Below are 228,592 nucleotides of genomic sequence, written 5' to 3'. Positions count from 1 at the left end.
GCACAACATCACTGCGGTGTTCATGGTGATCGGCCGCAACAACGCCGGCACCGGGCAGAACGCCGGCCAGGCCTTCGTCGCGCTGCGGCCATGGGGCGAGCGCAACCGCGACAACACCGCGCAGGCGATCATCGACCGCGCCAATGCGTATTTCCGCGGCACCGCCGACGCCAAGGTCAGCGTGCTGTCGCCGCCGGCGGTGCGCGGCCTGGGCCAATCCAGCGGTTTCGAACTGTGGATCCGCGACAGCGACGGCGCCGGCCGCGCGGCCCTGCTCAAGGCGCAGCAGCAGGTGCTGCAGGACGCCGGCGACGATCTGCAGCTGACCGCGGTGCGGCTCAACGGCCTGGGCGACAAGGCGCAGCTGCAGGTGGATATCGACCAGGCGCAGGCCAGCGCGCTGGGCCTGGCGCAGGGCGACATCAACGGCACCTTGTCCACCGCCTGGGGCGGCAGTTACGTCAACGATTTCGTCGATCGCGGCCGGGTCAAGCGCGTCTATGTGCAGGGCGATGCGCCGTACCGCTCGCTGCCGGAAGACATCGGCCAGTGGTATGTGCGTGGCAAGGACGGGCAGATGGCGCCGTTCGCCAGTTTCGCCAGTACCCACTGGACCCGCGGCCCGCAGTTGCAGCAGCGCTTCAATGGCCTGCCGGCGGCGCAGATCCAGGGTGGCGCGGCGGCCGACAGCAGTTCCGGCGAGGCGATGCAGCGGATGCAGGAACTGGTCGCCAAGCAGAAGGGCTTCGACCTGCAGTGGAGCGGTCTGTCCTACCAGGAGCAGCTGTCGAGCAACCAGACGCTGTGGCTGTACACCGCCTCGATCCTGTTCATTTTCCTGTGCCTGGCGGCGCTGTACGAGAGCTGGTCGATCCCGGTAGCGGTGCTGCTGGTGATTCCGCTGGGCGTGCTCGGCACGGTGGTCGCGACCACCCTGGTCGGCTTCGTCAACGACATCTATTTCCAGGTCGGCCTGCTGACCACGATCGGTTTGTCGGCGAAGAACGCGATCCTGATCGTGGAGTTCGCCGAGGCCGAGCAACGCGCCGGGCGGCCGTTGCTGGAGGCGGCGCTGGAAGGCGCGCGGCTGCGCCTGCGGCCGATCGTGATGACCTCGCTGGCGTTCGTCGCCGGCGTGCTGCCGCTGGCGCTGTCCACCGGCGCCGGCGCGGCCAGCCGCCGCGAGATCGGCGTCAGCGTGATCGGCGGCATGCTCTCCGGCACGGCGCTGGCGGTGCTGCTGGTGCCGCTGTTCTTCGTGCTGGTGCGGCGCCTGCTGCATGGCCAGGCGCCGCACACGCCGGCGGGGTAGGCGCTGGATGCGCAATGCGGTGCCGCTGCACGGCGCCGCATTGCGCCTAAAATGGGCGTTTCCCCACGCTGCGATGTGCCGATGAACGATTCCTCCTGCTGCGGCGCGCCCAGCGACGCACCGGCCCACTGGTCCGGGCGCATCCGCGATATCGCCGATTTCCCGAAGCCGGGCGTCGTGTTCAAGGACATCACCCCGCTGCTGGCCGACGGCCCGGATTTCGCCTCGGCACTGGACGAGATGGCGCGTCCCTGGCGCACCACGCCGCTGGACGCGGTGCTGGGCATCGAGTCGCGCGGCTTCATTCTGGGTGCGGCGCTGGCGCACGAACTGCGCACCGGCTTCGTGCCGATCCGCAAGCCGGGCAAGCTGCCGGGCAGGACGGTGACCCAGGACTACACGCTGGAATACGGCAGCGACCGCATCGAAATGCACGCCGACGCGCTGCCGGCCGGCGCGCGGGTGCTGATCGTCGATGATGTGCTCGCCACCGGCGGCACCTTGCGCGCGGCGCTGGCGCTGGCGCGGCAACTGCAACTGGAGATCGTCGGTGCGGTGGTGCTGGTCGAGCTGCAGGCGCTGCAGGGGCGCGAGCGCTGGAGCGAGGACGTGCCGCTGTTGGCGACGCTGACCTATTGAGGGCGACGCGGTGCGGCGGCCGTCACGCGCGGCCGGCAGCGGACCGCGGTGGCCGTGGTCGCGGCGCGGCCTTGTGCGCCAGCGCGGTCACAGTTTGCTGACCCGGAACCGGCGGCCCTTGATCTTGCCCGCCTGCAGCTGCCCCAGCGCCCGGCCGGCGTGCTCGCGGGCGATGGCGACGTAGGAGCGGGTGGCGTAGATCGCGATCTTGCCGATCGCCGCGCCGGACAGCCCGGCGTCGCCGGTCAGCGCGCCGAGGATGTCGCCGGCGCGCAGCTTGTCGGTCTTGCCGCCGTCGATGCGCAGCGTGACCATCGCCGCCTGCAGCAGCTGCGCCGGGCGCGCGGTAGCTAGCGGCGCGCGCGACCAGCGCAGCGGCTGGCCCTGTTCGGCCTCCAGCGCCTGCGCGCGCGCCAGCTCGCGTGGCGCTACCAGGCTCAGCGCCAGGCCGCGCTTGCCGGCGCGCGCGGTGCGGCCGATACGGTGGCGGTAGGTTTCGGTATCGGTCGGCAGTTCGTAGTTGAGCACCGCGGCCAGGTCTTCCACGTCCAGTCCGCGCGCCGCCACGTCGCTGGCGACCAGCACGTTGCAGCTGCGGTTGACGAAGCGCACCAGCACCTCGTCGCGGTCGCGCTGTTCCATGTCGCCGTGCAACGCCAGCGCCGAGAAGCCGAACTGCTGCAGCGAGCCGGCCACCTCGTCGACCTCCTTGCGGGTGTTGCAGAACACCACGCTGGACTCGGGGGTGAAGCGCAGCAGCAGCCCGGCCACCGCCTTCTGCCGGTAGGTCGGGTCGACTTCGAAGAACTGCTGCTCGATCTCCGGCGCGCTGTCGGCGCCTTCGATGGTGATTTCCACCGGTTCCTTCAGCAGCTCGCGGGCCAGGGTGCGGATCGCATCGGGGAAGGTGGCCGAGAACAGCAGGCTCTGGCGGTGCTTGTCGCAGCGGCTGGCGATCTCGCGGATCGGCTCCTCGAAGCCCATGTCGAGCATGCGGTCGCCCTCGTCCAGCACCAGCGTGCGCACCCCGCCCAGGTGCAGCGCGCGCTTGCGGGCCAGTTCCTGGATGCGCCCGGGGGTGCCGACCACCACCTGCGGGTCGTGCGCCTCCAGCGAGGCCAGCTGCGGGCCGAGCGGCATGCCGCCGGTCAGCACCACCAGCTTCATGTTGGGAATGCCGGTGGCCAGCTTGCGCAGCTGCTTGCCGACCTGGTCGGCAAGTTCGCGGGTTGGGCACAGCACCAGCGCCTGCGCGCGGGTCAGCGCCGGGTCCAGCTTGTGCAGCAGGCCCAGGCCGAACGCGGCGGTCTTGCCGCTGCCGGTAGGCGCCTGCACGATGACGTCGCTGCCGGCCAGGATCGGCGGCAGGCTCTGCGCCTGCACCGGGGTCATCGTGGTGTAGCCGAGCGCGTCGATGCCCGGCGCCAGCGCCGGGGAGAGGGACAGGGTGTCGAAATCGTTCATGGCGCATTTTAGCCGGGACTCGGGACTCGGGACCGGGGACTCGGCAAATCAAACGCCAATGCGCTGCGTAAACCCGGCCGGCTGCGCGCTTGGTCCCGAGTCCCGAGTCCCGAGTCCCGTACAATTCCTCCCATGCCTCTTATCACCCTACAGAACGTCGACTACAGCGTTGGCGGCCCCTTGTTGCTGGAAAAGACCGAACTGTCGATCGAGCCGGGCGAGCGTATCGCCCTGATCGGCCGCAACGGCGCCGGCAAATCGACCTTGATGAAACTGATCGCCGGCGAGCTCAAGCCCGATGACGGCGAGATCCGCGTCCAGAAGGGCGTGCGCATCGCGCGGCTGGAGCAGGAGGTGCCGCATGGCGCCGCCGGCAGCGTGTTCGACGTGGTCGCCGACGGCCTGGGCGAGCTCGGCCACTGGCTGGCCGAGTTCCACCGGCTCAGCCATGCCGCCGAGTTCGACGGCGATGCGCTGGGCGCGGTGCAGTCCAAGATCGACGGCGCCAACGGCTGGGCGCTGGACCAGCGGGTCAACGAGACCCTGACCCGGCTCGATCTGGACGGCGACGCGGAGTTCGCGCGGCTGTCTGGCGGCATGAAGCGGCGCGTGCTGTTGGCGCGCGCGCTGGTGTCGGCGCCGGACCTGCTGCTGCTCGACGAGCCGACCAACCACCTGGACATCGAGGCGATCGACTGGCTGGAACTATTCCTGAAGGGCTGGAACGGCAGCGTGGTGTTCGTCACCCACGACCGGCGCTTCCTGCGTGCGCTGGCCACCCGCATCGTCGAGATCGACCGCGGCCAGGTCACCAGCTGGCCCGGCGACTGGGCCAACTACGAGCGCCGCCGCGAGGAACGGCTCAACGCGCAGGCGCAGGAAAACGCGCGCTTCGACAAGATGCTGGCGCAGGAAGAAGTGTGGATCCGGCAGGGCATCAAGGCGCGCCGCACCCGCGACGAAGGCCGCGTGCGGCGCCTGGAGTCGATGCGCAACGAGCGCACCCAGCGCCGCGAGCTTGGCGGCAACGTGCGCATGGAAGCGGCGCAGGGCGAGTCCTCAGGCAAGAAGGTGATCGAGGCCAAGGAGCTGAGCTTCGCCTTCGGCGCGCGGACCATGGTGCGCGACTTCTCCAGCACCATCCTGCGCGGCGACCGCATCGGCCTGATCGGCCCCAACGGCAGCGGCAAGACCACGCTGCTGAAGCTGCTGCTGGGCGAGCTGACCCCGGCCAGTGGCGAGGTGCGCACCGGCACCAACCTGCAGGTGGCCTATTTCGACCAGTACCGCGCCACCTTGCGCGAGGACTGGAGCGCGATCGAGAACGTCGCCGAGGGCCGCGATTTCATCGAGGTCAACGGCAAGCGCAAGCACGTGCACGGCTATCTGCAGGATTTCCTGTTCACCCCGGAACGCGCGCGTGCGCCGATCACCCGCCTGTCCGGCGGCGAGCGCAACCGCCTGCTGCTGGCGCGGTTGTTCGCACAGCCGTCTAACCTGCTGGTGATGGACGAACCGACCAACGACCTGGACGTGGAGACGCTGGAGCTGCTGGAAGAGCTGCTCGGCGACTACACCGGCACCTTGCTGCTGGTCAGCCACGATCGCGACTTCATCGACAACGTGGTGACCTCGACCATGGTGATGGAAGGCGACGGCCGCATCGGCGAATACGTCGGCGGCTACAGCGACTGGGTGCGCCAGCGCGCCGCGCCGCCGGCCAGTGCGATGGCGGTGGCCAAGGCTTCGGCCACTGCGGCGGCCACCGCGCCGGCGGCGGCCGCTGCCGCGCCGGCCGCCAAGCGCAAGCTCAGCTACAAGGACGCGCGCGAACTGGAGCAATTGCCGGCGCGGATCGAGACCCTGGAGCAGCAGGTCATGGCATTGACTGCGGCGATGACCGAGTCCTCGTTCTACCAGCGCGATGCGGCAGCGGTGAGCGCGCATACCCAGGCGCTGACCCAGGCGCAGACCGAGCTGGACGCGGCCTATGCGCGCTGGAGCGAGCTGGACGCGTAGCGGCGCAGGGTGGTGTGGCGATCTCTGCTGCAGGCGCTCGCCATTGGATGGCCGGGCGCACTGTAGGAGGGATTTCAGTCCCGACAGCGTCCGAAGCCGGCAAGTCCACCGCTTCGTTCGTCGCGACTGAAGTCGCTCCTACAGGAAGCTTGCGCCTTGCTCGCAGGTTGCACTGTAGGAGCGGCTTCAGCCGCGACAGACAGCATCAGTAAAGCGCGGTCGCGGCTGAAGCCGCTCCTACAAAAGGTCTCGCGGCCAGCTGCCTGGTGCATTGTGGAAGGGACTTCAGTCCCGACAGCATCCGAAGCCGGCAAGTCCACCGCTTCGTTCGTCGCGACTGAAGTCGCTCCTACAGGAAGCTTGCGCCTTGCTCGTAGGTTGCACTGTAGGAGCGGCTTCAGCCGCGACAGACACCATCAGTAAAGCGCGGTCGCGGCTGAAGCCCTACAAAGGTCTTGCGGACAGCCTTGCTGGGTGCACTGTGGGCGGGACGTCAGGATCGAACAGGCGCCATCGGCGCGACTGCGTAGCCGGCGTTGGCTCAGCGCGAAGCGGCTTCCTCGTCGTCGTCTTCATCCAGATCATCGGCCTGGCTGGTGCGCTCGTCGGGTTCGACCTCGTCGCCGGTCAGCAGGCCGACGAAGGCGACGAAGGCGATGCCGTCCTGCGCCCATTCCTTGGCCACGTCGTCGAGCAGTTCCAGCAGCACGTCGAAATCCTTCTTCGCCACCGATTGCAGTTCGGCCGCGTCTTCCAGCAGCAGCGCGTAGCCGCCCTTGGCCGGCAACCACGACAGGTCGCGCAGGCCATCCATCAATGCATCCCAGTTGCGGCCGAAGCCGATCGGGAAGTCCAGTTGCGCGGCCAGCCGCATCAGCAGCATCGGTTTGCTGCTGCAGCCCTGCAGGTCGATCCGGCACAGCCGCAGGCCGGCGTCGCGGCCGAGCGCGGCGATGCTGTCCAGGTCGCTGTTGGCGACGCGATAGACGCCGGAGGCGGCCGGCTCGGCCAGGTTGAGCGAAAAATTGAAGGTGTTCATGGCGACGGCCTCCCGGAGGCGATGCTGAAACTGCGGAAACTGGCGTAGTGGTCGTCGCTGTAGTACCAGACGTCCGGCGGGTCGCCGCCGGTGACGATGCGCCGCGTCCCGCGGTGCTCCAGCCCCGGCGTGTCGACGGTGTATTCGCGATAGTAGCCGCGCGGGCGTGACGGCAACCGGTTTTCGCGGTTGCCGAACACGCTGCCGTCCTGGCGATGCGGGAACGGACCGCCGCGCTGGATCAGCGCGATGGTGGCGCGCGCTTCGGGCGGCAGGAACGGCGGCAGCGTGGCGTCCGCGTTCGCGGCCGGCGTGGCCGGCGGCGGTGCCGGTGCAGGCGCCGGCAGCGGCGCGGGATTGGTGAGCGCCGGCGCGAACTGCGGATGCGGCCGCGGCTGCAAGGCGCGGATGCCCCACAGCCCGGCGGCGAGCAGCGCGATCGCGACGATCAGTAACACGGGCTTGCGCATCGAGGAGGAGCTCCAGCGAGAACGGCGGGCGCCGCGTTCTGGCGCAGCAGCGGCACAGTATGGGCGAGTGCGGCTGTTCGTGCTCTTAACCAGGCGCCGGCAACGCTGGCCTGGCATCGCAGCGGCGCTGCCGATGCCGCTGCAACTCGCGATTCACATTCGACTAACCGGGTGCTGGCGCATCGTAGCCGCCGATCCGCGGCGTCGGCCGACACGGCAGCTGCGCGATGGGACGATGTTTCCGCAACGCCGGTCTTGGTATGGTCGCCGGTCGTCCCTACCATTCATCACGCAACGTCCGTCCTTCCGGCGGGCGAAAGTCCAGGAGAACTGCATGGCCTACACCCTCCCCAAGCTGCCCTACGCCTACGACGCGCTGGAACCGCACATCGATGCGCAGACGATGGAAATCCATCACACCAAGCATCACCAGACCTATATCACCAACGTCAACGCCGCGCTGGAAGGCACCGAGTACGCCGACCTGCCGGTCGAGGCGCTGGTGTCCAAGCTGAAGTCGCTGCCGGAGAACCTGCAGGGTCCGGTGCGCAACAACGGCGGCGGCCACGCCAACCATTCGCTGTTCTGGACGGTGATGGCGCCCAACGCCGGCGGCACCCCGGTCGGCGCCGTGGCCAAGGCGATCGACAGCCAACTGGGCGGTTTCGACAAGTTCAAGGAAGCCTTCACCAAGGCCGCGCTGACCCGCTTCGGCAGCGGCTGGGCGTGGTTGAGCGTCACCCCGGACAAGAAGATCGTGGTCGAAAGCACCGCCAACCAGGACAGCCCGCTGTTCGAGGGCAATACCCCGATCCTGGGCCTGGACGTGTGGGAACACGCTTACTACCTGAAGTACCAGAACCGCCGCCCGGACTACATCGGCGCGTTCTTCAACGTGGTGGACTGGAACGAAGTCGAGCGCCGCTACCACGCCGCGATCGCCTGATCGCAGCGGCGTCGCCGTCGCACCGAAGGCCGGGCTTGCCCGGCCTTTGTTTTTGCGCAGACATGCATGCCCCTGGCAGGCGCGCGGTCAGCGCGGCGGCAGCGGCAGTGCCTCGATCGGCAGCGGATCCAGCGGCTGCAGCGCCACCAGCAGGCCGCGCGGGTCGCTGCCGCGCGCGGCGCCCGGGGTGCGCGGCAGCAGCCGCGCGCTGCGCAGCGGACGGAAGCGGTCGCGTTCGAAGAACACATGGTCGGCCTGCGCGGACAGTGCGAACAGGTGCGGATCCAGGCCGTTGCGCGGGGTGTCGTTGCGTGCGCCGCGCAGGCGCGCATCGCTGTCGCCGAAGCGCGCGGCCAGCGGCGCCAGCTCCGGCGCGTCGGCGGCGGCGAAGAAGCCACCGGCCAGCAGCGAGGGCACGCCCTCGGCGGTGGCGTCGATCCACGCCATCAGGTCGTCGGCCTGCTCGCGGCGGCTGGCGCCGCCATCGCGTTCGGCATGCAGGCGGGTGAAGTACAGGTTCACCGGCTGCCCGCGCAGGTCCACGCGCACCAGCCCGGCCACGCTGTAGTCCTCGAACGGATGCAATAAGGTTTCCGCTTCCTCCAGTACCGGCAGCCGGGTCAGCAGCGCATTGCCGCGGCGTTGCGGCCGGCTCGGCGGATCGGCGCTGATGAAATGGCAGTGGTAGCCGAGCTGTGCGGCCAGCCATTGCGCCTGGTTCGGCAATCCCGTGGTCTGCAGCACTTCCTGCAGCGCGATCGCATCGGGTTGCAGCCGTTGCAGCGTCTCGACGATACGCACGCGGCGCGCCGGCCAGTCGTTGCGGTCCTGCTCGAGATTGAGGCTGACCACGCTGAGCGTGGCGGTCGGGGCGGGCGGCGGCGCAGGCAAGCCGGCGGGCAGCGCTTGCGCACCCGCATGCCCGACCAGGGCCAGCAGCAGCCAGCCGAGGCGATGCCGTCGTCGTGGGGTCCCGGTCGTGCGCGTCATGCGCTGGATGCTAGGACGTGTGGCTTCAGCGCCGCGTGTACATGGACACGCGGCGCTGCAGTGTCTAGCGCGGCAGCACGCTCTCCGCCAGACGCAGCGGCACGCGGGCCGCGGCCTGCGTCGCCGAGCGCCCCAGTACCAGCGCGTAGTCGCCGGCGGCGATGCGCCACTGGCGCTGCACCGGATCGTAGTCGGCCAGGGTCCTGGGTTCGGCGACGATGCTGACGCGGCGGGTTTCGCCGGGTTTGAGCGTGAGCTTGTCCCAGCCGACCAGGCGGATCGGCGTGTGGTGGCCCTGCGGCAGGCGCAGGTACAGCTGCGGCACGTCGGCGCCTTCGCGTTCGCCGCTGTTGCGCACGTCGAAGCTGGCGATCACGCGGCTGCCGTCCACCTGCACGCTCAGGTTGGTGTAGTCGAAGCGGGTGTAGGACAGGCCGTGGCCGAATGCGTACAGCGGCTCCAGGCCGCGCGCGGCGAACCAGCGGTAGCCGACGTTGGCGCCTTCGATGGCGTAGTCGACATTGCTGCCTGCCGGTTGCGCCGGCTTGAAGCGCAGCCCCGGGATCGACGGCCGCGGCAGCTGCGCCACGTCGCGCAGCCAGGTCACCGGCAGGCGCCCGGACGGGTTGGCGTCGCCCAGCAGCAGCCGCGCCAGCGCTTCGCCGCCGCGGATGCCCGGGTACCAGGCTTCCAGTACCGCCGGCACCTGCTGCAGCCACGGCATCGCCACCGGGCCGTTGGTTTCCAGCACCACCACCGTGCGTGGGTTGGCCTTGGCCATCGCCGCGATCAGCGCGTCCTGCTTGCCGGGCAGTGTGATGTCGGGCAGGTCCACCGATTCGGCCGACCACTGCGTGGCGAACACGATCACCGCCTCGGCGCCGCGCGCGAGCCTGGCCGCGGCGGCTACATCGTCGCCGCTGGCGTAGTCGATCTGCGCCTGCGGCAGCGCCTTGCGCAGCGCCTGCAGCGGCGAGGACGGATGGAACATCACCGGGCCCGGCCAGGTGGTCGGGGCCAGCCCCGGTACCGCGTTGCCGCCGTTGACGGTGAAGCCGACCATCGACGAGCCGCCGCCGCCGATCACGCCCTTGTCGGCATGCCCGCCGATCACCGCGATGCGCCGCAGCGTGCGCGGCAACGGCAGCGTGTCGCGCTCGTTGCGCAGCAGCACCGTGCCTTCCTCGACCACCTTCTGCACCGCGTCGCCGCCGGCGCCGTCGTCGATCGGCTGCCGCTGCGGCGGATGGTCGAAGCTGCCGGTGGCGATGAAGGCGCGCAGGATGCGCCGCACCATGTCGTCCAGCCGCGCCTGCGGCACCGTGCCGCCGGCCACCGCCAGACGCAGCGGCTGGTCGAAGTACACCGCCTTGTCGAACACTTCGCCGGCCGATTGCTGGTCCAGCCCGGCCAGCGCCGCCTTGGAGCCGCTGTGCACGCCGCCCCAGTCGGACATCACGTAGCCGGGGAATTTCCATTCCTGCTTGAGCACCTGGTTGAGCAGGTAGTCGTGCTCGCAGCCGTAGATGCCGTTGATGCGGTTGTAGGAACACATCACCGAGCCGGGCTCGCCGATCTGCAGCGCCAGCTCGAACGCCAGCAGGTCCGATTCGTGCATGGCCTGCGCGCCGATGTCGGCGCTGTGGGTGTTGCGCCCGGTCTCCAGATCGTTCATCGCGAAGTGCTTCATCGTCGACACCACGTGCTGGCTCTGCACGCCGCGGATCGACTCGCCGACCATCACCCCGGCCAGCAGCGGATCTTCGCCGGCGTACTCGAAGTTGCGGCCGTTGCGCGGATCGCGCTGCAGGTTGACGCTGCCGGCCAGCAGCACGTTGAAGCCCTGCTGCCAGGCTTCGCGGCCCATCGTCGCGCCGCCGGCGTAGGCCAGTTCGCGGTTCCAGGTGGCGGCGGTGGCCGGGCCGGACGGCAGCGCGGTGGCGTGGTCGCCGCGGCGCACGTTGCCCGGATTGGTCACGCCGACGCCGGCATCGGCCAGCTGTTGCGCGGCGATGCCCAGGCGTTCGATCGCCGGCACGAAGCCGGCCGAGCCGAGCGCGCCGGGCGGCAGCGGACCGCCGTCCTTGCCCAGGCCGAAGTAGCTGTGCAGCATCTGGAATTTCTCGTCCTGGGTCATCGCCTGCACCAGCAACGCGGCGCGGCGGTCCGGCGCCAGCGCGCGATCGGTCCACGGGCGCTGCGCATCGGCGGTGGCGCTGGGCGCCAGGCGCAAGGTGCTGACCAGGCCGAAATGATCCGAGGCCCACACGCCGTTGGCGTCGGGTTTCTGGAACAGGATGCGGCTGCTCACCGGTTCGAAGCGCTCGCGCTGGAAGAACACGTGGTCGATGCGCCGGGGCGGGTTGAACTTCGGGTTCAAGGTGCTGTCGGCGCGGCGGTCCTTGGCGCCGTGCAGGCTGCCGTAGCTGTCGCCGAAACCACTGCGCAGCGCGGCCAGTTCCGGTGCGTCGGCGCTGGCGTTGAAGTCGCCGGCGAGCAGCGACGGTGCGCCGTCTGAGGTCTTCTCGACCCAGGCCAGCAGGTCCTGCAGCTGGCGTTCGCGCAGCGCGCCGCCGGCCTCGGTCCAGTGCAGGTGGGTGACGTAGAGATTGACCGCGCGGCCGTCCACGTCCAGGCGCAGGCGCCCGGCCGTGCGGCTGTCGTCGAGCGGGTTCAGGCGGATCTGTTCGCGCGCCAGGATCGGGCGTCGGGTCAGCAGCGCATTGCCGTAGCGCTGCGCGGCGCCGGGCGGATCGACGCTGGTGAAGTAATACTCGTAGCCGAGCTGCTCGGCCAGCCATTGCGCCTGGTTGGGCAGCGTGTCGTGCTGCAGTACTTCTTCCAGCGCGATCGCGTCCGGGTGCAGTTCGCGCAGGGTCTGCACGATCTGGGTACGCCGACTCGGCCAGTCGAGCTTGTCGTGATACAGGTTCAGCGTGACCACGCTGAGCGTCGGGGTGTCCTTGTCGGTCGCGGGCGCAGGCGCGGCGAAGGCCGGCCAGGCCAGCGCGAGCGCCAGGCAGAGGAGTCCTGAAAACGTTTTCATAGCGGGGCGTAAGGCCTCTCTAGCAGCTGAAGGGATTGCGCATCGGGGGGAGTTGGGGGGAGGGGAGAGCCGGTGAAGCGCTAGGACGGCGCTTCGTCGTTACGCATCACCGGATACAACCGGTACTGCGCGTCCCAGGAGGAATGGCGGCGGTGGAAGAACTCCAGCCGCGCATGCGGATCCTTGGCGAAGTCGGCATCGTGCTCGAGCTTGCCCTCGAATTCGGCCTTCAGTGCCGGGTCGCTGGCCAGCATCTGCCGCGCCACGTCCTCGGCCACATAGTCTTCCATGTATTCGGTGCGCTCGAAGGCGCTGTTGAACTCGCCCCATTGCAGCAGCGAGTCCGGCGCCTGCGGTTCCAGCAAGGCCATCAGCAGCCGCGCCTTGGGCTGGGTGATCGGCACGAACAGGGCGCCGGCGCCGATGGCGCGCGTTGCGGGGGTCCAGGCGCCCTGCACGCTGAGCCGTTGGTGGCCTTCGGAGGAACGCGCGGCGAAGCTGGCATCGTCGGCGCGGAACGTCTGCACCGGCAGCGTGGCCTCCGCGTCCAGGGTGCGGAAGGCGATGCCGTGCTGGCGCAATTTGGCGGCGACCAGCGCGGCCTGCGCGGCCGGCACCAGATATCCGGCGCGCGGCGCCACGACTTCGACGCTGGGCACGATGTGATCGCGCAGCGGCACCCGCCAGATCTGCGGGGTGCGCTCGTCGTAGCGTGTCATCAGCGCGCCGGACACCGGCGACAGCGTGCGGGTATAGGCGTAGCCGCGGAAATCCACCAGGTGCGACTGCTCGGTGGTGCGGTAGTCCAGCGCCACCGTCTTCCCGCCCAGCTGCTGCGCGCGTGCGTCGGCGGCCAACGCGTCGGCGCGCCAGCGGCTGCCGTTGCGCGCCACCAGCTGCAGCACCGAGACGATGGTGTTGCGGGTGATGCGCACGCGCTGCGGGTAGGGCTTCCACGAATGGGTTTCCACCAGCATGCCAAAGCGGTTGCGCAGCTGGAAATAGCCGTGCGAGAAGCGCGGCGTGGCCACGCCGTCCTCGAAGCCGGAGGCGGGATCGTCGTTGACCACGAACGAGGGGTAGTAGGGCAGCGGCAGCGAGCCCTGGCGCTTCAGATCGGCGAGCACGCCGTCGCGCAGGCGCAGGCCGTCGCCGCGCAGCGCGGTGTCGCCGGCGTGCAGCGGTTCCACCTGCACCGACACGTCGTGCTCGAACTGCGCGCCGTCGGTGACGTGCAGGTCCACGTACAGCAGTGGATCCCACTGTTCGACCAGGCGCAGCATCGCCTGCATCTCCGGCGCGTCGGCCTTGACGTAATCGCGGTTGAGGTTGAGGTTCTGCGCGGTGGTGCGCCAGCCCATCTGCTCCGGGCCGCGCTGGTTGGGCCGGTTCCAGGCGCCGAAGCGCTCGTGGCCATCGACGTTGAACACCGGCACGAACAGCCACACCTGCTTGTCCAGCGCGCCGCGCGCGGCCTGGCCGTCGAGCAGCTGGCGCAGCGCCAGGAAGCCGGCGTCCTTGCCGTCGATCTCGCCGGCGTGGATGCCGCCCTGGATCAGCACCACCGGCAGCTTGCGCGCTTGCGCGGCGGCCGCATCCAGCGCGCCGGACGTGGAGACCGCCAGCGCCTTCATCGGCCGGCCCTCGGGCGTGGTGCCGAAGTCGAAGCACCGCACCGCCTGCGGATAGCGCTGCGCGAACGCGTCGCACAGCGCGATGGTCTCCGCGTAGCGCCCGGTACGCAGAAAACCGCTGCGCTCGGCCTCGGTGGTCAGGCCCGCATCGCTGGCCAGCAATGGCATGCTGCACAGCAGCATCGACAGCAGGAGGGGGACCAGCCAGGGTCGGATCATTGCGGCACCGTCGCGGGATAAGCCCCCATGATGCGTGCAGCGCGCCGATTGCGAAAGCACTTGCGTGCCGCCGCGGCCGCTGCAGGCGGTTCGATTCGCCCGGAACGATCGGGTAACCTTCTGAAAATTTTGCCTGGACCCCTGCCTGTGACGAGCGAACCATCGACGAGGAAGTGCGGATGAGTGCGGCCAACGCACACGCCGGCGTGCGGATGCCGCGGCAGATCCCGTACATCATCGGCAACGAGGCCTGCGAGCGTTTCAGCTTCTACGGCATGCGCAACATCCTGGTGCAGTTCCTGATCACCTCGTTGTTGCTGCAGGAAGTGACCGCGCCCGGCCGCGAGGCCGAAGCCAAGCACGTCATGCACAGCTTCATGGTCGGCGTGTATTTCTTCCCGCTGCTCGGCGGCTGGCTGGCCGACCGCTTCTTCGGCAAGTACACCACCATCCTGTGGTTCAGCCTGATCTATTGCGCGGGCCATGCCTGTCTGGCGCTGTTCGAGGGCAGCCGCGAAGGGTTCTTCGTCGGCCTGGGCCTGATCGCGCTGGGCGCCGGCGGGATCAAGCCGCTGGTGGCCTCGTTCATGGGCGACCAGTTCGACCAGTCCAACAAGCATCTGGCCAAGCTGGTGTTCGACGCGTTCTACTGGATCATCAACTTCGGTTCGCTGTTCGCCTCGCTGCTGATCCCGCTGGCGCTGAAGAACCTCGGCCCGGCCTGGGCATTCGGCATTCCCGGCCTCCTGATGTTCGTGGCCACGCTGGTGTTCTGGGCCGGGCGCCGCCGCTACGTGCGCGTGCCGCTGCCGCCGCGCGATCCGCATGGCTTCGCCCAGGTGGTGCGCAGCGCGCTGCTGTCGCGCGCGCCCGGCCAGAGGCGTCCCGGCCTGGCGCTCGCCGCCATCGCAGTGGTGCTGGCGCTGGCCAGCTTCGCGCTGCTGCCGACGCTGGGCATCGTGATCTGCCTGTGCCTTTCGCTGGTGCTGCTGCTGGCCGGGATCGGCGGCGGCACCTGGTGGCAGCTGGAGCGCGCCCGCACGGTGCATCCGGACGCGGCGGTGGACGGCGTGCGCGCGGTGCTGCGGGTGCTGGTGGTGTTCGCGCTGGCGACCCCGTTCTTCTCGCTGTTCGACCAGAAGGCCTCGACCTGGGTGCTGCAGGGCCAGCAGATGCAGATGCCCGACTGGTTCAGCGCCTCGCAGATGCAGGCGTTGAATCCGGCGCTGGTGATGCTGCTGATCCCGTTCAACAACCTGGTGCTGTACCCGCTGCTGCGCCGCGGCGGCTACGAGCCGACCGCGCTGCGGCGGATGACCGCCGGCATCGGCTTCAGCGGCCTGGCCTGGATCGTGGTCGGCGCGCTGCAGGTAGCCATGGACGGCGGCGATGCGCTGTCCATCGCCTGGCAGATCCTGCCGTACGCGCTGCTGACCTTCGGCGAGGTGCTGGTCTCGGCGACCGGGCTGGAGTTCGCCTACAGCCAGGCGCCGCAATCGATGAAGGGCGTGGTGATGAGTTTCTGGAACCTGACCACCACGGTCGGCAACCTGTGGGTGCTGCTGTCCAACGCGGCGGTGCGCAACGCCACCGTCACCGCGCACATCGGCAGTACCGGGCTCAGCGAAACCGCGTTCCTGATGTTCTTCTTCGCCGCCTTCGCCTGCGTCGCCGCGCTGTTGTTCGGGCTGTACGCGCGCCGTTACCGCATGGTCGATCATTACCGTACCGCCTGAGGCCCCCGCATGCCGTCCGTCACCCCCGTCAACCTGATCCTGATCGTGCTCACCGTGCTGGTGTCGTGGGCGGCGTTCAACAACCGCAAGCTGCTCGACCGGCTGATCCTGTGGCCGCCGGCGATCGACCGGCACAAGCAGTACGACCGGCTGCTGACCCATGGCTTCATTCATGCCGATTTCCCGCATCTGCTGTTCAACATGGTCACGCTGTATTTCTTTGGCGGCCCGATCGAGCGGCTGATGGAGCGATTGACCGGCAGCCTGCTGACCTATCCGCTGTTCTACCTGGCGGCGCTGGTGGTGGCGATCCTGCCCAGCTACCTGAAGAACCAGAAGAACCCGAACTATTTCAGCCTGGGCGCGTCCGGCGCGGTGTCGGCGGTGCTGTTCGCCTACATCCTGCTGGCGCCGTGGACCGGGATCTACTTCTTCTTCATCCCGATCCCGATCCCGGCGATCCTGTACGCGCTGTTCTACGTGGGCTACAGCATCTGGATGGACCGCCGCGGCGGCGACAACATCAACCACAGCGCGCACCTGGCCGGCGCCGCATTCGGGGTGATGTTCCTGTTGATCATGGAGCCGTCGGTGCTGCAGCACTTCCTCGACGAGCTGGCGCAGCCGCGCTTCGGCCGCGGCTAGCGAGCGGCACGCGCACCGCGCTGGCGTCGCGCGGGGTGGGCATGCAGTTGCGGGAAATGCGGTCGGCGCGCGCCGCGCGTGGCGGCGGCTCGGGCGCCACCGGCAGGATTGTGCGCCGCGTCGCGGGCCGGCGCGTCAGGCTCAGCCGGCCATGCTGCCGCGCAGCTGCACCTTGGCGCTGCCAATGGCGGCGTGCTCGTAGGTTTCCTTCAGCCGGTCGTAGACCTCGTTGCTGAGCTGCTCGAATTCCCAGCCCTGGGTCTGCCCGTCCACCACCAGCTGGAACAAGCCTTCCAGCAGCGATGTGTCGTGGTCGCCCTGGATCTGTTCGTTGTCGCTCATGCGTCTTGCCCTTGTTCGATTAAATCGTGATGGATTGCACAAAAAACATGCTAGGTTCGTACGATAGTGCAGGATCGATAGCGGCTGCCTGCGGCGTTGCTTTAGCCCGCAGGGTCCGTTCCACAAGCCGGCGCACAATTCGCGCGCCGCGCAGGGCGGGGCACCGGTTCGATGCCGGCATGCCCCAGGCCGGAAGTGACGCAGCGCGGCGCGCGGCTTCACATCGCCACGGCGCGCGCGACCAGACTGTGCATTCCGTCGCACGAGCCGGGTCATGAGCGCAGCGTCCCCTCCCCCGATCGAACACGATCCGCAGCGGCAGCGCTTCACGCTGCAGTTGGACGGCCATGAGGCCGAGCTGGATTACCTGCTGCAGGACGGGCGCCTGGTCGTCACCCATACCGGCGTGCCTGGCGCGATCGGCGGCCGTGGGCTGGCGGCGCGCTTGGTGAGCGCGGCGCTGGAGCATGCGCGGGCGCAGGGATTGAAGGTGGTCCCGGCCTGTTCGTATGCCGCGGTATTCGTGCAGCGCCATCCCGAATACGCCGACGTGCTCGGTTGAGTGCGCGCGACGCGACGACGGCGCGATAATTCGTCATCACACACAGGCAGCACACAGGGGAAGCGGACGTGAGGCACAGCGCACAGACGGGGCAACACATTGCATGGCGGTGGACGGCGCTGGCGTTGGCGGCGAGCCTGGCCGTGGCCGGCTGCAAGCGCGAGGCCGCTGCGCCCGCCGCCGCACCGGCACCGGCACCGGCCGCCGCGCCAACGCCAGCGGCAGCGCCGGCCGCCCCGGCGCCGGCGGAACTGAAGGATGTGATCGAGCATACGCCCAGCTACGTGGTCGGCATCACCTTCCCGCCGGCGCTCAATCGCTACCCGGGCCTGGCCGAGGCGGTTGGCCGCTACGCGCAGGCCGCGCGCGGCGAGTTGATGGAGGCGGTCGGCGGCCTGGGCAACGACCGTCCCCGCGCACCCTACGAGTTGTCGCTGCAGTTCGAGATGCTGCTGGAACGGCCCGAGCTGGTGGCGGTGGCCGCCGACGGTAGCCGTTACACCGGCGGCGCCCATGGCGAGCCGCTGGTGGCGCGCTTCGTGTGGCTGCCGCAGCGGCAGCGCATGCTCACCGCCGACACGCTGATCCCCGATCCCAAGGGTTGGGCGCAGGTGGCCGGCTATGTCGCCACGCAATTGCGCCAGGCGGTGCAGGCGCGGGTGGATGCCGAGCAGCTGCCGCCGGAGGACCACGACGAACAGGTCCGTAGCGCCGACAAGATGATCGCCGAAGGCACCGCGCCGCAGGCGCAGAACTTCAGCCAGTTCCAGCCATTGGTCGACGCTTCCGGCAAGATCGTGGCGTTGCGCTTCGTGTTCCCGCCGTACCAGGTGGGACCGTATTCGGATGGCACGCAGTCGGTGGACGTCCCGGCCAGTGTGTTGCGCTGCCTGGTGGCGCCGGAATACGCGGCGCTGTTCGCGGCGTAAGCGGCTGCGGCATCGCCTGCGCGCGGGACGGGCGACGGGCTGTTCCTGCTGCACAGCATCGGCAGTAACGCCTCGTGGCAGCGCACCGATCCGTGGATCGCGCGCTCCCGCTTCCCCACTTCGATGCTGCCGTCGGCCGCGTAGCTGGCCGCGGCGCTGGAAGGACGCGAGGACTGGCACAACGTCGGCGCCGGCCACGGGCGCACCCTGCAGGCCCGGCACGACAACGGCGAGGTTGCCTGGCCGCGGTGCATGCGCAGCGCTACGAGCTGCGTTTCCGGCGCATGTAGCGCTTCCATCTGGCCGGGTCGATGGTCAGCTTGGCGCTGCAGCCGCGCGCAGCTGTGACAGCGGCTGCTGTCGCCCGAAGGTGTACCGGGAGGGTACCGCGCACCGCGCTGAACGGCCGTGGCTGGTCGGCGCCGCACAACAGCCGGTAGCATTGGCGGCTTCGTCCCCCACAAACGATTGCATTCTCCATGGGAAGTTTTGATCAGACCGAGCGACGCGTCGTCTTCACCTGCGAGCGCTACCATGCCTTCCCGCGCGAACCTGCCGTGGTGATCAGGCTCGTCAAGCATCTGTACAAGCGCATCCACGCCAATGCCAGCGTGCGGCTCAAGGCCTACGGCATCAGTCCGCCGGAGTACGACATCCTGATGATGCTGTACGGCACTCCCGGCGAGTGCATCACCCCGACCGAAGTGGCCGAGGCCGCGGGCGAGAAGCCGGCCAACATCACCCGTCTTACCGACAGCCTGTGCAGTAAGGGCCTGATCCTGCGTTCGGCCAGCCCCGAAGACAGACGCAAGATCAGCATGACCCTGCTGCCGGCCGGGACCGCGCTGATCGAAGCCATGCTGCCGGAGGTCTGCAGTTTCCTGGAAGAGGAAACCGCCGGCCTCGAGGAGGCCGAGCAGGTGCAGCTGGAGAGGCTGCTGAAGAAGATGCTCGCCGGCATCGACAGCGCCGGCTGAGCGCGCCGCGTGCGCGCCTGCCGGCGGCACGCTTGCGGCGGCGACGCAAACGAAAACGCCGCTCGGGACGCGGGCGGCGTTGGGCGGCGCATGCTGCCGGAGCCAGGGGGCTGGCCCGCGGCGCAGCGCCTGCGGCAACCGAGCTTGCCTTCGCCGCGGCGGCGGCGTCATATAGCGGCTGGCCGAGGCAGACCACTGCCATTGCGTGAAGACGACCGACCGCAGGGAGACACCATGAAAGCGATCTTTGGCGATCCGACCCGCGACATCGCCGAGCTGTGCAAGGTCGCCCTGGCGCTGAAGCGGCGCGGCGCGGACTACACCAGCGAGATCTACGCGGCGCTGGGCATCGCCGCGCCCGCGCGCATCGCCACCATCGAGGATTGAGCGCATGGACACCCCCACCACCGCCTACGCCTTCACCGCCACCGACCTGGATGGCCACGCGCAGCCGCTCGCCGACTACACCGGCAAGGTGCTGCTGATCGTCAACGTCGCGTCCAAGTGCGGCTTCACCCCGCAATACGCCGGGCTGCAGGCGCTGTGGCAGCAATATCGCGAACGCGGGCTGGTGGTGCTGGGATTTCCCTGCGACCAGTTCGGCCACCAGGAACCCGGCGACGCGGACGAGATCAAGCGCTTCTGCGCGCTGACCTACGACATCGATTTCCCGATGTTCGCCAAGGTGCAGGTCAACGGCGACGCCGCGCATCCGCTGTGGCAATGGCTCAAGCAGCAGAAATCGGGGCTGCTCGGCATCGCCGCGATCAAGTGGAACTTCAGCAAGTTCCTGGTCGGCCGCGACGGCCATGTGCTGGCGCGCTATGCGCCGACCGACAAACCGGAAGCGCTGGCGGCGGACATCGAGCGCGCGCTGGGCTGAGCGGACTTGCTGCGCGATGCGGCCCGCTGTTCTGTAGGAGCGGCTTCAGCCGCGACAGGCTCTACGGATAGTAGCTGTCGCGGCTGAAGCCGCTCCTACAGTGACGCGGCGAGGTGGGCTTGCGCAGGCACGCGGCCGTGCGTCACTTCTCGACGAAGGCGCGATCGAGCGCGTGCTGTGCTGAGCGGACTTGCTGCGCGATGCGGCCCGCTGTTCTGTAGGAGCGGCTTCAGCCGCGACAGGCTCTAGGGATAGTAGCTGTCGCGGCTGAAGCCGCTCCTACAGTGGTGCGTCGCGATTGGCCGGCGCAGGGATCGCGGCCGTGCGTCACTTCTCGACGAAGGCGCGCTCGAACACGTAATGGCCCGGCGTGCCGATCCGCGAGGAGGCGACGAAGCCGCGCGCGTCCAGGGTCTGGCGCAGGTCGGCCAGCATCTGCGGGCTGCCGCAGATCATCGCCCGGTCGTAGTCCGGGTCCAGCGGCGGCAGGCCCAGGGTCTGCTGCATGCGCCCGCTGTCCAGCAGTTCGGTGAGGCGGCCGCGGTTGCAAAAGTCCTCGCGGGTCACCGCCGGGTAGTACAGCAGTTTCTCGCGGATGGTCTCGCCGAGGAACTCGTGCTGCGGCAATTCGTTCTCGAAGTAATCGCGGTAGGCCAGGTCTTTTTCGAAACGCACGCCGTGGGTCAGGATTACCTTGTCGAAGCGCTCGTAGGTCTCCGGGTCCTTGATCACCGACAGCCACGGCGCCAGGCCGGTGCCGGTGCCGAGCAGGTACAGGTGCCGGCCCGGGTGCAGGTCGCTGATGAGCAGGGTGCCGGTGGGCTTCTTGCCGACCAGGACCGCGTCGCCCGGCTGGATGTGCTGCAGGCGCGAGGTCAGCGGGCCGTCCGGCACCTTGATGCTGAAGAACTCCAGCCGCTCTTCCCAGTTGGCGCTGGCGATGGAGTAGGCGCGCAGCAGCGGCCGCGTCTCCGTCTCCAAGCCGATCATCACGAACTGGCCGTTGTCGAAGCGGAAGCCTTCGTTGCGAGTAGTGGTGAAGCTGAAGTAGTCGTCCGTCCAGTGACGGACGTCGAGCACCGTTTCGGGGCCAAAAGCAGAGGACATGCCGTTGATCGTGATGGGGAAGGAGCGGGCGCCATTCTACCCCATGCCGGCCCAAATGAGAGGGAATCTCATTTGTGGCGGTTCATCCCTGCGCGCGTCACGTGTCGAACGACAGTTCGTAGGACAGGTACAGCGGCACCTTCGGCGGGACCAGCAACGGACGTTGGCGCAGGAAGCGCTCCAGGCACAGCGCCAGCGGCGTGGTGCCGTTGCGCCAGCTGGCGCCAACGTTGCCGTCGGCCTGCAGCTGGACCACGACGACGAACGGCGAGGTGTCCGGGCGCGGCGTGGCGCAGCTGGCCACGCCCTCGTCCAGCGCCGCGCGTTGCAGCGCCTGCAGGCGCTGGGCCAGCGCGCCGGGCAGCGCGGCCTCGTCGCGGTCGGCCAGGGCCTTGGCGGCGGCGTAGTCGGACGGGCCGGGAACCGGGTCGGCCGCGGCAGCGGGGAATGCCGCGGCGGCGGCAAGCAGGCAGGGCAGGAGGCGTCGCAGCATGGCGGATCCGCAGGACAGACGATGCTCAACGATACCCAGCGGCCTGCAATTCGAACAGCTCCGCGTAGCGGCCGCCCTGCGCCATCAGTTCGGCATGGGTGCCGCTGGCCTCGAGCTGGCCGCCGGCCAGGACCAGGATGCGGTCGGCCATGCGCACGCTGGAGAAGCGGTGCGAGATCAGCACCGCGGTGCGGTTGTCGGACAGCTCCTTGAAGCGCTGGAACACCTCGAACTCGCTGCGCGCATCCAGCGCCGCGGTCGGCTCGTCGAGGATCATCAGCTGCGCATCGCGCATGTAGGCGCGCGCGATCGCGATCTTCTGCCACTGCCCGCCGGACAGGTCCACGCCGGACTTGAAGCGGCGGCCGATCAGTTGGTCGTAGCCGTGCGGCAGGCCCTCGATCAGCTCGCTGGCCATCGCCCGCTGCGCGGCGGCGCGGATCCGCGCCGCATCGGCCATCGAATCGACCCGGCCGACGCCGATGTTCTCGCCAGCAGTGAGGTGGTAGCGCACGAAGTCCTGGAAGATCACCCCCAGGTTGGCGCGCAGATCGTCCAGGTCGTAGTCGCGCAGGTCGCGGCCGTCGAGCAGGATGCGGCCTTCGTCCGGGTCGTACAGCCGCGCCAGCAGCTTGACCAGGGTGGTCTTGCCGGCGCCGTTCTCGCCGACCAGCGCCAGCACCTCGCCGGCGCGCAGCGCGAAGTCCAGGTGCCGCACCGCCCATTGCTCGGCGTCCGGATAGCGGAAGCCGACGTTCTCGAACACGAAGCCGCGCACGATCGGCCGCGGCACCGGCACCGCGCCGGGGCGGGTACGGATCTCCGGCACGACGCGGAAGAACGAATACAGGTCGTCCAGGTACAGCGCCTGTCCGGCCACCTGCGAAAACCCGATCAGCAGCCCTTCCAGCAGCTGGCGCAGGCGCAGGAAGCTGCCGGCCAGGAAGGTCAGGTCGCCGATGCTGAAATCGCCGCGCACCGTGCGCCAGGCGATGTAGCCATAGGCGGCGTAATAGCCCAGCGTGCCCAGCGCCGCCAGCAGCGTGCCCCACAGCATGCGCTTGCGCGCCAGCGCACGGTTGGCCTGGAAGAAGCGGTCGGCCAGCGCGCGGTAGCGCTCGATCAGGAAGCTGTGCAGGTTGAAGATCTTCACTTCCTTGGCGGTCTCGACGCTGGCGCCGACCTGACGCAGGTAGTCGAGCTGGCGCCGCTCGGCGGTCCACTGGAAGTTCAGCGAATAGCCCAGCGCGTTGAAGTGCGCCTCGCCGACGAAGGCCGGGATCAGCGCGACGGCCAACAGCAACATCAGCCACGGCGCGTACACCACCAGACCGATCGCAAAACTGACCACGGTGATCGCGTCCTGCACCTGGCCGAACAACTGGCTCATCAGGTTCATCCGGCCCATGGTCTGGCGCCGCGCGCGGTCGAGTTTGTCCTGCTGCTCGGGGTCCTCGAAATCCTCCAGGTCCAGCTGCGCGGCATGTTCCATCAACTGCACGCTGGTGACGTTGTTGAACAGCTCCGACAGCAGCGTGTCGGCATAGCTGACCAGCCGCCCGAGCAGGTCCGAGCCGATCGCCAGCGCCAGTTCCAGCGCCAGCAGTTCCAGCAGCCGGGCCAGCCGCCCGCTGGCCAGCGCCTCGCCGAACGAGGTGAAGCCGGGCGACTGCCCGACCAGGTGGATCGCCTCGTCGATGATCAGCTTGCCGATGTACAGCGAGGCCACCGGGATCAGCGCGCGCAGCATGCGCAGGCCGATGCTGGTCAGGGTCAGCCAGCGGCTGGTCCGCCAGATCTGGCGCAGGAACGGCGGCAGGTTGCGCATCGCATCGAAGCGCTCGCGCAGGCTGGGGCCGGTACGGGGAGACGGGCGCGGCGCGCCATGGACAGGAGAAGGGGAAGCCATCGGCGCATTGTGCCGGGGCCGGGTGTGCGCGGGGAGTGTTCGGGCGGCGTGCAGAACGCAAGGTCGGCGCGCGGCAGTGCGGGCTGGTCCGCTGTTGCGCCTGTCTGCACTGCAGTGGGCTTGGTCGGTAAGGCCTGTCGCGACTGAAGTCGCTTGTGTCTGGAGATTGCTCTACAGTTTGAGTGGAGAGCGATGTGCGGCACGCCGACAGGCCGTAGTGTTCAAGCACGTGTAGGAGCCAGGGCGGCCGCACATCGACCTCGTTGCCTAGCCCGAACAGTTGAACGAGCGTTCGCTCGAACTTCACAAGCGTGGGCAGCGACGAGGTGGCTCTCTCCTGTCCCCCAGTCTACCTAACGCTTATGCCTCTTTGGATCGGTATCGATGTGGCCAAGGACACCTTGGCCGTCCACGTGCTTCCCCTGGACCAGTTGCTGTCCTTTCCCAATACCGCCCAGGGCCACCAGCGCCTGTGCGACCACCTTGCCGGGCACTGCGTCGGCAACGCGCTGCTGGAGGCCACCGGCGGCTACGAACGGGCGGTGATGACGGCACTGGCCACGGCAGGGATCCCGGTGACCCGGATCAATCCGCGCCGGGCACGCGCTTTCGCCACGGCCTTGGGCACAACCGCCAAGACCGATCCGCTGGATGCGGCCTTGCTGGCGCGCATGGCTCACCTGGTGCAAGCGCCCGCGCCGGCTCCCGATCCCTTGCGTGAGCAACTGCGCATGCTGGTCCAGCGCCGCGAGCAACTGGTCCAGCAACGTGACGACGAGCGCCGTCGCTTGCATCAGGCGACCCTGGCCATGGTGCGCGCGTGCCTGATCGAGCAGATCGGCGACGTGCGCCGCCGTATCCAGCGGATGAACCAGGCGATCAAGCAGGTGCGGTGCCAGCTCGACGATGCGCTGGCGCACGCCCTGGGCACGGTCCCGGGCATCGGCGAGGTCACCACCGCCAGCCTGATGGCCTATCTGCCCGAACTGGGGACGCTGGATCGTCGCCAGATCGCGGCCCTGGTCGGCCTGGCTCCCTACAACGTGGACAGCGGGCAGCACTGCGGCAAACGCCGCATCCGCGGCGGGCGTGCCACGATCCGACGAGTGCTGTACATGGCCTGTTGGAGCGTTGTGCGCACTCAAGCCTCCTTCAAGGAGCGTTATCAACAGTTACGGGCACGCGGCAAGCCCGCCAAGGTCGCCATCACCGCATGCATGCGCGTGCTGCTTATCCGACTCAACGCCATGGCACGAGATCGCACACCATGGCGTGAGGTTATCGGATGAGAAGACAGTTGCTCCTACAATGGTCTTGCCGACGACGGTTACCATTCAGGCGACCGGCAGTACGCCGGCGACGGCTGGCAGTGCCGGGATACTGTAGTCCACTGTCGGGCCTGTCGGCTTCACTGTGGGAGCGACTTCAGTCGCGAGGGGCCTTACCAACAAGGCCCGAGTCGCGAGTGATGGCCCGAGGCCATCCGGAGTCACGCCCACAAGGAAAAACGCAAGCCCCGGGCTCACTCGTCCAGGCGCAGGGTCAGGCACTTGGCCGCGCCGCCGGCCTTGAGGAATTCGTCCAGCGGGGTCTGCACCACGCGGTAGCCGATCCGCGCCAGTGCCGCGCACAGCTCGGGCGAGGCGCGGTTGAGCAGCAGGTGCTGGTCTAGGTCCACCGCGTTGCAGGCGAAGGCGAGGGCGTCGGCTTCGCTCACCGCGATGCGCTGCGCCGGCGGGATGCGGCGGGCGATCGCCTGCTGCGCGTAGTCGTCGAAGGCGGCCGGGTAGTACAGCAGGTAGCCGTCGCGCAGCGGGCAGAAGCAGGTGTCCAGGTGGTAGAAGCGCGGATCGACCAGGCGCAGCGGCATCACTTCGATGTCCAGCAGGTCGGCCAGCTCGTGCGCGGCGGCGAGGTCGCTGCGATGGCCGTGGCCCATCCACAACCGGCGTGCGCCGCGCTCCAGCAGCGCATCGCCGGCGCCCTCGAAGCGCACGTCCTCGGGCAGCGCGCGGATGCGGAAGCCGGCGCGGCGGCACCAGTCGGCGAACAGCGCTTCCTCGCCGCGGCGCTCGGCGTGGCGGAAGCGGCTGGGCACGAAGCTGTCGCCGAGCACCAGGCCGGCATTGGCGCTGAAGACCATGTCCGGCAGGCCGGCGGCCGGAGCGATCCGCTCGACCCGGGCGCCGGCCGCCTCGGCTGCGGCGACCAGGGCGTTCCACTGCGCCTGCGCGCGCTCACGGCTGGCGGCGTGGACGTTGCCTTCCATCCAGGGGTTGATCACGTAGTCCACCGCGAAGTGCTGCGGCGCGCACATCAGCAGGCGGTGGCCTGCGTGCGCGGCGGTGGACGCCTGCATTTCCGGCTCGGCGAGCGCCAGGTCGGTGTCCTCCGCGGCCGCGCCACCCGCCAGGAATTTCTCGCTCATGCCCGCCTCGCTCTGCGTTTGTGATGCGCAAACGCTAGCGGTGTCGTGTTGCGGTTTGCGGTCACGCAAGCCGGGAGCACCCACCATTGGGCTATTGAAAGCGGCAATTGGGGATTGAGAGGCGGGCGGCGTAACGGCATGCGCCGCTGCGCTTGCGGCATTGCCGGTTGCAGGCCTACGCCGAGCCGGTTCCAGGCATTGATGAGGGCGATGGCCATGGTCAGCGCGCTGATGCCGTGTGCGTCGAAGTGCGCCGACAGGGCGTCGTAGGCATCCTGCGGCGGCGCGCCGGAGGGCAGGGTGGTGAGCGCCTCGGCCCAGGCCAGCGCCAGCCGTTCGCGCGGATCGAAGAAGCGGCTCTCGCGCCAGCCGGCAAGGGTGTCGAGCTTGCGCGGTTCGATGCCGGCCTCGCGCAGCGCGGTGGCGTGCATGTCGATGCAGTAGGCGCAGCCTTTGAGCTGGGAGACGCGCAGGAACACCAGCCCGAGCAGCTGGCCGATCTGCGCGTAGTCGTAGTCGAACGGCTCCTTCAGCAGGAACGCGGCGCGCTCGTCCGGACCCAGCCGTTCCAGCAGCGCCAGGAACGCCACCGACACCTGCTCGGCGCGCGCGTGGCGCGCGGCCGGATCGATGTCCTCGGCGATCTCCAGCGGCTCGGGCAGCCACGGGCCGGTGTCGTGAATGCGGGCGCTGCGCGCCGCGCGCAGCCGGTCCAGCCCGAGCCGGGTGGTGGCGGTCACCAGCCAGGCCTCGGGGTCGCGGATCGCTGCGCGGGCGCTGGCCTGCCAGCGCAGCCAGGCGTCCTGCAGCACGTCCTCGGCGTCGCTGCGGCTGCCGAGCAGGCGATAGGCCAGGCCGAACAGCCGGGGACGTTGCGATTCGAAGCCGGGATCGCGGCTCATGGCGACCAGGACGGAACAGCGCGTGCCGGCGTGACAGCGGGCGAGGCGGTCACTTTGCCCTAAAATGGACGGGTTTCCCCCCGCCAGCCGTAGAGCCAGCCGTGACCTCGATCAAGCAGGAAGACCTCATCCAGTCCGTCGCCGACGCGCTGCAGTACATCAGCTACTACCACCCGGTCGATTACATCAAGAACCTGGCCGCCGCCTACGAGCGCGAACAGTCGCCCGCGGCCAAGGACGCGATCGCGCAGATCCTGATCAACTCGCGCATGTGCGCCGAGGGCCACCGCCCGATCTGCCAGGACACCGGCATCGTCACCGTGTTCCTCGAAATCGGCATGAACGTACGCTGGGACGACGCCACGATGGGCGTGGAGGACATGGTCAACGAGGGCGTGCGCCGCGCCTACAACCATCCGGACAACAAGCTGCGCGCCAGCGTGCTGGCCGATCCGGCCGGCAAGCGCGCCAACACCAGGGACAACACCCCGGCGGTGATCAACACCAAGATCGTGCCGGGCGAGCACGTCGAGGTGATCGTGGCGGCCAAGGGCGGCGGTTCGGAAGCCAAGAGCAAGTTCGCCATGCTCAATCCGTCCGACTCCATCGTCGACTGGGTGCTCAAGACCGTGCCGACCATGGGCGCCGGCTGGTGCCCGCCGGGCATGCTCGGCATCGGCATCGGCGGCACCGCCGAGAAGGCCATGCTGCTGGCCAAGGAAGCGCTGATGGAGCCGATCGACATCGTCGATCTGCAGGCGCGCGGCGCGTCCAACCGTGCCGAGGAACTGCGCCTGGAGCTGTACGAGAAGGTCAACGCGCTGGGCATCGGCGCGCAGGGCCTGGGCGGCCTGACCACGGTGCTGGACATCAAGGTCAAGGACTACCCGACCCATGCCGCCAACCTGCCGGTGGCGCTGATCCCGAACTGCGCGGCCACCCGCCACGCGCATTTCACCCTGGACGGCAGCGGCCCGGTGATGCTGGAGCCGCCGTCGCTGGAAGACTGGCCCAAGCTCACCTACAACCCCAGCAACGCGCGCCGGGTTAACCTGGACACCATCACCCGCGAAGAGGTCGCTAGCTTCAAGCCGGGCGAGGTGGTGCTGCTCAACGGCAAGCTGCTGACCGGCCGCGACGCCGCGCACAAGCGCATGATCGACATGCTCAACCGCGGCGAGACGCTGCCGGTGGATTTCAGCAATCGCTTCATCTACTACGTCGGCCCGGTCGATCCGGTGCGCGACGAAGTGGTGGGTCCGGCCGGTCCGACCACCGCCACGCGCATGGACAAGTTCACCCGGCAGATGCTGGAACAGACCGGCCTGCTCGGCATGGTCGGCAAGTCCGAGCGCGGCGACGCGGCGATCGATGCGATCCGCGACAACAAGGCGGTGTACCTGATGGCGGTCGGCGGTTCGGCCTACCTGGTATCCAAGGCGATCAAGGCCGCGCGCGTGCTGGCGTTCGAAGACCTGGGCATGGAGGCGATCTACGAATTCGAAGTCAAGGACATGCCGGTCACGGTGGCGGTGGATGCCAGCGGCGAGTCGGTGCACAAGACCGGCCCGCGCGAATGGCAAGCGCGCATCGGCAAGATCCCGGTGGTGGTCGAGCCGGCCTGAGCCGGCGCCAGCGCAGGCACCGCGCGACATGCGAGACTGCCGCCGCCATGGTCATCCGGCTGCGGCGACTGACTTGGGAGACTGCATGAGCGCCACTTTGTACTACTCGCCCAGCACCGCCGCCCTGTTGGTGCACTGGCTGCTGATCGAGCTGGAGGTGCCGCATACGCTGCACGCCCTGGACTTCGAACGACGCGAACATAAGGCGCCTGAGTACCTGCAGCTCAATCCGGCCGGCGTGGTGCCGACGCTGCTGCTGGACGGGCAGGTGCTGACCGAGGCGGCGGCGATCGCGCTGCACCTTGCCGACCTGCATCCGCAGGCCGGGCTGGCGCCGCCGCCCGGCAGCCCGGCGCGCGCCGCGTACTACCGCTGGATGCTGTTCTGCGCCAACACGCTGCAACCGGCCTACCGCGCCTGGTTCTATCCGCACGAGCCGGCCGGCGCCGACAACGCCGAGGCGAGCAAGGCGCAGGCGCGGCAAACGCTGGAGGCGGCCTGGGAACAGGTCGCGCAACATCTGCAGGCGCACGGCCCATACCTGCTCGGCGCGCAGCTGTCGGCGGCCGATTTCATGTTGACGATGATGATGCGCTGGTCGCGCAACATGCCGCGGCCCAGCGACAGCTGGCCGGCGCTGCAGGCGCATGCGCAGCGGATGAAGGCGCGTCCCGCGTTCCAGGAAACCTACCGCCGCGAAGGCCTGACCGACTGGACCTGAACGCGCTGGCGGCAGCGTCGCGCGACGGCCGCTGAGGGCCGCCGCGCGATGGTGCTCCAAGGCCGCTCGGGCCTCAGTACCACTCCAGCAGTGACACGCCCAGGCCCACATAGGTGGCGCGGTGGTTGTAGTCGATCATGCTCTCGCCGTAGCCGTCGAACACCTGCACATGGCCGCGCAGCAGGTTGCTGATCGGGAAGCCCCAGTCCAGCTGCAGCGCGCCGTGCGAGCGGTCGCCGCTGCGCAGCGAATGCCGCGCCATCAGCGAGATCTCGTGGCCGCCGCGGTTGTAGGTCAGGGTGGCGTCGCCGCGGCCCATGTAGTCCTCGATGTCCGGATTGTTGTCCTGGCGGTCGTTCTCCGGGATCCGGTACCACGGGCGCAGCACCAGCGCCCAGTTCTCGCGGTCCAGGCCGACGTTGAGGATCGCCCGGTTCCAGCTGCGCGAGAACGGATCGCTGCGGCCGTTGGACTGGTGGGTGAGCTGAATCCCGGTCATCCGCCCCTTCCAGCCGAACAGGCTGTAGTTGTTGCGAAACACCAGCGCCAGTTCCGGCTCGTAGTTGGTCTCGCGGAACGGCCGCGATTGCTCGCTGTTGTAGACCTGCCAGCGCGAGCTCTGGGTATAGGCGCCCCACAGGTCGCCGTTGTCGCCGAAGATGTTCTCCACGATCTTGGTCTTGAAGCTGAGCTGGAACTTGGCTTCGATGCTGTCCAGCGACTCGGGGTTGGTCACCGTGTTGTTCGGATTCGGCGAGGACGGCGTCTCGTTCTTCTTGCTGGTCCAGAACGCCGGCAGCAGGTACACCGGCTTGTAGGCGCGCAGTTGGAAGGTCCCCAGCTTGGAGTCCTTGGCCAGCTCCCAGCGGCTGTCCAGCAGCGAGCCCTTGCCGGCGTTGGCGATGGTGGCGTCGTAGAGGTCGTTCTTGAACAGCGAGGCGGTGCGCTGGCGGGTGCGCTCGGCCAGGCCGGCGTCCTGCGGGATCGTTGCATCCAGCTGCTGCTTCTGGTTCTCGCTGGCCATCTTCGCCGCCGCATCGGCTGCCTGCGGATCGGCGACCCGACGCGACAATGCCTGGTCGTAGCAGGACAGGCGCGCGGCGTTGCTGGTGATCGCGACGCAGGCTTCGGGCGAGGCAGGGGTGGGTTTCACTTCCTGGGCGTGCGCCAGCGGCATTGCCGCGAAGGACAGCAGCAACAGGGGACGGGCCGGGCGATGGATCATGCAGGTTCTCTCGAAAATGGGCGGCGCGGGCGGGGAGTGCGCTGCCGATGTGAATGGCCTGCTGCGAAAATACAACAGCCGGCACAACGGGGTCATCACACGTTCATGTCGCCGCCGCGGCGCCGCGACTCAGAACAGCCAGGCCGCCGCGAACAGGCCGACCATCGCCAGCGCCAGGGCCAGTTTTGCGGCGGTGCCCAGCACGATGCCCAGCCAGGTGCCGAGGCCGACCCTGGTCGCCTGCTGCAGCTGCCGGCCATGCCAGTACTCGCCGGCCAGCGCGCCGACGAAGGGGCCGATGAACAGGCCGATCGGCATGAAGAACAGGCCCGCCACGCTGCCCAGCACCGAGCCCCACAGCGCCTTGCGGCTGGCGCCGACGCGCTTGGCGCCGAACACGGTAGCCAGGAAATCGACCAGGAACGACAGCAGCGTCAGCACCCCGAGCAGCGTCAGCATCACCCAGCCCACCCGCTGGAAACCGTCGGCCCAGGCCGCCAGCAGCAGCCCGGCGAACAGCAGCGGCATGCCCGGCAGCGCCGGCAACGCCACCCCTGCCAGCCCCAGCAAGACCAGCAGCCCGGCAATCATGTAGTAGATGAACGTAGGATCCACGCGGTTTGCTCCGGGGCGATTTTGGGGTTGACAGAATGGGTGGTCTTGCTGATTGCATTTTCATTTTCGCCGCGGTAAGTTTTCAGACGCTGCGTTTGCAAAGGTCACCATGAATCGTGGCCCGGTGCGGTAGATCCAGTGCTCCGCTACAGCGTTATACCTCGCTTCCTCCTTGCAACCAGCCGCCGAACCCCCGGCGTACCCACCTCTGAGACTGTTTCAAGGAGTAAGTCCATGACTGACGGCAATCGCGAAAACGGCACCGTGAAGTGGTTCAACGATGCCAAGGGCTTCGGTTTCATCAGCCGCGAGAACGGCGAGGACGTGTTCGTGCACTTCCGCGCCATCCAGACCCAAGGCTTCAAGAGCCTGAAGGAAGGCCAGAAGGTCAGCTTCACCGTGGTGCAGGGCCAGAAGGGCCTGCAGGCCGATGCAGTGCAGCCGGTCTGACCGCGGCGCGCACACGCCGATCGCGTGCGCAACCGGCGCGCGCAGCAAAAAGGCCCGCAGTCGCGGGCCTTTTTGCGTTGCGGCGGACCGTGCCAGCGTTTAGCGCGGCACCACGCGGCCGTTGACCACGCGCACATAGGTGTTTTCGCGGATCCCGGCCAGGTCGCGCTGGTTGACCACGATCACCCGGCCATCGTCCATCTGCACGTGCACGTCGTAGCTGTCGCTGGTGACGTTGTTCTGGATCTGGTTGCCGGCCAGGGCGCCCGCCGCAGCGCCGGCCACGGCCGACACGTTCTGGTTGCCCTTGCTGCCGCCGGTGTGGTCGGAGATCTCATGGCCGGCGATCGCGCCGACGATGCCGCCCAGGACCGCGCCGGTGCCGGTGGGTGCGGTGCGGCCGGAACCCACGGTATCGATGCGGGTGACGATGCCGCAGTCCGCGCAGCGATTGTCCGAATAGCCACGCGACGGCTGGCTATAGCCGCCGCCACCGCCATAGCCGGGGGACGTGGCGCAGCCGGCCAATGCCAGAACGGCGATGGCGCCAGTGGCCAGTAGATGAATCTTCATGTGTGCTCTCCTCGACGGACGGTGATCGCGGCAGACCCGCGTTTGCACGCATCCTGTCCGCCAGCGTGTGAATGCAACGCCAATCGCGACGCGGGTGCGGCGCTGGCGCTTTGCAGCGTCAGGGGCAATTCATCGACAGGCGCGATCGCGGGTCAGCGGAAATCGCGGTGGCAGGCGGCGCAGTCGTCGTCCAGGCGATGGGTGAGCTGGTCGAGCGCGGCGCAGCTGGCCGGTAGCGTGGTCTGCGCCGCATCCAGGGTGGCCCGCAGCGTGCGGGCGTGCTGCTGGAAGCGACTGTCGTCGCTGAGTCCGGGAAACGCGGTTTCCAGATCGTCGCCGAGCAGGCGCAGCGTCTGTACCCGCGCTTGCAGGTCGGCGGCGCTGCAGCGGTTCTGGGCATGGCTGCGTTGCAGCAGGGCCAGTTGCTTGTCCATCACCTGCATCAGACTGCGCGGGAACGGATCCTGGCGCGCCTGCAATGCGCGCATCGCCATCACGGTTGCGACCAGGCCGATCAGCAGCCCGGCGAGCAGCACGAACAGGTAGCGCGAGGCGCTGGAAGCGGGGGCGTGCGGGCTGGCCATGGCGGGCGGGCGTGCAGGACGAAAGCGCGATAGTACGCCCGTCGCCGGGATTGCGTGGCGCCGCCGCCGCGTCGCCGATGAAATAAACTGCGCGCATGAACGAACAACTGCGTGAGCGCTTCGCCGGCATCGACCGGCTGTACGGGCGCGGGACCATCGAGCGCCTGGCGCAATGCCGCGTGGCGGTGGTGGGCATGGGCGGTGTCGGCTCGTGGGTGGTGGAAGCCTTGGCGCGGTCGGCGGTCGGCCATCTGACCCTGATCGATGCCGACGACATCTGCGTCTCCAACACCAACCGCCAGTTGCCGGCGCTGCAAGGCCAGTACGGGCGCAACAAGGCGCGGGCGATGGCCGAGCGCTGCGTGGCGATCAACCCGGCGATCGAGGCGAGCGCGGTCGAGGCGTTCCTGACCCCGACCAATATCGCCGAGCTGCTCGGCGGCGGCTTCGATCTGGTCATCGACGCCTGCGACAGCTTCCGGGTCAAGGTCGAAGCCATCGCCTGGTGTCGCCGGCGCAAGCTGCCGCTGCTGACCGTGGGCTCGGCCGGCGGGCGCACCGACCCGACCCTGGTGCGCATCCGCGACGTGTCGCGCACCGAGCACGACGCGATGCTGGCGCTGATCCGCAAGAAGCTGCGCGGCGAGTTCAATTTCCCCAAGAACCCGCAGCGCTACTTCGGCGTGCCGGCGGTGTACTCGCTGGAGAACGTGCGCTATCCGCAGGCCGACGGCAGCGTGTGCGGACTGCGCCCGCAGCTGGGGCCGGATGCGGCGCTGAATCTGGACTGCGGCGCCGGACTGGGCGCGGCCACCCATATCACCGGCGCGTTCGCGTTCGCCGCGGCCGGCAAGGCCTTGGAGATGCTTTTGAAGCCGAAACGGGAACCGCAGGCGAGCGTGGCGACGGCCACAGTGCAGGCGGCCGACGCGGCGAGAATCGATGCGGTCTGAGGCGAATTGCGTTGCAGAAATCAACGCGTTCGCACTTGTTTAAACACTGTGGGAGCGACTTCAGTCGCGACGTGCTTTACCGATAGCGCAGCCCCAACGGATGGCCCAAGGCCACCGGCGCTCGCTTCCACAGACGGCAACTCACCAGATATGCCAGCCGCCGCCGCGCCCCCCAAGTTTGGGTCAGGCAGGCCGTGCAGCCAGCGTCTGCAATCCGAACAGTTGCTGCGCGTTGCGCGTGGTCTGTTCGGCGATCTCGGCGGCGGGCTGGCCCCGCAGCATGGCGATGGTGTCCAGCACCGTGCGCAGCCGCGCCGGCTCGTTGCGCTGGCCGCGGATCGACGCGTCGGGCTGGTCCGGGGCGTCGGTTTCCAGCAGCAACTGCTGCAGTGGCAGTTCGGCCGCCAGCCGGCGCAGCCGCTGCGCGCGTTCGTAAGTGACCGGGCCGCCGAGGCCGATCAGGAAATCCAGCCTGTGCAACTGCTGCGCCTGCTCGGTGCTGCCGGCAAAGCTGTGCACCACGCCACGCAGGCGCCCGACCTTGCGGATCGCCAGGATCACTGCGTCCACCGCGCGCCGCGCGTGCACGATCAGCGGCAGGTCGAACTCGCGCGCCAGCTGCAGCTGGCCGAGGAAGTAGCGCTGCTGTTGGGCTTGATCCAGTCCTTCGACGAAGAAATCCAGCCCGCATTCGCCGATGGCGCAGGGTCGCTCGCGTGCGATCCACTCGCCGAGCAACGGCAGATGCGCGGGGCGGTGCTCATCCAGGAACAGCGGATGCAGGCCGTAGGCCGGAGACAGGCCGTCGGCCATCGTGCAGACCTCGCGCAGCTTCGGCCAGGACGCCGCTGTCACCGCAGGCAGCACCTGCGCGGCGATGCCTGCGGCCTGCGCGCGCGCGATCACCGCGGCGCGGTCGCCGTCGAACTCGGCGGCGTCGAGATGGCAATGACTGTCGATCAGCCGCATCGGCGGTCAGCGGCGCACGCGCCGCGCGCTGGACGCGATCGTCTCCGCCGCGGCGGGCGCAGGCGTGCGCGTCTTCCAGTTGGCCAGCAACAAGGTGCCCAGGCCGAACACGATCTCGTCGATGAAAGGCAGCGGGTCGGGCAGCAGCACGCTCAGCACGAACAGCCCGGCGGTGAGTTTGAACAGCGTCGGGTAGCGCAATTTGCCGGCCCAGCGCAGTAAAGGCAGCAGGATTGGGTTGGGCATGGACGGTTCTCCGGCAAACTGATGAAAACGCTAACACCCTTGATGTGGCGGCTTTCCAGGCGCGTCACCAGAGCACGTCGCGGATTTTTGCTGAATAGGGAGCGGATTGGTTCAGCTTCGGCATGGTAATCACAGCACCGTAGACAACGCGGCCAGACCGCAGGAGAGCAACGATGAAAAGCAATACGACAACCATTCTGGTCGCGGCTGGCGCATTGCTGGTCGGCGGTGTGGCCACCGCGGCCTTCATGAACAACCGCGACAAGCAGGAATTCGTCGGCAATGGCGACGTGCGTCCGGCCCTGGACAATAGCCCGAGCGGCGACGCGGTCGCCAGCAACGGCGTCGGCGGCAAGCTGGAATACGCTGACGTGGTCCGGGTCGATCCGATCACCCAGCAGGAGCAGCGCTACGCCGAGGTGATCGGCACCGAGCCGCTGCGCGAGACCTCCAGCACCACCACCCCGCGCCAGGTCTGCAACGACGTGGTGGTGCAGGAGCGCCTGCCCGAGCGCGACGGCAACGTCGGCGGCACCGTGGTCGGTGCGCTGGTCGGCGGCCTGCTCGGCAACCAGGTCGGCCACGGCAATGGCCGCAAGGCGGCCACTGCGGCTGGCGCGGTGGCCGGCGGCTTCATCGGCAACGAGGTCGACCGCAACCACGTGGGCGGCCGCGTGGTCGACCGTACCGAGCGCAAGTGCCACACCGAGAACAGCACCGCCGAGTCGTCGCGGATCACCGGCTATACCGTGACCTACCGCAACGACGATGGCAGCACCGGCACCATGCGCACCGACAGCAAGCCGGGCAGCCGCATCGCGCTGGGCAGGGACGACGTGGTCAAGGGCTACCAGGTCACCTACCGCTACGACGGCCAGGAGAAGACCGTGCGCATGGACGACAGGCCGAACAGCGACCGCCTGCCGGTGCTCGACGGGCGCCTGGTCACCCAGACCGCCTCGGCCAGCGACGTGGTCAGCCAGCGCTGAAGCGGCGTACGCCAGTAGTGTGGTGAGCGAGGCCGGCCGCAGCGCCGGCCTCTGCTTTTTTTCGCGGCGCGTGCGCTCCGATACACTGTGGTTTTCGCCCCGAGTCTTGCCATGCCGTTGCCCTGCGACGATCTGTTCGATGTGGCCTCGCTGCTGAGCGAGGAAGAGCGCGCGATCCAGCACGCGGTGGCGCGCTTCGTCGACGCCAGGGTGCTGCCGATCATCGGCGATGCGTTCGACCAGGCGCGGTTTCCCGCCGAACTGGTGCCGGAACTGGCGCAGCTGGGCCTGCTCGGCGCCACGCTGCCGCCGGCCGATGGCGGCGCCGGCCTCAATGCGGTCTGCTACGGCCTGATCTGCCAGGAACTGGAACGCGGCGACAGCGGCCTGCGCAGTTTCGTCAGCGTGCAGTCCTCGCTGTGCATGTATCCGATCCACGCCTACGGCAGTCAGGCGCAGCGGCAGCGCTGGTTGCCGGCGATGGCCGCCGGCAGCGCGATCGGCTGCTTCGGCTTGACCGAGGCACAGGGCGGTTCCGACCCGGCGGCGATGCAGACCCGCGCGGTGCGCGACGGCGACGGCTGGCGCCTGAGCGGCAGCAAGATGTGGATCACCAACGGCAGCCTGGCCGACGTGGCGATCGTGTGGGCGCAGACCGAGGACGGCGTGCAGGGCTTCCTGGTCGAGGCCGGCACGCCCGGCTTCGGTGTGCACGACATCGCGCACAAGATGAGCCTGCGCGCGTCGGTGACCTCGGCGCTGTTCCTGGACGCGGTGCGCCTGCCCGATACCCAGCGGTTGCCAGGCGTGCGCGGGCTGAAAGGCCCGTTGGGTTGCCTGACCCAGGCCCGTTACGGCATCAGCTGGGGCGCGATCGGCGCAGCGATCGCCTGCCTGCGCGAGGCGCTGGCCTATGCCGGCGAGCGGATTTTGTTCGGGCGCCCGCTGGCGGCCACGCAGAGCGCACAGATCAAGCTGGCCGACATGGCCCGGCGCATCGCCGGCGCGCAGCTGCTGGCGCTGCAGCTGGGCCGGCTCAAGGATGCCGGCGCGCTGCAGCCGGCGCAGGTGTCGCTGGCGAAGTGGAACAACGTGCGCATGGCGCTGGACATCGCCCGCGAATGCCGCGACCTGCTCGGCGCTGCCGGCATCACCACCGAGCACGGCGCGATCCGCCATGCCTTGAACCTGGAATCGGTGATCACCTACGAAGGCACCGAGACCGTGCACCAACTGGTGGTCGGCCGCGAGCTGACCGGGATCAATGCGTTCTGAACCGGTTCGCGGCGCTGGCGTGGCCGCCGACGCAACCCATGACCTACACGAGGAGGCGAGGGCATGAGCGTTCGCCGCCGACAACGCCAATTCCAAGGCGGTGGCGGCCAAGCTCGGTGCGCGCTACCTGCCCCAGGACCGCCTGCCAGAGCCGCTGCAGGCGCACGCGGTGGAGGTGTGGGGGCAGTCGCGCGCGGACTGGCAGGCGCGGCGCTGAGCCGCCTGGCGGCGGTCGCCTCGCCCGTATTCACTTGGCCGCGCCGCGCCGGCGGCTAGGCTGCAAGCCCCAAATCGGTCAGGAGTACGCCATGAGCCAGTACCGCATCGCGGTTTTCGTCGGCAGTTTGCGCAAGGAGTCGTACAACCGGCGCCTGGCGCTGGCGCTGGAGACGCTGGTCGGCGACCGCGCCCGTTTCGAGTACGTGGAGATCGGCGACCTGCCGCTGTACAACCAGGACCACGACCACGACTACCCGGAGCAGGGCAAGCGGCTGAAGGCGCAGGTCAGCGACGCCGACGCGGTGCTGTTCGTCACCCCCGAATACAACCGCTCAATCCCGGGCGTGCTCAAGAACGCGATCGACCTGGGCTCGCGGCCCTATGGCGACAGCGCCTTCGCCGGCAAGCCGGCGGCGCTGTGCGGGGTCTCGCCCGGCGCGCTCGGCACCGCGCTGGCGCAGCAGCACCTGCGCAACGTGCTGGCCTACCTGGACATGCCGGTGCTGGGCCAGCCGGAGGTGTTCTTGCAGTTCACGGATGGACTGATCGACGCCGACGGCAACATCGGCAACGCCGACACGCGCAAGTTCCTGCAGGGCTTCGTCGACAAGTTCATCGCCTGGGTCGACGAACTGCAGGCCTGAGCGCGCGCCGGGTCCGGCGCGTTCGGTCGCAGCCGGCGCGACGCGTCGCGGCGATGCTGGCGCTGCGGCAATCGCCTTGCGTGGCGTGGCCTGTGCGCAGTTCTCAACGGGTTGTCCACAGACTTGTCCCTAGCCGCGCCGTGCGCCGCTGACTAAGATGGCCGACCGGGCCGCGCCATCGCGCCGCCCGTGTCCCGCAGTCCCGCAGAGAGAAGACCCAGCCCATGTCCGCCCGTCCCGGCTACCGCGGCGACCGCAAAAGCGAGCGTGGCGAACGCAGCGAGCCGCGTATCGATCAGTTGCGCGTGCCGCCGCATTCGATCGAGGCCGAGCAGGCCGTGCTCGGCGGCCTGATGCTGGCGCCCGACGCCTACGACAGGGTCAACGACCAGCTCACCGACAACGACTTCTACCGCCGCGACCATCAGCTGATCTACCGCGCGATCCGCGAGCTGGCCGAGAAGGGCCGCCCGTTCGATGCGGTGACCCTGGGCGAGTGGTTCGAATCGCAGGGCAAGCTGGAGATGGTCGGCGACGGCGCCTACCTGATCGAACTGGCGAGCACCACGCCGTCGGCGGCCAACATCGTCGCCTACGCCGAGATCGTGCGCGACAAGGCGGTGCTGCGGCAGCTGATCGAGGTCGGCACCAGCATCGTCAACGACGGCTTCCAGCCGGAAGGGCGCGAGAGCGCCGAGCTGCTGGCCAGCGCCGAGAAGGCGGTGTTCAAGATCGCCGAGGCCGGCGCGCGCGGGCGCAGCGATTTCGTGGCGATGCCAGGCGCGTTGAAGGACGCGTTCGAGGAATTGCGCAGCCGCTTCGAGAGCGGCGGCAACATCACCGGCCTGCCCACCGGCTACAGCGACTTCGACGCGATGACCGCCGGCCTGCAGCCGACCGACCTGATCATCCTGGCCGCGCGTCCGGCGATGGGCAAGACCACGCTGGCGCTGAACATCGCCGAGTACGCGGCGATCAAGTCGAAGAAGGCGGTGGCGGTGTTCTCGATGGAAATGTCGGCCTCGCAGCTGGCGATGCGCCTGATCTCCTCCAACGGCCGGATCAATGCGCAGCGCCTGCGCACCGGCCAGCTCGAGGACGAGGACTGGGCGCGGGTCACCGGCGCGATCAAGATGCTGAAGGAAACCAAGATCTTCATCGACGACACGCCGGGCGTATCGCCGGAGATCCTGCGTTCCAAAGCGCGCCGGCTCAAGCGCGAGCACGACCTGGGGCTGATCGTCATCGACTACCTGCAGCTGATGTCGGTGCCGGGCAACAGCGAGAACCGCGCCACCGAGATCTCGGAGATCTCGCGCTCGCTCAAGGGCCTGGCCAAGGAACTGGGCGTGCCGGTGATCGCGCTGTCGCAGCTCAACCGCTCGCTGGAAACGCGCACCGACAAGCGTCCGGTGATGGCCGACCTGCGCGAATCCGGCGCGATCGAGCAGGACGCGGACATGATCGTGTTCATCTACCGCGACGACTACTACAACAAGGAAAATTCGCCGGACAAGGGCCTGGCCGAGATCATCATCGGCAAGCACCGCGGCGGCCCGACCGGCTCGTGCAAGCTCAAGTTCTTCGGCGAGTACACACGCTTCGACAATCTGGCGCACGATTCGGTGGGCGCGTTCGAATAGGCGGCGCGCGACCGCGCTTGCGGTCGAGCGCCAGCTGCGGTGCGAGAGGTCTTGCGTCGGCGCGTGCCTTCATCGATCGCGCGCGCTCACGCCGGCTGCGCGCCGGCCATGCGTATCCTTGCGCGTCCTTTTCCGGCCCGTCCTGCGCATGAGCTACGCCATCGTCTGGTTCCGGCGCGACCTGCGCCTGCACGATCACCCCGCGCTGCACGCGGCGCTGGCCGCCGGGCACACGCCGGTGCCGGTGTATGTGCACAGTCCCGGCGACGAAGGCGCCTGGGCCGCCGGCGCGGCCTCGCTGAGCTGGCTGCAGCGCGCGCTGGCCGCGCTCGACGCGCAGCTGCAGGCGCGCGGATCGCGCTTGATCCTGCGCCAGGGTCCGGCCGAGACCGTGCTGCGCGAGCTGATCGCCGAATGCGGCGCGGTCGCGGTGTACTGGAACCGCCGCTACGAACCGGCCACGCAGCCGCGCGATGCCCGGCTCAAGCGCGAACTGCGTGCGCAGGGCCTGGAAGTGCACAGCTACAACGGCGCGCTGCTGTTCGAACCGTGGCAGCTGGCGACCCAGCAGGGCGGGCCGTACAAGGTGTTCACGCCGTTCTGGCGCAGCGCCCTGAGCCATTGGCAGGTACCGGCGCTGCAGCCCGCGCCGAAGACGCTGCCGCCACCACCGCCGGCCCTGCCCAGCCTGCCGCTGCAACAGCTTGGGCTGGCGCCGGCGCTGGGCTGGGACCGCGGTTTCTGGGAGGTATGGCAACCGGGCGAGGCGGGCGCGCACGAAGCGCTGGAGGTGTTCGTCGACGGTGCCTTGCGCGGCTATGTCGCAGGCCGCGACCGTCCCGACCAGGTCGGTACCTCGCGGCTGTCGCCGCACCTGCATTTCGGCGAGATCGCGCCGTGGCGGATCGTCGCCGCACTGGAAAACGCGCGCAGCGCCGCCACCGGCGCGGCGATCGACGGCTACATCCGCCAACTCGGCTGGCGCGACTTCGCCCATCACCTGCTGCACCATTTCCCGGCCACGCCCGAGCACAATCTCAATCCACGCTTCGCCCGGTTCCGCTGGGCCACGCCGGACCCGGCGCAGCTGCAGGCCTGGCAGCGCGGCCGCACCGGCGTGCCGATCGTCGATGCCGGCCTGCGCGAGCTGTGGCACACCGGCTGGATGCACAACCGGGTGCGGATGATCGTCGCCAGCTACCTGTGCAAGCACCTGCGCGTGCACTGGTCGGAAGGCGCGCGCTGGTTCTGGGACACGCTGGTCGATGCCGACCTGGCCAACAACACGCTCGGCTGGCAGTGGGTGGCCGGCACCGGCGCCGACGCCGCGCCGTATTTCCGCGTGTTCAATCCGGTGACGCAGGCGCAGAAGTTCGATCCGCAGGGCCGCTACATCGCGCGCTGGGTGCCGGAACTGGCGGCGCTGCCGGTGGCCGAGCGCTTCGCGCCGTGGCTGACGCCGCAACGCCTGGCCACCAGCGCGCCGCACTATCCGCGGCAGCCGATCGTGGATCTGGCCGCCGGCCGCGACGCCGCGCTGGCCGTCTATCGCGAGACCGGCGGCAGCGGCTGACGCCGGCCAGCGCGGTGCGCGCCTGCTGCGCTGCGGCGTGAACCGCGGCAGCGCAGGGCAGGGTGCCGCGATTGACGCCCTTCGCCGCGCCATGATTCACTCCGGCCACGCACAGGAGCATGCATGGTCACCAGCACAGCCCGCCGCAAGCCGCGGCGCGAACCGATGTCGCGTGTGGATACCGCCTGGTTGCGGATGGAGCGGCCGACCAATCCGATGATGATCACCGGCGTGCTGATGCTCGACGAGGCGCTGTCGCTGCCGCAGTTCAAGCAGTTGGTGCGCAAGCGCTTCCTGTCGTTCCCGCGCTTCCAGCAGAAGCCGGTGGACACCGCGACCGGCGCCTACTGGCAACACGACGACGACTTCGACCTGGACTGGCACGTGCGTCTGTCGGCCTTGCCCGGGCGCGGCGGCAAGAAGGCGCTGGAACGCTTCGCCGGGCAGATGGCGTCCACGCCCTTGGACAAGACCAAGCCGCTGTGGCAGTTCCATCTGATCGAACGCTACGAGGGCGGCTCGGCGCTGGTCGCGCGCATCCACCACAGCTACGCCGACGGCATCGCCCTGGTGCAGGTGCTGCTGTCGCTGACCGACATGCAGCGCGTACCGGAACCATCGGCGCAGCTCGGCCGTGCCTGGCTGAAGGACGACGGCAAGGACGTGGTGCGCCGGGTCGGCGCCATCGACCGCTACCTGAAACTGGGCGGACGCATGCTCGACAAGGGCCGCGCCATGTACCAGGACCCGAACCTGGCGCAGATGCTGGCCAAGGAAGGCGGCCTGATCGGCCGCGAACTGGCCAATGCGCTGCTGCTGTCCGACGATCCGCCGACCCTGCTGCGCGGGCGCCTGGGGGTCAGCAAGCGGGTGGCCTGGGCCGCGCCGCTGGACCTGGACGAAGTGAAGGCGGTCGGCCGCGCCTGCGACTGCACGGTCAACGACGTGCTGATGGCGACCATGGCCGGCGCCCTGCGCGACTACATGCTCGAGCGCGGCGAAGCGCTGGACGGGGTGACCCTGCGCGCCACGGTGCCGGTCAACCTGCGCCCGCTGGAACACGCGCGCAAGCTCGGCAACCATTTCGGGCTGGTGTTCCTGGATTTGCCGGTCGGCGAGGCCAATCCGGTGCGGCGCGTGCAGCGCGTGGCCGCCTCGATGCAGCAGCTCAAGCAGTCGCGGCAGGCGATGGTGGTGTTCGGGCTGCTGGCCGCGGTGGGCATGGCGCCGGCGGCGCTGCAGTCACTGGCGCTGGACCTGTTCAGCCGCAAGGCGACCACCGTGGCGACCAACGTGCCGGGGCCGCAGCAGCCGCTGTACCTGGCCGGCAGCCGCGTGCGCGAGATGATGTTTTGGGTGCCGCAGACCGGTTCGATCGGGGTCGGCGTGTCGATCATGAGCTACAACCATCGCGTGCATTTCGGCCTGATCGGCGATGCGCGGCTGATTCCCGACCCGGATGCGGTGATGCGCCGCATCGGCGCCGAATTCGAGAAGCTGCTGTACCTGGCGCTGATGGGCGACTGGGAGCATCCGCTGCGTGCGGTGGATGCGGAGGCGTTGCTGCCGGCTTCCTGAACGGGGCGCAGTGCGGCGCGCGCAGCGTTCATCCCCGTCTCGCAGCCCACTGTTTATGCTGGCTCCCACTTCATTTCAGAATCGGGAGAGAGCGCGATGAAACGCACCGCTATCCAAGGCATGTCCATGACGCTGGCCAGCGCGCTGCTGTTGTCCGCCTGCGCCACTGGCGGCTCCTACGTGCAGCGCGACCAGTACGGCAACCAGACCGAACAGCAGAACGAACGCACCGGCCGCGGCGCGCTGATCGGCACCGCGGTCGGCGTCGCCGCCGGCCTGCTCAGCGGCAGCAGCGCCACCGAGCGCCGCCAGCACGCGATGATCGGCGCCGGCATCGGCGCGCTCAGCGGCGCGGCGATCGGCAACTACCAGGACCGCCAGGAACGCGCGCTGCGCGAGCGCACCGCCAACACCGGCATCGACGTGCGCCGCGACGGCGACAACATCACCTTGAACCTGCCCGACGGCATCACCTTCGACTTCAACCAGTCCACGCTGAAGCCGCAGTTCTATTCTGCGCTCAACGGCGTGGCCTCGACCCTGGGCGAATACAACCAGACCATGATCGAAGTGGTCGGGCATACCGACAGCGTCGGCAGCGATGCGGTCAACCAGCGCCTGTCCGAGCAGCGCGCCGCCTCGGTGGCGGCGTACCTGACCGCGCAGGGCGTGCAGCGCGAGCGCATCGAGACGCTGGGCGCGGGCAAGAAGTACCCTATCGCCGACAACAGCACCGAGGCCGGCCGCGCGCAGAACCGCCGCGTGGAGATCCGCGTGGTGCCGCTGCGCTCCTGAGCCGCGACCGCCGCGCTGGAACGCGAACGGGCCGCTGATGCGGCCCGTTTCGCGTTGTGGCGTCCCCCGTGCGCCGCGGCGCAGACATGTGCGCCGAGCGCGCAGCCAGCGCCAGCCGCCGCGGTCGCTACGCGCCTGCCTGCTCAGACCAGCGCTTCTTCCTCCAGTTCCGGCGCCGCTTCTGCATCGCGCAACGGCAGCGCGGGCAACTGCGGCAGCGCCAGGGTCTGGGTATTCATCGCCACGCCGCTGCACAGGGTGAACTCGGCGCCGCTGTCGGCATGTTGCGTGGCCAGCTTGGCCGGGCACTGCGCCAGCATGTAGTTGACGTCGAAGTTGAGCTTGTCGACCAGGAAATCGACGAAGGCGCGCACCTTCGGCGACAGCATGCGCCCGCCGGGAAACACCGCGTTGAAATCCAGGTCCGGGCCGACCCAGCCGCCGAGCACGCGGCGCGCCTTGCCGGCCTCGATCAGCGGCTTGATCGTCGCATCGCTGGCCAGCACCAGGCCTTCGCCGCACACCAGCCCGCCGATCAGCGCGGCCGAGTCGTTGGCGAGCAGGATCGGCTGGATCGCGAAGTCGCCGCTCTGCTTGCCGTTGCGCAATGGCCAGCTGAGCCGGTTGCCGCCGTTGCGGCCATTGCTCAGCGCCAGCGTGCGGTGGTGTTGCAGGTCGTCCGGATGCAGCGGCTCGCCGTGGCGTTCGATGTAGTGGGGGCTGGCGAACACCTGGGTGCGGAAGGTGGCCAGCTTGCGCGCGACCATGGTCGAATCCAGCAGCGCGCCCATGTGCAGGGCCACGTCCACGCCCTCGGCGATCGGATCGACCTTGTCGCTGGTCATGATCATTTCCAGGCGCACTTCCGGATGCTGCTTGTGGAATTCGCCCAGGATCGGCGCCACCCAGGAAATGCCGGCCGAGTAGGGCACGCTGAAACGCAGCCAGCCGCGCGGGCCGGCCTGCAGCTGCCCGACCGCGCTCTCGGCTTCTTCCAGCTCGCGCGCGATGCGCTGGCAATGCTCGTGATAGACCGCGCCGGCTTCGGTCAGGCCGAGGCGGCGCGTGGTCCGGTGCAGCAGGCGCGCGCCCAGGCGTGCCTCCAGATCCTGCACCTTGCGACTGACGGTGGTCTTGGGCAGGCCGAGCGCGTTGGCCGCGGCGATGAAGCTGCCTTGCTCGACCACCTTGACGAAGATCAGCGTGTCGTTCAGATCGTGGGTCATGGCGGGTTCCTGAGGAGGGAGAACGATTGGACCGGTGACGGGACGATTATTCCCCTTAATTCGGACTAATCAAGTGCGACTTTGACGCTTAATTTGTACGCATTCGCCGCCACCCAGGCCAATTGCTCATGTCGTTGCGTACTTTGTTGCCGTTTCTCGCCGGCGTCCGTCGCCCCAATCGACGCGATGGTACGCCCATCGACGCGCTGGAAACCGGCTATCTCAAGGCCTTTCGCGAGTTCACCCCGCCGCCGCGCAGCCAGGCCGGCGGCGCGATGCAGCTGGGCCAACGCGGCAGCGGGCGACTTGGCCGCATTGCGATTGTCCCGTTTGCGGGAGTAAAAGTCCCGTGAGCGGGACGCTGGACCCGGAGGTCTTGGTGCTCGGCGGCACCGGCACCATCGGCCGGGGCGTGGTCGGCGCCTTGCTCGAGGCCGGCAGCCCGGTGCTGGCGGTGGCGCGCGACCGCGGCCGGCTGCGCGCGCTGCGCGATCGCTACAGCGACGAGCCGGCGCTGCACGTGCTGCAGGGTTCGGTCGCCAACGATGCCACCGCCGCCACCCTGGCCGCGGCCGTGGCGCAGCGGCCGCGGCCGTTGGCGGGAGTGGTCGCCAGCCTCGGCAGTGCGCTGCGCTGCGGGCGCCTGCTGGACCAGCCGCTGACCGCGCTGCGCCGACGCATGGAGGCCGACCTGCTGCCGCATCTGGCCGCGGCCCGGCACCTGCTGCCGCTGCTGGCGCAGGCCGAGCGCGGCGGCTGCTACCTCCTGCTCGGCAGCCCGTGCGCGCTGCGCGCCTGGTCCGGGCATGGCGAGAGTTCAGTAGCCGCGGCGGCGATCCGCATGCTCGCCCAGGTCCTGCACGAAGAGGCCAAGCCGCTGGGCGTGCGCGTGCAGTTGCTGGCGCTGGCGCATCCGGTGTGCCGCAGCGAAGCCGGCAGCGACGACTGCCCGGAATGGTTCACCGCGCTCAGCGTCGGCCGCGCCGCGGTGGCGCTGCTGGCCGACGCCGGCGTGCCTGGCAAGGCCATCGTCGATATCGACAAACACCACTACGCGCATCCACGCACCTTGTTGATGACCGCCGCGCATTTTTCTTCCTCCACTCACGAGGTTTCTCCATGAACCCGATTCCGATGTCGTTCCATTCCCCATCGCGCGCCTGGCGCCCGCTGGCGATCGCGCTGCTGGCCGCGGCCCTGGCCGCCTGCGGCAGCAAGGCCGACGGGCAGGGCGCGCCGCCGCCGCCGGCGGTCGGTGTCGCGCCCGCGCTGCAGAAGCAAATCAGCCAGTGGGACGAGTTCAGCGGTCGCGTCGAGGCGGTCGAGCGCGTCGATCTGCGTCCGCGCGTGTCCGGCTACATCGACAAGGTCAACTACGTCGAAGGCCAGGAACTGAAGAAGGGCGATGTGCTGTTCACCATCGACGCGCGCAGCTACCGCGCCGAACTGGCGCGCGCCAACGCCGAGCTGGCGCGGGCGCGGACCCAGTCCAGGCTCAACGGCAGCGAGGCGGCGCGCGCCAAGAAACTGTCCGACCAGCAGGCGATCTCCACCGAGAGCTGGGAGCAGCGCCACGCCGCCGCCGAACAGGCCGAGGCCGACGTGCTCGCCGCACAAGCCGCGGTGGACACCGCGCGCCTGAATCTGGAATGGACCCAGGTGCGCGCGCCGATCGCCGGCCGCGCCGGCCGCGCCCTGGTCACCGCCGGCAATCTGGTCAGCGCCGGCGACAGCGCCAGCGTGCTGACCACACTGGTGTCGCTGGACAATGTGCACGTGTACTTCGATGCCGACGAAGGCACCTTCCTGCGTTATGCGCAGATGGCGCGCAAGGGCGAGCGGCCCAGCGAGCGCGACGGTCAGCTGCCGGTGCAGGTCGGCCTGGTCGGTGAGGACGGGTTCCCGCACGCCGGCAAGGTCGATTTCCTCGACAACCAGATCACCCGAAGTACCGGCACCATCCGCGTGCGCGCCCTGCTCGACAACGCCGACCGCAGCTTCACCCCGGGCCTGTTCGCGCGCGTGCGCTTGCTCGGCAGCGGCCGCTTCAACGCGCTGCTGATCGACGACCGCTCGGTGCTGACCGACCAGGACCGCAAGTACGTCTACGTGGTCGACAAGGACGGCAAGGCGCAGCGCCGCGACGTGCAGCTGGGGCGCAGCGCCGAGGGCCTGCGCATCGTGCTCGGCGGGCTCAACGCTGGCGACCGGGTCATCGTCGACGGCGTGCAGAAAGTGTTCATGCCCGGCATGCAGGTGCAGGCCAAGCCCGTGGCGCTGGCCACGGCGTCGCCGGCCGCCGCACGCAAGGCCGTCGCCCTCGACTGAGTTGCACCGATTGCGCCGCCCCCGACAGCCGGGGCGCGTGCAGCGACGTAGACCGGTCGCGCTGGCGGCCGGTGCTTGCCGGCCGGGCCACGGTTGTGGCCCGGCGTCGCCGCCGCTTTGCCCGCGTTCCTGTTAGGCCGCCCGATCCACCTTCGTTTCCAGGACCACCACCCATGGACTTTTCCAGATTCTTCATCGACCGGCCGATCTTCGCCGCCGTGCTGTCGATCGTCATCTTCGCCGCGGGATTGATCGCGATCCCGATGCTGCCCATCGGCGAATACCCCGACGTGGTACCGCCGTCGGTGATCGTGCGCACGGTGTATCCGGGCGCCAATCCCAAGGTCATCGCAGAGACCGTCGCCACGCCATTGGAAGAAGCGATCAACGGCGTGGAGGGCATGATGTACATCAAGTCGGTGGCCGGCTCCGACGGCGTGCTGCAGATGACCATCACCTTCCGCCCGGGCACCGATGCCGACGATGCCGCAGTCAAGGTGCAGAACCGCGTCGCGCAGGCGCAGGCACGCCTGCCCGAGGACGTGCGCCGACAGGGCGTGACCACGCAGAAGAAGTCGCCGACCTTCCTGATGGTGGTGCACGTGACCTCGCCGAAGGGCAAGTACGACACCCTGTATCTGCGCAACTACGCACGCCTGCACGTCAAGGACGCGCTGGCGCGGATCCAGGGCGTGGGCGATGCGCAGGTGTTCGGCGGCGGCGACTATGCGATGCGCGCCTGGCTGGATCCGGAGCGCATCGCCGCGCGCGGGCTCACCGCCGGCGACGTGGTCGCCGCGATGCGCGAGCAGAACGTGCAGGTCTCGGCCGGCCAGCTCGGCGCCGAGCCGATGCCCGACAGCAAGTTCCTGACCCTGATCAACGCCCAGGGCCGCTTGCGCAGCGAGCAGGAGTTCGGCGACATCGTGCTCAAGGTCGGCAGCGATGGCGAAACCGTGCGCCTGGGCGACGTCGCGCGCCTGCAACTGGGCGCCGGCGACTACACCCTGCGCTCGCAGCTGGACGGCAAGAACGCGGTGGGAATCGGCATCTTCCAGGCGCCGGGCGCCAATGCGCTGGAGATCCGCGATCAGGTGATCGCCAAGATGGACGAACTCACCAAGCAGTTCCCGGACGACGTGAAGTACGAGGCGGTGTACGACACCACGATCTTCGTGCGCGACTCGATCACCGCGGTGGTGCATACCTTGCTGGAAGCGGTGCTGCTGGTGGTGCTGGTGGTGATCCTGTTCCTGCAGACCTGGCGCGCCTCGATCATTCCGTTGATCGCGGTGCCGGTGTCGGTGGTGGGCACCTTCGCCGCGCTGTACGTGCTGGGTTTCTCGATCAACACGCTGACCCTGTTCGGCCTGGTGCTGGCGATCGGCATCGTGGTGGACGATGCGATCGTGGTGGTGGAGAACGTGGAGCGCAACATCGAGGAAGGGCTGACTCCGCTGGCCGCGGCGCACCAGGCGATGCGCGAGGTGTCCGGGCCGATCGTGGCGATCGCGCTGGTGCTGTGCGCGGTGTTCGTGCCGATGGCGTTCCTGTCCGGGGTGACCGGCCAGTTCTACAAGCAGTTCGCGGTGACCATCGCCATTTCCACGGTGATCTCGGCGATCAACTCGCTGACCCTGTCGCCGGCGCTGGCCGCGCTGTTGCTGCGCTCCCACGACGCGCCCAAGGATGCGGCGTCGCGGCTGATGGACCGCCTGTTCGGCGGCTGGCTGTTCCGTCCGTTCAACCGTTTCTTCAACCGCAGTTCCGAGCGCTATCAGGGCAGCGTGTCGCGGATTCTCGGCAAGCGCGGCGCGGTGTTCGCGGTGTACCTGGTGCTGCTGCTGGTCACCGGGGTGATGTTCAAGGCGGTACCGGCCGGCTTCATTCCGACCCAGGACAAGATGTACCTCATCGCCGGGGTGAAGCTGCCCGAGGGCGCCTCGCTCGAGCGCACCGACGCGATGCTGCGCAAGGTCGCCAACATCGCGATGCAGACCGATGGCGTCGAGCATGCGATCTCGTTCCCCGGTTTGAACGCGCTGCAGTTCACCAACACGCCCAATACCGGCGTGGTGTTCCTGACCCTGAAGCCGTTCGCCAAGCGCCACCGTAGCGCGCTGGAGATCAATGCCGAGATCAACCAGCGCATCTCGCAGCTTGGCGAAGGCATGGCGTTCGCGTTCATGCCGCCGCCGATCCTGGGCCTGGGCAACGGCAACGGCTACCAGCTGTTCATCGAGGACCGCGCCAATCTGGGCTATGGCGCGCTGCAGAACGCGGTCAACGCGATGCAGGGCGCGGTGGCGCAGACCCCGGGCATGAGCTATCCGATCGGCACCTACCAGGCCAACGTGCCGCAGCTGGACGCCGAGGTCGATCGGGTCAAGGCCAAGGCGCAGGGCGTGGCCCTGACCGATCTGTTCGATACGTTGCAGACCTATCTCGGTTCCACCTACGTCAACGACTTCAACCAGTTCGGCCGCACCTGGCAGGTGATCGCGCAGGCCGATGCGCCGTTCCGCGAGAGCGTGGAGGACATCGCGCGGCTGCGCACCCGCAACGCCGCCGGCGAAATGGTGCCGATCGGCTCGATGGTCACGATCAAGCAGAGCTACGGTCCGGATCCGGTGCTGCGCTACAACGGCTATCCGGCCGCCGACCTGGCCGGCGAGGCGGATGCGCGCATGCTGTCCTCGGCCGAAGCGATGGCCAAGCTCACCCAGATCGCCAAGCAGGTGCTGCCCAACGGCATGGAGATCGAATGGACCGACCTGAGCTACCAGCAGGCCAGCCAGGGCAAGGCGGCGCTGGTGGTGTTCCCGCTGGCGGTGATGCTGGCGTTCCTGGTGCTGGCCGCGCTGTACGAGAGCTGGACGCTGCCGCTGGCGGTGATCCTGATCGTGCCGATGACGCTGCTGTCGGCGCTGTTCGGGGTGTGGCTGAGCGGCGGCGACAACAACGTGTTCGTGCAGGTCGGCCTGGTGGTGCTGATGGGCCTGGCGTGCAAGAACGCAATCTTGATCGTCGAGTTCGCCCGCGAACTGGAGCTGCAGGGCAAGGGCATCGTGGAGTCGGCGCTGCAGGCCTGCCGCCTGCGCCTGCGCCCGATCGTGATGACCTCGATCGCGTTCATCGCCGGCACCGTGCCGCTGGTGTTCTCGCATGGCGCTGGCGCGGAAGTGCGCTCGGCCACCGGCATCACGGTGTTCGCCGGCATGCTCGGCGTGACCCTGTTCGGCCTGTTCCTCACCCCGGTGTTCTACGTCGCCCTGCGCAAGCTGTCTGGGCGTCCGCTGGTGTCGCATGCGCCGGCGCACGCCGCCGATGCGCCGCCCCACGCCTGATCCATCCATTCCCTCCTTCAAGGAAATCCGCATGACCACGACCCAGAAGATCGCCCTCGTCACCGGCGCCACCCGCGGCATCGGCCTGCATACCGTGCGCCAGCTGGCCGAGGCCGGCGTGCACACGCTGCTGGCCGGCCGCGATTCCACCCGCGCCACGGCCGCCGCGCTGGAACTGCAGGGCGAAGGCTTGCCGGTGGAGGCGCTGACCCTGGACGTCACCGACGCCGCCAGCATCGCCGCCGCGGTGGCGGCGGTGCAGGCGCGCCACGGCCGGCTCGACATCCTGGTCAACAACGCCGGCATCATGATCGACGATATGAAACTCGCGGTCTCGCAGCAGACCCTGGACACCTGGCGCAAGACCTTCGATACCAACGTGTTCGGACTGATCGCGGTGACCCAGGCGTTCCTGCCGCTGCTGCGCGCCGCGCCGGCCGCGCGCATTGTCAATGTGTCCAGCGTGCTCGGCTCGGTCGCGCTGCACAGCCAGCCGGGCTCGCCGATCTACGACTTCAAAATACCGGCCTACAACGTGTCCAAGAGCGCAGTGAATGCGTGGACCGTGCAACTGGCCTACGAACTGCGCGACACCCCGATCAAGGTCAACAGCATTCACCCCGGCTACGTGAAGACCGACATGAATGCCGGCGAAGGCGAGCTGGAAGTGGCCGACGGCGCGCGCAGCAGCGTGATGCTGGCGCTGCTCGACGCCGACGGCCCGACCGGCAGCTACGCCCATGTGGGCCAGGTGCTGCCATGGTGATCCGTCCTGCGATCGGCGCGCTGGCGCTGGCGCTGCTCAGCGCCTGCGCCAGCGTCGGCCCCAACTACCGTGCGCCGGAACAGGCGTCGGTGACGCTGCAGGGCGCGGCGGCACCGGTGTTCGCGAGCGCCTCGCCGGTGGCGTCGTGGTGGGCGCAGTTCGACGACCCGGTGCTGGAGCAACTGGTGCACCAGAGCCTGGTCGCCAACCTCGACCTGCGCATCGCCCTGTCGCACGTGCACGAGGCGCGCGCGGTCTTCGCCGAACAGCGTCTGGACCAGGCGCCGCACGTTACCGCCAACGGCGACTACAGCCGCGGCAAGGCGCCGGATGCGGACGCCGGCGGCGCGCGCGTGCTGACCGAGCGCTACAGCCTGGGCTTCGATGCCGGCTGGGAGCTCGATTTGTTCGGACGCCAGCGCCGCGCCAGCGAGGCGGCGCGCGCCGACCTGGAAGCCGAGCAGGCCGGGATGGCCGATGCGCAGGTCACCGTGGCCGCGGAAGTGGCGCGCAACTATTTCGAGTTGCGCGGCGCGCAGAAACGCATCGCGGTGGCGCGCACCACGCTGGACAACCTGCGCGATACCCAGCGCCTGACCGAGACCCGCTCGCAACTGGGCGCCGGCAGCGAACTGGACGTGCAGAGCAGCCGCGCCCGGCTCAAGGCGATCGAGGCCGACATCCCGTTGCTGGAAGTCAGCGAAGCGCAGGCCCGGCATCGGCTGGCGGTGCTGCTGGGCCGTCCGCCGGGCGCGCTGGACGAGCTGCTGGCGCCGCGCGCCACGCCCGCCTACGCCCGCGCGCTGCCGCTGGGCGATACCACCCAGCTGCTGCGCCGGCGACCCGACGTGCGTATTGCCGAGCGCCGGCTGGCGGCGGCGACGGCGCGGATCGGCGTGGCCACCGCCGACCTGTTCCCGCGGATCAGCCTCAGCGGCTTCGTCGGCTTTCTGTCCGGCGATGCCGGCGCGCTGCTGCAGGGCGGCAGCAAGGCCTGGTCGCTGGCCCCGTCGATCAGCTGGGCGGCGTTCGACCTCGGCAGCGTGCGCGCGCGGCTGCGCGCCAGCGAGGCGCAGGCCGACGGCGCCGCCGCCGACTACGAGAAGGCGGTGCTCGGCGCACTGGAGGACACCGAGAACGCGTTGACGTCCTACGCCAAACAGCAGGCGCGGCTGGCGATCGTTGCCGAGCAGGCGCAAGCGGCGGGCCGTGCCGAAGCGTTGGCGCAGATCCGCTACCGCGCCGGCTCGGAGGACTTCCTGACCCTGCTCGATGCCCAGCGCACCAAGCTGAGCGCCGACGATGCCCTGGCCGATGCCGAGGCCTCGGTCAATGTCGGCGTGGTGCGGGTGTACAAGGCGCTCGGCGGCTGGGGCCAGGACGCGGTGTTGCCGCAGGAGGTGGCGCTGGCAAAGCCGCCGCCGGCGCCGGTCGCGCACTGACGGCGCGGGCGTCCGCGACGCCGCGCACGACCACGAACACGTTGCGCATCATCACCAGGTACAGCCGCGTTACCGCAGCCCGGTGCAGGGCCTGGCTGACCGACGCGCTGTCCAACGGCCAGTTCAGGCGCAGCAGCGCGTCGATGCGGTCGCCGCCGCGGTGTAGCGCCAGCCAGCTGTGCAGTTCGGCCAGCGCGATTCGGCTTGGCACCAGAACGGCGCCAGCCGGGTCCGGGTGGGATGGCCGCCGCACTGCGCCATGGCCTCGCAGCGGCGCTGCCATGGTGCGGCGAAGGCCACGCGGCGCATGGGCTTACGCCTCGCTGCCGTCGATGGCTTTCAGCCCTTTCTGGCTTAGCGCGAGATCGCCATCCTCGCCTTGCGCGGCATAATTCTCGCGCACCGCCCAAGTCGTCTCCGCTTCGCCGACCGGCCTGGTGGCATGGATCTCTTGCAGGATGCGCAGTTGTTCCTGGGTCAATGACATGGCGGGGCGTCCTGATCTTGGAGGTCATGGCCTACCGTACAGACCGGCGGTGACGGGCATGTGGGCGAGGGGCGGATGTGTCTCCGCTGCAGGTCCCGTGCCCCGGATTGGTGTCTTGAGCGTGGTCGGCGCGTTCCGTTTCTTGCCCCACCGCGGCGGCTCCGACATCATTCCGCAACGCCCCAAGGACGCTGCCGTAACGGATGCGCGCGCATGATTCGCCTACCAGCTGTGCGGCCGAAGGCGACGCTCGGGGCTGCTTCAAGGATGCAGGCATCCGCGGCTGGACCACTTTCATTAAGCACCGGTAGATCTCATGCCTGCTGCTACCGACATTGCCGGATGGCGCTGCGTTCAAGCGTTGCCCGGCCGTTGCGGCGGGCAACTTGCTTGCGACAGCCTGTCTGGTCACCAATTGCCGCAATGGCCAGATGAAAAAACCGGATTGCCCGGATGCTTGGGGAAGATCGGGTTCTGTGCGTGGGCCTTGGATTCAGGCGACCATCGCACCCACCTAGACTTCGCCCCACCGATCAGGGTTTCGCGCCGAACCCGTTATCCGCTGCGCTTCAGATCGATCATGCCGTGCATACGCCATGCAGCGAACGAGGACTGCCATGCCACGCGTCAACAGCTCGCGCGCGCCAGAAACGCCAGCGGAAATTCCGCAGCACGCCGAATCGAGTACGAGCGCAGCATCGGGCGAGCGGACGCCGCCGCTTGGCGCAACGCAACCCAGTTCTGGCCTGCTCAGCGGCCTGTTCAGACGTTTTCCTCGTCAGCGCGCGCGCCATCCGTCAACGCCATCGCGGCGCAGCGATGCGCCCGGCCATCAACCCACCCCGGATGCGCTCCACCATCCGATGCAAGCGGCGGCGGCACCTTCTCCGCGCATCCTGGCGACACCTTCGCCTGCGCAAGCGCTGCAGCACCAGCCGCTCCTGCAAAGCAGCGAACCGATTCGATCTTACGCGCACGTGCTATCGCAGTGGCGCCAGCAATGCGAGGCTGAAAGCTCCAGTTGGTTAGGCGCCTCGAGCTCCATCTACGCGCCGGCACATAGAATCGAGTCCCATCCCCGCGTCGCGCTACAAGCCACTGCAAGGATGCTGGCACGTGCAACGTCTCCCAACGTCACCTCATTGGATATCGAATATCTCCCGCTGCCACGGCTCCCGGAGCAGACGTTCCGCTTTTCGCATCTTCAAAATATGACGATCAGAGGAACTGGCCTGATGGAACTTCCCGAGTCCATCGGCGACCTGACCAGCCTGCGGACATTGAAGTTAGATGCAAATCTGATCAGCGCGCTGCCCGCGTCCATTTCCAGGCTGAAGCAGTTGCGAGAGCTCTCCGTCATCTCCTGCCCGGATTTGTCCGAACTCCCCGAGGATCTTGCGATCCGCAACGCATCCGGCGAGCGCGAAGGATTGGTCAACTTGCAGAAGCTTGAACTGTCGAACACCGGGATCCGCTCGCTCCCGCCGTCCCTCCGACGCCTGAAAGAGTTGAAGGAAATAAAGATTGCCAATTCACCACTTGCCGAACTCGACAGCAGCATTCATGGCCTGCCCAAGCTGGAGCAACTGGATCTGAGTGGCTGCACGGAGTTGCGCGAATACCCGCTTATTTCACAAGCGCGAGCGCCGCTGAAGAAAATCATTCTGAGAGACTGCAGCAATCTGCGCTCGTTGCCACATGATATACATAAACTGTCGCAACTTCAGAAGCTCGACTTGCGCGGCTGCGACAATCTGCAAAGGCTGCCTGTCAGTATTTTTCGGCTACCTGCGGATTGCACGATCCTAGTTCCACCACGTCTGCAACATGAACTCGACCGACTCCTCTCTATCCGCTCCGAGCCGACTTCGGCCCTGGCGGCCTGGGCAGCTCGGGTGGCCCGGGAGGTCCAGGCTGCCTGGGCTGCCCGGGAGGCCCAGGCCACCCAGGCCGCCACGGGTGCATCGTCTTCCGCCGCGACGTCCAGCAGCAGTGAAACGCAACAGCAAGCGCACCAGAGGATCGATGACACCGCGTACGCCCTGCTGGATCTGGTGATTGAGGATAGAAATCCCTTCGTTGCGGACGCTCCGTTTTTCATTCCGGAAAAGCGCTGCCCTGGAACTCCCACCATGCTTGGTGAGGTATCCTCAATCGCCATGATGCTCAGTGAAAGCAAAACCACTGAATTTATCGAGAAATTGGATGGAATGGCGCAAAGGTTGCGCGAAAGTGCACCTATCCGCAGCGGTGCCGAAGCGCAAGGCGATTATCTGGCCGCTACGAACGATTGGCTGGCGCTGAAGAATTCGCATCTTGGCATCCGTGACGAGAATAATAACAATATATTTCGTGATGATAGCGAGATCAATGCAGTCAATCTGTCTAAAGCGGTGCAGATGTGGAAGGTGCGCGAAATGCTGGTTCTTGAAGATCCGAGAGACCGCGAACACTTTCCCGAGATAGCGCTTCATATCCCGGACGAAGCGCACGAAGATTCTGTAAATGATTGAGAGCTGCCAACAAAACCGATTGAGCGCTGTATCCGGCTCCGGTCAGGCCTGCATCGCATCATGACAGTGGCAAGTCCTGGAAGCAGTCCGCGCAAATGTGATCTGCGCTTGCAACGGTAGTCGGCTTCGGGCAAATACGCCTTGCATATTTGCCTTGCGCGATGGCGCGATGCCGATGACGCGTTTGACATTGCCGAGCACCACGTTGCCCCACCGTGCAGCAGGCGCGGCGGTCGCAGCACGGCCGCCACCAGTATCCAGCGTCGTCTGCGCGTGTCCAGCGTCTTCCAGCCGACGGAGCATGCCAAGTCCAGCCGGGCGGGGCGTCGCCCCGGCCGGGCAGGGTACGCGCGAGGAAGTGGCAGCCTGTCGATGGGCGCAGGTCAGCGTGCAGGACAACGCTGGCATGGAGCCCGCTTGCACGCTTCAAAAGAACGTGTCTGGGCAAAACGATACCTCAAACGATACCTGGAAGAGGTATCGTTTGAGGTTCGTAAATCACCAATAAACCTTGCAAAATCAATCTACTTGCATTGATTTTGCAGGTGCGAATGGTGGAGGTGGGCGGAATCGAACCGCCGTCCGAAGGCACTCCATCCCCGGCACTACATGCTTAGCTCATCGTTGGATCTCATCCCGGAACAGCACGATGTGCGAAGCGCATCCCGGGACCAGCCTGCTTCATTTAGCCAATGGCTGACAGGCAGCCACCACCGGCGATTCCGTGATAATGACCCTACGTCGCGAGCACGGACACAAGCGATTTCGGGGCTAGGCCTTAAGCGGCCAGTGCGTAGTTGTCGTCGTTGGCAACTATAAGTTTGCTGCTGGATTTACGAGGAAAGCGGCCCCCTCGGCATGCGCCAAGCGATTTTGCAACCCCCGTCGAAACCAGTGCACCCCCAGGGAAAACGTAAAACGCTGACGAACACATTGTAGGGATCGGGGAGGGCAGTCACAAGCCTTGCGACGAAGGCGGCTTAAGCTGGCTTCACTCGGCACTGCCGCTACCGGCGTGTGCCGACGGATCTCCCCAGGCATTGAGCACCGCGATGGCAACCAGGCAACAGCGTGCGCGCGCCGCCGGGCGGGCGCAGAAGCGAGCGGCCGCGGCCGCGACGGCAGCGCCAAAACCGACTGAAGCAGCAGCGCATGCCGGCCGGGCGCCGCCCGCGCGGCGAACCGCTGCGGCAAAGCAGGCCAGGCCGAAGAAGGCGGTTGCGCAGCCGGCCCAGGCGAAAACCGCGGAAACGGCCGCCGCGCGGCCGAGCAAGCCAACGCGGCGCATCGCGGCGAAAACAGGGACTGGCGACAAACCCAGGACCGGCGCGCCCAAAGCGGCCAAGCCCAAGACAGCCAAGCCGGAAGCTTCCCCCAGGCGCGTGCCGTCCTCTCATCGCAGCGCAGCCACCGCCAGCGCTGCGCGCGCGCGGGCGCCTGCCCGCACGACCCGGCCCAGGGCCACAGGCGAAGGCTCGTTGGCGCAGGGGCGGGCGCGCACGGTCGTCTACCTCCATGGCATCGGTAACAAGCCGCCGGCCGAGGTGCTGCGCTGCCAGTGGGACCGCGCCCTGTTCGGTCGCCAGATGGGCGAACGCACGCGCATGGCGTACTGGGTCAGCCGCGAGCGCTATCCGTCGCCGGAGCCGGGCGGTTGCCAGGACCAGGACCACGGCCCGGCGCTGAACCAGGCCGAGCAGCGGGTGCTCGGCGCGCTGGGCGTGGTGCCGCAGCTGGCCGATCTGCGCCAACTGGCCGATACGCTGGCCGGCAGCGACGCCGAGCGTGCATGCCTGCAGCAGTTGCTGGACGAGGTGCAGGCCGCCGCGCCGGAGGCTGCCGGCCTGCACGCGCAGGGGCCGATCGACGTGCTGAACCGGATGCTGCTGAAGCTGATCTCCGCGGCGTTGCTGCAGGACGTGCACGATTTCTTCTTCGTGCCGGCGCGGCGCGAGCAGATGCGCGAGAGCCTGCTGCAGCGCATGCGCGCCGGCGGCGGTCCGTTCGTGGTGGTCGCGCACAGCCAGGGCTCGCTGATCGCCTACGACGTGCTGCGCGCATTCGAGGCCGAGGGCTGCGAGGTGTCGCTGTTGCTGACCCTAGGGTCGCCGCTGGGCCTGCCGGTGGTGCGCAGCATGTTCAAGCAGTGGAGCGGCACGCCGAAGTTGCCGTTTCCGGCCTGCGTGAAGCGTTGGGTCAACGTCGCCGAGCGGCGCGATCCGGTGGCGCTGGACGACGACCTGAGCGACGACATCGCCGATGCGCAGGGGCGCTTCCACAATATCGCTGGGTCGCGGATCAATCCGGATTGGCAGCGCAATCCGCATTCCGCTTCCGGCTATCTGTCCATCCCCGAGGTCCGCGCCGAGGTGCGGCGCGCGGTGGGGGTCGGTTTCGACCAGCCGATCGCGCATCCGGTGCTGATCAAGGACCTGTCCGATCAGTTGGAGGCGCGCGCGCCGGACTATCGCCACGAGGTGCTGATCGAGCTGGACCGCCTGCCGGGCGAGCGCGCGCCGGCGCAATTGAAGCGCGATCTGGTCGCGGCGCTGCGCGCGTTGACCCAGGCCTCCACGGGTTTGCAGGGCGACGCGCTGGACGCAGCGATCGAACTGGAGGACACGCTGCAGCGCTACGTGTCAGTGCGCCTGACCCGGTTCGAGATCGAAAGCCTGCGCGATCGCTGTCGCGGCCTGAGCCTGAAGCGGCTGTGGCGCGACGCCGGCAAGCGCGCCTTGATCTACCAGTCGCGCAGCACCGTGCAGGCCGACGCGGCGCAGGTGGCGTACCGTGCGCTCGGCGCCGGCATCGGCTGGGCGGTGCTGGACAGCGGCATCGCCGCGGCGCATCCGCATTTCCAGCAGCCCGGTTTGCCCGAAACGGTCCTGGCGCAATGGGACTGCACCCAGCGCGGCCGCGCCCGCGAACTGCGCCGCCGCGATGGCGCCGGTTTCGCCGCGCTGGACGGCAACGGCCATGGCACCCACGTGGCCGGGATCATCGTCGGGCAGTGCGAGGCGCCGCTGCCCGGCATGGCGCCGGCCACGCCGCTGCGCTTCGCCGGCATGGCGCCGCAGGCGCGGCTGTACGGGCTGAAGGTGCTGGACGACGATGGCAATGGCCGCGATTCGTGGATCATCAAGGGCGTGCAGCAGGTCGCCGAGATCAACGAACGCGCCGGCGAGCTGGTCATCCACGGGGTCAACCTGAGCCTGGGCGGCTACTTCGACGCGGAGAGCTACGGCTGCGGCTTCACACCGCTGTGCAACGAACTGCGCCGGCTATGGCGGCAGGGCGTGGTGGTGGTGATCGCGGCCGGCAACGACGGCCTGGCCTGGCTGGTGCAGAACGACGGCCAGGCCTATCCGTTGAACCTGGACCTGAGCATCGGCGATCCGGCCAATCTGGAGGAAGCGCTGGCGGTGGGTTCGGTGCACAAGAGCAGCCCGCACAGCTATGGCGTGTCGTATTTCTCCTCGCGCGGGCCGACCGCCGACGGCCGGCACAAGCCGGACCTGGTGGCGCCGGGGGAGAAGATCGTCTCGGCCCATCACCGCTACGCCGCCGACGCCCCCGGCACCTGGATGGTGGAGATGAGCGGCACCAGCATGGCGGCCGCGCACGTGTCCGGACTGATCGCCGCGTTCCTGTCGGTGCGCCGCGAGTTCATCGGCTTCCCGGACCGGGTCAAGCAACTGCTGCTCGACCAGTGCCTGGACCTGCGACGCGATCCGTACATGCAGGGCCATGGCCTGCCGAGCCTGATGCGGATGCTGGGCGGGACGTGAGGGTGTTGTTGGGCTCGGGACTCGGGACTCGGGACTCGGGATTTTCGCAAGTTCGCTGCATTTCTGCTTTTCTGTAGGAGGGGCTTCAGCCCCGACGCCTTACCGGTAACGCGTCGGGGCTGAAGCCCCTCCTACAAAAAAAGCGGCTGCGCTCGAGCTGCAAAAAAAAGCCGCTTTTTTTAAAAAAATCGGCCCTTTTTGCATCAAATCGCTTGACATCGATATGCCCCGGGACATCATCCCGAGTCCCGAGTCCCGAGTCCCGAGTCCCGAGTCCCGAGTCCCGAGTCCCGGCCTCACGCGTTCTTGTTATGCCGCCGCATGATCCGCTGCTTGTCGCGGGCCCAGTCGCGGTCCTTGGCGGCGTCGCGCTTGTCGTGGTCCTGCTTGCCCTTGGCCAGCGCGATCTCGAGCTTGATCTTGTTCTTGCTCCAGTACATCGCGGTGGGCACCAGGGTGTAGCCGTCGCGTTCGACGCGGCCGATCAGCTTGTCGATCTCGCTCCGGTGCAGCAGCAGCTTGCGGGTACGGCGGTCGTCGGCGACCACGTGGGTGGAAGCCTGGATCAGCGGGGTGAACTGCGCGCCGAACAGGAACAGCTCGCCCTGGCGCACGAATGCATAGCTCTCGCCGATGTTGGCGCGGCCGGCGCGGATCGACTTGACCTCCCAGCCCTGCAGGGCCATGCCGGCTTCGTAGCGGTCCTCCAGGTGGTATTCGTGGCGCGCACGCTTGTTCAACGCGATGGTCTTGTTGGCCGTCGCGCCGTTTGCTTTATCCTTGGCGGGTTTCTTGCTCATCTTGCTATTGTCTCCGATTCGGGGCCTCCCGAACGTCTTGGTCCACTTTCCCCGCACCGAATGCCTATCATCCGCCGCAGCGCCCTGGTCGAACATCCCGCAACGCGCATGTTCGACCTGGTCAATGATGTCGCCGCCTACCCGCGCCGCTTCGCCTGGTGCGATGCGGCGCATGTGCTCGAACACAGCGACCAGCACCTGGTGGCGCGGCTGGACCTGGGCCTGGGCTCGTTCCGGACCTGGTTCACCACCGAAAACCGGCTGCAGCGCCCCGACCGCATCGATATGCTGCTGCGCGACGGCCCGTTCAAGCGCCTGCAGGGGCAGTGGGAGTTCCACGGCTTCAACGACCATGCCAGCAAGGTCAGCCTGATGCTGGATTTCGAACCGGCCTCGCGGCTGCTGGGGCCGGCGCTGGCGCTGGGGTTCCAGAGCCTGGCCGACCGCATGGTCAACGATTTCGTGCGCGTGGCCGACCGCGAACACGCATGAGCGGGCTGCGGGTCGAGGTGGTGCTGGCCTGGCCGGAGCGCTTCGTCGCGCGCAGCTTGCACCTGCCCGAAGGCGCCACCGTCGCCGATGCGCTGGCGGCGGCTGAGCTGGCCGAGGCGGAGCAGGGCATGCCTTGCGCGATCCACGGCAGCGTCGTCGCACCGACCCAGCTGTTGCACGACGGCGACCGGGTCGAACTGCTCAGGCCATTGCTGGCCGATCCGAAGGACGCCCGGCGGCGGCGCGCGAAACGGCGCTAGCGCCGTCGCACCGGCCGCCGCTGCGCCGGCTTACTCGCTGCGGCGCTGCTTCTTCTTGTCCTTGGCCAGGTTGCGGCCGAACTGGCGCACGCTGTTCTTGGCCAGCTCCGAATCGTTCTCCGGGAAATAGTCGCCTTCCCAGCGGGTCACCGTGTCGTTGTCGAAATAGACGACGAAATTCTTGATCTCGGTCCTGCCCAGGCGGTCGAGGCGCTCGGTCGAGGTGTAGTCCCAGCGCTGGGCATGGAAGGGATCCGGGATCGACGGGGTGCCGAGCAGCGCGTTGACCTGCTGCTTGCTTTGGCCGACCTTGAGCTGATCGACGGCCGCCTGCTTGATCAGGTTGCCTTGGTAGATAGGCTGCTTATAGATGATCCCGCAGCCAGCGGTGGACAGGGCAACAGCGGCGACCAGCAAGAGATTGCGCATCGGGGACAGTACTGAGGGAAATCGGGTCGATGATACACTCCCGCCGACCGCCGCGACCCACCCCGAGGCAGCTGGCGTTAAACCAGCTATGAACGGAGCCACCATGGAATCCCACGATCTGCGCAAAGTCGGCCTGAAGGTCACGCATCCCCGGATGCGCATCCTGGAGCTGCTCGAGCAGAAGTCGGCGCGTCACCATATGACCGCCGAAGAAATCTACCGCCAGCTGCTCGACCACGGCGACGAGATCGGCCTGGCCACGGTCTACCGGGTACTGACCCAGTTCGAGGCGGCCGGGCTGGTGCTCAAGCACAATTTCGAAGGCGGCCAGGCGGTGTACGAGCTGGACCGCGGCGGCCACCACGACCACATGGTGGACGTGGATACCGGCAACGTCATCGAGTTCGAGAGCGCCGAGATCGAGGAACTGCAGCGCAAGATCGCCGCCGATCACGGCTATGAGCTGGAAGAGCATTCGCTGGTGCTGTACGTGCGCAGCAAGCGCCCGAGCGCCAAGAAGGGCTGAGCCGGCGCCCGCGGGTGCGGTGGCGTGCGACTCAGGGCCATCGCCGCGGATCGCCGCCGTCGGGACTGGCGACGAACTGGCTGGGTGCACTGTGGCAGGGGCTTCAGCCCCGACTGCTTCCGAGACCGGAACAGCTGGTGGCTTCGTTCGTCGCGGTTGAAACCGCTCCTACAGGGGAATCGCGGCGAGCTGGCTGGGTGCACTGTGGGAGGGGCTTCAGCCCCGACTGCTTCCGAGGCCGGAACAGCTGGTGGCTTCGTTCGTCGCGGTTGAAACCGCTCCTACAGGGTAATCGCGACGAACTGGCTGGGTGCACTGTGGGAGGGGCTTCAGCCCCGACTGCTTCCGAGGCCGGAACAGCTGGTGGCTTCGCTCGTCGCGGTTGAAACCGCTCCTACAGGGGCTCGCGACGAACTGGCTGGGTGCACTGTGGCAGGGGCTTCAGCCCCGACTGCTTCCGAGGCCGGAACAGCTGGTGGCTTCGTTCGTCGCGGTTGAAACCGCTCCTACAGGGGAATCGCGGCGAGCTGGCTGGGTGCACTGTGGGAGGGGCTTCAGCCCCGACTGCTTCCGAGGCCGGAACAGCTGGTGGCTTCGTTCGTCGCGGTTGAAACCGCTCCTACAGAGAACTCGCGACGAACCGGCTGGGTGCACTGTAGGAGGGGCTTCAGCCCCGACCCGACACCATCCGAAGCCTGCAGCTGCATATCGCCTGACGGCTCGAATCACAGGGCTCGAGTCGCCTGATGGCTCGAGGCGACCCAGCGACATGCGCGCAGTAGCGCTCCGGTTGTCGAACCGAACCCCAGGCCCAGCCCGCCAGCCCGGCGCAGCCTGGCACAGCGCCTCAACCAGCACTCTGCAGCAGCCGCTTGGCCGCGGCGAGGGCTTCCTTGCTGACTTCGACCCCGCCCAGCATCCGCGCCAGTTCTTCCTCGCGCTGGCGCGGCGCCAGCAGTTCGACCGAGCTCTGCGTCATGCCCTCGACCGGCGCCTTGCTGACCCGGTAATGGGCATGGCCCTGCGCGGCGACCTGCGGCAGGTGGGTCACGCACAGCACCTGGCGCTGCTCGCCGAGCGCGCGCAGCTTCTTGCCGACGATGTCGGCGACCGCGCCGCCGATGCCCGAATCCACTTCGTCGAACACCATCGTCGGCACCGCGTCCAGGCCCAGCGCGGCGACCTCGATCGCCAGCGAGATGCGCGACAGCTCGCCGCCGGAGGCGACCTTGCGCAGCGCCCGCGGCGGCTGCCCGGCGTTGGCCGCGACCAGGAACTCGACGCGCTCGGCGCCGGCCGGGTCGGGACGCTCGGCCTCGTGCGGCTCGAGCTGGATCTCGAAGCGCCCGCCGCCCATGCCCAGTTCGCCGATCAGCGCGGTGGTGTCGCGCGACAGCGCCTGCGCGCCGCGCTGGCGGGTGCCGCTGAGTGCGGCCGCGGCGTCGCGCCAGGCCCGGGTGGCGCGGGCGATCTCCGCATCCAGCACGTCCAGCAGTTCGCCGGCGCCGCGCAGGCCCTCGACTTCGGCCAGCAGCGCGTCGCGGTGCTCGCCCAGCGTGTCCGGGGTGACCCGGTGCTTGCGCGCCAGGTCGTGCAGCCGGCCCAGCTTGCGCTCCATGTCCTCGAACTGCGCCGGGTCGGCGTCGAGGTCGTCGCGCACCCGGTCGATCAGCGCCAGCGCCTCTTCCAGCTGGATCGTGGCGCTGTCGATCAGCGCCTCGACCTCGGCCAGGCGCGGCTCGTATTCGCCGACCTTGCCGAGTTCGTGGCGGGTCTGCTGCAGCAGGGCCAGCACCGCCGGCGCCTCGTCGCCGTTGAGCCGCTGCGCGGCGCCCTCGCAGGCGCCGATCAGCGCCGCGGCGTGGGCCTGCCGGCGATGGTTGGCGTCCAGCGCGGCGATCGCCGCCGGCGCCAGGTCCTCGCGCTGCAGCTCGGCCAGCTGGTGTTCGAGGAAGCCGATGCGGTCGGACACGTCGCCCTGCGCCAGCAGCGTTTCGCGCTCGGCCAGCAGCGCCTGCCAGCGGGCGGCGGCGGCGCGCACCGCAGCGCGTTCGGCCTCGTTGCGGGCGTAGGCGTCGAGCAGGCCGAGCTGGCTGCCGCGCGAGAGCAGCGCCTGGTGTTCGTGCTGGCCGTGGATCTCGACCAGGTGGCCGGCCAGTTCGGCCAGCTGCGACAGGGTCACCGGACGGCCGTTGATCCAGGCGCGCGAGCCGCCGTCGGCGCGGATCACCCGGCGCAGCTGGCACTGGTCGTCGTCGTCGAGTTCGTTTTCGCGCAGCCAGGCGCGCGCCGGGGCGGCCTCGGGCACGGCGAATTCGGCCGACAGTTCGGCGCGGTCGGCGCCGTGGCGGACCACGCCGCTGTCCGCGCGCAGCCCGGACAGGAAGCCGAGCGCATCCACCATCAGCGACTTGCCGGCGCCGGTTTCGCCGGACACCACGGTCATGCCAGGGCCCAATTCCAGTTCGGTCCCGCGGACGACGGCGAAATCCTTGATCGAGAGATGTGTGAGCATGGGGGTCGCAATCCAGGGCCGCGCAACGCTAGCACGCGGGGGGAGGTGGGCCAATCACTTGCCAAGCCGGCATGCAGCCATTATCTAGTGTCCAGTCTCACGGATTGATTGCATGCCCGCCTCCCCGGTCCACTCCTCGCTCGACCCACGCGCCCGGCAGCTGTTGCGCACGCTGATCTCGCGCTATATCCGCGACGGCGAGCCGGTCGGCTCGCAGACCCTGGCCCGCCACGCCGGGCTGGACGTGAGTCCGGCGACGATCCGCAACATCCTCGCCGACCTGGAGGACGCCGGCCTGCTCAGCTCGCCGCACACCTCGGCCGGGCGCATTCCCACCGCCACCGGCTACCGGGTGTTCGTCGACAGCCTGGTGCAGATGCGTCCGCCGGGCGAGGGCGAGGTGGCGCGGCTGCGCGCGGAGATGAACAACGCCGCCGGCACCCAGGCGCTGCTCGGCAGCGCCTCGGAGTTGCTGTCGGCGATGACCCACTTCGTCGGCGTGGTCAGCGCGCCCAAGCGCGAGCAGTTCGCGTTCCGGCATATCGACTTCGTGCCGCTGGACGCGCGCCGGGTGCTGGCGATCCTGGTGTTCGCCGACAACGAGGTGCAGAACCGGGTCATCGAACCGCGCAAGGCCTACGAGCCGGCCGAGCTGGAACGGGTGGCCAATTACCTGAACGCGCATTTCGCCGGGCGCGCGTTGGCCGACATCCGCGCCAGCCTGGTGCGCGACCTGCGCCATGCGCGCGACGAGATGGAACTGCTGCTGGCGCACAGCGTGGAGCTGGCCGAGCAGGCGCTGGCCCCGGCCGGCGACGACATGGTGCTGGCCGGGCAGACCAAGCTGATGGGGGTGCAGGACCTGTCGGACCTGGAACGGCTGCGCGAACTGTTCGAGATCTTCGCCAGCAAGCGCGAGATCCTGCAGCTGCTGGAGCGCACCATCCGCGCGCCGGGGGTGCGCATCTTCATCGGCGAGGAGACCGGGGTGGTGCCGCTGGAGAGCGTGTCGCTGGTCACCGCGCCGTACATGGCCGGCGGCCAGGTGCTGGGCGTACTGGGCGTGATCGGCCCCAAGCGCATGGACTACGACCGGGTGATCCCGCTGGTGCAGACCGCCGCCGAAGTCCTCGGCGCGGCCCTGGACCCGACCCCACCGAGCGAACGCTGACCGCCCCGCGCCCGCAGCGCCGGCACCCCTTTCCGCCAGCCAGCCAAGCCCCAGGCCGCGTATCCCCGGGTCCCCGGTCCCCGGTCCCGAGTCCCGAACACGCAACACAGCATCTTGAATCCGCCGCACACGCCCACATAGGTGGTGCGGTAGGGCGGGTGCATCTCCCGCCAGGGAACCGGAAATGAACCAAGATCACCCCGAATTCGATTCTGAACACCTCTCCGAGGCACAGCAGCCGGCCTCCGATCCGCTCCAGGCGGAGATCGAGATGCTGCGCAGCGAGTTGGCGCTGGTCAAGGCCGATGCGCTGCGCGAGCGTGCCGACCTGGAAAACCAGCGCAAGCGCATCGCCCGCGACGTCGAGCAGGCGCGCAAGTTCGCCAACGAGCGCCTGCTCGGCGACCTGCTGCCGGTGTTCGACAGCCTGGACGCCGGCCTGAGCGCCGCCGGCAGCGAGCCCAGCCCGCTGCGCGACGGCCTGGAACTGACCTACAAGCAGCTGCTCAAGGTCGCCGCCGACAACGGCCTGACCCTGCTCGACCCGACCGGGCAGCCGTTCAACCCGGAGCACCACCAGGCGATCAGCCAGGCCGAGGCCGACGGCGTCGCCCCGGGCCATGTGGTCCAGGTGTTCCAGAAGGGCTACCTGCTCAACGAACGCCTGCTGCGGCCGGCGCTCGTGGTGGTCGCCAAGCACGATTGACGCGCGGCGCCGGTGCGCGGCGCCTGAATCGGGCGCGGCCGCGGCGCAACGCTAATTTGCGGTGATGGCTTGAATGACCTGCGGCCATCCCTATATCCGAACCAGACCCCGGCAGCGGCCGGACACCAGAAATTTTCAGGAGTCATCCAATGGGCAAGATCATCGGTATCGACCTGGGCACGACCAATTCGTGCGTGGCGATCATGGACGGCGGCAAGGCCCGCGTCATCGAAAATTCCGAGGGTGACCGCACCACGCCCTCGATCGTCGCTTACACCAAGGACGGCGAAGTGCTGGTGGGCGCCTCGGCCAAGCGCCAGGCGGTCACCAATCCGAAGAACACCTTCTACGCGGTGAAGCGCCTGATCGGCCGCAAGTTCACCGACGCCGAAGTGCAGAAGGACATCGGCCTGGTGCCGTATGGCATCGTCCAGCACGACAACGGCGACGCCTGGGTGGCCACCGCCGATGGCCGCAAGCTGGCCTCGCAGGAAATCTCCGCGCAGGTGCTGGAGAAGATGAAGAAGACCGCCGAGGCGTTCCTGGGCGAGACCGTCACCGAGGCGGTCATCACCGTGCCGGCGTACTTCAACGACAGCCAGCGCCAGGCGACCAAGGACGCTGGCCGCATCGCCGGCCTGGACGTCAAGCGCATCATCAACGAGCCCACCGCCGCGGCGCTGGCCTACGGCCTGGACAAGGGCCAGGGCGGCGACCGCAAGATCGCGGTGTACGACCTGGGCGGCGGCACCTTCGACGTGTCGATCATCGAGATCGCCAACGTCGACGGCGAGAAGCAGTTCGAAGTGCTGGCCACCAACGGCGACACCTTCCTGGGCGGCGAAGACTTCGACAAGCGCGTCATCGATTATCTGGTCGAGGAATTCAACAAGGACCAGGGCATCGACCTGCGCAAGGATCCGCTGGCGCTGCAGCGCCTGAAGGATGCGGCCGAGCGCGCCAAGATCGAGCTGTCGTCCTCGCAGCAGACCGAAGTCAACCTGCCGTACGTCACCGCCGACGCGTCGGGCCCGAAGCACCTCAACATCAAGCTGACCCGGGCCAAGCTCGAGGCGCTGGTCGAGGACCTGGTCAAGCGCACCATCGAGCCGTGCCGCACCGCGCTCAACGACGCCGGCCTGCGCGCCAGCGACGTGACCGAGGTGATCCTGGTCGGCGGCCAGACCCGCATGCCGAAGGTGCAGCAGGCGGTGTCCGAGTTCTTCGGCAAGGAACCGCGCAAGGACGTCAACCCCGACGAGGCCGTGGCGCTGGGCGCGGCGATCCAGGGCGGCGTGCTGGCCGGCGACGTCAAGGACGTGCTGCTGCTCGACGTGACCCCGCTGAGCCTGGGCATCGAGACCCTGGGCGGCGTGTTCACCAAGATCATCGAGAAGAACACCACGATCCCGACCAAGGCCTCGCAGACCTTCTCCACCGCCGAAGACAACCAGTCCGCGGTCACCGTGCACGTGCTGCAGGGCGAGCGCGAGCAGGCCCGCTACAACAAGTCGCTGGCCAAGTTCGACCTGTCCGGGATCGAGCCGGCGCCGCGCGGCCTGCCGCAGGTGGAGGTGTCCTTCGACATCGACGCCAACGGCATCCTGCACGTGTCGGCCAAGGACAAGAAGACCAACAAGGAACAGAAGGTCGAGATCAAGGCCGGCTCCGGCCTGTCGGACGACGAGATCCAGCGGATGGTCGCCGACGCGGAAGCCAACCGCGAGGAAGACAAGAAGTTCCACGAGCTGGTGCAGGCGCGTAACCAGGCCGACGGCCTGATCCACGCCACCCGCAGCGCGATCACCGAGCACGGCAGCAAGGTCGGCGGCGACGTGATCGGCAAGGTCGAGTCGGCGCTGGCGGACCTGGAAACGGCGATGAAGGGCGACGACAAGGGCCAGATCGAGGCCAAGACCAAGGCGCTGGAAGAAGCGGGCCAGTCGCTGTACGCGGCCGCGGCCGCCGGCGAACAGCAGCCGGGCGCCGCCCCGGGCGGCGCGCAGGCCGCCGGCGACGACGTGGTCGACGCCGAGTTCACCGAGGTCAAGGACGACAAGAAGTAAGACCGGGACTCGGGGCTCGGGACCCGGGACTCGGCAAGGCGACTTGCCGGGTCCCGATGGTTTCCGGTGCCGCCATTTTTTCCGGTCCTGCCGTTATCGCCTGGAGTAGCTGCTTTGAATCACTTCCCCTTCCTGCCGGGTCCCGAGTCCCGAGTCCCGAGTCCTGATCTATGAGCAAACGCGACTACTACGAAGTGCTGGGCGTGGCCCGTACCGCCAGCGACGACGAGCTGAAGAAGGCCTATCGCCGTTGCGCGATGAAGCACCACCCGGACCGCAACCCGGGCGACCACGCCGCCGAGGCCGCGTTCAAGGAGTGCAAGGAGGCCTACGAGGTCCTGTCCGACGGCAGCAAGCGGCGCATGTACGACGCGCACGGCCATGCCGCGTTCGAGCACGGCATGGGCGGCATGGGCGGCGGCGGCCCTGGCGGCCCGGACATGGGCGACATCTTCGGCGACATCTTCGGCAATATCTTCGGCGGTGCCGGCGGCGGCGGCCGTGCGGCGCGGCGCGGCGCCGACATCGGCTACGTGCTGGAACTGGACCTGGAAGAAGCGGTGGCCGGGACCGAGCGCCGCATCGACATCCCGACCCTGGGCGAATGCGAGCACTGCCACGGCAGCGGTTCGGAAGACGGCAAGGTCGAGACCTGCACCACCTGCCAGGGCCGTGGCCAGGTACGGATCCAGCGCGGCATCTTCGCGATGCAGCAGAGCTGCCCGCATTGCGCCGGGCGCGGCCAGATCGTGCAGAACCCGTGCGGCAGCTGCCACGGCGCCGGCCGCGTCGAGGAAACCAAGGTGCTGTCGGTGAAGATTCCGCCAGGCGTGGACAACGGCGACCGCATCCGCCTGTCCGGCGAGGGCGAGGCCGGTCCGGCCGGCACCCCGCCTGGCGACCTGTACGTGGAAGTGCGGGTGCGCGAGCACGCGATCTTCCAGCGCGACGGCGACGACCTGCACTGCGAAGTGCCGATCCGCATCTCCCAGGCCGCGCTGGGCGACACCGTACGTGTGGCCACCCTGGGCGGCGAGGCGGAGATCCGCATTCCCGCCGAAACCCAGACCGGCAAGTTGTTCCGGCTGCGCGGCAAGGGCGTGCGTTCGGTGCGCAGCCGCAGCGAAGGCGATCTGTATTGCCGCGTGGTGGTGGAAACCCCGGTCAACCTCACCGCCGACCAGCGCAAGCTGCTGGAGCAGTTCGAATCCACCTTCAACGGCGAGGACGCGCGCAAGCATTCGCCGAAGTCGGCGACCTTCATCGACGGGGTGAAGGGGTTCTGGGATCGGATGACGTCTTGACGGGACTCGGGACTCGGGACTCGGGACTCGGGACTCGGGACTCGGGATTTTCGCAAGTTCGCTGCATTTTTGCTTTTCTGTAGGAGGGGCTTCAGCCCCGACGCGTTACCGGTAACGCGTCGGGGCTGAAGCCCCTCCTACAGAAAAACGGTTGCGCGGAGTTACAAAAAAAGGGCCGCTTTTTTTTAAAAAAATCGGCCCTTTTTGCATCAAATCGCTTGACATCGATTTACCCCGGGACATCATCCTGCAGTCCCGAGTCCCGAGTCCCGAGTCCCGAGTCCCGAGTCCCGAGTCCCGAGTCCCGAGTCCCGAGTCCCGAGTCCCGAGTCCCGAGTCCCGAGTCCCGAGTCCCGAGTCCCGAGTCCCGAGTCCCGAGTCCCGAGTCCCGAGTCCCGAGTCCCAGGCCTTAAACTACGGCGATGAACGCACCCGCCGAAAGCCATCTGATCCACGGCCGTCGCCAGCGCCCCGACGGGCCGGTTCCGGTCGATGTCATTTCCGTGCAATCGCAACTGGTCTACGGCCATGCCGGCAATAGCGCGGCGGTGCCGCCGCTGCGTGCGCTGGGCCTGCGCGTGGCCGAGATCCCGACCACCTTGCTGAGCAATGCGCCGTTCTACGCCACGCTGCGCGGCAAGGTGCTGCCGGCGGACTGGTTCGCCGAGCTCTTGCTCGGCGCCAGCGAGCGTGGCCTGCCGCAGCGCGCGCGGATGCTGGTGTCCGGCTATTTCGGCAGCGTCGGCAACGGCACCGCGTTCGCCGACTGGCTCGACACCACGCTGCCGCAGTGCCCGGCGCTGCGCTACTGCCTGGATCCGGTGATCGGCGATACGCATACCGGGCCTTATGTCGAGCCGGGGCTGGAGCGCGTGTTCGCCGAACGCCTGCTGCCGCATGCCTGGCTGGTTACGCCGAATGCGTTCGAACTCGGCCGCCTGACTGGCCTGCCGGCGCTGGCCCAGGACGATGCCATCGCCGCGGCGCGCGTGTTGCTGGCGCGTGGGCCGCAGTGGGTGCTGGCGCACAGCGTCAGCGGCGACGCGGGCCACCTGGTGACCCTGGCGGTGAGCCGCGAGGCGGTCTACCGCTGGTGTTCGCCGCTGTTGCCGGTGGACGTGGCCGGCACCGGCGACGTGCTGATGGCGTTGCTGGTCGCGTTCCTGTTGCGCGGCGACGCGTTCGAGCTGGCGATCGGCCGTGCCATCGCCGGCGTGCATGCGGCGCTGGAAGCGACCCTGGCCAGCGGCTACGAGGAACTGGACGTGCTCGCCGCCGCACCGGCGGCGCTGGCCACGCCGCTGCGCTTCGCCGCCGAGCGCCTGGCGTGAGCCAGCGCCCGGTCGTCGGCATCGTCGGCAGCGCCGGCGCCTATGGCCGCTGGCTGAGCCGGTTCTTCCGCGAGCGCATGCAGCTGGAGGTGGTCGGCCACGATCCGGCCGATCCGCAGTCGCTGGATCCCGATGCCTTGCTGCAGCGTGCGCAGGTGCTGATCTTCTCCGCGCCGATCCGGCACACGCCGGCGCTGATCGGCGACTACGTGCGCCGCGCCGCCGGGCGCGAACGCGATCAGCTGTGGCTGGACGTGACCTCGGTCAAGCGCGAGCCGGTGGCGGCGATGCTGGCCTCGCAGGCGGAGGTTGCAGGCCTGCATCCGATGACCGCGCCGCCGAAGTCGCCCACGCTCAAGGGCCGCGTGCTGGTGGTCTGCGAAGCGCGCTTGTCCCACTGGAGCGCGTGGCTGCAACAGCTGTGCACGGCGCTGGAAGCCGAATGCGTGCGCAGCACGCCCGACCACCACGACCAGGTGATGGCCTTGGTGCAGGCGATGGTGCACGCCAGCCATCTGGCCCAGGCCGGCGTGCTGCGCGCGCATGCGCCGACGCTCGGACCGCTGGAGGCGCTGATGCCGTACCGTTCGGCCTCGTTCGAACTGGATACCGCGATCATCGCGCGCATCCTGGCGTTGAATCCGGCGATCTACGAAGACATCCAGTTCGGCAACCCGCATGTCGGCGGCGTGCTCGACGGCTTGATCGCGCAACTGTCGCGGCTGCGCGACCAGGTCGGTCGCGGCGACGATGCGGCGCGTGCGCAGTTCCGCGCCGAGTTCCTCGACGCCAATCGCCAGGCCTTGGGCGAGGCGGCGATCGCGCACGGCAACTACAGCTACGAACGCGTCGGCTATCTGCTCGCGGATCTGACCGAGCAGCTGACCCTCAGCGTCTACCTGCCCGAAGACCGCGCCGGATCGCTACGCAGCTTGCTGTACGTGTTCGAGCGCCACGGCGTCAGCCTGGCCTCGATCCATTCCTCGCGCACGCCGGCCGGCGAGCTGCATTTCCGCATCGGTTTCGATCCGGCCACCGTGGCGACGGCATTGGATGCCGCGGCGGCGGAGATCGACGCCAGCGGCATCGGCCGGGTGTTGCCGCGCTAGTCCGACGCAGACAGCCGACCCTGTAGGAGCGGCCTCAGCCGCGACAGGCAGTACCGATCATGCGATTGCTTGTGGTCGGTGGGCAGCATGTTGCGCATGCATGTCCGTGTCCAGATAGACCCGGTCGCGGCTGAAGCCGCTCCTACAAGGAGGCAGGTACATCCGGTTGCCGCCGTCGCACTTCATCCACAGGCAGTGTGGATGGAATGCGCGCAAACATGTGGATAAGTGTCTGCACGCCTTGCTGGGCGGGCGTGTCAAGAGGCTTGGTCAATAATTGACCACTGGCCCGCCGCGCGCATTGCGCAGCAGGCGGAGCTATCGCACCACCGCTCGTCGCCGCGCGGCAGTGCACGCACTCACGCCGCGGTCAGGGTCAGTTCGCCGCCGGTGGTCGTGAATTGCTGGCCGCGGCGGATCAGTTTGCGGCCGTCGGCCAGTTCGTAGCGCAGCGCCGGCGTGGACGGCGCGTCGTGCTGCGCCTGCTGCTGATGCTGGGCTTCGTTCTGGAACTCGGTGATCAGATAGGCCTCGCCGTCGGGGCCGAGGGCGGGCAGTTGGCGAAAGGACATGACGTGTCTCCTGTCGAATGCGACTCATCGAACCGAGTTGCGCCGCGTGCGATGCCGGCGCCAGTGCGCCGCAGCTGCTGCATGGGGCGCAGCGGGACCGTAGTCCCGCCGGTGTTAGCGCGGCGTGCTCAGTCGATGAATTGCAGGCGCGCCAGTTCCGCGTACAGGCCGCCCTGCGCCAACAGTTCGGCATGGGTGCCCTGGGCGACGATACGGCCGTTGTCCATCACCACGATGCGGTCGGCCTTGAGCACCGTCGCCAGGCGGTGCGCGATCACCAGCGTGGTGCGCCCGGCCATCAGGCGTTCCAGCGCCTGCTGCACGGCGTGTTCGCTCTGCGCGTCCAGCGCGCTGGTGGCTTCGTCCAGCAGCAGGATCGGCGCGTCCTTGAGCAGGGCGCGGGCGATGGCGATGCGCTGCTGCTGGCCGCCGGACAGGCGCGCGCCGCGCTCGCCCAGTTCGCTGGCGTAGCCGCCCGGCAACTGGCGGATGAAGGTATCGGCTTCGGCGGCGCGCGCCGCGGCTTCGACTTCGGCCTCGGTGGCCGCGAGCCGGCCGTAGCGGATGTTGTCGGCGGCGCTGGCGGCGAACAGGGTCGGATGCTGCGGCACCAGGCCGATGCCTTCGCGCAGCTGCGCCGGGTCTAGTTCGCGCAGGTCGGCGCCGTCCACCCGCACGACGCCGGCTTGCGGATCGTGGAAGCGCAGCAGCAGCGACAGCACGGTGCTCTTGCCGGCGCCGGAGGGGCCGACCAGGGCCACGCTCTCGCCGGGCCGCACGTGCAGGTCGAAGCCGTCCAGCGCCGGATGGTCGGGGCGTTGCGGATAGCGGAACACCACGTTCTCGAAGCGCACCTCGCCGCGCAGCGGCTGCGGCAGCGCAAGCGGCTGCGCCGGCGCCAGCACCTCGGGGCGTTCGGCGAACAGCTCGGCGATGCGGCCCATGCCGCCGGCGGCGCGTTGCAGGTCGTTCCAGACTTCGGCCAGCGAGGCCACCGAGCCGCCGCCGAACATCGCATACAGGACGAACTGGCCGAGCGCGCCGGCGCTCAGCTCGCCGGCGGCCACTTCGTGCGCGCCGGACCACAGCACCAGCACGATCGCGCCGAACACCAGCACGATCGCCACCGCGGTGATCAGCGCCTGCGCACGCACCCGGCGCCGCGCCACGTCCACCGACAGCGCAAGCGCCTGGCCGAAGCGGCCGCGCTCGTAGGGTTCGCGCGCATGCGCCTGCACCGTGCGCACCGCGCCCAGGGTTTCGGCGGCCAGGGTATTGGCGTCGGCGACGCGATCCTGGCTGGCGCGCGAGATCTTCTGCAGGCGGCGCGCGCCGAGCACGATCGGCAACACCGCCAGCGGAATGCCGAGCAGCGCGTAGGCGGCCAGGTGCGGGCTGGTCACGAACAACATCACGATGCTGCCGATCGCCGTGACCGTGCTGCGCAGCGCCACCGACATGGTGCTGCCGATCACCCCGCGCAGCAGCTCGCTGTCGGCCGACAGCCGCGACACCAGCTCGCCGCTGCGGTTGCGGTCGTGGAAGCCGGCATGCAGGCCGATCAGGTGCGCGTACAGGCGCCCGCGCAGGTCGGCGACGACCTTCTCGCCCAGCAGCGACACGAAGTAGAAGCGCAGCGCGGTGGCGATCGCCAGCACCACCGCCACCGCGAACAGCAGCGCGAAGGACTGGTTGATCCTGCTGCTGTCGCTGAAACCGTGGTCGATCATCTGCCGGACCGCCACCGGCAGGCTCAGCGTCGCGCTGGACGACACCGCCAGCGCCAACAGCCAGGCGCCGAACAGGCCACGCTGGCGCTGCACGAACGGCCACAGGGTGCGCAGGCTGCCGAGTTTGCGCAGCGACTTGGCCTGGTCGGCCGACGGATCGTTCATGCGGGGGAGGTTTCCGAACAGCGGACCCTGTTCCGAGTGGCGTCGCGCAGTCGCGTTTTCAAGGCGTCGACGCGATCGCTGGGCAGGCGCAGGCGCAGTTCGGCGCCGTCGGCGTCGAAGCGTTCATCGAGTTTTTCGGCGGCGCAGGCGCTCAGCGCCGCGTGCACGGTGCCCAGATCGTCGAAGCCGCAGTGCAGGCTGATCAGGCTCAAGGCGAGCAGCGGCTGCCGCGGCGCCAGGCGCAGGCACTCGGCGGCGGTGCCGCCGTAGGCGCGGACCAGGCCGCCGGCGCCGAGCTTGATGCCGCCGTACCAGCGCGTGACCACCACCGCCACGCGGTCGAAGCCCTGGCCGTCGATCGCCGCCAGGATCGGGCGGCCAGCGGTGCCGGCCGGTTCGCCAGCGTCGCTGGAGCGGTAGTCGTCGCCGACCCGGTAAGCCCAGCAGTTGTGGGTGGCATCGGCCACCGCGACCTGCTGCACGAACGCCAGCGCCGCGCCGGTGTCGGCGATTGGCGCCGCCTGCGCCAGGAAGCGGCTGTGCTTGATGTCCACGCTGTGGCTGACGGGGTGGGGAAGCGTATCGGGCATCGGCGCCATTCTAGTCGAGGTGTCGCAGCCGACCGCGGATGTGGGGGGATGCGAGCGTCGCTTGCGATGCCGGTGAGCTGCGCCATTGGGCATCGCGCGCAATAAGGCAACTGCGCCGATGTACGCACAGCTGCGAACGGCAGTGGGCGGGTTCGGGTTGCGGCGCATGCGTGCAAGGAATGCGCGAGGCGGATGCTGTGCCGCGATCGACGGCGCCGAATCGGTCCGTAGCGCCGCCAGCGCGGTTGGGCGCGGATGCGACTCAGTGGTCGAGCAGGTCGCGCAGGTCGTCGGGGATGCGCGTGTGTGGATGCTCGCGTTGCAGCCGTTGCAGGCTGGCGCGCGCGGCCGCGTGCTCGCCGGCGTCGCGGCGTTCGCGGACGCGTGCCAGCCAGCGTCGTGGCGGCAGGCCTGCGTCGCTCTCTACGGCGGCCGCAAACGCCGGATCGGCGTCGTAGGCGTCTGCGGCTGCGACAGGCGCGTCCGGTATCGCGGCGAGCGGTGCGGTTGCCGGCACTGCGCTGAGGTTGCCCTCGACGCGCGCGGCGTCGCCTTCCGCTTCCCATGCCTGTGCGCTCGCCGCGGCGTTGCCTGCACGCTCGCCGCGGTCTTGGCGGCGTTGCTGCAGCACGCGGCGGTCTTCGTGCTGCGCGGCATCCGCTTCGCGCGAGCGCGTTGCCGGCTTCGCCAGCGCCTGCGGTTGCGCAGGCGCGAGTGCGTTTGCGGGGGCGGGCATGGCCGGGGCCGGCGGCGCGACCGGGGAGGGTGGCTCGACCATCAGCGCCGGCTCGGCCGCAGCGGGCAGGTCCGCGGCCGCTGGCGCGGGTGCGGCGCGCATCGCGTCGCGGTCGGCAGCCGCCGGCGCCCGCTTCGGCGCAGGTGTTGACGGCGGTGCGGGCGGCGTCACCGCGGTGGCGTTTTGGGGTGCGTCGTCTGCAGCGGCAGACGCAGTTGCAGCCTCTTGCGGATCGACCGGTCGCTCGGCAGCGGCCTGCTTGGCACTCGTTGCGGCAGGGGTGGGTTCCGGCACGACGGGCGGTGCCGGGGTGCGCAGTTGCCAGGCGATGCCGACGGCCAGCGTCAACGACGCCGCCAGCCCGGTCCATGCCGGCCAGCGCGCCCGGCGCCGCGGCCGTGCGCCGGGATCGGCCGCATCCGCCGCCAATGGCGCTGCCGCGCGCGGCGCCGGCGCGGTGGCGGCTGCGTGTGGCTGCGGCGTATCTGCTTCGGCGGATGCGGCGACCGCGGCGCGCGCCGCGGCCAGGATCGATGCGTCCAGCGCCGCCGACGGCAGCGCCTGCCGGCCCTGTCGCAGGCGTTCGGCGAGGGCGCGTTCTTCCGGGGTCAGCGGTTCGTCGGCGTTCATCCGCCCAGCCTCGCGCGCAGTTTGTCCATCGCATAGCGCAGCCGCGATTTGACCGTCTCGCGGCCGACCCCGGTGATCTGTGCGATCTCCTCCAGGCTCAGTTCCTGTTCCAGGCGCAGCAGCAGCACTTCGCGTTGGTCCTCCGGCAAGTCGTCCAGCGCCAACTGCAGTTGGCGCCGCTGTTCGAACGCGGACAGCTGCCGCTCCGGGGTATCCGGGTCCGGCACGCTGGCCGTGCGCAGTTCGGCGTCGGCCGGCGCCGCGGGGCGGTGCTTGGCGGCGCGCCAGTGGTCGCCGAGCCGATTGTGGGCGATGCGCAGCAGCCAGGTGCTGAATGCGGCCTGCGGCTGCCAGCCCTGGCGCGCGGCGATGACCCGTTGCCACACGTCCTGGAACATCTCCTCGGCCAGCGCCACGTCGCGCAGTTGGCGCAGTAGGTAGTGGTAAAGGCGGCCGCGGTGACGCGCGTACAGGGTCTCGAATGCGCCGGCGTCGCCGGCCGCATAGGCCAGCATCAGGGCTTCGTCGCTCGTTTCGACCAGGGCATCCACGGCGGCAAGCCTAAGCGTTTGCCGCGCCGGCGCATAGCGCGGCGTGTGCACGGCGGCGGCGGCGGGCAGGGGTGGGAGGGGCGCGGACATCGTAGACAGTGAACGTGCCAGCGGCCTGCGTGGGGTCATCGTATGTGCGCCTGTTCACGTAAAAGGTATGCTGCCGTCCAGGGGGGAGACGTAGGGCAGGTCCGACGTCATGGAGGAGTTGTTGTCGATGTTGTTCGAGCCGTCCGCGATCGTCCGCCAGGATCAACCCGACGGCCCCGCTTTCACGCACACCGCAGTGGCACTGTGCGGCTTGCTGCCGCCTGGCAGCGAGGTGGCCATCGCTTGCGGCGACGACGCGGTCGGCGGGCGCCTGTTCGGCGCCACGCCGGATGCGCCGGCCTGGCTGCCGGCGCTGGTGCGGCGTTGCCTGGCCGAAACCGTGCCGGCGCCTGCGCAGACGCTGCTGCACGTGCTGAAGACGGCCGATGGCGCCCGCGTGGCGGTGGCCGCCCGGCTGCAACACCCGTTGTCCGAGCCGCAGTGCGCCGCCTGGTGCGAGATGGCGGCCGCGTTCGGCCTGGCACTGCTGGAAACCGAACGGATGCGTGCGCGCATCGAGGGCCTGGAGAAGTCCAAGCAGCTGCAGCAGGCGCTGTACGAGATCGCCGACCTGGCCGGTGCGGATCTGGAAATGGGGCAGATGCTGCAGCACGTGCATTCGGTGCTGGCCTCGCTGATGTACGCGGAGAACTGCTACATCGTCGAGTACGACGAAGAACAGCAGAGCATGCGCTTCCTGTATTTCTCCGACCGCCACGACGATTTCGTTGCCGATCCGCAACGGCTGTACTACCAACGCGACATGCCCAACAGCCTGACCTTCGCCCTGCTGCGCCACGGCCAGGCGGTGCGCGGCCCGTCGCCGCAGGTGCGCGACCGCCTGCGGGTGGACTACGACGCCGTGCATGGCCCGGACAGCAAGGATTGGCTGGGCGTGCCGATGTTGCGCGAAGGCCGCGTCTGCGGCGCGATCGTGGTGCAGAACTACGACCGCGCGCTGCACTACACCGATGCCGACCGCGCGCTGCTGGCCTACGTCGCCCAGCACGTGCTGACTGCGATGGACCGGCGCCAAGCGCAGGTGCAGCTGGAGCGGCGCGTGCAGTTGCGCACCCAGGAACTGCAGCGCGCCAACCACGACCTGCAGGACGAGATCCAGGAGCGCAAGCGCGCCGAGACCCTGCAACTGGCCTTGTTCCGCATCGCCGAGCTGGCGATCCGTTCGGAGAGCCTGCAGCAGTTCTACGCCGAGGTGCATGCCATCGTCGGCGGGCTGATCGACGCGCGCAATCTGTACATCGCGCTGCTGTCCGACGACGCCAAGATGCTGGAATTCGTCTACTCGGTGGACGAGCACAGCCCGCGGCGTCCGCTGCGGCGGCGGGGCAGGGGCATGACCGAGTACGTGATGCGCAAGCGCCGGCCGATGCTGCTGGAACTGGCGGAGATCGAGGCGCTGGTGGCGCAGGGCGAGGTGCAGGAATACGGCACGCGTTCGCACAGCTGGCTGGGCGTGCCGCTGTTCGACGAGGGCGAGGTGGTCGGTGCGATCGTGGTGCAGAGCTACACCACGCAGGTGCGTTTCACCGAATACGACCAGCGCCTGCTGACCTTCGTCGCGCACAACGTCGGCGGCGGCCTGGCGCGGCAGCGCGCGCAGGAGCGGCTGCGGCTGGCGCATGCCGAACTGGAGCAGCGGGTCGCCGAGCGCACCCGCGAACTGGCCGAGGTCAACCAGCAGTTGCTGGCGCAGATCGCCGAACGCTGGCGTGCCGAGCAGCGGCTGACCCATCAGGCGCTGCACGATGCGCTGACCGGCCTGCCGAACCGCTCGCATCTGCTGGACCGGCTCGGCGAAGCGATCAACCGCGCGCGCAACGGTGACGGCATGGCGTTCGCGGTGCTGTTCCTGGACCTGGACCGGTTCAAGCTGGTCAACGACAGCATCGGCCACGCCGCCGGCGACGACATGCTGGTGGAGGTGGCCAAGCGCATCGTCTCCACGCTGCGCAGCGACGATGTGGTCGCGCGTCTGGGCGGCGACGAGTTCGCGATCCTGGTCAGCTGCGAAGAGGGGCTGGAGGGCGTGCGCGAGTTGGCGCAGCGCCTGCTCGGCGTGCTCGGCCAGCCGATGTGGGTGGCCGGGCGCGAGCTGTTCCCGTCCGGCAGCCTGGGCATCGCCGCCTGGCATCCGCGCTATAACAGCGGTGAGGAACTGCTGCGCGATGCGGACGCGGCGATGTATCGGGCCAAGGTGCAGACCCAGGACCGCTGCGCGGTGTTCGACGAGGCGATGCGCGAGGCGGCGCTGCGCAGCCTGGACCTGGAGGCGGACCTGCGGCGGGCGATCAAAAGCGGCGATTTCGAGCCGTTCTACCAGCCGATCGTGCGCCTGGTCGACGGCGCGGTGGTCGGCCACGAGGCGCTGCTGCGCTGGCGCCACGAGAGCCGCGGCCTGCTGGTGCCGAGCCAGTTCATCGATCTGGGCCAGGACAGCGGGCTGATCGAGCAGGTGGACTGGTTGCTGTACGCGCAGGTGATCCAGCGCCTGGCCAGGGGCGGTAGCGGCTATGTGTCGGTCAACGTCTCGCCGCGGCATTTCCGTTCGCCGGACTTCACCGAACGGCTGTTCGGGCTGATCGACAGTGCCGGCGCCGATCCGCAGCGCTTGCGGGTGGAGATCACCGAGGTGGCGCTGCTCGACGATGCGCCGCGCACGCTGGCGATCCTGCAGGCGCTGCGCGATCGCGGGGTGTTGGCGCAGTTGGACGATTTCGGTACGGGGTTTTCGGCGCTGTCGTATCTGCACCGGTTTCCGATCTCGGCGTTGAAGATCGATCAGAGTTTCGTCGCCGGGTTGCATGGCGAGAGCGGTGCGGGCAGTTATGCGCTGGTGCGCAGCATTCTCGCGCTGGCCAGTACGCTGGGTATCGAGACGATCGGTGAGGGGATCGAGACTGAGCAGCAGCTGGATACGCTGCGTGAGCTGGGTTGCGACTATGGGCAGGGGTATCTGTTGGGACGGCCTGCGCAGCACGATTGATGGCGAGCGAGCGTGCGCGTTGGTTTGGCTCGCGTGGTTTCGGCATCCGCATTGAGGCTAATGCGGTGCAGACAGTGCCGATGTTTATTTGTACTGATGCTTTGCTTCTGCTGCTGTTTAAAGCTTAGAGGCGAGCAAAAGCTTTCGCGCTTGGGCGCGAGTCACTTTTCTTTGCTCGCGCAAAGAAGCGCTCCTCAGCAGCCGCAGGCTGATCAAAGTAACCAAAAGAAAGCGCGCCCTGCCTTGCGCCCTCCGCGCTGCGCCCTCCGCGCTGCGCGCTCCGGGTCCGCGTCCATGACGGGGATTCGCGGAAGGGGCTTGTCCGCTACACGGCCAAGTCCGGGGCAGTCGCCTCGCGGCGCCTGCCCGCCCGCCGGGGCGAAGCAGTGCTTCGCCTTTTTCCGGCGAGCCCTGCCCCTGCCGCGAACGGCGCACATCCCTGTGCGCCGCCCTTCGGGTTTTTCCCCGCCATGGCCGCCGCTGCAGAAGGGAACCCGGTAAATCAAAAGCAGCAGCAACAGCAAGAGCAGCAGCGACAGCGACAGCAACTAGCCTGGCAGAAGCCCCTTGTGGGAGCGACTTCAGTCGCGACGAATGCAGTGGGAAATCTCCAGACTTCATAGCGCACCGACCCGCGCTCCGAAGTCCCTGTAGGAGCGGCTTCAGCCGCGACAGACGTCGCCCGCATGCGGCGGACTGTGCGGCTTATCGGGGCTGAAACCTCTACCGGGGATGCTAGGCGTGTTGCCAGGCGCCCTGGGGTTGCAGCTGTTTTAAGAGCGGCGGGCTTCAGCGCAGCGCGTTGCGGCGCTTTTCGTCGATCCACTTCGATGCTTGCGCGGGGGTGTAGTCGTGCATCCAGGCCAGCATGGTGTCGATGTCGTTGCCGTACCACAGGTCGGCGCGCTGGTCCGGGTGCAGGAAGCGCTCGGCGACCATGCGGTCGATCATGCCGATCAGCGGCGCGTAGAACGCTTCCACGTCCAGGAATGCGCAGGGTTTGTTGCCGATGCCGAGCTGGCGCCAGGTCAGCATCTCGAAGATCTCTTCCATCGTGCCGAAGCCGCCAGGCAGGGCGATGAAGCCGTCGGACAGGTCGAACATGCGCGACTTGCGCTCGTGCATCGAGCCGACGATTTCCAGTTCGGTGAGGCCGCGGTGCGCCACTTCCCAGTCGGCCAGTTGCTTGGGAATCACCCCGGTGACCTGGCCGCCGGCGGCGAGTACCGCATTGGCCACGGTGCCCATCAGCCCGACGTTGCCGCCGCCGTAGACCAGGCGCAGGCCCTGCTCGGCGATGCGCGTGCCCAGCGCGGTGGCGCGCTCGGCGTAGGCGGGTTTGTTGCCGGCGTTGGAGCCGCAGTAAACGCAGATCGATTTCATTGAGCTTTTTCCGTCGATGCGACCGGGAGGTCGGTCATTCAGTCGGTGTCCGTTCTTGTTTTTTGCTCTTGGCGCGCAGCAGCCACGCCACGCCGATGGCGACGAACATCGCGCCGCATCCGGCAAAGGCCAGCTGCCTGCCGATCGCGGCGGCGGCGAAGAACATCAGGCCGGCGGCGACGAACACAATGCCGCCGAGGGAGGTGTGGAGTGGAACTGCCATGGCGGGGTTCCTTCACTGGGAAACGCAAGAAGGCTTCGTCGCGAGACGAAGCCTTCTGCAACGACCAGCTACCGAGGTGGCTCAATTGGCTTTATGGATCGCCCGCTTGCTCACTGCCATCGCGGCGTCGTGGATCGCCTCGGATAGGGTCGGGTGGGCGTGGCAGATGCGCGCCAGGTCGTCGGCCGAGCCGTTGAACTCCATCGCCAGCACGCCTTCGTGCACCAGTTCGGAGACGCCGACGCCGACCAGGTGCAGGCCCAGCACGTGGTCGGTCTCGGCATGCGCGATGACCTTGACGAAGCCGGCCGGCTCGCCCATCGCCACGGCGCGGCCGATGGCGGCAAACGGGAAGCTGCCGGTCTTGTACGGCACGTCCTCGGACTTGAGCTGCTGCTCGGTCTTGCCGACCCAGGCGATTTCCGGCTCGGTGTAGATGACCCAGGGGATCGTGTCGAAGTTGACGTGGCCGGGCAGGCCAGCGATCAGTTCGGCGACCGCGATGCCTTCCTCGAAGCCCTTGTGCGCCAGCATCGGCCCGCGCACGCAGTCGCCGATCGCCCACACGCCATCGACGCCGGTGTGGCAATGCGCATCGACTTCGATCTGGCCGCGTTCGTTGAGCTTGACCCCGGTGCCTTCGGCCAGCAGGCCCTTGGTCGCGGCGCGGCGGCCCACGGCCACCAGTAGCTTGTCCACGGTCAGGCTCTTCTCCCCTTCGCCATCGGTGTAGGTGACGACGACTTCCTGCTTCTTGCCCTTGCCGGTGACCTCGGTCTTGGAGACCTTGGCGCCCAGCTGGATGTCCAGGCCCTGCTTCTTGAATTCCTTCAGCGCGGTCTTGGCCACTTCGGCATCGGCCAGGGCCAGGAAGTCCGGCAGCGCCTCGAGGATGGTGACCTCGGCGCCCAGGCGCTTCCACACGCTGCCCAGTTCCAGGCCGATCACGCCGGCGCCGATCACCGCCATGCGCTTGGGCACTTCGCTGAAGTCCAGCGCGCCGACGTTGTCGACGATGCTGGCGCCGTCGAACTTGGCGAACGGCAGTTCGATCGCATCCGAGCCGGCGGCGAGGATCACGTTGGTGCCCTTGAGCTCGACGATGCTGCCGTCGTGTTGCTTGACCTTGACCACGTTGCCCGCCTGCAGCTCACCGAAGCCGTAATACGGGGTGATCTTGTTCGCCTTGAACAGCATCGTGATGCCGCCGGTGAACTGTTTGACGATCTTGTCCTTGCGCCCGACCATCGCCGCGACATCGATCTTGGCGTCCTTGAAGCTGATGCCGTGCTCACCGAACAGGTGGCCCATGTTCCAGAACTGGCGCGAGGAATCCAGCAGCGCCTTGGATGGGATGCAACCCACGCGCAGGCAGGTGCCGCCCAGCGCCGGCTTGCCGTCCTTGCCCAGCGCCGCGTCGATGCAGGCGACCTTCATGCCCAGCTGGGCGGCGCGGATTGCCGCGTGATAACCGGCCGGACCGGCACCGATGACGACGACGTCGAAATGTTGTTCTGACATGTTGCGGGAGTCCTGTGCTTTTGCGGGACTCGGGACTCGGGACCCGGGACCCGCAAAGCTATCGCCTGCATGTCCCGCGTCCTGCTTGATCTGCATTGCCGAGTCCCGAGTCCCGAGTCCCGCGTCCCGGCAGCTGGATTACAGGCCGAACAGCATCCGGCCCGGGTTTTCCAGCTGGTTCTTGATGTCGACCAGGAACTGCACCGAGTCCTTGCCGTCGATGATGCGGTGGTCGTAGGACAGCGCCAGGAACATCATCGGCGCGATCACGACCTGGCCGTTCTCGGCGATCGGACGCTCCTTGATCGCGTGCATGCCCAGGATCGCGCTCTGCGGCGGGTTGATGATCGGGGTGGACAGCAGCGAGCCGAAGGTGCCGCCGTTGGTCACGGTGAAGGTGCCGCCCTGCAGTTCTTCCAGGCTCAGCTTGCCGTCGCGCGCCTTCTTGGCGTAGTCGGCGATGCCCTTCTCGATCTCGGCGAACGACTGCCGCTCGACGTTGCGCAGCACCGGCGTGACCAGGCCCTTCTCGGTCGAGACCGCGATCGAGATGTCGCTGTAGCCGTGATAGATGATGTCCTCGCCGTCGATCGAGGCATTGACCAGCGGGAAGCGCTGCAGCGCGTTGGCCGCGGCCTTGACGAAGAAGCTCATGAAGCCGAGCTTGATGCCGTGGGCCTTCTGGAATTCGTCCTGCAGTTCCTTGCGCGCGGCCGAGACCTTGGCCAGGTTGACCTCGTTGAAGGTGGTCAGCATCGCGGTCGAGTTCTTCGACTGCATCAGGCGCTCGGCGATGCGCTTGCGCACGCGGGTCATCGCCACGCGCTCTTCCGGACGCGCGCCGGCGGCCTTGCCGGCGCCGCCGTTCTTGGCGTAGTTGAGGATGTCTTCCTTGGTGACCGCGCCGCGGCGGCCGGTGCCATCGACCTGGGCCGGATCCACGCCTTCGGTGATCGCTGAGAAACGCGCGCCCGGGGGCAGGCTGGAGACGTCGCCGGCGGCCTTGGCCGACTCGATCTTGGCCGCCTTCGGCGCTTCGGCGGCTGCGGCTTTCGGTGCGTCCGGCGCGGGTGCGTCGGCGACCTTGGCCGCGGTCGGAGCCGCCGCGGCGGTGGCGCCTTCCTCGATGATCGCCAGCAACTGCGAGCTGGTCACGGTGGCGCCGGCCTCGAACTTGATCTCCTTCAGCACGCCATCCACCGGGGAGGGCACTTCCAGCACGACCTTGTCGGTTTCCAGGTCCACCAGGTTCTCGTCGCGCTTGACCGCGTCGCCGGCTTTCTTGTGCCAGCTGGCGATGGTGGCATCGGATACGGATTCGGGCAGTACCGGAACTTTGACTTCGGTGGCCATTGCAGGGAGCGTCCTAGTGGGGTCTTTTGGAAGGGGAAGGCGGGTTATTCAGCGACTTGGTCGTTGAACGGATTCAATAGCGCGTCGGCGACCAGCTTCAGCTGCTCTTCCAGATGCTCGGCGAAATGGCCGGCAGCGGGAGACGGCGAGCGCGGGCGGCCGGCGTAATGCAGGCTTTGCGCGTCGGCCAGGCAGGCCTGCAGGTGGTGCTTGATCTGGTACCAGGCGCCCTGGTTCTGCGGTTCTTCCTGGCACCAGACCAGGTCGGTGGCGTTGCCGTAGCGCTTCAGCTCCGCGGCCAGCAGCTCGCGCGGGAACGGGTACAGCTGCTCCACGCGCAGGATGGCGACGTCGTCCTGGCCGCGCTTGGTCTGGTCCTCGAGCAGGTCGTAGTAGACCTTGCCCGAGCAGGCCACCACGCGCTTGACTCGCTTGGGATCGGCCTTCGCATCCGGGATCAGGTGCTGGAACTCGCCGTCGGCCAGTTCTTCCAGGCTCGACACCGCCAGCTTGTGGCGCAGCAGCGACTTGGGCGTCATCACCACCAGCGGCTTGCGCGTGGTCATGCGCATCTGCCGGCGGATCATGTGGAAGCACTGCGCCGGCGTGGTCGGCACGCACACCAGCATGTTCTCCAGCGCGCACAGCTGCAGGAAGCGCTCCAGGCGCGCGGAGCTGTGCTCCGGGCCTTGCCCTTCGTAGCCGTGCGGCAGGAACAGCGACAAGCCGCTGATGCGGCCCCACTTGGCTTCGCCGGCAGCGATGAACTGGTCGATCACCACCTGCGCGCCGTTGGCGAAATCGCCGAACTGCGCTTCCCAGATGCACAGCGCATTGGGATCGGTGGTCGAGTAGCCGTACTCGAAGCCCATCACCGCTTCCTCGCTGAGCAGCGAGTCGATCACGGTGGCGTCTTCCGGGTTCTCGACCAGCTGGCGCAGCGGCAGGTAGTAGCTGTCGGTCTTCTGGTCGTGCAGGATCGCGTGACGGTGGAAGAACGTGCCGCGGCCGGCGTCCTGGCCGACCAGGCGCAGCTTGTGGCCCTCGCCGAGCAGGGTGGCGTAGGCCAGATTCTCGGCGAAGCCCCAGTCGCCCGGCAGGTCGCCGGCGGCCATCTTCACCCGGTCCTCGTAGATCTTGCCCACGCGCGGGTGCAGCTCCACGCCGGCCGGGATCGTGGTGATGATCTTGGCCAGCTGGTCCAGGGTCTTGCGCTTGACCGTGGTGTCGACCTTGTCGGCGAGCTTGCCGGACAGGTAGTTGCTCCAGTCGATGGCGAATTCGTCCGGCTTGCGGGTCGCCAGCTCGGTGGTGTATTCGCCCGAATCGAGCTTGTTGCGGTAGCTGTCGACCAGCGCCTGCGCCTCGCCCGACTGGATCACGCCCTCGCTTTCCAGCTGCGCGGCGTACAGTTCGCGGGTGGTCTTGTGCTTGCGGATGGTCTGGTACATCACCGGCTGCGTCGCCGCCGGCTCGTCGGCCTCGTTGTGGCCCCAGCGGCGGTAGCAGACCAGGTCGATGACCACGTCCTTCTTGAACTGCTGGCGGAAGTCGTAGGCCAAGTTGGCCACGAACGCCACCGCGTCCGGATCGTCGCCGTTCACATGGAACACCGGCGCGCCGATCATCTTCGCCACGTCGGTGCAGTACAGCGTGGAGCGGGCGTCGTCGCGGGCGCTGGTGGTGAAGCCGATCTGGTTGTTGATGACGATATGCACGGTGCCGCCGACCGCGAAGCCGCGCGCCTGCGACATCTGGAACAGCTCCATCACCACGCCCTGGCCGGCGAACGCGGCATCGCCATGGATCACCACCGGCAGCACCGTCTTGCGCGCGGCGTCGCCGTAGCGCTCCTGGCGCGAGCGCACGCTGCCGACCACGACCGGGTCGACGATTTCCAGGTGAGAGGGGTTGAACGCCAGCGCCAGGTGCACCGAGTTGCCGTTGGCCACCGCCACGTCGGCGGAGAAGCCCATGTGGTACTTGACGTCGCCGGTGTGCGCGCGATCGTCGTGGGCATGCTCGAACTTGCCTTCGAACTCGTCGAACAGCTTGCGCGGGTTCTTGCCCAGGGTGTTGACCAGCACGTTGAGGCGGCCGCGGTGGGCCATGCCGACCACGATGTCCTTGACCGCATCGGCGCCGGCGCGGCGCACCACCACGTCCATCATCGGGATCAACGCATCGCCGCCTTCCAGCGAGAAGCGCTTCTGGCCGACGTACTTGGTGTGCAGGTAGCGCTCCAGGCCTTCGGCGGCGGTGATCCGCTCCAGCGTGCGGCGGCGGCTGTCGGCATCGGCGGCGATGTTGCCGCCGGCGTTCTCCAGCCGCTGGTAGATCCACTGGCGCTGCTCGAATTCGGAGATGTGCATGAATTCGGCGCCGATCGACCCGGTGTAGGTCGCCTTCAGCCGTGCCAGCAGGTCGCGCAGCTTCATCCGCGGCTGGCCGCCGAGGCCGCCGGTGCTGAACTCGCTGCCCAGGTCGCTTTCCGACAGGCTGTGGAACGGCAGGCCCAGGTCCGGCGGATTCACCGGCGGGGTCAGGCCAAGCGGGTCCAGGCGCGCGCCGAGGTGGCCGCGCGAGCGGTAGGCGGTGATCAGCCGGCCGACATGGCGTTCGCGCTCGTCGCCGCCGGGGCTGGTGCCGCTGTTGGCGGCCTGCCGCGCTGCGCTGGCGATGTGGGCGATGACCGCGGAGTGGGGAACGTCACCGGCATCGCGGCCCTGGAAACCGTCGAAGTAGGTCTTCCACTTGGGGTCGATGCTGTCGGGAGAGACCAGGTACTGCTCGTACAGGTCTTCGATATAGGCGGCATTGCCGCCGGCGAGTTGCGATGACTGCGCAAACTGCTTTAGGAGATTGTCCACGATGGTGGGGTCGGGTCGCTTTGGTGGGTTGGCTGACGGCTGGAACCGGCGGACGCGTGGCCCGCGCTGGCGTAATCAAGCAAAAAAATTATACCCCCATGACGTAGCCAGGGTGTGCATTTCGGAGACATGGGGGCGATGTCGGGTTCATTCACTGCGCCATCGGCCGCCGCGACGCGGCGCTACCAGCCCAGCGCGCGCAGCTCGGTGCAGTCGCGCGAACGCTCCCAGACCCGCGCGAACGCGTCGCGCAGCTGGCGCGCGCGGCCGCCGCCGAGCAGGTCGGTTTCGCCGTCGTAACGGTGACCCAGCGCACGGAAGTAGTAGCCGCCGCCATCGTCGACCAGGTAGGCGGTGGCATCGCCGCGATCGACCGGATCGACCACTTCGCGGAACCGGAACACGCTGGGCAGGCGCTGCGCCAGGGCCAGCAGCGGCGCGGCGGCGCGCTGTGCGGCGGCCGCGTCGTGCAGCAGCACGCGCACCTGCTTGTCGTGCGCGGCCACCGCGAAGCGGCGCAGTTGCGCGAGCAGCGGCGGACTGTCCAGCAGGCCCGGATCCAGCGCGCGGCTATAGATCAGCAACTGGCGCCGCGCCTGCGCGACCACCGCGGTACTGGCTGCGATCGCCGCGGCGGCGTCCTCCACTGCGGCGGCGCTATTGAGCAGCCGCTGCATCGGCTGTGCTTCGCCAGCGCTGCCGGCGCCGCGCGCGCCGACCGGCAGGAAGCCGTGCCGCGCATAGAAGTCGAGCGCGGCCGGTGGCGCCTGCAGCTCCAGCCGCGGCCAATGCCGGCGCCGCGCTTCCTGCAGCAAGGCGGCCAGCAGCGCGCTGCCGACGCCACGGCCGCGCCAGGCCGGCAGCACCGCCATGCAGTCGATGCGCCGCTCTGGGCCGAGCCGGGCGCTGCCGAGCGGCTGGCCGTCGCCGGCGCGGGCCAGCACGTGGTAGCTCAGCGCATCCAGGGCCTGGTCAGCCGCATCCGCAGGCGTCGCCAGGCCGGCCTGCGCGCGCAGCGCACGCAGTTCGCCGGCCTGACGGGCCGGGTCGAGCGTTTCGATGCGCAAGCCTGGGGCGGCGGGCATGGCGGGCGGCTCAGTCCTGCGCGTGGGCATCCTCGTCGCCGCGGTCGGGTTCGTCCAGCGGCTGGTAGAAGCCAGCCTCGACCAGCTGCAGCAGGGTGTCGCGGCCGGCGGCGGACAGCGCCGCGTAGTCGCCGCCGTCGAGCTGCTCGGCCGCGGCCAGGCGCCGCGCGTCCTTGATCGGCAGGGCGAATTCCAGGCCGCTGCAGAACAGGGTGGCGCCGCGCGTGGCCCGGCGCCAGGCCGGCCGCGCCCACGGGTGGCGCTGCAGGATCAGGCCCTGTTCGAGGGCCGCGGCCACTTCCTGCGGCGCCGGAGGGTGGGTCGGCGGCAGGATTTCGCCGGCGGCACGGTAGGTGGTGATGAAGCGGCCGAACCAGGCGCCGAGGCGGTCGGGGTCGTTCATGCGCAGCGCGTTCAGCGCCTCGACCACGCGGCCCATCGCCGCCGCGTCGATCTCGTACGGATCGGCCGGTACCTGCAGGTCCTCGTCGTGGTAGCGCAGCGCTTCGTCGGCGCCGTCGATCAGGGTGTCCAGGTAGTCGCCGATCAACTCGGCCGAGGACGGCGCGCGCGTGCCTACCGAGAAGGTCAGGCAGGCGTCTTCGGCGACGCCGTGGTGCGGCACCAGCGGCGGCAGGTACAGCATGTCGCCGGGGCCGAGCACCCACTCATGGGTGGGGCTGAAGCTGCGCAACAGCTTCAGTTCGACGTCCTCGCGGAAGTCGGTCGGCGGCGCGGTGCGGCCCATCGAAGCGCTGGCGTCGATCTGCCAGCGGCGGTGGCCGTGCGCCTGCAGCAGGAACACATCGTAGTGGTCCACGTGGGCGCCGACCGAGCCGCCGGGGGCGGCGAAGCTGACCATCACGTCGTCCACGCGCCAGCGCGGCAGGAAACGGAACTGCTCGAGCAGGGCGCGGATGTCCGGGTCCCATTTGTCCACGTCCTGTACCAGCAAGGTCCAGTCGTGGTCGGGCATGCCCGGGAATTCGCTTTCCTGGAACGGCCCGCTGCGCACGCTCCAGCGGTCGTTGCCGCGTTCGTGCACGATCAGCCGCGACAGCGCGGCCTCTTCGCAGGCCAGGCCGGCCAGATCGCCCGGCTCGATCGGTGAGACGAAGCCGGGGAAGGCGTTGCGGATCAGCAGCGGGCGCTTGTGCCAGTAGTCGCGCAGGAAGCGCGCGGCGGGCATGCCCAGCGGCTGTTGCCGGGTGGCGTCGATTTCGATCGGGAACGAGGCGGGTTTGGTCATGGGCAGGCGGTCCGGCAGGGGCGAGGCCGACAGGGAGGCCGGCGATGGCCGCCATTGTCGCCCAGCCCGCCGCAGGCTGTGTTGTCCGTGCGCATGGCGGCGGCTGCGGCGGCGTGCCTGCGGGCGCCGTGCCGTTGCAGTTCGCCCGCCGGTGCGGCGCCGGTTTGACAAGCGGCCTGCGCGCAGGCTGAAGTGCGCGCCTCAGGACCAGGAGGGAAGGGAATGCGTTCACTGCCGATCTTGCTGTCGTCGTTGTTGTTGGCCGGGTGTGGGGCCGCGGACAAGCCGGCTACGCCGTCCGCGCCGGCAGCTGCCGCAGCCAAGACGTCCGCCACGCCCGACACCACGCCCGCCGCTGCGGCGGACGTGCCGGAGTTCCCGGCCATTCCGCTGATCGTGGTCCCGGAAATCCTCGGGGTGACGCCTGCGCAGCGTGCGCTGGAAGCGTCGATGAAGGGCGCGTTGGATCCGATGCAGGGCGTCAGCATCGCGCCGGCGCGCTGCGGCACCGATGGCGTGCTGGTCAACGATGCCGGCATCACCGGCGTCGATGCGCAGGGCAATCTGCTGCGCAACGGCGAGGACGGCCTGTTCAAGATCAACGCCGACGGCAGCGGCACGGCCAACTTCGAAGGCGGCCTGGTCCAGGTCAACGCCGACGGCAGCGGCACCATCAACGGCACGGTCGGCGACGGCGAGGACGCGATCGTGCGGGTGCAGGCGGATGGATCGGGCAGCTACAACGGCCCGGCCGGCCTGATCACGCTGGACGGCCGGGGCGCAGGCACCTGGAACGGCGGCAGCGGCCTGATCCAGAACAATGGCGACGGCAGCGGCACCTGGAACGGCGAGCACGAAATGATCCGCAACAACGGCGACGGCACCGGCATGATCGGCACGCCCGGGCGCAAGGTGGCGATGGCGCCGCTGTCCAAGGTGCCGCCGGCCGGGCGCTTCCCGCCGCTGCGCAAGTTCGCGCCGCCCGGCGCGCCATGCGGCTATCTGATCACCTTGAACGATCGGGTCCTGTTCGACTTCGACAAGTCGCAGATCCGCGCCGATGCCGCAAAGGTGCTCGACACGCTGGCGACCGCGCTCGGCACCGTGCAGGCGCGCGACCTGGAAGTGGGCGGGCATACCGACAGCAAAGGCGGCGACGACTACAACCAGGCCTTGTCCGAACGCCGTGCCGCGGCGGTGCTCGAGGCGCTACGGGCGCGCGGACTGGCGCTGAAGGCGTCCGCCAAGGGCTACGGCGAATCGCGTCCGGTGGCGCCGAACCAGTTGCAGGGCCAGGACAATCCCGCCGGGCGGCAGTTGAACCGGCGCGTGGAGATCTTCGTCAGGACCTGAGCGCGGTGCGCGGTCCGGCCGCGAGCGGCCGGCCGCGTGGCGTCGGCACGCTCAGTTGCCGGCGATCTGATTGTCGCGGCCGTAGTCCTGGACTTGCGCCGTGCCGGTTTGCTGGGTGAGCTGGTTCTTGCTGCCTTGCAGGGTCGCCGAACCGATGGCGACCGCGCGCAGCTGGTTTTCGTCGCCCGGCACCGCCAGCGTCTCGATGCGGCCCATCTGCAGGTTGCCGTGGCGGCCGAACAACTCGACGTTCTTGGTGTCGCTGCTCATGACCACCTGCGCGTTGTCGCCGACCACGCGCACGCCTTCGGCATGCTCGATCTGCAAGGTGCCGTTCGCGCCCAGCAACGCGATCATGCCGCACTGTCCGCGCAGCACGAGCCGGGCATCGCGGCCGGTGATGTCCAGGTTGTGGCCGTCGCAGTCGATCGTGCCGCTGGTCGAGGTCACCAGCAGCGTCGGACGTTCGCCGTTCGGCTGGCCGCTGGCCTGCGCGTCGCCCGTCGCTGGTGCCGACATGCTGGGGACTGCAGGCACCGGCGCGATCGATGTCGCGGCCGTCGTGGCGGCGGCAGGCGCGGCCGCTGCAGGTGTGGTCGCAACGGCGGCATCGGTGCCGGAGGGCGAGGGCTGCTGTGTGCAGGCCGCCAACGCCAGCAGCGGCAGGCAGAGAAACAGATTCCGCGTCATCGCATATCTCCTTGTCGGGGTTCGAAAGCGGTGTTGCTGCGCCGGCGAAGGGGTCTACCGGCGGGTCTGGCTCAGATCGCGCGTGCCAGGCGCTCGGCCAGGCCGGTGTAGCCGCCTGGGGTCAGCGCGCGCAGTTGCTGCTTGGCGTCCTCGGGCAGGTCCAGGGTTTCGACGAAGGCCTGCATCGAGGCGGCTGTGATGCCCTGGCCGCGGGTCAGCGCCTTGAGCTGCTCGTACGGGTTGGGCAGGCCGTGGCGGCGCATCACCGTCTGCACGGCTTCGGCCAGCACTTCCCAGGCGGCGTCGAGGTCGCCGTCCAGACGCTCCGGATTGACGGTCAGCTTGCCCAGGCCCTTGGCCAGCGAATCCAGCGCCACCTGGCTGTGACCGAACGCGGTGCCGAGCGCACGCAGCACGGTGGAGTCGGTGAGGTCGCGCTGCCAGCGGCTGATCGGCAGTTTGGCGCTGAAATGCTCGAACAGCGCGTTGGCGATGCCGAAGTTGCCTTCGGCGTTCTCGAAGTCGATCGGGTTGACCTTGTGCGGCATGGTCGAGGAACCGACTTCGCCTTCCTTGAGCTTCTGCTTGAAGTAGCCCAGCGAGATGTAGCCCCAGATGTCGCGCGCCAGGTCGATCAGGATGGTGTTGGCGCGGCGGGTGGCGTCGCCGAGTTCGGCGATGTTGTCGTGCGGCTCGATCTGGGTGGTGTAGGGGTTGAACACCAGGCCCAGGCCCTCCACGAAGCGCTGCGCGAACGCCGGCCAGTCCACGTCCGCATAGCTGGCCACATGCGCGTTGTAGTTGCCGACCGCGCCGTTGATCTTGCCGGTCAGCTCGACCGCGGCGATCTGCCGGCGCTGGCGTTCCAGGCGCGCGACCACGTTGGCGATCTCCTTGCCCAGCGTGGTCGGCGAGGCGGTCTGGCCGTGGGTGCGCGACAGCATCGGCTGCGCGGCCTGCGCATGCGCCAGCGCGCGCAGCGAGGCGATGACGCCGTCCAGCGTCGGCAGCAGCACTTCGCGCCGCGCCTGCTCCAGCATCAGACCGTAGCTGAGGTTGTTGATGTCCTCGCTGGTGCAGGCGAAATGCACGAATTCCAGCGCCGGGCCGAGTTCGGCGTCGTCCTTGAGCTGCTCCTTGATGAAGTACTCCACCGCCTTGACGTCGTGGTTGGTGGTGCGCTCGATCTGCTTGACCCGCGCCGCGTGCTCCACGCCGAAACCGTCGGCCAGCGCGCGCAGCCGCTGCGTGGCCGCGGCCGAAAATGCGTGCAGCTCGGCGATGCCCGGTTCGGCGCCCAGCGCCAGCAGCCATTCGATCTCCACCTTCACCCGCGCCTTGATCAGGCCGTATTCGGAGAAGATCGGCCGCAGGGCATCGACCTTGCCGGCGTAGCGGCCATCGAGCGGGGACAGGGCGAGCAGGGCGGAATCCGACATGGGCAGGGGCAGGGCGGCAGCGGTGGGGCGGCTATTCTAGCCGGCCGCGCACCGACCATGCCGTGCCGGCGGTGGCCGGACGTCGGCGTGCAGCGGCGCGGGCGGGCCGGTGAACGCGACCGCCGCGCCGCACCGAAGCCCTGTTGCGCGGCCGTGGGCGCGCTGGCGCTGGAGCAACGCGAGTTGCTACACTGCCCGGCTGTAACCGTTTTCAACAAGGACGTACTCGCATGACTTCCCGCTTCCGCCTGGCTGCGCTGGCCGCTGCCGTCTGCGTTTTCCTGGTCGCCTGCGGCGGCAAGCCCTCGGCCACGCCAGCCGCCCCGACCGACGTCAAGGCGCCTGCCGAGCACGCCGCGAGCGATCCGCACGAGGCGCTGACCAGCAAGCTCAACGCGTATATCGAATGCTTCAACAAGGTCGATGCGGACATCCAGCGCGGTGCCCAGTCCTATGTCGGCTGGATGAAGGACCCCGCCGCCGGCCCGACCGGCAAGGAAACGAGCGTCTACGGGCCCGCCGAGATCGACCAGTACGACATGAAGGTCTGCGATGCGCCGATGCTGCAGGCGGTCGCCGCCAAGCCGCTGCTGCCGGCCCTGGATGCCGCCGCGAAGCGTTACGTGGCGGCGCTGAAGACGCTGCAGCCGCTCGGCAACCAGGTACGCGATTACTACGAGCGCGAGGACTATCAGGACGACGGGTTCGCCAAGGGCAAGCAGCTGCATGCGCCACTGATGGCCGCCCTGTCCGAATTTTCCGAGGCCAGCCATGCGTTCAGCGCCGAATTGGATGCGCAGAACGACGCCGCGCAGCGCGAGCAGCTGAAGGCGATGGAAACGGCCGACGGCCGCACCCGCGATTTCTACCGGCTGTCGATGATGCTTGAGGCCAAGGACATCGTCGCCCTGCTGCAGGAGGATGCGTTCGATACGGCCAAGGCCACCGCCTTGCTCGACGGCTTCAACACGCTGTCCGACGAAGCGCACGCCAAGGTCGCCGACCAGGAACCGGGCAAGCTGGACTGGAACAGTTTCGAAACCGCCGCGGAGAACTTCCGCAAGGAAGGCAAGGCGCGGATCAAGCGGGTCGTCGAAAAGACCCCGTACAGCCGCATGGAACAGGGCTGGCTGGACAACCCGACGCTGGCGCCGGAAGGCTCGCCGGGACGGCTGCTGAAGACCTACAACAACCTGGTCTTCCAGAGCAACCGCCAGTAACCGCGGGTCGCCGCGGCCGGCTGCGACGCGGCCGCCGCTGCGCCTGGATCGGGAACCCGGCCGCGCGGCGATGTCGTGCCGGGCGCTGCGCCGCCCCTCCAGGCCTTGCTAACAACCCTTGGCGCACACTGCTGACGCCGGGCGCTATGCCGCGGATAATGCCTGCGCCAGCCGCAGCTCCGCCAGCCTGCCTGCCCGGTCGTCCTTCGCGACAGCGCCGGGTGGATTCCTCTTATGCAGATGTGGAGAGTGCGCAATGAGCGATAAATTCAGGGTCGAGCACGACAGCATGGGCGCGTTGCAGGTGCCGGCCGACGCGCTATGGGGCGCCCAGACCCAGCGTGCGGTGCAGAATTTCCCGGTGTCCGGGCAGCCGATGCCGCGCGGCTTCATCCGCGCGCTGGGCCTGATCAAGGCCGCCGCGGCCGGGGTCAACGCCGATCTGGAGCTGCTGCCCAAGGCCGTGGCCAAGGCGGTGCAGGCGGCCGCGCTGGAGGTGGCCGACGGCAAGCACGACGCGCATTTCCCGATCGACATCTACCAGACCGGCTCGGGCACCTCGTCCAACATGAATGCCAACGAGGTCATCGCCACGCTGGCCTCGCGCGCGGCCAAGCCGGGCGCGCCGGCGGTGCATCCGAACGATCACGTCAATCTGGGCCAGAGTTCCAACGACGTGGTGCCGACCGCGATCCGCGTTTCCGCCCAACTGGCCACCCAGGAACAGCTGCTGCCGGCGTTGAAGCACCTGCGCAAGGTCATCGACAAGCGCGCCAGGCAACTGGACAAAGTGGTCAAGACCGGCCGCACGCACCTGATGGATGCGATGCCGCTGACCTTCGGCCAGGAATTCGGGGCGTGGTCGGCGCAATTGTCCTCGGCGCAGGAGCGGCTGCAGGACAGCCTCAAGCGGCTGCGCCGGCTGCCGTTGGGCGGCACCGCGATCGGCACCGGGATCAACGCCGATCCGCGCTTCGGCGGCAAGGTGGCCAAGGCGCTGTCGGCGCTGACCGGCAGCAAGTTCGACAGCGCCGACAACAAGTTCGAAGGCCTGGCCGCGCAGGACGATGCGGTGGAACTGTCCGGCCAGCTCAATGCGCTGGCGGTGGCGCTGATCAAGATCGCCAACGACCTGCGCTGGATGAACGCCGGGCCACTGGCCGGCCTCGGCGAGATCGAATTGCCGGCCTTGCAGCCGGGCAGCTCGATCATGCCGGGCAAGGTCAACCCGGTGATTCCCGAGGCCACGGTGATGGTCTGCGCGCAGGTCATCGGCCACCACACCGCGATCACCGTGGCCGGGCAGACCGGCAACTTCCAGTTGAACGTGGCGCTGCCGCTGATCGCGGCCAACCTGCTGGATTCGATCAAGCTGCTGGCCAACGTGTCGCGGCTGCTGGCCGATGCGGCGATCGCCGGGCTGAAGGTGCGCGAGGATCGTGTCCGCGAGACCCTGGACCGCAATCCGATCCTGGTCACCGCGCTGAATCCGATCATTGGCTACGAAAAAGCGGCGGCGATCGCCAAGCGCGCCTACAAGGAGAACCGCCCGGTGCTGGAGATCGCGCTGGAGGACAGCGGCCTGGGCGAAGCCGAGCTGCGCAAGCTGCTCGACCCGGCGGCGCTGACCAAGGGCGGCATCCACGCCGGCGCGGGTGGCGGCTGAGGCGTGCTTGCATGGTGCGGCGGGTGCGTTGCCATGCGGTTGGTATGTCGTGTTCGGGAGCGAATCTGGCGAGCTGGAGATGCCGACGCTGGAGCGCGAATGCATCCGCTGGGATGCTGCAGCGAAGGTCCGGGTGCCTCGGACGCAGTCTCGTCGGAAAGTTCGACGGCTCCGTCGGTCGCGGCTGAAGCCGCTCCTACAGGGGAGCCTGCGATGGAATGTCGGGGTGCACTGTAGGAGCAACTTCAGCCGCGACAGGATCCGGCGTTGCACGTCCATCGTCACCGCCGCGGTCGCGGCCGACTGGAACGAATTCGGCAAGCTGGCGATGCCGACGCTGGAGCGCGAATGCATCCGCTGGGATGCTGCAGCGAAGGTCCGGGTGCCTCGGACGCAGTCTCGTCGGAAAGTTCGACGGCTCCGTCGGTCGCGGCTGAAGCTGCTCCTACAGGGGAGCCTGCGATGGAATGTCGGGGTGCACTGTAGGAGCAACTTCAGCCGCGACAGGATCCGGCGTTGCACGTCCATCGTCACCGCCGCGGTCGCGGCCGACTGGAACGAATTCGGCAAGCTGGCGATGCCGACGCTGGAGCGCGAATGCATCCGCTGGGATGCTGCAGCGAAGGTCCGGGTGCCTCGGACGCAGTCTCGTCGGAAAGTTCGACGGCTCCGTCGGTCGCGGCTGAAGCCGCTCCTACAGGGGAGCCTGCGATGCAATGTCAGGGTGCACTGTAGGAGCGGCTTCAGCCGCGACAGGATCCGGCGTTGCACGTCCATCGTCACCGCCGCGGTCGCGACCGATGGCGTGTGTGCGGCAGGCGCCAGCTACTTCAGCGCCGCTCTGCCTGCAGGTTGCCGAAGCTTTCCTGGTACGGCTGCAGCGACGGGATATCGTGCAGCACCGCGCTCTGCAGGGCGCTGATCTCCGGCGTGGTGGCAAAGCCGACCGAGCGCATGTTCGGGTCCGGCGCGGCGGTTTCCAGGGTGCGCTGGCGCTGCATCTGCAAGTGCATGAACAGCTGTTGCAGCTGGGTGCGCTGCGCCTGCGGCAGCGGCAGTTCGATGTCGTCGATGCGCAGGCTGCCGTCGGGGCCGATCGAGGCGTTGGCGGCCGGGGCGCGGCGCAGCATCACGCTCATGCTGTCCACCGACACGCGCGGCTTGCCGCGCTCGGCGCGCGAGGACGCGGCGGCGCCGTCGCGCGCGCCGCACGCGGCCAGCAGCAGGCACAGCGCGATCAGGGAAAACCAGGCGACTAGCGTCTTCTTCATTGATCGATTCAAAACAGGAGGGTCCCGGCCATTTTAGGCCGGGACCGCCGCAATTACTTGACCGATTTGTCGCAGTCGCTGATGTCGCTGGCGTCCAGGCTGGCATAGGGGCGGAATGCCGGCACTTTCTGCGCCAGCGTGTCCTGCGCCTGGCGCAGCGTCGCCACCTGCGCGCAGATCTTCAGCGCTTCCTGCTTGAGCTTCTCGGCCTGCGCCTCGATGTGCTCGCCGACATGCTCGGTGTTGCCGCTGATGACCCCGGCCAGCGCGTCGCCGGCCGCCTTCATGCCCAGCGCCGCGCCTTGCTTGCCGACCTCCAGGCCCTGCATGCCGACCGCGCCGAGTTGTTGGCGATAGCGAGCCAGCACGGCGTGCTGTTCAGCGTCGAGCGCGACCTGCTTGCCGTCGATCAGCAACTCGCCAGTGCGGGTGATGGTCGCCGGCGGTTGCCCGGACACCTTTAGCGTGATGTCGCCATTGTCGAAACTGAGGCTGCGCGCGCTGGGCGTGTTGCTGGTCGTCCTGTCGGACTGCGGGGTCGAGGGCTGGCAGGCGGCCAGGGCCAAGAGCGCGATCAGGGCGATGCCGGCCAACGGCAGGGAACGATGCTGCATGGGTGAGTCCTCGGTCGAAGCGGGAAGGGAAGGCCGCGGCTCAGCGCGGCTTCGGCACGTTGACGCTGCCGCGCACGCCGCTGTGGTGGATGTCGCCGCTGCCGACCCGCTCCACGGTGAGATTGCCGCCGACGCCGCTGACTTCCAGGTCGCCGGAGCCGATCGATTGCAGCGCCACGTTGCCGCTCACGTCGCGCAGCTGCGCATCGCCGGAGCCGATGCTGCCGATCTGCAGCGCGCCGCGCACGCCGTGCACGGTCAGGTCGCCGGAGCCGACGGTGCCGATCCTGACGTCGCCGCCGACCTGGCTGGCCTTGACGTCGCCCGAACCCAGTGTCGGCAGGCTGAGGCTGCCGATATCGCGCAGTTCGATGTCGCCCGATCCCACCGTGGCGCTGACCGCGCCGCGCACGCCGTGCGCATGCAGGTCGCCGGAGCCGACCGTGGCGTCGAGCGCGGCCACGCCGCCGATGTCGGCATCGCCGGAGCCCAGCCGCAACTGCACCGGCAGGGAACTCGGCACGCTGCCGGCCAGATCCAGGTAGGCGTAGCGGGTGCCCGAGCTGATGCCGTGGATCCTGCCGTCGTGCTGCAGGGTCACGATCAGCGTGTCGCCTTCGCGGCGCTGGCGCACGGTCAGCTCCTTGAGCATGTCCGCATTGGAGGCGCAGGCGCGGCCGCGCAGTTCGAACGCGGCGCCGCTGGCGCCGGTCAGCTTGAGGTTGTTCTGCTGCGCGTCGAAGATCACATTCTTGGCGCCCGCCAGGTCAAGTTTCAGGTTGCGCGGCTCGGAATGCCGGCATTCGTCGGCCAGCGCCAGGGCCGGGACCAGCAGCAGCGCGGACAGCGGCAAGGTCTTGCGCATCATCGTGAACTCCATAGGCAAAGAGGGAATGGGGAAAGGGACAGCGGGATGGCGCTGCGGATCAGGCTTCGTCGCGCCAGCGGCGCAGGTAGATCGCCGCGACGATGAAGGCCACGCCGATCGCCGCGCCGATCCAGATGTCGGCGCTCTGGAAGATGCGCCAGGCATCGCTGAGCTGGATCGCGTTGGCCAGGTCCTGCGCGGCGTCGATCTGCACCGGCGGCGCGCTCTCGCTGAGCACCGGCAGCCAGGTGCCGGGCAGCACGCTCAGCAGGCCGCGGTAGACCACCGTGTACCAGATCGCGTTGTGGTTCACGTGCAGCATCGGCAGGATGCCCATCATGCTCGCCATGACGCAGCCCAGGACCGGGATCAGCACCGCCCACAGGAACGGCTTGGTGCGCGCCCAGGCCGAGCAGAACATCAGCCAGCCGATGGTCGGCAGCGACCACATCACGTAGATCGGCAGGTTCGACAGCACCCCGCCGATGATGCGCAGCGGATGCGAGTGGGTGAACACCGCGCTGCTCTGGCTGACGCCGTTGACCGACAGGGTCAGCGCGGTGACCAGCCACAGGCAGATGCCGATCAGCAGGCCGATCCCGATCGCCACGATCGGCGCCAGCAGCAGCGCCCAGGTGGCCTTGGACAGCACCGTGTTCAGATCCGACAGCGGCAGCGATTTCCAGAACAGCACGCTGCGGTCGCGGCGGTCGTCGTACAGCGAACCCAGCGCGTAGAAGAACACCACGAAGCCCAGCACGACGCAGACCAGGACCACGCCGGCCAGCATGGTGCCGTCGCCGACCGCGCCGATGATCTCGTTCAGCCTTTCCGGTCCGCCGTCGATGTTGAAGCCGTTGCTGCCGTCGCCGTGACCGGCCACGGTGCCGATCAGCGCCAGCAGCGCGTACAGCACGGTGATCACGCTGCCGGCGATGACCGGCGCCCACAGGAAGCCGCCGCGGTGTTCCCAGAACTCGCGCTTGAGCAGCCACTTGAAGCTTGACAGCGCGGAAATCTGCTTGGCAGGTGCGTTCATGCGTAGGTCCCCTTCATGATGGCGACGAACAGGTCGGCCAGGCCAGGTGTGCGGGTTTCGCCCAGCGCCGCCAATTGCGCCTGCGGCACGCCGTCGTACAGCAACACGGTCTTGCCGAACGGCAGGCCGCGCTCGTCGATTGGCTGCAGCGCGCGCGCCGCGTCGATGCGTTCGGCCGGCACCAGCAGTTCGGTGTAGCGCGTGGCCATGTGTTCCATGTCGGCGCTGAGCACGATGCGGCCGTCGCGGATGAACAGCACGTCGGTGAGGATGTGCTCGATCTCCTCGACCTGATGGGTGGTGATGATGATGGTCTTCTGTTCGTCGAAGTAGTCTTCCAGCAGGCGCTGGTAGAACTCCTTGCGGTACAGGATGTCCAGGCCCAGGGTCGGTTCGTCGAGCACCAGCAGGCGCGCGTCGATGGCCATCACCAGCGCCAGGTGCAGCTGCACGATCATGCCCTTGGACATCTCGCGCACGCGCAGCTTCGGCGTGAGCTTGGTATTGGCCAGGAAACGCTCGCACTTGGCGCGGTCGAAGCGCGGATGCACCCCGGCGACGAAGTCGATCGCCTCGCGCACCCGCATCCAGCGCGGCAGCACCGCCACGTCGGCGATGAAGCACACGTCGTTCATCAACTCGTTGCGCTGCTTGCGCGGGTCCACGCCCAGCACGCGCAGTTCGCCCTCGACCGCGGTCAGGCCGAGCACCGCTTTCAAGGCGGTGGTCTTGCCGGCGCCGTTGGGACCGATCAGGCCGACGATGCGGCCCGGCGCGATCGCGAAGGAGGTATCGGCCAGCGCCGGTTTGTGGTTGTAGGTCTTGCGCAGCGAGCGCGCGGAGACGACGGATTCGGATGCGGCGACAGCGGCAGTCATGGTGTTTTCCCCGGTGGCAACAAGTCTTCCAATGTCAGGCCCAGGCGCTGGATGCGTTCCAGCACCAGAGGCCACTCTTCGTTGAGAAAGCGGTCGCGTTCGCTGCCGCGCAGCTTCCTGGCCGCTTCTTCGGTCATGAACATGCCCAGCCCGCGGCGCTTCTCGACCAGGGCCTCGTCGGCCAGTTCCTGGTAGGCGCGCGACACGGTGATCGGGTTGAGCTGGTATTCGGCGGCGACCTGGCGCACCGAGGGCAGTGCGTCGCCGGGCTTGATGATGCCGTCCAGCATCATCGCGATCACGCGATCCTTCAGCTGGCGGTAGATCGGAGCGCCATCGCTCCAGTGGATATCGCTCATGGTCAGCTCCGTGGGCGCAGCGTGTGCGCGAAGGAGAAATAGGGCATCGACAGCGATGCACGCATCCGCCGCACCGGCGCAGGCGCGGCGGGAGGGGCGTGGCTGTCTTCCTGCGGCTCGCTGGCGCCATAATCGGGCGACCGTCCCTGGCTACCTTGGGCGCCGACCCAGCTCACCGAGAACAGGGCGCCGACGATGACCATGGCCGGAAGGCTGCGCTGCATGCGTTGGAGGTTCATCGTTTGCCCTGCTCTGGGTGAGTGGTGTTGTATTTAACTATAACACCGTCACACGTCATGTCAACACAGCGACCACCCCAACGCATGACCTAGTGCCTGCGCGTTTCCCTTTCTCCTTACGGTGCACCGATGAAACTATCCAAACGCTTGTTTTTCCTCGCGATCCTGGCCGCTGCTGGCACTGTCGGCAGTGCCTGGGCGGCGTCGTTGCTGGACCTGGACTACCGTCCGCTGGCCGGCAAGGACAAGGTGAATCTGAACAAAACCTATGGCGGCAAGGTGCTGCTGGTGGTCAATACCGCCAGCAAGTGCGGCTTCACCCCGCAGTACGACGGCCTGGAACAGCTGCAGCAGCGCTACGCCGCGCAGGGCTTCAGCGTGCTCGGTTTCCCGTCCAACGACTTCAAGGGCCAGGAACCCGGCTCGGAGCAGCAGATCCAGGAATTCTGCAAGTTGACCTACGGGGTCAAGTTCCCGATGTTCGAGAAGGTCCATGTGCTCGGCGCCGAGGCGACGCCGCTGTACCAGCAACTGACCAAGGCCACCGGCGTGGCGCCGGGCTGGAACTTCCACAAGTATCTGATCGCGCGCGACGGACGCGTGGTCGCGCAGTTCCCCAGCAAGATCGCGCCGGACGATCCGGCCCTGCGTGCGGCCATCGAACGCGAACTGAAAGCGCCGTCGGGATCACATTGAATCCAGGTCGATATCGTTGCCGCGCATGCGACAATGCGGCCTCTGCGCCATCGGGCGCCTCTAGTTCACTTCCAGGAACGTAGCGAATGAAGATGGGAATGCGCGGCGCAGTGGCGTCGCTGTTGATGGGGATGGCGGTGGTGGCCGGCGGCGCGTCCGCGCAGGCGCCGGCGGCGGCCAAGCCGGCGGCGTTGGGCAGCGAGAAGCAGAAGGTCAGCTACGCGATCGGCATGGACGTGGCGCGCTCGTTCGAGCCCATCGCCCAGGACATCGATCTGGACGCCATGCAGCGCGCGATCGAGAATGCGTTCAAGGGCGGCAAGCCGCTGCTGTCCGACGAGCAGGCGCAGGCCACCGACACCGCATTGCGCACGCAGATGGCCGCGCGCAGCGGGCAGCCGGTGCCGGGCATCGCGCCGGGCAGCCAGCCGCCGCCGGTGTCCAAGCAGAACGTGGGCCTGATGCTCGGCGACCGCGCGGTCGGCCCGTCGCTGGCGCGGATCCAGAACGAGATCGACCTGGCCACCTTGATGGGCGCGGTGCGTACCGTGTTCGCCAAGGGCGACACCGCGATGACCCAGGAGCAGGCGACCGCCACGCTGCAGGCGTTCAGCGCCTCCAAGCAGGCCGCCGCGGCCACCGAGAACCGCGAGAAGGGCAACGCCTTCCTGGCCCAGAACAAGACCCAGAAGGGCGTGGTCACCACGCCGTCGGGCCTGCAGTACATGGTGCTGCGCCAGGGCAGCGGCGAGCGGCCGATGCCGACCAGCAAGGTGCGGGTGAACTACGAAGGCAAGCTGATCAACGGCGAAGTGTTCGACAGCTCGTACAAGACCGGCCAGCCGGCCGAGTTCTCGCTCAGCCAGGTGGTGCCGGGCTGGAGCGAGGGCGTGGCGCTGATGCCGGTCGGTTCCAAATACCGTTTCTGGATTCCGTCGAACCTGGGCTACGGCCCGCAGGGCACGCCGGGCGGCCCGATTGGCCCGGATGCCATGTTGACCTTCGACGTGGAACTGTTGGGCATCCTTCAATAACCGAAAGGGAGATTACATGCGCGTAGCGATATTCGGCACCGGCTATGTCGGGCTTGTCACCGGAACCTGTCTGGCCGAGGTAGGCCATCACGTGGTATGCGTGGACATCGACCAAGCCAAAGTGGATGGGCTCAACAAGGGCGTGGTCCCGATCTACGAGCCTGGCCTCTCGCCGATGGTCAAGGCCAATCACGCCGCACGGAGGCTGTTCTTCACCACCGATGCGGCCAGCGCCATCGCGCATGGAGATATCGTGTTCATCGCCGTCGGCACGCCGCCGGACGAGGACGGTAGCGCCGATCTGCAGTACGTGCTGGCGGTGGCCCGCACCATCGGCCAGCACATCCAGGGACCGACCGTGGTGGTCAACAAGTCGACAGTGCCGGTCGGGACCGCCGACAAGGTGCGCGCGGCGATCGCCGCCGAACTGGACAAGCGCGGCGAGAGCATCGAGTTCGACGTGGTGTCCAATCCGGAATTCCTGAAGGAAGGTGACGCGGTCGCCGACTGCATGCGTCCGGACCGCATCGTGATCGGTAGCAGCAAGCCGGGCACCGCCGCGCGCCTACGCCGTCTGTACGCGCCGTTCAACCGCAACCACGATCGCATCGTGGAGATGGACGTGCGTTCGGCCGAGTTGACCAAGTACGCGGCCAACGCGATGCTGGCGACCAAGATCAGTTTCATGAACGAGATCGCCAACATTGCCGAACGGGTCGGCGCCGACGTGGAGAAGGTGCGCCAGGGCATCGGCTCGGATCCGCGCATCGGCTGGCACTTCATTTACCCAGGCGCCGGCTACGGCGGCTCGTGCTTCCCCAAGGACGTGCAGGCGTTGGCGCGTACCGCGCAGCAGTACGGCCACCAGGCCAAGTTGCTGGACGCGGTGGAAGCGGTCAACGAGGCGCAGAAGGGCCACCTGTACGAGCTGATCCAGCGCCACTACGGCGGCCAGAGCGTGGCCGGCAAGACCTTCGCGGTGTGGGGCCTGGCGTTCAAGCCCAATACCGACGACATGCGCGCCGCGTCCAGCCGCCGCCTGCTGGCGCAGCTGTGGGAGGCCGGGGCGACGGTGCGTGCCTACGATCCGGAAGCCACCGAGGAAGCCAAGCGCATCTTCGGCGAACGCGACGACCTGAGCTTCTGCGAGGACGCCTTCGCGGCGCTGGAAGGCGCCGATGCGCTGGTCGTGGTCACCGAATGGAAGCAGTTCCGCAGCCCGGATTTCACCCGGATCAAGGAACTGCTCGGCGACGCGGTGGTGTTCGACGGCCGCAATCTCTACGATCCGCAGGAAATCGAGAGCTTCGGCCTAGCTTACTATGGCATCGGTCGCGGGCGTTCGATCAGTGAAGCATGACTTCTCCACCCAGGATCGATTGCTGGAGAACCGGTTGATCGAGCTGGAGACGCGCCTGTCCTTCCAGGAACAGGCGCTGTCGGAGGTGAGCGATGCGTTGGCCGAGGCGCGAGCCGAAAGCCAGCGCAACGCCACGCTGCTGCGCCACCTGCTCGAAGACCTGGGCAAGGTGCGCAGCACGCTGTATGCCGATGCCGCCGACGAACCACCCCCTCCGCATTATTGATACCGATCCGATCCTGCCACGATGAGCGATACCCTCCGCGACCAGCTGCTGGGCCTGGGCTTCAAGCCTGTGCCGAAACCCGAACGCCCAGAGCGCAATGCCACGCCCGCGCAGCCAGCGCGGGGGCGGCCCGGCCAGCATCCGGGGCAGGCGCACAAGCCGTCAGGCGTGCGTGGCGAACGCCCGCACGCCGCCGGCAAGCCCGGTGGCGCGCGCGCGCATGACGGCGCCGGCCGTCCGCGTGGCGACGGCGCCGCGCGTCCGCACGCGGCAGGCGACGGCCGCGGCCGTCCACAGGGGGCAGGCCGTCCGCAGGGCGCGCCTGGCCAGCAACCGGCGCGTCCGCAATCGGCACGGCCGCCGCGCTCGCGCGAGGACATCGATCTGGCCAAGGCCTATGCGATCCGTGCGCAGCGCGAGAAGGACGAGCGCATCGAGGCCGAGCGGCTCAAGCAGGAACAGGCACGGCTGCGCCGCGAGGCGCGGGCCAAGCTCGACGAACTGCTCAAGGATCAGGCGCTGAATCACGCCGAGGCCGACATCGCCCGCCATTTCCCCTATGGCGGCAAGATCAAGCGCATCTACGTCACCGCCGAACAGCTCAAGGCGCTCAATGCCGGCGAGCTGGGCGTGCTGCAGCAGAACGGGCGCTATCTGCTGGTGACGGCGGCGCTGTTGGATCAGGCCGAGGCGATCTTCCCGGCGTCGGTGGCGCTGCGGGTGGATCCGAACGCCACCGCCGAAGAAGATCCCTACGCCGATCCGAAGTACCAGATCCCCGACGATCTGGTCTGGTAAGGGTGGCGTTCCCAGGGACGGGGAGCGCAGGCACCGAGCGCCTGCACCCGCCATCGCCCGCACACGCGGCGGGCGGCTATCTGCCGTATATCGACGGACTGCGTGCGCTCGCGGTGCTGGCGGTCATTGCCTACCACCTGGATCCGGACTGGCTGCCGGGCGGGTTCACCGGCGTCGATGTGTTCTTCGTGATTTCCGGTTTCGTGGTCAGCGCCTCGCTGCAGCGCTTGCCGGCGGCCGGCAGCTGGGGCGTGTTCGCGCAGTTCTACGCGCGGCGCATGCGCCGCATCGCGCCGGCGCTGCTGGCCTGCCTGCTGGTCACCGCGCTGGCCAGCGGTCTGTTCATCCCCGACTCCTGGTTGAGCGAGACCAGCGCACAGACCGGGCGCATGGCCTTCGTCGGCCTCAGCAACTGGGTGCTGGCCGCCACCGGCAACGATTATTTCTCGCCGAAGGCCGAGTTCAATCCGTATACGCACACCTGGTCGCTGGGCGTGGAAGAGCAGTTCTACCTGCTGTTCCCGCTGCTGTTCCTGGCCTGGAACCGCGGCGGCCGCGGCCGCGTGTGGTCGCTGCTGCTGGTGGCGCTGGCCTCGGCCGGCTCGCTGGCGCATGCGCTGCTGCGCAGCCGCGGCGGCGGTGAGACCGGCGATGCGTTCTACCTGACTACCGCGCGCTTCTGGCAACTGGGTAGCGGCGTGCTGCTGTACCAGGCGCTGGCGCTGAGCGGGCGTTTCGATGGCGGCGCTGCGCCAGTGCCGCGTGCGGCCTGGAGCTGGCGTTCGCCGTTGCTGGCGTTGGCGCTGGGCCTGGTCGGCTTCGGGTTGTGGCGCGCGCGCCCCGGGCACTCGCCGTGGCCCGACGGCCTGTGGCCGGTGCTCGGCACGCTGGGCCTGCTGGCGCTGCTGCACGGCGCGCCCGCCGGCTGGATCAAGCGGGCGCTGTCGCAGCGCGGGGTGGTGGCGATCGGCCGCGTCTCGTATTCGCTGTACCTGTGGCATTGGCCGGTATTCGTGCTGTTCCGCTGGACCGTGGGCCTGGAGTCGGCGCTGGCCAAAGCGCTGGCGCTGCTGCTGGTCGCGGCGCTGGCGATCGCGTCGTACCGCTGGGTGGAATTGCCGTGGCGCAGCGGCCGCATCGGCAGGATGCGCACCCCGGCACGGACCATCGCCGCCGGACTGGGCCTGATCCTGCTCGCCGCCGGCGTGCATGCGTTATTGCTGGGCACGCAGCGCTACTACGCGCTAAGCACGGTGAGCCGGCATCCGCTGGACTGGTACGCGTATGCCAAGGGCATGCGCAAGGAGTTCCCGCATTGCACGCTGAAGACCGGACGGGCGGAGCTGCAGATCGGCAGCGCCAAGCTGTTCGAGCGCGGCGACTGCGATCTGCGCAACCGCGATGGCGGGCAGCTGTTCGTCGCCGGCGATTCGCATGCGCTGGCCTACACCGAACTGCTGCGCCGCTTTGCGTTGCGCAGCGGTGTGGCGGTGCGCCTGTACGGCGTCGGCGGCTGTCCGATCGTCGGTCTGCAGGCCTGGCAGGCGACGCATGCCGGTTGCCAGGCCTACGAGCGCAGCACCCTGGCCGACGTGCAAGCGCAGGCGCGCGACGGCGATGTGCTGTTCCTGCCCGCGCTGCGGCTGCTGCGCCTGGCCGAGCAGACCCAACTGTTCGACGAGGCGGCGGTGATGGCCGAGCAGGACAGTGTGCAAGCGCAAGCGGTACGCGCGGCCGGCGAGGAGGCGGCGGTGGCGCTGCTGCAGCCGCTGGCGCAGCGCGGCGTGCGCATCGTGTTCGAAGCGCCCAAGCCGCTGCTGCGCGCGCCGCCGTACCGCTGTGCGGACTGGTTCAACCGCGGCAACGCGATCTGCGCGCGTGGCACGCAGATCCCGCGCGACACGATGGAACGCTACCGTGCGCCGGTGCTGCAGAGCCTGCAGCGGATCGCCGCGCGGCTGCCGCATGCCTCGGTCTGGGATCCGTTGCCGGTGCTGTGCGAGCCGCAGCGTTGCGCCGGCATGCGCGACGGGCATCCGTTGTTCTTCGATGCCGATCACCTCAGCGGCTACGGCAATCGGCTGCTGTTGCCGAGCTTCACGGCGCACTTCAAGGCGGTGCAGGCAGAATCGGGGGCGACGCCGTGAGCGGCGGCGTCGCCCACTTTCACGGAGTCCGACGATGACCATAGCCCTTCCTGTTGGCCCGCAGCGAGCGAACGTTCGCGTCCGGCGCGGTTACCCGCCCATACTGGGGTGTGCGCTGGTTCTGCTTGGCAGCCTGGGCGCGGCCGGAGCCGCCTGCGCCGATGACGCGCCGGTCTTCGACCGTCCCGGCATCGGCTTCGCCTCGCAGACCCTGCCGGCCGGCAGCGTCGCCTGGGAGCAGGCGCTGTCGGACGTGAGCTACGACCGCAGCGGCGGCGTGCGCAGCACCGAGTACGTGGCCGACAGCCGCTTGCGGATCGGCCTGAGCGCGCAGGCGGAACTGCAATTGGCCCTCGACAGCCAGGTCTGGCAGCGCGTACGCGGCACCGGCCAGGATTTCCGCGGGCATGGCGGCGGCGATGCCAGCGTCGGCCTGAAATGGGCGCTGCCGAGCGCGCGCGACAGGTTTTCCTGGGCGCTGTTCGCTACCGCCGCCGTGCCGGTGGGGCGCGCGCCGTACGGCGACGACGGGCAGCGCTACGACCTCGGCGTCAGCGCTGGCTGGGACCTGGACGGCGGGCGCAATGTCGCGCTGTACGCCAACCTTAGCGACAGCGATGACGGCCACGGCTGGACCGTGTCGCCGAGCTATACGTTCTACGCGCAGGGCAACCTCAGCGCCTATGCCGAAGCCGGCATCGGCGGCGGCGAGGACGAGATGCGCGCGCTCGGGACCGGCCTGACCTGGTTGATCGCGCAGCGCGTGCAACTGGACCTGTCGGTGCTGCGCGGCTTGTCCGCGCCGAGCTCGGACTGGCAGGGCGGACTCGGCCTGTCGGTGCTGCTGCGATGAGGCTTTAAGCCCCTGTCCCGTCGGGACCTGATTAGCGCTGTGTCTCAGCTGGTGATGCTGCCTTGGTTTAGAAATGCAGGTTCTTCAGTGAGATACGGCGATGACGCTCAATCGGATCCAGTTCCAAAAGGGGCTTTCGATTCCGGCTTTTCTGAGCCGCTACGGCTCCGAGGCGCAATGTGTCGAGGCCTTGGTTCAGGCCAGGTGGCCCAATGGCTTCGTGTGTCCGCAGTGCGGACACACGCATGCCAGTGGCTTTGAGCGGGGACGCCAGCACCTGTGGCAGTGCGCGCGCTGCCGGGTACAGACCAGCTTGACCGCCGGCACGCCCATGGCAGACACCAAGCTTCCCTTGCGGGTGTGGTGGCTGGCCATCTATCTGGTGAGCCAAGCCAAGAACGGAATTGCTGCGCTGGAACTGGCTCGGCAACTGGGCGTGTGCTATCGCACTGCATGGCGGATCAAGCACAAAGTGATGTCGGCGATGGCCGATCGTGAGCAGTCACGCCGGCTCGACGGAGAGGTCCAGATCGATGATGCCTATCTGGGCGGCGAACGCGCCGGTGGTCCAGGCCAACCGCAGTGGCGCAATAAAGTGCCGTTTATTGCAGCGGTTTCCCTGCATCAAGGGCGCCCGCGCTATCTCCGCCTGGATGTGGTCTCCAGCTTCCGAAGAAGCGTCGTGCACACGTGGGCTCAGCAGGCACTGGCACCGGGCACCCATGTCGTCAGTGATGGGCTGACAGCGTTCACCGGTGTGGGCTGGGCAGGCCTGACCCACGATGCCATCGTGACCGGAAGCGGCCGCAAAGGCGTCCAGCAGCCTCGTCTGCGTTGGGTCAATACGATCCTGGGCAATCTCAAAACGGCGCTTAGCGGCACCCACCATGCGGTGGACTTCCCCAAATACGGCGCGCGCTACCTGCATGCGCATGCCTACCGCTTCAATCGCCGCTTCAACCTGGCCGCCATGGTGCCGCGCCTGGCCAGTGCCCTGGCCGGCGCGGGAAGGCTCACAGAGCAGCAACTGCGTACGACAGCTGAGACACAGCGCTAATCAGGCCGTCGGGAGAGGGGTTGGGGTGAGGGTCCGGCGCGCAGCGTCTCGCGGAGTTTGGATGCGCGAGGCTGCGCCCGTCCCCTCATCCGGCGCTGCGCGCCACCTTCCCCCAAAAAGGGGGCCATGGTCCCGAGGGGAGAAGGAACAGCCGCTTGTCCCGGTGGGAGAAGGACGCCCTCACTCCGGATCGTAGTCCAGGTTCGAGGCCAGCCAGCGCTCGGCCTGCAGCAGCGGCACGCCCTTGCGCCGCGCGTAGTCGGCGACCTGTTCCTTGCCCAGGCGCCCGACCACGAAATACTGGCTCTGCGGATGGCTGAAGTAGTAGCCGGAGACCGCCGCGGTCGGCAGCATGGCGAAGCTTTCGGTCAGTGACATGCCGGCGTTGCGTTCGGCGTCGAGCAACGCGAACAAGGTCTTCTTCTCGCTGTGCTCGGGGCAGGCCGGATAGCCGGGGGCAGGGCGGATGCCGCGGTACTTCTCGGCGATCAGCGCCTCGTTGTCCAAGGCCTCGTTTTCGGCATAGCCCCAGAATTCGCGGCGCACGCGCTGATGCAGGCGTTCGGCCAAGGCCTCGGCCAGGCGATCGGCCAGCGCCTTGAGCAGGATCGCATTGTAGTCGTCGTGCTCGGCCTCGAAGCGCGCCACGTGCGGCTCGATGCCGATGCCGGCGGTGACCGCGAACGCGCCGATCCAGTCCTGCCTGCCGCTGTGCTTGGGCGCGATGAAATCGGCCAGGCAGAAATCGGGGCGTTCGACGGGTTTGTCGACTTGTTGGCGCAGGAAGTGCAGGAGGTGGCGGGACTCGGGACTCGGGACTCGGGACTCGGAAGCGCTTGCCTGCAAGGCCGGACCGGCAACGGATGCATCTGCCGAGTCCCGAGTCCCGAGTCCCGAGTCCCGCCCCATCACCACCTCCACATCATCCCCCACCGCCTGCGCCGGCCACAGCCCGAACACCGCCTTGGCGGTCAGCCATTTCTCGCCGACGATGCGCTTGAGCATCGCGCGTGCGTCGCGGTACAGGTCGCTGGCCTGTTGGCCGACCACCGCGTCGCTGAGGATCGCCGGGAACTTGCCGGCCAGTTCCCAGGCCTGGAAGAACGGGGTCCAGTCGATCAGGTCGATCAGCTCGGGCAGCGGATAGTCGTCGAACACGTGCAGGCCTGGCTGTTTCGGCACCGGCGGGGTGTACGCGTCCCAGCCGCCGTCGAAGCGCTGCGCGCGCGCCTTTTCCAGCGAGACCAGGCGCTTGGCGTCGCCACGGTTCTTGTGACGCTGGCGGATCTCGGCGTAGTCGGCGTCGTTGGCGGCCACGAACGCGGCGCGCAGCTCCTTGGAGATCAGCGACTGCGCCACGCCGACCGCGCGTGAGGCGTCCTTCACCCACACCGTCGGCGCGGCGTAGTGCGGATCGATCTTCAGCGCGGTGTGCGCGCGCGAGGTGGTGGCGCCGCCGATCAGCAGCGGCATCGAGAAGCCCTGCCGCTGCATTTCGCGCGCGACGTGGCTCATTTCCTCCAGCGATGGCGTGATCAGCCCGGACAGGCCGATGATGTCGGCGTTCTCGGCGCGCGCGCGGTCGAGGATGGTCTGGGTCGGCACCATCACCCCCAGGTCGATCACGTCGAAGTTGTTGCAGGCCAGGACCACGCCGACGATGTTCTTGCCGATGTCGTGCACGTCGCCCTTGACCGTGGCCATGATGATCTTGCCGTTGGACTTGCCGGTGTCGCCGGTGCGCAGCTTTTCCGCCTCGATGTACGGCAGCAGGTAGGCCACCGCCTTCTTCATCACCCGCGCCGACTTGACCACCTGCGGCAGGAACATCTTGCCGGCGCCGAACAGGTCGCCGACCACGTTCATGCCGTCCATCAACGGGCCTTCGATCACGTCCAGCGGGCGCGATGACAGCTGCCGCGCTTCCTCGGTGTCGAGTTCCACATAGGCGTCCACGCCGTGCACCAGGGCGTGCGCCAGCCGCGCGCGCACCGGCTTTTCGCGCCAGCTCAGGTCCTCGACGCTGCTCTGGCCCTTCTTGCCCTTGTAGCGCTCGGCGATCTCCAGCAGGCGCTCGGTGCCGTCGCGGCGGCGGTTGAGGATCACGTCCTCCACGCGCTCGCGCAGGTCCGGGTCCAGGTCGTCGTAGATCGGCATGCCGCCGGCGTTGACGATGCCCATGTCCATGCCCGCGGCGATGGCGTGGTACAGGAACACCGAGTGGATCGCCTGGCGCACGGTCTCGTTGCCGCGGAACGAGAACGACACGTTGGACACGCCGCCGGACACGTGGCAGTGCGGCAGGGTCTTGCGGATGATGCGGGTGGCCTCGATGAAGTCCACCGCGTAGTTGTCGTGCTCCTCGATGCCGGTGGCCACGGCGAAGATGTTCGGGTCGAAGATGATGTCTTCCGGCGGGAAGCCGACCTGCTCGGTCAGGATCCGGTAGGCGCGGCTGCAGATCTCGACCTTGCGTGCGCAGGTGTCGGCCTGGCCCTGCTCGTCGAACGCCATCACCACCGCGGCGGCGCCGTAGCGCAGCACCTTGCGCGCGTGCTCGACGAACACCGCCTCGCCTTCCTTCAGCGAGATCGAGTTGACCACGCTCTTGCCCTGCAGGCACTTCAGCCCGGCCTCGATCACGCTCCACTTGGAGGAGTCGACCATGATCGGGATGCGCGCGATGTCCGGTTCGGACATGATCAGGTTGAGAAAGCGGGTCATCGCCTTCTCCGAATCGATCAGGCCCTCGTCCATGTTGACGTCGAGGATCTGCGCGCCGCTGGCGACCTGCTGGCGCGCCACCTCCACCGCTTCCTCGTAGCGCTCTTCCTTGACCAGCTTGCGGAACTGCGCGCTGCCGGTGACGTTGGTGCGTTCGCCGACGTTGACGAACAGCAGGTCCGGGGTCAGCAGCAGCGGCTCCAGGCCGGACAGGCGGGTAATGCGCACGGACATAGGTCAGCCTTGCAGGATCGTTGCGGTGGGCGCGCGTGCGCCAGCGGCGGGGGCGGCGCTCGCCGCGCCGCGCGCGCATGCAGGAAGCGGCAGCGGATGCGCGCGCATCTCAGGCCGCCTGCGCCTGCGCCGCCAGCGGCGTGCGCGGACGCAGCCCGCGCATCGCCTCGGCGATCGCCTGGATATGCGCCGGGGTGGTGCCGCAGCAGCCGCCGACCAGGTTCAGCAGGCCGGATTCGGCGAACTCCTTCAGCGTCGCCGCCATTTCCTCCGGGGTCTCGTCGTACTCGCCGAAGGCGTTGGGCAGGCCGGCGTTGGGATGCGCGCTGACATAGCCGTCGGCGATCCGCGCCAGGGTCTCCACGTGCGGGCGCAGGTCGCTGGCGCCGAGCGCGCAGTTCAGCCCCACCGACAGCGGCCGGCCGTGCGCGACCGAGGCGTAGAACGCTTCGGCGGTCTGTCCGGACAGGGTGCGCCCGGAGGCGTCGGTGATGGTGCCGGAGATCATCACCGGCAGGCGCCCGCCGCGCGCGTCGAACACTTCCTCGATCGCGTACAGCGCCGCCTTGGCGTTGAGCGTGTCGAAGATGGTTTCCACCATCAGCGTGTCGGCGCCGCCGTCGATCAGGCCCTCGACCGCTTCGCGGTAGGTGCCGCGCAGCTCGTCGAAACTGGTGTTGCGGAAGCCGGGATCGTTGACGTCGGGGCTGATCGAGGCGGTGCGGCTGGTCGGGCCGAGCACGCCGATGACGAAGCGCGGCTGGTTCGGGGTGAGCGCCTCGACCGCGTCGCAGCAGTCGCGCGCGACCTGCGCGCCGGCCTTGTTCAATTCGTAGACCAGGTGTTCCAGGTGGTAGTCGGCCTGGCTGATCGAGGTGGCGTTGAAGGTGTTGGTTTCCAGCAGGTCGGCGCCGGCGTCGAGGTAGGCGCGGTGGATGCCGGCGATCACCTCCGGCCGCGACAGCAGCAACAGGTCGTTGTTGCCCTTCAGGTCATGGCCCTGCGGCGCGTGGTCGCAGCCGGGTCCATGCACGTGCGCGCCGTCGTAGCCGGCGGCGAAGCGCGCGCCGCGGTAGTCGGCTTCCTGCAGGTCGTGGCGCTGGATCATGGTGCCCATCGCGCCGTCGATGATCAGGATGCGTTCGGCTAGGGCCTGCAGGAGTTTCTGCGTGCGCTGGGGGTGGAGCCAGGGCAGGCCCGGGACTCGGGACTCGGGACTCGGGACTCGGTCAAAAGCGGATGTACTCATGATCTTGCTCCTGCTTCGGCTCTGGCTTTTCCGGGTCCCGAGTCCCGGGTCCCGAGTCCCGAGTCCCGACGCCTCCGGCTTCACCGCAATCAACGACACCACCTCGAAATGCGGCGGCCGTTTCTCGCGGGTCACGGTTTCCAGGCTGGACACGTCCAGCCCCGCTTTGTGCACGAACTTGCGCAGTTCCTTGGAGGCGAAGCCGAGGTTGACGTGGCCGTAGGCATGCACCGCGGCCTTGTGTTCGTGGCGGGCCAGGCTGCACAGCAGCAGGCGTCCGCCTGGGCGCAGCACCCGCGCCGATTCGGCCACCGCCTGCGCCGGCTTGGACGCGTAGGTCAGCGCGTGCATCATTACCACCAGGTCGAAGCTGGCGTCGGCGAACGGCAGCGCGTGCATGTCGCCTTCGCGCACTTCCACGTTGCCGAGCCGGCGCAGGCGTTCGCTGGCCGCGGCCACCACCCGTGCGCTGGTGTCGATGCACACGTAGCGGCGCGCATGCGGGGCCACCAGTTCGGCCAGCACGCCGTCGCCGGAGGCGATGTCGAGCACGTCGCCGGTTTCCAGCAGCGGCAGCGCGGTGCGCGCCAGCGCTTCCCAGGTGCGGCCGGGCGAATAGTGGCGTTCCATGTCGCCGGCCACCGAGTCGGCCCAGTTCTGGTCGGCGGCGCGGTTGGCCAGCACCGCGGCCACGCGCTCGGCGTCCTGGCGCAGCAGCGGATCGTCGCTGCCGGTGCTCAGCGCCAGCCACAGCGCGCGCTGCGCCGGGTCCAGCTGCGCCTCGTCGAAGCGGTAGTAGGCCGACACGCCGGCGCGGCGGTCGCGCACCAGCCCGGCCTCCTTCAGCTTGGCCAGGTGGGTGGACACGCGCGGTTGCGCCAGCCGGGTGATCGCCGACAGCTCGGCCACGGTCAGCTCTTCCTGCTCCAGCAACGCCAGCAGGCGCACGCGGGTCGCATCGGCGAACACCTTCAGCCGGGTCGACCAGTCCTCCAGATCCATAATATCTTCCTATCGCGATATAGAGATATTCTGGTCCCGCGGGCGGATCCGGTCAAGTCGTGCACACGCCTGCGTATGGTTTGGGTGGCTACAATGGCGCACCAGACAGCCCGGGAGGGGTTCTACGTGGATTTCAGCTTTACTGAAGAGCAATTGATGATCCAGGACGTGGCGCGACGCATCGCCCAGGAACGGATCGCGCCCAGCGCCGAGCATCACGACCGTACCGGCGAATTCCCGCTGGAGAACATCCGCCTGCTCGGCGAGAACGGCTTGATGGGCATCGAGGTGCCGGAGGAGTACGGCGGTGCCGGCATGGACCCGATCGCCTACGTGCTGGCGATGGTCGAGATCGCCGCCGGCGACGCCGCCCATTCCACCATCGTGTCGGTCAACAACTCGCTGTTCTGCGCCGGCATCCTGAAGAACGGCAACGAGGCGCAGAAGCAGACCTACGTGCGCGCGATCGCCGACGGCAGCCACATCGGCGCGTTCGCGCTGACCGAGCCGCAGTCCGGCTCCGACGCCACCGCGATGCGTTGCCGGGCGGTGCGCCAGGCCGACGGCAGCTTCGTGATCAACGGCAAGAAGAGCTGGATCACCTCCGGCCCGGTCGCCAAGTACATCGTGCTGTTCGCGATGAGCGAGCCGGAGCAGGGCTCGCACGGCATCACTGCGTTCGTGATCGACACCGACAAACCCGGCTTCCATCGCGGCAAGACCGAGCCCAAGCTCGGCATCCGCGCCTCGGCCACCTGCGAGATCGAGTTCCAGGACTACGTGGCGAGCGCCGATGAGGTCCTGGGCGTGCCGGGCGAGGGCTTCAAGATCGCGATGAGCGTGCTCGACGCCGGCCGCATCGGCATCGCCTCGCAGGCGATCGGCATCGCCCGCGCCGCCTACCAGGCCACCCTGGACTACGTGAAGGAGCGCAAGGCGTTCGGCTCGCCGATCGGCGCGTTCCAGATGACCCAGGCCAAGATCGCCGACATGAAGTGCAAACTCGACGCGTCGCTGCTGCTGACCCTGCGTGCGGCGTGGGTGAAGGGGCAGGGCCAGCGCTTCACCACCGAGGCTGCGGTGGCCAAGCTGACCGCCTCCGAAGCGGCGATGTGGATCACCCACCAGGCGGTGCAGATCCACGGCGGCATGGGCTATTCCAAGGAAATGCCGCTGGAGCGCTACTTCCGCGATGCCAAGATCACCGAGATCTATGAAGGCACTTCGGAGATCCAGCGGTTGGTGATTGCGCGGAATGAGACGGGGTTGCGGTGAGGTTTTCGGGACTCGGGACTCGAAAAGCCTAAGGGCGGCTAACAAAACTCTGGAAGTCGCCGTAGGCAGATGACGCAACAGGCCATGGACAGCAGCGCCAGGTGGATATCGATCCGGCGTTCGAAGCGGGTCCGCAGTTTTCCCATGCCCTGTACGCCCTGCTAAGGCAAGTCTTTTGATCCTTCTCCAGCTCCTGCACGGCCACCCTCAGTGCGGGCATGCAGGCGATGCCTATGGCATCGACTAGAGGGAGTAGGTACCGCCCGTGCGGCGGCATCCCCGGGCAGTGCTGCCTAGGCGTTGTCTCGTCTGCCGCCGCGCTCTGGCCCCTGCGTGCCCCACGCCACATCGCCCATAAATTCGGCCAATTTCGTAGACAAATTTCATGCAACAACCTGGGCCATTACGCAGCAAACTCGGCTCTGCGCGAGGTCAATGAAATGAGGCGCAGCGACCTCGCGCTCTATGATGCAGTGGTGTAATAGAAATTCTGCAGATCCTATGCTAATTTGGCTCTGCAGGGGGAACCTGCTTTAACATAAGGAATTGTGCATGAAAAGAAGCACGGGCAACAAAGACAAAGGAATAATTAACGTCTATTGCGCCTTATTCGCCATTTTTCTAGTGACGCTCACGGGTGTACCTAGCGCTCTGGCCGAGCAACAGCATCAACCGGAAAAGCCGACTGCGGTGACCCCAGAAGGTTGGGCAAAAATACAACCCCTTCTGCAGTCGGACCTTCAAAACCTCGTAGACAATCAAAAGCGCCTGCCTGGGCAAGATGAAAAGATAGATGTACGAGTAGTTTATGAAAAGTCCACCAATAAAATTTTAGTTGATTTGGGGGAAGGATATATCCCCAAAGGAATGACAAAATTCTCCGAAACACTTGGAGAGGCACTTGACGAAGTTAGCCGTAGAGGGCACGAATTAGTTGATGGCGTACTAGCAATTGATGTCGTTACGCTACGATTCAATGGACGAACCATCAATGAGCTTTTCCCTGATGACTTCCCCGTGAAACACTCGTGGAAACAGGTCACGAAAGCAGCGGCGGCAGCGGCGGCGGAAACTCCGCCGCCTGTTGTCATTAACCCAGGGCATGGAGCCTATCACAATTACCAGTATAACGACTGGCGATATCAAAGAGAGCGTTCTTTTGGCGTCTTGGAAGACCTTATAACTCTTGATTATGCCGATACGCTATATACTTACTTATTGGCTCGAAACCCAACAACCGTCACGAGCGTCAAATACACGCGCAGCACAGACGGGTCGTCTCTTTATAGCAGCAGCCCTGGCGTTTATACAACCTTTACCTACAACCAGATGGCTTCCAGATACTATCTAAAAGAACTATACCCAGATCTCGGTTCAACGATGTGGAATCTTTTCCCGAACGGCAGCTCGCCCGACCGGCTTAGTTTGCGTGAACAAGATGATGATATTGCAGCACGACCGCTATATGCTAACCATATAAAAGTGCAAGCCATTCTATCCATCCACACCAATGCTAGCGATGATGCTACCACGCGTGGCACTACGGTGTGGGTGCAACCAGAAGATGAGCCGAGCAAAGTGCTCGGCAGCAGCGTCCTTTGTTACCTGAAAGAACAAGTTCATTCAGTGCCAGGCTATACAGATTTCAGAATAGCCGACCGCGTGGGCGAAGCAAATAAGGGCGAGAATAGAAGAGCGACTGTGCCGGCCATCATCGTGGAAGTAGCCTTCCATACGAATTCGCAAGATGCAGCGGCGCTTCAAGACACCAATTTCCAGCAAGCGTCGATGCGCGGCGTAGAGAAGGGCTTCCGTTTAAAGGACAAGCCCTGCACCACATTTAAAATTACCGCAATCCCTGCTGTCTCGGATCGATGGAAGAATGTGGTCATCCCTGTGAAGTATGAAGGATTTCCGCGCTATCCAATTACTAGCAGAACCATTTCCTGCCGGGCCAGCGACGATTGCGATAAAACAACGAGAATTAGTTACTCCGACGCAGGCGATAATACAATGAAAATCCAGCCCATCTGTGGCGAAAAGTTCGGCCCCCCTGCAACGAAATATAATGCCACGACCACCTTAACTGACGGAGATGGCGTAGTAACTGCAGCCTTTAAGCATTCCTACACATGCCAGCCATAGGGTTAATCTAAATTCGATAAGCTGGCGGTTAGCATTACTGTATTTCAAAGTAATGCAATTTTAAATGTATATTGCAGATTTCCGAATGGGGATCTGACTCCAGAGCATCGCACTGAATCCCCCTCCGGGAGCCGGCCGCATCCTACCGGCACTGCGGTCGGCCTCTTCCCGAGCACTGCGCGTCACCTGAAGTGTCACCTGTCGCGCTAAACACCTGATTTGCCACGCCTCGCGATGGATTCCCTATCCAAACGCCGGCTCCACGAGCGCCATACGCGCGCATTCGGTGCATTTGCGATGTCCTGCATGCTTTCGTGTCTGTCTCTTCCTATCTGTCGTTTTGCTCGCGCCGTCCTAGAGCACCGCCGACCGCTGCCCGTCCACTTAGAGCTGCTAACAAAATTTTGGAAGTCGCCGTAGGCAGATGACGCAACAGGCCATGGACAGCAGCGCCAGATGGATATCGATCCGGCGTTCGAAGCGGGTCCGCAGTTTTCCCATGCCGGCAAACCAGGCATGCGTGCGTTCAACCACCCAGCGGTATCGGCCCAGGCGATCGTTGCCTTCCACGCCCTTGCGGGCGATGCGTGGGGTCATCCCTCGTCGCTTCAGGTGGTTCCAGCACCGATCCATGTCGTAGGCCTTGTCGGCATGCAGCGTGTCCGGCCAGCGTCGTGGCCGTCCAGGTTTGCCGGCAATGGAGGGCAATGCATCGACCAGTTCCTCGAATACGACCGAATCGTTCCGGTTGGCCCCGGTCACGCAGAACGCCAGGGGGACGCCGTGCCGATCCGTGATCACGTGCCGCTTGCTGCCGCGTTTGCCGCGGTCGGTCGGGTTCGGCCCCGTATAGGCGCCTCCCGGGGGCCTGATTAGCGCTGTGTCTCAGCTGGTGATGCTGCCTTGGTTTAGAAATGCAGGTTCTTCAGTGAGATACGGCGATGACGCTCAATCGGATCCAGTTCCAAAAGGGGCTTTCGATTCCGGCTTTTCTGAGCCGCTACGGCTCCGAGGCGCAATGTGTCGAGGCCTTGGTTCAGGCCAGGTGGCCCAATGGCTTCGTGTGTCCGCAGTGCGGACACACGCATGCCAGTGGCTTTGAGCGGGGACGCCAGCACCTGTGGCAGTGCGCGCGCTGCCGGGTACAGACCAGCTTGACCGCCGGCACGCCCATGGCAGACACCAAGCTTCCCTTGCGGGTGTGGTGGCTGGCCATCTATCTGGTGAGCCAAGCCAAGAACGGAATTGCTGCGCTGGAACTGGCTCGGCAACTGGGCGTGTGCTATCGCACTGCATGGCGGATCAAGCACAAAGTGATGTCGGCGATGGCCGATCGTGAGCAGTCACGCCGGCTCGACGGAGAGGTCCAGATCGATGATGCCTATCTGGGCGGCGAACGCGCCGGTGGTCCAGGCCAACCGCAGTGGCGCAATAAAGTGCCGTTTATTGCAGCGGTTTCCCTGCATCAAGGGCGCCCGCGCTATCTCCGCCTGGATGTGGTCTCCAGCTTCCGAAGAAGCGTCGTGCACACGTGGGCTCAGCAGGCACTGGCACCGGGCACCCATGTCGTCAGTGATGGGCTGACAGCGTTCACCGGTGTGGGCTGGGCAGGCCTGACCCACGATGCCATCGTGACCGGAAGCGGCCGCAAAGGCGTCCAGCAGCCTCGTCTGCGTTGGGTCAATACGATCCTGGGCAATCTCAAAACGGCGCTTAGCGGCACCCACCATGCGGTGGACTTCCCCAAATACGGCGCGCGCTACCTGCATGCGCATGCCTACCGCTTCAATCGCCGCTTCAACCTGGCCGCCATGGTGCCGCGCCTGGCCAGTGCCCTGGCCGGCGCGGGAAGGCTCACAGAGCAGCAACTGCGTACGACAGCTGAGACACAGCGCTAATCAGGTCCCGGGGGGAGGCCACACTGGCCGCGTCCAGGCTGGCCCGGCTGAAATCGAGCCGGTCGGCGCGGCGAAGTTCGGCCAGCAACACCTGATGCAGACGGTGCCACACACCCGCCGCCTGCCAGTCACGCAATCGGCGCCAGCAGGTCATGCCGCTGCCGTCGCCAAGTTCCTGGGGCAGATCCTCCCAAGCGATGCCAGTGCGCAGCACGTACACGATGCCGCTGAGTGCGCTGTGGTCGTCTACGCGCGGCCTACCGCCCCTGGGCGAAGGCGGCACGACCGGGATCAAGGGGGGGATGCGCTTCCACAGCGCTGTGCTGATTTCTTTGCGGTGAGCCATCACCACAAAGTGGTGGCTCAACAGACGTGTTCAAGGGGCTTTTGTTAGCCGCTCTAAGGGCTCAAAACAAAAAAGCGGCCGATCCGGCCGCTTTTTTGTTGCTTGCAGTTCAACCGCTCTTAGAAACTCAGCGCTCTGACTCGGGTCCCGAGTCCCGACAACAGCCTCACCGATCCGGCTGATGCCGGTTCTGCCCTTCCTGCTGGATCGCCACGTATTCCTTCGACGGTTCGTCCAGCTTGTCGCCGAGCATGCGCCGCACCACCACGAAGAACAGCGGGATGAACAGCACGCCGAACAGCGTCGCGAACACCATGCCGCCGATCACGCCGGTGCCGATCGAGTGGCGCGCGTTGGCGCCGGCGCCGCTGGAGATCGCCATCGGCAGCACGCCGAGGATGAACGCGAACGAGGTCATCAGGATCGGGCGGAAGCGCAGGTGCGCCGCCTCGGTGGCCGCTTCGCGCAGGGTCTTGCCCGCCGCACGTTGCTCCACCGCGAATTCCACGATCAGGATCGCGTTCTTCGCTGCCAGGCCGATCACCGTGATCATGCCGATCTTGAAGTAGATGTCGTTCGGCAGGCCGCGCAGCAGCGAAAAGGTGATCGCGCCGAGCACGCCGATCGGCACCACCAGCAACACCGAGACCGGAATCGACCAGCTCTCGTACAGCGCCGCCAGGCACAGGAACACCACCACGATCGACAGCACCAGCAGCAGCGTGGCGCTGTTGCCGGCGATGATCTCCTGGTACGACATGCCGCTCCAATCGAAGCCGAAGCCCGGCGGCAGATCGTTGTTGACGATCTCCTCCATCGCGCTCATCGCCTGGCCGGAACTGCCGCCCGGGGCCGGGTTGCCGACCACGTTGACCGCCGAGTAACCGTTGTAGCGGCTCAGCGACGGCGAGCTGTAGATCCAGTTCGACTTCACCACCGTGCTCAACGGGATCATCTGCGGCAGGCCGTCGCTGTCGGTGGCGCTGCTGCTGGGCACGTAGAAGTTGCGCAGCGACTCCGGACCGGTGCGGAACGGCGCGTCGGCCTGCATGTTGACGCGCTTGATGCGGCCTTCGTAGAAGAAGTCGTTGACGTACACCGGCGCCAGCATCATCTGGATCGACTGGTAGATGTCGCTGACCGACAGGCCCATCGATTGCGCCTGCACCCGGTCCACGCTCAGCTGCAGCTGCGGTGCGTTCTCCAGCCCGTTGGGGCGTACCCCGGCCAGCGCATCCTGGCGCGCGGCGGCCTTGCCGAGCAGGATGTTGCGCGCCTGCATCAGCGCCTCCTCGCCGGCGCCGGTGCGGTCCTGCAGCCACATGTCGAAGCCGCCGAACTGGCCCAGCCCGTTCACCGTGGGCAGGTTGACCACGAAGATCTGCGCGCCCTTGATGCCGTAGAAAATCCCGTTCAACTGCTGGATCAGGTCGGTGGCGGTGACGTCGCGGTCGGCCCACGGCTTGAGCCGGATGAAGCCCATGCCGACGTTCTCGCCGCGGCCCAGGAAGCTGAAGCCGGCCACCTGCAGCATGCCTTCCACGGCCTTCTGCTGCTGCAGCACGCCGCGCATCTGCGCGAACACCTCGTTGGTGCGGCCGACCGTGGCGCCCGGCGGCAACTGCACGATCGCCAGCGCGAAGCCCTGGTCTTCCTCGGGCAGGAAGCTGCCGGGCATGCGCGTGAACAGGAAGCCGCACAGCACCACCAGCAACGCGAACACCGCCATCCAGCGCGGCGCGCGGCGAATGGTGCCGCCGACCGCGCCGACGTAGCGGTTGGCCAGCTTGTCGTAGTACTTGTTGAAGGTGCGATACACCCAGTTCGGGTTCTCGTTGTGGGTGGCCTTCAGGAACGCCGCGCACAGCGCCGGGGTGAAGCTCAGCGCCAGGAACGCCGAGAACCCCATCGCCATGGCGATGGTGATCGCGAATTGCTTGTAGATCGCGCCGGCCGCGCCGGGCTGCATCGCCGAGGGGATGAACACCGCCGCCAGCACCACGGTGATCGCCACCACCGCGCCGGTGATCTGGGTCATCGCCTTCTGCGTGGCCGCCTTCGGCGCCAGGTGCTCTTCGGACATGATGCGTTCGACGTTCTCGATCACCACGATCGCATCGTCGACCACGATGCCGATCGCCAGCACCATCGCGAACAGGGTCAGCTGGTTGATGGTGAAGCCGATCACCCACATGCCCAGGAAGGTGCCGAGCAGCGCCACCGGGATCACCAGGGTGGGAATGATGGTGGCGCGGAAGTTCTGCAGGAACACCAGCATCACCAGGAACACCAGCACGATCGCCTCGGCCAGGGTCTTGACCACTTCCTCGATCGAGATGCGCACGAAGGTGGTGCTTTCGTACGGGGTGAACCAGCTCACGCCCTGCGGGAAGCTCGGCTGCAGCTCGTCCATCTTGGCCTTGACCGCCTCGGACACGCTCAGCGCATTGGCGCCGGGCAGCAGCTGGATCGCGAACGCGCCGGTCGGCTTGCCGTTGTACTGGGTGTCGAAGCCGAAGCTGGTCGGGCCGAACGCGACCCGCGCCACGTCCTTCAGCCGCACCACGCTGCCGTTGCCGTCCGCGCGCAGGATGATGTTCTCGAACTGCTCGGGCGAGCTGAAGCGGCCTTCGGCGGTGACCGTGGCGGTGAACGACTGTCCGGACGGGGCCGGATCGGAGCCGATCGAGCCGGCGGCGAACTGCACGTTCTGCGCGCTGATCGCGTTGTACACCTGGCTCGGGGACAGGTGATAGCCCTGCAGCTTTTCCGGGTTCAGCCAGATGTCCATCGCGTATTCGGCGCCGAACTGCTGGGTGCTGCCGACGCCGGGCACGCGCGAGATCTGCTCCAGCACGCGCGAGCCGACGATGTCGTTGAGCGCGCTGCGGTCGATCGACGGGTTCTCCGAGCGCAGCGCGATCACGCTGAGGAAGCCGGCGTTGGCCTTGGCCACCACCACGCCCTGCGCGGTCACCTGCGAGGGCAGGCGCGGCGTCGCCAGCGATACCTTGTTCTGCACCTGCACCTGGGCGATGTCGGCATTGGTGCCGGTCTCGAAGGTCAGGGTGACGGTGGCGGTGCCGCTGGAGGAGGACGAGGAGCTGAAGTACAGCAGGTGATCGATGCCGGTCAGCTGCTGCTCGATCACCTGGGTGACCGAGCGTTCGGTGGTGTCGGCGCTGGCGCCGGGGTAGGTCGCGGTGACGGTGACCTGCGGCGGCGCGATCGAGGGATAGGATTCGACGCCGAGGTTGAGGATGGCGATCACGCCGCTGAGCGAGATCAGGATCGCCACCACCCAGGCGAAGACCGGGTGTTCGATGAAGAACTTAGGCATGGCGGGGGTCCGTTACTGCTGCTCGGGCTTGGAATCGGCCGCAGCGGCCGGCGTGTCGCCGCTCGCTGCGCCCTGCGGTTGGCCGGCGGCCTTGTCCTGCGATGCGGCGGCAGCGGGCGCCTGGCCCTGCGGCGCGGCGCCGCCCGCGGCCTGGCCGGGCGTCCGGGGTCCACGGCGTGGCCTTGGCCGGCGCGCCTTCCTTGGCCTTCTGCAGGCCGGAGACGATGATCTGGTCGCCGGCGGCCAGGCCGGAGCCGACGATCCACTTGCCCTCCTGCTGGCCGACCGTGACCACGTCCTTGCGCAGCACCTTGCCGTCCTTGCCGACCACCAGCGCGTAGGCGCCTTTGGCATCGCGCTGGATCGCCTGCTGCGGGATCAGGTAGGCGTTGTTGCGCTGGCCCAGGTTGGCGGCGAAGCTGACGAACGCGCCGGGCAGCAGCACCCGGTCCGGATTGGGCAGCAGGGCGCGCAGGGTCACCGAGCCGGTGCTCGGATCCACCGCGGTGTCGGAGAAGTCCAGCGTGCCGGACTGCGCATAGACGCTGCCGTCGCCGAGCTTGACCTGCACGGTCGACTTGCCCGCGTCGTTGAGCGCCACGTTGCCCTGGATCTGCGCCTGGCGCAGCTGCGCCAGTTCGTCCGAACTCATCGAGAAGTTCACGTACAGCGGATCGAGCTGGTCGATCGTGGTCAGCAGCGTGGTGTCGCCCTGGCCGACCAGCGCGCCTTCGGTGACCTGCTGCTTACCGGCGCGGCCGGCGATCGGCGCGGTGACGGTGGCGTAGCCCAGGTTGATGCGCGCGCTTTCCACCGCGGCGCGCGCCTGCTGCACCGACGCGGCCGAGGTGCGCTCGGTGGCTTCGGCGCTGTCCAGATCGGACTTGGAGACATAGGACTGGGGCGCCAGGCTGCGCGCGCGCGAGGCGGCGACCTTGGCGTTGGCGTAGGTCGCCTCGGCCGCGGCCAGCTGGCCCTGCGCCGAGGCCAGCGAGGCGCGCAGCGGCGCCGGGTCGATCTGGAACAGCGGCTGGCCTTCCTTCACGTCGGTGCCTTCGGTGTACAGGCGCTTCTCCAGCACCCCGGCCACGCGGGCGCGCACGTCGGCGCTGCGGTAAGCGGACAGGCGCCCGACCATGTCGCGCTGCAGCGGCAGCGTCTGCGGCTTGGCTTCCAGCACGCCCACCTCCGGCGGCGGCATGGCCTGCGGTTCCTCTTGTTTCTTGCAGGACGCCAACACCACCACGACGGCGCAGGCCAGGGCGAGAGAACGCAACGGGGAGGTCATCGGGTGGTACTCCGGTCTGGTGTCGAAAACGAAAGGGAAGAGGAAGAAGGCGCGGCGAACGCGCGCAGGAAACCGTCGACGGCGAATTCGGCCCAGGCGCGCTGCGCGGCGGCGTCGCTGCGATGCGCGGTATGGAAGCGCTGGCGCTCGAAATCCATGCCGACGATCATGCTCAGCAGCAGTTCGGCCATGCAGTGCGGATCGTCATGGCGCAGCTGGCCGGCGGCCACCGCCAACTGCAGGCGCTCGCTCAGGCGCTGCATCAGCGCCTGCGCGCTGTCGCGGAACAGCGCGCGCACCTGCTCGGGGAAATGCCGCGATTCGGCCGCGATCAGCTGGCAACTCTGAAGCACGCGCGGCTCGGACAGTTGTTCCAGGTGCTCGCGGGCGAAACGCAGCAGGCTGCCGCGCAGTTCGCCCTGCGCCGGACCCAGATGGGTGGCGCTCAGTTCGGTATGGTCCTGGATCACCCGCTGCAGCAGGTCCTGCTTGCTGCGGTAGCGGCTGTACAGGGTCTGCTTGGAGCAACCGGCGCGGGCGGCCACCGCATCCATGCTCAGGCGCATGCCCGCTTCGGCCAACAGTTCGCGCACAGCGGTATACACGCGCTGGTCGCGCGCCTGGGACAGGCGGGGCGGGGTTGGGGAGGCGACCATAGAATGTGGACTATACCGTCCAGTTTAGAATTAGAACAGCCTTGACAGCAGTGCGCCGATCGCGACAAGCCGCGACATCGGCGACGCTGTGCTGGAACAAGTGATAGCGGTGTGACGGTGGCGCTGGCGCGACCTTGCCCGATATGGCGTGTGGTTTCGCTCCCCATCCCGGTTTGCGCCATGCAGCAAGGGAGTTGCACGCGCCACCGGTACAATTCCGGCTTTCCCATCGAGCATCGTTGTTGCTCCCCGTCATGAAACCCAAATCAGACGCCTCCCGTTCCAGCACGTCCTCGGCCGGATCCTCCAGCAAGTCCGCGTCCAAGCCCGCTCCCAAGTCTGCCAAGGCCGCGAAGGCCGCGCCGGTCGCCGGCAAGCGCGCCGTGCCGCGCGCGGCCGCCACTGCGCGGGCGAGCGATGCCACGCCGGCCGCGGCCGCTGGCGACTTCAGCCTGGAGCCGGTGTACGCAGCGCTGCGCCAGCGCTATCCGAGCGGCCGCCAGGCCGAGGCGCAGCTGTTCGCTGAGCAGTTCTACAAGCGTATGGAGGAGGACGAGTTCCCCCACCACAGCGTGCAGGAGTGGGCGGCGCTGGCGGCGTCGATGCTGGAATTCGCGCGCAAGCGCAAGCCGGGCACGGTCAACGTGCGGGTGTTCAATCCAAGCGTGAAGGAAGACGGCTGGGAGTCCTCGCGCACGGTGCTGCAGATCGTCAACGACGACATGCCGTTCCTGGTCGATTCGGTGAGCATGGCGCTGTCGGAGCTGGGCATCGGCGTGCACGTGCTAGGCCACCCGGTGCTGCGCATGAGCCGCGACAAGGCCGGCAAGCTGGAGACGGTCGGCGAGGGCAAGCCGGAATCGCTGATGCTGCTGGAGATCGACCGGCAGCCGCCGGAGGACATGCCGCGGGTCGATGCGGCGATCCAGCGCATCCTCGGCGAGGTGCGCAACATCGTGCGCGACTGGAGCGGCATGCGCGAGAAGATGCTGACCCTGGCCGACGACCTGACCACGCGGCGCCTGCCGGTGGACGACAAGGGCCGGCGCGAGGCGCAGGAATTCCTGCGCTGGGCCGCGGCCGATCATTTCACCTTCTTCGGCTACCGCGAGTACCGGGTCGAAAAGCAGGGCGGCGAAGACGTGCTGGCGCCGCTGGAGGATACCGGCCTGGGCCTGCTGCGCGGCCACGACAAGTCGCCGGCGCGGCCGGTGCGCACGCTGGCCGCGCAGGGCCTCAGCGAATCCGGCGTCAAGGAAGCGCTGATCCTGACCAAGACCAATGCGCGCTCGCAGGTGCACCGCAGCGGCTACATGGACTACATCGGCGTGCTGGAATTCGACGCCAAGAGCCGCATCGTCGCCGAGCAGCGCTTCCTCGGCCTGTTCACCTCCAGCGCCTACAACCGCCGGCCGTGGGAGATACCGCTGGTGCGCGAGCGCTACGACTACGTGATGCGCAGTTCCGGGCTGACCCCGAGCAGCCATAGCGGCAAGGCGCTGCGCCATATCCTGGAGACGCTGCCGCGCGAGGAACTGTTCCAGTCCAACGAGGAAGAGCTGTACCGCACCGCGATGGGCATCCTCGGCCTGCAGGAGCGGGTGCGCAGCCGCCTGTTCCTGCGCCGCGACAAGTACGGCCGCTTCATTTCCGCGCTGGTCTACATTCCGCGCGAGCGCTTCAACACCGACGTGCGCCTGCGCATCGAGGCCTTGCTGAAGGACGCGTTGCACGGCGAATACATCGATTCCAGCGTGGTGCTGGGCGAATCGCCGTTGGCGCAGCTGCACCTGATCGTGCGACCCAAGCTCGGCGAGGCGCTGGAATTCGACACCACCGAACTGGAAGCGCGCCTGGCGCACCTGCTGCGCAACTGGCAGGACGATCTGCGCGAAGCGCTGGTCGCCAGCCGTGGCGAGCGCGACGGCCTGCGCCTGTCGTCCAGCTACGGCCGCGCGCTGCCGGCCGGCTACATCGAGGAATCGACCGCGCAGATCGCCGCGCGCGACGTCGAGCGCCTGGCCGCGCTGCGCGGTCCCGACGACCTGCACCTGAGCCTGCAGGCGCTGCCCCGCGACGGCGCCGACAGCCTGCGCCTGAAGCTCTACCGCCAGCGCGACGACCTGCCGCTGTCGGACGTGCTGCCGATGATGGAGAACCTGGGCCTACGGGTGATCTCCGAACGCCCGTACCGGCTCACCGTGGACGGCACACTGCTGTACATCCAGGATTTCGAAGTGGAGCCGCTGGCCGGCAGCCTCGACGTCGCACGCGCCGACGCGCCGCTGTGCGAGGCGTTCGTGCGCATCTGGCGCGGTGATGCCGAGAACGACGGCTTCAACCGCCTGATCGTCGGTGCCGGGCTGAGCTGGCGCCAGGTGGCGATCCTGCGCGGCTACTACAAGTACCTGCTGCAGACCGGCGTGCCGTTCTCGCAGGCCTACGTCGAAGAGACTTGCAGCCGCTATCCGCTGCTGGCACGGCTGCTGGTGGAACTGTTCGAGGCGCGCTTCGATCCGGCCACCGGCAACGAGAGCAAGGCGCAGATCGCCGACGGCCAGGCTGCGCTGGCGACGCAGCTGACCCTGCTGGCCGGCGGCGACGAAGGCGCGCTGAAAGCGTTGCAACCGGCGATCGACGCACGCCGTGGCGGCCGCGATGCGCAACTGGAAGCGATCAACGCCGCGCTGCTGAGGCTGTTCGACCAGGTCGCCAGCCTCGACGAGGACCGCATCCTGCGCAGCTTCAAGGGCGTGATCGAAGCGACCCTGCGCACCAGCTACTACCAGACCGGCAAGGACGGCCAGCCGGGCCATTGCATCAGCTTCAAGCTCGATTCGGCCAAGGTGCCGGACCTGCCCAAGCCGCGCCCGTACCGCGAGATCTTCGTGTACGGCCCGCGCGTGGAAGGCGTGCACCTGCGCTTCGGCGCGGTGGCGCGCGGCGGCCTGCGCTGGTCGGACCGGCGCGAGGATTTCCGCACCGAGGTGCTGGGCCTGGTCAAGGCACAGATGGTCAAGAACACGGTGATCGTGCCGGTGGGCGCCAAGGGCGGCTTCTTCTGCAAGCGCGCGCCCGCCGGCGGCGACCGCGACGCGGTGCTGGCCGAGGGCATCGCCTGCTACAAGCTGTTCATCCAGGGCCTGCTCGACATCACCGACAACATCGTCGGCGGCAGGATCGTGGCGCCGCCGCAGGTGGTGCGCCACGACCAGGACGATCCGTACCTGGTGGTCGCCGCCGACAAGGGCACGGCCACCTTCTCCGACATCGCCAACGGGCTGGCGATCGACCACGGCTTCTGGCTCGGCGACGCGTTCGCCTCCGGCGGCTCGGTCGGCTACGACCACAAGGGCATGGGCATCACCGCGCGCGGCGCCTGGGAGTCGGTCAAGCGCCATTTCCGCGCGCTGGGCCGCGACTGCCAGCGCGAGGACTTCAGCGTGGTCGGCATCGGTGACATGTCCGGCGACGTGTTCGGCAACGGCATGCTGCTGTCCAGGCACATCCGCCTGCTGGCCGCGTTCGACCATCGCCACATCTTCCTGGATCCCACGCCTGATCCGGCCGCCTCGTTCGCCGAGCGCGAGCGCCTGTTCAAGCTGCCGCGCTCCAGCTGGGCGGACTACGACGCCAAGCTGATCAGCGCCGGCGGCGGCATCTACCCGCGCACGCTGAAGTCGATCGAGATCAGCGCACCGGTGCGCGAGGCGCTGGGCCTGGCGCCGGGCGTCAAGCAGCTCTCGCCCAACGAGCTGATGCACGCCATCCTCAAGGCGCCCGTCGACCTGTTCTGGAACGGTGGCATCGGCACCTACGTCAAGGCGGCCAGCGAGACCCATGGCGATGTGGGCGACCGCGCCAACAACGGCCTGCGCGTCAACGGCGGCGAGTTGCGCTGCAAGGTGGTAGGCGAGGGCGGCAACCTGGGCCTGACCCAGCTCGGCCGCATCGAGGCCGCGCAGGTCGGGGTGTTGCTCAACACCGACTTCATCGACAACTCGGCCGGCGTGGACACCTCCGACCACGAGGTCAACATCAAGATCCTGCTCAACGACGTGGTGCAGGCCAGGAAGCTGAGCGTGGCGGCGCGCAACACGCTGCTGGCGTCGATGACCGACGAGGTCGCCGAGCTGGTGCTGTGGGACAACATCCGCCAGAACCAGGCGCTGAGCCTGATGGAGCGGATGAGCGTCAAGCGTCTGGGCTCCAAGCAGCACTTCATCCGTACCCTGGAAGCGCAGGGCCTGCTCGACCGGCAGATCGAATACCTGCCCTCGGATGCGGAGATCTCCGCGCGCAAGGCCCGCGGCCAGGGTCTGACCCGGCCGGAGCTGGCGGTGCTGCTGTCCTACTCCAAGCTGGTCGCGTTCCAGCAGCTGCTGGAATCGGACATCCCCGAGGATCCGTACCTGTCCAAGGAGCTGCAGCGCTACTTCCCGCAGCCGCTGCAGAAGAAGTACGCCGATGCGATGGAGCGGCACCGGCTGAAGCGCGAGATCATCGCCACCGCGGTGACCAACGCCACCATCAACCGCATGGGGTCGACCTTCCTGATGCGCATGCAGGAAGACACCGGACGCAGCATCGGCGAGGTCGCCAAGGCGTATACGATCAGCCGCGAGACGCTGGACGCGCGCGCGCTGTGGACGCAGATCGACGCGCTGGACGGGCAGGTGCCCGAGTCGGTGCAGATCGATGCGCTGGAAGTGATCTGGAAGCTGCAGCGCGCGTTCGTGCGCTGGCTGCTGTTCCGCCCCGGTCCGATGCCCGGCATCACCGCGGCGGTGGAGCGCTACCACGAGCCGTTCAACGACATCCGCGTCGCCTCCGGCGTGCTGTCGGACTCGCAGCGCCCGCTGTACGAGGCGCTGGTGCAGGAATGGCAGGACAAGGGCCTGCCGCCGGCGCTGGCGCAGCAGCTGTCGGAACTGCGCTTTCTGGAGCCGGCGTTCGACATCATCGAGATGGCGCGCACCCGCAAGCTCAAGCCGGTGGAGGTGTCGAAGGTGCACTTCCGCCTCGGCGAGGCCTTGCAGCTGCCGTGGATCTTCGAGCAGATCGACGCGCTTGAGGTCAACGGCCGCTGGCATGCGGTAGCCCGTGGCGTGCTGCGCGACGAACTGGCCAAGCACCACAGTGCGCTGGCCGGGCAGGCGTTGGCGCTGCCGGGCGGCAACGCCGAGGCCAAGGTGCAGCAATGGTTGCAGCGCGACGACAGCAGCCTGCGCTTCACCTTGAACCTGCTGCAGGAACTGTCGGCGCAGAAGGCGCTGGACTACCCGACCGTGTCGGTGGCGGTGCAGCGTCTGGGCCAACTGGCGGCGCACGGCGTTTGACGACACACTGGGTTGTACCCTGGGATCAGGCCCGCTTTGCGGGCCTGATCCAAAAGTTTGCACAGCAAACTTTTGGTGCCGCCCGGCCACTTCGCCTATCCCCCGCGGCTGTCGCCGCGCCCCCCTTAACAGAAGGGGGCTTTGCTCCAGAAGCATTGCGTGAGCCGGGTTTTCTCGGCTCGCGCTTGTCCGTGTGGACGCGAAGCGCGCGGGTAACGGTGCGCCGGGTATGATCGGGGCCATGAATGCTTCCGTCCTGCCGTCTTCTCCCCGTATCTGCTTTCTTGCCAGCACCGCGCCGCCTGCGGTGCAGGCGCGCGATCAGTTGATCGCGCGCTATGGCGACTGCGCGCCGGCCGAGGCCGACGTGCTGTGCGCGCTTGGCGGCGACGGCTTCATGCTGCAGACGCTGCACCGCCACGGCAGCCTGGGCAAGCCGGTGTTCGGCATGAAGCTGGGCTCGGTCGGTTTCCTGATGAACCAGTACCGCGACGACGACCTCGGCGTGCGCCTGGCGCAGGCCGAGCCGGCCAAGCTGCGGCCGCTGGAGATGCTGGCGCAGACCGAATCCGGCACCACCACCGGTTCGCTCGCCTACAACGAAGTGTCGCTGCTGCGGCAGACCCGCCAGGCCGCGCACGTCAGCATCGACCTCAACGGCCAGACCCGGGTCGACGAACTGATCTGCGACGGGGTGATGGTGGCCACGCCGGCCGGCAGCACCGCCTACAACTCCTCGGCGCACGGCCCGATTCTGCCGCTGGGTTCGCACACGCTGGCGCTGACCCCGATCGCCCCGTACCGGCCGCGGCGCTGGCGCGGCGCGATCCTCAAGGCCGACACCGAAGTGCGCCTGCGCGTGCTCGACCCCTACAAGCGCCCGGTCAGCGTCACCGCCGACTCGCACGAAACCCGCGACGTGGTCGAAGTCACCATCCGCGAATCGCGCGACCGCCTGGTCACCCTGCTGTTCGATCCGGAGCACAATCTGGAAGAGCGGATCTTGAGTGAGCAGTTCATGGTGTGAAGCCGGGACTCGGGACTGGGGACTCGGGACTCGGGACTCGATAAGAGCAACTGCTGCTTCGCGTGCTTCGATCGCATGGCCGGTGCCGGCTAAACTTCCGTTATGGGACGCTTTTCGAGTCCCGAGTCCCGAGTCCCGAGTCCCCCAAAAATGTCCGACAACGCCCCCCGCCTGCTCACCGTCGCGATCACCTCGCGTGCCCTGTTCGATCTGGAAGAGGGCCATGCCCTGTTCGAGAAGGAAGGGGTGGAGGCGTACAGCGCCTACCAGCGCGAGCGCGAGGACGATGTGCTGGCGCCGGGCGTGGCGTTTCCGGTGGTGCGCAAGCTGCTGGCGCTGAACCAGGGCACGCCGCCGGAGACGCCACCGGTGGAGGTGATCCTGCTGTCGCGCAATTCCGCCGACACCGGGCTGCGCATCTTCAATTCGATCCAGCACTACGGGCTGGGCATCGTCCGCGCCACCTTCACTTCCGGCGAGGCCACCTGGCCCTACGTCAAGCCGTTCGGCACCGATCTGTTCCTGTCGGCCAATCCGGAGTCGGTGCGGCGCGCGCTGAGCCACGGCATCGCCGCGGCGACGATCCTGCCCAAGCCGGCGGGCGAACATGCGCAGGAGGCGGCCGCGGCGGCCGGGGCGATCGATTCCGAGCGCCTGTCCACGCAGCTGCGCATCGCCTTCGATGGCGATGCGGTGATCTTCGGCGACGAGGGCGAGCGTTTGTCGCGCGAGCAGGGCGTGGAAGCGTTCGGCCGCTACGAGCGCGAGAACGCGCGCGAGCCGCTGACCGGCGGGCCGTTCCGCAATTTCCTGTCCGCGCTGCATGCGCTGCAGTCCGCGTTCCCGGCCGGCGAGGCCTCGCCGATCCGCACCGCGCTGGTCACCGCGCGTTCGGCGCCGGCGCACGAGCGGGTGATCCGCACGCTGCGCGAGTGGGGCGTGCGCCTGGACGAGGCGCTGTTCCTCGGCGGCCGCCACAAAGGGCCGTTCCTGCAGGCGTTCGGCGCCGACATCTTCTTCGACGATTCGCAGCACAACATCGACAGCGCCGCACGCGAGCGCGTGGCCGCCGGGCACGTGCCGCACGGTGTGGCCAACCTCATCGCCAAGCCGTGAGCGCGGCCTCCGGCGGCAACCGCGGCGCAGGCGGTCGCTGGGCCACGCTGCGCCAGCTGCTGCGGCCGGACCGCGCGCAGACGCAGGCGCTGCCCCCGGGGCGGCCCTATCTGGAACGCGGCTGGCGCTACACCAGCCTGCAGTTCAAGGGCGAGGTGACCCAGAGCCGGATGCTCACCTGGTGGCCGCACCTGCTGGAGGTGGGCTATACCCGCAGCATGCTCGGTGCGCTGCTGCTGCGGCCGGAGCCGCGCTGCATCGGCATCGTCGGCCTGGGTGGCGGTTCGCAGGCCAAGTTCTGTTACCGGCACTTGCCGCAGGCGCGGATCGAGGCGATCGAGGCCGATGCCGATGTGCTGGCGCTGCGCGACGCTTTCCACATCCCGGCCGACGATGCGCGCTTCCAGGCGCTGCACGGCGACGGCGCGCAGCTGCTGCCGCAGCGCCGCGGCCGCTACGATCTGCTGCTGCTCGATGCCTACGATGCCGAGGGCATCCCCGCGGTGATGCGCACGCGCGGGTTCTACGATGCGTGCCACGCCGCGCTGACGCTCGGCGGCGTGCTGGCGGTGAACCTGTACGCCACCGACACGCGCCAGCATGTGGCGCACTTTCGCAAGATCTTCGGCGGCCGCGTGCTGCGCATGGACGAGCCGGAACTGGACAACCACATCGTGTTCGCCTGGACCGGCGGGCTGCCGGCGCTGGATGCGCGCGCCGTGCTGGCGCGCCTGCCGTGGTCCGCGCGCTGGCAGCTGCGGCCCACGTTTCAGCGCCTGCAGCGGGCGCTCGAAACGACCGCCTGGCGCCGCTGAGCGGCGTGTTGCTTCGCTGCGACGTGCCGCCCGTCACTGTGGGAGCGGCTTCAGCCGCGACGGGCGGAGGCGGATACCCTCTTGGTTTCGGTGCCTTGTTGGCGCGGATGCATCGAGCAGTCGGGACTGAAGTCACTCCCACAGTGCAGCCAGCTGGCTTGCCGCAAGCCCTTGTGGGAGCGACTTCAGTCGTGACGAGTGGAGTTGGAAGCCGCTATGGTTTTGGCAATCTGTGGGGGTGGGTTGAAGCCTGCACCTCACCGATTCGGTCGCAAGCTTCCTGTAGCGACTCTGGGTGGCCTCGGGCCATCAGTCGCGACTGATGTTTCTTCCGGCGCCGATGTCGCGGCTGAAGCCGCTCCTACAACGGCAGCAGGATGTTGCTGAGCTTCCAGCGCAGCCCGTCGCGGGTGAACACGCACGGCACTGCGGTGCCGTCGGCGGTGTGGAGGGTGGCGACGAAGCGCGAGGTGGATTCGAAGCGGTGTTCGGCCTGCCGCAAGGGTTGCGGCGGACGCGGCGCGGCGTAGGTGTCGCCGCCCACGGTGTCGCCGCTGGCGCGTTTCCATAGTGCATCGCCCTGCAGCAGCGCGCCGATCCCGGCTGGGGTGACCATCGCATCCACGCCGATACCGCTGACGCTGCCGGCCAGCGACAGCAGCGCGCCGCCGAACAGGCCGGACTGCAGGTCCGGCCCGGCGCGGCGCAGCACCGCATCGTCCACCTGCGCCTTCAGGTTGACCCGCAGGGTGGGGAAGTCGACGTAGCGCTCCAGCGCCGCCGCATCGCGCTGCTGCAGCGCCTGGCTGATGCCGCGGATCGCCAGATAGGGCCCGGCGACGACATAGCCGCCGAGCGCGAGCAGGGCGAGGAACAGCAATGCCAGCCATTTCTTCATGGTGTGCCTCGTTGGGGCGCGAGCTTTTGTAGGAGCGGCTTCAGCCGCGACGGGCGTTACCGAGAGTGCCTGTCGCGGCTGAAGCCGCTCCTACAGAAAGCACGGCCATCTCTAGAATTCCAGATCCAGCGCCGCGCACAGGTAGTCCACGAACGGGGCCAGCGTCTGCAGGTCGGCTGCCACCAGTGCGCGCAGTTTCGGCCCGGTCATGGTGGCGTCGTCGAGCTGGCGCCAGAACACCCAGTTCTTGTGCTTGAGGTCGTCGATGAATTCGAACTCGGCGGGGAAGCCGCGCGGCGGCCGCACCAGCATTTCCGTGGCCTCGAAATCGAAGCGGCGGCGCAGCTTGGGCGCGTGCGCGGCGGCTTTCCAGCTGCCAGGGTTGTCGAAGATGAACTGGCGCACCTTGCGCTGCGTGTCCGCTTCCGGATGCCACAGGCCGGCGCCCACGAAGCTCTCGCCCGGCTGCAGGTGAATGTAGAACGACGGCGCCGGCGCCTGCTTGCGCCGCTCATGGAACAGGCGCGCGCCCTGCCAGGTCTTGTACGGCGATTTGTCGTGGGAGAAGCGCGCGTCGCGATGGATGCGGAACAGCGAGCCGCCGACCCCGCGCGGGTCGGAGCGGAAATGCTCGCTGACCTGGGCCAGGTCCGGCTGCAGGTCGGTGATCAGGCGCAGGAACGGCTGGCGCACGTGTTCTTCGTACTTGTGCCGGTTGTCGTTGAACCAGGCCTTGTCGTTGTGCCGCGCCAGGGCACGCAGGAACTTGAAGCTGGCGTCGCTGAAATAAGAGGTCATAGGGTGCGTTGCAGGTCCTGGCCCCAAGCGGCCAGCTGGTCGAGCAGAGCCTGCTTGGTAGCATCGTCGGGGTGAGCCAAGCGTAAATCGGCGAGCTGCGCGTAGTAGCCGTCGAAGCCCAGTTCGGACAGGCAGCTGTCGCCGTGCAGGCGTTGGCGCCGGTAGTCGTCCCAGCGGCCCTGCTCGGCGATCGACAGCGTCTGCGGCCAGTTGCGCGCGCGATAGCGGAACAGCAGTTCGGGCAGGCGCGGATCGCGGAAGCCGTGTTCGAGCGGCGCCAGCTGCGCCGGCGGGGTGGCGCGGACCTGCGCCATCGCGCGCTTGTCGGCGTCGGCCAGGAAACCGTCGTACAGCGAGGCATCGACATCGGCCGGGGCCGACGCGCGTTCGTTGCCGAACACGCGGCGCACCTTCTCGGCCAGCGCCGGCCCTGCCTCGCGCAGGCGCGCGGCCTTGGCCAGGATCTGCGCCGGGTCGATCTGCAGGCGGGCGAAGTCCGGTTCGCGCAGATGCGACCAGGCGACCAGCGCCGGCGCCTTGTTCAGGTGCACTTCCTTCAACGGGATGCGCTGTTCGCCCTCGGGCAGGTCGGCCTGCGGGGTGTACAAGCGGTCGGCGATCTGTTCCGGGGTGTAGCGCAGCAGCGGCTCGATGTCGCCTTCCAGGTCGAACACCAGCACCCGGCTGTCGATGCGCGGATGCCGCGCCAGCGGCAGCACCGGCGCCGCGCACAGGCGTGCGGCCGGATAGCGCATCGACACATGCAGCACTGGCTGCATCGCCACCACGTCGAGCAGGCCGCCGCAGAAGCGCTTGTCGCGCAGTTTCAGTGCGTAGTCCCACAGCCGCGGCTGCTGTTCGCGGAACAGCCGCGCCATGCCGATGGTGGCGTGGACGTCGGACAGCGCCTCGTGCGCGTCGCCGTCGCGCACGCCGTTGGCCAGCGCCAGCTGCTCCAGCTTGAACGAGGTGGCGCCGTCCTCGCGTTGCGGCCAGACGATGCCGTCCGGGCGCAGCGCGTGCATCAGCCGCAGCATGTCCAGCAGGTCCCAGCGCGAATTGCCGCCGCGCCACTCGCGCTCGTACGGATCGTGGAAATTGCGGAACAGGCCGTGGCGCACGAATTCGTCGTCGAAGCGCAGCGAGTTGTAGCCCAGCGTGCAGGTCTGCGGCCGCGCCATCTGCTCGGCGATGCGCGCGAACGCGTCGGCCTCGTTGATGCCGTCGCGCAAGGCCTGTTGCGGGGCGATGCCGGTGATCAGGGTGGCGATCGGCGAGGGCAGCAGGTCGTCGGCCGGCTGCACGAAGAAACTGATCGGTTCCTCGACCGGGTGCAGCGCCGCATCGGTGCGCAGCGCCGCGAACTGGGCGATGCGTGTGCGCCGCGGATCGGCGCCGAAGGTTTCCAGGTCGTAGAACAGAAAGCTGTCGGGCATGGTCGGACCAGAGCGGTGTGGGGGAGTGCGTGTGGGCTCGCTTTTTGTAGGAGCGGCTTCAGCCGCGACCAGCGCTACGGGTGATGCCGGTCGCGGCTGAAGCCGCTCCTACAGGGTAAGGCAGGATCGGCTCAATGCGCGCCGTCCAGCGGCGCCAGGCGCGCGTGCACGATCCGCTGCAGCCAGGCCCAGTCGATCCGCGACAGATCGCTGTGGCCTTGCGTGGCCTGCACCAGGATGTCGCGCTGGATCTCGCTGCGTTGCAGCGCCAGCGCATACGGCGTGCGCAGGAAGGTGACCATGGTGTAGTGCGGCACGAAGCGGGTCGGATGGCGCTCCTGCAGCGCCTGCTCCAGTTCGCGCTGCAGCAGGAAGCCGGCATCGCCGACGCGGTCGCGCATCTCGATGTAGTTCTCCAGCGCCATCTGCTGGATCGCGCTGGCGTTGGGTTTGCGCTCGGCCTCGAATGCGGCGTAGGCGCGGCCCAGGTCCGGCTCGCGCTGCAGGTGCGCGGCCAGGGCCACGCAATCCTCGAACGCGCAGTTCATGCCCTGGCCGTGGAACGGCACCATCGCGTGCGCGGCGTCGCCGAGCAGCACCGCGCGTCCGTCCAGGTGCCAGCGTTCCAGGCGCAGCGTGCCGAGCAGGCCCGGCGGGTGCTGTTCCCAGTGTTCGGCCAGTTGCGGCATCAGCGGCAGCGCATCGGCGAAGTCGCGTTGGAACAAGGCCAGGGCTTCCGCGCCGCTGCGGGTGGTGGCGAAACTGGGCTCGCCTTCGTTCGGCAGGAACAGGGTGACGGTGAAGGTGCCTTCGTCGTTGGGCAGGGCGATGCACATGTAGTGCCCGCGCGGCCAGATGTGCAGCGCGTTGGCTTCGATGCGGAAGCTGCCGTCGGCGTTGGGCGGGATCTCCAGTTCCTTGTACGAATGGTCCAGGAACTCGGTGTGCTCGGCCATCGGCGCCTTGCGCTGCATCGCCGCGCGCAGCGCCGAGCCGGCGCCGTCGGCGCCGATCATGCTGCGGAAGCGGATGTCGTGCGGCTGGTCGTCGCGGTCGTCGATGAAGCGCGCGTAGCCGGCGTCGAAGTCCACCGTGTGCAGGCGCCGGTAGAAGTGGATCTGCGCGCCGGCCTGCTCGGCCAGCTGCAGCAGGGTGATGTTGAGGTCGTTGCGGTGCACCGACCAGATCACTTCGCTGTCGTCGCGGCCATAGCGTTGCAACTGCTGGCGGCCGTCGGCGAAGTGCACCATGCGCCCGCGCATCATCACCGCCTTGGCCATCACCGCGGCATCGGCGCCGGCCTGGCGCAGCGCGTGCAGGCCGCGCTCGGCCAGGGCCAGGTTGATCGAGCGGCCGCGCTCGTAGTCCTGGATGCGCGGGTCGCCGCGGCGCTCGTAGACGGTGACGCGCCAGCCCTGGCGCGAGAGCAGGATGGCGAGCAGGGAGCCGGCCAGGCCGGCGCCGATCAGGGTGATGCTGCGGGGGGAGGCGCTCAAGGAAACTTCCGGCAAGACGCGCGGCCGCGGCCGCGCAGAAGGGGGCGGCTCAGACGCCGGCCCAGGTTTCCACTTCTTCGACGAAGCGGTAGACGTCGCAATAGCGGTTGTACAGCGGCACCGGGCTGATCCGGATCACGTCCGGCTCGCGCCAGTCGCCGAGCACGCCGACCGACTGCAGGTACTCGAACAGCGCACGGCCGCGCTCGCGCCCGCCGATCACGCGCAGCGACAGCTGGCAGCCGCGCTGCGCCGGGTCGGCCGGGGTGAGGATCTGCAAGGTCGCGGCCAGGCGCGCGCGGATCAGCGTCTCCAGGTAGCCGGTGAGCTGCAGCGACTTGCGCCGCAGCGCCGGCAGCCCGGCGCGTTCGAACAGCTCCAGCGAGGCGCGCAGCGGCGCCATGCTCAGGATCGGCGGATTGCTCAGCTGCCAGCCGTCGGCGCCGGGCGCGGCGACGAACTCCTGCCGCATCTGGAAGCGGGTGCGCTTGTCGTGGCCCCACCAGCCGGCGAAGCGCGGCGTGTCGCCGTGGCCGTGGCGTTCGTGCACGAAGGCGCCGGCGACCGCGCCGGGGCCGGCGTTGAGGTACTTGTAGTGGCACCACACCGCGAAGTCGGGCGCGCTGTCGTGCAGGCTCAACGGGATGTTGCCGACCGCATGCGCCAGATCGAAGCCGACCGCGGCGCCGGCCGCGCGCGCCAGCCGCGCCACCGCGTCCAGGTCGAAGGCCTGGCCGGTGCGGTACTGCACGCCCGGCCATAGCACCAGCGCCAGGCGCGGGCCGTGTTCGGCGATGGCGCGTTCGATCGCGGCCAGCGATACGAGGCCGTCGATGCCGTCGGGCTGCACTTCGATCAGCTCGGTGGCCGGATCGAAGCCGTGGAAGCGGATCTGCGAGGCCAGCGCATGCTGGTCGGACGGGAACGCGCCGGCCTCGGTCAGGATCGCCGGGCGCTCGCGGGTGGGGCGGTAGAAGCTGACCATCAGCAGGTGCAGGTTCACTGTCAGCGTGTTCATCGCCACCACTTCGTGCGGCAGCGCGCCGACCAGCTGGGCCAGCGGCGCGGCCAGCAGTTCGTGGTAGGTCATCCACTGCGTGTCGCCGCTGAAGTGGCCTTCCACCGCCAGCGCCGCCCATTTGTCCAGCACCTCCTGCACCGCGGCGCGCGCGCCGCGCGGCTGCAGGCCGAGCGAGTTGCCGACGAGGTAGGCCTGGTCGGCGCCCTGGTGCTGCGGGAACAGGAATTCGCGGCGCAGCTCGCGCAGCGGGTCGGCGGCGTCGAGCGCGGTGGCGTGGTGGCGGGTCAGGATCTCGTTCATCGGCAGCGGGCAGCGGGGCGAGGGTACAGTCTACCGGTCGCGCTGCGGCGCTTCGTCGGCGGCCGTGGCGGCGGCCGGCAGCATGGCGCCGCGCAGCAGGTGGGTGAGGGTGCCGACGCTGTCGGCGACCCGGTCGCTGGTATCGGCCAGCGCGGCCAGTGCGGAGCCGTCGCCGGCCTCCTGCAGGTGTGCGGCCAGCGCCTCGGCCAGGCGCCGTTCGTCGTGGCGCAAGGTCGCCTGCGCCGGCGCGGTGCCGCTGCGCAGGCTGTCGGCCAGCTGCGTCAGCGCCGCATGCGCCTGCTGCCGGAACTGCTCCAGTTCCGGCAGCGGCGGCAGCGACGGGCTGTCGCGCAACACCGCCTCCAGCGCCAGCGAGGCGCGGAGCAGGCGGTTGCCGTTGGCCAGGACCGATTCGGCCAGGGTCAGTTCGCGCAGATTGCGCTTGCGCCGCGGCTCGCCGCGCAGGCGCTCGATCGAGGCCTGCACGTTGGTGCGCGCGGTGCGGGAGGCGGCACGGGTCTCCGGCAGCGCCTGCAGGTGGCCTTCGAGCAGCGCGGCGAGATGGTCGCGATAGGCCAGCAGCAGCTGCGCCAGGGTGGCGCGGATATGCCGGCGTTCCCAGGTCGGCCACAGTGCGTAGGCGACCAACGCCAGCGCGCTGCCGAGCACGGTGGCCTGGATGCGCTCGCCGATCGCCTCGCCCGGGGCCATGCCCTCGAACGACAGCAGCAACACCAGCATGCCGGTCAGCGAGGCCACGCCGAGGCCGTAGTTGACCTGGGTCAGCAGGCGGAAGCCCAGGCAGAACACGGTCAGCAACAACAGCCGCAGCACCGCGCCGTCCATGCTGAAGTGGGCCAGCACGGTGGCCAGCAGCAGCCCGGCAAAGGTGCCGGCCACGCGCAACGCGCCGAAGCTGAGGGTGCCGCCGAAGTCCGGCTTGAGCACGATCGCGGTGGTCATCGGGATCCAGTAGCCGTGCGGGATCGCCTGCCAGCGTGCCAACAGCACCGCCAGGCTCAGGCACACGCCGCAGCGCAAGGCATGCCGGAACGCGACCGAGCAGAAGCCGAGGTTGGCGCGCAGGGTCTGCAGCGGTGCCAACGGCCGCAGCGCCGCCGGCAACCTGGCCTCGGCCAGTTCGGCCTGGATTTCGCCGCGGCTGCTGGCCCAGTGGCCGTTGCGCACCAGCGCGCGCAGCTGCCCGCCCAGGCTCTGCACGCGGGCCACGGCGATACGCAGCAGGCGCCGTTCGCGGGTGTCCTCGGCCTGTGCCTGGGCCTGCGCCAGCGCCTCGGCCAGATCGTCGAAGCCAGTCATCGAGGCCTCCGCCGCGGCTGGGTCTTCGGCGTTGTCCAGCGCGTAGGCGAGCTGGTCCAGCACCACCGCGCTGCGTTCCAGCACGCGCTCGATCGGAAGCCGCGCGGGCGACACCTCGTCCAGGCGCCCATGCAGGTCGGTCAGGGTCAGCAGCTCCAGCCGCGCGCGTTCGCACAGCTCGGCGATGATCCGGAACGACTGCACCGCCAGCCCACGCGAACGATGCTCGCCGTGCAGCATCACCATCGCCTCGAGCACCGCCTCGGTGGCCGGCGGCGCCAGCGTCGCGCTCGGCCGCTGGCGGGCGATGCCGGCCAGCTGGCGCATCAGCTCGGCCAGTGCGAACCGTTCCGGGCGGTAGCGCTGCAGCGGCCAGGCGGCCAGCGCCATCAGCATCTGCAGCACGCCGCCGGCGAAGATCAGCGCGGCCACGCCGACGCTCTGCGCCGCCGGCAGGCGCACGTCGGCGCTGACCACCAGCAGGATCATGCTGGTCAGCCCGACCCGCGCCGCGACCGGGCCCAGCGCCACCAGCAGGCCGCCGCCCAGCCCCAGCAGCAGCGCCGCCAGTACCAGCGCCGCGGTATGCGCGCCGATCAGCATGCCCAGCAGCGCCGCGCCGCCGGCGGCCAGCGCCGCCATCAGCATGCGTTGCATGCGCGCACGGTACGGCCCCGGCTGGTCGGAGAACATGGTGTTCAGCGCGCCGGTGGCCATCGCCAGGCCGAGTTCGGCGTGGCCGCCGGCCACGCCCACGGCGAGCGGGGCGACCACCGCAAAGGTGTTGCGCAGGGCCACGCGCAGCGGAACGTCGCGCGGCTTCAGCGCGATCAGGCCATGCAGCAGCGCGGACCCGCCACGGCGGTCGGCGAGGGCGCTCACGGCGCGGTGGCGGGCGCCGGCAGCGGGTGCACCTGTCCGCACTGGTTGCAGGTGCGCAACGCCTCGGAGGCGTAGAAGCGCGCGAATACCGGCGGGAAATCGGTCTCGATGTTGCGCAGCGGGAAGTAGTCTGCGTACAGCAGGTGATTGCAGCGTTCGCAATACCACTGCAGGCCGTCGTTCTCGTGCGGCAGGCGCCGGCGTTCGATCACCAGACCCACCGAATCGGGCCCGCGCTGCGGCGAATGCGGCACCTTCGGCGGCAGCAGGAAGGTCTCGCCGGCGCGGATCGGGATCTCGCGCACCGCGCCGCCTTCCTGGATCTTCAGCAGCATCTCGCCTTCGAGCTGGTAGAACCACTCCGGGCCTTCGTCGTAGTGGAAGTCCGCGCGTGCGTTCGGCCCGCCGACCACCATCACGATGAAGTCGCCGGCATAGATGCACTTGTTGCCCACCGGCGGTTTCAGCAGGTGCCGGTGGTCTTCGATCCAGGCGTGCAGGTTCAGCGGGGCGGGCAGCATGCGGTGGTCCTTGGTCAGTCGCGGCGGCGCGGGTGCCGCGCCGGATCAGCGATCCTCGCGATCCTGACAGATCCGCGCCAGTGCGGCATCGTAGCGCGGCGCCAGGTCCTCGATGCGCTCCAGTTCCAGGCCCAGGTCGTGCACCCGGCCGTCGCGCAGGCTGTAGACCCAGCCGTGCACGGTCAGTTCCTGGCCGGCGGCCCAGGCGTCGCGCACGATCGAGGTGCGGCTGACGTTGACCACCTGCTCGAGCACGTTGAGTTCGCATAGCCGCGCGTGCTGCAAGGTCAGGTCGCCGGCCTGCTGCAGGCAGTCGTCGTGCTTTTCGGCCACGTCGGTGACGTGACGGATCCAGTTGTCGACCAGGCCCAGGCGCGCGCGGGTCAGTCCGGCATGCACGCCGCCGCAGCCGTAGTGGCCGACCACCAGGATGTGCCGCACCTTCAGCACTTCCACCGCGAACTGGATCACCGACAGGCAGTTGAGGTCGGTATGCACGACCACGTTGGCGATGTTGCGGTGGACGAACACCTCGCCCGGCGCCATGTCGATGATCTGGTTGGCCGGCACCCGCGAATCGGAGCAGCCGATCCACAGGTATTCCGGGGTCTGCTGCTTGGACAGGCGGCCGAAGAAGTCCGGATCCTCGCGATTGATTCGCTCGGACCAGGCGCGGTTGTTGTGCAGTAGCTGATCGATTTTGCTCATAGCCGCGCATTATTCCAGAAGCCGGCGCGCGGATGCAGCCGCCATCGCGGCGCCGGGCGCGCCGGTTCATCGGCCAGCGCGGCGGGCGCCGGCACACACGCCTGCGTATGGCGGCGCAGCGCGCAGCCGGCGCGCGGGCGACGCCGCGCTGACAGGGTGCGCCGGCAGGGCGCGCAGGCTCAGTGTCTGCGCGCCGCCGTATCGGGTTTTTGCCGATCCCGCCGCCTGCGCCCGCTCGCCACACTTCCTCCAAGCCCGCTGACGGGCGCACTCCCGGAGGATCGCAATGGCCGACTTCAATGCGTTTTTTCCCACCTTGCTCAAGCACGAGGGCGGCTTCGTCAACGATCCGGTGGATCCGGGCGGCGCCACCAACAAGGGCATCACCCTGGCCACCTTCCGCCTCTACGCCAAGTCGCTGCTGCAACTGGAACCCAGCCTGGACAACCTGCGCGCGCTCAGCGACGCCCAGGCCGCGATGATCTACAAGGCCTGCTACTGGAATGCGGTGCACGGCGACGAGATCGCGCTGCAGCCGCTGGCCGAGATCCTGTTCGACTTCCAGGTCAATGCCGGCAGCAACGCGACCAAGCTGCTGCAGCGCGTGCTCAACGACCAGAAGCCGACGCTGCAGTTGCCCGCGGACGGCAAGTTCGGCGCGGCCACCCTGGCGGCGCTGCAGGCGGCCGACCAGCGCAACCTGTATACGCGCTACAAGCAGGGCCGCCGCGACTACTACCGGCGCCTGGTCGATGCCAAGCCCGCGCTCGGCAAGTTCCTCAAGGGCTGGCTGGCCAGGGTCGACGCGTTTCCCGATCTGAACTGAGCGTGCGGCGCCGCGCCGCCGTCCGCGCATCCCGCTGCCGGCGCGGCGGGTGCGCCAGCGCGCTGCGCGACACAGATCCGCTGCCGTCGCCGACGGCAGCCCCCTTTCTCCAGGAGCGAACATGGCTGGGCAGACCGCATTGAATGACCTGATCGAAGCGTTGGCCGGTGCGGTGATCGAGGCGCAGGACCGCATCGAACAGCACCAGATGGCCAACCTCGGCGATTACTTCGACGAGTTCCACCGGCCCAAGAGCGTGATCATCCGCCTGCCGTCGCAGCATCCGCAGGCCGGCGAGGACGACGAGGACTACTACCGCGCGCCGCTGCTGCCGCTGGTCTCGACCAATGTGCTGCGGATCAAGGACGTGGAGATCAGCTTCGACGCGCAGCTCGGCGACATGGGCGGGTTGCAGTCCAGCGAAGGCTTCTACGCGCCGCCGCCGTCGGCAACCGACCCCGCCGCGGCGCAAGGCGCCTGGCGCTCCAAGCGCAGCGCGGCCAAGTCCAGCGTGCGCGTGGACACCAGCGCCAGCGCGAAGAGCCAGCGCCACAGTGCCGTCCACGTGGTGTTGCGCGTGGAAGGGACCGAACCAACTGACGGAGCGGCCAGGCTGATGAATCACCTGGCGCAGACGCAGGGCGTGTTCAAGACGGTCATGGCCGACAAGCCGACCGCCGCGGGCACGGACGATGTCACCAATCCACCTACCTAAGGAGTTACTGCAATGCCTGACGAACTCGTAAACATCTCCAGTCAGTTCAAGGGTCTGCCGATGGCCGACCTGATCGGCGGTCCGCTGGATGCGGCCTGCGACGCGCAGGTCAAGCTGGCCCGCGCCACCGCCGATTTCATCCGCGTGATCGGTTTCATGCCGCCGGACGCCGGCAGCACCGATCCGCAAGCCCTCGGCGCCACCCGCACCGCGAGCTTCCGCTTCAAGCGGCCGGTCGACGACCCGACCACCGCCGGCGGCATCGCCGAAGAAGAAGTGGAGCTGGAAGTGCCGTTGCTGGCGATCGTCAATGTGCCCAGCCTGAGCATCCGCACCGTGGACGTCACCTTCGACATGGAAGTGAAGTCGTCCTTTTCCGAGAAGTCCTCCACCGACGCCTCGGCCTCGCTGTCGGCCGACATGGAATTCGGCTGGGGCATGTTCAAGGCCAAGGTGCACATCCAGGGCTCGGTGGCCACGCACAAGGAGAACACCCGAAGCTCCGACAACGCGGCCAAGTACCACGTCTCGGTGCACGCCGAGGACCGGGGCATGCCGGAAGGCCTGGCGAGGGTGATGGACATCCTGCAGAGCTCGGTGGCGCCGCGCAAGGTCGGCGCGCCGGTACCGGTTGCCGCGTAAGGCACTAGTTGGACCATCTCGTCGGGGGACTCGTCAACGATGTTCGACCTCACTGAAGTCAAGTTCGTCAAGCGGGTCGTGGTCGGCAGCGACAACCCGACGCAGATGCAAACGCCCGAGCAGATCGAAGCGGCCCGGGCCTTGCTCAACCGCTGCCTGAGCGATACGCCGAAGGGCGCGATCATCGGCACCGAAAAGAATTTCGCCGTGCTCCAGGTCGGCGAGCACCAGGTGGTGATGCAGTGGCTGTGCTACCACGTGGGATTCCCGCGCAGGCCCGCCTGGCTGAAGGACGAATGATGCGCGCGCTGCGCTGCGAGTTCGATCTGTTGCTGCAGGGCCTGTCGGCGGCGTTGCTGGATGCGCAACAGCGCTGCCGTGCCCGCCACCAACAGGTGTTGCGGGCCTGCTTCGGCGGCGAGGCCACGCTGCCGCTGGCAGCGGCCACGGACGACGCGCCGTCGCTGCAGATCCCGTTGTGGGAGCTGCGCGCCTGGCAAACCCCGCAGATCGGGCACCTGACGCTGGCCTTCGAGGTCGAGCTGGATGTGCTGGACATGCCCGACGAAGCGCCGCGCCTGCTGTTGCAGGTGCTGCCGCGCAAACCGCGGCGACCCGGCCACCGCCTGCAGATCGTGTTCGAGGGCACGCACGCGCCGCTGTGCGAAGTGCTGTTCGACGGGCAGCGGCTGAAACTCTGGAACCTGCAGCGACCGCCTGGCGCGCAGCAACCGCCCACGGAGCCAGACCATGCGTAGACACGGTTTTGTCCTGTCGCGGCGCGACACCGACCAATGGTGCCGGGAGCTGCGGATCGACCTGCTGTCGCTGGCCCGCGCGCAGCGCCGACGGCGGCACAGGCGCATCGCCTCGGCGCTGTTCGCGGTGCTGTTGGCATGCGCCGCGTTGCTGGCCATCGCCTATTTCTTCGCGCTGCCGTGGTGAGCGGCGGCCGCTGTCCCATCCATTCCCAACAGGAGAGTTGCATGGCCATCCAAACGCGTCGTTTGCTGCCCCCACGCCGCTGGCCGGCGCTGTGCCTGGCGCTGGCGTTGCCGCTGAGCGCCAGCGCCGCACCGTTGCCGCCATCGGCGCCTGCAGCACCCGCGGCACCCGCGGCACCCGCGCCACTGCCGGCCGGCGACTGGCGCGGCAGCCTGGCGCTGGATGCGCGGCGCATGGCCGCGGTGCAACTGCTGCAAAAAGCCGGCAAGACCCGCCTGCAGTTCGGCGCGCCGCTGAACTGCGGGCTGAGCCTGCTCGCGCAGGATGGCGCTGCCTACCGTCTGGAGTCGATCAACGGCGGCATCTATTGCGACAGGCTGCTGGGCAAGACCCTGACCGCGCAGCGCAGCGCCGACGACCTGCAACTGCGCATCGACGGCACGCCGCTGCCGCTGCTGCTGCACAGCTTGCCGGCGCCGGCGAGTGCGCTGCAGGGCAACTGGCGCCTGCTCGCAGGCACCAGCGGCGCCAGCCGCCCCGCGGCGTTGACCCTGAAGATCGCCGCCACGCCGTTGGCGCCCGGTGCCGCCGTGGCCACGCTGCGCTACGGCAGTCCGCGCGATTGCCAGATCGAAGCGCGCTATGCCGGCACGCGCGACACCACCGTGGTGCTGTCGCTCGGCGTGAACGACGCCGGCTATTGCGGGCGTCTGAGCGATGGCCAGGCCGAACTGCAGCCGCAGCAGGACGGGAACGTCAGCCTGCAGATCTTCGACCGCCTCGGCACCCGCGCCGACAGCGGAACCCTGCAGCGCATGCCTTAGCCCGGGCGACCGCCGCCCCTCGCCACACGGCGGCGGGGCAGCACGCCTCTGTCGCCGCCGGCCCATCCAGGAGTGCTCCGATGAACGCATGGATCCAGGACATGGGCGCGGCGGCACGGCGCTGGCTTGCCGGCGTCGGCACGGCCGCCGCCGCGCGGGTTCCGCCGCCGGGCATCCTGCCGCAGCTGCGGGTGGAGTGCGAGGCGATGGCGCGTTACGCGCTCGAACACGGCATGGCGGTTCCGCCGGAACTGGTCGCGCGCCTGTCGGCGTTGCTGGACGGCATCGCGCCCAGCGCCGCCGGCAGCGAGCACGGCGCGTACGAGCTGGCGGTGACGCATCGGCGGCTGGCGCAGATCATCCGCCCGGCGACGCCGCAGGCGGTGTTCCTGCTCGATGCGGAGCGCCGCCGCCGGCACTGGGCGACCTTGCTCGGCCCGTTGCCGCTGGTGCGCGCGCTGACCGCGACCTCGCTGCTGTTCCTGTTCGCGGTGGTGGCATCGGCCTTGTCCAACGATGTCAGCGCCGACAATGTGCGCCTGGGGTTCCTGGATTCCTCCGGCAGCGTGCTGCTGTGGAATGCCGTGTTCCTGCTGTCCTGCGCCGGCCTGGGCGCCTCGTTCTCGTCCCTGTTCCAGGTGCATCGCTACGTCGCCAACGCCACCTACGATCCCAAGTTCGATGCGTCCTACGGCGCGCGCATGATCCTGGGTCTGATCGCCGGGCTGATCCTGGTCGAGGTGCTGCCCGGCGACCTGTTCGAGAGCGGCGGCATGCGCACGTTCGGCAAGCCGACCCTGGCGATGCTGGGCGGATTTTCCGCGACCGCGGTGTACCGGTTGCTGCAGCGCCTGGTCGATTCCATGGAAACGCTGGTGCGCGGCGACGCCGCGGCGCAGACCCAGGCGACGCTGGAGGTGCAGCGCGTCGGCAACGATTCCGAACGCATGCGCTGGCAGGGCGAACTAGCCGCGCAGCTGATGGCGCTGCAGCAGTCGATCGACGCCGGGACGCCGCCTGCCGCGGTCCAGCAGCGGCTCGCCGATTTCGCCCGAGCGGTGCTGCAGGCGGACAACCCGGCGCTTCCGGCCGCGCTGCCGAAGCCGGACTGATCGCCGCCGCCGCCACGCCGCTGCCGGCGCCTGCCGTTGCGCCGGCGGCGGCGTGTTCGCGTGCGCGCCGGCGGCGCGGCAGGCACGACGTTTTCTCCGCTGCCAAGCACACATTGCGCGCCGTTTCGATAGCGCATGTCTACGCAGCGAGACGAATGCGCGAATCCCTGCAAGTTCAGGTATGGCCGCCACCCATATCAGCCTGCGGCCGATGGCTGCAATTGCGCGGCGTGACAAGCTGATTGCGCCACGCAAGTGGCGTCACGCTGTCGCATCGGTTCAAAAGGGGCGTTTCGCGCCGTAGGGAACGCGTGTTTTCGCGCGGCGGCGAGGAGCGTAGGGAGATCCATGGCGAGGACAACGGATAGAGAATGAAAACACGTATCGTGATTGCCGCCGAGCGCAGCATCGTGCTGGAGGGCATGGTCGCCCTGTTGAACAACACGCCGGACATCGACGTGGTCGGCCATGCCGCCGACGGACTGGAATGCGTGCAACTGGTGACCAGGAGACAGCCCGACATCGTGCTGATGGACGTGATGCTGCCGGGCCTGAACGGGATCGAGGCCACGCGCCGGCTGCTGCAGCGCAGCCCGCAGAGCAGGGCGATCTGCATCGCCGCCTCCGATGCGGCGGCCAACGTGCGCGCAGTCATCGATGCCGGGGCCAAGGGTTACCTGGCCCGCAACAGCACCTTCCACGAACTGCTGCGGGCGATCCAGCAGGTCAGCAACGATCAGCTTTACATCAGCCCGGGCCTGTCGCAATCGCTGGTCAGCGAGTACCGCTGCCCGCAGGGCGACGCCGTTTCCGCCTATACGCTGCTGACCTCGCGCGAACGCGAAATCGTGCAGTTGCTGTCCGAAGGCCTGTCCACCAAGGAAATCGCCGCGCGGCTGCACATCAGCGTCAAGACCATCGGCACCCACCGCGAGCACATCATGCTCAAGCTCGGCATGCACGGCATCGCGCAACTGACCCGCTATGCGATCCGCGAAGGGCTGTCGCCGCTGGACGGCGGCATGGCGACCAGCAGACGTGCGGACAGCGACCGGCAGCGGCTGCTCAGCAACTGCGGCTGAGCGGCGCGTGCAAAGCCCCTTTCCCGTCGTGAGAGGGGTTGGGGTGAGGGTCCGGCGCGAAAGCGACTCGTAGCGTTGGGAGCACGGGGCTGCGCCCTTACCCTCATCCGCCCCTTAGGGGTATCTTCTCTCGAGGAAGAGAAGGAACTGATGCCTGCGCCGCTCAGCCGTGCGGCAGGCGCGCGCGCATCAGCGCGGCGACCGCCTGCGCGCCGGGATCGGCCTGCGCCTGCAGCGCCCGGCGCACCGCGTCCACGTTGGCGGACGGATGGTTCTGGCTGAGCTTGAATTTCAGTTCCACCCGCTCCGGCTCGAAGCGGAAGCCGACGATGCCGCGCAACTGGCGCCGTTGCGCGTCGTCATGCGGCTCGAAGCGCCAGTCGCTGCCGAGCGCGCGCTCGTGGCGTTCGCTGAGCCGCGCCACCAGGTCGGCCAGCAGGGTTTCGTCGTCGCTCACCTGCAACCGGCCATGCAGCTGCGCGGTGGCGTAGTTCCAGGTCGGCACCCGCGCCATCGCCTCCTTGTCCGGATACCAGCCCGGCGACACTTAGGCATGCGGGCCATGCACGATCAGCAGCGCCGGGCCGCGGTGCCGCGCCTGCGGATTGGCACGCGCCCAATGGCCCTCGATCACGATGCGCGTGCCGTCGCGGCGGTACAGCACCGGCAGCGGCGTGGCGCAGGGCAGGCCGTCGTCGCCGACGGTGACCAGGGTCGCGAACGGATCGCGCGCGATCAGCGCGTCGAGCGCGCCCAGGTCGGTTTCGGCGAACGCCGGCGGGATATGCATCGGCGGCTCAGGCGCGCGTGCCCAGGGTCTGGGTCATGCGTCCGCGCAGCGCCGCGTCGTCGTCGGCCTGCGGCGGCGCCACTTCATGCAGCGAAAATCCGCGCGCCAGCGCATCGTCCTCGTCCAGGCCGTCGTAGGCGACGAACTCGGCGTCGAACAGCGCCGCCTGCGCGGTGTCCTCGCTGTCGTAGCTGAGCGTGTTGCCGTCGCTGTCCAGCACCTCGGCGGTGCCGGCCGCGCGCACGCGCAGGCGCGCCCACACCAGGATGCGGCCGAGGCTGGCCAGGTACCACCGATCGGCGGCGGATGCGTCTGACGTCATGGAATCACCAGGGAAAGCAGCCAGAGCAGGGCCGCCATGCCCAGGCCGAAGAAGATGGTCAGCAGCGACAGCCAGGCCGGCGTCGCCAGCCCGGACAGCGAACGGTCGCCGAGCGTGCGGTAGCGCCGCGCCAGCAACCAGCCCAGCGCCACCGGCTTGAGAAACGCGCCGGGGCCGAACGCCGCGACCAGCGGCGGATGCCGGTCGCGGATATGCACCAGGGTCAGCGGCCAGAAGATCAGGAACGCGCTGCACCCGGCGATGGCCACGCCGACGAAGCACAGCGCGAAGAACAGGATCATGGTGCGTCCTCTGGATGCCTCAGAACTCGGCGCTGCCCGGCGCGCGCGGGTAGGGGATCGCATCGCGGATGTTGCTCAGCCCGCAGATGTAGACCACCAGGCGCTCGAAGCCCAGGCCGAAGCCGGCGTGCGGCACCGTGCCGTAGCGGCGGAAATCGCGGTACCAGCCGTAGTGCTGCGGGTCCAGGCCGAACTGCACCATGCGCGTGTCCAGCACGTCCAGACGCTCCTCGCGCTGGGCGCCGCCGATGATCTCGCCGATGCCCGGGGCCAGCACGTCCATCGCCGCCACGGTCTTGCCGTCGTCGTTCAGGCGCATGTAGAAGGCCTTGATGTGCTCGGGGTAGTTGGTCACCACCACCGGGCGGCCGACGTGCTGCTCGGTCAGCCAGCGCTCGTGCTCGGTCTGCAGGTCCAGGCCCCATTCCACCGGGAACTCGAAGGTGTGCCCGGATTTCTGCAACAGGGTGATCGCGTCGCCGTATTCGATGCGCTCGAACGGCGAGTTGATGAACGTCTCCAGCTTGCTGATCGCGGTCTTGTCCAGGCGCTCGGCGATGAACGCCAGGTCGTCGCCGCGCTCCTCGAGCACCGCGCGGAACAGGTGCTTGAGGAAGTCCTCGGCGACCCGCGCGTTCTCGGCCAGGTCGGCGAAGGCGATCTCCGGCTCGATCATCCAGAACTCGGCCAGGTGGCGGGTGGTGTGGCTGTTCTCGGCGCGGAAGGTCGGGCCGAAGGTGTAGACCTTGCTCAGCGCCAGGCAGTAGGCCTCCACATTGAGCTGGCCGGACACGGTCAGGAAGGTTTCCTTGCCGAAGAAGTCGCGGCCGAAATCGACCTGGCCCTTGCCGTCGCGCGGCAGGTTGGCCAGGTCCAGGGTCGACACGCGGAACATCTGCCCGGCGCCTTCGGCGTCGGAGGTGGTGATGATCGGGGTGCTGATCCAGTTGTAGCCGTTCTGGTGGAAATAGCGGTGCACTGCCTGCGCCAGGCAGTTGCGGATGCGGGTCACCGCGCCGAACAGGTTGGTGCGCGGGCGCAGGTGCGCGACCTCGCGCAGGAATTCCAGCGAATGCGCCTTGGGCTGGATCGGGTAGGTCTCCGGGTCCTCGACCCAGCCCACCACCTCGATCACCTCGGCCTGGATCTCGAAGCTCTGGCCCTGGCCCTGCGAGGCGACCAGGCGCCCGCGCGCGATCACCGCGCAGCCGGCGGTCAGCCGCTTCACGTCCGCCTCGTAGTTGGGCAGCTCGGCCGGCGCCACCACCTGGATCGGCGCGAAGCAGGAGCCGTCGCTGACGTTGACGAAGGACAGCCCCGCCTTGGAATCGCGCCGGGTGCGGACCCAGCCGCGTACCGTCACTTCGCCGCCCGCCGGGATCTTCCCGGCCAGCGCATGCTCAACGCTCACCACCGTCATGACTTGAATCCTCGCCGCAGCGACTCGATATGGAACGGGCAAGTGTACTGGCTGAACCGCGGCGCTTGCGAGGCGTGGCGCGCATCCGCCGCCGCGCTTCCTCCCTATAATGACCGTTCGCTGTTCCCGGAGTCGTTCGCCATGGCCATTCACCTCACTCCCGTCGCCTTCGAGCGCGTGCAGCGCTTCGTCGCCCAGACCCCTGGCGCGCTGGGCCTGCGCTTCGGTGTGGAACGCACCGGTTGCTCGGGATGGGGCCACGTCACCGACTTGGCGCGCGAGGCGCACCCGGACGATGCGGTGTTCGAGCAGGACGGCGTGCGCATCTACGTCGATGCCGCCAGCCTGCCGCTGGTCGATGGCACCGAGATCGATTTCGCCAAGCAGGGCCTGGGCGAGACCTTCATCTTCCGCAATCCCAACGCCACCGCCGAATGCGGCTGCGGCGAGAGCTTCACCACCGCCGCCGAGCATGCGGCGGCCGCCGCGGGCTGAGCGCCGGCGCTGCGCTCACCACGCGTAGTGGGTCAGCACCAGCTGCGGATCCAGGTCCAGCCGCGCGAAGCCGATCTCGCAGACCTGACCTTCGGTGAACTGCGCGCATAGCGCCTCGGTGAGCCGCAGGCGCAGCCGCAGGCGCGGCATGTCGACCGCACATACGCGCGCCGCTTCGAAATCGAAGTAACGCCCGACCGCGCCGAACGCGGCCTTGAACAGGCTTTCCTTGGCCGAGAACAGCGCGGTCAGCAGCGCATCGTGCGACCACTGCGGATCGGCCGCGGCGGCCAGCATATCGGCTTCTTGCGCATTGATCGCCATGCTCAGCACGGCTTCGCGCGCGGCGGGCGCGAGCAGCCGTTCCAGGTCGATGCCGATGCCGCGGCCCTGGCTGGCCGGCAGCGCCACCGCCGCCGCGCAGCCGTCGCCATGGGAAATGCTGCCCAGGCTGCCGGCCGGCCAGCGTGGCTCGCGCGCCGCACCGATCGCGATCTCGGCCTGCGCGTGCGCCGGACCCAGCGCTGCGCCCAGCGCCAGCCGTGCGGCCAGCCGCCCGAACAGGAATTCCGCCTGGCGCTTGCGCACGCTGCGCGCGACGCTGTCCGGGCAGGCGATCGCGGCCGCGGCGAAGGCCTGCGGCTGGAAGCGCTCGGCATCGAAGGCAAGCGCGTACAGCGGCGTGCCGTCGTCCAGCAGGTAGCGGCGTGCGCTGCGCAGGGCGATGGCAACTGCTGGCGGCAGTTCCAGCTGCAGCGGCTTGCCGATGCGCAGGGTAGGGTCGGCGTGCAGGTGGGCGTTCAATGCGCGTCCCTGGACGACGTGCCGCAGGGCCAGGCGCGTGCGGCGCAGCATTCGGCGCGGCGCACCCACGCAGGCCGGGCCGCAGGGGCGCGGCCTGCGGCAGCAGCGGGCAAGGCCGGGGAACGTGCACGCAGGCGTGCAGCACGCAGGCTTACAGGAAGAAGCTTGGCTTCGGTGGGTGAGTGCGGGGGCGGTCTGCGATTCACCCGGCAAGTGTCGCAAAACCGGCGCCGCCGCGGCAGCTGCGGCCCATGTCGGCGCATCGTCCGCAGCAGGCGACGCCCGCCGTGCATGCACCGGCGGGCGCCAACTTGCGGCGCGGCCCCTGCGCTGCCATACTTTCCGGCTTCCTGCGCCCGTCGTGGCGGGATCCCTTGCCCCACCGCACCCGTTTTGGGCCTCGCGGGGGGCTGTCCGGCCCTCGGGCCACATCCGAAAGGTATAACCACATGAGTCGTCATTACGAAATCGTGTTCCTGGTCCATCCGGACCAGAGCGAGCAGGTCCCGGCCATGATCGAGCGCTACAAGTCGCTGGTCGAGAACGGCAGCGGCACCATCCACCGTCTGGAAGACTGGGGCCGCCGCCAGCTGGCGTACCCGATCCAGAACCTGGTGAAGGCGCACTACGTCATGCTCAACATCGAAGTGGACCAGGCCATCCTCGCCGAACTGGTCGAGAGCTTCCGCTTCAACGACGCCGTGCTGCGCCATCTGGTGATCAAGCGCGACGGCCCGGACACCGAGCAGTCGCTGATCATGAAGAGCAAGGACGAGAAGGGCGACAAGCCCGAGCGTAGCGAGCGCCGTCGCCGCGACGACGAGGAAGGCGATGCGCCTGCCGCCGCCACCGAAACCGACGGCGACGCCGCCGAAGCCGCCTAAGGAGCACTGCCATGTCCAAGTTCTTCCGTCGCCGCAAGTTCTGCAAGTTCACCGCCGAGGGCGTCAAAGAGATCGATTACAAGGATCTCAACACCCTGCGCCAGTACCTCACCGAGAACGGCAAGATCGTGCCGAGCCGCGTGACCGGCACCAAGTCCAAGTACCAGCGTCAGCTGGCCACGGCTGTCAAGCGCTCGCGTTTCCTGGCGCTGATCCCGTACACGGACAACCACGATATTTGATCCGAGTCCCTCGGAAGAGCCCGCACATCCATGTGCGGGGTCCAACAGGAAAGCGGTTCTTTTTCAGGTCCAACTCTCCATTCCCGTCCTATTCGGACAGCACGCGTTGCGTCGGCCGTGAGCCGGCGCTAACGAATAACGGAGCAACACCATGCAACTGATTCTTCTGCAGAAAGTGACCAACCTGGGCGGCCTCGGCGACAAGGTCGACGTCAAGCCGGGCTATGGCCGCAACTTTCTGGTGCCGCAGGGCAAGGCCGTGCCGGCCACCGCCGCCAACATCGCCGAGTTCGAGGCCAAGCGCGCCGACTACGAAGCCAAGGCGCAGTCGATCCACGCCGACGCCGAGGCCCGTGCGGCCAAGCTGGAAGGCGCCAGCGTGACGGTCAAGGCCAATGCGTCCACCGAAGGCAAGCTGTACGGCTCGGTCGGCCCGCGCGACATCGCCGAGGCGTTCACCGCCGCCGGCCTGCCTCTGGAAAAGGGCGAGGTGGTGCTGAGCGAAGGCGCGTTCCGCAACATCGGCGAGTACGAGGTGCTGGTGCGCCTGCACGCCGACGTCGAGACCACGGTCAAGGTCGTGGTCGAAGCCGAAGCCTGATCCACGGTTTCCTGCTGTACCGAAACGGGCACCGCAAGGTGCCCGTTTCGTTTGCGGCCTCCGGCCCCGGCCCCCGCTGGCTGCCGTTATACTCATCGGTTCGTGCCTGTTTCCTGTCCTGCGATCGTAGTCGTATCAAGGGCTTGGGAGCGGGACTTCACCTGGATATTCATTAGCGGCAGCGCGTGCCGGCATGCCGGCCGCGCCTGCCATGGATTGCCTGCCCCATGCGCCTGTCGACCATCAAGCTGTCCGGCTTCAAGTCCTTCGTCGATCCGACCACGCTGCACCTGCCGACCAACATGACCGGCATCGTCGGTCCGAACGGCTGCGGCAAGTCGAACATCATCGACGCGGTGCGCTGGGTGATGGGCGAAAGCTCGGCCAGCCGCCTGCGCGGCGACTCCCTGACCGACGTGATCTTCTCCGGCTCCTCGGCGCGCAAGCCGGTGTCGCAGGCCACGGTGGAGCTGATCTTCGACAACTCCGACCATACTATCTCCGGCGAGTACGCCTCGTTCAACGAGATCTCGGTCAAGCGCCAGGTCAGCCGCGACGGCGGCAGCAGCTACTCCCTCAACGGCACCAAGTGCCGGCGCCGCGACATCACCGACCTGTTCCTGGGCACCGGCCTGGGCCCGCGCAGCTACTCGATCATCGAGCAGGGCATGATCAGCCAGATCATCGAGGCGCGCCCGGAAGACCTGCGCGTCTACCTGGAAGAGGCCGCCGGCATCTCCAAGTACAAGGAGCGGCGCAAGGAGACCGAGACCCGCATCCGCCATACCCGCGAGAACCTGGAACGCCTGGGCGACCTGCGCGAGGAGATCGGCAAGCAGCTCGAGCACCTCAAGCGCCAGGCGCGCCAGGCCGAGCAGTACCAGGCGCTGCAGGAAGAGCGCCGGGTCAAGGACGCGCAGTGGAAGGCGCTGGAATACCGCGGCCTGGACGGCCGCCTGCAAGGCCTGCGCGAGGCGCTGGGCCAGGAAGAGACGCGCCTGCAGCAGTTCATCGCCGAACAGCGCGACGCCGAGGCGCGGATCGAGACCGGCCGCGTGCGCCGCGAGGAAGCCGCCGACGCCTTGAGCAAGGCCCAGGCCGAGGTCTATCAGGTCGGCAGCACGCTGGCGCGCATCGAGCAGCAGATCCAGCACCAGCGCGACCTGTCGCAGCGCCTGCACAAGGCGCGCGACGAAGCGCAACTGGCGCTGGCCGAACTCGGCCAGCACATCAGCGGCGACGAGGCCAAGCTGGCGCTGCTGCGCGAGTCGGTGGACATCGCCGGGCCGCAGCTGGAGCAGTTGCAGGAAGACAACGACTACAAGCAGGAAGCGCTGCGCGAGGCCGAGGCCAGGCTGGCCGACTGGCAGCAGCGTTGGGAAACCCACCAGCGCTACACCGCCGAGGCCTCGCGCGCCGGCGAAGTGGAGCGGACCCGCGTCGATTACCTGGACCGGCAATCGCTGGAAGCCGAGCGCCGCCGCGAAGCGCTGGCCGCCGAGCGCGCCGGGCTGGACCTGGACGCGCTGGCCGCCGCCTTCGAACAGGTGGAGCTGCAGCACGAGACCCAGCGCGCCGCGCTGGACGGACTCAACGAACAGGTCGAAACCCGCAAGCAGGCGCTGACCGCGCTGCAGGAACAGCAGCGCGGCGCGCAGGCCGAGCTGGCCGAGGTGCGCAAGCAGGCGCAGGCCGCGCGCGGCCGGCTGTCGTCGCTGGAAACCCTGCAGCAGGCCGCGCTCGGCCAGGAGCAGGGCGCCGCGGTGGCCTGGTTGAAGGCGCGCGGGCTGGATTCGGCGGCGCGCGTGGGCGAGCGCATCAGCGTCGAAAGCGGCTGGGAAAACGCGGTCGAAGGCGCGCTCGGGCAATTGATCGAAGGCGTGCTGGTCGCGGCGCCGCAGACCCTGGTCGATGCGCTGGGCGAACTCGGCGAAGGCCGCATCGCGCTGGTCAGCAGCGACGAAGAGGCCGGCAACTTCGCGCCGACCTCGCTTGCCGCCAAGGTGCAGGGCCCGATCGCGATCCGCCGCCTGCTGTCGCGGCTGCACGCGGCCGAGGACCTCGCCGCCGCACGCGCCTTGCTGCCGCAGCTGGGCGAGGGCGACTCGGTCATCACCCGCGACGGCGCGCGCCTGGGCGAGGGCTGGCTGCGCGTGTCGCGCTCCGGCGCGGCCAAGCAGGGCGCCTTGCTGCGCGAGCGCGAGATCCAGGCGCTGCGCGGCCAGATCGATGCGCTGCAGGACCGCGAAGCGGAACTGGACCAGCGCCTGGCGAGCCTGCGCGAGCAGTCGCTGGCCGCCGAGCAGCAGCGCGAGGAAGCGCAGCGCCAGCTGTACCAGGCGCACCGCAGCGTGTCCGAACTGGCCGGGCAGTTGCAGAGCCAGCAGGGCAAGGTGGATGCCGCGCGCACCCGCATCGCGCGCATCGAGACGGAGATCGCGCAGCTGCTGGAAACCCTGGACAGCAGCCGCGAGCAGGCACGCGAGGCGCGCTCCAAGCTGGAAGACGCGGTCACCAGCATGGGCGACCTGGAAAGCACCCGGCACATGCTGGAGAGCGAGCGCCGCCAGCTCACCGAAGCGCGCGACCTGGCCCGCGATGCCGCGCGCCGGGTGCGCGAGGCCTCGCATGCGCTGGCCCTGACCCTGGAATCGCAACGCACCCAGATCGCCTCGCTGAGCCAGGCGCTGGAGCGCATGGGCAACCAGCGCGGGCAGCTGGATTCGCGCCTGGGCGAACTCAGCGCGCAGCTGAGCGAAGGCGATTCGCCGGTGCATGCGCTGGAAGCCGAGCATCAGGCCGCGCTCAGCGAACGCGTACGCACCGACCGCGCGCTCGGCGAGGCGCGCGCGCTGCTGGACGGCATCGACAACGAATTGCGCGGCCTGGAACAGACCCGCCAGCAGCGCGACGAACAGGCATTGGCGCAGCGCGAGCGCATCGCCCAGCGCCGCCTCGACCAGCAGGCGCTGGTGCTCAGCGCCGAGCAGCTGTCGGCGGCCGTGGTCAAGGCCGGTTTCGTGCTCGAGGACGTGATCAACGGCCTGCCCGACCAGGCCGATCCGGCCGAGTGGGAGCAGGCGGTGCAGCAGATCGACGGGCGCATGCGCCGGCTGGAGCCGGTCAACCTGGCCGCGATCAGCGAATACGGCGAGGCCGCGCAGCGCGCCGAATACCTGGAAGCGCAGGACATCGACCTGAACACCGCGCTGGAAACCCTGGAGGACGCGATCCGCAAGATCGACCGCGAAACCCGCGGCCGCTTCAAGGACACCTTCGACCGGGTCAATGCCGGGGTGCAGGCGCTGTATCCGCGCCTGTTCGGCGGCGGCCACGCCTATCTGGAACTGACCGGCGAAGACCTGCTCGACACCGGCGTGGCGATCATGGCGCGCCCGCCCGGCAAGCGCGTGTCCAGCATCTCGCTGCTGTCCGGCGGCGAGAAGGCGATGACCGCGGTGGCGCTGGTGTTCGCGATCTTCCAGCTCAACCCGGCGCCGTTCTGCCTGCTCGACGAGGTCGACGCGCCGCTGGACGAAGCCAACGTCGGCCGCCTGGCGGCGATGGTCAAGGAAATGAGCGAGAAAGTGCAGTTCCTGTTCGTCAGCCACAACAAGGCCACGATGGAGGCGGCGCACCAACTCAGCGGCGTCACCATGCGCGAGCCGGGCGTCAGCCGCCTGGTCAGCGTGGACCTCGAGGAAGCCGCGCGTTTGGCGGGCGCGGCCTGACGTGACATGCTAAATACCTTGTCTTCCCCCTACGCACCCCTGCCGGAGTAACCCCCGTAATGTCCGACATGGCACTGCTGCGCATCGGCATCCTCGCCGCCGGTCTGTTGCTGATCGCGGCGATCTTCCTGTTCGGCCGCCCGAAGAAACCGACCCAGGGCCGGCGCGTGGAACCGGCCGACCCGGCCGCGCCGCGGCGCGAGCCTTCGCTCGGCGATGCCGCGGTTGCCGCCGACGGCGACGCGCTCGCCGCGCCCGACCAGGACGGCGCCCTCGGCCAACCCGAACTGGGCCTGTCCGCCGCCGAAGCGGCCACCGCCGAACTCGGCAAGCGGCCGAGCCAGGACTTCGACAAGATCGTGTCGCTGTACGTTGCCGCGCGCGCCGGGCAGGTGCTGCGCGGCGAGGACATCGTTGTTGCCGCCGAGAAGACCGGCCTGGTGTTTGGCCACATGAACGTGTTCCACCGCCTGATCGAAGGCCATCCGGAGCGCGGCCCGATCTTCAGCATGGCCAGCATCATGAAGCCGGGCAGCTTCGACATGGCCCACATCCGCGAGATGGAGACCCCGGCGATCGCGTTCTTCCTGACCCTGCCGGCGCCGCTGACCGCGCTCGACGCCTGGGAGAAGATGCTGCCGACCGTGCAGCGCATGGGCGAACTGCTGGACGGCGTGGTCTTGGACGACAGCCGCAACGCCCTTGGCCGGCAGCGCATCGCGCACATCCGCGACGAACTGCGCGCCTACGACCGCCAGCACCAGGCGCCGCCGTTGACGAAGGCGCCGCGCTGGTAGGTTCGGGACTCGGGACTCGGGATTTTCGCAAGTTCGGCGCATTTTTGCTTTTCTGTAGGAGGGGCTTCAGCCCCGACGCGTTACCGGTAAGGCGTCGGGGCTGAAGCCCCTCCTACAAAAAAAGCAGCTGCGCCGGAGCTGCAAAAAAAAAAGCCGCTTTTTTTAAAAAAAATCGGCCCTTTTTGCATCAAATCGCTTGACATCGATTTGCCCCGGGACATCATCCTGCCGTCCCGAGTCCCGAGTCCCGAGTCCCGAGTCCCGAGTCCCGAGTCCCGAGTCCCGAGTCCCGAGTCCCGAGTCCCGAGTCCCGAGTCCCGAGTCCCGAGTCCCGAGTCCCGAGTCCCGAGTCCCGAGTCCCGAGTCCCGCTACTTGCGCGCTTTCAAGAACGCATCGCGAAACCGCAGCATTTCCGCCTCGCTGCCGACGGTGACGCGCACCAGCTTCGGCCAGACCGGCCAGCTGCGGCCGATCATCACCCCCTGCTTGGCCATCGCCGCGGCGAACGCCTTGCCGTCGCGCTTGACGTCGACCATGAAGCAGTTGGCCTGCGACGGCAGGCACGTGTAGCCCTTGCTCTGCAGCCAGGCGATGGTCTCGTTGCGGATGCGCGCGTTGTCCGCGCGCCGCACCGGCACCAGTTGCACGTCGCGCAGGCTGGCGATGCCGGCGGCGACCGCGGTCACTGCCGCCGGGTTCTGGCCGAACGCCGCCAGCTTGGTCAGCAACCCCGGCGAGGCCACCGCCAGGCCCAGGCGCAGCCCGGCCATGCCGTACAGCTTGGAGAAGGTGCGCAGCACCAGCAGGTCCTGGCGCTGGCCGATCAGGTCGATCACCGAGGGCTGATCGCTTTAGTGGATATAGGCCTCGTCGACCAGCAGCACGCTGGACGCCGGCTTGTTGGCCAGCAGCCATTCGATGTCGGCGCGCGCGGTGACCGAGCCGGTGGGGTTGTTCGGATTGCACAGATAGATCAGCCCGGCGTTCGGATCGGCGCTGGCCATCGCCTTGACGTCGTGCGCGCCATCGGCGCGCAGCGGCACCCGCCGCACCGGCGCGCCGTGCGCGGCGGCGACATCGGCCACCGCCTCGAAGGTCGGATCGGCCACCACCACGCCGGCGCGGGCCGAGGTGAACGCACGCGCGGCGCGGTTGAGCGGGTCGCTGGAGCCGGGATACACCGCGACGTGGTCGCTGGGCAGTTGCTGCGCGCCGGCGAACAGGGCGATCAGGTCGTTCTGCAGCTCGAACAGGTAGCGGCCGGCGCGCGGCAGGATCGCCTGCGCCGCATCCAGCGCGGCCGGCGCCGGACCCAGCGGGCATTCGTTGAAATTCAGGTACACCGGACCGGCGGCCGGCGCCACCCCGGGCGCTGCGACGGCCGCCGCCTTGCGCTTTGCCGCCTCCGCGCCGGGCGCCAGGCCCAGTGCACCGACCGCCAGGCCCGAGGTGGCGAGGGAAAGGAAGCAACGGCGCGAAACAGGTAGCGACACGGCACTCTCCAGGCGAAACGTCGTAGCGGGGAAGGCAAAGCTAACGTTATCTTAACGTTTGGGCAAGCTGGGGCCGGGGCCGGGGACCGGGGACCCGAAGAACGGAAGTCGGTAGAGCTTCCGATCGCGACGTTGCGCTTTTCCGGGTCCCCGGTCCCGAAGCCCGCCCCCCCACATTTCCCCTTGCCAGGCACCCAGTTACTATCGCCACCTCTCCTTTACCAAGCTCCGGCCGCATGCCCGCTCCATCCGATCTCCAGCAGCGCGCCGCCGACCTGCGGCAGCGCATCGAAGACGCAAATCATCACTACGAAGTGCTAAATGAGTCTTTGATCACCGATGCCGAGTACGACGCGCTGATGCGCGAGCTGGAGGCACTGGAAGCCGAGCACCCGCAGCTGGCGCGCGACGACTCGCCGACCCGTACGGTCGGCGCGCGGCCCGACGGCGGTTTCCCGGAAGTGCGCCACGCGATCCCGATGCTGTCGCTGGCCAATGCGTTCGAGACGCCGGGCGTGGCCGAGGATGCCGACGACCGCGAACGCTTCGCCGAAGTCGCCGATTTCGAGCGCCGCATCGAGCGCGCGCTGGACCTGGCCGCGCCGGTGTTCTCGGTCGAACCGAAGCTGGACGGCCTGGCGATCAGCCTGCGCTACGAGGACGGCGTGTTCGTGCAGGGCGCCACCCGCGGCGACGGCAGCACCGGCGAGGACGTCACCGCCAACCTGCGCCAGGTGCGCTCGGTGCCGTTGAAGCTGCGCGACCTGGGCACGCCGTTTCCTACGGTGCTCGAGGTGCGCGGCGAGATCTACATGCCGCGCGCCGCCTTCGCCGCCTGGAACGCCCGGGCGCTGGAACGCAACGAGAAACTGCTCGCCAACCCGCGCAACGGCGCCGCCGGTTCGCTGCGCCAGCTCGATCCGGCGGTCACCCGGCGGCGGCCGCTGGCGTTCTTCGCCTATTCGGTCGGCGAGGTGCGTGGCCTGGAACTGCCCGAGACCCATTCGCAGACCCTGGCGCTGCTGCGCCGCTATGGTTTCCCGGTGGCGCCCGAGGCGGCCACGGCAACCGGCTTCGACGGCCTGATCGCGTATTTCCGCCATATCGGCGCCAGGCGCGACACGCTGCCGTACGACATCGACGGCGTGGTCTACAAGCTCGACGACTACGACCAGCAGGCGGCGATGGGCTTCGTCTCGCGCGCGCCGCGCTGGGCGCTGGCGCACAAGTTCCCGGCGCAGGAGCAGTCCACCGTGCTGCGCGCGATCGAAGTGCAGATCGGCCGCACCGGCGCGGTCACGCCCGTGGCGCGGCTGGAGCCGGTGCAGGTCGCCGGCGTCACCGTCACCAACGCGACCTTGCACAACGCCGACCAGATCGCGCGGCTGGACGTGCGCGAAGGCGATACCGTCATCGTGCGCCGCGCCGGCGATGTGATTCCCGAGGTGGTGCGGGTCATCGAAGCGCGCCGTCCCGCCGGCACGTTGCCGTGGACGATGCCGGCCGCGTGTCCGGTGTGCGGTTCGCACATCGTGCGCGAAGAGGACGCGGTGGCCTGGCGCTGCAGCGGCGGGCTGGCCTGCGCAGCGCAGCGCAAGGAGGCCGTGCGCCACTTCGCCTCGCGCCGGGCCATGGACATCGAAGGCCTGGGCGATCGCCAGGTCGATGCCCTGGTCGAATTCGGTTTCGTGGATTCGCTGGCCGATCTGTACGCGCTGAGCGTGCAAGACCTGGTGCGGATGAAGGCGGCGCTGGACGCGGCGACCGCGGCCGATCTGGTGCAGGCCGTGAACGACAGCAAGGGCGCGCTGACGCTCGATGCGCAAGGGCAGGCGCTGCTGGCGCAGGAATCCCCGGACTGGAAGCGCGCCGACTTCCTGCGCGCGCATCTGGCGGTGGATCTGGGCGGCAAGCTGGCGACGAAATGGGCCGAGAACCTGGTCGCCGGCATCGCCGCAAGCCGCAATACTACGTTGCCTCGGTTCCTGTTCGCGCTCGGCATTCCGCACCTGGGCGAGACCACGGCCAAGGCGCTCGCGCACTGGCTGGGATCGCTGCACTTCGTGCGCAGCACGCCGGCGGTGCTGCTGCAGGCGCTGCCCGACATCGGCGGCGAGGTCGCGCGTTCGATCGCCACGTTCTTCGAACAACCCGGCAACGCCGCAGTAGTCGATGCGCTGGTCAAGGCCGGCATCCGCTTCGCCGACGAGGGCGCGCCGCCAGCAGAACTGCGCGAACGCCTCGACCTGGCGCATCTGCTGACCACGCTGCCGGTGGACAAGCTCGGCGGCAAGAGCGCGCAACGGCTGGCCGCGACCTACGGCACGCTCGATGCGCTGCTGCGCGCCAACGAAAGCGGCTGGACCGGCGCCGGGCTGTCGGCGGCCGGCGCGACCAACCTGGCCGCCTATCTGGCCGATGACGCGAACGTGCAGGCCTTGCGCCAGGCCGACGCGGCGATGCGGTGCCTGCTCGACGCGGCGCCGGCGCAGGCCGCGCGCCGCGCCGCGCCGCTGGACGGGCAGACCGTGGTGCTGACCGGGACCTTGCAGCAGCTCAGCCGCGACGCGGCCAAGGCGCGGTTGGAGGCGCTGGGTGCGAAGGTCGCCGGCAGCGTGTCGAAGAAGACCAGCGTCGTCGTCGCAGGCGCCGAGGCCGGTTCCAAGCTGGACAAAGCGCAGGAGCTGGGCGTTGCGGTGTGGGACGAGGCGCAGTTGCTGGCCTTGCTCGGCGAGCACGAGGGGCAGGCATGAACCGCCTGCCTGCATCGCGCTGGTCCGGCGGATCGCCGCGATGAGCCACGCCGTGGACATCGCCGCGCTGCGCCTGCGCGCCGCCCTCAACGCGCGTATCCGCGCCTTCTTCGCCGCGCGCGACGTGCTCGAGGTAGAGACGCCGATGCTGTCGGCGGCCGGCAACACCGAACCCAACATCGACAGTTTCCAGACCCGTTTCAGCGGCCACGTCGATGCCGGCCCGGCGCTGCGCTGGCTGCGCACCTCGCCCGAATATCCGCTGAAACGGCTGCTGGCCGCCGGCGTCGGCGACTGCTACGAACTGGGCCGGGTGTTCCGCAACGGCGAGGCCGGCGGCCGCCACAATCCCGAGTTCACCATGCTCGAGTGGTACCGGGTCGGCTGGAATCATCTGCAACTGGTGGACGAGACCGTGGCGCTGGTGCGCGAGGCGCTGGCGCTGGTCGCGCGCACGGCCACGTTGCACGTGGTCACCTATCGGCAATTGTTCCTGGATATGCTGCGCCTGGATCCGTTGCTGGCGCCGCTGCACGCGCTGCAACAGCCGTTGCGCGACGTGCATATCGACGCGGCGGGGCTGACCCGCGACGACTGGCTCGACTTGCTGATGACCCATCGCCTGCAACCGGCATTCCCGGCCGACCGCATCACCGTGGTCCACGACTGGCCGGCCACGCAGTGCGCGCTGGCGCGCATCCGCGACGAGCACCCGCCCATGGCCGAGCGCTTCGAACTGTACCTGGGCGGCTACGAACTGGCCAACGGTTACCACGAACTCAACGATGCCGCCGAACAGCGCCGCCGCTTCCTGCACGATCACGCGCTGCGCCGCGAGCGCGGCGCGCTGCTGCCGCCGCTGGACGAGCATTTGCTGCAGGCCTTGCCGGCGCTGCCCGATTGCGCCGGCGTCGCCGTCGGCGTGGATCGCCTGCTGATGGCGATGCGCCGCACCGCTTCGATTGGCGATGTGCTCGCCTACGATTTCGCGCGAGCCTGAACCTGCACCGCGTTCGTGTAGCATCTTCTTGCTTTGTCGACATCGATGATGGTTTGATCCAGCCCAGCATGCGCTCGGCGCGACATGTCGATGGTGTCGTCTTCCGTTGTTCAGGTTCTACGCACAGAGGCAGAGCCAAGCATGAAGTGGTCGTATCGGCTCGGTGGCTGGTGGTGGTTGGGATTGGCGGTTTCCGCGTGTCCGGCGAAGGCGCTTGCGCAGGTGCCGGACGGTTACGACGCGGCGGTGGTGCGCTGCGAATCGCGCGATATGAGCTGGGTGCATTGTCCGATGCCGACCGAGCGGGGCGTGGAACTGGTCCGGCAACTGTCCGATAACGACTGCATCCGCGGCAGCGAATGGGGCTCGGACAGCACCGGGGTGTGGGTGACGCTGGGCTGCCGCGCCGAATTCCGTTCCAATCCGCCCGAACCCTCGCGCAACGCGATGCGCCGCGTGTTGCGTTGCGAATCCGACGGCCGGCTCGAAAGCTGCTCGGTGATGCTGCGCGGCGCGCCGGTGCGGCTGATGCGCCAGCTGTCCTCGGTGCCGTGCCGCGAAGAACGCAGCTGGGGCGTGCGCCGCAACGAGATCTGGGTGTCGCGCGGCTGCCGCGGCGAGTTCGAGATCGGCGCCAGCGACGGGTCCGGCTTTCCGGTCGGCGCGCGCCCGGTGCTGTGCGAGTCCAAGGGCCGTTCGCTGCGGCGCTGCGGGGTCAGCGTCCACAACGGCGTGCAGTTGCGCCGGCAGCTGTCCGGCACCGCCTGCGTACAGGACGACAGCTGGGGCTGGGACCGCGACGGCATCTGGGTGGACAAGGGCTGCCGCGCGGAATTCAGCGTCAACTGAGCGCGGTCTGCAGGTCCGGGCGTTCCATGGCGCCGCCGCCGTCGCATTGGCGCATCCGCGCTTTCCCACCGCCGGATGGCTGGTCATCCTCAAGAATCCCGCGCCGTTTACAATAGGCCGATGAACGCCGCCCTCGATATCGATTACGCCCGCTACGACCACATCCGCCCGATCCTGTGGACCGGCGAGGCGCTGGAGCTGCTGGACCAGCGCAAGCTGCCGTTCGTGGTCGAACACCTGCAATGCACCGACAGCGACCAGGTCGCCGATGCGATCCACACCCTGGCGGTGCGCGGTGCGCCGGCGATCGGCATCGCCGCCGGCTGGGGCGTGGTGCTGGCCGCGCGCGCGATCCAGGCCGACGACGGCGCACAGGCGCTGGCCAGGCTGGAACCTGCGCTGCAGCGGCTCAATGCGGCGCGGCCGACCGCGGTCAACCTGGCCTGGGCGCTGATGCGCATGCGCAACACGCTGGCGGCGGCCGGCGCCGACTGGCGCGCGGCGATCGCGCGACAGGCGCAGGCCATCGCCGAGCAAGACCTGGCCGCCAACCGCCACATGGGCGCGCTCGGCGCGGCCCTGATCGCGCCCGGCAGCGGCGTGCTGACTCACTGCAATACCGGCTCGTTGGCCACCGCCGGCTTCGGCACCGCGCTGGGCGTGATCCGCGCCGGCATGGCCCAGGGCCGCATCGCCAAGGTGTTCGCCGGCGAGACCCGGCCGTGGCTGCAGGGCGCGCGGCTGACCGTGTGGGAACTGCAGCAGGACGGCATCGACGCGACCCTGATCGCCGATTCGGCCGCCGCGCACCTGATGAAGACCGGGGCGGTGCAGTGGGTGATCGTCGGCGCCGACCGCATCTGCGCCAATGGCGACACCGCCAACAAGATCGGCACCTACCAGCTGGCGATCGCCGCGCGCCACCACGGGGTCAGGTTCATGGTGGTGGCGCCGTGGTCCACGGTGGACATGGACACCGACGACGGCGCGCAGATCGAGATCGAGCAGCGCGACCCGGGCGAGCTGTTCGGGGTGGGCGGGGTGCGCACCGTGGCCGAGGGCATCGCTGCATGGAACCCGGTGTTCGACGTGACCCCGGCCGCGTTGATCGATGCCATCGTCACCGAGCGCGGGGTGATCGAGCGGCCGGATCCCGAGCGCATGCGCGCCCGCGCCGCGTTCGGCGGCTGAGCCGCGGCAACCGCGCCGAACGCCCAGCACGGCCCCGCAAATTCACGCAAGTGCTTGTTCGGGCCGGCAAAAACCGGGCATTCGCACGCCTGTCATGATAGAATCCGGCGGTTCGATCGACCGCTGCGCGCCGTAGATTTTCGGTGCCGGCAGGCCCGCTTGCCGCGGGCCGGCGTCCTGGTCGATTAGCCACCAGACTTACGGAACCCGAATGGCAGAATCCGCCAAGGAAATCATCCAGGTCAACCTGGAAGACGAGATGCGCAAGAGCTACCTCGATTACGCGATGAGCGTGATCGTGGGGCGTGCCCTCCCGGATGCGCGCGACGGCCTCAAGCCAGTGCATCGCCGCGTGTTGTTCGCGATGAACGAGCTGGGCGCGCACAGCAACAAGCCCTATTACAAGTCGGCGCGTATCGTCGGCGACGTCATCGGCAAGTACCACCCGCATGGCGACCAGTCGGTGTACGACACCCTGGTGCGCATGGCGCAGCCGTTCTCGCTGCGCTATCTGCTGGTGGACGGGCAGGGCAACTTCGGCTCGGTCGACGGCGACTCCGCGGCGGCGATGCGCTACACCGAGGCGCGCATGTCGCGGCTCACCCACGAGCTGATGGCCGACATCGACAAGGAAACCGTCGATTTCCAGCCCAACTACGACGAGAAGGAACTGGAGCCGACGGTCATGCCGACCCGGTTCCCGAACCTGCTGGTCAACGGTTCGGCCGGCATCGCGGTGGGCATGGCGACCAACATCCCGCCGCACAACCTGACCGAGACGATCAACGCCTGCATCGCGCTGATCGACAATCCGCAGATCGATGTCGACGGGCTGATGGAATACATCCCCGGCCCGGATTTCCCCACCGCTGGCATCGTCAACGGCACCAGCGGCATCGTCGCCGGCTACCGCACCGGCCGCGGCCGCGTGCGCATGCGCGCCAAGGCCGAGATCGAGATCCAGGACAACGGCCGCGAAGCGATCGTGGTCAACGAGATCCCGTACCAGGTCAACAAGGCGCGGCTGATCGAGAAGATCGCCGAGCTGGTCAAGGAAAAGAAGCTCGAAGGCATCAGCGAACTGCGCGACGAGTCCGACAAGGACGGCATGCGCATCTACATCGAGATCAAGCGCGGCGAAGCCGCCGATGTGGTGCTGAACAACCTGTACCAGCAGACCCAGATGGAGTCGGTGTTCGGCATCAACATGGTGGCGCTGGTCGATGGCCGCCCGCAGCTGATGAACCTCAAGCAGATGCTGGAGGCGTTCGTCCGCCACCGCCGCGAAGTGGTCACCCGCCGCACCATCTTCGAGCTGCGCAAGGCGCGCGCGCGCGCGCACATCCTCGAAGGCCTGACCGTCGCGCTCGCCAACATCGACGAGATGATCGAGCTGATCAAGACCTCGGCCAACCCGACCGAAGCGCGCGAGCGCATGCTGGCCAAGCGCTGGGACGCGGGCCTGGTCGGCGCGCTGCTCGGCGCCGCCGGCGCCGATGCCTCGCAGCCGGAAGACCTGCCGGCCGGGGTCGGCCTGCTCGCCGACGGCTACCAGCTGACCGAAGTGCAGGCCACGCAGATCCTGGAAATGCGCCTGCACCGCCTGACCGGGCTGGAGCAGGAGCGCCTGACCGAGGAATACAAGCAACTGCTGGACGCGATCGCCGGACTGATCCGGATCCTGGAAAACCCCGACGTGCTGCTGCAGCTGATCCGCGAGGAACTGCTCAGCATCCGCGAGGAATACGGCGATGCGCGCCGCACCGAGATCCGCCACAGCGAGGAAGACCTCGACATCCTCGACCTGATCGCGCCGGAAGACGTGGTGGTGACGCTGTCGCATGCCGGCTACGCCAAGCGCCAGCCGGTCAGCGCCTACCGTGCGCAGCGCCGCGGCGGCCGCGGCCGCAGTGCGGCGGCGACCAAGGAAGAGGATTTCATCGACCAGCTGTGGCTGGTCAACACCCACGACACGCTGCTGACCTTCACCAGCAGCGGCAAGGTGTTCTGGCTGCCGGTGTACCAGCTGCCGGAGGCCGGCCCGAATGCGCGCGGCCGCCCGATCATCAACTGGATCCCGCTGGAGAACGGCGAGCGCGTGCAGGCGGTGCTGCCGGTGCGCGAGTACGCCGACGGCCGCTACGTGTTCTTCGCCACCCGCAACGGCATGGTCAAGAAGACCCCGCTCAGCGAGTTCGCGTTCCAGCTCAAGCGCGGCAAGGTCGCGATCAACCTCGACGAGGGCGACGCCCTGGTCGGCGTGGCGCTGACCGATGGCGAGCGCGACGTGCTGCTGTTCGCGTCCAACGGCAAGACCGTGCGTTTCTCGGAACGGCCCAAGGACGATGAAGCCGAGGACGGCGCCATCGACGAGGGGGCGGGCGAGGACAACGGCGACGACGACGTGGTGCTGGCCGAGGCGGTCGAAGACGGCGACGACGCGCGCAGCCCGCGCCGCAAGAGCCGTGGCGGGGTCAAGCCGACCGGCCGCAGCAGCCGCGGCGTACGCGGCATCCGTCTGGCCAGGAGCGAGTACGTGGTCAGCCTGATCGTGGCCGAGCCGGCCGAGGGCCAGGACGAGGATGCCGAGGACGTGGAGTCGGCGCTGGAGGTGGACGCCGACGCCGATGCCGAGGGCGTGGTGCGCAACGGCGACGAGCCCGATGCCTACATCCTCACCGCCACCGAGAACGGCTACGGCAAGCGCACCCCGCTGGCCGAGTACCCGCGCAAGGGCCGCGGCACGCAGGGCGTGATCGGCATCCAGACCAGCGGGCGCAACGGCAAGCTGGTCGGCGCGGTGCTGCTGAGCACCAAGGACGAGGTGCTGTTGATCTCCGATGGCGGCACCCTGGTCCGCACCCGCGCCTCGGAGATCTCCCGCGTCGGCCGCAACACCCAGGGCGTGACCCTGATCCGCCTGTCCAAGGGCGAGAAGTTGCAGGCGGTGGAGCGTCTGGACGGGTCGCTGGTCGAGGAAGATCCGGCCGAGTCGATCGTGGGCGAAGATGGCAGCGTCGAGGCCGTCAGCGAGTTGCCGCCGGAAAGCTGATCGCGCGAGCGAGAGCGGTAGACGACGCCGGCGCAATGCCGGCGTCGTCGTTTCCGGCGCGGAGAGGGCGCACCACTATCGCTGATGCAATGCAGACACACCCGCTTTAGCTCCTGTCCCGCCGGGACCTGATTAGCGCTGTGTCTCAGCTGGTGATGCTGCCTTGGTTTAGAAATGCAGGTTCTTCAGTGAGATACGGCGATGACGCTCAATCGGATCCAGTTCCAAAAGGGGCTTTCGATTCCGGCTTTTCTGAGCCGCTACGGCTCCGAGGCGCAATGTGTCGAGGCCTTGGTTCAGGCCAGGTGGCCCAATGGCTTCGTGTGTCCGCAGTGCGGACACACGCATGCCAGTGGCTTTGAGCGGGGACGCCAGCACCTGTGGCAGTGCGCGCGCTGCCGGGTACAGACCAGCTTGACCGCCGGCACGCCCATGGCAGACACCAAGCTTCCCTTGCGGGTGTGGTGGCTGGCCATCTATCTGGTGAGCCAAGCCAAGAACGGAATTGCTGCGCTGGAACTGGCTCGGCAACTGGGCGTGTGCTATCGCACTGCATGGCGGATCAAGCACAAAGTGATGTCGGCGATGGCCGATCGTGAGCAGTCACGCCGGCTCGACGGAGAGGTCCAGATCGATGATGCCTATCTGGGCGGCGAACGCGCCGGTGGTCCAGGCCAACCGCAGTGGCGCAATAAAGTGCCGTTTATTGCAGCGGTTTCCCTGCATCAAGGGCGCCCGCGCTATCTCCGCCTGGATGTGGTCTCCAGCTTCCGAAGAAGCGTCGTGCACACGTGGGCTCAGCAGGCACTGGCACCGGGCACCCATGTCGTCAGTGATGGGCTGACAGCGTTCACCGGTGTGGGCTGGGCAGGCCTGACCCACGATGCCATCGTGACCGGAAGCGGCCGCAAAGGCGTCCAGCAGCCTCGTCTGCGTTGGGTCAATACGATCCTGGGCAATCTCAAAACGGCGCTTAGCGGCACCCACCATGCGGTGGACTTCCCCAAATACGGCGCGCGCTACCTGCATGCGCATGCCTACCGCTTCAATCGCCGCTTCAACCTGGCCGCCATGGTGCCGCGCCTGGCCAGTGCCCTGGCCGGCGCGGGAAGGCTCACAGAGCAGCAACTGCGTACGACAGCTGAGACACAGCGCTAATCAGGCCGCCGGGAGAGGGATTGGGGTGAGGGTCCGGCGCGCAGCGTCTCGCGGAGTTTGGGTGCACGAGGCTGCGCCCGCACCCTCATCCGGCCCTGCGGGCCAAAGCGGGCCATGGTCCCGGTGAGACAAGGGGAAGGCACATGCATTGCCCTGCGGCCGGCTACTCCAACTGCTCGCGCGCGAACGCCGCGTCCAGCGCTTCCATCGCGTCGCGTGGCTTGAGCCTGGCCGCTTTTTCGAATGCGCCGGCGGCGGCGTCCTCGCGCTTGTCGCCGTGCAGCAGCAACAGCACGTTGGCGTACTCGACATGCGCGATCGGCGCATCCGGGGTCAGCTTCAGCGCCTGCTGGATGTGCTGTTCGGCGGTCGCGGCCTTGGCGCCGTAGGTCAGCCCGCCGATCATCGCGCCGACCTTGCCGATGATCTCGGCGTGGTACAGCGCCAGCGCCATGTGCGCCTCGGCGTGCTTGGGTTCCAGCTCCAGCGCGGTCTCCAGCGATTGCCGCACCTTGCCGGCGATGCCTTGCTTGAGCGCCTTGACGATGCTCAGGCCCTGGCTGTAACGGCCCAGCGCGAAGGCGTGGCGGTAATGGCTGTTGGCCTCGTCCGGCAGTGCGGCGATCGCCGCCTCGGCCAGCGTCGCGGCCTGCTGCAGGCGCTGCAGTTTTTGCGTGTCGTCCTCGACCAGGTAGCTGGCGTGGATGCCCAGCGCCTTGACCGCGACCGACGCGCCGAACACGCCCAGCGCCTGTCCGGCGCCGTAGGCCTGCTGGAACTGGCCCTGGTGGAAGGCGCGCCAGGCCTCGATCAATGCGGCCGACAGCGTGTCCGCAGCGTGACCCTTTCCAGCCTTGCCCGCTGCGGCGAGCATGGCCTGCGCGCGCGCCAGATCGGGGTAAGGCTCGCGGTCGCCGGCGTGCAGCTTGGGCCAGGCTTTCTTCAATGCCTCGCCCGGATAGGCGTAAGCCTTGGCGTCGTATGGAAACGGCGCCCATGCGGTCGGTGTCGCTGCCATGCCTGGCCTCCCTGGAGTTCGCAGCGAGCATGGCGCCGCCATGGCCGCCTGGCAAGCGTCGCTGCAGATAGTGTGTTTGCTCAAGCCGCTGCCGCCAGCATGCGTCGCATCGGTGCCGCTGCCGGCATCCAAGGAGACCCGCAATGGCGACCAAGAAGCGTTCCACTTCCGCACCCAGGCCCGAAACCCTGGCGCCGCGGCACCTGTGGCTGGCCGGCCTGGGCCTGCTGTCGCTGACCCGCAAGCGCGCGCAGGCGGCCGCGGCCGATGCCGCCAGCGGCGCGAACACGTTGAAGGCGCTGGTGGCGCAGTTGGCCGACGACGCCGAAAGCAGCGTGCGCGAAGGCGCTGCGGCGCTGCGCGGCCAGGTGCAACCGTTGAGCGCCGAGGTCGAGGCGCGGCTGCAGCCGGTGTTGGTCAAGCTCGGCCTGCAGCCCCCCAAGCCGCGCGCCACGCCGCGCAAGCGTCCGGCGGCGACCAAGCCCGCCAAGCGCGCGACCAAGAAGACCGCTGCGCCGCGCCGCGCGGCGAAGCGCAGCGCACGCTCGCAGTGACAGCGAACGGCACTGTCGCCGGATGTGGGAGCGCTTCGGGTGCGGGCACCGCGATCGGAGTGCCGTGTCCTGGATGCTGTCGCGGCTGAAGCCGCTCCTACACGGCCTGCGGATTGCCTGCTGGGTGCACTGTAGGAGCTTCAGCCGCGACAACGTCCAAAGCCGGAAGGCCCGCCGCTGCGCTCGTCGCGGCATCAGCGTCGCCACGGCAGATCGCCGGGATCGCGTCCAGCCAGGGGCGCAGCCGTTCGATGTCCAGGGTCGGGTCAGCGCGTGCAGCCCCGCCGGCTCAGTCCAGATAGGCCTGCATCAGCGTGGCCAGGTGCGCGCGTTCGGCCTCGCGCAGGAACGGGCTGATCAGCCGCATCACCTGCACGATGCCGTGGCGGATCGCCAGTTGCTCGTCCTTCTCGCCGCGCGCGGCGGCGTAGTTGAGCCAGAACGTGGCCACCACCAGCACATTGGTGGCGATGCCGCCCAGTTCCTGCGCGGTGGCGCGCATCGCGCCGGCCTGCGCCAGGCCCTGGAACACCGCCTGGGTGCTGTCGTCGGCGCGGCGCAGGATGCGCGCGAAGCGCAGGCGCAGGCGCCGGCTGCGGCTGAGGATCTCGATCAGGTCGCGGTACAGGAAGCGGTAGTCCCAGATGCACTCGAACACCAGGTGCAGTTGCAGCCAGATGTCCTCCAGCCCGGGCAGGCGCGCGCTCGGCAACTCCAGCGCCGCGTCCATGCGCTCCTCGTAGCGCGCGAACAGGTGCTCGATGATGTCGTCCTTGTTGCGGAAGTGGTAGTACAAATTGCCGGGGCTGATCTCCAGCTCGTCGGCGATATGGTTGGTGGTGACGTGCGGCTCGCCCTGCGCGTTGAACATCGCCAGCGCGGTGTCGAGGATGCGCTGTCGGGTATCGCGCGCCATCAGGCCAGCAGCTTCTTCACCAGGTCCACGTACTTCTTCTGCGCCTCGGCCTGCGGCATGCCCTTGAGCTTGGCCCAGGCCTCGTATTTGGCGGTGCCGACGAAATCGAAGAAGCCGGGCTTGGCGCCGGCGACATCGCCTTCGGCGCCCTGTTTGTACAGCGCGTACAGGCGCAGCAAGGTGTCGTTGTCGGGACGGTCCTCGCGCTGCCTGATGTCCTTGGCCGCTTTCTCGAAGGCCGCCTTGATGTCGCCATGCTGCTGCTCCCGCCCTGATCGGGACGCATCACAGCACGCGCGACCGGCCCGGTCAACGCTGCGGCATGCTGGCCCTGCCTGTGGCGTTGCTGCGTGCGTAGGCAGCGCGCGGGCCTGGGTCAGGCCAGGGATACCGCGTGCGCAGGCTCGCCGGCCTGCGTCTGCGCCTGCCTGGCCAGCGAGGCCTTGGCCGCGATCGAGCGGATGGCGTCGGTCACATCGGCGAGCGGGACGTGGCTGCTCAAGCGCTGGAACGTGTCGCGGCTGTTGTAGCCGGAGCCGTCCTTCAGGTACTGCTCGTACATCGACAGCAGTTCGGTGCAGGCGGCGGTCAGGGTATCCACGTTGCCCCTGCCCAAGGCGTGGCCGATCTGGTCCAGGCTGTGCAGGCAGTCGGACAGCCAGTGCAGGTCGTAGCGCGCGCTGCTCGACTCCGGTGCGTTGTGGCCGCGGCTGTAGGCGCTGTAGCGGCGGATGCTCCTGGCCACCCGCGCCACGTGGGCGAGCAGCGTGCCGATCTCTGCGGAAATGTCCAGGCGCTCCATCACCAGGATCGGCACCGGTGGCCGCTCCTCGGCTTCCTGCGCCGCGTGCGGTTCCTGCGTCTCTTCCAGTGTCTGCGCTTCCAGTGTCTGCCGCAGGCTGGCATAGGCCTGCTGCAGCGTCTCCAATTCGCGCGCGCTGGCCGCCGCCCGCGCCTTCAGCTGCGACAGCGCGGCCTGATAGCGCTCAATGGTGTCCTGCGCGCTGGCCTGTTCCTGTTGCTCGCGGCGCAGACGGTCGAAAAACACCCATGCTAGAACCGAGGCGGTGAGCGCCCAGAGTGCGATGGCAGGAACCAAGTAGATCAGGACGCCCATGAAGGCTCCTTGAAATGTTGCCTTTGTTTTCGGCGCTGCGCCGGCGAACTTGAGCGCGACGCTGGCGATGCGTGACGGCGGTCGTATTGCGTGTGCGTCGGCTTGCGCGCCGCCGCGTTGGCGCTGGCTCGGATGCAGTCGATTCGCCCGCGCGGCAACGGCGCAGATCGGGTCCGCGACGGACGCTGTGCCGGCCGCCCGTCATGATTGGCCGCTTGCGCCAGACAGCGGCCTCAGCCCAGGAGGCCCGGCAGATCCAGTCCCTTTTCCCTGGCGCAGTCGATCGCGATGGGGTAGCCGGCGTCGGCATGCCGCATCACGCCGCTGGCCGGGTCGTTCCACAGCACGCGGGCGATGCGCTTGGCCGCGGCCTCGCTGCCGTCGCAGACGATGACCATGCCGGCATGCTGGGAGAAGCCCATGCCGACGCCGCCGCCGTGGTGCAGCGAGACCCAGGTGGCGCCGCTGGCGGTGTTGAGCAGGGCGTTGAGCAGCGGCCAGTCGGACACGGCGTCGGAGCCGTCGGCCATCGCTTCGGTCTCGCGGTTGGGCGAGGCGACGCTGCCCGAATCCAGATGGTCGCGGCCGATCACCACCGGCGCCTTCAGCTCGCCGCTGGCCACCATCGCGTTGAACGCCAGACCGAGCCGGTCGCGATCGCCCAGGCCGACCCAGCAGATGCGCGCCGGCAGGCCCTGGAACTTGATCTTCTCGGCGGCCATGTCCAGCCAGCGGTGCAGGTGCGGGTTGTCCGGGATCAGCTCCTTGACCTTGGCATCGGTCCTGGCGATGTCTTCCGGATCGCCGCTCAGCGCCGCCCAGCGGAACGGGCCGATGCCGCGGCAGAACAGCGGACGGATGTAGGCGGGTACGAAGCCGGGGAAGTCGAAGGCATTCTCGACGCCTTCTTCAAGCGCCATCTGTCGCAGGTTGTTGCCGTAGTCCACGGTCGGCACGCCCAGCGCATGGAAGGCGAGCATGGCGCGGATATGGTTGGCCATCGCATCGCGCGCGGCGGCTTCCACCTCCTTCGGCGCGCTCGCGCGCTTTGCGTCCCACTGCTCGACGCTCCAGCCCTGCGGCAGGTAGCCGTTGACGGGGTCGTGCGCGGAGGTCTGGTCGGTCAGCAGGTCCGGCTTGACCCCACGCACCAGCAGTTCGTCCAGCACGTCGGCGACGTTGCCGAGCAGGCCGACCGACAGCGGCTTCTTCGCCGTGCACGATTCCTCGATCAGGCGCAGCGCCTCGTCCAGGTCATCGGTCCAGGTGTCCAGATAGCCGGTGCGCAGGCGCATCTCGATGCTGCTCTTGCGGCATTCCACCGCCAGGCACGAAGCGCCGGCCATCACCGCGGCCAGCGGCTGCGCGCCGCCCATGCCGCCCAGCCCGCCGGTGAACAACCACTTGCCGGCCAGGCTGCCGTTGTAGTGCTGGCGGCCCATCTCCACGAAGGTCTCGTAGGTGCCTTGCACGATGCCCTGCGCGCCGATGTAGATCCAGCTGCCGGCGGTCATCTGCCCGTACATCGCCAGGCCTTTTTTATCCAGCTCGTTGAAGTGGTCCCAGGTGGCCCAGCGCGGCACCAGGTTGGAATTGGCGATCAGCACGCGCGGCGCATCGGCGTGGGTGCGGAACACGCCGACCGGCTTGCCGGACTGCACCAGCAGGGTCTGGTCGTCGTCCAGGCGCCTGAGCGCGGCCACAATCGCGTCGAAGGATTCCCAGTCGCGTGCGGCGCGGCCGATGCCGCCGTACACCACCAGTTCCTGCGGGCGCTCGGCCACGTCCGGATCCAGGTTGTTCATCAGCATGCGCAGCGGCGCTTCGGTCAGCCAGCTCTTGCAGCTGAGCGTGCTGCCGGTGGGCGCGTGGATGCGGCGGGTGGGGTCGAGACGGGTCATGCGGCGCTCCGGGAGTGGGCGAATTCAAGGCAGGACGCGAGCACCTGCTGCAGCGTGCGGCGCAGCGGTGCGGCGTGGTCGGGGTCCAGCGGCGTGGGCCAGCTGCGCTCGTCCACGCACGCGGGTTCGTGCATGTAGCCGCGGCAGGCCAGTTCCATCTGCAGCGTGTGCACGCCGCCGGGGATGTCGCTGTAGTGGCGGGTGATGTAGCCGCCCTTGAAGCGGCCATTGCGCACATGGCGCATGCCGCTCGCCGCGCACACGGTCTCGACCGCGTCGGTGAGCGCGTTGTCGCAACTGCTGTCTGGCGCACCGGACGGACCAGCGCTGCCGATGTTGAACTGCGGCAGCTCGCCCGCGAACAGGTGCGGGATGTGCGAGCGGATCGAGTGCGCGTCGTACACCACCACGGTGCCGTGGAGCGCGCGCAGGCGGGCGATCTGCGCGGCGAGTGCGGCGTGGTAGGGCGCGAACCAGGTGTCGCGGCGGCGGGCGATCTCCGCCGTATCCGGGCCATGCCCGTCGCGGTACAGCGGCTGGTTATCGAAGGTGGTCAGCGGGCACAGGCCGGTGGTGTTCTGGCCCGGGTACAGCGAGGCGCCGCTCGGGTCGCGGTTGAGATCGATCACCGAGCGCGACACCGACGAACGCAGCGTGGTGGCGCCCATGTCGCGGGCGAACGCGTACAGCTCATGCACCCACCAGTCGGCATCGCGGCGCGCCAGCCACGGCGAGACGAAGCGCTCGGCCAGCGCTTCCGGAAGGTCGGTGCCGGTGTGCGGAAAGCTGACGATCAGTGGCGCATCGCCGCGGTGCAGGGTGAGCCAGTTGGGGAGAGACGTCATGCAGAGCCTCGCTTTTTTGTAGGAGCGGCTTCAGCCGCGACCTGAGCTATCCGGTAACGCCCGGTCGCGGCTGAAGCCGCTCCTACAGGTCATGATCCGGACGTTGCATCGGGGAGGGACACGTCGACAGCCGCGGCCAGCGCGCCAGCGCGCACCAGTGCCGTGGCGGCCAGCATATCCGGATGGAAATAGCGGTCGTCCTGCAGTGCCGGCACCTGCGCGCGCAGCAGCGCGCGTGCCGCTTCCAATGCGGCGCTGGAGGTCAGCGGCGCGTGGAAGTCGCAGCCCTGTGCGGCGGCCAACAGTTCGATGCCGACCACGTTGGCCGCGTTCGCGGCCATCGCCAGCAGCCGTCGCGCGCTGTGCGCGGCCATCGATACGTGGTCTTCCTGATTGGCCGAGGTCGGGATCGAATCGACGCTGGCCGGGTAGGCGCGCTGCTTGTTCTCCGACACCAGCGCCGCGGCGGTGACCTGCGGGATCATGAAACCGGAATTGAGCCCCGGCTTCGGAGTCAGGAACGCCGGCAGCCCGGACAGCGCCGGATCCACCAGCATGGCCACGCGGCGTTCGCTGATCGAGCCGATCTCGCAGATCGCCAGCGCCAGCATGTCGGCGGCGAAGGCCACCGGCTCGGCGTGGAAGTTGCCGCCGGACAGCGCCTCGCCGGTGTCGCTGAACACCAGCGGATTGTCGGACACGCCGTTGGCCTCGATCGCCAGCGTGGTCGCGGCCTGACGCATCACGTCCAGCGCCGCGCCCATCACCTGCGGCTGGCAGCGCAGGCAGTACGGATCCTGCACGCGCACGTCGTTGTCGCGGTGCGAGTCGCGGATCGCCGAGCCGTGCATCAACGCGCGCAGCGCCGCGGCGGTGGCGATCTGCCCGTGCTGGCCGCGCAGCGCGTGGATGCGCGGATCGAACGGGGTGTCCGAGCCCTTCGCCGCCTCGGTGGATAGCGCGCCGGCGACCAGCGCGGCATGGAACACGCGCTCGATCTCGAACAGCCCGGCCAGCGCGTAGGCGGTGGAGAACTGGGTGCCGTTGAGCAGCGCCAGGCCTTCCTTCGCGCCCAGCGCCAGCGGCTGCAGCCCGGCCTGCGCCAGCGCCTGCGCGGCCGGCATGCGCTCGCCGCCGACGAAGGCCTCGCCGACGCCGATCATCACCGTGGCCAGATGCGCCAGCGGCGCCAGGTCGCCGGAGGCGCCGACCGAGCCCTGGCACGGCACCACCGGGATCACGTCGTGCTGCAGCAGCGCGTCCAGCAGCGCCAGTGTGGCCGGTCGCACGCCGGACGCGCCCTGCGCCAGGCTGGCCAGCTTCAGCGCCAGCATCAGCCGCACTACCGGCACCGGCATCGGCTCGCCGACCCCGGCCGCGTGCGACAGCACGATATTGCGCTGCAAGGTGTCCAGGTCCTCGCGCTCGATGCGCAGGCTGGCCAGCTTGCCGAAGCCGGTGTTGATGCCGTACACCGGCGCGCCCCTGGCGACGATCGCCTCCACCGTCTGCGCGCTGCGCAGCACCGCCTCGGCGCAGCCGGGATCCAGGCGCACGCCGGCGCCGCGATACACGGCGCGCCACTGCGCCAGGCTCACCGCGCCCGGGCGCAGCACGATCTCGTTGCTCATTGTCCCCTCCAGATGCGCGCATGCAGCGGGTTGAAGCCCATGCGGTAGACCAGTTCGGCCGGTTCTTCGATGTCCCAGATCGCCAGGTCGCAGTGCAGCCCGGCGCGCAGCCGGCCGACCTGTTCATGACGACCCAGTGCGCGCGCCGCCTCGCGGGTGAAGCCGGCGAGGCATTCGGCCACGCTCATGCGGAACAGCGTCGCCGCCAGGTTCATCGCCAGCAGCGGGCTGGTCAGCGGCGAGGTGCCGGGGTTGCAGTCGGTGGCCAGCGCGCGCGGCACGCCGGCGGCGCGCAGCGCGGCGATCGGCGGCAGCTGCGTGTCGCGGGTGAAGTAGAACGCGCCCGGCAGCAGCACCGCCACGGTGCCGGCGGCCGCCATCGCGGCGATGCCGGCGTCGTCCAGGTACTCGACGTGGTCGGCCGAGCGCGCACCGTAGCGTGCCGCCAGCGCCGCGCCGCCCTGGTTGGACAACTGCTCGGCATGGATCTTCAGCGCCAGGCCATGCCGCTGCGCGGCCTGGAACACCTGCTCGGTCTGCGCGAGGGTGAAGGCAAGGTGCTCGCAGAACACGTCCACCGCCTCGGCCAGGCCTTGCGCGGCGACTTCGGGAATCATTCGTTCGCAGACCTCGTCGATGTAGGCCTGCGCGTCGGCGCCCGGCGGCACCGCGTGCGCGCCGAGGAAGGTGGGCGACACCGCGACCGGGCGCAGTTCGCCCAGGCGCCGCGCCACGCGCAGCATGCGCAGTTCGTCGTCCAGGGTCAGTCCGTAGCCCGACTTGATCTCCACCGTGGTCACGCCTTCGGCCAGCAGCGCATCCAGCCGCGGCAGGCTGGCGGCGAGCAGCGCGGCCTCGTCGGCGGCGCGGGTGGCGCGCACGGTGGCGACGATGCCGCCGCCGGCGCGGGCGATGTCGGCATAGCTGGCGCCGAGCAGGCGCTGTTCGAACTCGCCGGCGCGGTTGCCGGCGTAGACCAGGTGAGTATGGCAGTCGATCAGGCCCGGGCCGATCCAGCGCCCGCCGCAATCGACGCTGCGCTGCGCGGCCAGCGGTGCCGGCAGCGCCGCAGCCGCGCCGGCATAGACGATGCGGCCATCGCGGCAGGCGACCACGCCGTCGCGGACCAGGCCCAGGCCGCCGTCCTCGGCGTCCAGGGTCATCAGGTGGGCGTTGTGCCAGAGCGTGTCGCAGGGCATGGTCACGGGCGGGCTCGTCGGTTATTTTGTATATACAATATTGTGGTCGATGGAGGGTGTCCAGTGCAGACTCTGGCGCAGCAACAGGCGGATGGAAACGAGGGGACGAGCGCTGTCTGGTGCGCGCACGCGCTGCTGCCGGACGGCTGGGCGCGCGACGTGCGGATCGAGGTCCGCGGCGGGCGCATCGCCGCGCTGCAGTCCGGCGTGGCTGCGATGTCCGGCGACCAGGCGCTGGCGATCGCCGTGCCCGGGCTGGGCAACCTGCACAGCCACGCGTTCCAGCGCGGCATGGCCGGGTTGACCGAAGTCGGCGGCCGCAGCGGCGACAGTTTCTGGAGCTGGCGCGAGCTGATGTACCGCTTCCTGCAGCGGCTGGACCCGGACAGCATGCAGGCCATCGCCGAACAGGCCTACGTGGAGATGCTCGAGGCCGGCTTCACCCGGGTCGGCGAATTCCATTACCTGCACCATGCCGCCAACGGCCGTCCGTATGCCGACCGCGCGGAGATGGCGCAGCGCCTGGCCGCCGCCGCGCACACCAGCGGCATCGGCCTGACCCTGCTGCCGGTGTTCTACGCGCATGCCGATTTCGGCGGCGCCGCACCGAACCCGGCGCAGCAGCGCCTGATCCACGACGTGGACGGCTACGCCGCACTGCTCGACGGCAGCCGGCGCGCGTTGCGCGGCCTCGACGATGCTGTGCTGGGCATCGCCCCGCATAGCCTGCGCGCGGTGACCCCGGACGAATTGACCGCGCTGCTGCCGCTGTGCGACGGCCCGGTGCACATCCACATCGCCGAGCAGACCCGCGAGGTCGAGGCCTGCCTGGCCTCGAGCGGGCAACGGCCGGTGCAGTGGCTGCTGGCGCATGCGCCGGTGGACGCGCGCTGGTGCCTGGTCCACGCCACCCACGTCGATGCCGCCGAAGTGCAGGCGATCGCCGCCAGCGGCGCGGTGGTCGGCCTGTGCCCGATCACCGAGGCCAATCTCGGCGACGGGTTGTTCCCGATGCGCGCATTCGTCGCTGCCGGCGGGCGTTTCGGCGTCGGCTCCGATTCCAATGTGCTGATCGATGCGGCCGAGGAATTGCGCCTGCTCGAATACGGCCAGCGCCTGCAGCTGCGCGGGCGCAATGTGCTCGCCGGCGACGCCGCGCAATCCAGCGGCGGTTTCCTGTTCCGGTCCGCCGCGCACGGCGCGGCGCAGGCGCTGGGCGTGGTGCAGGGCCTGCAGGTGGGCGCGCCGGCCGATCTGGTCGAACTGGATCCGGCGCATCCGGCGCTGTGCGCGCGCAACGGCGATGCCTGGCTGGATAGCTGGATCTTCGCCGCGCGGCGCGGCGCGGTGCGCTCGGTCTGGCGCAACGGCCGCGCGCTGGTGCGCGACGGGCGCCATCATCGCCGCGAGGCGGTCGCCGCGGCCTATGCGCGAGCGCTGACCGCGCTGTTGCACGCATGACCCGTCTGCGCCATGCCGCCGCGCGGGAGCGCCGATGAGCCAGGCCCGGCCCGCGGCGACGTTCAACCAGCGCATCCGCCGCGACATCGAAGGGCATATCCGCAGCGGCGAATGGCCGCCCGGCCATCGCATTCCCTCCGAGCACGCGCTGATGGCGCAGTACGCTTGCTCGCGGATGACGGTCAACAAGGTGCTGGCGATGCTGGCCGACGCCGGCATGATCGAGCGCCGCCGCCGCGCCGGCTCGTTCGTGGCGCGGCCGCATCCGCACATGGAGCAGGTGGCGCTGGAGATCCCCGACATTCCGGTCGAGGTCGCCGCGCGCGGCCATGCCTACCGCTTCGAATTGCTCGAGCGGCGCCAGCGCGCGCCGCACGCCGCGCTGGCACAGGAGGCCGAGGTCGCCGCCGCCGGCACGCTGCTGTCGCTGCACTGCCTGCACTTCGCCGACGGGCGCCCGTTCGCCTTGGAGGAGCGGGTGATCAATCCGGTGGCGGTGCCGGAGGCGCTGCAGATGGATTTTGCGGTCGTCGTGCCCGGCAGCTGGCTGCTGCAGCACGTGCCGTGGACCCGCGCCGAGCATCGCATCAGTGCGGTCGGCGCCACCCCCGCGCAGGCGGCGCGGTTGCAGGTGGCGGCCGGCACCGCCTGCCTGCTGATCGACCGGCAGACCTGGCGCGGCGAGCAGGCCGTGACCTTCGTGCGCCAAGTGTTCCTCGGCGACACTTACGACCTGGTCGCGCGCTTCTCGCCAGGGGTGCGTTGAGCGCCACGCGGCAGGCGAAAACCGCCGTGTCGCGTGCCGCCGATGCTGCGCTGCCGCACGCTGCGCGCACGCGTCGTACCCTGGCGTGCGTTTGTCCTGCCTGCCGCACTCTGGCAAGTTAGCGCCCAGGACGGGGCGAGGGGCCGCGGCCGCAGCGCAAGGAATGGTTCGGCATGACGTATTTCGTTACGGGCGCCACCGGTTTCATCGGCCGTTATCTGATGGCCAACCTGATGCGGCGCAAAGGCCTCATCCACGTCCTGGTGCGCAAGGAGTCGCAACGCAAGTTCGATGCGCTGGTGCGCGAGCAGGGCTGGGACGGCAAGCGCCTGGTGGTGCTGCATGGCGACGTCGGCGCCGACTGTTGCGGCCTGGACGAGGCGCAACGCAAGGCGCTACACGGCAAGGTCAGGCATTTCTTCCATCTGGCCGCGTTGTACGACCTCACCGCCAAGGCCGAGGCGCAGCGCGTGGCCAATCTCGACGGCACCCGCAACGCGCTGGAACTGGCCGCGCAGATCGGTGCCGGCATCTTCCACCACACCAGCTCGATCGCGGTGGCCGGGATGTACCCGGGCATCTTTCGCGAGGACATGTTCGAAGAAGCCGAAGGCCTGGACGATCCCTACCTGCGCACCAAGCACGATGCCGAGGCGCTGGTGCGCGCGGAAACCCGGATCAAATGGCGCATCTACCGCCCCGGCATGGTGGTCGGCCATTCGCGCACCGGCGCGATCGACAAGATCGACGGGCCGTACTACTTCTTCCCGCTGATCAAGAAGCTGCGCCAGCTGCTGCCGCCGTGGGCGCCGATGCTCGGCATCGAAGGCGGGCGCATCAACCTGGTGCCGGTGGATTTCGTCGCCGATGCGATGGACCACATCGCGCACAAGCCCAAGCTCGACGGCCACACTTTCCACCTCACCGATCCGGAGCCGCTGCGCGTGGGCGAGGTGCTCAATGTGTTCTGCCGCGCCGGCCACGCGCCGGAGATGACCTTGCGGGTGGACGCGCGGATGTTCGCGTTCGTGCCGGCGGGGATCCGCGCCGCGGTCGGCGGGCTGCCGCCGATCCGGCGTTTCACCGGCATGCTGCTGCGCGATTTCCGCATCCCGCGCGAGGTGCTGAAGTTCATCACCTATCCCACCCGCTTCGACAGCCGCGAGACCGAGCGCGCGCTGAAGGGCAGCGGCATCGCCGTGCCGCGGCTGGAAGACTACGCTTGGCGCCTGTGGGACCACTGGGAACGGCACCTGGATCCGGACCTGTTCGTGGACCGCACGCTGAAGGGCAAGGTGCGCGGCAAGGTGGTGCTGATCACCGGCGGTTCCTCGGGCATCGGCCTGGCCACCGCGCAGCGCGTGGCCGAAGCCGGCGCTACCACCGTCATCGTCGCCCGCGGCGAGCAGGAGCTGTTCGCCGCACGCGATGCGATGAACGCCAGGGGCGGCAAGGTGTTCGCCTACACCGCCGACCTGTCCGACCTGGCCGGCTGCGATGCGCTGCTCAAGACCGTGCTCGAAGCGCACGGCCATGTCGATGTGCTGATCAACAACGCCGGCCGCTCGATCCGCCGCTCGATCGAACTCAGCTACGACCGCTTTCACGATTTCGAGCGCACCATGCAGCTGAACTACTTCGGCAGCCTGCGCCTGATCATGGGCGTGCTGCCGGGCATGACCGGGCGGCGCAAGGGCCACATCATCAACGTCAGCTCGATCGGCGTGCTGGCCAACTCGCCGCGTTTCTCCGCCTACGTGGCGTCGAAGGCGGCGCTGGACGCATGGAGCCGCTGCGCGCAGGGCGAACTGTCGGGCAAGGGCATCAGCTTCACCACGGTCAACATGCCGCTGGTGAAGACGCCGATGATCGCGCCGACCAAGATGTACGACAGCGTGCCGACACTGAGCGTTGAAGAAGCCGCCGACCTGATGGTCAAGGCGATCATCGAGCGCCCGAGCCGGGTGGCGACGCGGCTGGGCATCTTCGCCGCACTGGTCAACGCGGTAGCGCCGAAGGCCTACGAGGTGGTGATGAACACCGCCTTCGAATTGTTTCCGGATTCGGCCGCGGCCAAGGGCGACCGCAAGGCGCTACGCGAAGCCAAGCCCAGCCAGGAGCAGATCGCGTTCGCGGCGTTGATGCGGGGGGTGCATTGGTGAGGCCGGGACGCGGGACTCGGGACTCGTAAAAGCGACAGCGGCTCGATTTGCCGGCCGGGTATCGGCACTCGACGGACAATCCGCTTTTACGAGTCCCTGGTCCCGAGTCCCGAGTCCCGACTCAAAACGTCCTACATTGCCGCCAACGCACCGGCTCGTTGCGGTCGGGGCGCGGATTGAGCTGGATGCGCGCGGTGCGCAGCGAGGGATAGCGTTCCACTTCCTTGCAGATCCGCGGCCAGACCTGCGCGTCGTCGCCGCTTCGGTCGATCACCAGCGTCATCTGGGTCTGCCAGATGCCGCGGATCACGCCGGGCGTCCTGGCCAGCGTCTTGGACACCGATTGCCTGTCGGCAGCTTCGGTAACGGCGTCGGGTGCTGCGCTGGCCGGTTCGGCCGCGTCCACCGGCGCGGCTGCCGGCGCTGTCGCAGCGGCGGGCGGGGTGTTTGGCGTGGGCGGCGTTGCCGCCGGCTTGAGTGGGACGGGAGCGGCGAGCTGCGTGGCGGACGCGGCATCGGCGCTGCGTTGCTGCAGCGCCAGCCCACCCAGTCCCACCAGCAGGCCCAGGGTCAGCGCGGCCAGTGCGGCGATCGCGGTATGCCGCTGCGCGCGGCGGCGGCTGGCGCCGATCACCCCGTCCTCCAGTTCGCTCGGCAGGTAGCGCTTGAGCATCGGCCAGATGCGGCGGCCGTCGAGGATTTCCACCGACTGTTTCTCGGCCGCGGCGATGCCGTCGCGCTGCACCTTGCCCTCGGTGACCAGGATGCCGCCCTGCGCCCCCATCAGCCGCGCCGCGGCGGCCAGTTCGTTGACCGCGGCCGATCCGATCCGGTAGGCGCGGCCGTGCTTGCACGACAGCAGCCAGCGCGCGTCGCCGCGGGTCATCACGAAATCGCTCTGCGGTTCCTGGGGGTTGTCCTTGTCGGCCACCGCGTCGTGCAGGTCGCGTTGCTCGCGCATCGCGCGCCGCACCATGCACGAAAAATCGCGCCAATGCAGTCCGGCCAGGGCATTCAGCCCGGCGCTGGTTTCGTTCTCGCGGCGCCGGACCACCCACAGGTAGAGCGTGGCAGCGAGCCATGCGCCCACTGCCAAGACCGTTGCCACTATCCAGGAAAACATGCTCGTACCCGCGTAACGCTATTCGATGACGCCAGTTTATCGCCAGCGTGTCATAGCGCCGGCAAGGCGACAGCGGGGAACGGCTGACAGAAGAAGACCCGCCAGTCCGAAGCCGCGAGGGGAGGGGAGCAAACGGTCTTCAGAGGGACTGGCGGGTCCGTCCCAATTTTCGGAAAAAAACTGCTGCTTTGCAACAAAGCCTTATTCAGCCGGCGTCTGCGCCGTGGCGCGCTTGCGGCTGGCGCGTTTCGGTGCGGGCGTGGCGCTGGCCACGACCGGACCGGCACGGCGTCGCGCCGGCGCTGCCTGCCTGGTCGGGCGGGATTTGGGCGTGGCGGTCTTTGCCGTCTTCCTGGCTGCCGGCGCCTTGGCCGGTGCCTGGCGTGCGCGGCGGCCGCCGCCCAGGTTGCGCAGTTCGGCATTCAACGCATCTACGCGATCGACCAGCGTGCCGAGGTCTTCGCGGCTGGGCACTTCCAGCCTGCGCAATGCGCGTTGCACCCGGTCCTCGAACACCTTCTCCAGGCGGTCCCAGGTATCGGCGGCGCGTTCGCGCGCCTGGCCGACCCGGTTCTCCACCACATCGCGCACCGCATCGACGCCGCCGCCGGCCAGCTTGCGCGTGCTCTGCTCCAGGGTCAGGCCTTCCTTGACCAGGGTTTCGAACAGCTTGCCGCCTTCGGCCTGGGCGCGGCCGAACGCGCCGACCCCGGCCAACCACACCTGCTGCGCCGATTCGCCCAGGCGCCTGGACAGCTTTTCCGCCTGCGCCTGCAGGCCCTCGTCGGCGGCGGCAGTCTTCTTCTTGCGTGCGGATTTCTTCAGAGTGGCCATGACGATGCGGTTCCTTTGGCGGTTGGGTGGCTGGATGCGAGACTTACGGCGTTGGTTAGAGCAATCACACCAGCGCCGGCGCCTCAGTCGGTGGCGAGCGGCGGTGTGCGCCGCGTGCGGCGGCTGGCGCGGCGCCGGGCGATGACCTGATCGACGTCGTCGAGCGCGCGGCGCAGGCGCGCAGTGGCTTCGGTGGTGCGCCCTTGCTGCACGTCCACGCCGTCGGTGAAGGTGCGCTGGCGATCGTTGAGGATGTCGTGGCGCAGCGCGATGCCGTGCGCGGCCAGCATCGGTTCCAGCACCTCGGCGTTGCGGCGCAGGTCGGCCAGGGTGTTGCGGTAGGCCAGCTGGCAGACGCGGTGGCGTGCGGAATAGCTGAACAGATTGGTGAAGAACAGTTCGCTGTTGTCGGCATTGGGCTCGAACACCAGTTGGTCCACCCGCGGGTATTGCTGTGCGTACTTCTCCAGCCCGACCTGCATGCGCGATTGCAGCAGGGTGCGGAAGGTCTGCGACAGCACTGCCGGCAGGCCGCCGCTGAGCAGCCGCGCGCGGTCGATCTGGCCGTTGCGGCGTGGCGCGTGGGTGGCGTCGTAGGGCACCAGCGGATTGATCCCGATCATCAGGTCGATGCCGCGCTCCAGCAGGGTGGAGGCGTGCATCGTGCGCCGCAGCGCGCCGTCGACGTAGTGGCGGCCGTCGATCTCCACCGGCGGATAAAGCCCCGGCAGCGCGGCGCTGGCCTGCACCGCCAGCGAGATCGGCACCTGGTCCATGCCCGGTTCGCCGAAACGCACGGTGCGGCCGCTGTCCAGGTCCACCGCGACCACGAACAGATCGGTGTCCAGCGCGCGAAAATCGTTGCTGCGGCCGCGCCGGCTGAACACGTCCTGCATGAAGCGCTCGACCCCGGCGTTGTCGAACAGCCCGCTGGGCACCAGCCCGCCGAAGCGAGTGATCAGGTCCGACCAGCGGGTCTTGCGCGGCTCGGTCAGCAGATCGTGCCACCAGCCGTAGGCGAGCTTGGGCAGGGTTGCGGCGCGGCGCAGGTATTCGTAGACGTTGGGGCGCAGGAAATCCTCGGGCCGGAAGCGCGCATCGTCGCTGTTGCCGGTGACGAAGATCCGGCAGATCTCGGCGCTGCTGATGCGATTGGCCAGGCCGGCGGTCAGGAACGCGCCGGAACTGACCCCGACGTAGCAGTCCAGCCGCGTCAGGTCGAGTCCGTCCAGGGCCTCGTCCAGCGCGCGCAGCGCGCCAAGTCCGTACATGCCGCCGATCGGGCCGCCGCCTGCGATGGCCAGGCCGATACGGCCGTGGGAACGGGGGCGTGGCGAGGCGCTGTGGAGGGAAAGCATGCGCGGTCCGCGAAGGGCGTTGGCCGCAGTGTAGCCGAGCGGCATGATGCTTGCGGTCACGCCCGGCGACCAGCATCATCGGCGCCCATGGCGCGCAGCAATCCCGTCCTGGAGCGACTCGGCCGCCGTCTGGCGTGGCATCAGGCTGTGCACGATCCGGCGCGCGAGCCGCGCAACGCGCTGCGCTGGCTGCAGGAACTGCGGCGCTGGCAGACGCAGCGGCTGGAGCGCAGCTTCGAGCACTTCCTGGAGGACCCGCAGCGGCGCCCGGCGGCGATGTTCTTCCTGACCGACGTCTATGGCGACCGCGATTTCAGCCGGCGCGACGCCGACATCGTCAAGGTGCTGCCGATGATGCAGCGGCTGATGCCGGCCACGCTGCTGGACACGGTCGCCGACGGCATCGAACTGGGCGCGCTGACTCACGCACTGGACCTGCGCATGGCCGAGGCGCTGCAGGCGCTGGCGCCGCGCCGCAAGCGCCTGGACGACGACTTGTACGCGCAGGCCTACCGGCACACCGGCCTGCGCCGCCTGCGCCTGCATCAGATCGACCTGATCGCCAGCGTCGGCCTGGGCCTGGCCACCGCGGTGCACACCCCGGGCGTACGCATGCTGCTGCGCTTCGCCCGCGGCCCGGCCAAGGCGGCGGGGCTGTCGGAGCTGCAGGGGTTCCTGGAACGCGGTTTCGACGCGTTCTCCAAGCTCGGCGACGCCGAAGGTTTCATCGGCGATATCGAGACCACGGAGCGCGAGGTCTCGCGGCGTTTGTTCGCCGGACACCCGCAGCCGTTCGCTTTCGACTGAGCGGCGCGCCTTCTCCCGTCGGGACCATGGCCCCCTTTGCGGGGAAGGCGGCCCGCAGCGCCGGATCAGGGGACGGGCGCAACCTCGCGCCCCCAAACTCCGCCAGACGCTGCGCGCCGGACCCTCACCCCAACCTCTCTCCTGGCCCTGATTAGCGCTGTGTCTCAGCTGGTGATGCTGCCTTGGTTTAGAAATGCAGGTTCTTCAGTGAGATACGGCGATGACGCTCAATCGGATCCAGTTCCAAAAGGGGCTTTCGATTCCGGCTTTTCTGAGCCGCTACGGCTCCGAGGCGCAATGTGTCGAGGCCTTGGTTCAGGCCAGGTGGCCCAATGGCTTCGTGTGTCCGCAGTGCGGACACACGCATGCCAGTGGCTTTGAGCGGGGACGCCAGCACCTGTGGCAGTGCGCGCGCTGCCGGGTACAGACCAGCTTGACCGCCGGCACGCCCATGGCAGACACCAAGCTTCCCTTGCGGGTGTGGTGGCTGGCCATCTATCTGGTGAGCCAAGCCAAGAACGGAATTGCTGCGCTGGAACTGGCTCGGCAACTGGGCGTGTGCTATCGCACTGCATGGCGGATCAAGCACAAAGTGATGTCGGCGATGGCCGATCGTGAGCAGTCACGCCGGCTCGACGGAGAGGTCCAGATCGATGATGCCTATCTGGGCGGCGAACGCGCCGGTGGTCCAGGCCAACCGCAGTGGCGCAATAAAGTGCCGTTTATTGCAGCGGTTTCCCTGCATCAAGGGCGCCCGCGCTATCTCCGCCTGGATGTGGTCTCCAGCTTCCGAAGAAGCGTCGTGCACACGTGGGCTCAGCAGGCACTGGCACCGGGCACCCATGTCGTCAGTGATGGGCTGACAGCGTTCACCGGTGTGGGCTGGGCAGGCCTGACCCACGATGCCATCGTGACCGGAAGCGGCCGCAAAGGCGTCCAGCAGCCTCGTCTGCGTTGGGTCAATACGATCCTGGGCAATCTCAAAACGGCGCTTAGCGGCACCCACCATGCGGTGGACTTCCCCAAATACGGCGCGCGCTACCTGCATGCGCATGCCTACCGCTTCAATCGCCGCTTCAACCTGGCCGCCATGGTGCCGCGCCTGGCCAGTGCCCTGGCCGGCGCGGGAAGGCTCACAGAGCAGCAACTGCGTACGACAGCTGAGACACAGCGCTAATCAGGTCTCCTGGCGGGAGAAGCGCTTTTACTGCTCAGCTCAGCTTTTCGGCCAGCACGCGGCGGATCTCGCTTTCCACCGTCCCCTTCAGCGCCGACAACAGAAAGCCCAGCTCGGCGGTGACGTGCACCTGCTTGGGCAGCAGTTCGATACGCCCGTCCACGCCGGAGCGCGAGAACAGCAGCGCATCGCCGTCCCAGCGCGATTCCAGATCGAAACGTTCCGATAGCTTCTTGGCGGCGTCTTCGATCGCCTTGCGTGCCTGTGCGGGGGTCTTGCCGTGGTCGTGGCGGATGTCGATGCTGGACATGCTGGCTCCTGTGCGGGCATGCGGCCCATGGAAAAGATCAGGCATTGTGCGTATGCGCGCAGTGTTGTCCAGGCGCGGCACGCTTCTTCAAGCGCGGGCAACCTGCTAGGCTCCCCGCCGTGCCTGACCTGCAAGTCCATTTCAGCAACCGCCAGCAACCCGACCGACCCTTGCGCGCGGGCGTGCACCGCATCGTGCGGCAGGCGTCCGGGCAGGTGCGCGTGGTCGACGACACCCAGGGCGCGCTGCTGCTGGCGCAGTTCTGCCTGGACCGGCGCGGACTATGGCTGCAGGTGGCCAACGGCGCCCGCGGCATCCACGTGAATGGCCGTCCGGTGCGGCGCATGGCGTTGTTGCGCGCCGGCGACGCGGTCTATGCCGATGGCGTGGAAATGGTGGTGCAGGGCGCGTGCGAGCCGCTGCAGCGCCTGCCCGATGCGGCCGAAGGCGAGGGCGACGATCCGCGGCTGGTGCTGCGCGGGGTCGGCGGCCAGCACCATGGCCGCAGCTATACCCTGGACCGGGTGCGCAGCATCGGCCGCCTGCGCGACTGCGACATCTGCATCGACGATCCGGCCTTCGCCGAACGCCATGCGCGCCTGGAACGGCATGGCGAACGCGTGCTGCTGCGCGGGCTCGGCGATGCGCAGACCCAGGTCAACGGCCATGCGGTACGCGATTGCTGGCTGCAGCCGGGCGACCAACTGGTGTTCGACACGCAGCACCGCTTCGTGCTGGAGGTACCGCAGGTGGTCGCCGGCGAGCCGCTGAAGCACGATCCGGCCAGCGTGGCGCCGGCCGCCGCGGCGGAACCCGCAGCGCGCCCGGCCACCGCCTTGCGCTGGCCGTGGCTGCTGCTCAGCGCCTTGCTGCTGGCCGCCGCGCTCAGCGGGCTGCTGTGGTTCGGCGCGCGCTGAGCGCCCGCCAGCCGCGCCAGCCCAGCAGCAGCGCCAGGATCGCCGCGTACAGCAGCGGTTCGCGGATGTCCGATTTCACCAGCCACCAGAAGTGCAGCACCGCCAGCACGCCGATCGCGTAGATCGCCTTGTGCAGCTTGCCCCAGTTGCGCTTGAGCCGGCGCATCCAGCCCTGGGTGGAAGTGATCGCCAGCGGGATCAGCAGCAGCCAGGCGATGAAGCCGACGGTGATGTAGGGACGCTTGATGATGTCCTCGAAGATCTGCGCCCAGTAGCCGCGCAGATCCAGACCCAGATACACGCCCAGGTGCACGCAGGCGTAGAAGAACGCGTACAGCCCGAGCATGCGCCGGAACCGCAGCAGCACCGATTGCCCGCTCAGCTGCCGCAGCGGCGTGATCGCCAGCGTCAGCAACAACAGGCGCAACGCCCACAGCCCGGTGCGGTGCTCGATCTCGGCGACCGGATCGGCACCGAGCGCATCGCTGCCGCTCTGCCACACCTGCCAGAACTGCCAGCCCAGGTAAGCCAACGGCGCCAGCGCCAGCACATGGACCATGCCCTTGGCCGCGATCAAACCACAGGGCCCGGACTTCACCGCCATGTGGCGACTGCCCCGACCAAGCAACGCGCCCGCCCAACGCCGAAACCGCCGGCTTTTTCCGGGTCCCGAGTCCCGGGCCCCGAGTCCCGATCATTCAATACCATTTCTTGAGATCCATCCCCGCATACATCCCGGCCACCTGCTCGGCATAGCCGTTGAACGGGCGGGTCGGGATGCGTTCGGCGAACAGCTTGCTGGCCTTGCCGGCGATGCGGCGCTCGGTCTTCTGGCTCCAGCGCGGATGGTCCACCGCCGGATTGACGTTGGAGAAAAAGCCGTACTCCGACGCCTGCAATTCGTGCCAGGCGGTTTCCGGCATGCGCTCGACGAAGCGGATCTCGACGATCGACTTGATGCTCTTGAAGCCGTATTTCCACGGCACCACCAGTCGCAGCGGCGCGCCGTTCTGCTGCGGCAGCGGCTTGCCGTACAGGCCGGTGGCGAGCAGGGTCAGCGGGTTCATCGCCTCGTCGATGCGCAGGCCTTCCTTGTACGGCCAGTCGATCGAGCGGTAGCGGATGCCGGGCATCTGCTGCGGATCGGCCAGCGTGGTGAAGGCCACGTACTTGGCCTTGGAGGTCGGGCCGAAGCGCTTGAGCACCGCGGCCAGCGGCACCCCCAGCCACGGGATCACCATCGACCAACCCTCCACGCAGCGCAGCCGGTAGATGCGCTCCTCCGGGCTGCTGCCCTTGAGCAGGTCGTCCAGCGCCAGGGTGCCGGGCTTTTCGCATTCGCCGGACACCTTCACCGACCACGGCGCGGTGCGCAGGGTCTTGGCCGCCTTCGACGGGTCGGTCTTGTCGGTGCCGAATTCGTAGAAGTTGTTGTAGCTGGTGACGTCCTCGTAGCGGGTCAGCTCCTCGCTGGTGCGAAAGCCGCTGCGCGCCTGTTCCGGGGTCACCGCGGTCTTCGGCGGGGCCGGCGGCTCGGCGTCGGCGCAGCCGACCAGACCGACCGCCGGCGCCAGCGCCAGGGCCTGCAGCAGCCGCCGCCGATCGCGGTAGAGCGCCTCGTCGGTGATCTCGCGGCTGGGGATGTTGAGCACATCGCGCAATGACATGGCTGACTCCTGGAGGGGCGGACGACCGCCGACGACTTCAGCACAGACTACGCGTGGGCGGGGTCAATGGATGCAAATGCAACCTAAATTGTCCGGGCCGCAAGCTGCTGCGCTGCGGCATACTAGGCGTCTTGTCCGATAGGTGCCCCATGACACGCGCGTTCAATTTCAGTGCCGGCCCCGCTGCATTGCCGGAATCGGTCCTGCGCCAGGCGCAGGCGGAGATGTTGGAGTGGAACGGCGCGGGCGCCTCGATCGTGGAGCTGAGCCACCGCGGCGCCGAGTTCATGGCGGTGGCGGCCGAGGCCGAGGCCGACCTGCGGCGCCTGATCGGCATCTCCGACGACTACGCGGTGCTGTTCCTGTCCGGCGGCGCCACCACCCAGCAGGCGCTGCTGGCGCTGAACTTCGCCGCGCCCGGGCAGACCGTGGACTACGTGGTGACCGGGCATTGGGGCAAGACTGCGATCAAGCAGGTCACTCCCTACGCCAACGTGCACGTCGCCGCCAGCAGCGAGGCCGGCGGCTTCCATGACATCCCGCCGCGCGCCAGCTGGCAGCTCAGCGCCGATGCCGCCTATGTGCACATCACCGCCAACGAGACCATCCACGGCGTCGAATTCCGCGACGCGCCGGACGTGGGCGCGGTGCCGCTGTTCGCCGACTTCAGCTCCAGCATCGCCGCCGAGCCGATCGACGTGTCCAGGTACGCGGTGATCTACGCCGGCGCGCAGAAGAACCTGGGGCCGGTCGGGGTGGCGGTGGTCATCATCCGCAAGGACCTGTTGCAGCGCAGTGGCCAGCCGCGCGCCGACATCTTCGACTACCGCTCGCACGTCGCGCGCGATTCGATGCTCAATACGCCGCCGACCTGGAACTGGTATCTGGCCGGGCTGGTGTTCAAGTGGATGCTGGCCGAGGGCGGGGTGGAAGAGTTCGCGCGCCGCAACCAGGCCAAGTCGGCGCTGGTGTACGCGGCGATCGACGGCTCCGGCGGCTTCTACCGCAACGACGTGGTGGCGGACGCGCGCTCGCGGATGAACATCCCGTTCTTCCTGCCGGACGACACCCTCACCGCGCGCTTCGTCGCCGAGTCCAAGGCGGCCGGATTGCTGGCGCTGAAGGGCCACAAGGCGGTCGGTGGCATCCGCGCCTCGCTGTACAACGCGATGCCGGTGGCCGGCGCGCAGGCGCTGGTGGCTTTCATGCGCGACTTCCAGCAACGCAACGGCTGAGCCATCCCCTGTAGGAGCGGCTTCAGCCGCGACCGGATCGCCCAGCAGGCGCTCCGGAACATCGAGGAACCACGATCCATGGCCGCAAAGCCGAACAAATCCCGAACCGCACACGCCGAATCGAGCAAGCCGGCCAAGCTGAGCAAGCCTGGCAAGCCGACATCGACCGCCATCGCCACGCCCGCCGCCACGGCGCCGGCGCTGGCCGACGTGCGCGCCAAGATCGACGAAATCGACCGCACCATCCAGGCGCTGATCGCCGAGCGCGCGCAGTTCGCGCACCAGGTCGGCAAGGCCAAGGGCAAGCTCGCCGCGGCGGTGGACTATTACCGTCCCGAGCGCGAGGCGCAGGTGCTGCGCATGGTGGTGGACCGCAACCAGGGGCCGCTCAGCGACGAGGTGCTGGTGCATGTGTTCCGCGAGATCATGTCCGCGTGCCTGGCGCAGCAGGAGCCGCTGAAGATCGGCTATCTCGGCCCGGAAGGCACCTTCAGCCAGCAGGCGGTGCTCAAGCATTTCGGCCGCTCGGCAGTGGGCCTGCCGATGGCGACGATCGAGGAAGTGTTCCAGGAAGTGGAGAATGGCAACGCGGATTTCGGCGTGGTGCCAGTGGAGAATTCCGGGCAGGGCACGATCCAGGTCACCCTGGACATGTTCCTGACCTCGAACCTGAAGATCTGCGGCGAGACCGAGCTGCGCGTGCACCAGTACCTGCTGTCGCGCAATGGCCGGCTGGATGCGATCGAGCGTATCTATGCGCATCCGCAGTCGTTCGCGCAGACCGCGGGCTGGCTGCGCGCGCACCTGCCGAAGGTGGAGAAGATCCCGGTGTCGAGCAATGCCGAGGGTGCGCGGCGCGCGCGCAATGCGGAGGATGCGGCGGCGATCGGCGGGGAGAGTGCGGCGCATGTGTATGCGCTGAAGAAGGTGATCATGAAGTCGATCGAGGACGACGACGACAATACGACGCGCTTTCTGGTGATCGGCCGGCAGATCTTTCCGCCGTCGGGGCACGATCGGACGTCGGTACTGGTGTTCATCCACGACAAGCCGGGTGCGCTGTTCGATGTGCTGAGTCCGTTCGCGCGGCATGGGATCAGCATGAACCGGATCGAGTCGCGGCCTTCGCATCAGGCGAAGTGGGAGTATGGGTTCTTCATCGATCTGGCCGGGCATGTGGAGGATGAGTCGATGAAGCAGGCGCTGGCGGAGTTGAAGGCGCATTCGGCGCAGATCAAGGTGTTGGGGTCTTATCCGGTGGCGGTGCCTTGATCTTGCCGATGCACTTGCGAGAGTTGGTGTAACAGCAACAGCAACAGCAGAGGCAAGAGCTTTCGCGCGTTGCGCGACTTACTTTGATCGGCCTGCGGCCGCTGAGGAGCGCTTCTTTGAACGGCCAAAGAAAAGTAAGCAAAAGAAAGGCCGCCCCAGTCGGGTCGCCCCGCGCTGCGCGCTGGGTCCGCGAGCAACCTGGGATTTTTCGATGGCACATCCATGTGCCAGCGAAAAACGACGCCCATCCTGCGCGCCGCCCCTGCGGGGTTTTTCCCGGGCCGCTCGCCGACCCTCAATGGGGACCCCTGAAGAGCAAACGCAACAGCAACTGCAAATGCAAATGCAAATGCAAATGCAAGATCAACAGCGGCGGCAAGATCAACAGCAACAGCGGGTCCGCGGGACGGGTCGCTGGCAATCTCAGGAATAGTGATGAGCAACGAGCAGTACTGGATCGCGACGAAGGGCTCTGCTTTGCAGGGGACGTTGAATGTGCCGGGCGACAAGTCGGTCTCGCATCGGGCGGTGATGTTCGCGGCGCTGGCCGATGGCGTGTCGCGCATCGATGGGTTCCTCGAAGGCGAGGACACGCGGTCGACCGCGGCGATCTTCGCCAAGCTCGGGGTCAGGATCGAGACGCCGTCGCCGTCGCAGCGGATCGTGCACGGGGTCGGTGTCGATGGGCTGCAGGCGCCGCAGGGCGAGCTGGATTGCGGCAATGCCGGGACCGGCATGCGGCTGCTGGCCGGCTTGTTGGCGGCACAGGCGTTCGATAGCGTGCTGGTCGGCGATGCGTCGCTGTCCAAGCGGCCGATGCGCCGCGTGACCGAGCCGCTGGCGCTGATGGGCGCGCGTATCGACACCGACGCCAATGGCGTGCCGCCGCTGCGTATCCATGGCGGGCAGCCGCTGCACGGCATCGACTTCGCCTCGCCGGTGGCCAGTGCCCAGGTCAAGTCGGCGGTGCTGTTGGCCGGGCTGTATGCCGATGGCGTCACTTCGGTGCAGGAGGCGCATCCGACCCGCGACTACACCGAGCGCATGCTGTCCGCGTTCGGCGTGGAGATCGCGTTCGAACCCGGCCGGGCGCGCCTGCGCGGCGGCCAGCGGCTGCGCGCCACCGATATCGCGGTGCCGGCCGATTTCTCCTCGGCGGCGTTCTTCATCGTCGCCGCCAGCATCGTTCCCGGCTCGGACATCACCCTCGAGGCGGTCGGCCTCAATCCGCGCCGCACCGGCCTGCTTGCCGCGCTGCGGCTGATGGGCGCGGACATCGTCGAGCACAATCACAGCGAACACGGCGGCGAGCCGGTGGCCGACTTGCGCGTGCGCTACGCGCCGCTGCGCGGGGCGCAGATCCCGGAAGACGTGGTGCCGGATATGATCGACGAGTTCCCGGCGCTGTTTGTCGCCGCCGCCGCGGCGCGGGGCCAGACCGTGGTCAGCGGCGCGGCCGAGCTGCGGGTCAAGGAATCCGACCGCCTGGCCGCGATGGCCACCGGTCTGCGTAGCCTGGGCATCGTGGTCGACGAGACGCCCGACGGCGCCACGATCCATGGCGGCCTGCTGGGTGGCGGGGTGATCGAAAGCCATGGCGACCACCGCATCGCGATGGCGTTCGCGATTGCCGGCCAACTGGCCGATGGCCAGGTGCGGATCAACGATGTGGCCAACGTGGCGACCTCGTTCCCAGGCTTCGACACGCTGGCGCGCACTGCCGGATTCGGCCTGGCCGCCATTGGTTAAGGCGAGTCGCGGCCGGCAGCACGCGGCCGCTTCAACCACCGATCACCACCGCACGGTGGTGAATCCAAGGTAGGGAAGCGCGGGTCTACGGAGCGCGCGGTGGATCGCTGGCCGGCGTCGCCGGAGCCGGCGCAGTGGGAGGGATCTGGTCTGCGCGATCGCGGCTTAGCCACCAACCGCCGGCGGCCAGCACCAGCGCGATCACGACGATCCATGCCCACGGCGACCCACCATGCGCTTGCGGAGGCAGTGCGTCATCGTGCTTGCGCGGATACAGTTCCTGCGTATCGTGCGGTCTGGACATGGGCGTGCTCCTGCGTCGTGGAACGCGGGCAGTCTTGCCCCGATACGGTTAGCGGCGTGTCAGCCACCCGTGAACGATGCACGCGCGCCGCAAGCGCGGTTCAGCTTACTGAGCCGGCTTGAAATCGAACGGAATCTCGAGGCTGCCGGCCACCGCCTGGCCCTTCTGCTGCGCCGGACGGAAGCGCCAGTGGCGCACGGCTTCCATCGCCGCGCGATCCAGTTCGCGCGAACCGCTGCGCCTGACCAGGGCCACACCGCCGGGAGTGCCGCTGGCGTCCACCTCGACCCGCACCACCACCGTGCCGCTGTCGCCGCGGCGCAAGGCCGTCGGCGGATAGCGCGGCGGCGGTTGCCCTTCCAGCGGCACCGGACGATCGCCCGGTGCCAGTGCGGTGGCGTTCGTCCCTGCAGCAGCGCCTTCGCTGCCGCCGGGCACCGGCGCCATCGCATCGGCGGGGAGCGGTGCAGGCGCGGTCTCGACCAGTTTCGGCGCATCCTCCGCGGTGGGCGGCTTGGCTTGCGGCATGTCGCTGGCGCCGCTGCCGGCGGGCAGGGGTTCGGGCAGTGGCTTGACCTCCGCCGCATCCTGCTGCACCTGCGCCGGCTGCGGCTTGTAGAAGTCGTTGTCCTTGCGCCCGGCCAGCCACACCGCCAGGAACAGCATCAGCCCGGCGCAGAAGGCGATGCCGACGATCATGAGGAGGCGGCGCGGCAGGCGCAGCACGATGCCGCTGTTGGACGACGGAGGCGACGTGGACATAGGACTCACCGTAGGGAACCGCTGGATTCTGGCATAGCCGCGGTTAATCGGGTGCGCAGCGGCCCGCAGCCTCCTTAGTTTCAGCAAAAGCGCGGCCGACAGGCGATAATGCGCGGCTCCGATCCATCCACGTGCCGCGTCCATGCTCGATCCCGTCCTGCTCCGCCAACAGCCTGCCGACCTCGCCGAGCGCCTGCGCACCAGCCGCGGCTATGCGCTTGACGTGGCCGCCCTGGAAGCCCTGGAGGCCGACCGCAAGCGCATCCAGGTGCGAACCCAGGAGCTGCAGAGCCTGCGCAACAGCCGATCCAAGGCGATCGGGCAGGCCAAGGCCAAGGGCGAGGACGTGACCGCACTGATGGCCGAAGTCGCCGGATTCGGCGACGAACTGAAAGCCTCCGAACAGCGCCTTGACGAGATCCGCGCACAGCTGGAGACGCTGGCGCTGGAGATTCCCAACCTGCCGCAGGCCGACGTGCCGGCCGGCAAGGACGAGGCCGACAACGTCGAAGTGCAGCGCTGGGGCACGCCGCGCAGCTTCGGGTTCGAGGTCAAGGATCATGTGGAACTGGGCGCGCGCCACGCCTGGCTGGACGGCGAGACCGCGGCCAAGCTGTCGGGCGCGCGCTTCACCGTGCTGCGCGGACCGATCGCGCGCCTGCACCGCGCGCTGGCGCAATTCATGCTCGATCTGCATACCGGCCCGCACGCCTACCAGGAAACCAACGTGCCGGTGATCGTCAACGCCGACAGCCTGTACGGCACCGGCCAGTTGCCCAAGTTCGAAGAGGACATGTTCGCCACCCAGTTGGGCGAACAGAAACGCTACCTGATCTCCACCTCGGAAATCTCGCTGACCAACCTGGTCCGCGACGAGATCGTCGAGGCCGAGCGCCTGCCGTTGCGCATGACCGCGCACTCCCTGTGCTTCCGTTCCGAGGCCGGCAGCGGCGGCCGCGACACCCGCGGCATGATCCGCCAGCACCAGTTCGAGAAGGTGGAGCTGGTCAGCATCTGCCGTCCCGAGGACAGCGCCGCCGAGCACGAGCGCATGACCCGCTGCGCCGAAGTGGTGCTGGAAACGCTGGGGCTGCCGTATCGCAAAGTGCTGCTGTGCACCGGCGACATGGGCTTCTCGGCGACCAAGACCTACGACCTGGAAGTCTGGCTGCCGTCGCAACAGACCTACCGCGAGATCTCCTCGTGCTCCAACTGCGGCGACTTCCAGGCACGGCGCATGCAGGCGCGCTGGCGCAATCCCGCCACTGGTAAGCCGGAACTGCTGCACACGCTCAACGGTTCCGGCACCGCGGTCGGCCGCGCGATGATCGCGGTGATGGAGAACTACCAGAACGCCGACGGCTCGATCGACGTGCCCGACGCGCTGCGTCCGTACATGGGCGGCCTCGACCGCATCGGTTGAGCCTCAGGCGCTGCGCACGCGGCGCTGTGGGCGGTCTTGCGGCAATACCGGCGGTCATTGTAGGAGCGACTTCAGTCGCGACGGGCATTACCGAGAAAGCCTGACCGAGAAAGCCTGTCCCGACTGAAGCCGCTCCCGCAGGTACCGCCAGTTGACGAAAACCGCTCCGCTTTGGCGGCCTGTGCCTGGCCGCTGTGCGGATGCGTGGCTGCGTATTCGCCCACCCCCGTGCAATAGTTCCATCCGACCTGCTATCCCCCGGCACTTCGCTCGCCTGCTTCGGAGCCAGACGCGTTCGATCGTATCGGCGCACCGGCAACCACGACACCGTTGCCGCCCCTGCTTGAATCGCGGCAAATGGCCCGTCAGCCATTTGCCGATGCAAAGCACAGGGTCGGGGCAGGGGGTTCACATGACCATGCTGTCATGAAGCGGGAGCCGCTGCGTCGTTGCTGCCGAACGGGCCGCCGCGGCTGCGTTCGCAATGCGCCATGCCAGGTGAAGGCTCGATTACACGGCCCGAATCGTTGTGGGGGTAGAATGAACCCAACGCGATTTCATCCATCGTTCTGAATATCGAAAGAACATGCACGATCTCAACGACCTGTACTACTTCGCGATGGTGGTCGATCACGGCGGTTTCGCCGCCGCCGAGCGCGCCTTGGGCATTCCCAAGTCGCGCCTGAGCCGCCGCATCAGCCAGCTGGAAGCCGATCTTGGCGTGCGTCTGCTGCAGCGTTCCACGCGCCGCTTCGCGGTCACCGACCTGGGCATGAGCGTGCATCGGCATGCGCAGACGATGCTGGCCGAAGCGCAGGCCGCGCGCGAGGTGGTGGACCGGCTCAGCGCCGAACCGCGCGGTCTGGTGCGGGTCAGCGTGCCGGTGTCGCTGGCGCAGATGCAGCTGCCCAAGCTGCTGCCGATGTTCCTCGACCAGTACCCGAAAGTGCGCTTGCAATTGAACATCAGCAACCGCCGCGTGGACATCATCAACGAAGGCTACGACGTCGCGCTGCGCGTGCGCTCGCGCCTGGACGACGACGGCAGCCTGGTGATGCGCAGCTTCGGCCAGGTCCAGGAACTGCTGGTGGCCAGCCCCAAGTACCTCGACCGCGCCGGTCGTCCCAAGGATCCGGAAGAACTGTCCGCGCACGTGACCTTGAGCATCAGCGAAGACGAGGCGCGGCAGCGCTGGGAACTGCACGGACCGGCGGGCGAAGTGCGCCGCGTCGACCTGCAACCGCGCGTGGCCGGCTTCGACTTCCCGCTGCTGCAGTCGATGGTCAAGGACGGCTTCGGCATCACCCTGCTGCCGGAGACGGTCTGCGCCGACGCGGTGCGCAACGGCGAACTGGAAGTGGTGCTGCCGGAATGGTCGCTGCCGCAGGGTATCTGCCACGCCGTATTCGCTTCGCGCCGCGGCCTGCTGCCGGCGGTACGCGTGTTCATCGACTTCCTCGCCGAGCACCTGCCGCGCCAGATCGAGGACTCGCGCCTGGACTGCGGCAGTTGCCCGGAGCGGGCCAAGGCCAAGCATTCGACCCTGGGCGCGATGGCGGTCGAGGCCGGCTGAGCAAAACCCGAGCCGGCTGAGCAAAACCGGCGCGGCCGTGCGAAAATGCGCGGCGGCACGCTGGCTCAGCATCGCGATGTCTTTGGCGATGCGGCCGTCAACGTGGCGCGATGATGTTGCGGCTGAAAGCGCAGGGCATGGGCACTTCCTGCATGCGCTCGTCCAGCGTGACGCGGTCTGGTTGCAATCGGAGAGATGGCCGAGCGGTTTAAGGCACCGGTCTTGAAAACCGGCGAAGGGTCAAACCTTCCGTGGGTTCGAATCCCACTCTCTCCGCCAATTCCTGCTACATCATTGATTTTAAGTTGAAATAATTGGTTGGGGCTGATTGGAAGGCAGGAAGCATGCAGAGGAAACACTCGCATGCGCATCCCGCGTCATGTGAGCCGGTCTGCCACCGGCCGCTGCTCGTTCGTCCAGCGAGTGCCTGTCGATCGTCAGGCAGGTGTCCTTGATGTCGATCTTCGAGCAGGCCGCCGATGAAGCCCATAACGCGCGCATCGGCCGGGCGCTCCGCCAGTGACATCCGGCGGACGTGCAGGCCGTCGTTGGCACGGCCGAAAGGGGAACCACGGGCATGCGTGGATAGGCCACCCGATGCCTCGGGCGCGGCGCTTTCCGTTTCGCCCCGGGCCACGGTTATTCGGCCAGTTGCGCGCGGTCGTGATGGAGCGACGAAAGAATGGCGCCCCATCCAATGTGTGAGGTGATGTATGCGTCCAGGGACACTGACGTCTGCAACGCGCCGAGTGGCGAGGCACACGCAGGACGGTGTGGCCACCGAGCCCGAGGCCAGCTCCTCTGCACCCGCGCAGGACCCGCATGCCAACACGCAACTGGTCCAAAACCTGCCACGGCGGCCAGTACGCGAGGCGCCGCTCAGGGCCGCCCAGCCTCACGAACAGGCTGCTGGCGTGCGTGTGGCCAATGTTGTACGTAGCACGGCAAATAATCTCGCTCGGGGCTCCGGCGCGGTGTCTGGCGCTGCCACATGTCAAAGTTTCTTCAATATGATACAGGGCTATGGCACGAATACGATACACGGCGATTTGGCGCATAACTCGTACCATGGCCTTGCTTGGGACCGTGGCAAGATAGCGATGGGTGCGGCAGCGGCATACGGTGGCTTTAAGGCAATCGAGTCTCTCGCCTCCCGGTACATACAGTTACAGGCGCAAATCCCCCGGCAAAGCCTTGTGCAAAAAGCCGATCGGGCAAGGGAATTGGGGACAACCGAAGCTTGCCTGGACAAGGCGGTCGAGATGGTGACCATGCCCGATGACGATGGTCCTGGCCCTCACCTGAGCGTGGGCGAGCAGACGGCCCTGGCCAAGGATCTGCTGAATGTCATCACCGCAGAGCGTTCGCGCTTGCCTCCGGAACTCTGGAACGCGGCCAGCAATGTTGGCGACGATGCGCACGAGCTGGTCAATCGGCTGCTGCTGGCAGCCAGAGACCGCGCAGCGCAAGAGGCGTCTACGTCGTCGGCAGGCTGAGCGCGCCTGCCATGCAACTTCTGGGGAGCGGGCGGTCCCCGATGGGCGCACCGGTGCTGCTGCAGGGCTACAGTGGCGCCGACTTCAGAAGGTCGTTCAGCACGGCGACGCGCTTTACTCGAAGCAAGCGGTGGTCCGTTGGCATGTTGGAGAGTCACTCCGTGGCCCATTGACCGCCGGCCGGGAATTCGAAACGCGGACGAGGCCGGATCGGCCATGCCTGCTGCATGCGTCGCGCTCCCTCGGAAAATTCCGATCTGGCCCAGCGTTGATTGCAGCGAAGCGATGTCCGGATTGGCTGGCGGTTGAGGTCAGGGAAATCTGACCCGATATCAGGCTTTGCCCTGATAACGTTGTCGCCGGCCGGCTGCGATACTGCGCCTGCCTGACGCAGGTACCGCCGCGCTCTCCTAGAGGAGCGAACAGGCTGGTCACTCGCCCTGCGTGCCGAGCCTTGAGTAAGCGCGGTTTGGTGTTCTTTTCAGCATGATGACAGCGCAGTGCGACTAGTTGAGAAAACTGGGAGGGCTGGATGATTTTGTCTACAAATTTCGGTTGCCCTGAACAATTCACGCCGCTAGTCTGACCATGCGGCGTTCGCTGCGTTGGGGTTATACGAGATGGCCATTAGAGTTTTTTTGGTCGACGATCACGCTCTTGTCCGCACCGGCATGAAGCTGATCCTTTCGAATCAGACGGATATCGAAATCGTCGGTGAGGCCGAGAGCGGCGAAGTCGCCATGCCGCAGATCCGCCAACTCAAGCCGGACATCGTGCTTTGCGATCTGCACATGCCTGGCGTCAGCGGGCTCGAGGTCACCGAACGCATCGTCAAGGGCGATCACGGCACCAAGGTCATCATCGTGTCGGTGCTGGAAGACGGCCCGTTGCCCAAGCGCCTGCTCGAGGCCGGCGCGTCCGGCTACGTGGGCAAGGCCGGCGACGCGCAGGAACTGCTGCGCGCGGTACGCGATGTGGCGATGGGCAAGCGCTACCTCGGCGCCAACATCGCGCAGAACCTGGCGCTGGCCAATCTGGAAGGCGGCGGTTCGCCGTTCGATGCGCTGTCTCCGCGCGAGCTGGAAGTCGCATTGCTGCTGACCCGCGGGCTGCGCCAGGAAGACATCGCCAAGCGTCTGAGCCTCAGCGCCAAGACGGTCAACACGCACAAGGCGCGGCTGTTCGAGAAGGTCGGCATCCACGACAACATCGCGCTGGCACGGCTGGCGACGCAGTACGGTCTGCTGGATCCGGCGCATCCGCTGTAGCGCCACGGATTTTCCTTGGGCAAAGGAAAGCGACCTGACGGGTCGCTTTTTTTGTGCCCGCCGTGTGCATGCGGTGCCGTCGGACGCCGCCAGCTTGCAGGGTTTGCTTCGGGTGTCCGCCCGCGGCATCATCCGCGGCATGCACACCGTTGCCTCCATCCTGTGGCGCAGGCTCGACGCACCGGGCCATGACGCGTGCCGGCTGCAGCGCAACGCCAGCGCATGGCAGCTCGACGGCGCCGCCGTGTTCCGCCTCGAACACGGCCGCATCGGCCAGTTGCAGTACCGCGTGCAATGCGACCTGCACTGGCACACGCAATGGGGCACCGTGCGCGGCTGGCTCGGCGGCGGGACGGTCGACCTCGCGATCGCGCGCGATGCGCGTGGCCACTGGAAGCTCAACGGCCGGCCGGTGGCCGACGTGTCACACTGCATCGACCTCGACCTCGGCTTCACGCCGGCCACCAACCTGCTGCAACTGCGCCGGCTGCGCCTGGCAGTGGGCGAGGGCGCCGACGCCCCGGCCGCCTGGGTCGACCTCGACGGCGGCGGCACGCTCAGCGAGCTCATGCAGCGCTACGCGCGCACCGCCGACGATGCCTACGCCTACCAAGCGAAGCGCTTCGGTTATGCGGCGACGCTGTGTGCGACCGGCGAGGGCTTCGTGCGCGACTATCCGGGGCTCTGGACCGCAGAGGCCTGAGCGCTCGCTCCAAGTGCGAGCGTCTGCCCCCAGCGGTTCCCGATTCCGTTTTCGGTCCGCGCCGATCGCGTGCGCCCAAGCTGCCCACGGCCCGGAGGTGTTGTGCGAATAGAGAGGGATCCACGCCCAGACAAAAAAAGCGGCCCGAAGGCCGCTTTTTTCTGTTGCGAAGAACGGCGCCGGATCAGCTGGTGCGTTCCTTGTGCTCCTTGTCGTCGTCGCTCTCGCCTTCGCCGGACTTGCTGGCATGCGGCTGGTGCTGAGCGACGCTGACCGGTGCGTCCGCCGGAGCGGCGGGCGGCGCATCGAACAGGCCGTTGCCAGCCACAGCGGCAGGTGCCGCTTCGGCATCGCCGACGTGCCGGCTTTCGACGCTGTCCGGCACCGGAGCGGCGGCCACCGGCGCGTGCACCGGCGTCGTTTCGACCGCGGCGGCCGGTTGCTCTTGATGGAAGACGTCCAGCAGGGTGGTCTGCACCGGCACGTAGGCCGGCTTGCTGGGCGCCTCTTCCTCGGCGAGCGGTTGTGTCGTCGTCGTGGTTTCCTGCTGCGGCTTGCTCGGCGTGGATGCCGTGACCGGCTCTTCGACCTGCGTGGCCGACGCCGCAACAGTTTCCATTCCGGCGTCGCGCTTGGTCGTGGCGACTGGGACGGGCTGCTCGACGGTCGGCGCCGGTGTCGGCTGCAGTGCGTCCTCGATGGTCTTCGGCGACGCCGTTTCGGAGGCGGCCGGCTCGGTGACGATCGACGGAGCAGGCGCCGCGGCAGGCACTGCCTCGGAACGTGCCGCTGGCGCCTCGGCGACGACGGGCGGCAGCGGTGCTGCCGCTACCGGCGCCACCGTTTCCGCCTGCGCGGTGGCGACCGGTGCCGCGTCGACCGCTGCCGTCTCGGCAACGGAAGGCGCGGTTGCGATCGCTGCGGCTGCGGCTACTGGCGCGGCCTGCACCTGCGCGCTGCCGTCATCGGTCTGCGGTGCTGCGGTTGCGGCTACCGGTGCGGCCTGCTGTGCCGGCGCGGTATCGCCCTCGGCCTGCGGCACCTCGCTTGCAGCTGCGACGATCGGCGCCGGGGCGTTAGGGGTCTGCTTGTGCCGCGGCTGGCGCGGCTCGCGCTTCTCCCGCGGCGCACGCGGCGCTTGCTGCGGCTTGGCCTCGGTGGCCTCGGCGGGCGCTGCGTCGTCGTCGAAGTCGAACTCCGGCTGGCTGCGGCTCGGCGCCGGCGCGGTTTCGCCGTCGCTGTCGCTGTCGCTGTCGCCGGCATCCAGATCGTTGTCGTCGAACGCCGCACCCTCGCTGCCGCTGCCGGCTTCGCCATTGCCGCGACGACGGCGACGGCCGCCACGACGGCCGCGACGGCGGCGGCCACCGGCCTCGCCATTGGCGTCGTCGGCTTCGCCGTTCTCGCCGATCGGCACGGCCTGTGCGGTTTCCGCTGCGCTCTCGCGCTCATCGACGCCTGCCGGTGCCGGGTTCGGCTGCGCCGCAACCGGGGTCGCTGCCATGGTGTTGGCCTCGCTGGCCTGCGCATCGCTGCTCAGCGCGGCGGCACCGCCGGCCGCGGCCGCGGCCGCGATCGTGGTGGCGTCCTGCGCCGCAGCGGCAGGTATGGTGACCGGCTTCGCTGCGCCCTCGTCCTGACGCGGTTGACGCTGCGGCTTGTCGCCCTGCAGGGCGGCCTGCGCCGGATCCTGCTGCGGCTTGGGCTGGCGCGCCGGGTTCTGCGGTTGCTGCTGCTTCGGCGCCTTCGGCTGCTGCTGCGGGTTCTGCTGCTGCGGCTTGGCCTGCTGCGGCGCCTGCTCGTTGCGCGCCGGCTTGGGCGCAAGGTTCTGCTGGCTGCCCTGCACGTTGCCGCCGCCGTTACCCGGACGACGCTCGTCGCGGCGCACGTTGCCGCCGTTGCCACGTGCGGCATTGCCGCCCTGGCCGCTGTTGCGGTTGCCGTCGCGCCGCGCGTTGCGGTCGCCGCGGTCGTTGCGGTTGCGGTTGCCGTTGCCGTCGTGGGCGCGCTGGCGCTGCGCCGGTTCGTTCGCGGTCGGCGCCGGTGCCGGGCTTTCGCCGGCACCGAAGATCCGCTTCAGCCAGCCGACCACGCCGGTGGCTGGGGCCGCGACCGGGGCGGGGGCCGGCGCCTGGACCTGCACGGGCGCAGCGACCGGTTCGGGCGCCTCGACCACTTCGCGCACCGGGGCCGGCTGCGAGTGCTTCACGTTGGTCACCGCGGGCGCCGGGATGTTCAGCTGCGCCTTGGTCAGCGCATGCACTGGCAGCTTGCGCGGGGTGTTGCGCTGGTAGCTGGGCTTGGCGCTTTCCTCGCCGAGCTCGTTCTCGCGCAGGCGGGTCACTTCGTAGTGCGGGGTGTGCAGCTGCTCGTCGGCGACGATGACGATCGGCGCGTCGTGGCGCTTCTCGATCTCGCTGAGCGCGCGGCGCTTCTCGTTGAGCAGGTAGTTGGCGATCTCCACCGGGGCCTGCACCAGCACCTGTCCGGTGTTCTCCTTCATCGCATGCTCTTCGGCGACGCGGATGATCGACAGCGACATCGACTCGACGCTGCGCATGCGGCCATGGCCGTCGCAACGCGGGCACACGATCTGGCTGGACTCGCCCAGCGACGGACGCAGGCGCTGGCGGCTCATCTCGAGCAGGCCGAAGCGCGAGATGCGGCCGATCTGCACCCGCGCGCGGTCGTACTTGAGCGCGTTCTGCAGGCGGTTCTCGACTTCGCGCTGGTGCTTGTTGGAGGCCATGTCGATGAAGTCGATGACCACCAGGCCACCGAGGTCGCGCAGGCGCAGCTGGCGCGCCACCTCTTCGGCGGCCTCCAGGTTGGTCTGGAACGCGGTGTCCTCGATGTCGCTGCCCTTGGTCGCGCGCGAGGAGTTGACGTCCACCGCGGTCAGCGCTTCGGTCTGGTCGACCACGATCGAGCCGCCGGACGGCAGGCGCACGCTGCGCTCGTAGGCCGCTTCGATCTGCGATTCGATCTGGAAGCGGTTGAACAGCGGGATGTCGTCGGTGTAGTGCTTGAGCTTGCGCAGGCTCTGCGGCATCACCTGCTGCATGAACTCCTGGGCATCGCCGTACATCTCGGGGGTGTCGACCAGGATCTCGCCGATGTCGGCGCGCAGGTAGTCGCGCAGGGCGCGGATGATCAGTCGCGATTCCTGGTAGATCAGGAACGGCGCCGGCTTGGCCAGCGCGGCCTCGGCGATCGACTTCCATACCTGCAGCAGGTAGTCCAGGTCCCACTGCAGCTCTTCGGCATCGCGGCCGACGCCGGCGGTGCGGATGATCACGCCCATGTCGTCGGGGATGTTCAGCTTGTCCAGCGCTTCCTTCAGCGCGGCGCGGTCCTCGCCCTCGATCCGGCGCGAGACGCCGCCGGCGCTGGGCGAGTTCGGCATCAGCACCATGTAGCGGCCGGCCAGCGAGATGAACGTGGTCAGCGCGGCGCCCTTGTTGCCGCGTTCTTCCTTGTCCACCTGGACCACCACTTCCTGGCCCTCGCGCAGCAGTTCGCGGATCGTCGCCTTGTTGTGGTCGACGCCGGCCTGGAAGTAGTCGCGGGAGATTTCCTTCAGCGGCAGGAAGCCGTGGCGCTCGCCGCCGTATTCGACGAAGGCCGCTTCGAGCGAGGGTTCGAGTCGCGTGATGCGGCCCTTGTAGATGTTGGACTTCTTCTGTTCCTTGGACGGCTGCTCGATGTCGATGTCGTACAGGGTCTGGCCGTCCACGATGGCCACACGCAGTTCTTCCGCCTGCGTGGCGTTGATCAGCATTCGCTTCATTGTTGCGTTCCTCGCGCTGCTACCGCGCGGAACGCCATGGGGTTTCGCTTCTGGTCACGCTTCGCCGCCCATCGCGCAGGCGCGGGGAGGGCAGCTTGGGTTTCCAGCGCTACGACACCACGGCGAGCCGCGGGAGCGCTTCTTTCTTTTAGGTGGTTCAGGACCGGCGGCGACTCCAGCCAGGCTGGGCGCCGCACGGGGCATGTTCAGCGCGGACGCTTGTGGCGTCCGGCGATGGCCGGGTAGGCCGGTGAGCCGCTAACATGGCCGCCCCGGGGGCGGTGGTCGCGCACTGTGCCGGAATCGTCGCAAGCCGGGCTTCTGGCCCTGCGCTAACTTCCAACGAAATCAAACCCTTATCTCGCCGCCCGAGTGTAACAGAATAAACTGCCTGATGACTTCCCCCCCGATCCCTCCCAAGCCGCGCGATGTCGCGACCAGCGCGGTGCGCATTCTCAAGGTCCCGGAAGACAGGGCCGGACAGCGCGTCGACAATTTCCTGCTCGGCCAGCTCAAGGGCGCCCCGCGCAGCCTGATCTACAAGCTGATGCGCAGCGGCCAGGTCCGGGTCAACGGCGGCCGCACCAAGGCCGAGCGCAAGCTGGAGGCCGGCGACGAGGTGCGCATCCCGCCGGTGAAGCTGCACGAGGAGGGCGAGAAGACCGCGCCGCCGGACGCGTTCATGGCCCGGCTGGAGGCGGCGATCGTCTATGAGGACGCGCGGCTGCTGGCGCTGAACAAGCCGTCCGGGGTCGCCAGCCATGGCGGCAGCGGGATCAGCTTCGGCGCGATCGAGACCCTGCGCGCGTTGCGCCCGAACCAGTCGCTGGAACTGGTGCACCGGCTCGACCGCGACACCTCCGGGCTGCTGATCGTGGCCAAGAAGCGTTCGGCGCTGACCGAGATGCAGGCGCTGATGCGCGAGGACGACCGGGTCGAGGGGCGTGGCATCAGCAAGCGCTACCTGACCCTGCTGGTCGGGCGCATGCCCGACGGGGTGATGAGCGTGGACGCGCCGTTGCACATCGGCCTGCGCCAGGGCGGCGAACGCCATGTGCAGGTGAACGCGGGCGGCAAGGAATCGCTGAGCCATTTCCGGGTGCTGGAGCGGCGCGGCGGGCATTCCTATTGCGAGGTGCGGATCGAGACCGGCCGTACCCACCAGATCCGCGTGCATGCCCAGCACCTGGGGCATGCGGTCGCCGGCGACGACAAGTACGGCGATGCCGCAGTCAACAAGCGCCTGCGCGAGCAGATCGGGCTCAAGCGCCTGTTCCTGCATGCCGCGTCGCTGGAATTCACCCTCGATGGTGGCAAGACCCCGTATCTGCTGAATGCGCCGCTGGCCGACGAGCTGGCCGAGGCGCTGAGCCGCCTGGGCGGCTGAACCACGCGCGGCCGAGCAGCGCTGCCGCACGCCGCCCGGCCCATGCCGTCTACCCGTTGTGCTTGTCGTGCTCGTGGTGCGGCTCGGAGTGCGCTTGCGCCGGTCGCGGCGCCGGGCGCGGCTCGGCCGCGCGCATCGGCTGCTGCCGCGGCGGCGCGATCCGGGCCATGTGCTGCTCCTGCATAGGCGGACGCTGCTGTTCCTGTCGCGGCATGGCCTGAACGCGCTCAGGGAACTGCCGCATCGGCGCCTCCCGGTGCGCGGGGGCCTGCTGCTGGGCAGTGAAGGCGGCGAACTGGTGCGGCGCCTGCCGTGGCGGTTCGGACTGGGCGAATCGGGCCTGCTGCGCGCGCGCATCCTCACGGTGCGGTGCGGGCATGGACAGCGCATGCGGCGGCGCTGCATGCGCCATGTGCATGTTGCCCATCGGCATCGGCATCGGCGCGTTGGCGTGTTGCGCCTGCGGCATGTCGCGGTGTTGCGTTGCGGCGGTGTTGGCCATTGCCATGGCGTGGCGGGGATCGCTGGCGGACATCGGCATCGGCGCGTGCAGCGATTGCGCGAATGCCGGCTGCGCACGCGCATCGTGGGCAGCATCCCTTGCGTTCTGGCCGCCCAGCCCTGGCAGCGGCGCGCGCTGCGCGGCGTTCGCGACGACCGGACGGCCCGGTTGCAGCATCCGCTCATTGAAATGCGGTGTGGACAGCTGCGCATAGTCGAGCGCGTGGCGTGGCGCCGCCGCCCGCGCGAACTGCGGCGCGGGGCCGTGCAGGTTCTGCGCCAGATGCGGCGCCAGTGCCGCGGCCGCCGCCGCCGCAGGCATCGCCGCCAGCGCCGCCAGCGCCGCCTGCTGCGGGAAGCTGCGGTTGTCGTTGTGCACGAAGCGGCGCGCGTCGATCCGGTTGTTGCTGATGTTATTGGTGATGTTGTTGTTGATGATGGTAGTGCGCGGCGCGTAGACGCGGTTCTGGTAGACCACGTAGTGCGGCGCCGAGGGCGGGGCGTTCCAGTTCATGCCCCAGCTGTTCCAGCCCCAGGGGTGCCAGGCCGGTTCCGGTTGCAGCCAGCCCAGCGGACCGTGGTGGCGGTGCTCCAGCGCGTCGCCGACCAGCACGCCGACGCCGAAGGAGATGATGCCGGCGGTGACCAGATCGCCTTCGCTGTAGTAGCGCGGGTGGTAGCGGTACTCGCGGTAGACGTCGACCGGTGCGCCGTAGACCACGTCCGGATCGTAGCGCGGCACATAGACCACATCCGGCTGCGCCGGTTCGATGACGATGGTCTGGCGCGGCGGCGGGATCCGCTCGTCTGCATAGGCCGGTTCCACCACCGTGCGTTGCACCACCTGCACCCGTTGCTGCGGCGTGCTGCGCAGGTGGCCCTGCGCCTGCGCGCGCCCGCGCATGACCTGGATCGCGTCGAGCACTTCGTTGGGGTCGTGCGCATAGGCATCGCCGAGCGCGCGGGTCCAGTCGCCGTTGCTGGCCAACTGCTCGATCACGTCGGGAAACGCGGTCAGCGCCTTGACGCTGGGATCCCATGGCTGCGCCGCGGCCGCCTTCAGGCGATCGGTCGCGGCCAGGCCGCTATTGCTGCGCAGCCAGCCCTGGGCGTCGCCGACCTGGTCCGGATACACCGAGGCGGCCAGGGTCTGCGCCAGCAGCTTGTCGGGGAACAACGCGATCGGTGCGACCAGCTTGTACAGCTGCTCGGCGCTGGGCGGCACGTAGGGGGCGGGCGCGGGTGCGGCGGCGGTCGCGGCGGCCGGGGCTGCTGTTGGCGACGGCTGCTGCTGGCACGCGCTCAGCGCCAGCATGCTCGCGGCGGTGACCAGCGCCAGCGCCAACTTCGTTGATGGCAGGGAGCGGATATCCATGCGGCACCTTTGCGACTGTCGTTCGTGAAGTTGCGTGCAGGATGCTCTGTGTTGCATGTCTGCAAGCTTTCTGCGAAGCGCCGCGACGCCGGTCGCGCCAGCGTCCGTTCAGACAGGCCGCCTTCGCCGGCTCAGGGCGTGGTGGACAGGCGAAACAGCACCAGGCTCAGCGCCAGCGTGGCCATGCCGGCGACCAGTCCGTACACGGTTTCGTGGCCCTTTGCGTAGCGCTTGGCGGCCGGCAGCAGTTCGTCCAGCGCCAGGAACACCATCACCCCGGCGATGACGCCGAACACCGAGCCGAAGATCGCCTCGGACAGGAACCGCGACAGCGCCACGTAGCCGATGATCGCGCCGATCGGCTCGGCCAGCCCCGACAGCAGGCTGGCGGCGAAGGCGTAGGACTTGCGTCCGGTGGCGTAGTGCACCGGTACCGCGATGGCGATGCCTTCGGGAATGTTGTGCACGGCGATCGCGAACGCCAGCGGCATGCCCACGGTGGGGCTTTCCAGGGTGGCGAAGAAGGTCGCCAGGCCTTCCGGGAAGTTGTGCGCGGTGATCGCCACCGCGGTCAGCAGGCCGACGCGCTTGACGTAGGCGCGGTTGTCGGCGCGGAACAGCGGGTCATGGGCGTTGAGGCTTTCGTGCGGATTGGGCACCAGCCGGTCTATCACCATGATCAGCGCCATGCCGGCCAGGAACGCCAGCGTGGCATAGGCGTAGCCCAGGCGCGGATCGAACGCGTGGCTGAAGGCGGCGACCGACTTGCCGAGGATCTCGGTCAGCGACACGTACACCATCGCACCGCAGGCGAAGGCCAGGCCGAAGGCGAGCAGGCGCGGATTGGGGCCTTTGGTGAATAGCACCAGTACGCTGCCCAGGCCGGTGGCCAGACCGGCGGCCAGGGTCACCGCCAGGGCGACCCAGACGTTGTGCGACGGAATATCCAGCATGCGCCAGGCGGCTCCTGTGTGCAGACGGCGATGAGAGCGGGCGCGAGGCTGGCGCAGTGTGAAGGCGGCGCCGCGCCGCGATCGGCACTGCGCGCGCAAGCGGCCTAGCGGCCGCGCTCAGTTGGCGTGGTGCGCCTGCGCGTCGAGTGCGAAGCAGCGGTCCGGCCGCGGCTGCGGCGGGTTGAAGTTGACCGGCACCTGGATCGTGCGCGGCACCGCCTTGCCGTCGCGCGTGGCGGGGTTGAAGATCCACTCGCGTACGCGCTGCTGCGCCGACGCGTCGAGCTTGGGCTGGCCGCTGCTGCTGACCAACTGCACGTCGGTGGGCTTGCCCTGCACGCCGACCACCACGCTCAGCACCGCCTTGCCGCCGAGTCCGGCGCAGGCCAGTTCGATCGGGTAGTCCGGCGGCGGGGTCTGCACCGCGGCGACTTCGGTCGGCGCGGTAGCCTCGCGCTGGGTCTGCGCTTGTTCGGACTTTCCGCAGCCGCCGAGCAGCAGCAAGGCGGCGAGCGGCAGGCAGGTGGCGGTGAGGATGGAACGGCGGGATGCGGCAGGCATGGGGGTCATTCCGATAGGGCCGAGGCTTTGGCGGCGCAGATGAAGTCGTTTTCGCTGAGGCCGCCGACATCGTGGGTGGAATAGTGCACCACCACGCGGTCGTAGTGCACGCCCAGGTCGGGGTGATGGTCTTCGTGGTGCGCGATCCAGGCCAGCGCGTTCACGAACGCCAGGGTGCGGTAGTAGTCCGGGAAGCGGAACGTGCGGCTGATCGCCATGCCGTTCTCGACCAGCTCCCAGCCGGGCACCTGCGGCAGCAGTTCGGCCAGGCGCGCCTGGGTGAGCTTGTATTCGCTGCCCTTGCAGGGCGCGCAATGGGCCTGCGCGAGCGGGATCAGGTCGTTCATGTCGGGGTCTCCGCGGCGTGGCGGCTGAACGTGCCGCCGATGGGGAAGGGTCGCGATGAGCCGGTCGCGTGGAAGCGCTAGAATAACCGCATGATCCAGATCTCCGACAACGCGCAGACCCATTTCCGCAAACTGCTCGAACGCGAGGCCGTGCCCGGCATGGGCGTGCGCCTGAGCGCGGTCGATCCCGGCACCGCACGCGCCGACGCGCGGCTGGAGTTCGCCGAACCGGCGGACCTGGCCGGCGACGAATGGGCGATCGACTGCGCCGGCTTCACCTTGTATGTGGCCGCCGACAGTGTCGGCTGGCTGGATGGCGCCGAGATCGACTACGTCACCCAGGGCACCGGCCAGCAGTTGACGATCAAGGCGCCGAAGATCAAGGGCGAGGCCCCGGGCGAGGCCGCCTCGCTGGTCGAGCGGGTGCGCTGGGTGGTCGAGAACGAGGTCAACCCGCAGCTGGCCCAGCATGGCGGCCGGGTGGCGGTGCAGGAAGTGTCGGCCGAGGGCGTGGTGCTGCTGCGCTTCGGCGGCGGCTGCCACGGCTGCGGCATGGCCGACGTGACCCTGAAGCAGGGCATCGAGAAGACGCTGATGGGGCGCGTACCGGGCATCACCGCCGTGCGCGACGCCACCGACCACGACAGCGGCAGCGCCCCGTACATCCCGCGCGACTCCGCGGCCTGATTCCTTCGCCACGCCGGTGACGCGCGCCGCCGACATCCTCGACGCGTTGTTGGCGCGCTCGCCGCGCAAGCTGCTGCGCGATCGCCGCGGCAGCCTGCCGTACGGCTGGGCGCACTGGATCTCCTCGCAGCCGGCCGTGCCGCGCCCGTTCGTCTGCTCCGAGTTGCTCGCGGCGCTGCCGCAGCCGCTGCCGGCAGCGACGTCGCGGCTGCCCGCACTGAGCCCGTGGCAGGCGTTCCGCCGGCTGTGGTGGCAGGACTGGGATCCGGCACCGTACGACCAGCGCTGGTGGCGGCGGATCGCGGCGCTGGTCAGCCTGGCCTTGCACTTGCTGTTCGCGCTGTTTCTGCTGTGGGTCGCCTTCGTGCGCTGGTTGCCGCCGCGTCCGGACGCGGGCGAGGCCGGGCGCGTGCAGGTGGAATTCGTCGGTCGCGGCACCCAGGCCGACACCGGTGGCGGCGCGGCGGCGCACGATGCCGCGGCCGCCGCGCAGCAGGCTGCAGCGGCAAGTGCGCAGCGAGCCGCGGCGACGACTGCCGCCACGCAACCTAAGACCGCCACGGCGGCGCCTGCCACCTCCGCCGCAGCGGCTGCAAGCACCGCGCAGGCCGTGACCAGCCAACCGCCTGCGCCGCCGGAGCAACCGCTGCAGGTCACCGAGACTGCGCAGCCGAGCAGCGATTTCGTGCTGCCGCCGCCCAGCGTGCGCGAACCGACCCTGACCCTGCGCGAGATCGCGCCGCCGAGCGTGCAAGTGCCGGAGCGCGAAGTCGACGTGGTCACCGAGATTCCGACGGTGGCGCCGCTCCGTCCGCGCGAACTGCCGGTGCCGCGCGCGCCCGAGCCGCAACTGCAGGTGCGCGAGCGCGAAGTGCCGGCACCGTTGCCGCAGGTGCAGGTGCAGGTGCAGGTGCAGGTGCCGATGCCGCAGATCCGCGCGCGCGACCCGGCACCGACGCTGCGTACGCCGGAGGCGCCGCAGGTGCGGCAGATCGAACTGCCGACCCCCGCCACGGTGGCGACGCCGACGCCGGCAGCAGCTGCTGTGCAACCAGAGGCGACGGCAAACACGCCGGCGGCCAGCACGGCCACGGCGCAGACGCCGGCCCAGGCCAGCACCATGGCGCAGGGCAAGGCCCAGACGCGAACGCCGACCGGCAGCGGGGCCGCGCCGCCGGGTAGCCAGGCATCCGCACCGGGCAGCGGTCCTGCGGCGGTCGCGCACGACGGCGGCTGGGCGACGCCGCAGCGCGGCGACGACTGGGGCGCATCGGCGCGCAACCGCGCCGGCGACGCCGGAGCCGGCGCCAGCCCGCGCAATGGCATGTTCAACGCCGATGGCGGCGTGCGCGTGCCCGGTGGCGAGGGGCAGGGCAAGGCGCCGACGCGCGGCGCGCCGGGAAGCGAAACCGACAGCTGGTCGCGCGACCAGATCGCCAATGCCGGGCAGTGGCTCAAGCGTCCGCCCTACGACTACACGCCGACCTCGTTCGACAAGTACTGGTTGCCGAACGCGACGCTGCTGGAAGAGTGGGTGCGGCGCGGCATCAAGAGCGTCAACATCCCGATTCCCGGCACCAGCAGCAGCATTTCCTGCGTGGTCTCGATCCTGCAGCTGGGCGGCGGCTGCGGCATCACCGATCCGAATCTCAACGACCAGCCCGCCAGCGCGCGGCCGCCGCCGGCGGTACCCTTCAAGCCGGGCCTGCAGGACGACAACGGCAGCGTGAAGTAGGTAGCGGCAGCGGCGCATCTGCACGGTGGAGCCGACAGCGATCCGCCAACATGCAGACGCCTGGATCCTGTAGGAGCGGCTTCAGCCGCGACAGGCGTTACCGATAGATTCTGTCGCGGCTGAAGCCGCTCCTACAGGACGCGCGGCCGAAGCGGTGCGTGCACTGCCCGGCACCTGGCGCCGGCTACGCCGCGTCTGCCGCACGCACTGGCGGCAAGACGCCGGCGCACGCGGTCACTTCAGCCCGTGCAGATCGCGCAGCTGGGTGGCGCGCGAGCCGAAGTACGCGGCCAGATCGGCGACGTCCTGGTCGCTGAGCGGCGCCGCCTGCGGGGTCATCAGCGGGTGCTGGCGATCGCCGGCGCGGTAGGCCTGCAAGGCATGCGCGACGTAGTCGCCGTACTGGCCGCCGAGCTTGGGATAGCTCGGGTCGATCGGCGCGTTGCCGTCGGCGCCGTGGCAGTCGATGCAGCTCTGCCCGGTGGCCTTGCCCTTGGCGTGGGCCAGTTTCTCGCCGGCGGCGACGCGCCCGCCGGGCAGGCCGGCGGACGAGCCGGAACCGTGCTCGCCGCTGGCGTGGCCGGGGTCGCCAGCAGACTGGCTGGTGGATTCCACCTGCGATTGCGAACACGCCCCCAGGCACAGGGCAGCAAGCAGGACGATGGCGGGACGCAATGCGTGCGCGGCTTTCGGCATGAGATGGCTACTTGAGGGTGGTCAGGTAAGCGGCGATGTCGGCGATGTCCTGGTCGGAGAAGCTCTCCGCCTGGGCCTGCATGGTCGGATGCTTGCGTTTGCCGAGCCGGTATTCGCTCAGTGCCTGGGTCAGGTACTGCGCCGACTGGCCGCCGATCTTGGGGACCCGGTAGCTCGGATAGGCGTTCTTGTAGCCGGTCACGCCGTGACAGCCCTGGCAGGTATAGGTCAGCAGCCTGCCGTTGTCGGCATTGCCGGCGACGGCTGCGGCTGGAGCGGCAGCGGCGGGCGCCGGCGCGGTCTGCGCCACGGCCGGGGCGACCCCGAGAGAAACGAGTACGGCCAAAGCAAAACAAGCGGCTAGCGGCTGCGTGCGCATGGTTTCGTGGTCCGGAGGACGGGACTGGGCGTTCCGGCGTGGGGGAACACGGAACGACCCGAGTATAGCCTGGCCTTTCGCGGCTCCGAAACAGGCCCTGGCAATCCTCCACGCTGCACCACGCGGGGGGGCATGACCTTTGGCTCATTCACCTGAGCGTCATCAGGTGATCTACTTACCTACAACACCATTCACGCCATCCGCCAAGGACACGACGATGACGCGATATTCCACGCGCCGACGCACCGCCAGCTGCGCCGCCGCGCTGTTGATCACCTCCACACTGCTGCTCGGCGGCTGCAAGCCGGCGGCCGGCGATGCGCAGGCCAAGGCCAAGCAGGCCGAGAAGGCGCCCGACGCGGTGCCGGTCGAGGTGGCCAAGGTCGGCCGGCGCGCGGTGGCGGCCAGCTACAGCGGCACCGCGGCGCTGGAGGCGCGCGCCGAATCGCAGGTGGTGGCCAAGACCTCCGGCGTGGCGCTGGCGGTGCTGGCCGAGGAAGGCCAGCAGGTCCGCGCCGGGCAGCCGCTGGTGCGGCTGGACCCGGACCGCGCGCGGTTGGCGGTGGCGCAGAGCGAGGCGCAGCTGCGCAAGCTGGAGAACAACTATCGGCGCTCACAGCAATTGGTCGGCCAGCAGCTGGTCAGCGCCGCCGATGTCGATCAGATCAAGTACGACCTGGCCAACGTGCGCGCGCAGCACCAGCTGGCGTCGCTGGAACTGTCGTACGCGACGGTGGTCGCGCCGATCTCCGGGGTGATCGCGTCGCGTTCGATCAAGACCGGCAACTTCGTGCAGATCAATACGCCGATCTTCCGCATCGTCGACGACTCGCGCCTGGAAGCCACGCTCAACGTGCCCGAGCGCGAGCTGGCCACGCTCAAGGCCGGGCAGCCGGTGACGCTGCTGGCCGATGCGCTGCCGGGCAAGCAGTACCTGGGCAAGGTCGATCGCATCGCGCCGGTGGTGGATTCGGGCAGCGGCACGTTCCGCGTGGTGTGTGCGTTCGAGGAAGGCGCCGAAGCCTTGCAGCCTGGCATGTTCGGGCGCATCCGCATCGACTACGACCAGCGCGCCGATGCGCTGGTGGTGCCGCGCCTGGCGCTGCTCGACGACGGCGAGCCGGCGGTGTTCCGGGTCAGTGCCGGCAAGGTGACGCGGGTACCGGTCAAGCTGGGCTATGCCGAAGGCCCGTGGGTGGAGATCCGCGGCGGCCTGCAGCCCGGCGACCAGGTGGTCACCGCCGGCAAGGTCGCCTTGCGCGACGGCAGCCGCGTGCAGGTGATCGCGCCGCAACGCGAGGTCGCCGAGGTTGGCGGCGGCGCCGCGGTCGGAGCGCACTGATGACCAGCGCCGGTTCCGATCACGGCAGCGATCCGCACGACCACGCGCCGCCCGGTGTGCGCGGCGGCGGGCTGGTCGAATTCGCCACGCGCCGCCGCGTCACCATCGCGATGGCCACGGTCACGTTGCTGCTGTTCGGCGTGATCGCGCTGAACAGCCTCAAGGTCAATCTGCTGCCCGACCTGAGCTATCCGACCCTGACCGTGCGCACCGAGTACACCGGCGCGGCGCCGTCGGAGATCGAGACGCTGGTGACCGAGCCGGTCGAGGAAGCGGTCGGCGTGGTCAAGAACCTGCGCAAGCTCAAGTCGGTGTCGCGCACCGGGCAGAGCGACGTGGTGCTGGAGTTCGCCTGGGGCACCAACATGGACCAGGCCAGCCTGGAGGTGCGCGACAAGATGGAGGCGCTGCAACTGCCGCTGGAAGCCAAGGCGCCGGTGCTGCTGCGCTTCAATCCCTCCACCCAGCCGATCATGCGCCTGGTGCTGGCGAGCAAGGCGACGCCGGCCAGCGACGCCGATGCGGTGCGCGCGCTGACCCAGCTGCGCCGCTATGCCGACGAAGACCTGAAGAAGAAGCTGGAGCCGGTGGCCGGCGTGGCCGCGGTCAAGGTCGGCGGCGGGCTGGAAGACGAGATCCAGGTCGATATCGACCAGCAGCGGCTGGCGCAGCTGAGCCTGCCGATCGACAACGTCATCACCCGGCTCAAGGAAGAGAACATCAACATTTCCGGCGGGCGCCTGGAACAGGGTTCGCAGCGCTACCTGGTGCGCACGGTCAACCAGTTCGCCGACCTGGACGAAATCCGCAACCTGCTGTTGACCACCCAGGGCGCGGGCAGCAGCGCCGCCGATTCGGCGATGCAGCAGATGTATGCGATCGCCGCCTCGACCGGTTCGGAAGCGGCGCTGGCTGCGGCCTCGGCGGCGCAGAGCGCCTCGTCCAGTGCCACCACCACCATCGCCAACGGCATGCCGGTGCGGCTGAAGGACGTGGCGCAGGTGCGCCAGGGCTACAAGGAGCGCGAGGCGATCATCCGCCTGGGCGGCAAGGAAGCGGTGGAGCTGGCGATCTACAAGGAGGGCGACGCCAATACCGTGTCCACCGCGGCGGCGCTGCGCAAGCGCCTGGAACAGCTGCAGGCGCAGATCCCGCCGGACGTGGAGCTGACCACGCTGGAAGACCAGTCGCGCTTCATCGAACACGCCATCGGCGACGTCAAGAAGGACGCGGTGATCGGCGGCCTGCTGGCGATCCTGATCATCTTCCTGTTCCTGCGCGATGGCTGGAGCACGTTCGTGATCGGCCTGTCGCTGCCGGTGTCGATCGTGGCCACGTTCTTCTTCATGGGCCGGCTCGGGCTGAGCTTGAACGTGATGTCGCTGGGCGGCCTGGCGCTGGCCACCGGGCTGGTGGTGGACGATTCGATCGTGGTGCTGGAGAGCATCGCCAAGGCGCGCGAGCGCGGCCTGAGCATCCTCGATGCGGCCATTGCCGGCACCCGCGAGGTCAGCATGGCGGTGGTCGCCTCGACCCTTACCACGATCGCGGTGTTCCTGCCGCTGGTGTTCGTCGAGGGCGTGGCCGGGCAGCTGTTCCGCGACCAGGCCTTGACCGTGGCGATCGCCATCGCGCTCTCGCTGGTGGTGTCGATGACCCTGATCCCGATGCTCAGTTCGCTGAAGGGGCGCCCGCCGCTGGCGTTCCCGGCCGAACCGGAGCAGCCGCACTGGCAGCCGCAGCGCGGCTGGCTGAAGCCGGTGGCGTGGGGCCGGCGCGGCGCCGCGGCGGCGGTGCGCGGCGCGTTCTTCGGCGCGGCGTGGCTGCTGGTGCGGCTGTGGCGCGGCGGCGTGGCGGTGATCGCGCCGGTGATGCGCAAGGCCAGCGACCTGGCGATGGCGCCGTATGCGCGCGCCGAACGCGGCTATCTGCGCTTGCTGCCGGGCGCGCTGGCGCGGCCGTGGCAGGTGCTGGGCCTGGCCGCGCTGGCGTTCGCGGCGACGCTGGCGGTGCTGCCGATGCTCGGCGCCGACCTGATCCCGCAGTTGGCGCAGGACCGCTTCGAGATGACGGTGAAACTGCCGGCCGGCACGCCGTTGCGGCAGACCGATGCGCTGGTGCGCGAACTGCAGGAAACCCATGGCAAGGACGCCGGCGTGCAGGCCCTGTATGGCGTCAGCGGCAGCGGCACCGGGCTCGATGCCAGTCCCACCGAAAGCGGCGAGAACATCGGCAAGCTGACCATCGCCATGGCCGGCGGCGGCAGCGCGCAGTTCGAGGCGCAGCAGACCGAGCGCATGCGCGCGACGATGCGCAAGCATCCCGGCGTGCAGGTCGGTTTCAGCCGCCCGGAACTCTTCAGCTTTTCCACGCCGCTGGAAATCGAGCTGCGCGGGCAGGACCTGGAGACCATCCAGCACGCCGGGCAGAAGCTGACCGCGATGTTGCGCGGCAACGGCCACTACGCCGACGTGAAATCGACGGTGGAAGAGGGCTTCCCGGAAATCCAGATCCGCTTCGACCAGGAACGTGCCGGTGCGCTGGGCCTGACCACGCGGCAGATCGCCGACGTGGTGGTGAAGAAGGTGCGCGGCGACGTCGCCACCCGCTACAGCTTCCGCGACCGCAAGATCGACGTGCTGGTGCGCGCGCAGCAGAGCGATCGCGCCAGCGTCGACAGCATCCGCCGGCTGATCGTCAATCCCGGCAGCAGCAAGCCGGTGACGCTGGATGCGGTCGCCGACGTGGTCGCCACCACCGGGCCCAGCGAGATCCACCGTGCCGACCAGATCCGCGTGGCGATCGTGTCGGCCAACCTGCGCGACATCGACCTGGGCGGCGCGGTGCGCGAGGTGCAGGAGCTGGTTGCGCGCGAACCGCTCGGCGCCGGCGTCGGCATGCACATCGGCGGGCAGGGCGAGGAACTGGCGCAGTCGGCCAGGTCGCTGCTGTTCGCGTTCGGCCTGGCGATCTTCCTGGTGTATCTGGTGATGGCCTCGCAGTTCGAATCGCTGCTGCACCCGTTCGTGATCCTGTTCACCATCCCGCTGGCGATGGTCGGCGCGGTGCTGGCGCTGCTGCTGACCGGCAAGCCGGTGTCGGTGGTGGTGTTCATCGGCCTGATCCTGCTGGTCGGGCTGGTGACCAAGAACGCGATCATCCTGATCGACAAGGTCAACCAGCTGCGCGAGGACGGCTTGGCCAAGCGCGAGGCGCTGATCGAAGGCGCACGCTCGCGCTTGCGCCCGATCATCATGACCACGCTGTGCACGCTGTTCGGCTTCCTGCCGCTGGCGCTGGCGTCGGGCGAGGGTGCCGAAGTGCGCGCGCCGATGGCGATCACCGTGATCGGCGGCCTGCTGGTGTCCACGCTGCTCACGCTGGTGGTGATCCCGGTGGTCTACGACCGCCTGGATCGTCGCGCCGACGGCTACTACGCCGAGCGCGGGCAGCGCGCGCGGCGGCGTCTTGAAGGGCTCGGCCACGGCACTGGCACGGGCGAACCGGCATGAGCGTCGCCGAGTTCAGCATCCGCCGCCCGATCACCACCATCATGTGCTTCGTGTCGCTGGTGGTGGTCGGCTTGATCGCGGCGTTCCGGCTCCCGCTGGAGGCGCTGCCGGACATCTCGGCGCCGTTCCTGTTCGTGCAGTTGCCGTACACCGGCTCGACCCCGGACGAGGTCGAGCGCAACCTGGTGCGGCCGACCGAGGAAGCGCTGGCGACGATGACCGGGATCAAGCGCATGCGCTCGACCGCCACCGCCGACGGCGCCAACATCTTCATCGAGTTCTCCGATTGGGACCGCGACATCGCCATCGCCGCCTCCGACGCGCGCGAGCGCATCGACGCGATCCGTGCCGACCTGCCCGACGACCTGCAGCGCTACCACGTGTTCAAGTGGTCCAGCAGCGACGAACCGGTGCTGAAGGTGCGCCTGGCCGGCGCGGCCGACCTGACCGGCGCCTACGACATGCTAGACCGCGAGTTCAAGCGGCGCCTGGAGCGGATTCCCGGCGTGGCCAAGGTTGAGGTGTCCGGCGCGCCGCCGAACGAGGTCGAGATCGCGATCGTCCCCGACCGGCTCAGCGCGCACAACCTCAGCCTCAACGAGCTCAGCGAGCGCCTGGGCAAGCTCAATTTCTCGCTGTCGGCCGGGCAGATCGACGACCACGGCCAGCGCCTGCGGGTGCAGCCGGTCGGCGAGCTGCGCGACCTGCAGGAACTGCGCGACCTGGTCATCGACCCCAAGGGCTTGCGGCTGGGCGACATCGCCGACATCCGGCTGAAACCGACCCGGATGAACTACGGCCGGCGCCTGGACGGTCGCCCGGCGGTGGGCCTGGACGTGTACAAGGAACGCAGCGCCAACCTGGTCGATGTCTCGCGCGCGGTGCTGGCCGAGGTCGAGCAGATCCGCACCCAGCCGGCGCTCAGCGACGTGCAGGTCAAGGTCATCGACAACCAGGGCAAGGCGGTTACCTCGTCGCTGAGCGAACTGGCCGAGGCCGGCGGGGTCGGCCTGCTGCTGTCGGTGACGGTGCTGTTCTTCTTCCTGCGCCACTGGCCCTCGACGCTGATGGTGACCCTGGCGATCCCGATCTGCTTCACCATCACCCTGGGCTTCATGTACTTCGCCGGAGTCACCCTCAACATCCTGACCATGATGGGCCTGCTGCTGGCGGTGGGCATGCTGGTGGACAACGCGGTGGTGGTGGTGGAGAGCATCTACCAGGAACGCGAACGCATGCCGGACCAGCCGCAGCTGGCGTCGATCATCGGCACCCGCAACGTGGCCATCGCGCTGTCGGCCGGCACCCTGTGCCATTGCATCGTGTTCGTGCCGAACCTGTTCGGCGAGACCAACAACATCAGCATCTTCATGGCGCAGATCGCCATCACCATCTCGGTGTCGCTGCTGGCCTCGTGGCTGGTGGCGGTGAGCCTGATCCCGATGCTGTCCGCGCGCATGCGCACGCCGGCGCTGGTGCGCTCCGAGCGCGGCCTGATCCCGCGCCTGCAGCGCCGCTATGCGCGGCTGCTGCGCTGGTCGCTGGCCCACCGCGGCTGGAGCGTGGCGGCGATCGCGCTGATCGCCGCGCTCAGCGTGGTGCCGATGCTGCAGACCAAGAAGGACATGTTCGGCGGCGACGGCGGCGAGCAGATCTTCATCGGCTACCACTGGAAGGGGTCGTACACGCGCGAGCAGCTGTCGGCGGAAGTGGCCAGGCTGGAACGCTTCATCGACGCGCGCCGCCAGCGCTACCACGTCACCCAGGTGTATTCGTGGTTCAGCGAGGTGGAAGGCAGCAGCACCACGCTGACCGTGGACCTGAAGCAGGTGCGCGACCTGCCGGCGCTGATCGAGCAGATCCGCAAGGAGCTGCCGCGCTCGGCGCTGGCCGACTACAGCGTCGGCAGCAATGGCAACGGCGATGGGCAGGGCAGCGGCGCGCAGAGCGTGCAGGTGCAACTGGTCGGCGATTCCACGCAGACCCTGCGCGCCATCGCCGACGACGTGGTGCCGCTATTGGCGCGGCGCAAGGAACTGCGCGACGTGCGCGTGGACGCCGGCGACCGCAGCAGCGAGCTGGCGGTGCGGGTGGACCGCGAGCGTGCGTCGGCGTTCGGCTTCGATGCCGAGCAGGTCGCCAGCTTCGTCGGCCTGGCGCTGCGCGGCGCCTCGCTGCGCGAATTCCGCCGCGGCGACACCGAAGTGCCGGTGTGGGTTCGCTTCGCCGGCGCCGAGCAGACCACGCCCGAAGACCTGGACAGCTTCAACGTACGCACCAAGGACGGGCGCAGCGTGCCGCTGTTGAGCCTGGTGGACGTGCAGACGCGACCGGCGGCGACCCAGATCGGACGCACCAACCGCCAGACCACGCTGACCATCACCGCCAACCTCGGGGTCAAGGTCACCCCGGCCGAGGCCAAGCAGGCGATGGAGGACACGCTGAAGGGCGTCAGCTTCCCGGCCGGCTACCACTACAGTTTCGATGGCGCCGACGGCCAGGACGAGGACCAGGCCGGCAAGCAGATGCTGTTCAACCTGCTGATCGCGCTGCTGATGATCTACGTGGTGATGGCCGCGGTATTCGAATCGCTGCTGTTCCCGGCGGCGATCATGAGCGGCGTGCTGTTCTCGATCTTCGGCGTGTTCTGGCTGTTCTGGCTCAGCGGCACCAACTTCGGAATCATGGCCTTCATCGGCATCCTGGTGCTGATGGGCGTGGTGGTGAACAACGGCATCGTGATGATCGAGCACATCAACAACCTGCGCCGGCGCGGAATGGGCCGCACCGAAGCGCTGGTGGAAGGCTCGCGCGAGCGGCTGCGGCCGATCATGATGACCATGGGCACGGCGATCCTGGCGATGGTGCCGATCTCGTTGACCACCACGCAGATGTTCGGCGACGGCCCGGCCTACTATCCGATGGCGCGTGCCATCGCCGGCGGCCTGGCATTTTCCACCGTGGTCAGCCTGCTGTTCCTGCCGACCATCTACGCGATCCTCGACGACCTCAGCGGCGGCGTGGCGCAGTTGGTGCGCCGCGCCCACGGCGGCCGTGGTGTTGCGGTGCCGCAGGTGTCCTGACAGGGAGATGTGCCGCGCGCCGCAATGGCTGGCGCGCCGTCGCCTGCTGCATCGCGCGGAAAAACCTGTGGGAGGGGCTGAAGCCCCTCCCACAATGTTCAACATGCAATGGGGCAGGGCGCATGGCCCTGCCGCCGCGGCGCGCTCAACCGGCCAGCTTGCCGAAGATGCGGAAACCCGCCAGCCACACGCCGATCATGCTGCCGAGGTTGGTCAGCAGGAAGGTCAGCACCACCCGCGAGACGCGGTTGCGGTACCAGCCGCGCAGGTTCTGCGCGTCGTCGCGCAGCGCCAGGAAGTCGCCGTACGCCGGCTTGCGCATGTGCACCTCGACCAGCGCGCTGAACGCACCGGCCGGCACGCCGGGGCGGAACGGCTTCAGCGGCGCGGCGATGGCGCCGGCGATGATGCTCAGCGGATGGCCGCCGGCCAGCAGGCAGCCCAGCCCGGCCAGGCCGCCGGTGAACAGCACCCATTGCAGCAGCAGATCGGTGCCCAGCGCGAAGCCGCCGCGCCAGTAGCCCCAGGCCACGCCGCCCAGCACCAGCGCGGTCAGGGTCAGGGTGATCCACGGAACCTTCTTCTTGGTCGGCACGTCTTCCAGCGCCTTGCGCAGCGTGGCCGGATCGTCCTGGTCGTCCTGCAGGTGCCTGGCCAGGCCGGCAAGATGGCCGGCGCCGACCACCGCCAGCACGTCGCGGATGCCCTCGGCGCGTGCGGTCTCCAGATAGTCCGGGGCCGCGATCGGCGTCTGGCTGGGCGCCCTGCGCTGCGCGTGTTCCTCGCGCAGGCGCGTGGCCATGTAGCGGTCGCGCTCGGCGATGATGGTGTCGTACAGCGCCGGGCTTTCGCTGGCGAAGTCGCCGAAGCTGGCCTCGAGCATGTCGCCCTGCTTGAGCTTCTCGATCTCTGCCTCGCCGACCTCGTCGGAGGCGAACAGGCCGCCGAGCAGGCCGCTGCCGAGCTTGAGCTTGCCGAACAAACCAAGCCGGCCGGAGGCGCGCTTGAAGGTCAGCCCGACCTCGCGGTCGATCAGGTACACCGGCAGTTGCCGTTCGCGCGCCAGCAGCACCGCGCGCTTGAGTTCGGCGCCGGGTTCGATCCCCAGTTGTTCGGCCAGACGCCGCTGGTAGGCGGCCAGCGCCAGGTTCGCCGCGAACAATGCGACCCGGCCCTTGCGGATCACCTGCACCAGGTCGAGCTTGGTCAGCGCGTCCGGGTCGGTCAGCGCCTGCAGCCGTTGCGGGTCCAGTTCGACCGCGACCGCATCGAAGCGGCCGCTGTCGATCGCGCGTTCCACCGCGGCGACGCTGGCCAGCGACACATGCGCGGTGCCGAGCAGGGTGTAGCGCACGCCATCGCGCTCGACGATGCTGTACGGCTGGCCTGCGAACAGCGCGTCGTCGCCGGCCTGGGAAAGTTCGTTCATTCCATCACTCATCGGAGGGCGCCTGATCGGCGCCGGGGTGCGGCAGGTAGTGCATCTGCTGCCTGTGCAGCGGCTCAGTCGATGTAACGCTTCAGCAGGTCGCCATAGGCGTCGATGCGGCGGTCGCGCAGGAACGGCCAGATCCGCCGTACGTGCTCGCTGCGCTGCAGGTCCACGTCGCAGACCAGCACGGTCGGTTCGGCGCCGGCTTCGGCGATGAACTCGCCCTGCGGGCCGAGCACGTGGCTGTTGCCCCAGAACTGGATGCCGGCCGCGCCGACCACGCCATCGGCCGCGAGCGGCGAGGCTTCGTGGCCGACCCGGTTGCAGCTGAGCACCGGCACGCCGTTGGCGACGGCATGGCCGCGGTGGCTGAGGATCCAGGCGTCGCGCTGGCGCTCCTGCTCGGCCTGCGCATCGCTGGGATCCCAGCCGATCGCGGTCGGATACAGCAGCAGCTCGGCGCCGGCCAGCGCCATCAGCCGCGCCGCTTCCGGATACCACTGGTCCCAGCACACCAGCACGCCCAGGCGCCCGACCGAGGTCTGGATCGGGGTGAAGCCGAGGTCGCCCGGGGTGAAATAAAACTTCTCGTAGAAGCCCGGATCGTCCGGAATATGCATCTTGCGATACTTGCCGAGCAGGCGGCCGTCCTTCTCGAACACCACCGCGGTGTTGTGGTACAGGCCGGCGGCGCGGCGCTCGAACAGCGACGCGACAAGTACCACGCCATGGCGCCTGGCCAGCGCGCCGAGGCGCTCGGTGCTCGGGCCGGGGATCGGCTCGGCCAGATCGAATTCGTCCACCGACTCGTGCTGGCAGAAGTAGGCGCCATTGTGCAGTTCCTGCAGCAGCACCAGCTGCGCGCCTTGCGCCGCGGCCTCGGCCACGCGCGATTCGATGACCGCCAGATTCGCCGCGGCATCGCCATGGTTGCGCTCCTGGATCAGCGCGACGGAAAGAGTGTTTCGGCTCATTGCGGAAGGATCGTCGGCGAAAGCGCGCATGGTAACGCGGATGGCGCTGCGGCAGGTTCCCGGCAGATGAATCCCGCCCGGCGCGCTGCGGCCATGTTCCGGTGGCTCGGCGTCGGAGACGCCAGCGCCATGCGGCGCCGAATCCGGTCCGTTGCCGGAGTTCCACCGAGGGATCGGAATTCCGGCGTTCTGCCGCCATCGCCGCCTCGGGAGCGATGTCCTTCGGCGGCGCGCATGCCGATTGCTGCGGGTCGATGCGACCCAGCGAACGCCTGCCGTCGTTGTGTCCGCCTTCGATCAGCGAACGCGGATCAGGCCGCCAGTACGCCCTCGGGCAACTGCATGGTGATGCAATGCAGGCTGCCGTTCTGCCAGATCAGCGCGCGGCACGGAATCGGCACGATCTCATGCTGCGGGAACGCCTGCGCCATCACCGCCTGCGCCTGCGCATCGGCGGCATCGCCATAGGCCGGCATCAACACCGCGCCGTTGACGATCAGGAAGTTGGCGTACGAGGCGGCCAGGCGCCGGCCGTGATCGAGCACCGGCTGCGCCCACGGCAGCGGGAACAGCCGGTACGGGCGGCCATCGGCGGTACGCAGCGCCGCCAGTTCGGCGCCCATCGCCTGCAGTTCGGCGTAGTGCGAATCGCTGGCGTCGTCGCAGGCCTGGTAGACGATCGCGTCTTCGCTGGCGAAGCGGGCGAGGGTGTCGATATGCGCGTCGGTGTCGTCGCCTTCCAGGTAGCCATGGTCCAGCCACAGCACCCGCTGTTGCGCCAGCCAGTCGGCCAGGTCATGGCTCAGCGATTCGCGCGCGCGCTGCGGATGGCGTTCGTGCAGGCACTGCCAGGTGGTCAGCAGGGTACCGGCGCCGTCGCTGTCGATCGCGC

The 228,592-nt window shown here is 68.5% G+C and carries 188 protein-coding genes, 1 tRNA gene, 1 other RNA gene and 11 pseudogenes (2 of these 201 running past the window's edge); 103 read left to right on the top strand and 98 right to left on the bottom strand.

Annotated features, from left to right (window positions below; translation table 11 throughout):
• Both KHF85_RS11885 and KHF85_RS11880 read left to right on the top strand, forming a co-directional pair.
• A pseudogene (locus KHF85_RS11885) lies at positions 1 to 1,312 on the top strand (efflux RND transporter permease subunit) (it extends 1,801 nt beyond the left edge of the window).
• 81 nt (positions 1,313 to 1,393) lie between these two features.
• Complete coding sequence (locus KHF85_RS11880; RefSeq protein WP_284566828.1) at positions 1,394 to 1,951, top strand: adenine phosphoribosyltransferase; 558 nt, start codon at positions 1,394 to 1,396, stop codon at positions 1,949 to 1,951.
• A gap of 87 nt (positions 1,952 to 2,038) precedes the next feature.
• Here KHF85_RS11880 and dbpA read toward each other — a convergent pair whose 3' ends face one another.
• Positions 2,039 to 3,415, bottom strand: coding sequence for an ATP-dependent RNA helicase DbpA (dbpA, locus tag KHF85_RS11875; RefSeq protein WP_284566827.1), 1,377 nt, complete (start codon positions 3,413 to 3,415; stop codon positions 2,039 to 2,041).
• Between the two features lie 132 nt (positions 3,416 to 3,547).
• On the opposite strand from dbpA, the gene KHF85_RS11870 reads away from it, so the two are divergent.
• Complete coding sequence (locus KHF85_RS11870; RefSeq protein WP_284566826.1) at positions 3,548 to 5,434, top strand: ATP-binding cassette domain-containing protein; 1,887 nt, start codon at positions 3,548 to 3,550, stop codon at positions 5,432 to 5,434.
• Positions 5,435 to 5,975: 541 nt separating this feature from the next.
• On the opposite strand, the gene KHF85_RS11865 is transcribed toward KHF85_RS11870, so the two are convergent.
• A complete protein-coding gene (locus KHF85_RS11865) occupies positions 5,976 to 6,473 on the bottom strand; it encodes a barstar family protein (RefSeq protein ID WP_284566825.1) in 498 nt (165 codons plus the stop codon).
• A complete protein-coding gene (locus KHF85_RS11860; RefSeq protein ID WP_064539539.1) occupies positions 6,470 to 6,943 on the bottom strand; it encodes a guanyl-specific ribonuclease in 474 nt (157 codons plus the stop codon). Before KHF85_RS11860 ends, KHF85_RS11865 begins: the two co-directional genes overlap by 4 nt.
• 334 nt (positions 6,944 to 7,277) lie before the next feature.
• Between KHF85_RS11860 and KHF85_RS11855 the strand changes: the two genes are divergently transcribed.
• Complete coding sequence (locus tag KHF85_RS11855; RefSeq protein WP_284566824.1) at positions 7,278 to 7,889, top strand: superoxide dismutase; 612 nt, start codon at positions 7,278 to 7,280, stop codon at positions 7,887 to 7,889.
• An 87-nt stretch (positions 7,890 to 7,976) separates the two neighbouring features.
• On the opposite strand, the gene KHF85_RS11850 is transcribed toward KHF85_RS11855, so the two are convergent.
• From KHF85_RS11850 to KHF85_RS11835, 3 genes are all read right to left on the bottom strand, one after another.
• Positions 7,977 to 8,879 (bottom strand): endonuclease/exonuclease/phosphatase family protein, encoded by a 903-nt coding sequence (locus tag KHF85_RS11850; protein ID WP_284566823.1) that lies wholly within the window; start codon positions 8,877 to 8,879, stop codon positions 7,977 to 7,979.
• 64 nt (positions 8,880 to 8,943) lie between these two features.
• Entirely contained in the window at positions 8,944 to 11,925 is a 2,982-nt protein-coding gene (locus KHF85_RS11845; protein ID WP_345782156.1) for a glycoside hydrolase family 3 C-terminal domain-containing protein, read from the bottom strand.
• A gap of 80 nt (positions 11,926 to 12,005) precedes the next feature.
• Positions 12,006 to 13,778 (bottom strand): M14 family metallopeptidase, encoded by a 1,773-nt coding sequence (locus KHF85_RS11835; RefSeq protein ID WP_284566822.1) that lies wholly within the window; start codon positions 13,776 to 13,778, stop codon positions 12,006 to 12,008.
• A 179-nt stretch (positions 13,779 to 13,957) separates the two neighbouring features.
• On the opposite strand from KHF85_RS11835, the gene KHF85_RS11830 reads away from it, so the two are divergent.
• Positions 13,958 to 15,514 carry a POT-type proton-dependent oligopeptide transporter gene (locus KHF85_RS11830; protein WP_284566821.1) on the top strand — a complete coding sequence of 519 codons (1,557 nt, stop codon included), beginning with the start codon at positions 13,958 to 13,960 and terminating at the stop codon, positions 15,512 to 15,514.
• 9 nt (positions 15,515 to 15,523) lie between these two features.
• Entirely contained in the window at positions 15,524 to 16,159 is a 636-nt protein-coding gene (locus tag KHF85_RS11825; RefSeq protein WP_003467905.1) for a rhomboid family intramembrane serine protease, read from the top strand.
• 141 nt (positions 16,160 to 16,300) lie between these two features.
• Here KHF85_RS11825 and KHF85_RS11820 read toward each other — a convergent pair whose 3' ends face one another.
• Positions 16,301 to 16,501 carry a hypothetical protein gene (locus KHF85_RS11820; protein ID WP_284566820.1) on the bottom strand — a complete coding sequence of 67 codons (201 nt, stop codon included), beginning with the start codon at positions 16,499 to 16,501 and terminating at the stop codon, positions 16,301 to 16,303.
• Positions 16,502 to 16,775: 274 nt separating this feature from the next.
• Here KHF85_RS11820 and KHF85_RS11815 point away from each other — a divergent pair, with 274 nt between their 5' ends.
• From KHF85_RS11815 to KHF85_RS11790, 6 genes and pseudogenes are all read left to right on the top strand, one after another.
• Positions 16,776 to 17,063: a GNAT family N-acetyltransferase gene (locus tag KHF85_RS11815; RefSeq protein WP_284566819.1), complete on the top strand. Its 288-nt coding sequence runs from the start codon at positions 16,776 to 16,778 to the stop codon at positions 17,061 to 17,063.
• Between the two features lie 98 nt (positions 17,064 to 17,161).
• Positions 17,162 to 17,992, top strand: coding sequence for a DUF3298 and DUF4163 domain-containing protein (locus KHF85_RS11810; RefSeq protein ID WP_284569539.1), 831 nt, complete (start codon positions 17,162 to 17,164; stop codon positions 17,990 to 17,992).
• Between the two features lie 36 nt (positions 17,993 to 18,028).
• Positions 18,029 to 18,340: pseudogene (locus KHF85_RS11805) on the top strand (cyclopropane-fatty-acyl-phospholipid synthase); the annotation flags it as partial.
• Positions 18,341 to 18,471: 131 nt separating this feature from the next.
• Positions 18,472 to 18,969, top strand: a complete 498-nt coding sequence (locus KHF85_RS11800) for a MarR family winged helix-turn-helix transcriptional regulator (RefSeq protein ID WP_284566818.1) — start codon at positions 18,472 to 18,474, stop codon at positions 18,967 to 18,969.
• A gap of 234 nt (positions 18,970 to 19,203) precedes the next feature.
• Positions 19,204 to 19,356, top strand: a complete 153-nt coding sequence (locus tag KHF85_RS11795) for a hypothetical protein (RefSeq protein ID WP_175402620.1) — start codon at positions 19,204 to 19,206, stop codon at positions 19,354 to 19,356.
• Between the two features lie 4 nt (positions 19,357 to 19,360).
• Positions 19,361 to 19,852, top strand: coding sequence for a glutathione peroxidase (locus tag KHF85_RS11790; protein ID WP_284566817.1), 492 nt, complete (start codon positions 19,361 to 19,363; stop codon positions 19,850 to 19,852).
• A gap of 327 nt (positions 19,853 to 20,179) precedes the next feature.
• Here the strand turns inward: KHF85_RS11790 and KHF85_RS11785 are convergent, their stop codons facing one another.
• The 3 genes from KHF85_RS11785 to KHF85_RS11775 all read right to left on the bottom strand — a co-directional run bounded on the left by KHF85_RS11785 (position 20,180) and on the right by KHF85_RS11775 (position 23,361).
• On the bottom strand, positions 20,180 to 20,959 hold the full coding sequence (locus KHF85_RS11785; protein WP_284566816.1) for a ferredoxin--NADP reductase: 780 nt from the start codon (positions 20,957 to 20,959) through the stop codon (positions 20,180 to 20,182).
• 97 nt (positions 20,960 to 21,056) lie between these two features.
• Positions 21,057 to 21,452: a hypothetical protein gene (locus KHF85_RS11780; RefSeq protein WP_284566815.1), complete on the bottom strand. Its 396-nt coding sequence runs from the start codon at positions 21,450 to 21,452 to the stop codon at positions 21,057 to 21,059.
• A 25-nt stretch (positions 21,453 to 21,477) separates the two neighbouring features.
• Positions 21,478 to 23,361, bottom strand: coding sequence for an ABC transporter ATP-binding protein (locus KHF85_RS11775; protein WP_284566814.1), 1,884 nt, complete (start codon positions 23,359 to 23,361; stop codon positions 21,478 to 21,480).
• 362 nt (positions 23,362 to 23,723) lie between these two features.
• On the opposite strand from KHF85_RS11775, the gene KHF85_RS11770 reads away from it, so the two are divergent.
• Complete coding sequence (locus tag KHF85_RS11770; RefSeq protein WP_284566813.1) at positions 23,724 to 24,650, top strand: IS110 family RNA-guided transposase; 927 nt, start codon at positions 23,724 to 23,726, stop codon at positions 24,648 to 24,650.
• 233 nt (positions 24,651 to 24,883) lie between these two features.
• Here the strand turns inward: KHF85_RS11770 and KHF85_RS11765 are convergent, their stop codons facing one another.
• Positions 24,884 to 25,789: a dimethylarginine dimethylaminohydrolase family protein gene (locus tag KHF85_RS11765; protein ID WP_284566812.1), complete on the bottom strand. Its 906-nt coding sequence runs from the start codon at positions 25,787 to 25,789 to the stop codon at positions 24,884 to 24,886.
• The gene (locus KHF85_RS11760; protein WP_284566811.1) at positions 25,786 to 26,691 is read right to left on the bottom strand and encodes a sigma-70 family RNA polymerase sigma factor; all 906 of its coding nucleotides are present in this window, start codon (positions 26,689 to 26,691) and stop codon (positions 25,786 to 25,788) included. The genes KHF85_RS11765 and KHF85_RS11760 overlap by 4 nt, the downstream gene beginning before the upstream one ends.
• A 101-nt stretch (positions 26,692 to 26,792) precedes the next feature.
• Between KHF85_RS11760 and KHF85_RS11755 the strand changes: the two genes are divergently transcribed.
• Positions 26,793 to 28,316 carry a fumarate hydratase gene (locus tag KHF85_RS11755; protein ID WP_284566810.1) on the top strand — a complete coding sequence of 508 codons (1,524 nt, stop codon included), beginning with the start codon at positions 26,793 to 26,795 and terminating at the stop codon, positions 28,314 to 28,316.
• An 85-nt stretch (positions 28,317 to 28,401) separates the two neighbouring features.
• On the top strand, positions 28,402 to 29,037 hold the full coding sequence (locus KHF85_RS11750; RefSeq protein ID WP_284566809.1) for a glutathione S-transferase family protein: 636 nt from the start codon (positions 28,402 to 28,404) through the stop codon (positions 29,035 to 29,037).
• A gap of 73 nt (positions 29,038 to 29,110) precedes the next feature.
• Here the strand turns inward: KHF85_RS11750 and KHF85_RS11745 are convergent, their stop codons facing one another.
• Together KHF85_RS11745 and KHF85_RS11740 are read right to left on the bottom strand one after the other, a co-directional pair.
• A complete protein-coding gene (locus tag KHF85_RS11745; protein WP_284566808.1) occupies positions 29,111 to 30,262 on the bottom strand; it encodes a phospholipase A in 1,152 nt (383 codons plus the stop codon).
• Positions 30,263 to 30,391: 129 nt separating this feature from the next.
• Positions 30,392 to 30,853 (bottom strand): DUF456 domain-containing protein, encoded by a 462-nt coding sequence (locus tag KHF85_RS11740; protein WP_409976702.1) that lies wholly within the window; start codon positions 30,851 to 30,853, stop codon positions 30,392 to 30,394.
• Between the two features lie 258 nt (positions 30,854 to 31,111).
• Between KHF85_RS11740 and KHF85_RS11735 the strand changes: the two genes are divergently transcribed.
• Positions 31,112 to 31,327: a cold-shock protein gene (locus KHF85_RS11735; RefSeq protein ID WP_046979462.1), complete on the top strand. Its 216-nt coding sequence runs from the start codon at positions 31,112 to 31,114 to the stop codon at positions 31,325 to 31,327.
• Between the two features lie 99 nt (positions 31,328 to 31,426).
• On the opposite strand, the gene KHF85_RS11730 is transcribed toward KHF85_RS11735, so the two are convergent.
• A complete protein-coding gene (locus tag KHF85_RS11730) occupies positions 31,427 to 31,900 on the bottom strand; it encodes a glycine zipper 2TM domain-containing protein (protein WP_284566806.1) in 474 nt (157 codons plus the stop codon).
• 152 nt (positions 31,901 to 32,052) lie between these two features.
• The gene (locus tag KHF85_RS11725; RefSeq protein ID WP_284566805.1) at positions 32,053 to 32,484 is read right to left on the bottom strand and encodes a hypothetical protein; all 432 of its coding nucleotides are present in this window, start codon (positions 32,482 to 32,484) and stop codon (positions 32,053 to 32,055) included.
• A 95-nt stretch (positions 32,485 to 32,579) separates the two neighbouring features.
• On the opposite strand from KHF85_RS11725, the gene KHF85_RS11720 reads away from it, so the two are divergent.
• Positions 32,580 to 33,437, top strand: coding sequence for a tRNA threonylcarbamoyladenosine dehydratase (locus tag KHF85_RS11720; protein ID WP_284566804.1), 858 nt, complete (start codon positions 32,580 to 32,582; stop codon positions 33,435 to 33,437).
• A gap of 183 nt (positions 33,438 to 33,620) precedes the next feature.
• On the opposite strand, the gene KHF85_RS11715 is transcribed toward KHF85_RS11720, so the two are convergent.
• A complete protein-coding gene (locus KHF85_RS11715) occupies positions 33,621 to 34,406 on the bottom strand; it encodes a TatD family hydrolase (protein WP_284566803.1) in 786 nt (261 codons plus the stop codon).
• A 6-nt stretch (positions 34,407 to 34,412) separates the two neighbouring features.
• Positions 34,413 to 34,652 carry a DUF6116 family protein gene (locus KHF85_RS11710; protein WP_053834261.1) on the bottom strand — a complete coding sequence of 80 codons (240 nt, stop codon included), beginning with the start codon at positions 34,650 to 34,652 and terminating at the stop codon, positions 34,413 to 34,415.
• A gap of 173 nt (positions 34,653 to 34,825) precedes the next feature.
• On the opposite strand from KHF85_RS11710, the gene KHF85_RS11705 reads away from it, so the two are divergent.
• The 7 genes from KHF85_RS11705 to KHF85_RS11675 all read left to right on the top strand — a co-directional run bounded on the left by KHF85_RS11705 (position 34,826) and on the right by KHF85_RS11675 (position 43,368).
• Positions 34,826 to 35,641: a glycine zipper 2TM domain-containing protein gene (locus KHF85_RS11705; protein ID WP_284566802.1), complete on the top strand. Its 816-nt coding sequence runs from the start codon at positions 34,826 to 34,828 to the stop codon at positions 35,639 to 35,641.
• Positions 35,642 to 35,752: 111 nt separating this feature from the next.
• On the top strand, positions 35,753 to 36,916 hold the full coding sequence (locus KHF85_RS11700) for an acyl-CoA dehydrogenase family protein (RefSeq protein WP_284566801.1): 1,164 nt from the start codon (positions 35,753 to 35,755) through the stop codon (positions 36,914 to 36,916).
• A gap of 308 nt (positions 36,917 to 37,224) precedes the next feature.
• Positions 37,225 to 37,779 carry an NADPH-dependent FMN reductase gene (locus tag KHF85_RS11695; RefSeq protein WP_009597148.1) on the top strand — a complete coding sequence of 185 codons (555 nt, stop codon included), beginning with the start codon at positions 37,225 to 37,227 and terminating at the stop codon, positions 37,777 to 37,779.
• Positions 37,780 to 38,003: 224 nt separating this feature from the next.
• Positions 38,004 to 39,422 carry a replicative DNA helicase gene (locus KHF85_RS11690; protein WP_009597146.1) on the top strand — a complete coding sequence of 473 codons (1,419 nt, stop codon included), beginning with the start codon at positions 38,004 to 38,006 and terminating at the stop codon, positions 39,420 to 39,422.
• 148 nt (positions 39,423 to 39,570) lie between these two features.
• On the top strand, positions 39,571 to 40,995 hold the full coding sequence (locus KHF85_RS11685) for a cryptochrome/photolyase family protein (protein ID WP_284566800.1): 1,425 nt from the start codon (positions 39,571 to 39,573) through the stop codon (positions 40,993 to 40,995).
• A 123-nt stretch (positions 40,996 to 41,118) separates the two neighbouring features.
• Complete coding sequence (locus tag KHF85_RS11680; protein ID WP_284566799.1) at positions 41,119 to 42,573, top strand: WS/DGAT/MGAT family O-acyltransferase; 1,455 nt, start codon at positions 41,119 to 41,121, stop codon at positions 42,571 to 42,573.
• A 96-nt stretch (positions 42,574 to 42,669) separates the two neighbouring features.
• Entirely contained in the window at positions 42,670 to 43,368 is a 699-nt protein-coding gene (locus KHF85_RS11675; protein ID WP_284566798.1) for an OmpA family protein, read from the top strand.
• Positions 43,369 to 43,511: 143 nt separating this feature from the next.
• On the opposite strand, the gene KHF85_RS11670 is transcribed toward KHF85_RS11675, so the two are convergent.
• Complete coding sequence (locus tag KHF85_RS11670) at positions 43,512 to 44,594, bottom strand: LysR family transcriptional regulator (RefSeq protein WP_009597112.1); 1,083 nt, start codon at positions 44,592 to 44,594, stop codon at positions 43,512 to 43,514.
• Positions 44,595 to 44,722: 128 nt separating this feature from the next.
• On the opposite strand from KHF85_RS11670, the gene KHF85_RS11665 reads away from it, so the two are divergent.
• The 6 genes from KHF85_RS11665 to KHF85_RS11640 all read left to right on the top strand — a co-directional run bounded on the left by KHF85_RS11665 (position 44,723) and on the right by KHF85_RS11640 (position 52,477).
• Positions 44,723 to 44,947: a hypothetical protein gene (locus KHF85_RS11665; protein ID WP_237651759.1), complete on the top strand. Its 225-nt coding sequence runs from the start codon at positions 44,723 to 44,725 to the stop codon at positions 44,945 to 44,947.
• A complete protein-coding gene (locus tag KHF85_RS11660) occupies positions 44,944 to 45,717 on the top strand; it encodes an SDR family NAD(P)-dependent oxidoreductase (protein ID WP_284566797.1) in 774 nt (257 codons plus the stop codon). The genes KHF85_RS11665 and KHF85_RS11660 overlap by 4 nt, the downstream gene beginning before the upstream one ends.
• 11 nt (positions 45,718 to 45,728) lie before the next feature.
• Positions 45,729 to 46,922 (top strand): efflux RND transporter periplasmic adaptor subunit, encoded by a 1,194-nt coding sequence (locus KHF85_RS11655; RefSeq protein ID WP_284569538.1) that lies wholly within the window; start codon positions 45,729 to 45,731, stop codon positions 46,920 to 46,922.
• A gap of 173 nt (positions 46,923 to 47,095) precedes the next feature.
• On the top strand, positions 47,096 to 50,269 hold the full coding sequence (locus tag KHF85_RS11650) for an efflux RND transporter permease subunit (RefSeq protein WP_284566796.1): 3,174 nt from the start codon (positions 47,096 to 47,098) through the stop codon (positions 50,267 to 50,269).
• 31 nt (positions 50,270 to 50,300) lie between these two features.
• The gene (locus KHF85_RS11645; RefSeq protein ID WP_284566795.1) at positions 50,301 to 51,035 is read left to right on the top strand and encodes an SDR family oxidoreductase; all 735 of its coding nucleotides are present in this window, start codon (positions 50,301 to 50,303) and stop codon (positions 51,033 to 51,035) included.
• Positions 51,029 to 52,477 (top strand): efflux transporter outer membrane subunit, encoded by a 1,449-nt coding sequence (locus tag KHF85_RS11640; RefSeq protein ID WP_284566794.1) that lies wholly within the window; start codon positions 51,029 to 51,031, stop codon positions 52,475 to 52,477. Before KHF85_RS11645 ends, KHF85_RS11640 begins: the two co-directional genes overlap by 7 nt.
• 123 nt (positions 52,478 to 52,600) lie before the next feature.
• Here KHF85_RS11640 and KHF85_RS11635 read toward each other — a convergent pair whose 3' ends face one another.
• Both KHF85_RS11635 and KHF85_RS11630 read right to left on the bottom strand, forming a co-directional pair.
• Positions 52,601 to 52,786, bottom strand: a complete 186-nt coding sequence (locus KHF85_RS11635; protein WP_284566793.1) for a hypothetical protein — start codon at positions 52,784 to 52,786, stop codon at positions 52,601 to 52,603.
• Between the two features lie 4 nt (positions 52,787 to 52,790).
• Positions 52,791 to 52,964, bottom strand: a complete 174-nt coding sequence (locus KHF85_RS11630; RefSeq protein ID WP_284566792.1) for a hypothetical protein — start codon at positions 52,962 to 52,964, stop codon at positions 52,791 to 52,793.
• 617 nt (positions 52,965 to 53,581) lie between these two features.
• Between KHF85_RS11630 and xopL the strand changes: the two genes are divergently transcribed.
• Positions 53,582 to 55,477: a type III secretion system leucine-rich repeat domain-containing effector XopL gene (gene xopL, locus KHF85_RS11625; protein ID WP_284566791.1), complete on the top strand. Its 1,896-nt coding sequence runs from the start codon at positions 53,582 to 53,584 to the stop codon at positions 55,475 to 55,477.
• On the opposite strand, the pseudogene KHF85_RS11620 reads toward xopL, so the two are convergent.
• Positions 55,435 to 55,789: pseudogene (locus tag KHF85_RS11620) on the bottom strand (hypothetical protein); the annotation flags it as partial. The gene xopL and the pseudogene KHF85_RS11620 overlap by 43 nt on opposite strands.
• Before the next feature lie 240 nt (positions 55,790 to 56,029).
• Positions 56,030 to 56,381: a transfer-messenger RNA gene (gene ssrA, locus KHF85_RS11615) on the bottom strand.
• Positions 56,382 to 56,859: 478 nt separating this feature from the next.
• Here ssrA and KHF85_RS11610 point away from each other — a divergent pair.
• Positions 56,860 to 59,265, top strand: coding sequence for a S8 family serine peptidase (locus tag KHF85_RS11610; protein WP_409976612.1), 2,406 nt, complete (start codon positions 56,860 to 56,862; stop codon positions 59,263 to 59,265).
• 296 nt (positions 59,266 to 59,561) lie between these two features.
• Here the strand turns inward: KHF85_RS11610 and smpB are convergent, their stop codons facing one another.
• Positions 59,562 to 60,065 (bottom strand): SsrA-binding protein SmpB, encoded by a 504-nt coding sequence (gene smpB, locus KHF85_RS11605; RefSeq protein ID WP_064539629.1) that lies wholly within the window; start codon positions 60,063 to 60,065, stop codon positions 59,562 to 59,564.
• 60 nt (positions 60,066 to 60,125) lie between these two features.
• Here smpB and KHF85_RS11600 point away from each other — a divergent pair, with 60 nt between their 5' ends.
• Together KHF85_RS11600 and KHF85_RS11595 are read left to right on the top strand one after the other, a co-directional pair.
• The gene (locus tag KHF85_RS11600) at positions 60,126 to 60,557 is read left to right on the top strand and encodes a type II toxin-antitoxin system RatA family toxin (RefSeq protein WP_064539630.1); all 432 of its coding nucleotides are present in this window, start codon (positions 60,126 to 60,128) and stop codon (positions 60,555 to 60,557) included.
• On the top strand, positions 60,554 to 60,817 hold the full coding sequence (locus KHF85_RS11595) for an RnfH family protein (protein WP_284566790.1): 264 nt from the start codon (positions 60,554 to 60,556) through the stop codon (positions 60,815 to 60,817). The genes KHF85_RS11600 and KHF85_RS11595 overlap by 4 nt, the downstream gene beginning before the upstream one ends.
• A gap of 30 nt (positions 60,818 to 60,847) precedes the next feature.
• Here KHF85_RS11595 and KHF85_RS11590 read toward each other — a convergent pair whose 3' ends face one another.
• Positions 60,848 to 61,246 carry an outer membrane protein assembly factor BamE gene (locus KHF85_RS11590; protein ID WP_003467992.1) on the bottom strand — a complete coding sequence of 133 codons (399 nt, stop codon included), beginning with the start codon at positions 61,244 to 61,246 and terminating at the stop codon, positions 60,848 to 60,850.
• Between the two features lie 103 nt (positions 61,247 to 61,349).
• On the opposite strand from KHF85_RS11590, the gene fur reads away from it, so the two are divergent.
• A complete protein-coding gene (gene fur, locus KHF85_RS11585) occupies positions 61,350 to 61,772 on the top strand; it encodes a ferric iron uptake transcriptional regulator (protein ID WP_009596849.1) in 423 nt (140 codons plus the stop codon).
• An 847-nt stretch (positions 61,773 to 62,619) separates the two neighbouring features.
• Here fur and recN read toward each other — a convergent pair.
• Positions 62,620 to 64,287 (bottom strand): DNA repair protein RecN, encoded by a 1,668-nt coding sequence (gene recN / locus KHF85_RS11580; protein WP_284566789.1) that lies wholly within the window; start codon positions 64,285 to 64,287, stop codon positions 62,620 to 62,622.
• 112 nt (positions 64,288 to 64,399) lie between these two features.
• On the opposite strand from recN, the gene hrcA reads away from it, so the two are divergent.
• The 6 genes from hrcA (at position 64,400) to KHF85_RS11550 (ending at position 71,974) form a co-directional block, all read left to right on the top strand.
• Entirely contained in the window at positions 64,400 to 65,458 is a 1,059-nt protein-coding gene (gene hrcA, locus KHF85_RS11575) for a heat-inducible transcriptional repressor HrcA (RefSeq protein ID WP_284566788.1), read from the top strand.
• 184 nt (positions 65,459 to 65,642) lie between these two features.
• A complete protein-coding gene (gene grpE / locus KHF85_RS11570) occupies positions 65,643 to 66,164 on the top strand; it encodes a nucleotide exchange factor GrpE (RefSeq protein ID WP_284566787.1) in 522 nt (173 codons plus the stop codon).
• 149 nt (positions 66,165 to 66,313) lie between these two features.
• Positions 66,314 to 68,230 (top strand): molecular chaperone DnaK, encoded by a 1,917-nt coding sequence (gene dnaK, locus KHF85_RS11565; protein WP_003468012.1) that lies wholly within the window; start codon positions 66,314 to 66,316, stop codon positions 68,228 to 68,230.
• A 170-nt stretch (positions 68,231 to 68,400) separates the two neighbouring features.
• Positions 68,401 to 69,534, top strand: a complete 1,134-nt coding sequence (gene dnaJ / locus KHF85_RS11560) for a molecular chaperone DnaJ (protein WP_284566786.1) — start codon at positions 68,401 to 68,403, stop codon at positions 69,532 to 69,534.
• 422 nt (positions 69,535 to 69,956) lie between these two features.
• Positions 69,957 to 70,865, top strand: a complete 909-nt coding sequence (gene pdxY, locus KHF85_RS11555; RefSeq protein WP_284566785.1) for a pyridoxal kinase — start codon at positions 69,957 to 69,959, stop codon at positions 70,863 to 70,865.
• Positions 70,862 to 71,974 carry a prephenate dehydrogenase gene (locus tag KHF85_RS11550; protein WP_284566784.1) on the top strand — a complete coding sequence of 371 codons (1,113 nt, stop codon included), beginning with the start codon at positions 70,862 to 70,864 and terminating at the stop codon, positions 71,972 to 71,974. The genes pdxY and KHF85_RS11550 overlap by 4 nt, the downstream gene beginning before the upstream one ends.
• A 359-nt stretch (positions 71,975 to 72,333) precedes the next feature.
• Here KHF85_RS11550 and KHF85_RS11545 read toward each other — a convergent pair whose 3' ends face one another.
• From KHF85_RS11545 to KHF85_RS11525, 5 genes are all read right to left on the bottom strand, one after another.
• The gene (locus tag KHF85_RS11545; RefSeq protein ID WP_053835725.1) at positions 72,334 to 72,546 is read right to left on the bottom strand and encodes a hypothetical protein; all 213 of its coding nucleotides are present in this window, start codon (positions 72,544 to 72,546) and stop codon (positions 72,334 to 72,336) included.
• A gap of 128 nt (positions 72,547 to 72,674) precedes the next feature.
• Positions 72,675 to 74,441 (bottom strand): ABC transporter transmembrane domain-containing protein, encoded by a 1,767-nt coding sequence (locus tag KHF85_RS11540; RefSeq protein WP_284566783.1) that lies wholly within the window; start codon positions 74,439 to 74,441, stop codon positions 72,675 to 72,677.
• The gene (locus KHF85_RS11535) at positions 74,438 to 75,031 is read right to left on the bottom strand and encodes an IMPACT family protein (RefSeq protein WP_284566782.1); all 594 of its coding nucleotides are present in this window, start codon (positions 75,029 to 75,031) and stop codon (positions 74,438 to 74,440) included. Before KHF85_RS11535 ends, KHF85_RS11540 begins: the two co-directional genes overlap by 4 nt.
• A gap of 262 nt (positions 75,032 to 75,293) precedes the next feature.
• Entirely contained in the window at positions 75,294 to 76,115 is an 822-nt protein-coding gene (locus KHF85_RS11530) for a hypothetical protein (protein WP_284566781.1), read from the bottom strand.
• A gap of 278 nt (positions 76,116 to 76,393) precedes the next feature.
• Positions 76,394 to 76,948 (bottom strand): RNA polymerase sigma factor, encoded by a 555-nt coding sequence (locus KHF85_RS11525; RefSeq protein WP_053841824.1) that lies wholly within the window; start codon positions 76,946 to 76,948, stop codon positions 76,394 to 76,396.
• A 217-nt stretch (positions 76,949 to 77,165) separates the two neighbouring features.
• On the opposite strand from KHF85_RS11525, the gene KHF85_RS11520 reads away from it, so the two are divergent.
• Positions 77,166 to 80,042, top strand: coding sequence for a bifunctional diguanylate cyclase/phosphodiesterase (locus tag KHF85_RS11520; RefSeq protein ID WP_284569536.1), 2,877 nt, complete (start codon positions 77,166 to 77,168; stop codon positions 80,040 to 80,042).
• A 789-nt stretch (positions 80,043 to 80,831) separates the two neighbouring features.
• On the opposite strand, the gene KHF85_RS11515 is transcribed toward KHF85_RS11520, so the two are convergent.
• The 7 genes from KHF85_RS11515 to KHF85_RS11485 all read right to left on the bottom strand — a co-directional run bounded on the left by KHF85_RS11515 (position 80,832) and on the right by KHF85_RS11485 (position 89,726).
• Entirely contained in the window at positions 80,832 to 81,425 is a 594-nt protein-coding gene (locus KHF85_RS11515; protein ID WP_003472459.1) for an LOG family protein, read from the bottom strand.
• A 34-nt stretch (positions 81,426 to 81,459) separates the two neighbouring features.
• Positions 81,460 to 81,648: a hypothetical protein gene (locus KHF85_RS11510; RefSeq protein ID WP_284566780.1), complete on the bottom strand. Its 189-nt coding sequence runs from the start codon at positions 81,646 to 81,648 to the stop codon at positions 81,460 to 81,462.
• A gap of 81 nt (positions 81,649 to 81,729) precedes the next feature.
• Positions 81,730 to 83,169, bottom strand: coding sequence for a dihydrolipoyl dehydrogenase (lpdA, locus tag KHF85_RS11505; RefSeq protein WP_284566779.1), 1,440 nt, complete (start codon positions 83,167 to 83,169; stop codon positions 81,730 to 81,732).
• Between the two features lie 138 nt (positions 83,170 to 83,307).
• Positions 83,308 to 84,522, bottom strand: a complete 1,215-nt coding sequence (gene sucB / locus KHF85_RS11500) for a dihydrolipoyllysine-residue succinyltransferase (protein ID WP_284566778.1) — start codon at positions 84,520 to 84,522, stop codon at positions 83,308 to 83,310.
• Positions 84,523 to 84,566: 44 nt separating this feature from the next.
• A complete protein-coding gene (locus KHF85_RS11495) occupies positions 84,567 to 87,392 on the bottom strand; it encodes a 2-oxoglutarate dehydrogenase E1 component (RefSeq protein WP_284566777.1) in 2,826 nt (941 codons plus the stop codon).
• 182 nt (positions 87,393 to 87,574) lie between these two features.
• A complete protein-coding gene (locus KHF85_RS11490) occupies positions 87,575 to 88,477 on the bottom strand; it encodes a GNAT family N-acetyltransferase (protein WP_284566776.1) in 903 nt (300 codons plus the stop codon).
• Between the two features lie 10 nt (positions 88,478 to 88,487).
• Positions 88,488 to 89,726 carry a ribosomal protein uL16 3-hydroxylase gene (locus KHF85_RS11485; protein WP_284566775.1) on the bottom strand — a complete coding sequence of 413 codons (1,239 nt, stop codon included), beginning with the start codon at positions 89,724 to 89,726 and terminating at the stop codon, positions 88,488 to 88,490.
• A 222-nt stretch (positions 89,727 to 89,948) separates the two neighbouring features.
• On the opposite strand from KHF85_RS11485, the gene KHF85_RS11480 reads away from it, so the two are divergent.
• Positions 89,949 to 91,079, top strand: a complete 1,131-nt coding sequence (locus KHF85_RS11480) for an OmpA family protein (protein WP_284566774.1) — start codon at positions 89,949 to 89,951, stop codon at positions 91,077 to 91,079.
• Positions 91,080 to 91,130: 51 nt separating this feature from the next.
• Here KHF85_RS11480 and KHF85_RS11475 read toward each other — a convergent pair whose 3' ends face one another.
• Both KHF85_RS11475 and purB read right to left on the bottom strand, forming a co-directional pair.
• Positions 91,131 to 91,769: a DUF3060 domain-containing protein gene (locus KHF85_RS11475; RefSeq protein ID WP_284566773.1), complete on the bottom strand. Its 639-nt coding sequence runs from the start codon at positions 91,767 to 91,769 to the stop codon at positions 91,131 to 91,133.
• 71 nt (positions 91,770 to 91,840) lie between these two features.
• Complete coding sequence (purB, locus tag KHF85_RS11470) at positions 91,841 to 93,208, bottom strand: adenylosuccinate lyase (RefSeq protein WP_284566772.1); 1,368 nt, start codon at positions 93,206 to 93,208, stop codon at positions 91,841 to 91,843.
• A 230-nt stretch (positions 93,209 to 93,438) separates the two neighbouring features.
• Between purB and KHF85_RS11465 the strand changes: the two genes are divergently transcribed.
• On the top strand, positions 93,439 to 94,428 hold the full coding sequence (locus KHF85_RS11465; RefSeq protein WP_284566771.1) for a YiiG family protein: 990 nt from the start codon (positions 93,439 to 93,441) through the stop codon (positions 94,426 to 94,428).
• Between the two features lie 256 nt (positions 94,429 to 94,684).
• Entirely contained in the window at positions 94,685 to 96,094 is a 1,410-nt protein-coding gene (locus KHF85_RS11460; protein WP_284566770.1) for a class II fumarate hydratase, read from the top strand.
• A gap of 830 nt (positions 96,095 to 96,924) precedes the next feature.
• On the opposite strand, the gene KHF85_RS11455 is transcribed toward KHF85_RS11460, so the two are convergent.
• From KHF85_RS11455 to KHF85_RS11425, 7 genes are all read right to left on the bottom strand, one after another.
• Positions 96,925 to 97,365: a hypothetical protein gene (locus KHF85_RS11455; protein WP_284566769.1), complete on the bottom strand. Its 441-nt coding sequence runs from the start codon at positions 97,363 to 97,365 to the stop codon at positions 96,925 to 96,927.
• Between the two features lie 53 nt (positions 97,366 to 97,418).
• Entirely contained in the window at positions 97,419 to 97,979 is a 561-nt protein-coding gene (locus tag KHF85_RS11450; RefSeq protein WP_284566768.1) for a DUF2884 family protein, read from the bottom strand.
• A gap of 40 nt (positions 97,980 to 98,019) precedes the next feature.
• Positions 98,020 to 98,844 carry a GIN domain-containing protein gene (locus tag KHF85_RS11445; RefSeq protein WP_284569535.1) on the bottom strand — a complete coding sequence of 275 codons (825 nt, stop codon included), beginning with the start codon at positions 98,842 to 98,844 and terminating at the stop codon, positions 98,020 to 98,022.
• Positions 98,845 to 98,905: 61 nt separating this feature from the next.
• Positions 98,906 to 99,886, bottom strand: a complete 981-nt coding sequence (locus tag KHF85_RS11440) for an ABC transporter permease (RefSeq protein WP_284566767.1) — start codon at positions 99,884 to 99,886, stop codon at positions 98,906 to 98,908.
• Positions 99,883 to 100,764 (bottom strand): ABC transporter ATP-binding protein, encoded by an 882-nt coding sequence (locus tag KHF85_RS11435; protein WP_284566766.1) that lies wholly within the window; start codon positions 100,762 to 100,764, stop codon positions 99,883 to 99,885. Before KHF85_RS11435 ends, KHF85_RS11440 begins: the two co-directional genes overlap by 4 nt.
• A complete protein-coding gene (locus tag KHF85_RS11430) occupies positions 100,761 to 101,123 on the bottom strand; it encodes a GntR family transcriptional regulator (RefSeq protein ID WP_003481213.1) in 363 nt (120 codons plus the stop codon). The genes KHF85_RS11435 and KHF85_RS11430 overlap by 4 nt, the downstream gene beginning before the upstream one ends.
• A gap of 2 nt (positions 101,124 to 101,125) precedes the next feature.
• Positions 101,126 to 101,362, bottom strand: coding sequence for a hypothetical protein (locus tag KHF85_RS11425; protein ID WP_009603375.1), 237 nt, complete (start codon positions 101,360 to 101,362; stop codon positions 101,126 to 101,128).
• 129 nt (positions 101,363 to 101,491) lie between these two features.
• On the opposite strand from KHF85_RS11425, the gene KHF85_RS11420 reads away from it, so the two are divergent.
• The 8 genes from KHF85_RS11420 to KHF85_RS11385 all read left to right on the top strand — a co-directional run bounded on the left by KHF85_RS11420 (position 101,492) and on the right by KHF85_RS11385 (position 109,533).
• Complete coding sequence (locus tag KHF85_RS11420; RefSeq protein ID WP_284566765.1) at positions 101,492 to 102,058, top strand: glutathione peroxidase; 567 nt, start codon at positions 101,492 to 101,494, stop codon at positions 102,056 to 102,058.
• 86 nt (positions 102,059 to 102,144) lie between these two features.
• Complete coding sequence (locus KHF85_RS11415) at positions 102,145 to 103,092, top strand: FKBP-type peptidyl-prolyl cis-trans isomerase (protein ID WP_284566764.1); 948 nt, start codon at positions 102,145 to 102,147, stop codon at positions 103,090 to 103,092.
• A gap of 16 nt (positions 103,093 to 103,108) precedes the next feature.
• A complete protein-coding gene (locus tag KHF85_RS11410; protein WP_064539007.1) occupies positions 103,109 to 104,452 on the top strand; it encodes a UDP-glucose dehydrogenase family protein in 1,344 nt (447 codons plus the stop codon).
• On the top strand, positions 104,442 to 104,678 hold the full coding sequence (locus KHF85_RS11405; RefSeq protein ID WP_003481221.1) for a SlyX family protein: 237 nt from the start codon (positions 104,442 to 104,444) through the stop codon (positions 104,676 to 104,678). The genes KHF85_RS11410 and KHF85_RS11405 overlap by 11 nt, the downstream gene beginning before the upstream one ends.
• A gap of 21 nt (positions 104,679 to 104,699) precedes the next feature.
• Complete coding sequence (locus tag KHF85_RS11400; RefSeq protein ID WP_284566763.1) at positions 104,700 to 105,476, top strand: DUF2058 domain-containing protein; 777 nt, start codon at positions 104,700 to 104,702, stop codon at positions 105,474 to 105,476.
• Between the two features lie 2 nt (positions 105,477 to 105,478).
• Positions 105,479 to 107,623, top strand: a complete 2,145-nt coding sequence (locus KHF85_RS11395) for an acyltransferase family protein (protein WP_284566762.1) — start codon at positions 105,479 to 105,481, stop codon at positions 107,621 to 107,623.
• 34 nt (positions 107,624 to 107,657) lie between these two features.
• A complete protein-coding gene (locus KHF85_RS11390; RefSeq protein WP_284566761.1) occupies positions 107,658 to 108,476 on the top strand; it encodes a transporter in 819 nt (272 codons plus the stop codon).
• Positions 108,477 to 108,576: 100 nt separating this feature from the next.
• The gene (locus tag KHF85_RS11385; protein WP_284566649.1) at positions 108,577 to 109,533 is read left to right on the top strand and encodes an IS1595 family transposase; all 957 of its coding nucleotides are present in this window, start codon (positions 108,577 to 108,579) and stop codon (positions 109,531 to 109,533) included.
• 180 nt (positions 109,534 to 109,713) lie between these two features.
• Here the strand turns inward: KHF85_RS11385 and metH are convergent, their stop codons facing one another.
• The 3 genes and pseudogenes from metH to KHF85_RS11370 all read right to left on the bottom strand — a co-directional run.
• Complete coding sequence (metH, locus tag KHF85_RS11380; protein ID WP_284566760.1) at positions 109,714 to 112,491, bottom strand: methionine synthase; 2,778 nt, start codon at positions 112,489 to 112,491, stop codon at positions 109,714 to 109,716.
• Between the two features lie 109 nt (positions 112,492 to 112,600).
• Positions 112,601 to 113,740: a homocysteine S-methyltransferase family protein gene (locus KHF85_RS11375; RefSeq protein ID WP_284569534.1), complete on the bottom strand. Its 1,140-nt coding sequence runs from the start codon at positions 113,738 to 113,740 to the stop codon at positions 112,601 to 112,603.
• A 27-nt stretch (positions 113,741 to 113,767) separates the two neighbouring features.
• Positions 113,768 to 114,742, bottom strand: a pseudogene (locus tag KHF85_RS11370) (ArsR/SmtB family transcription factor); the annotation flags it as partial.
• Between the two features lie 93 nt (positions 114,743 to 114,835).
• Between KHF85_RS11370 and KHF85_RS11365 the strand changes: the two are divergent.
• On the top strand, positions 114,836 to 116,017 hold the full coding sequence (locus KHF85_RS11365; RefSeq protein WP_284566759.1) for an acyl-CoA dehydrogenase family protein: 1,182 nt from the start codon (positions 114,836 to 114,838) through the stop codon (positions 116,015 to 116,017).
• Between the two features lie 38 nt (positions 116,018 to 116,055).
• Here the strand turns inward: KHF85_RS11365 and KHF85_RS11360 are convergent.
• Positions 116,056 to 116,163, bottom strand: a pseudogene (locus tag KHF85_RS11360) (IS5/IS1182 family transposase); the annotation flags it as partial.
• A gap of 406 nt (positions 116,164 to 116,569) precedes the next feature.
• Between KHF85_RS11360 and KHF85_RS11355 the strand changes: the two are divergent.
• On the top strand, positions 116,570 to 118,162 hold the full coding sequence (locus tag KHF85_RS11355; protein WP_284566758.1) for an N-acetylmuramoyl-L-alanine amidase family protein: 1,593 nt from the start codon (positions 116,570 to 116,572) through the stop codon (positions 118,160 to 118,162).
• 393 nt (positions 118,163 to 118,555) lie between these two features.
• Here KHF85_RS11355 and KHF85_RS11350 read toward each other — a convergent pair.
• Positions 118,556 to 119,029, bottom strand: a pseudogene (locus tag KHF85_RS11350) (IS5 family transposase); the annotation flags it as partial.
• Between the two features lie 74 nt (positions 119,030 to 119,103).
• On the opposite strand from KHF85_RS11350, the gene KHF85_RS11345 reads away from it, so the two are divergent.
• A complete protein-coding gene (locus KHF85_RS11345) occupies positions 119,104 to 120,060 on the top strand; it encodes an IS1595 family transposase (protein WP_284566649.1) in 957 nt (318 codons plus the stop codon).
• Between the two features lie 10 nt (positions 120,061 to 120,070).
• On the opposite strand, the pseudogene KHF85_RS11340 reads toward KHF85_RS11345, so the two are convergent.
• The 4 genes and pseudogenes from KHF85_RS11340 to KHF85_RS11325 form a co-directional block, all read right to left on the bottom strand.
• Positions 120,071 to 120,406: pseudogene (locus KHF85_RS11340) on the bottom strand (transposase); the annotation flags it as partial.
• A gap of 166 nt (positions 120,407 to 120,572) precedes the next feature.
• The gene (locus tag KHF85_RS11335) at positions 120,573 to 123,746 is read right to left on the bottom strand and encodes a multidrug efflux RND transporter permease subunit (RefSeq protein ID WP_284566757.1); all 3,174 of its coding nucleotides are present in this window, start codon (positions 123,744 to 123,746) and stop codon (positions 120,573 to 120,575) included.
• A 12-nt stretch (positions 123,747 to 123,758) separates the two neighbouring features.
• Positions 123,759 to 125,034, bottom strand: a pseudogene (locus tag KHF85_RS11330) (efflux RND transporter periplasmic adaptor subunit).
• Positions 125,031 to 125,690, bottom strand: a complete 660-nt coding sequence (locus tag KHF85_RS11325; RefSeq protein WP_284566756.1) for a TetR/AcrR family transcriptional regulator — start codon at positions 125,688 to 125,690, stop codon at positions 125,031 to 125,033. The pseudogene KHF85_RS11330 and the gene KHF85_RS11325 overlap by 4 nt, the downstream one beginning before the upstream one ends.
• Positions 125,691 to 125,944: 254 nt before the next feature.
• On the opposite strand from KHF85_RS11325, the gene KHF85_RS11320 reads away from it, so the two are divergent.
• The 4 genes from KHF85_RS11320 to KHF85_RS11305 all read left to right on the top strand — a co-directional run bounded on the left by KHF85_RS11320 (position 125,945) and on the right by KHF85_RS11305 (position 133,987).
• Positions 125,945 to 131,029 carry an NAD-glutamate dehydrogenase gene (locus KHF85_RS11320; protein ID WP_284566755.1) on the top strand — a complete coding sequence of 1,695 codons (5,085 nt, stop codon included), beginning with the start codon at positions 125,945 to 125,947 and terminating at the stop codon, positions 131,027 to 131,029.
• Positions 131,030 to 131,285: 256 nt separating this feature from the next.
• Positions 131,286 to 132,056 (top strand): NAD kinase, encoded by a 771-nt coding sequence (locus KHF85_RS11315; RefSeq protein WP_284569533.1) that lies wholly within the window; start codon positions 131,286 to 131,288, stop codon positions 132,054 to 132,056.
• A gap of 150 nt (positions 132,057 to 132,206) precedes the next feature.
• On the top strand, positions 132,207 to 133,172 hold the full coding sequence (locus tag KHF85_RS11310; protein WP_064540144.1) for a 5'-nucleotidase: 966 nt from the start codon (positions 132,207 to 132,209) through the stop codon (positions 133,170 to 133,172).
• On the top strand, positions 133,169 to 133,987 hold the full coding sequence (locus KHF85_RS11305; RefSeq protein ID WP_284566754.1) for a spermine/spermidine synthase domain-containing protein: 819 nt from the start codon (positions 133,169 to 133,171) through the stop codon (positions 133,985 to 133,987). Before KHF85_RS11310 ends, KHF85_RS11305 begins: the two co-directional genes overlap by 4 nt.
• 361 nt (positions 133,988 to 134,348) lie before the next feature.
• On the opposite strand, the gene KHF85_RS11300 is transcribed toward KHF85_RS11305, so the two are convergent.
• The 8 genes from KHF85_RS11300 to can all read right to left on the bottom strand — a co-directional run bounded on the left by KHF85_RS11300 (position 134,349) and on the right by can (position 143,367).
• Positions 134,349 to 134,885: a DUF2939 domain-containing protein gene (locus KHF85_RS11300; RefSeq protein WP_284566753.1), complete on the bottom strand. Its 537-nt coding sequence runs from the start codon at positions 134,883 to 134,885 to the stop codon at positions 134,349 to 134,351.
• A gap of 111 nt (positions 134,886 to 134,996) precedes the next feature.
• On the bottom strand, positions 134,997 to 135,683 hold the full coding sequence (locus KHF85_RS11295) for a DUF2461 domain-containing protein (protein ID WP_284566752.1): 687 nt from the start codon (positions 135,681 to 135,683) through the stop codon (positions 134,997 to 134,999).
• Positions 135,680 to 137,119 carry an exodeoxyribonuclease I gene (gene sbcB / locus KHF85_RS11290; RefSeq protein WP_284566751.1) on the bottom strand — a complete coding sequence of 480 codons (1,440 nt, stop codon included), beginning with the start codon at positions 137,117 to 137,119 and terminating at the stop codon, positions 135,680 to 135,682. The genes KHF85_RS11295 and sbcB overlap by 4 nt, the downstream gene beginning before the upstream one ends.
• 131 nt (positions 137,120 to 137,250) lie before the next feature.
• On the bottom strand, positions 137,251 to 138,615 hold the full coding sequence (locus tag KHF85_RS11285) for an FAD-dependent oxidoreductase (protein WP_284566750.1): 1,365 nt from the start codon (positions 138,613 to 138,615) through the stop codon (positions 137,251 to 137,253).
• A gap of 49 nt (positions 138,616 to 138,664) precedes the next feature.
• Positions 138,665 to 139,936, bottom strand: a complete 1,272-nt coding sequence (gene kynU / locus KHF85_RS11280; RefSeq protein WP_284566749.1) for a kynureninase — start codon at positions 139,934 to 139,936, stop codon at positions 138,665 to 138,667.
• Positions 139,937 to 139,966: 30 nt separating this feature from the next.
• Complete coding sequence (locus KHF85_RS11275; protein ID WP_284569532.1) at positions 139,967 to 142,102, bottom strand: FUSC family protein; 2,136 nt, start codon at positions 142,100 to 142,102, stop codon at positions 139,967 to 139,969.
• 32 nt (positions 142,103 to 142,134) lie between these two features.
• Positions 142,135 to 142,659, bottom strand: a complete 525-nt coding sequence (locus KHF85_RS11270; protein ID WP_284566748.1) for a 3-hydroxyanthranilate 3,4-dioxygenase — start codon at positions 142,657 to 142,659, stop codon at positions 142,135 to 142,137.
• 45 nt (positions 142,660 to 142,704) lie between these two features.
• The gene (gene can, locus KHF85_RS11265) at positions 142,705 to 143,367 is read right to left on the bottom strand and encodes a carbonate dehydratase (RefSeq protein WP_009603029.1); all 663 of its coding nucleotides are present in this window, start codon (positions 143,365 to 143,367) and stop codon (positions 142,705 to 142,707) included.
• A gap of 286 nt (positions 143,368 to 143,653) precedes the next feature.
• Here can and KHF85_RS11260 point away from each other — a divergent pair, with 286 nt between their 5' ends.
• The 9 genes from KHF85_RS11260 to KHF85_RS11220 all read left to right on the top strand — a co-directional run bounded on the left by KHF85_RS11260 (position 143,654) and on the right by KHF85_RS11220 (position 149,513).
• Entirely contained in the window at positions 143,654 to 144,193 is a 540-nt protein-coding gene (locus KHF85_RS11260) for a glycoside hydrolase family 108 protein (protein ID WP_284566747.1), read from the top strand.
• 121 nt (positions 144,194 to 144,314) lie between these two features.
• The gene (locus KHF85_RS11255; RefSeq protein ID WP_237650752.1) at positions 144,315 to 144,908 is read left to right on the top strand and encodes a DUF2589 domain-containing protein; all 594 of its coding nucleotides are present in this window, start codon (positions 144,315 to 144,317) and stop codon (positions 144,906 to 144,908) included.
• 12 nt (positions 144,909 to 144,920) lie between these two features.
• Positions 144,921 to 145,550: a DUF2589 domain-containing protein gene (locus tag KHF85_RS11250; RefSeq protein WP_003471825.1), complete on the top strand. Its 630-nt coding sequence runs from the start codon at positions 144,921 to 144,923 to the stop codon at positions 145,548 to 145,550.
• A 39-nt stretch (positions 145,551 to 145,589) separates the two neighbouring features.
• Positions 145,590 to 145,850: a hypothetical protein gene (locus tag KHF85_RS11245; RefSeq protein WP_003473726.1), complete on the top strand. Its 261-nt coding sequence runs from the start codon at positions 145,590 to 145,592 to the stop codon at positions 145,848 to 145,850.
• Positions 145,850 to 146,308 carry a hypothetical protein gene (locus tag KHF85_RS11240; protein ID WP_284566746.1) on the top strand — a complete coding sequence of 153 codons (459 nt, stop codon included), beginning with the start codon at positions 145,850 to 145,852 and terminating at the stop codon, positions 146,306 to 146,308. Before KHF85_RS11245 ends, KHF85_RS11240 begins: the two co-directional genes overlap by 1 nt.
• Positions 146,301 to 146,495, top strand: a complete 195-nt coding sequence (locus KHF85_RS11235) for a hypothetical protein (protein ID WP_284566745.1) — start codon at positions 146,301 to 146,303, stop codon at positions 146,493 to 146,495. The genes KHF85_RS11240 and KHF85_RS11235 overlap by 8 nt, the downstream gene beginning before the upstream one ends.
• A 41-nt stretch (positions 146,496 to 146,536) precedes the next feature.
• A complete protein-coding gene (locus KHF85_RS11230) occupies positions 146,537 to 147,319 on the top strand; it encodes a hypothetical protein (protein WP_284566744.1) in 783 nt (260 codons plus the stop codon).
• 206 nt (positions 147,320 to 147,525) lie between these two features.
• Positions 147,526 to 148,431, top strand: a complete 906-nt coding sequence (locus tag KHF85_RS11225) for a hypothetical protein (RefSeq protein WP_284569531.1) — start codon at positions 147,526 to 147,528, stop codon at positions 148,429 to 148,431.
• Positions 148,432 to 148,802: 371 nt separating this feature from the next.
• On the top strand, positions 148,803 to 149,513 hold the full coding sequence (locus KHF85_RS11220) for a response regulator (RefSeq protein WP_284566743.1): 711 nt from the start codon (positions 148,803 to 148,805) through the stop codon (positions 149,511 to 149,513).
• A gap of 163 nt (positions 149,514 to 149,676) precedes the next feature.
• Here KHF85_RS11220 and KHF85_RS11215 read toward each other — a convergent pair.
• The 4 genes and pseudogenes from KHF85_RS11215 to asnS form a co-directional block, all read right to left on the bottom strand.
• Positions 149,677 to 150,303: pseudogene (locus KHF85_RS11215) on the bottom strand (FMN-binding negative transcriptional regulator).
• Between the two features lie 7 nt (positions 150,304 to 150,310).
• Positions 150,311 to 150,625, bottom strand: coding sequence for a hypothetical protein (locus tag KHF85_RS11210; protein WP_003473758.1), 315 nt, complete (start codon positions 150,623 to 150,625; stop codon positions 150,311 to 150,313).
• Positions 150,622 to 150,927 carry a hypothetical protein gene (locus KHF85_RS11205; protein ID WP_064540119.1) on the bottom strand — a complete coding sequence of 102 codons (306 nt, stop codon included), beginning with the start codon at positions 150,925 to 150,927 and terminating at the stop codon, positions 150,622 to 150,624. The genes KHF85_RS11210 and KHF85_RS11205 overlap by 4 nt, the downstream gene beginning before the upstream one ends.
• Positions 150,928 to 150,946: 19 nt before the next feature.
• Positions 150,947 to 152,347 (bottom strand): asparagine--tRNA ligase, encoded by a 1,401-nt coding sequence (gene asnS, locus KHF85_RS11200; protein ID WP_284566742.1) that lies wholly within the window; start codon positions 152,345 to 152,347, stop codon positions 150,947 to 150,949.
• Between the two features lie 141 nt (positions 152,348 to 152,488).
• On the opposite strand from asnS, the gene KHF85_RS11195 reads away from it, so the two are divergent.
• On the top strand, positions 152,489 to 152,842 hold the full coding sequence (locus KHF85_RS11195) for a HesB/IscA family protein (RefSeq protein ID WP_284566741.1): 354 nt from the start codon (positions 152,489 to 152,491) through the stop codon (positions 152,840 to 152,842).
• Between the two features lie 15 nt (positions 152,843 to 152,857).
• Here KHF85_RS11195 and KHF85_RS11190 read toward each other — a convergent pair whose 3' ends face one another.
• On the bottom strand, positions 152,858 to 153,646 hold the full coding sequence (locus KHF85_RS11190) for a 4'-phosphopantetheinyl transferase family protein (RefSeq protein WP_284566740.1): 789 nt from the start codon (positions 153,644 to 153,646) through the stop codon (positions 152,858 to 152,860).
• Positions 153,647 to 154,095: 449 nt separating this feature from the next.
• Here KHF85_RS11190 and rpsF point away from each other — a divergent pair, with 449 nt between their 5' ends.
• The 5 genes from rpsF to zipA all read left to right on the top strand — a co-directional run bounded on the left by rpsF (position 154,096) and on the right by zipA (position 159,901).
• Positions 154,096 to 154,530, top strand: coding sequence for a 30S ribosomal protein S6 (rpsF, locus tag KHF85_RS11185; protein WP_003473337.1), 435 nt, complete (start codon positions 154,096 to 154,098; stop codon positions 154,528 to 154,530).
• Positions 154,531 to 154,541: 11 nt separating this feature from the next.
• Positions 154,542 to 154,772: a 30S ribosomal protein S18 gene (gene rpsR, locus KHF85_RS11180; RefSeq protein ID WP_003473336.1), complete on the top strand. Its 231-nt coding sequence runs from the start codon at positions 154,542 to 154,544 to the stop codon at positions 154,770 to 154,772.
• 151 nt (positions 154,773 to 154,923) lie between these two features.
• Positions 154,924 to 155,373: a 50S ribosomal protein L9 gene (gene rplI / locus KHF85_RS11175; RefSeq protein WP_003473782.1), complete on the top strand. Its 450-nt coding sequence runs from the start codon at positions 154,924 to 154,926 to the stop codon at positions 155,371 to 155,373.
• 227 nt (positions 155,374 to 155,600) lie between these two features.
• On the top strand, positions 155,601 to 159,104 hold the full coding sequence (gene smc / locus KHF85_RS11170; RefSeq protein WP_284566739.1) for a chromosome segregation protein SMC: 3,504 nt from the start codon (positions 155,601 to 155,603) through the stop codon (positions 159,102 to 159,104).
• Between the two features lie 59 nt (positions 159,105 to 159,163).
• Positions 159,164 to 159,901, top strand: coding sequence for a cell division protein ZipA (gene zipA / locus KHF85_RS11165; RefSeq protein ID WP_003473330.1), 738 nt, complete (start codon positions 159,164 to 159,166; stop codon positions 159,899 to 159,901).
• 369 nt (positions 159,902 to 160,270) lie between these two features.
• Here zipA and KHF85_RS11160 read toward each other — a convergent pair.
• Positions 160,271 to 161,395 (bottom strand): annotated as a pseudogene (locus KHF85_RS11160) (pyridoxal phosphate-dependent aminotransferase).
• 236 nt (positions 161,396 to 161,631) lie between these two features.
• Here KHF85_RS11160 and ligA point away from each other — a divergent pair.
• The 6 genes from ligA to KHF85_RS11130 all read left to right on the top strand — a co-directional run bounded on the left by ligA (position 161,632) and on the right by KHF85_RS11130 (position 171,398).
• Positions 161,632 to 164,148, top strand: coding sequence for an NAD-dependent DNA ligase LigA (ligA, locus tag KHF85_RS11155; protein WP_284566738.1), 2,517 nt, complete (start codon positions 161,632 to 161,634; stop codon positions 164,146 to 164,148).
• Positions 164,149 to 164,188: 40 nt separating this feature from the next.
• Positions 164,189 to 165,148 (top strand): EF-P lysine aminoacylase EpmA, encoded by a 960-nt coding sequence (gene epmA / locus KHF85_RS11150; protein ID WP_237651714.1) that lies wholly within the window; start codon positions 164,189 to 164,191, stop codon positions 165,146 to 165,148.
• Between the two features lie 141 nt (positions 165,149 to 165,289).
• Entirely contained in the window at positions 165,290 to 165,997 is a 708-nt protein-coding gene (locus tag KHF85_RS11145; RefSeq protein WP_053840634.1) for a DUF3011 domain-containing protein, read from the top strand.
• Positions 165,998 to 166,117: 120 nt separating this feature from the next.
• Complete coding sequence (mtnA, locus tag KHF85_RS11140) at positions 166,118 to 167,188, top strand: S-methyl-5-thioribose-1-phosphate isomerase (RefSeq protein ID WP_284566737.1); 1,071 nt, start codon at positions 166,118 to 166,120, stop codon at positions 167,186 to 167,188.
• Positions 167,189 to 167,399: 211 nt separating this feature from the next.
• Positions 167,400 to 170,240 (top strand): DNA gyrase subunit A, encoded by a 2,841-nt coding sequence (gene gyrA, locus KHF85_RS11135; protein WP_284566736.1) that lies wholly within the window; start codon positions 167,400 to 167,402, stop codon positions 170,238 to 170,240.
• Between the two features lie 201 nt (positions 170,241 to 170,441).
• Positions 170,442 to 171,398 carry an IS1595 family transposase gene (locus KHF85_RS11130; protein ID WP_284566649.1) on the top strand — a complete coding sequence of 319 codons (957 nt, stop codon included), beginning with the start codon at positions 170,442 to 170,444 and terminating at the stop codon, positions 171,396 to 171,398.
• 163 nt (positions 171,399 to 171,561) lie between these two features.
• Here the strand turns inward: KHF85_RS11130 and KHF85_RS11125 are convergent, their stop codons facing one another.
• Positions 171,562 to 172,416 carry a tetratricopeptide repeat protein gene (locus KHF85_RS11125; protein ID WP_284566735.1) on the bottom strand — a complete coding sequence of 285 codons (855 nt, stop codon included), beginning with the start codon at positions 172,414 to 172,416 and terminating at the stop codon, positions 171,562 to 171,564.
• 143 nt (positions 172,417 to 172,559) lie between these two features.
• Here KHF85_RS11125 and KHF85_RS11120 point away from each other — a divergent pair, with 143 nt between their 5' ends.
• Positions 172,560 to 172,970 (top strand): hypothetical protein, encoded by a 411-nt coding sequence (locus KHF85_RS11120; protein ID WP_284566734.1) that lies wholly within the window; start codon positions 172,560 to 172,562, stop codon positions 172,968 to 172,970.
• Between the two features lie 160 nt (positions 172,971 to 173,130).
• Here the strand turns inward: KHF85_RS11120 and KHF85_RS20655 are convergent.
• The 8 genes and pseudogenes from KHF85_RS20655 to hutI all read right to left on the bottom strand — a co-directional run.
• A pseudogene (locus KHF85_RS20655) lies at positions 173,131 to 173,235 on the bottom strand (DUF3037 domain-containing protein); the annotation flags it as partial.
• Positions 173,236 to 173,259: 24 nt separating this feature from the next.
• Entirely contained in the window at positions 173,260 to 173,886 is a 627-nt protein-coding gene (locus KHF85_RS11115) for a TetR/AcrR family transcriptional regulator (RefSeq protein WP_284566733.1), read from the bottom strand.
• The gene (locus tag KHF85_RS11110) at positions 173,886 to 174,134 is read right to left on the bottom strand and encodes an acyl-CoA-binding protein (RefSeq protein ID WP_345782184.1); all 249 of its coding nucleotides are present in this window, start codon (positions 174,132 to 174,134) and stop codon (positions 173,886 to 173,888) included. Before KHF85_RS11110 ends, KHF85_RS11115 begins: the two co-directional genes overlap by 1 nt.
• A gap of 128 nt (positions 174,135 to 174,262) precedes the next feature.
• Positions 174,263 to 175,003, bottom strand: a complete 741-nt coding sequence (locus KHF85_RS11105) for a hypothetical protein (protein WP_284566732.1) — start codon at positions 175,001 to 175,003, stop codon at positions 174,263 to 174,265.
• Positions 175,004 to 175,236: 233 nt separating this feature from the next.
• Positions 175,237 to 176,904 (bottom strand): urocanate hydratase, encoded by a 1,668-nt coding sequence (hutU, locus tag KHF85_RS11100; protein WP_284566731.1) that lies wholly within the window; start codon positions 176,902 to 176,904, stop codon positions 175,237 to 175,239.
• Complete coding sequence (hutG, locus tag KHF85_RS11095; RefSeq protein ID WP_284566730.1) at positions 176,901 to 177,749, bottom strand: N-formylglutamate deformylase; 849 nt, start codon at positions 177,747 to 177,749, stop codon at positions 176,901 to 176,903. Before hutG ends, hutU begins: the two co-directional genes overlap by 4 nt.
• An 89-nt stretch (positions 177,750 to 177,838) precedes the next feature.
• The gene (gene hutH, locus KHF85_RS11090; RefSeq protein WP_284566729.1) at positions 177,839 to 179,380 is read right to left on the bottom strand and encodes a histidine ammonia-lyase; all 1,542 of its coding nucleotides are present in this window, start codon (positions 179,378 to 179,380) and stop codon (positions 177,839 to 177,841) included.
• Entirely contained in the window at positions 179,377 to 180,579 is a 1,203-nt protein-coding gene (gene hutI, locus KHF85_RS11085) for an imidazolonepropionase (RefSeq protein WP_284569529.1), read from the bottom strand. The genes hutH and hutI overlap by 4 nt, the downstream gene beginning before the upstream one ends.
• A 63-nt stretch (positions 180,580 to 180,642) precedes the next feature.
• Here hutI and KHF85_RS11080 point away from each other — a divergent pair, with 63 nt between their 5' ends.
• From KHF85_RS11080 to KHF85_RS11070, 3 genes are all read left to right on the top strand, one after another.
• Positions 180,643 to 182,040, top strand: coding sequence for a formimidoylglutamate deiminase (locus KHF85_RS11080; protein ID WP_284566728.1), 1,398 nt, complete (start codon positions 180,643 to 180,645; stop codon positions 182,038 to 182,040).
• Between the two features lie 34 nt (positions 182,041 to 182,074).
• A complete protein-coding gene (gene hutC / locus KHF85_RS11075; protein ID WP_284566727.1) occupies positions 182,075 to 182,806 on the top strand; it encodes a histidine utilization repressor in 732 nt (243 codons plus the stop codon).
• Between the two features lie 173 nt (positions 182,807 to 182,979).
• The gene (locus KHF85_RS11070; protein ID WP_284566726.1) at positions 182,980 to 184,968 is read left to right on the top strand and encodes an SDR family oxidoreductase; all 1,989 of its coding nucleotides are present in this window, start codon (positions 182,980 to 182,982) and stop codon (positions 184,966 to 184,968) included.
• A 121-nt stretch (positions 184,969 to 185,089) separates the two neighbouring features.
• Here KHF85_RS11070 and KHF85_RS11065 read toward each other — a convergent pair whose 3' ends face one another.
• From KHF85_RS11065 to KHF85_RS11055, 3 genes are all read right to left on the bottom strand, one after another.
• Positions 185,090 to 186,091, bottom strand: a complete 1,002-nt coding sequence (locus KHF85_RS11065) for a restriction endonuclease (protein WP_284566725.1) — start codon at positions 186,089 to 186,091, stop codon at positions 185,090 to 185,092.
• A gap of 201 nt (positions 186,092 to 186,292) precedes the next feature.
• Positions 186,293 to 186,925 carry a phasin family protein gene (locus KHF85_RS11060; protein ID WP_284566724.1) on the bottom strand — a complete coding sequence of 211 codons (633 nt, stop codon included), beginning with the start codon at positions 186,923 to 186,925 and terminating at the stop codon, positions 186,293 to 186,295.
• An 83-nt stretch (positions 186,926 to 187,008) separates the two neighbouring features.
• Complete coding sequence (locus tag KHF85_RS11055) at positions 187,009 to 188,283, bottom strand: patatin-like phospholipase family protein (RefSeq protein ID WP_284566723.1); 1,275 nt, start codon at positions 188,281 to 188,283, stop codon at positions 187,009 to 187,011.
• A gap of 87 nt (positions 188,284 to 188,370) precedes the next feature.
• On the opposite strand from KHF85_RS11055, the gene KHF85_RS11050 reads away from it, so the two are divergent.
• Both KHF85_RS11050 and KHF85_RS11045 read left to right on the top strand, forming a co-directional pair.
• Entirely contained in the window at positions 188,371 to 189,090 is a 720-nt protein-coding gene (locus KHF85_RS11050; protein WP_284566722.1) for an FFLEELY motif protein, read from the top strand.
• Positions 189,091 to 189,310: 220 nt separating this feature from the next.
• Positions 189,311 to 190,267, top strand: coding sequence for an IS1595 family transposase (locus tag KHF85_RS11045; RefSeq protein ID WP_284566649.1), 957 nt, complete (start codon positions 189,311 to 189,313; stop codon positions 190,265 to 190,267).
• A 34-nt stretch (positions 190,268 to 190,301) separates the two neighbouring features.
• Here KHF85_RS11045 and KHF85_RS11040 read toward each other — a convergent pair whose 3' ends face one another.
• Positions 190,302 to 190,577: a polyhydroxyalkanoic acid system family protein gene (locus tag KHF85_RS11040; RefSeq protein WP_284566721.1), complete on the bottom strand. Its 276-nt coding sequence runs from the start codon at positions 190,575 to 190,577 to the stop codon at positions 190,302 to 190,304.
• Between the two features lie 119 nt (positions 190,578 to 190,696).
• On the opposite strand from KHF85_RS11040, the gene KHF85_RS11035 reads away from it, so the two are divergent.
• Positions 190,697 to 191,494 carry an FHA domain-containing protein gene (locus tag KHF85_RS11035; RefSeq protein WP_284566720.1) on the top strand — a complete coding sequence of 266 codons (798 nt, stop codon included), beginning with the start codon at positions 190,697 to 190,699 and terminating at the stop codon, positions 191,492 to 191,494.
• Here the strand turns inward: KHF85_RS11035 and msrQ are convergent.
• The gene (msrQ, locus tag KHF85_RS11030) at positions 191,463 to 192,098 is read right to left on the bottom strand and encodes a protein-methionine-sulfoxide reductase heme-binding subunit MsrQ (protein ID WP_284566719.1); all 636 of its coding nucleotides are present in this window, start codon (positions 192,096 to 192,098) and stop codon (positions 191,463 to 191,465) included. The genes KHF85_RS11035 and msrQ overlap by 32 nt on opposite strands.
• Positions 192,099 to 192,192: 94 nt before the next feature.
• The gene (gene msrP / locus KHF85_RS11025; RefSeq protein WP_284566718.1) at positions 192,193 to 193,161 is read right to left on the bottom strand and encodes a protein-methionine-sulfoxide reductase catalytic subunit MsrP; all 969 of its coding nucleotides are present in this window, start codon (positions 193,159 to 193,161) and stop codon (positions 192,193 to 192,195) included.
• Between the two features lie 149 nt (positions 193,162 to 193,310).
• On the opposite strand from msrP, the gene serC reads away from it, so the two are divergent.
• Both serC and pheA read left to right on the top strand, forming a co-directional pair.
• Entirely contained in the window at positions 193,311 to 194,396 is a 1,086-nt protein-coding gene (serC, locus tag KHF85_RS11020) for a 3-phosphoserine/phosphohydroxythreonine transaminase (RefSeq protein ID WP_284566717.1), read from the top strand.
• Between the two features lie 78 nt (positions 194,397 to 194,474).
• Positions 194,475 to 195,668: a prephenate dehydratase gene (gene pheA, locus KHF85_RS11015; RefSeq protein WP_284566716.1), complete on the top strand. Its 1,194-nt coding sequence runs from the start codon at positions 194,475 to 194,477 to the stop codon at positions 195,666 to 195,668.
• Here the strand turns inward: pheA and KHF85_RS11010 are convergent.
• Complete coding sequence (locus KHF85_RS11010) at positions 195,647 to 196,234, bottom strand: hypothetical protein (RefSeq protein WP_284569614.1); 588 nt, start codon at positions 196,232 to 196,234, stop codon at positions 195,647 to 195,649. The genes pheA and KHF85_RS11010 overlap by 22 nt on opposite strands.
• On the opposite strand from KHF85_RS11010, the gene aroA reads away from it, so the two are divergent.
• Positions 196,164 to 197,417 (top strand): 3-phosphoshikimate 1-carboxyvinyltransferase, encoded by a 1,254-nt coding sequence (gene aroA / locus KHF85_RS11005; protein WP_284569528.1) that lies wholly within the window; start codon positions 196,164 to 196,166, stop codon positions 197,415 to 197,417. The two genes, KHF85_RS11010 and aroA, sit on opposite strands and share 71 nt — an antisense overlap.
• Before the next feature lie 85 nt (positions 197,418 to 197,502).
• Here the strand turns inward: aroA and KHF85_RS11000 are convergent, their stop codons facing one another.
• A complete protein-coding gene (locus KHF85_RS11000) occupies positions 197,503 to 197,721 on the bottom strand; it encodes a hypothetical protein (protein ID WP_284566715.1) in 219 nt (72 codons plus the stop codon).
• 105 nt (positions 197,722 to 197,826) lie between these two features.
• Positions 197,827 to 198,483 carry an energy transducer TonB gene (locus tag KHF85_RS10995; protein ID WP_284566714.1) on the bottom strand — a complete coding sequence of 219 codons (657 nt, stop codon included), beginning with the start codon at positions 198,481 to 198,483 and terminating at the stop codon, positions 197,827 to 197,829.
• A 142-nt stretch (positions 198,484 to 198,625) separates the two neighbouring features.
• Between KHF85_RS10995 and serS the strand changes: the two genes are divergently transcribed.
• From serS to KHF85_RS10965, 6 genes are all read left to right on the top strand, one after another.
• Positions 198,626 to 199,906: a serine--tRNA ligase gene (gene serS, locus KHF85_RS10990; RefSeq protein ID WP_284566713.1), complete on the top strand. Its 1,281-nt coding sequence runs from the start codon at positions 198,626 to 198,628 to the stop codon at positions 199,904 to 199,906.
• Positions 199,907 to 200,492: 586 nt separating this feature from the next.
• Positions 200,493 to 201,479 (top strand): LysR family transcriptional regulator, encoded by a 987-nt coding sequence (locus tag KHF85_RS10985; RefSeq protein ID WP_284566712.1) that lies wholly within the window; start codon positions 200,493 to 200,495, stop codon positions 201,477 to 201,479.
• Between the two features lie 189 nt (positions 201,480 to 201,668).
• A tRNA-Ser gene (locus KHF85_RS10980) sits at positions 201,669 to 201,758 on the top strand.
• Between the two features lie 449 nt (positions 201,759 to 202,207).
• Positions 202,208 to 202,975 (top strand): type III secretion system effector XopAV, encoded by a 768-nt coding sequence (xopAV, locus tag KHF85_RS10975; protein WP_284569527.1) that lies wholly within the window; start codon positions 202,208 to 202,210, stop codon positions 202,973 to 202,975.
• A 620-nt stretch (positions 202,976 to 203,595) separates the two neighbouring features.
• Positions 203,596 to 204,243 carry a response regulator gene (locus KHF85_RS10970; protein WP_004425760.1) on the top strand — a complete coding sequence of 216 codons (648 nt, stop codon included), beginning with the start codon at positions 203,596 to 203,598 and terminating at the stop codon, positions 204,241 to 204,243.
• A 139-nt stretch (positions 204,244 to 204,382) separates the two neighbouring features.
• Positions 204,383 to 204,946, top strand: a complete 564-nt coding sequence (locus tag KHF85_RS10965; protein WP_284566711.1) for a putative glycolipid-binding domain-containing protein — start codon at positions 204,383 to 204,385, stop codon at positions 204,944 to 204,946.
• A gap of 184 nt (positions 204,947 to 205,130) precedes the next feature.
• On the opposite strand, the gene KHF85_RS10960 is transcribed toward KHF85_RS10965, so the two are convergent.
• Positions 205,131 to 208,727: a ribonuclease E/G gene (locus tag KHF85_RS10960; RefSeq protein WP_284569526.1), complete on the bottom strand. Its 3,597-nt coding sequence runs from the start codon at positions 208,725 to 208,727 to the stop codon at positions 205,131 to 205,133.
• A gap of 403 nt (positions 208,728 to 209,130) precedes the next feature.
• Between KHF85_RS10960 and KHF85_RS10955 the strand changes: the two genes are divergently transcribed.
• Positions 209,131 to 210,123 carry an RluA family pseudouridine synthase gene (locus tag KHF85_RS10955; RefSeq protein WP_003474753.1) on the top strand — a complete coding sequence of 331 codons (993 nt, stop codon included), beginning with the start codon at positions 209,131 to 209,133 and terminating at the stop codon, positions 210,121 to 210,123.
• A 49-nt stretch (positions 210,124 to 210,172) separates the two neighbouring features.
• Here the strand turns inward: KHF85_RS10955 and KHF85_RS10950 are convergent, their stop codons facing one another.
• The 4 genes from KHF85_RS10950 to KHF85_RS10935 form a co-directional block, all read right to left on the bottom strand.
• Positions 210,173 to 211,999, bottom strand: a complete 1,827-nt coding sequence (locus tag KHF85_RS10950; RefSeq protein ID WP_284566710.1) for a DUF3300 domain-containing protein — start codon at positions 211,997 to 211,999, stop codon at positions 210,173 to 210,175.
• Positions 212,000 to 212,130: 131 nt separating this feature from the next.
• Positions 212,131 to 212,952 (bottom strand): zinc transporter ZupT, encoded by an 822-nt coding sequence (zupT, locus tag KHF85_RS10945; RefSeq protein ID WP_284566709.1) that lies wholly within the window; start codon positions 212,950 to 212,952, stop codon positions 212,131 to 212,133.
• Positions 212,953 to 213,069: 117 nt separating this feature from the next.
• Entirely contained in the window at positions 213,070 to 213,513 is a 444-nt protein-coding gene (locus tag KHF85_RS10940; RefSeq protein WP_284566708.1) for an energy transducer TonB, read from the bottom strand.
• 5 nt (positions 213,514 to 213,518) lie between these two features.
• Positions 213,519 to 213,860 (bottom strand): 4a-hydroxytetrahydrobiopterin dehydratase, encoded by a 342-nt coding sequence (locus tag KHF85_RS10935; protein WP_284566707.1) that lies wholly within the window; start codon positions 213,858 to 213,860, stop codon positions 213,519 to 213,521.
• Between the two features lie 90 nt (positions 213,861 to 213,950).
• On the opposite strand from KHF85_RS10935, the gene KHF85_RS10930 reads away from it, so the two are divergent.
• Positions 213,951 to 214,547 (top strand): NfuA family Fe-S biogenesis protein, encoded by a 597-nt coding sequence (locus KHF85_RS10930; protein WP_003468698.1) that lies wholly within the window; start codon positions 213,951 to 213,953, stop codon positions 214,545 to 214,547.
• 16 nt (positions 214,548 to 214,563) lie between these two features.
• A complete protein-coding gene (locus KHF85_RS10925) occupies positions 214,564 to 216,282 on the top strand; it encodes a hypothetical protein (protein WP_284566706.1) in 1,719 nt (572 codons plus the stop codon).
• Between the two features lie 234 nt (positions 216,283 to 216,516).
• On the opposite strand, the gene KHF85_RS10920 is transcribed toward KHF85_RS10925, so the two are convergent.
• Together KHF85_RS10920 and KHF85_RS10915 are read right to left on the bottom strand one after the other, a co-directional pair.
• The gene (locus KHF85_RS10920; protein ID WP_053835751.1) at positions 216,517 to 216,978 is read right to left on the bottom strand and encodes a c-type cytochrome; all 462 of its coding nucleotides are present in this window, start codon (positions 216,976 to 216,978) and stop codon (positions 216,517 to 216,519) included.
• A 7-nt stretch (positions 216,979 to 216,985) separates the two neighbouring features.
• Positions 216,986 to 217,357 (bottom strand): c-type cytochrome, encoded by a 372-nt coding sequence (locus tag KHF85_RS10915; protein ID WP_284566705.1) that lies wholly within the window; start codon positions 217,355 to 217,357, stop codon positions 216,986 to 216,988.
• A gap of 217 nt (positions 217,358 to 217,574) precedes the next feature.
• Here KHF85_RS10915 and KHF85_RS10910 point away from each other — a divergent pair, with 217 nt between their 5' ends.
• Genes KHF85_RS10910 through KHF85_RS10900 form a run of 3 tightly spaced genes read left to right on the top strand, consistent with a single transcriptional unit; the run spans position 217,575 to position 225,294 of the window.
• The gene (locus KHF85_RS10910; RefSeq protein ID WP_064538055.1) at positions 217,575 to 218,699 is read left to right on the top strand and encodes an efflux RND transporter periplasmic adaptor subunit; all 1,125 of its coding nucleotides are present in this window, start codon (positions 217,575 to 217,577) and stop codon (positions 218,697 to 218,699) included.
• Positions 218,699 to 222,211: an efflux RND transporter permease subunit gene (locus KHF85_RS10905; protein ID WP_284566704.1), complete on the top strand. Its 3,513-nt coding sequence runs from the start codon at positions 218,699 to 218,701 to the stop codon at positions 222,209 to 222,211. Before KHF85_RS10910 ends, KHF85_RS10905 begins: the two co-directional genes overlap by 1 nt.
• Entirely contained in the window at positions 222,208 to 225,294 is a 3,087-nt protein-coding gene (locus KHF85_RS10900) for an efflux RND transporter permease subunit (RefSeq protein ID WP_284566703.1), read from the top strand. Before KHF85_RS10905 ends, KHF85_RS10900 begins: the two co-directional genes overlap by 4 nt.
• Before the next feature lie 145 nt (positions 225,295 to 225,439).
• Here the strand turns inward: KHF85_RS10900 and KHF85_RS10895 are convergent, their stop codons facing one another.
• From KHF85_RS10895 to KHF85_RS10885, 3 genes are all read right to left on the bottom strand, one after another.
• Positions 225,440 to 226,735 carry a TraB/GumN family protein gene (locus tag KHF85_RS10895; protein ID WP_409976611.1) on the bottom strand — a complete coding sequence of 432 codons (1,296 nt, stop codon included), beginning with the start codon at positions 226,733 to 226,735 and terminating at the stop codon, positions 225,440 to 225,442.
• Between the two features lie 62 nt (positions 226,736 to 226,797).
• Positions 226,798 to 227,700: a carbon-nitrogen hydrolase gene (locus KHF85_RS10890; RefSeq protein WP_284566701.1), complete on the bottom strand. Its 903-nt coding sequence runs from the start codon at positions 227,698 to 227,700 to the stop codon at positions 226,798 to 226,800.
• Positions 227,701 to 228,011: 311 nt separating this feature from the next.
• Positions 228,012 to 228,592: the 3' portion of an agmatine deiminase family protein gene (locus KHF85_RS10885; protein WP_284566700.1), read on the bottom strand. 457 nt of this gene lie beyond the right edge of the window; 581 of the gene's 1,038 nt are visible here — the last part of the coding sequence; the start codon falls outside the window, past its right edge; it ends in the stop codon at positions 228,012 to 228,014.

The sequence above is a fragment of the Xanthomonas graminis pv. graminis genome (assembly GCF_030168915.1).
Taxonomy (GTDB): Bacteria; Pseudomonadota; Gammaproteobacteria; order Xanthomonadales; family Xanthomonadaceae; genus Xanthomonas_A; species Xanthomonas_A translucens.
This window is presented reverse-complemented; position numbering and strand designations above follow the sequence as displayed.

Coding starts and splice junctions, on each gene's coding strand:
- KHF85_RS11880 (WP_284566828.1), top strand. CDS start 1,394: ATGAACGATTCCTCCTGCTGCGGCGCGCCCAGCGACGCACCGGCCCAC.
- dbpA (WP_284566827.1), bottom strand. CDS start 3,415: ATGAACGATTTCGACACCCTGTCCCTCTCCCCGGCGCTGGCGCCGGGC.
- KHF85_RS11870 (WP_284566826.1), top strand. CDS start 3,548: ATGCCTCTTATCACCCTACAGAACGTCGACTACAGCGTTGGCGGCCCC.
- KHF85_RS11865 (WP_284566825.1), bottom strand. CDS start 6,473: ATGAACACCTTCAATTTTTCGCTCAACCTGGCCGAGCCGGCCGCCTCC.
- KHF85_RS11860 (WP_064539539.1), bottom strand. CDS start 6,943: ATGCGCAAGCCCGTGTTACTGATCGTCGCGATCGCGCTGCTCGCCGCC.
- KHF85_RS11855 (WP_284566824.1), top strand. CDS start 7,278: ATGGCCTACACCCTCCCCAAGCTGCCCTACGCCTACGACGCGCTGGAA.
- KHF85_RS11850 (WP_284566823.1), bottom strand. CDS start 8,879: ATGACGCGCACGACCGGGACCCCACGACGACGGCATCGCCTCGGCTGG.
- KHF85_RS11845 (WP_345782156.1), bottom strand. CDS start 11,925: ATGAAAACGTTTTCAGGACTCCTCTGCCTGGCGCTCGCGCTGGCCTGG.
- KHF85_RS11835 (WP_284566822.1), bottom strand. CDS start 13,778: ATGATCCGACCCTGGCTGGTCCCCCTCCTGCTGTCGATGCTGCTGTGC.
- KHF85_RS11830 (WP_284566821.1), top strand. CDS start 13,958: ATGAGTGCGGCCAACGCACACGCCGGCGTGCGGATGCCGCGGCAGATC.
- KHF85_RS11825 (WP_003467905.1), top strand. CDS start 15,524: ATGCCGTCCGTCACCCCCGTCAACCTGATCCTGATCGTGCTCACCGTG.
- KHF85_RS11820 (WP_284566820.1), bottom strand. CDS start 16,501: ATGAGCGACAACGAACAGATCCAGGGCGACCACGACACATCGCTGCTG.
- KHF85_RS11815 (WP_284566819.1), top strand. CDS start 16,776: ATGAGCGCAGCGTCCCCTCCCCCGATCGAACACGATCCGCAGCGGCAG.
- KHF85_RS11800 (WP_284566818.1), top strand. CDS start 18,472: ATGGGAAGTTTTGATCAGACCGAGCGACGCGTCGTCTTCACCTGCGAG.
- KHF85_RS11795 (WP_175402620.1), top strand. CDS start 19,204: ATGAAAGCGATCTTTGGCGATCCGACCCGCGACATCGCCGAGCTGTGC.
- KHF85_RS11790 (WP_284566817.1), top strand. CDS start 19,361: ATGGACACCCCCACCACCGCCTACGCCTTCACCGCCACCGACCTGGAT.
- KHF85_RS11785 (WP_284566816.1), bottom strand. CDS start 20,959: ATGTCCTCTGCTTTTGGCCCCGAAACGGTGCTCGACGTCCGTCACTGG.
- KHF85_RS11780 (WP_284566815.1), bottom strand. CDS start 21,452: ATGCTGCGACGCCTCCTGCCCTGCCTGCTTGCCGCCGCCGCGGCATTC.
- KHF85_RS11775 (WP_284566814.1), bottom strand. CDS start 23,361: ATGGCTTCCCCTTCTCCTGTCCATGGCGCGCCGCGCCCGTCTCCCCGT.
- KHF85_RS11770 (WP_284566813.1), top strand. CDS start 23,724: ATGCCTCTTTGGATCGGTATCGATGTGGCCAAGGACACCTTGGCCGTC.
- KHF85_RS11765 (WP_284566812.1), bottom strand. CDS start 25,789: ATGAGCGAGAAATTCCTGGCGGGTGGCGCGGCCGCGGAGGACACCGAC.
- KHF85_RS11760 (WP_284566811.1), bottom strand. CDS start 26,691: ATGAGCCGCGATCCCGGCTTCGAATCGCAACGTCCCCGGCTGTTCGGC.
- KHF85_RS11750 (WP_284566809.1), top strand. CDS start 28,402: ATGAGCGCCACTTTGTACTACTCGCCCAGCACCGCCGCCCTGTTGGTG.
- KHF85_RS11745 (WP_284566808.1), bottom strand. CDS start 30,262: ATGATCCATCGCCCGGCCCGTCCCCTGTTGCTGCTGTCCTTCGCGGCA.
- KHF85_RS11740 (WP_409976702.1), bottom strand. CDS start 30,853: ATGATTGCCGGGCTGCTGGTCTTGCTGGGGCTGGCAGGGGTGGCGTTG.
- KHF85_RS11735 (WP_046979462.1), top strand. CDS start 31,112: ATGACTGACGGCAATCGCGAAAACGGCACCGTGAAGTGGTTCAACGAT.
- KHF85_RS11730 (WP_284566806.1), bottom strand. CDS start 31,900: ATGAAGATTCATCTACTGGCCACTGGCGCCATCGCCGTTCTGGCATTG.
- KHF85_RS11725 (WP_284566805.1), bottom strand. CDS start 32,484: ATGGCCAGCCCGCACGCCCCCGCTTCCAGCGCCTCGCGCTACCTGTTC.
- KHF85_RS11720 (WP_284566804.1), top strand. CDS start 32,580: ATGAACGAACAACTGCGTGAGCGCTTCGCCGGCATCGACCGGCTGTAC.
- KHF85_RS11715 (WP_284566803.1), bottom strand. CDS start 34,406: ATGCGGCTGATCGACAGTCATTGCCATCTCGACGCCGCCGAGTTCGAC.
- KHF85_RS11710 (WP_053834261.1), bottom strand. CDS start 34,652: ATGCCCAACCCAATCCTGCTGCCTTTACTGCGCTGGGCCGGCAAATTG.
- KHF85_RS11705 (WP_284566802.1), top strand. CDS start 34,826: ATGAAAAGCAATACGACAACCATTCTGGTCGCGGCTGGCGCATTGCTG.
- KHF85_RS11700 (WP_284566801.1), top strand. CDS start 35,753: ATGCCGTTGCCCTGCGACGATCTGTTCGATGTGGCCTCGCTGCTGAGC.
- KHF85_RS11695 (WP_009597148.1), top strand. CDS start 37,225: ATGAGCCAGTACCGCATCGCGGTTTTCGTCGGCAGTTTGCGCAAGGAG.
- KHF85_RS11690 (WP_009597146.1), top strand. CDS start 38,004: ATGTCCGCCCGTCCCGGCTACCGCGGCGACCGCAAAAGCGAGCGTGGC.
- KHF85_RS11685 (WP_284566800.1), top strand. CDS start 39,571: ATGAGCTACGCCATCGTCTGGTTCCGGCGCGACCTGCGCCTGCACGAT.
- KHF85_RS11680 (WP_284566799.1), top strand. CDS start 41,119: ATGGTCACCAGCACAGCCCGCCGCAAGCCGCGGCGCGAACCGATGTCG.
- KHF85_RS11675 (WP_284566798.1), top strand. CDS start 42,670: ATGAAACGCACCGCTATCCAAGGCATGTCCATGACGCTGGCCAGCGCG.
- KHF85_RS11670 (WP_009597112.1), bottom strand. CDS start 44,594: ATGACCCACGATCTGAACGACACGCTGATCTTCGTCAAGGTGGTCGAG.
- KHF85_RS11665 (WP_237651759.1), top strand. CDS start 44,723: ATGTCGTTGCGTACTTTGTTGCCGTTTCTCGCCGGCGTCCGTCGCCCC.
- KHF85_RS11655 (WP_284569538.1), top strand. CDS start 45,729: ATGTCGTTCCATTCCCCATCGCGCGCCTGGCGCCCGCTGGCGATCGCG.
- KHF85_RS11650 (WP_284566796.1), top strand. CDS start 47,096: ATGGACTTTTCCAGATTCTTCATCGACCGGCCGATCTTCGCCGCCGTG.
- KHF85_RS11645 (WP_284566795.1), top strand. CDS start 50,301: ATGACCACGACCCAGAAGATCGCCCTCGTCACCGGCGCCACCCGCGGC.
- KHF85_RS11640 (WP_284566794.1), top strand. CDS start 51,029: ATGGTGATCCGTCCTGCGATCGGCGCGCTGGCGCTGGCGCTGCTCAGC.
- KHF85_RS11635 (WP_284566793.1), bottom strand. CDS start 52,786: ATGCGCCGCGTGGCCTTCGCCGCACCATGGCAGCGCCGCTGCGAGGCC.
- KHF85_RS11630 (WP_284566792.1), bottom strand. CDS start 52,964: ATGTCATTGACCCAGGAACAACTGCGCATCCTGCAAGAGATCCATGCC.
- xopL (WP_284566791.1), top strand. CDS start 53,582: ATGCCACGCGTCAACAGCTCGCGCGCGCCAGAAACGCCAGCGGAAATT.
- smpB (WP_064539629.1), bottom strand. CDS start 60,065: ATGAGCAAGAAACCCGCCAAGGATAAAGCAAACGGCGCGACGGCCAAC.
- KHF85_RS11600 (WP_064539630.1), top strand. CDS start 60,126: ATGCCTATCATCCGCCGCAGCGCCCTGGTCGAACATCCCGCAACGCGC.
- KHF85_RS11595 (WP_284566790.1), top strand. CDS start 60,554: ATGAGCGGGCTGCGGGTCGAGGTGGTGCTGGCCTGGCCGGAGCGCTTC.
- KHF85_RS11590 (WP_003467992.1), bottom strand. CDS start 61,246: ATGCGCAATCTCTTGCTGGTCGCCGCTGTTGCCCTGTCCACCGCTGGC.
- fur (WP_009596849.1), top strand. CDS start 61,350: ATGGAATCCCACGATCTGCGCAAAGTCGGCCTGAAGGTCACGCATCCC.
- recN (WP_284566789.1), bottom strand. CDS start 64,287: ATGCTCACACATCTCTCGATCAAGGATTTCGCCGTCGTCCGCGGGACC.
- hrcA (WP_284566788.1), top strand. CDS start 64,400: ATGCCCGCCTCCCCGGTCCACTCCTCGCTCGACCCACGCGCCCGGCAG.
- grpE (WP_284566787.1), top strand. CDS start 65,643: ATGAACCAAGATCACCCCGAATTCGATTCTGAACACCTCTCCGAGGCA.
- dnaK (WP_003468012.1), top strand. CDS start 66,314: ATGGGCAAGATCATCGGTATCGACCTGGGCACGACCAATTCGTGCGTG.
- dnaJ (WP_284566786.1), top strand. CDS start 68,401: ATGAGCAAACGCGACTACTACGAAGTGCTGGGCGTGGCCCGTACCGCC.
- pdxY (WP_284566785.1), top strand. CDS start 69,957: ATGAACGCACCCGCCGAAAGCCATCTGATCCACGGCCGTCGCCAGCGC.
- KHF85_RS11545 (WP_053835725.1), bottom strand. CDS start 72,546: ATGTCCTTTCGCCAACTGCCCGCCCTCGGCCCCGACGGCGAGGCCTAT.
- KHF85_RS11540 (WP_284566783.1), bottom strand. CDS start 74,441: ATGAACGATCCGTCGGCCGACCAGGCCAAGTCGCTGCGCAAACTCGGC.
- KHF85_RS11535 (WP_284566782.1), bottom strand. CDS start 75,031: ATGCCCGATACGCTTCCCCACCCCGTCAGCCACAGCGTGGACATCAAG.
- KHF85_RS11520 (WP_284569536.1), top strand. CDS start 77,166: ATGTTGTTCGAGCCGTCCGCGATCGTCCGCCAGGATCAACCCGACGGC.
- KHF85_RS11515 (WP_003472459.1), bottom strand. CDS start 81,425: ATGAAATCGATCTGCGTTTACTGCGGCTCCAACGCCGGCAACAAACCC.
- KHF85_RS11510 (WP_284566780.1), bottom strand. CDS start 81,648: ATGGCAGTTCCACTCCACACCTCCCTCGGCGGCATTGTGTTCGTCGCC.
- lpdA (WP_284566779.1), bottom strand. CDS start 83,169: ATGTCAGAACAACATTTCGACGTCGTCGTCATCGGTGCCGGTCCGGCC.
- sucB (WP_284566778.1), bottom strand. CDS start 84,522: ATGGCCACCGAAGTCAAAGTTCCGGTACTGCCCGAATCCGTATCCGAT.
- KHF85_RS11490 (WP_284566776.1), bottom strand. CDS start 88,477: ATGCCCGCCGCCCCAGGCTTGCGCATCGAAACGCTCGACCCGGCCCGT.
- KHF85_RS11485 (WP_284566775.1), bottom strand. CDS start 89,726: ATGACCAAACCCGCCTCGTTCCCGATCGAAATCGACGCCACCCGGCAA.
- KHF85_RS11480 (WP_284566774.1), top strand. CDS start 89,949: ATGCGTTCACTGCCGATCTTGCTGTCGTCGTTGTTGTTGGCCGGGTGT.
- KHF85_RS11475 (WP_284566773.1), bottom strand. CDS start 91,769: ATGACGCGGAATCTGTTTCTCTGCCTGCCGCTGCTGGCGTTGGCGGCC.
- purB (WP_284566772.1), bottom strand. CDS start 93,208: ATGTCGGATTCCGCCCTGCTCGCCCTGTCCCCGCTCGATGGCCGCTAC.
- KHF85_RS11465 (WP_284566771.1), top strand. CDS start 93,439: ATGACTTCCCGCTTCCGCCTGGCTGCGCTGGCCGCTGCCGTCTGCGTT.
- KHF85_RS11460 (WP_284566770.1), top strand. CDS start 94,685: ATGAGCGATAAATTCAGGGTCGAGCACGACAGCATGGGCGCGTTGCAG.
- KHF85_RS11455 (WP_284566769.1), bottom strand. CDS start 97,365: ATGAAGAAGACGCTAGTCGCCTGGTTTTCCCTGATCGCGCTGTGCCTG.
- KHF85_RS11450 (WP_284566768.1), bottom strand. CDS start 97,979: ATGCAGCATCGTTCCCTGCCGTTGGCCGGCATCGCCCTGATCGCGCTC.
- KHF85_RS11445 (WP_284569535.1), bottom strand. CDS start 98,844: ATGCGCAAGACCTTGCCGCTGTCCGCGCTGCTGCTGGTCCCGGCCCTG.
- KHF85_RS11440 (WP_284566767.1), bottom strand. CDS start 99,886: ATGAACGCACCTGCCAAGCAGATTTCCGCGCTGTCAAGCTTCAAGTGG.
- KHF85_RS11435 (WP_284566766.1), bottom strand. CDS start 100,764: ATGACTGCCGCTGTCGCCGCATCCGAATCCGTCGTCTCCGCGCGCTCG.
- KHF85_RS11430 (WP_003481213.1), bottom strand. CDS start 101,123: ATGAGCGATATCCACTGGAGCGATGGCGCTCCGATCTACCGCCAGCTG.
- KHF85_RS11425 (WP_009603375.1), bottom strand. CDS start 101,362: ATGAACCTCCAACGCATGCAGCGCAGCCTTCCGGCCATGGTCATCGTC.
- KHF85_RS11420 (WP_284566765.1), top strand. CDS start 101,492: ATGAAACTATCCAAACGCTTGTTTTTCCTCGCGATCCTGGCCGCTGCT.
- KHF85_RS11415 (WP_284566764.1), top strand. CDS start 102,145: ATGAAGATGGGAATGCGCGGCGCAGTGGCGTCGCTGTTGATGGGGATG.
- KHF85_RS11410 (WP_064539007.1), top strand. CDS start 103,109: ATGCGCGTAGCGATATTCGGCACCGGCTATGTCGGGCTTGTCACCGGA.
- KHF85_RS11400 (WP_284566763.1), top strand. CDS start 104,700: ATGAGCGATACCCTCCGCGACCAGCTGCTGGGCCTGGGCTTCAAGCCT.
- KHF85_RS11390 (WP_284566761.1), top strand. CDS start 107,658: ATGACCATAGCCCTTCCTGTTGGCCCGCAGCGAGCGAACGTTCGCGTC.
- KHF85_RS11385 (WP_284566649.1), top strand. CDS start 108,577: ATGACGCTCAATCGGATCCAGTTCCAAAAGGGGCTTTCGATTCCGGCT.
- metH (WP_284566760.1), bottom strand. CDS start 112,491: ATGTCCGTGCGCATTACCCGCCTGTCCGGCCTGGAGCCGCTGCTGCTG.
- KHF85_RS11375 (WP_284569534.1), bottom strand. CDS start 113,740: ATGAGTACATCCGCTTTTGACCGAGTCCCGAGTCCCGAGTCCCGAGTC.
- KHF85_RS11365 (WP_284566759.1), top strand. CDS start 114,836: ATGGCGCACCAGACAGCCCGGGAGGGGTTCTACGTGGATTTCAGCTTT.
- KHF85_RS11355 (WP_284566758.1), top strand. CDS start 116,570: ATGAAAAGAAGCACGGGCAACAAAGACAAAGGAATAATTAACGTCTAT.
- KHF85_RS11345 (WP_284566649.1), top strand. CDS start 119,104: ATGACGCTCAATCGGATCCAGTTCCAAAAGGGGCTTTCGATTCCGGCT.
- KHF85_RS11335 (WP_284566757.1), bottom strand. CDS start 123,746: ATGCCTAAGTTCTTCATCGAACACCCGGTCTTCGCCTGGGTGGTGGCG.
- KHF85_RS11325 (WP_284566756.1), bottom strand. CDS start 125,690: ATGGTCGCCTCCCCAACCCCGCCCCGCCTGTCCCAGGCGCGCGACCAG.
- KHF85_RS11320 (WP_284566755.1), top strand. CDS start 125,945: ATGAAACCCAAATCAGACGCCTCCCGTTCCAGCACGTCCTCGGCCGGA.
- KHF85_RS11310 (WP_064540144.1), top strand. CDS start 132,207: ATGTCCGACAACGCCCCCCGCCTGCTCACCGTCGCGATCACCTCGCGT.
- KHF85_RS11300 (WP_284566753.1), bottom strand. CDS start 134,885: ATGAAGAAATGGCTGGCATTGCTGTTCCTCGCCCTGCTCGCGCTCGGC.
- KHF85_RS11295 (WP_284566752.1), bottom strand. CDS start 135,683: ATGACCTCTTATTTCAGCGACGCCAGCTTCAAGTTCCTGCGTGCCCTG.
- sbcB (WP_284566751.1), bottom strand. CDS start 137,119: ATGCCCGACAGCTTTCTGTTCTACGACCTGGAAACCTTCGGCGCCGAT.
- kynU (WP_284566749.1), bottom strand. CDS start 139,936: ATGAACGAGATCCTGACCCGCCACCACGCCACCGCGCTCGACGCCGCC.
- KHF85_RS11270 (WP_284566748.1), bottom strand. CDS start 142,659: ATGCTGCCCGCCCCGCTGAACCTGCACGCCTGGATCGAAGACCACCGG.
- can (WP_009603029.1), bottom strand. CDS start 143,367: ATGAGCAAAATCGATCAGCTACTGCACAACAACCGCGCCTGGTCCGAG.
- KHF85_RS11260 (WP_284566747.1), top strand. CDS start 143,654: ATGGCCGACTTCAATGCGTTTTTTCCCACCTTGCTCAAGCACGAGGGC.
- KHF85_RS11255 (WP_237650752.1), top strand. CDS start 144,315: ATGGCTGGGCAGACCGCATTGAATGACCTGATCGAAGCGTTGGCCGGT.
- KHF85_RS11250 (WP_003471825.1), top strand. CDS start 144,921: ATGCCTGACGAACTCGTAAACATCTCCAGTCAGTTCAAGGGTCTGCCG.
- KHF85_RS11245 (WP_003473726.1), top strand. CDS start 145,590: ATGTTCGACCTCACTGAAGTCAAGTTCGTCAAGCGGGTCGTGGTCGGC.
- KHF85_RS11240 (WP_284566746.1), top strand. CDS start 145,850: ATGCGCGCGCTGCGCTGCGAGTTCGATCTGTTGCTGCAGGGCCTGTCG.
- KHF85_RS11235 (WP_284566745.1), top strand. CDS start 146,301: ATGCGTAGACACGGTTTTGTCCTGTCGCGGCGCGACACCGACCAATGG.
- KHF85_RS11230 (WP_284566744.1), top strand. CDS start 146,537: ATGGCCATCCAAACGCGTCGTTTGCTGCCCCCACGCCGCTGGCCGGCG.
- KHF85_RS11225 (WP_284569531.1), top strand. CDS start 147,526: ATGGCGCGTTACGCGCTCGAACACGGCATGGCGGTTCCGCCGGAACTG.
- KHF85_RS11220 (WP_284566743.1), top strand. CDS start 148,803: ATGAAAACACGTATCGTGATTGCCGCCGAGCGCAGCATCGTGCTGGAG.
- KHF85_RS11210 (WP_003473758.1), bottom strand. CDS start 150,625: ATGACGTCAGACGCATCCGCCGCCGATCGGTGGTACCTGGCCAGCCTC.
- KHF85_RS11205 (WP_064540119.1), bottom strand. CDS start 150,927: ATGATCCTGTTCTTCGCGCTGTGCTTCGTCGGCGTGGCCATCGCCGGG.
- asnS (WP_284566742.1), bottom strand. CDS start 152,347: ATGACGGTGGTGAGCGTTGAGCATGCGCTGGCCGGGAAGATCCCGGCG.
- KHF85_RS11195 (WP_284566741.1), top strand. CDS start 152,489: ATGGCCATTCACCTCACTCCCGTCGCCTTCGAGCGCGTGCAGCGCTTC.
- rpsF (WP_003473337.1), top strand. CDS start 154,096: ATGAGTCGTCATTACGAAATCGTGTTCCTGGTCCATCCGGACCAGAGC.
- rpsR (WP_003473336.1), top strand. CDS start 154,542: ATGTCCAAGTTCTTCCGTCGCCGCAAGTTCTGCAAGTTCACCGCCGAG.
- rplI (WP_003473782.1), top strand. CDS start 154,924: ATGCAACTGATTCTTCTGCAGAAAGTGACCAACCTGGGCGGCCTCGGC.
- smc (WP_284566739.1), top strand. CDS start 155,601: ATGCGCCTGTCGACCATCAAGCTGTCCGGCTTCAAGTCCTTCGTCGAT.
- zipA (WP_003473330.1), top strand. CDS start 159,164: ATGTCCGACATGGCACTGCTGCGCATCGGCATCCTCGCCGCCGGTCTG.
- ligA (WP_284566738.1), top strand. CDS start 161,632: ATGCCCGCTCCATCCGATCTCCAGCAGCGCGCCGCCGACCTGCGGCAG.
- epmA (WP_237651714.1), top strand. CDS start 164,189: ATGAGCCACGCCGTGGACATCGCCGCGCTGCGCCTGCGCGCCGCCCTC.
- KHF85_RS11145 (WP_053840634.1), top strand. CDS start 165,290: ATGAAGTGGTCGTATCGGCTCGGTGGCTGGTGGTGGTTGGGATTGGCG.
- mtnA (WP_284566737.1), top strand. CDS start 166,118: ATGAACGCCGCCCTCGATATCGATTACGCCCGCTACGACCACATCCGC.
- gyrA (WP_284566736.1), top strand. CDS start 167,400: ATGGCAGAATCCGCCAAGGAAATCATCCAGGTCAACCTGGAAGACGAG.
- KHF85_RS11130 (WP_284566649.1), top strand. CDS start 170,442: ATGACGCTCAATCGGATCCAGTTCCAAAAGGGGCTTTCGATTCCGGCT.
- KHF85_RS11125 (WP_284566735.1), bottom strand. CDS start 172,416: ATGGCAGCGACACCGACCGCATGGGCGCCGTTTCCATACGACGCCAAG.
- KHF85_RS11120 (WP_284566734.1), top strand. CDS start 172,560: ATGGCGACCAAGAAGCGTTCCACTTCCGCACCCAGGCCCGAAACCCTG.
- KHF85_RS11115 (WP_284566733.1), bottom strand. CDS start 173,886: ATGGCGCGCGATACCCGACAGCGCATCCTCGACACCGCGCTGGCGATG.
- KHF85_RS11105 (WP_284566732.1), bottom strand. CDS start 175,003: ATGGGCGTCCTGATCTACTTGGTTCCTGCCATCGCACTCTGGGCGCTC.
- hutU (WP_284566731.1), bottom strand. CDS start 176,904: ATGACCCGTCTCGACCCCACCCGCCGCATCCACGCGCCCACCGGCAGC.
- hutG (WP_284566730.1), bottom strand. CDS start 177,749: ATGACGTCTCTCCCCAACTGGCTCACCCTGCACCGCGGCGATGCGCCA.
- hutH (WP_284566729.1), bottom strand. CDS start 179,380: ATGAGCAACGAGATCGTGCTGCGCCCGGGCGCGGTGAGCCTGGCGCAG.
- hutI (WP_284569529.1), bottom strand. CDS start 180,579: ATGCCCTGCGACACGCTCTGGCACAACGCCCACCTGATGACCCTGGAC.
- hutC (WP_284566727.1), top strand. CDS start 182,075: ATGAGCCAGGCCCGGCCCGCGGCGACGTTCAACCAGCGCATCCGCCGC.
- KHF85_RS11070 (WP_284566726.1), top strand. CDS start 182,980: ATGACGTATTTCGTTACGGGCGCCACCGGTTTCATCGGCCGTTATCTG.
- KHF85_RS11065 (WP_284566725.1), bottom strand. CDS start 186,091: ATGTTTTCCTGGATAGTGGCAACGGTCTTGGCAGTGGGCGCATGGCTC.
- KHF85_RS11060 (WP_284566724.1), bottom strand. CDS start 186,925: ATGGCCACTCTGAAGAAATCCGCACGCAAGAAGAAGACTGCCGCCGCC.
- KHF85_RS11055 (WP_284566723.1), bottom strand. CDS start 188,283: ATGCTTTCCCTCCACAGCGCCTCGCCACGCCCCCGTTCCCACGGCCGT.
- KHF85_RS11050 (WP_284566722.1), top strand. CDS start 188,371: ATGGCGCGCAGCAATCCCGTCCTGGAGCGACTCGGCCGCCGTCTGGCG.
- KHF85_RS11045 (WP_284566649.1), top strand. CDS start 189,311: ATGACGCTCAATCGGATCCAGTTCCAAAAGGGGCTTTCGATTCCGGCT.
- KHF85_RS11040 (WP_284566721.1), bottom strand. CDS start 190,577: ATGTCCAGCATCGACATCCGCCACGACCACGGCAAGACCCCCGCACAG.
- msrQ (WP_284566719.1), bottom strand. CDS start 192,098: ATGGCGGTGAAGTCCGGGCCCTGTGGTTTGATCGCGGCCAAGGGCATG.
- msrP (WP_284566718.1), bottom strand. CDS start 193,161: ATGTCATTGCGCGATGTGCTCAACATCCCCAGCCGCGAGATCACCGAC.
- serC (WP_284566717.1), top strand. CDS start 193,311: ATGACACGCGCGTTCAATTTCAGTGCCGGCCCCGCTGCATTGCCGGAA.
- pheA (WP_284566716.1), top strand. CDS start 194,475: ATGGCCGCAAAGCCGAACAAATCCCGAACCGCACACGCCGAATCGAGC.
- KHF85_RS11010 (WP_284569614.1), bottom strand. CDS start 196,234: ATGCGCGACACGCCATCGGCCAGCGCCGCGAACATCACCGCCCGATGC.
- KHF85_RS11000 (WP_284566715.1), bottom strand. CDS start 197,721: ATGTCCAGACCGCACGATACGCAGGAACTGTATCCGCGCAAGCACGAT.
- KHF85_RS10995 (WP_284566714.1), bottom strand. CDS start 198,483: ATGTCCACGTCGCCTCCGTCGTCCAACAGCGGCATCGTGCTGCGCCTG.
- serS (WP_284566713.1), top strand. CDS start 198,626: ATGCTCGATCCCGTCCTGCTCCGCCAACAGCCTGCCGACCTCGCCGAG.
- KHF85_RS10985 (WP_284566712.1), top strand. CDS start 200,493: ATGCACGATCTCAACGACCTGTACTACTTCGCGATGGTGGTCGATCAC.
- KHF85_RS10970 (WP_004425760.1), top strand. CDS start 203,596: ATGGCCATTAGAGTTTTTTTGGTCGACGATCACGCTCTTGTCCGCACC.
- KHF85_RS10965 (WP_284566711.1), top strand. CDS start 204,383: ATGCACACCGTTGCCTCCATCCTGTGGCGCAGGCTCGACGCACCGGGC.
- KHF85_RS10960 (WP_284569526.1), bottom strand. CDS start 208,727: ATGCTGATCAACGCCACGCAGGCGGAAGAACTGCGTGTGGCCATCGTG.
- KHF85_RS10955 (WP_003474753.1), top strand. CDS start 209,131: ATGACTTCCCCCCCGATCCCTCCCAAGCCGCGCGATGTCGCGACCAGC.
- KHF85_RS10950 (WP_284566710.1), bottom strand. CDS start 211,999: ATGGATATCCGCTCCCTGCCATCAACGAAGTTGGCGCTGGCGCTGGTC.
- zupT (WP_284566709.1), bottom strand. CDS start 212,952: ATGCTGGATATTCCGTCGCACAACGTCTGGGTCGCCCTGGCGGTGACC.
- KHF85_RS10940 (WP_284566708.1), bottom strand. CDS start 213,513: ATGCCTGCCGCATCCCGCCGTTCCATCCTCACCGCCACCTGCCTGCCG.
- KHF85_RS10935 (WP_284566707.1), bottom strand. CDS start 213,860: ATGAACGACCTGATCCCGCTCGCGCAGGCCCATTGCGCGCCCTGCAAG.
- KHF85_RS10930 (WP_003468698.1), top strand. CDS start 213,951: ATGATCCAGATCTCCGACAACGCGCAGACCCATTTCCGCAAACTGCTC.
- KHF85_RS10920 (WP_053835751.1), bottom strand. CDS start 216,978: ATGCCGAAAGCCGCGCACGCATTGCGTCCCGCCATCGTCCTGCTTGCT.
- KHF85_RS10915 (WP_284566705.1), bottom strand. CDS start 217,357: ATGCGCACGCAGCCGCTAGCCGCTTGTTTTGCTTTGGCCGTACTCGTT.
- KHF85_RS10910 (WP_064538055.1), top strand. CDS start 217,575: ATGACGCGATATTCCACGCGCCGACGCACCGCCAGCTGCGCCGCCGCG.
- KHF85_RS10905 (WP_284566704.1), top strand. CDS start 218,699: ATGACCAGCGCCGGTTCCGATCACGGCAGCGATCCGCACGACCACGCG.
- KHF85_RS10900 (WP_284566703.1), top strand. CDS start 222,208: ATGAGCGTCGCCGAGTTCAGCATCCGCCGCCCGATCACCACCATCATG.
- KHF85_RS10895 (WP_409976611.1), bottom strand. CDS start 226,735: ATGAGTGATGGAATGAACGAACTTTCCCAGGCCGGCGACGACGCGCTG.
- KHF85_RS10890 (WP_284566701.1), bottom strand. CDS start 227,700: ATGAGCCGAAACACTCTTTCCGTCGCGCTGATCCAGGAGCGCAACCAT.